General features: G+C 63.6%; 212 protein-coding genes, 13 tRNA genes, 3 rRNA genes and 2 pseudogenes (2 of these 230 only partly in view). 151 read left to right on the top strand and 79 right to left on the bottom strand.

What is annotated here, in order from left to right:
- The 17 genes from ftsH to QYQ98_RS04560 all read left to right on the top strand — a co-directional run.
- Positions 1-1,960: the 3' portion of an ATP-dependent zinc metalloprotease FtsH gene (gene ftsH, locus QYQ98_RS04640; protein ID WP_302007584.1), read on the top strand. Its footprint begins 671 nt before the window's first position; only the last 1,960 of its 2,631 coding nucleotides appear in the window; the start codon falls outside the window, past its left edge; the stop codon is at positions 1,958-1,960.
- Positions 1,953-2,597, top strand: coding sequence for a GTP cyclohydrolase I FolE (folE, locus tag QYQ98_RS04635; RefSeq protein WP_302007583.1), 645 nt, complete (start codon positions 1,953-1,955; stop codon positions 2,595-2,597). The genes ftsH and folE overlap by 8 nt, the downstream gene beginning before the upstream one ends.
- Before the next feature lie 2 nt (positions 2,598-2,599).
- A complete protein-coding gene (gene folP, locus QYQ98_RS04630) occupies positions 2,600-3,469 on the top strand; it encodes a dihydropteroate synthase (RefSeq protein ID WP_302007582.1) in 870 nt (289 codons plus the stop codon).
- Positions 3,470-3,883 carry a dihydroneopterin aldolase gene (gene folB, locus QYQ98_RS04625; protein ID WP_302007581.1) on the top strand — a complete coding sequence of 138 codons (414 nt, stop codon included), beginning with the start codon at positions 3,470-3,472 and terminating at the stop codon, positions 3,881-3,883.
- 9 nt (positions 3,884-3,892) lie between these two features.
- Complete coding sequence (folK, locus tag QYQ98_RS04620; protein ID WP_302007580.1) at positions 3,893-4,363, top strand: 2-amino-4-hydroxy-6-hydroxymethyldihydropteridine diphosphokinase; 471 nt, start codon at positions 3,893-3,895, stop codon at positions 4,361-4,363.
- Entirely contained in the window at positions 4,360-4,827 is a 468-nt protein-coding gene (locus QYQ98_RS04615) for a DUF3180 domain-containing protein (protein WP_302007579.1), read from the top strand. Before folK ends, QYQ98_RS04615 begins: the two co-directional genes overlap by 4 nt.
- A 10-nt stretch (positions 4,828-4,837) precedes the next feature.
- On the top strand, positions 4,838-6,202 hold the full coding sequence (locus QYQ98_RS04610; RefSeq protein ID WP_302007578.1) for a DUF6779 domain-containing protein: 1,365 nt from the start codon (positions 4,838-4,840) through the stop codon (positions 6,200-6,202).
- Positions 6,202-6,852 (top strand): hypothetical protein, encoded by a 651-nt coding sequence (locus tag QYQ98_RS04605; protein WP_302007577.1) that lies wholly within the window; start codon positions 6,202-6,204, stop codon positions 6,850-6,852. The genes QYQ98_RS04610 and QYQ98_RS04605 overlap by 1 nt, the downstream gene beginning before the upstream one ends.
- Positions 6,853-6,884: 32 nt before the next feature.
- Entirely contained in the window at positions 6,885-7,688 is an 804-nt protein-coding gene (locus QYQ98_RS04600) for a pantoate--beta-alanine ligase (RefSeq protein WP_302007576.1), read from the top strand.
- Between the two features lie 92 nt (positions 7,689-7,780).
- On the top strand, positions 7,781-9,031 hold the full coding sequence (locus tag QYQ98_RS04595; RefSeq protein WP_302007575.1) for a hypothetical protein: 1,251 nt from the start codon (positions 7,781-7,783) through the stop codon (positions 9,029-9,031).
- Between the two features lie 209 nt (positions 9,032-9,240).
- A complete protein-coding gene (lysS, locus tag QYQ98_RS04590) occupies positions 9,241-10,821 on the top strand; it encodes a lysine--tRNA ligase (protein WP_302007574.1) in 1,581 nt (526 codons plus the stop codon).
- A 101-nt stretch (positions 10,822-10,922) separates the two neighbouring features.
- On the top strand, positions 10,923-11,861 hold the full coding sequence (locus QYQ98_RS04585; RefSeq protein ID WP_302007573.1) for a hypothetical protein: 939 nt from the start codon (positions 10,923-10,925) through the stop codon (positions 11,859-11,861).
- Positions 11,862-12,001: 140 nt separating this feature from the next.
- Positions 12,002-12,460, top strand: a complete 459-nt coding sequence (locus tag QYQ98_RS04580) for a TM2 domain-containing protein (protein ID WP_302007571.1) — start codon at positions 12,002-12,004, stop codon at positions 12,458-12,460.
- Positions 12,461-12,739: 279 nt separating this feature from the next.
- On the top strand, positions 12,740-14,908 hold the full coding sequence (locus QYQ98_RS04575; RefSeq protein ID WP_302007570.1) for a glucose PTS transporter subunit IIA: 2,169 nt from the start codon (positions 12,740-12,742) through the stop codon (positions 14,906-14,908).
- Between the two features lie 235 nt (positions 14,909-15,143).
- Complete coding sequence (locus QYQ98_RS04570; RefSeq protein ID WP_302007674.1) at positions 15,144-16,028, top strand: PRD domain-containing protein; 885 nt, start codon at positions 15,144-15,146, stop codon at positions 16,026-16,028.
- Complete coding sequence (gene ptsP / locus QYQ98_RS04565; protein WP_302007569.1) at positions 16,021-17,709, top strand: phosphoenolpyruvate--protein phosphotransferase; 1,689 nt, start codon at positions 16,021-16,023, stop codon at positions 17,707-17,709. The genes QYQ98_RS04570 and ptsP overlap by 8 nt, the downstream gene beginning before the upstream one ends.
- A 291-nt stretch (positions 17,710-18,000) precedes the next feature.
- On the top strand, positions 18,001-19,107 hold the full coding sequence (locus QYQ98_RS04560) for an HNH endonuclease signature motif containing protein (protein WP_302007568.1): 1,107 nt from the start codon (positions 18,001-18,003) through the stop codon (positions 19,105-19,107).
- Positions 19,108-19,456: 349 nt separating this feature from the next.
- On the opposite strand, the gene argF is transcribed toward QYQ98_RS04560, so the two are convergent.
- Entirely contained in the window at positions 19,457-20,446 is a 990-nt protein-coding gene (argF, locus tag QYQ98_RS04555; RefSeq protein WP_302007567.1) for an ornithine carbamoyltransferase, read from the bottom strand.
- Positions 20,447-20,647: 201 nt separating this feature from the next.
- Here argF and QYQ98_RS04550 point away from each other — a divergent pair, with 201 nt between their 5' ends.
- Together QYQ98_RS04550 and QYQ98_RS04545 are read left to right on the top strand one after the other, a co-directional pair.
- Complete coding sequence (locus QYQ98_RS04550; protein WP_302007565.1) at positions 20,648-23,599, top strand: ATP-dependent Clp protease ATP-binding subunit; 2,952 nt, start codon at positions 20,648-20,650, stop codon at positions 23,597-23,599.
- Between the two features lie 564 nt (positions 23,600-24,163).
- Positions 24,164-24,334, top strand: a complete 171-nt coding sequence (locus tag QYQ98_RS04545) for a DUF4236 domain-containing protein (RefSeq protein WP_087117504.1) — start codon at positions 24,164-24,166, stop codon at positions 24,332-24,334.
- Positions 24,335-24,362: 28 nt separating this feature from the next.
- Here QYQ98_RS04545 and QYQ98_RS04540 read toward each other — a convergent pair whose 3' ends face one another.
- The gene (locus tag QYQ98_RS04540; protein WP_302007564.1) at positions 24,363-25,310 is read right to left on the bottom strand and encodes an A/G-specific adenine glycosylase; all 948 of its coding nucleotides are present in this window, start codon (positions 25,308-25,310) and stop codon (positions 24,363-24,365) included.
- Between QYQ98_RS04540 and QYQ98_RS04535 the strand changes: the two genes are divergently transcribed.
- Complete coding sequence (locus QYQ98_RS04535) at positions 25,309-25,923, top strand: carbonic anhydrase (RefSeq protein WP_302007563.1); 615 nt, start codon at positions 25,309-25,311, stop codon at positions 25,921-25,923. The two genes, QYQ98_RS04540 and QYQ98_RS04535, sit on opposite strands and share 2 nt — an antisense overlap.
- 117 nt (positions 25,924-26,040) lie before the next feature.
- The gene (locus tag QYQ98_RS04530; protein WP_302007562.1) at positions 26,041-26,844 is read left to right on the top strand and encodes a hypothetical protein; all 804 of its coding nucleotides are present in this window, start codon (positions 26,041-26,043) and stop codon (positions 26,842-26,844) included.
- 63 nt (positions 26,845-26,907) lie between these two features.
- On the opposite strand, the gene disA is transcribed toward QYQ98_RS04530, so the two are convergent.
- From disA to QYQ98_RS04515, 3 genes are all read right to left on the bottom strand, one after another.
- Positions 26,908-27,948 carry a DNA integrity scanning diadenylate cyclase DisA gene (disA, locus tag QYQ98_RS04525; RefSeq protein WP_302007561.1) on the bottom strand — a complete coding sequence of 347 codons (1,041 nt, stop codon included), beginning with the start codon at positions 27,946-27,948 and terminating at the stop codon, positions 26,908-26,910.
- A gap of 12 nt (positions 27,949-27,960) precedes the next feature.
- Positions 27,961-29,460, bottom strand: a complete 1,500-nt coding sequence (locus QYQ98_RS04520; protein WP_302007560.1) for a DNA repair protein RadA — start codon at positions 29,458-29,460, stop codon at positions 27,961-27,963.
- A gap of 71 nt (positions 29,461-29,531) precedes the next feature.
- Positions 29,532-30,125, bottom strand: coding sequence for a hypothetical protein (locus tag QYQ98_RS04515; protein ID WP_302007559.1), 594 nt, complete (start codon positions 30,123-30,125; stop codon positions 29,532-29,534).
- Positions 30,126-30,377: 252 nt separating this feature from the next.
- On the opposite strand from QYQ98_RS04515, the gene QYQ98_RS04510 reads away from it, so the two are divergent.
- From QYQ98_RS04510 to rlmB, 8 genes are all read left to right on the top strand, one after another.
- Positions 30,378-30,971, top strand: coding sequence for a CarD family transcriptional regulator (locus QYQ98_RS04510; protein WP_302007558.1), 594 nt, complete (start codon positions 30,378-30,380; stop codon positions 30,969-30,971).
- On the top strand, positions 30,955-31,806 hold the full coding sequence (locus QYQ98_RS04505) for a 2-C-methyl-D-erythritol 4-phosphate cytidylyltransferase (protein WP_302007557.1): 852 nt from the start codon (positions 30,955-30,957) through the stop codon (positions 31,804-31,806). The genes QYQ98_RS04510 and QYQ98_RS04505 overlap by 17 nt, the downstream gene beginning before the upstream one ends.
- 86 nt (positions 31,807-31,892) lie before the next feature.
- The gene (ispF, locus tag QYQ98_RS04500) at positions 31,893-32,375 is read left to right on the top strand and encodes a 2-C-methyl-D-erythritol 2,4-cyclodiphosphate synthase (protein WP_302007556.1); all 483 of its coding nucleotides are present in this window, start codon (positions 31,893-31,895) and stop codon (positions 32,373-32,375) included.
- A gap of 65 nt (positions 32,376-32,440) precedes the next feature.
- The gene (locus QYQ98_RS04495) at positions 32,441-33,694 is read left to right on the top strand and encodes a hypothetical protein (RefSeq protein ID WP_302007554.1); all 1,254 of its coding nucleotides are present in this window, start codon (positions 32,441-32,443) and stop codon (positions 33,692-33,694) included.
- 33 nt (positions 33,695-33,727) lie between these two features.
- On the top strand, positions 33,728-34,300 hold the full coding sequence (locus tag QYQ98_RS04490; RefSeq protein WP_302007553.1) for a hypothetical protein: 573 nt from the start codon (positions 33,728-33,730) through the stop codon (positions 34,298-34,300).
- The gene (locus tag QYQ98_RS04485) at positions 34,301-34,867 is read left to right on the top strand and encodes a hypothetical protein (RefSeq protein WP_302007552.1); all 567 of its coding nucleotides are present in this window, start codon (positions 34,301-34,303) and stop codon (positions 34,865-34,867) included.
- A 9-nt stretch (positions 34,868-34,876) separates the two neighbouring features.
- Positions 34,877-36,334 (top strand): cysteine--tRNA ligase, encoded by a 1,458-nt coding sequence (gene cysS, locus QYQ98_RS04480; RefSeq protein WP_302007551.1) that lies wholly within the window; start codon positions 34,877-34,879, stop codon positions 36,332-36,334.
- Positions 36,327-37,283 carry a 23S rRNA (guanosine(2251)-2'-O)-methyltransferase RlmB gene (gene rlmB, locus QYQ98_RS04475; RefSeq protein ID WP_302007550.1) on the top strand — a complete coding sequence of 319 codons (957 nt, stop codon included), beginning with the start codon at positions 36,327-36,329 and terminating at the stop codon, positions 37,281-37,283. The genes cysS and rlmB overlap by 8 nt, the downstream gene beginning before the upstream one ends.
- A gap of 107 nt (positions 37,284-37,390) precedes the next feature.
- Here rlmB and QYQ98_RS04470 read toward each other — a convergent pair whose 3' ends face one another.
- Complete coding sequence (locus QYQ98_RS04470) at positions 37,391-38,290, bottom strand: PHB depolymerase family esterase (protein ID WP_302007548.1); 900 nt, start codon at positions 38,288-38,290, stop codon at positions 37,391-37,393.
- A gap of 18 nt (positions 38,291-38,308) precedes the next feature.
- Here QYQ98_RS04470 and QYQ98_RS04465 point away from each other — a divergent pair, with 18 nt between their 5' ends.
- Positions 38,309-39,451, top strand: coding sequence for a LacI family DNA-binding transcriptional regulator (locus QYQ98_RS04465; RefSeq protein ID WP_302007547.1), 1,143 nt, complete (start codon positions 38,309-38,311; stop codon positions 39,449-39,451).
- On the opposite strand, the gene otsB is transcribed toward QYQ98_RS04465, so the two are convergent.
- The 5 genes from otsB to QYQ98_RS04440 are packed head-to-tail and all read right to left on the bottom strand — an operon-like array spanning position 39,393 to position 44,178.
- Positions 39,393-40,217 carry a trehalose-phosphatase gene (otsB, locus tag QYQ98_RS04460; protein WP_302007546.1) on the bottom strand — a complete coding sequence of 275 codons (825 nt, stop codon included), beginning with the start codon at positions 40,215-40,217 and terminating at the stop codon, positions 39,393-39,395. The genes QYQ98_RS04465 and otsB overlap by 59 nt on opposite strands.
- A gap of 25 nt (positions 40,218-40,242) precedes the next feature.
- The gene (locus QYQ98_RS04455) at positions 40,243-40,692 is read right to left on the bottom strand and encodes a hypothetical protein (protein ID WP_302007545.1); all 450 of its coding nucleotides are present in this window, start codon (positions 40,690-40,692) and stop codon (positions 40,243-40,245) included.
- Positions 40,689-42,092, bottom strand: coding sequence for a trehalose-6-phosphate synthase (locus tag QYQ98_RS04450; RefSeq protein ID WP_302007544.1), 1,404 nt, complete (start codon positions 42,090-42,092; stop codon positions 40,689-40,691). The genes QYQ98_RS04455 and QYQ98_RS04450 overlap by 4 nt, the downstream gene beginning before the upstream one ends.
- The gene (locus QYQ98_RS04445; protein ID WP_302007543.1) at positions 42,082-42,486 is read right to left on the bottom strand and encodes a histone; all 405 of its coding nucleotides are present in this window, start codon (positions 42,484-42,486) and stop codon (positions 42,082-42,084) included. Before QYQ98_RS04445 ends, QYQ98_RS04450 begins: the two co-directional genes overlap by 11 nt.
- A 48-nt stretch (positions 42,487-42,534) precedes the next feature.
- Positions 42,535-44,178 (bottom strand): threonine/serine exporter ThrE family protein, encoded by a 1,644-nt coding sequence (locus QYQ98_RS04440; protein WP_367881641.1) that lies wholly within the window; start codon positions 44,176-44,178, stop codon positions 42,535-42,537.
- Between the two features lie 88 nt (positions 44,179-44,266).
- Here QYQ98_RS04440 and QYQ98_RS04435 point away from each other — a divergent pair.
- From QYQ98_RS04435 to QYQ98_RS04425, 3 genes are all read left to right on the top strand, one after another.
- A tRNA-Thr gene (locus QYQ98_RS04435) sits at positions 44,267-44,339 on the top strand.
- A gap of 223 nt (positions 44,340-44,562) precedes the next feature.
- Positions 44,563-45,276 (top strand): response regulator transcription factor, encoded by a 714-nt coding sequence (locus tag QYQ98_RS04430; RefSeq protein ID WP_302007542.1) that lies wholly within the window; start codon positions 44,563-44,565, stop codon positions 45,274-45,276.
- Entirely contained in the window at positions 45,276-46,742 is a 1,467-nt protein-coding gene (locus QYQ98_RS04425) for a cell wall metabolism sensor histidine kinase WalK (RefSeq protein ID WP_302007541.1), read from the top strand. The genes QYQ98_RS04430 and QYQ98_RS04425 overlap by 1 nt, the downstream gene beginning before the upstream one ends.
- Positions 46,743-46,758: 16 nt before the next feature.
- On the opposite strand, the gene QYQ98_RS04420 is transcribed toward QYQ98_RS04425, so the two are convergent.
- Positions 46,759-47,193 (bottom strand): HIT family protein, encoded by a 435-nt coding sequence (locus tag QYQ98_RS04420; protein ID WP_302007540.1) that lies wholly within the window; start codon positions 47,191-47,193, stop codon positions 46,759-46,761.
- Positions 47,194-47,224: 31 nt separating this feature from the next.
- Between QYQ98_RS04420 and purD the strand changes: the two genes are divergently transcribed.
- From purD to QYQ98_RS04390, 6 genes are all read left to right on the top strand, one after another.
- Positions 47,225-48,508, top strand: coding sequence for a phosphoribosylamine--glycine ligase (purD, locus tag QYQ98_RS04415; RefSeq protein ID WP_302007539.1), 1,284 nt, complete (start codon positions 47,225-47,227; stop codon positions 48,506-48,508).
- Between the two features lie 171 nt (positions 48,509-48,679).
- Complete coding sequence (gene purB / locus QYQ98_RS04410) at positions 48,680-50,122, top strand: adenylosuccinate lyase (RefSeq protein ID WP_302007538.1); 1,443 nt, start codon at positions 48,680-48,682, stop codon at positions 50,120-50,122.
- Positions 50,123-50,144: 22 nt separating this feature from the next.
- Positions 50,145-51,020, top strand: coding sequence for a phosphoribosylaminoimidazolesuccinocarboxamide synthase (locus tag QYQ98_RS04405; protein WP_302007537.1), 876 nt, complete (start codon positions 50,145-50,147; stop codon positions 51,018-51,020).
- Between the two features lie 26 nt (positions 51,021-51,046).
- Complete coding sequence (locus tag QYQ98_RS04400) at positions 51,047-53,224, top strand: S9 family peptidase (RefSeq protein ID WP_302007536.1); 2,178 nt, start codon at positions 51,047-51,049, stop codon at positions 53,222-53,224.
- Positions 53,225-53,315: 91 nt separating this feature from the next.
- Positions 53,316-54,761 (top strand): cation:dicarboxylase symporter family transporter, encoded by a 1,446-nt coding sequence (locus QYQ98_RS04395; protein WP_302007535.1) that lies wholly within the window; start codon positions 53,316-53,318, stop codon positions 54,759-54,761.
- Positions 54,762-54,844: 83 nt separating this feature from the next.
- Positions 54,845-55,519: a DUF2334 domain-containing protein gene (locus QYQ98_RS04390; protein WP_302007534.1), complete on the top strand. Its 675-nt coding sequence runs from the start codon at positions 54,845-54,847 to the stop codon at positions 55,517-55,519.
- On the opposite strand, the gene QYQ98_RS04385 is transcribed toward QYQ98_RS04390, so the two are convergent.
- From QYQ98_RS04385 to QYQ98_RS04375, 3 genes are all read right to left on the bottom strand, one after another.
- Entirely contained in the window at positions 55,504-56,385 is an 882-nt protein-coding gene (locus QYQ98_RS04385) for a metal ABC transporter permease (RefSeq protein ID WP_302007533.1), read from the bottom strand. The genes QYQ98_RS04390 and QYQ98_RS04385 overlap by 16 nt on opposite strands.
- Positions 56,382-57,068: a metal ABC transporter ATP-binding protein gene (locus tag QYQ98_RS04380; RefSeq protein ID WP_302007532.1), complete on the bottom strand. Its 687-nt coding sequence runs from the start codon at positions 57,066-57,068 to the stop codon at positions 56,382-56,384. Before QYQ98_RS04380 ends, QYQ98_RS04385 begins: the two co-directional genes overlap by 4 nt.
- 163 nt (positions 57,069-57,231) lie before the next feature.
- On the bottom strand, positions 57,232-58,254 hold the full coding sequence (locus QYQ98_RS04375; RefSeq protein ID WP_302007531.1) for a metal ABC transporter solute-binding protein, Zn/Mn family: 1,023 nt from the start codon (positions 58,252-58,254) through the stop codon (positions 57,232-57,234).
- A 130-nt stretch (positions 58,255-58,384) separates the two neighbouring features.
- On the opposite strand from QYQ98_RS04375, the gene purS reads away from it, so the two are divergent.
- From purS to purL, 3 genes are read left to right on the top strand one after another with little or no spacing between them, the layout of a single operon-like run.
- Complete coding sequence (gene purS / locus QYQ98_RS04370; protein WP_302007530.1) at positions 58,385-58,633, top strand: phosphoribosylformylglycinamidine synthase subunit PurS; 249 nt, start codon at positions 58,385-58,387, stop codon at positions 58,631-58,633.
- 2 nt (positions 58,634-58,635) lie between these two features.
- The gene (gene purQ / locus QYQ98_RS04365; protein ID WP_302007528.1) at positions 58,636-59,316 is read left to right on the top strand and encodes a phosphoribosylformylglycinamidine synthase subunit PurQ; all 681 of its coding nucleotides are present in this window, start codon (positions 58,636-58,638) and stop codon (positions 59,314-59,316) included.
- The gene (purL, locus tag QYQ98_RS04360) at positions 59,313-61,667 is read left to right on the top strand and encodes a phosphoribosylformylglycinamidine synthase subunit PurL (RefSeq protein ID WP_302007527.1); all 2,355 of its coding nucleotides are present in this window, start codon (positions 59,313-59,315) and stop codon (positions 61,665-61,667) included. The genes purQ and purL overlap by 4 nt, the downstream gene beginning before the upstream one ends.
- 115 nt (positions 61,668-61,782) lie before the next feature.
- Here the strand turns inward: purL and QYQ98_RS04355 are convergent, their stop codons facing one another.
- Positions 61,783-62,790 (bottom strand): acyl-CoA thioesterase, encoded by a 1,008-nt coding sequence (locus QYQ98_RS04355; protein WP_302007526.1) that lies wholly within the window; start codon positions 62,788-62,790, stop codon positions 61,783-61,785.
- A gap of 30 nt (positions 62,791-62,820) precedes the next feature.
- Here QYQ98_RS04355 and QYQ98_RS04350 point away from each other — a divergent pair, with 30 nt between their 5' ends.
- The 4 genes from QYQ98_RS04350 (at position 62,821) to QYQ98_RS04335 (ending at position 66,301) form a co-directional block, all read left to right on the top strand.
- Complete coding sequence (locus QYQ98_RS04350; protein WP_302007525.1) at positions 62,821-63,204, top strand: sterol carrier family protein; 384 nt, start codon at positions 62,821-62,823, stop codon at positions 63,202-63,204.
- A 63-nt stretch (positions 63,205-63,267) separates the two neighbouring features.
- Positions 63,268-64,776 (top strand): amidophosphoribosyltransferase, encoded by a 1,509-nt coding sequence (purF, locus tag QYQ98_RS04345; RefSeq protein ID WP_302007671.1) that lies wholly within the window; start codon positions 63,268-63,270, stop codon positions 64,774-64,776.
- Positions 64,773-65,915, top strand: a complete 1,143-nt coding sequence (gene purM, locus QYQ98_RS04340) for a phosphoribosylformylglycinamidine cyclo-ligase (protein ID WP_302007524.1) — start codon at positions 64,773-64,775, stop codon at positions 65,913-65,915. The genes purF and purM overlap by 4 nt, the downstream gene beginning before the upstream one ends.
- A gap of 176 nt (positions 65,916-66,091) precedes the next feature.
- On the top strand, positions 66,092-66,301 hold the full coding sequence (locus QYQ98_RS04335; RefSeq protein WP_302007523.1) for a DUF3073 domain-containing protein: 210 nt from the start codon (positions 66,092-66,094) through the stop codon (positions 66,299-66,301).
- A 101-nt stretch (positions 66,302-66,402) separates the two neighbouring features.
- Here QYQ98_RS04335 and QYQ98_RS04330 read toward each other — a convergent pair whose 3' ends face one another.
- Positions 66,403-67,590, bottom strand: coding sequence for a folate-binding protein YgfZ (locus QYQ98_RS04330; RefSeq protein WP_302007522.1), 1,188 nt, complete (start codon positions 67,588-67,590; stop codon positions 66,403-66,405).
- A 33-nt stretch (positions 67,591-67,623) separates the two neighbouring features.
- On the opposite strand from QYQ98_RS04330, the gene QYQ98_RS04325 reads away from it, so the two are divergent.
- Positions 67,624-68,523 carry an aminodeoxychorismate lyase gene (locus QYQ98_RS04325; protein ID WP_302007521.1) on the top strand — a complete coding sequence of 300 codons (900 nt, stop codon included), beginning with the start codon at positions 67,624-67,626 and terminating at the stop codon, positions 68,521-68,523.
- Between the two features lie 53 nt (positions 68,524-68,576).
- On the opposite strand, the gene QYQ98_RS04320 is transcribed toward QYQ98_RS04325, so the two are convergent.
- Both QYQ98_RS04320 and QYQ98_RS04315 read right to left on the bottom strand, forming a co-directional pair.
- A complete protein-coding gene (locus QYQ98_RS04320; RefSeq protein ID WP_302007520.1) occupies positions 68,577-69,299 on the bottom strand; it encodes an FABP family protein in 723 nt (240 codons plus the stop codon).
- A gap of 15 nt (positions 69,300-69,314) precedes the next feature.
- Entirely contained in the window at positions 69,315-70,067 is a 753-nt protein-coding gene (locus QYQ98_RS04315) for a DUF2993 domain-containing protein (protein ID WP_302007519.1), read from the bottom strand.
- A gap of 22 nt (positions 70,068-70,089) precedes the next feature.
- Between QYQ98_RS04315 and mshD the strand changes: the two genes are divergently transcribed.
- The 5 genes from mshD (at position 70,090) to pstB (ending at position 75,571) form a co-directional block, all read left to right on the top strand.
- Positions 70,090-71,085: a mycothiol synthase gene (gene mshD / locus QYQ98_RS04310; protein ID WP_302007517.1), complete on the top strand. Its 996-nt coding sequence runs from the start codon at positions 70,090-70,092 to the stop codon at positions 71,083-71,085.
- A gap of 237 nt (positions 71,086-71,322) precedes the next feature.
- Complete coding sequence (gene pstS, locus QYQ98_RS04305) at positions 71,323-72,441, top strand: phosphate ABC transporter substrate-binding protein PstS (protein ID WP_302007516.1); 1,119 nt, start codon at positions 71,323-71,325, stop codon at positions 72,439-72,441.
- Between the two features lie 210 nt (positions 72,442-72,651).
- Entirely contained in the window at positions 72,652-73,740 is a 1,089-nt protein-coding gene (gene pstC, locus QYQ98_RS04300; RefSeq protein ID WP_302007515.1) for a phosphate ABC transporter permease subunit PstC, read from the top strand.
- A gap of 9 nt (positions 73,741-73,749) precedes the next feature.
- Positions 73,750-74,757 carry a phosphate ABC transporter permease PstA gene (gene pstA / locus QYQ98_RS04295; protein WP_302007513.1) on the top strand — a complete coding sequence of 336 codons (1,008 nt, stop codon included), beginning with the start codon at positions 73,750-73,752 and terminating at the stop codon, positions 74,755-74,757.
- A gap of 37 nt (positions 74,758-74,794) precedes the next feature.
- Positions 74,795-75,571: a phosphate ABC transporter ATP-binding protein PstB gene (gene pstB, locus QYQ98_RS04290; protein WP_302007512.1), complete on the top strand. Its 777-nt coding sequence runs from the start codon at positions 74,795-74,797 to the stop codon at positions 75,569-75,571.
- Positions 75,572-75,671: 100 nt separating this feature from the next.
- Here pstB and QYQ98_RS04285 read toward each other — a convergent pair whose 3' ends face one another.
- On the bottom strand, positions 75,672-76,406 hold the full coding sequence (locus QYQ98_RS04285; RefSeq protein WP_302007511.1) for a phosphate uptake regulator PhoU: 735 nt from the start codon (positions 76,404-76,406) through the stop codon (positions 75,672-75,674).
- 11 nt (positions 76,407-76,417) lie between these two features.
- Positions 76,418-77,587 (bottom strand): tRNA dihydrouridine synthase DusB, encoded by a 1,170-nt coding sequence (gene dusB / locus QYQ98_RS04280; protein ID WP_302007510.1) that lies wholly within the window; start codon positions 77,585-77,587, stop codon positions 76,418-76,420.
- A gap of 102 nt (positions 77,588-77,689) precedes the next feature.
- Between dusB and QYQ98_RS04275 the strand changes: the two genes are divergently transcribed.
- The 4 genes from QYQ98_RS04275 to QYQ98_RS04260 all read left to right on the top strand — a co-directional run bounded on the left by QYQ98_RS04275 (position 77,690) and on the right by QYQ98_RS04260 (position 82,126).
- Positions 77,690-77,762 (top strand) — tRNA-Lys (locus QYQ98_RS04275).
- Between the two features lie 184 nt (positions 77,763-77,946).
- Positions 77,947-78,786 carry a squalene/phytoene synthase family protein gene (locus tag QYQ98_RS04270; RefSeq protein WP_302007670.1) on the top strand — a complete coding sequence of 280 codons (840 nt, stop codon included), beginning with the start codon at positions 77,947-77,949 and terminating at the stop codon, positions 78,784-78,786.
- Complete coding sequence (gene crtI / locus QYQ98_RS04265; protein ID WP_302007509.1) at positions 78,783-80,330, top strand: phytoene desaturase family protein; 1,548 nt, start codon at positions 78,783-78,785, stop codon at positions 80,328-80,330. The genes QYQ98_RS04270 and crtI overlap by 4 nt, the downstream gene beginning before the upstream one ends.
- Before the next feature lie 50 nt (positions 80,331-80,380).
- Entirely contained in the window at positions 80,381-82,126 is a 1,746-nt protein-coding gene (locus QYQ98_RS04260) for a long-chain-fatty-acid--CoA ligase (protein ID WP_302007508.1), read from the top strand.
- Between the two features lie 58 nt (positions 82,127-82,184).
- On the opposite strand, the gene QYQ98_RS04255 is transcribed toward QYQ98_RS04260, so the two are convergent.
- The gene (locus QYQ98_RS04255; protein WP_302007507.1) at positions 82,185-82,766 is read right to left on the bottom strand and encodes a hypothetical protein; all 582 of its coding nucleotides are present in this window, start codon (positions 82,764-82,766) and stop codon (positions 82,185-82,187) included.
- Between the two features lie 23 nt (positions 82,767-82,789).
- Between QYQ98_RS04255 and zupT the strand changes: the two genes are divergently transcribed.
- The 7 genes from zupT (at position 82,790) to QYQ98_RS04220 (ending at position 85,941) form a co-directional block, all read left to right on the top strand.
- Positions 82,790-83,557 (top strand): zinc transporter ZupT, encoded by a 768-nt coding sequence (gene zupT, locus QYQ98_RS04250; protein WP_302007506.1) that lies wholly within the window; start codon positions 82,790-82,792, stop codon positions 83,555-83,557.
- Between the two features lie 79 nt (positions 83,558-83,636).
- Positions 83,637-83,712 (top strand) — tRNA-Glu (locus tag QYQ98_RS04245).
- 1 nt (position 83,713) lies between these two features.
- A tRNA-Asp gene (locus QYQ98_RS04240) sits at positions 83,714-83,787 on the top strand.
- A gap of 193 nt (positions 83,788-83,980) precedes the next feature.
- Entirely contained in the window at positions 83,981-85,066 is a 1,086-nt protein-coding gene (locus QYQ98_RS04235; RefSeq protein WP_302007504.1) for an HNH endonuclease signature motif containing protein, read from the top strand.
- Positions 85,067-85,358: 292 nt separating this feature from the next.
- A tRNA-Asp gene (locus QYQ98_RS04230) sits at positions 85,359-85,432 on the top strand.
- A gap of 41 nt (positions 85,433-85,473) precedes the next feature.
- Positions 85,474-85,546 (top strand) — tRNA-Phe (locus QYQ98_RS04225).
- Between the two features lie 104 nt (positions 85,547-85,650).
- A complete protein-coding gene (locus QYQ98_RS04220; protein ID WP_302007503.1) occupies positions 85,651-85,941 on the top strand; it encodes a GNAT family N-acetyltransferase in 291 nt (96 codons plus the stop codon).
- 45 nt (positions 85,942-85,986) lie between these two features.
- Here the strand turns inward: QYQ98_RS04220 and epsC are convergent, their stop codons facing one another.
- Together epsC and cysK are read right to left on the bottom strand one after the other, a co-directional pair.
- A complete protein-coding gene (epsC, locus tag QYQ98_RS04215; protein ID WP_302007502.1) occupies positions 85,987-86,577 on the bottom strand; it encodes a serine O-acetyltransferase EpsC in 591 nt (196 codons plus the stop codon).
- Between the two features lie 108 nt (positions 86,578-86,685).
- On the bottom strand, positions 86,686-87,630 hold the full coding sequence (gene cysK, locus QYQ98_RS04210; RefSeq protein ID WP_302007501.1) for a cysteine synthase A: 945 nt from the start codon (positions 87,628-87,630) through the stop codon (positions 86,686-86,688).
- A gap of 386 nt (positions 87,631-88,016) precedes the next feature.
- On the opposite strand from cysK, the gene ramA reads away from it, so the two are divergent.
- The 6 genes and pseudogenes from ramA to QYQ98_RS04180 form a co-directional block, all read left to right on the top strand.
- Positions 88,017-88,856, top strand: a complete 840-nt coding sequence (ramA, locus tag QYQ98_RS04205; RefSeq protein WP_302007500.1) for an acetate metabolism transcriptional regulator RamA — start codon at positions 88,017-88,019, stop codon at positions 88,854-88,856.
- 193 nt (positions 88,857-89,049) lie between these two features.
- Entirely contained in the window at positions 89,050-90,303 is a 1,254-nt protein-coding gene (gene murA / locus QYQ98_RS04200; protein WP_302007498.1) for a UDP-N-acetylglucosamine 1-carboxyvinyltransferase, read from the top strand.
- Between the two features lie 659 nt (positions 90,304-90,962).
- Positions 90,963-92,479 (top strand): 16S ribosomal RNA (locus QYQ98_RS04195).
- A gap of 380 nt (positions 92,480-92,859) precedes the next feature.
- Positions 92,860-95,932 (top strand): 23S ribosomal RNA (locus tag QYQ98_RS04190).
- A gap of 172 nt (positions 95,933-96,104) precedes the next feature.
- Positions 96,105-96,222, top strand: a 5S ribosomal RNA gene (gene rrf / locus QYQ98_RS04185).
- The 16S, 23S and 5S rRNA genes sit together here, the layout of an rRNA operon.
- Positions 96,223-96,564: 342 nt before the next feature.
- Positions 96,565-96,888, top strand: a pseudogene (locus QYQ98_RS04180) (ABC transporter permease); the annotation flags it as partial.
- Between the two features lie 20 nt (positions 96,889-96,908).
- On the opposite strand, the gene QYQ98_RS04175 reads toward QYQ98_RS04180, so the two are convergent.
- Positions 96,909-98,137, bottom strand: a protein-coding gene (locus QYQ98_RS04175) for an IS3 family transposase (protein ID WP_302005885.1) whose coding sequence is annotated in 2 segments (ribosomal slippage) — positions 96,909-97,861 and positions 97,861-98,137 — 1,230 coding nt in all. Because the reading frame shifts where the segments join, the coding sequence is not laid out codon by codon here.
- Positions 98,138-98,195: 58 nt separating this feature from the next.
- Between QYQ98_RS04175 and QYQ98_RS04170 the strand changes: the two genes are divergently transcribed.
- Entirely contained in the window at positions 98,196-98,348 is a 153-nt protein-coding gene (locus QYQ98_RS04170; protein WP_302007497.1) for a hypothetical protein, read from the top strand.
- A 49-nt stretch (positions 98,349-98,397) separates the two neighbouring features.
- On the opposite strand, the gene QYQ98_RS04165 is transcribed toward QYQ98_RS04170, so the two are convergent.
- Together QYQ98_RS04165 and QYQ98_RS04160 are read right to left on the bottom strand one after the other, a co-directional pair.
- Complete coding sequence (locus tag QYQ98_RS04165) at positions 98,398-98,850, bottom strand: CrcB family protein (protein ID WP_302007496.1); 453 nt, start codon at positions 98,848-98,850, stop codon at positions 98,398-98,400.
- Positions 98,847-99,209: a CrcB family protein gene (locus tag QYQ98_RS04160; protein WP_302007495.1), complete on the bottom strand. Its 363-nt coding sequence runs from the start codon at positions 99,207-99,209 to the stop codon at positions 98,847-98,849. Before QYQ98_RS04160 ends, QYQ98_RS04165 begins: the two co-directional genes overlap by 4 nt.
- 129 nt (positions 99,210-99,338) lie before the next feature.
- Here QYQ98_RS04160 and pgm point away from each other — a divergent pair, with 129 nt between their 5' ends.
- The 6 genes from pgm (at position 99,339) to QYQ98_RS04130 (ending at position 104,006) form a co-directional block, all read left to right on the top strand.
- On the top strand, positions 99,339-100,997 hold the full coding sequence (gene pgm, locus QYQ98_RS04155; protein WP_302007494.1) for a phosphoglucomutase (alpha-D-glucose-1,6-bisphosphate-dependent): 1,659 nt from the start codon (positions 99,339-99,341) through the stop codon (positions 100,995-100,997).
- 106 nt (positions 100,998-101,103) lie between these two features.
- Entirely contained in the window at positions 101,104-101,640 is a 537-nt protein-coding gene (locus tag QYQ98_RS04150; RefSeq protein WP_367881640.1) for a DoxX family protein, read from the top strand.
- Positions 101,641-101,700: 60 nt separating this feature from the next.
- A complete protein-coding gene (locus QYQ98_RS04145) occupies positions 101,701-102,465 on the top strand; it encodes a thioredoxin domain-containing protein (RefSeq protein WP_302007492.1) in 765 nt (254 codons plus the stop codon).
- 112 nt (positions 102,466-102,577) lie between these two features.
- A tRNA-Ala gene (locus QYQ98_RS04140) sits at positions 102,578-102,653 on the top strand.
- A 77-nt stretch (positions 102,654-102,730) separates the two neighbouring features.
- Entirely contained in the window at positions 102,731-103,222 is a 492-nt protein-coding gene (locus QYQ98_RS04135) for a methylated-DNA--[protein]-cysteine S-methyltransferase (protein ID WP_302007491.1), read from the top strand.
- The gene (locus QYQ98_RS04130) at positions 103,203-104,006 is read left to right on the top strand and encodes a fructosamine kinase family protein (protein WP_302007490.1); all 804 of its coding nucleotides are present in this window, start codon (positions 103,203-103,205) and stop codon (positions 104,004-104,006) included. Before QYQ98_RS04135 ends, QYQ98_RS04130 begins: the two co-directional genes overlap by 20 nt.
- On the opposite strand, the gene nadE is transcribed toward QYQ98_RS04130, so the two are convergent.
- Positions 104,003-104,923 carry an ammonia-dependent NAD(+) synthetase gene (gene nadE, locus QYQ98_RS04125; RefSeq protein WP_302007489.1) on the bottom strand — a complete coding sequence of 307 codons (921 nt, stop codon included), beginning with the start codon at positions 104,921-104,923 and terminating at the stop codon, positions 104,003-104,005. The two genes, QYQ98_RS04130 and nadE, sit on opposite strands and share 4 nt — an antisense overlap.
- Positions 104,924-105,127: 204 nt before the next feature.
- On the opposite strand from nadE, the gene ykgO reads away from it, so the two are divergent.
- From ykgO to QYQ98_RS04085, 8 genes are all read left to right on the top strand, one after another.
- Positions 105,128-105,250 carry a type B 50S ribosomal protein L36 gene (gene ykgO, locus QYQ98_RS04120; RefSeq protein WP_005288826.1) on the top strand — a complete coding sequence of 41 codons (123 nt, stop codon included), beginning with the start codon at positions 105,128-105,130 and terminating at the stop codon, positions 105,248-105,250.
- A gap of 449 nt (positions 105,251-105,699) precedes the next feature.
- Positions 105,700-105,933: a glutaredoxin-like protein NrdH gene (gene nrdH, locus QYQ98_RS04115; protein ID WP_302007488.1), complete on the top strand. Its 234-nt coding sequence runs from the start codon at positions 105,700-105,702 to the stop codon at positions 105,931-105,933.
- A gap of 194 nt (positions 105,934-106,127) precedes the next feature.
- Positions 106,128-106,652 (top strand): class Ib ribonucleoside-diphosphate reductase assembly flavoprotein NrdI, encoded by a 525-nt coding sequence (nrdI, locus tag QYQ98_RS04110; protein WP_302007487.1) that lies wholly within the window; start codon positions 106,128-106,130, stop codon positions 106,650-106,652.
- Positions 106,653-106,698: 46 nt separating this feature from the next.
- Positions 106,699-108,861 carry a class 1b ribonucleoside-diphosphate reductase subunit alpha gene (gene nrdE / locus QYQ98_RS04105; RefSeq protein WP_302007486.1) on the top strand — a complete coding sequence of 721 codons (2,163 nt, stop codon included), beginning with the start codon at positions 106,699-106,701 and terminating at the stop codon, positions 108,859-108,861.
- Between the two features lie 51 nt (positions 108,862-108,912).
- A complete protein-coding gene (gene nrdF, locus QYQ98_RS04100; protein ID WP_302007485.1) occupies positions 108,913-109,917 on the top strand; it encodes a class 1b ribonucleoside-diphosphate reductase subunit beta in 1,005 nt (334 codons plus the stop codon).
- 255 nt (positions 109,918-110,172) lie between these two features.
- Positions 110,173-112,032, top strand: coding sequence for a cytochrome c oxidase subunit I (gene ctaD, locus QYQ98_RS04095; protein ID WP_302007484.1), 1,860 nt, complete (start codon positions 110,173-110,175; stop codon positions 112,030-112,032).
- Between the two features lie 94 nt (positions 112,033-112,126).
- Positions 112,127-113,377 carry a phosphoserine phosphatase SerB gene (gene serB, locus QYQ98_RS04090; protein WP_302007483.1) on the top strand — a complete coding sequence of 417 codons (1,251 nt, stop codon included), beginning with the start codon at positions 112,127-112,129 and terminating at the stop codon, positions 113,375-113,377.
- Positions 113,377-114,114 carry a peptidyl-tRNA hydrolase gene (locus QYQ98_RS04085; RefSeq protein WP_302007482.1) on the top strand — a complete coding sequence of 246 codons (738 nt, stop codon included), beginning with the start codon at positions 113,377-113,379 and terminating at the stop codon, positions 114,112-114,114. Before serB ends, QYQ98_RS04085 begins: the two co-directional genes overlap by 1 nt.
- A gap of 23 nt (positions 114,115-114,137) precedes the next feature.
- Here the strand turns inward: QYQ98_RS04085 and QYQ98_RS04080 are convergent, their stop codons facing one another.
- A complete protein-coding gene (locus QYQ98_RS04080; RefSeq protein ID WP_302007481.1) occupies positions 114,138-116,144 on the bottom strand; it encodes an ATP-dependent DNA helicase in 2,007 nt (668 codons plus the stop codon).
- Entirely contained in the window at positions 116,141-117,487 is a 1,347-nt protein-coding gene (locus QYQ98_RS04075) for a nicotinate phosphoribosyltransferase (RefSeq protein ID WP_302007480.1), read from the bottom strand. Before QYQ98_RS04075 ends, QYQ98_RS04080 begins: the two co-directional genes overlap by 4 nt.
- 76 nt (positions 117,488-117,563) lie before the next feature.
- Between QYQ98_RS04075 and clpS the strand changes: the two genes are divergently transcribed.
- From clpS to QYQ98_RS04025, 10 genes are all read left to right on the top strand, one after another.
- Entirely contained in the window at positions 117,564-117,890 is a 327-nt protein-coding gene (gene clpS / locus QYQ98_RS04070) for an ATP-dependent Clp protease adapter ClpS (RefSeq protein ID WP_302007479.1), read from the top strand.
- Between the two features lie 41 nt (positions 117,891-117,931).
- Positions 117,932-118,471 (top strand): DUF2017 domain-containing protein, encoded by a 540-nt coding sequence (locus QYQ98_RS04065; protein ID WP_302007478.1) that lies wholly within the window; start codon positions 117,932-117,934, stop codon positions 118,469-118,471.
- A complete protein-coding gene (locus tag QYQ98_RS04060; RefSeq protein ID WP_302007476.1) occupies positions 118,471-119,508 on the top strand; it encodes a P1 family peptidase in 1,038 nt (345 codons plus the stop codon). Before QYQ98_RS04065 ends, QYQ98_RS04060 begins: the two co-directional genes overlap by 1 nt.
- A 13-nt stretch (positions 119,509-119,521) precedes the next feature.
- Positions 119,522-120,271 carry a rhomboid family intramembrane serine protease gene (locus tag QYQ98_RS04055; protein ID WP_302007475.1) on the top strand — a complete coding sequence of 250 codons (750 nt, stop codon included), beginning with the start codon at positions 119,522-119,524 and terminating at the stop codon, positions 120,269-120,271.
- A gap of 199 nt (positions 120,272-120,470) precedes the next feature.
- On the top strand, positions 120,471-120,977 hold the full coding sequence (locus QYQ98_RS04050) for a MarR family winged helix-turn-helix transcriptional regulator (RefSeq protein WP_302007474.1): 507 nt from the start codon (positions 120,471-120,473) through the stop codon (positions 120,975-120,977).
- Positions 120,978-121,014: 37 nt separating this feature from the next.
- A complete protein-coding gene (gene murI, locus QYQ98_RS04045) occupies positions 121,015-121,848 on the top strand; it encodes a glutamate racemase (RefSeq protein ID WP_302007473.1) in 834 nt (277 codons plus the stop codon).
- A gap of 102 nt (positions 121,849-121,950) precedes the next feature.
- Positions 121,951-122,724 (top strand): MBL fold metallo-hydrolase, encoded by a 774-nt coding sequence (locus tag QYQ98_RS04040; protein ID WP_302007472.1) that lies wholly within the window; start codon positions 121,951-121,953, stop codon positions 122,722-122,724.
- A gap of 40 nt (positions 122,725-122,764) precedes the next feature.
- Positions 122,765-123,529 (top strand): ribonuclease PH, encoded by a 765-nt coding sequence (rph, locus tag QYQ98_RS04035; RefSeq protein WP_302007471.1) that lies wholly within the window; start codon positions 122,765-122,767, stop codon positions 123,527-123,529.
- A complete protein-coding gene (gene rdgB / locus QYQ98_RS04030; protein ID WP_302007470.1) occupies positions 123,523-124,143 on the top strand; it encodes an RdgB/HAM1 family non-canonical purine NTP pyrophosphatase in 621 nt (206 codons plus the stop codon). Before rph ends, rdgB begins: the two co-directional genes overlap by 7 nt.
- Before the next feature lie 51 nt (positions 124,144-124,194).
- Complete coding sequence (locus QYQ98_RS04025) at positions 124,195-124,557, top strand: hypothetical protein (protein ID WP_302007469.1); 363 nt, start codon at positions 124,195-124,197, stop codon at positions 124,555-124,557.
- A 112-nt stretch (positions 124,558-124,669) separates the two neighbouring features.
- On the opposite strand, the gene QYQ98_RS04020 is transcribed toward QYQ98_RS04025, so the two are convergent.
- The 4 genes from QYQ98_RS04020 to bcp all read right to left on the bottom strand — a co-directional run bounded on the left by QYQ98_RS04020 (position 124,670) and on the right by bcp (position 126,336).
- Complete coding sequence (locus QYQ98_RS04020) at positions 124,670-125,053, bottom strand: DUF3817 domain-containing protein (RefSeq protein WP_302007468.1); 384 nt, start codon at positions 125,051-125,053, stop codon at positions 124,670-124,672.
- 6 nt (positions 125,054-125,059) lie between these two features.
- Positions 125,060-125,596, bottom strand: coding sequence for a hypothetical protein (locus QYQ98_RS04015; protein WP_367881639.1), 537 nt, complete (start codon positions 125,594-125,596; stop codon positions 125,060-125,062).
- 83 nt (positions 125,597-125,679) lie between these two features.
- A tRNA-Leu gene (locus tag QYQ98_RS04010) sits at positions 125,680-125,761 on the bottom strand.
- A 101-nt stretch (positions 125,762-125,862) separates the two neighbouring features.
- Positions 125,863-126,336: a thioredoxin-dependent thiol peroxidase gene (gene bcp, locus QYQ98_RS04005; protein ID WP_302007467.1), complete on the bottom strand. Its 474-nt coding sequence runs from the start codon at positions 126,334-126,336 to the stop codon at positions 125,863-125,865.
- A gap of 75 nt (positions 126,337-126,411) precedes the next feature.
- On the opposite strand from bcp, the gene QYQ98_RS04000 reads away from it, so the two are divergent.
- Positions 126,412-126,687: a DUF3618 domain-containing protein gene (locus tag QYQ98_RS04000; protein ID WP_302007466.1), complete on the top strand. Its 276-nt coding sequence runs from the start codon at positions 126,412-126,414 to the stop codon at positions 126,685-126,687.
- 48 nt (positions 126,688-126,735) lie between these two features.
- On the opposite strand, the gene QYQ98_RS03995 is transcribed toward QYQ98_RS04000, so the two are convergent.
- From QYQ98_RS03995 to QYQ98_RS03985, 3 genes are all read right to left on the bottom strand, one after another.
- Positions 126,736-127,323, bottom strand: coding sequence for an isochorismatase family protein (locus tag QYQ98_RS03995; RefSeq protein ID WP_302007465.1), 588 nt, complete (start codon positions 127,321-127,323; stop codon positions 126,736-126,738).
- A 10-nt stretch (positions 127,324-127,333) separates the two neighbouring features.
- Entirely contained in the window at positions 127,334-127,939 is a 606-nt protein-coding gene (locus tag QYQ98_RS03990) for a TIGR00730 family Rossman fold protein (RefSeq protein WP_302007464.1), read from the bottom strand.
- An 88-nt stretch (positions 127,940-128,027) separates the two neighbouring features.
- Positions 128,028-128,100: transfer RNA gene (locus QYQ98_RS03985), tRNA-Lys, on the bottom strand.
- A 280-nt stretch (positions 128,101-128,380) separates the two neighbouring features.
- On the opposite strand from QYQ98_RS03985, the gene QYQ98_RS03980 reads away from it, so the two are divergent.
- On the top strand, positions 128,381-129,565 hold the full coding sequence (locus QYQ98_RS03980; protein WP_302007463.1) for an Ig-like domain-containing protein: 1,185 nt from the start codon (positions 128,381-128,383) through the stop codon (positions 129,563-129,565).
- 81 nt (positions 129,566-129,646) lie between these two features.
- Here the strand turns inward: QYQ98_RS03980 and QYQ98_RS03975 are convergent, their stop codons facing one another.
- Positions 129,647-130,243, bottom strand: coding sequence for a YdhK family protein (locus QYQ98_RS03975; protein ID WP_302007462.1), 597 nt, complete (start codon positions 130,241-130,243; stop codon positions 129,647-129,649).
- Between the two features lie 576 nt (positions 130,244-130,819).
- Between QYQ98_RS03975 and QYQ98_RS03970 the strand changes: the two genes are divergently transcribed.
- From QYQ98_RS03970 to QYQ98_RS03950, 5 genes are all read left to right on the top strand, one after another.
- Positions 130,820-132,859 (top strand): heavy metal translocating P-type ATPase, encoded by a 2,040-nt coding sequence (locus QYQ98_RS03970; RefSeq protein ID WP_302007667.1) that lies wholly within the window; start codon positions 130,820-130,822, stop codon positions 132,857-132,859.
- 47 nt (positions 132,860-132,906) lie between these two features.
- On the top strand, positions 132,907-133,218 hold the full coding sequence (locus QYQ98_RS03965) for a metal-sensitive transcriptional regulator (RefSeq protein ID WP_302007461.1): 312 nt from the start codon (positions 132,907-132,909) through the stop codon (positions 133,216-133,218).
- A 94-nt stretch (positions 133,219-133,312) separates the two neighbouring features.
- The gene (locus QYQ98_RS03960; protein ID WP_302007460.1) at positions 133,313-134,380 is read left to right on the top strand and encodes an LLM class flavin-dependent oxidoreductase; all 1,068 of its coding nucleotides are present in this window, start codon (positions 133,313-133,315) and stop codon (positions 134,378-134,380) included.
- A gap of 82 nt (positions 134,381-134,462) precedes the next feature.
- Positions 134,463-134,822 (top strand): helix-turn-helix transcriptional regulator, encoded by a 360-nt coding sequence (locus QYQ98_RS03955; RefSeq protein ID WP_087118184.1) that lies wholly within the window; start codon positions 134,463-134,465, stop codon positions 134,820-134,822.
- Positions 134,819-136,711 carry a cation-translocating P-type ATPase gene (locus tag QYQ98_RS03950; protein ID WP_302007459.1) on the top strand — a complete coding sequence of 631 codons (1,893 nt, stop codon included), beginning with the start codon at positions 134,819-134,821 and terminating at the stop codon, positions 136,709-136,711. The genes QYQ98_RS03955 and QYQ98_RS03950 overlap by 4 nt, the downstream gene beginning before the upstream one ends.
- Positions 136,712-136,876: 165 nt before the next feature.
- Here QYQ98_RS03950 and QYQ98_RS03945 read toward each other — a convergent pair.
- From QYQ98_RS03945 to QYQ98_RS03900, 10 genes are all read right to left on the bottom strand, one after another.
- A tRNA-His gene (locus QYQ98_RS03945) sits at positions 136,877-136,952 on the bottom strand.
- A gap of 48 nt (positions 136,953-137,000) precedes the next feature.
- Entirely contained in the window at positions 137,001-137,633 is a 633-nt protein-coding gene (orn, locus tag QYQ98_RS03940; RefSeq protein ID WP_302007458.1) for an oligoribonuclease, read from the bottom strand.
- Positions 137,634-137,643: 10 nt separating this feature from the next.
- Positions 137,644-138,444 carry a mycolate reductase gene (cmrA, locus tag QYQ98_RS03935; RefSeq protein ID WP_302007457.1) on the bottom strand — a complete coding sequence of 267 codons (801 nt, stop codon included), beginning with the start codon at positions 138,442-138,444 and terminating at the stop codon, positions 137,644-137,646.
- Positions 138,445-138,464: 20 nt separating this feature from the next.
- Positions 138,465-138,704, bottom strand: a complete 240-nt coding sequence (locus tag QYQ98_RS03930) for a helix-turn-helix transcriptional regulator (protein WP_302007456.1) — start codon at positions 138,702-138,704, stop codon at positions 138,465-138,467.
- On the bottom strand, positions 138,697-139,284 hold the full coding sequence (locus QYQ98_RS03925; protein ID WP_302007455.1) for a hypothetical protein: 588 nt from the start codon (positions 139,282-139,284) through the stop codon (positions 138,697-138,699). The genes QYQ98_RS03930 and QYQ98_RS03925 overlap by 8 nt, the downstream gene beginning before the upstream one ends.
- Before the next feature lie 114 nt (positions 139,285-139,398).
- The gene (gene panD / locus QYQ98_RS03920; protein WP_302007454.1) at positions 139,399-139,818 is read right to left on the bottom strand and encodes an aspartate 1-decarboxylase; all 420 of its coding nucleotides are present in this window, start codon (positions 139,816-139,818) and stop codon (positions 139,399-139,401) included.
- Between the two features lie 274 nt (positions 139,819-140,092).
- Positions 140,093-140,305 (bottom strand): hypothetical protein, encoded by a 213-nt coding sequence (locus QYQ98_RS03915; protein ID WP_302007453.1) that lies wholly within the window; start codon positions 140,303-140,305, stop codon positions 140,093-140,095.
- The gene (locus QYQ98_RS03910) at positions 140,305-140,439 is read right to left on the bottom strand and encodes a hypothetical protein (protein WP_302007452.1); all 135 of its coding nucleotides are present in this window, start codon (positions 140,437-140,439) and stop codon (positions 140,305-140,307) included. The genes QYQ98_RS03915 and QYQ98_RS03910 overlap by 1 nt, the downstream gene beginning before the upstream one ends.
- 107 nt (positions 140,440-140,546) lie before the next feature.
- Positions 140,547-141,170: an SMI1/KNR4 family protein gene (locus QYQ98_RS03905; protein ID WP_302007451.1), complete on the bottom strand. Its 624-nt coding sequence runs from the start codon at positions 141,168-141,170 to the stop codon at positions 140,547-140,549.
- 99 nt (positions 141,171-141,269) lie between these two features.
- A tRNA-Arg gene (locus QYQ98_RS03900) sits at positions 141,270-141,346 on the bottom strand.
- A 91-nt stretch (positions 141,347-141,437) separates the two neighbouring features.
- On the opposite strand from QYQ98_RS03900, the gene QYQ98_RS03895 reads away from it, so the two are divergent.
- The 5 genes from QYQ98_RS03895 to QYQ98_RS03875 all read left to right on the top strand — a co-directional run bounded on the left by QYQ98_RS03895 (position 141,438) and on the right by QYQ98_RS03875 (position 147,140).
- Positions 141,438-143,429 carry a bifunctional copper resistance protein CopD/cytochrome c oxidase assembly protein gene (locus tag QYQ98_RS03895; RefSeq protein WP_302007450.1) on the top strand — a complete coding sequence of 664 codons (1,992 nt, stop codon included), beginning with the start codon at positions 141,438-141,440 and terminating at the stop codon, positions 143,427-143,429.
- 167 nt (positions 143,430-143,596) lie between these two features.
- On the top strand, positions 143,597-144,196 hold the full coding sequence (locus QYQ98_RS03890) for a single-stranded DNA-binding protein (RefSeq protein ID WP_302007449.1): 600 nt from the start codon (positions 143,597-143,599) through the stop codon (positions 144,194-144,196).
- Between the two features lie 140 nt (positions 144,197-144,336).
- Positions 144,337-146,007 carry an energy-dependent translational throttle protein EttA gene (gene ettA / locus QYQ98_RS03885; protein ID WP_302007448.1) on the top strand — a complete coding sequence of 557 codons (1,671 nt, stop codon included), beginning with the start codon at positions 144,337-144,339 and terminating at the stop codon, positions 146,005-146,007.
- Positions 146,008-146,040: 33 nt separating this feature from the next.
- Entirely contained in the window at positions 146,041-146,463 is a 423-nt protein-coding gene (locus tag QYQ98_RS03880; protein WP_302007447.1) for a thioesterase family protein, read from the top strand.
- A complete protein-coding gene (locus tag QYQ98_RS03875) occupies positions 146,463-147,140 on the top strand; it encodes a hypothetical protein (protein ID WP_302007446.1) in 678 nt (225 codons plus the stop codon). Before QYQ98_RS03880 ends, QYQ98_RS03875 begins: the two co-directional genes overlap by 1 nt.
- Before the next feature lie 144 nt (positions 147,141-147,284).
- On the opposite strand, the gene QYQ98_RS03870 is transcribed toward QYQ98_RS03875, so the two are convergent.
- Positions 147,285-147,749, bottom strand: a complete 465-nt coding sequence (locus QYQ98_RS03870; protein ID WP_302007445.1) for a globin — start codon at positions 147,747-147,749, stop codon at positions 147,285-147,287.
- A gap of 124 nt (positions 147,750-147,873) precedes the next feature.
- Between QYQ98_RS03870 and QYQ98_RS03865 the strand changes: the two genes are divergently transcribed.
- Positions 147,874-149,067, top strand: coding sequence for a cystathionine gamma-synthase (locus QYQ98_RS03865; protein WP_302007444.1), 1,194 nt, complete (start codon positions 147,874-147,876; stop codon positions 149,065-149,067).
- 130 nt (positions 149,068-149,197) lie between these two features.
- Here the strand turns inward: QYQ98_RS03865 and pepN are convergent, their stop codons facing one another.
- A complete protein-coding gene (gene pepN, locus QYQ98_RS03860; RefSeq protein WP_302007443.1) occupies positions 149,198-151,633 on the bottom strand; it encodes an aminopeptidase N in 2,436 nt (811 codons plus the stop codon).
- 50 nt (positions 151,634-151,683) lie between these two features.
- Between pepN and QYQ98_RS03855 the strand changes: the two genes are divergently transcribed.
- The 3 genes from QYQ98_RS03855 (at position 151,684) to QYQ98_RS03845 (ending at position 153,952) form a co-directional block, all read left to right on the top strand.
- Positions 151,684-152,298 carry a DsbA family protein gene (locus tag QYQ98_RS03855; RefSeq protein WP_302007442.1) on the top strand — a complete coding sequence of 205 codons (615 nt, stop codon included), beginning with the start codon at positions 151,684-151,686 and terminating at the stop codon, positions 152,296-152,298.
- 65 nt (positions 152,299-152,363) lie between these two features.
- Complete coding sequence (locus tag QYQ98_RS03850; protein ID WP_302007440.1) at positions 152,364-152,852, top strand: ribose-5-phosphate isomerase; 489 nt, start codon at positions 152,364-152,366, stop codon at positions 152,850-152,852.
- 320 nt (positions 152,853-153,172) lie between these two features.
- Positions 153,173-153,952 (top strand): hypothetical protein, encoded by a 780-nt coding sequence (locus QYQ98_RS03845; RefSeq protein ID WP_302007439.1) that lies wholly within the window; start codon positions 153,173-153,175, stop codon positions 153,950-153,952.
- A 1-nt stretch (position 153,953) separates the two neighbouring features.
- Here the strand turns inward: QYQ98_RS03845 and QYQ98_RS03840 are convergent, their stop codons facing one another.
- Genes QYQ98_RS03840 through QYQ98_RS03825 form a run of 4 tightly spaced genes read right to left on the bottom strand, consistent with a single transcriptional unit; the run spans position 153,954 to position 158,000 of the window.
- On the bottom strand, positions 153,954-154,979 hold the full coding sequence (locus QYQ98_RS03840) for a dienelactone hydrolase family protein (RefSeq protein ID WP_302007438.1): 1,026 nt from the start codon (positions 154,977-154,979) through the stop codon (positions 153,954-153,956).
- A gap of 44 nt (positions 154,980-155,023) precedes the next feature.
- The gene (locus tag QYQ98_RS03835) at positions 155,024-156,256 is read right to left on the bottom strand and encodes a glycosyltransferase family 2 protein (RefSeq protein WP_302007437.1); all 1,233 of its coding nucleotides are present in this window, start codon (positions 156,254-156,256) and stop codon (positions 155,024-155,026) included.
- Positions 156,205-157,155, bottom strand: coding sequence for a glycosyltransferase family 1 protein (locus tag QYQ98_RS03830; protein ID WP_302007436.1), 951 nt, complete (start codon positions 157,153-157,155; stop codon positions 156,205-156,207). Before QYQ98_RS03830 ends, QYQ98_RS03835 begins: the two co-directional genes overlap by 52 nt.
- Complete coding sequence (locus tag QYQ98_RS03825) at positions 157,152-158,000, bottom strand: WcbI family polysaccharide biosynthesis putative acetyltransferase (protein ID WP_302007435.1); 849 nt, start codon at positions 157,998-158,000, stop codon at positions 157,152-157,154. The genes QYQ98_RS03830 and QYQ98_RS03825 overlap by 4 nt, the downstream gene beginning before the upstream one ends.
- Before the next feature lie 145 nt (positions 158,001-158,145).
- Between QYQ98_RS03825 and QYQ98_RS03820 the strand changes: the two genes are divergently transcribed.
- Genes QYQ98_RS03820 through QYQ98_RS10080 form a run of 3 tightly spaced genes read left to right on the top strand, consistent with a single transcriptional unit; the run spans position 158,146 to position 162,013 of the window.
- Positions 158,146-159,117 (top strand): glycosyltransferase, encoded by a 972-nt coding sequence (locus QYQ98_RS03820; RefSeq protein ID WP_302007434.1) that lies wholly within the window; start codon positions 158,146-158,148, stop codon positions 159,115-159,117.
- The gene (locus tag QYQ98_RS03815; RefSeq protein ID WP_302007433.1) at positions 159,114-160,217 is read left to right on the top strand and encodes a glycosyltransferase family 4 protein; all 1,104 of its coding nucleotides are present in this window, start codon (positions 159,114-159,116) and stop codon (positions 160,215-160,217) included. Before QYQ98_RS03820 ends, QYQ98_RS03815 begins: the two co-directional genes overlap by 4 nt.
- On the top strand, positions 160,214-162,013 hold the full coding sequence (locus QYQ98_RS10080) for a galactosyltransferase-related protein (RefSeq protein WP_367881638.1): 1,800 nt from the start codon (positions 160,214-160,216) through the stop codon (positions 162,011-162,013). Before QYQ98_RS03815 ends, QYQ98_RS10080 begins: the two co-directional genes overlap by 4 nt.
- Here QYQ98_RS10080 and QYQ98_RS03800 read toward each other — a convergent pair.
- From QYQ98_RS03800 to QYQ98_RS03780, 5 genes are all read right to left on the bottom strand, one after another.
- Positions 162,010-163,263: a Dyp-type peroxidase gene (locus QYQ98_RS03800; protein ID WP_302007432.1), complete on the bottom strand. Its 1,254-nt coding sequence runs from the start codon at positions 163,261-163,263 to the stop codon at positions 162,010-162,012. The two genes, QYQ98_RS10080 and QYQ98_RS03800, sit on opposite strands and share 4 nt — an antisense overlap.
- Positions 163,264-164,526: an iron uptake system protein EfeO gene (efeO, locus tag QYQ98_RS03795; RefSeq protein WP_302007431.1), complete on the bottom strand. Its 1,263-nt coding sequence runs from the start codon at positions 164,524-164,526 to the stop codon at positions 163,264-163,266.
- A complete protein-coding gene (locus QYQ98_RS03790) occupies positions 164,523-165,572 on the bottom strand; it encodes an FTR1 family protein (RefSeq protein WP_302007430.1) in 1,050 nt (349 codons plus the stop codon). Before QYQ98_RS03790 ends, efeO begins: the two co-directional genes overlap by 4 nt.
- Before the next feature lie 124 nt (positions 165,573-165,696).
- The gene (locus QYQ98_RS03785; RefSeq protein ID WP_302007429.1) at positions 165,697-166,479 is read right to left on the bottom strand and encodes an enoyl-CoA hydratase-related protein; all 783 of its coding nucleotides are present in this window, start codon (positions 166,477-166,479) and stop codon (positions 165,697-165,699) included.
- Between the two features lie 15 nt (positions 166,480-166,494).
- Positions 166,495-167,475 (bottom strand): nitronate monooxygenase family protein, encoded by a 981-nt coding sequence (locus QYQ98_RS03780; protein ID WP_302007428.1) that lies wholly within the window; start codon positions 167,473-167,475, stop codon positions 166,495-166,497.
- Between the two features lie 229 nt (positions 167,476-167,704).
- On the opposite strand from QYQ98_RS03780, the gene QYQ98_RS03775 reads away from it, so the two are divergent.
- Complete coding sequence (locus QYQ98_RS03775) at positions 167,705-169,198, top strand: metallophosphoesterase (RefSeq protein WP_302007427.1); 1,494 nt, start codon at positions 167,705-167,707, stop codon at positions 169,196-169,198.
- A gap of 68 nt (positions 169,199-169,266) precedes the next feature.
- Here the strand turns inward: QYQ98_RS03775 and QYQ98_RS03770 are convergent, their stop codons facing one another.
- The gene (locus QYQ98_RS03770) at positions 169,267-170,082 is read right to left on the bottom strand and encodes a DUF1542 domain-containing protein (RefSeq protein WP_302007426.1); all 816 of its coding nucleotides are present in this window, start codon (positions 170,080-170,082) and stop codon (positions 169,267-169,269) included.
- Between the two features lie 122 nt (positions 170,083-170,204).
- Between QYQ98_RS03770 and QYQ98_RS03765 the strand changes: the two genes are divergently transcribed.
- From QYQ98_RS03765 to QYQ98_RS03745, 5 genes are all read left to right on the top strand, one after another.
- A tRNA-Gly gene (locus tag QYQ98_RS03765) sits at positions 170,205-170,279 on the top strand.
- Positions 170,280-170,432: 153 nt separating this feature from the next.
- Positions 170,433-170,506: transfer RNA gene (locus QYQ98_RS03760), tRNA-Pro, on the top strand.
- Positions 170,507-170,576: 70 nt separating this feature from the next.
- Entirely contained in the window at positions 170,577-171,977 is a 1,401-nt protein-coding gene (gene tig, locus QYQ98_RS03755; protein ID WP_302007424.1) for a trigger factor, read from the top strand.
- Positions 171,978-172,266: 289 nt separating this feature from the next.
- On the top strand, positions 172,267-172,848 hold the full coding sequence (locus tag QYQ98_RS03750; RefSeq protein WP_302007423.1) for an ATP-dependent Clp protease proteolytic subunit: 582 nt from the start codon (positions 172,267-172,269) through the stop codon (positions 172,846-172,848).
- A 34-nt stretch (positions 172,849-172,882) separates the two neighbouring features.
- Entirely contained in the window at positions 172,883-173,503 is a 621-nt protein-coding gene (locus QYQ98_RS03745; protein WP_302007421.1) for an ATP-dependent Clp protease proteolytic subunit, read from the top strand.
- Positions 173,504-173,608: 105 nt separating this feature from the next.
- Here the strand turns inward: QYQ98_RS03745 and QYQ98_RS03740 are convergent, their stop codons facing one another.
- The 3 genes from QYQ98_RS03740 to QYQ98_RS03730 all read right to left on the bottom strand — a co-directional run bounded on the left by QYQ98_RS03740 (position 173,609) and on the right by QYQ98_RS03730 (position 175,630).
- Positions 173,609-174,139 carry a hypothetical protein gene (locus tag QYQ98_RS03740; RefSeq protein WP_302007420.1) on the bottom strand — a complete coding sequence of 177 codons (531 nt, stop codon included), beginning with the start codon at positions 174,137-174,139 and terminating at the stop codon, positions 173,609-173,611.
- 119 nt (positions 174,140-174,258) lie between these two features.
- A complete protein-coding gene (locus QYQ98_RS03735) occupies positions 174,259-174,831 on the bottom strand; it encodes a hypothetical protein (RefSeq protein WP_302007419.1) in 573 nt (190 codons plus the stop codon).
- A 25-nt stretch (positions 174,832-174,856) separates the two neighbouring features.
- Positions 174,857-175,630: an alpha/beta fold hydrolase gene (locus QYQ98_RS03730; protein ID WP_302007418.1), complete on the bottom strand. Its 774-nt coding sequence runs from the start codon at positions 175,628-175,630 to the stop codon at positions 174,857-174,859.
- Positions 175,631-175,877: 247 nt separating this feature from the next.
- Between QYQ98_RS03730 and clpX the strand changes: the two genes are divergently transcribed.
- Positions 175,878-177,146 (top strand): ATP-dependent Clp protease ATP-binding subunit ClpX, encoded by a 1,269-nt coding sequence (gene clpX / locus QYQ98_RS03725; protein WP_302007417.1) that lies wholly within the window; start codon positions 175,878-175,880, stop codon positions 177,144-177,146.
- A gap of 16 nt (positions 177,147-177,162) precedes the next feature.
- On the opposite strand, the gene QYQ98_RS03720 is transcribed toward clpX, so the two are convergent.
- A complete protein-coding gene (locus QYQ98_RS03720; RefSeq protein ID WP_302007416.1) occupies positions 177,163-177,969 on the bottom strand; it encodes a TetR/AcrR family transcriptional regulator in 807 nt (268 codons plus the stop codon).
- 235 nt (positions 177,970-178,204) lie between these two features.
- Here QYQ98_RS03720 and QYQ98_RS03715 point away from each other — a divergent pair, with 235 nt between their 5' ends.
- The 9 genes from QYQ98_RS03715 to QYQ98_RS03675 all read left to right on the top strand — a co-directional run bounded on the left by QYQ98_RS03715 (position 178,205) and on the right by QYQ98_RS03675 (position 190,325).
- Positions 178,205-179,239, top strand: coding sequence for a malate dehydrogenase (locus QYQ98_RS03715; RefSeq protein WP_302007415.1), 1,035 nt, complete (start codon positions 178,205-178,207; stop codon positions 179,237-179,239).
- A gap of 55 nt (positions 179,240-179,294) precedes the next feature.
- On the top strand, positions 179,295-182,051 hold the full coding sequence (locus QYQ98_RS03710; protein WP_302007414.1) for a valine--tRNA ligase: 2,757 nt from the start codon (positions 179,295-179,297) through the stop codon (positions 182,049-182,051).
- Positions 182,052-182,092: 41 nt separating this feature from the next.
- Positions 182,093-183,544 (top strand): folylpolyglutamate synthase/dihydrofolate synthase family protein, encoded by a 1,452-nt coding sequence (locus tag QYQ98_RS03705; RefSeq protein ID WP_302007665.1) that lies wholly within the window; start codon positions 182,093-182,095, stop codon positions 183,542-183,544.
- Positions 183,544-183,999 carry a DUF4233 domain-containing protein gene (locus QYQ98_RS03700; protein WP_302007413.1) on the top strand — a complete coding sequence of 152 codons (456 nt, stop codon included), beginning with the start codon at positions 183,544-183,546 and terminating at the stop codon, positions 183,997-183,999. Before QYQ98_RS03705 ends, QYQ98_RS03700 begins: the two co-directional genes overlap by 1 nt.
- A gap of 194 nt (positions 184,000-184,193) precedes the next feature.
- Positions 184,194-185,345, top strand: coding sequence for an acetyl-CoA C-acyltransferase (locus QYQ98_RS03695; RefSeq protein WP_302007412.1), 1,152 nt, complete (start codon positions 184,194-184,196; stop codon positions 185,343-185,345).
- Between the two features lie 3 nt (positions 185,346-185,348).
- Positions 185,349-187,550, top strand: a complete 2,202-nt coding sequence (locus QYQ98_RS03690; protein ID WP_302007411.1) for a 3-hydroxyacyl-CoA dehydrogenase/enoyl-CoA hydratase family protein — start codon at positions 185,349-185,351, stop codon at positions 187,548-187,550.
- A 133-nt stretch (positions 187,551-187,683) separates the two neighbouring features.
- Positions 187,684-187,812: a hypothetical protein gene (locus QYQ98_RS03685; RefSeq protein ID WP_302007410.1), complete on the top strand. Its 129-nt coding sequence runs from the start codon at positions 187,684-187,686 to the stop codon at positions 187,810-187,812.
- A 262-nt stretch (positions 187,813-188,074) separates the two neighbouring features.
- A complete protein-coding gene (locus QYQ98_RS03680) occupies positions 188,075-190,018 on the top strand; it encodes a heavy metal translocating P-type ATPase (RefSeq protein ID WP_302007664.1) in 1,944 nt (647 codons plus the stop codon).
- Positions 190,019-190,028: 10 nt separating this feature from the next.
- A complete protein-coding gene (locus QYQ98_RS03675; RefSeq protein ID WP_302007409.1) occupies positions 190,029-190,325 on the top strand; it encodes a metal-sensitive transcriptional regulator in 297 nt (98 codons plus the stop codon).
- 421 nt (positions 190,326-190,746) lie between these two features.
- Here QYQ98_RS03675 and QYQ98_RS03665 read toward each other — a convergent pair whose 3' ends face one another.
- From QYQ98_RS03665 to QYQ98_RS10075, 3 genes and pseudogenes are all read right to left on the bottom strand, one after another.
- Positions 190,747-191,955: an acyl-CoA dehydrogenase family protein gene (locus QYQ98_RS03665; protein WP_302007408.1), complete on the bottom strand. Its 1,209-nt coding sequence runs from the start codon at positions 191,953-191,955 to the stop codon at positions 190,747-190,749.
- Positions 191,956-192,056: 101 nt separating this feature from the next.
- Entirely contained in the window at positions 192,057-193,250 is a 1,194-nt protein-coding gene (locus QYQ98_RS03660; RefSeq protein WP_302007407.1) for an acyl-CoA dehydrogenase family protein, read from the bottom strand.
- A 234-nt stretch (positions 193,251-193,484) separates the two neighbouring features.
- A pseudogene (locus QYQ98_RS10075) lies at positions 193,485-193,748 on the bottom strand (hypothetical protein); the annotation flags it as partial.
- Between QYQ98_RS10075 and QYQ98_RS03655 the strand changes: the two are divergent.
- The 3 genes from QYQ98_RS03655 (at position 193,694) to QYQ98_RS03645 (ending at position 196,502) form a co-directional block, all read left to right on the top strand.
- Complete coding sequence (locus QYQ98_RS03655; RefSeq protein WP_302007406.1) at positions 193,694-194,086, top strand: hypothetical protein; 393 nt, start codon at positions 193,694-193,696, stop codon at positions 194,084-194,086. The pseudogene QYQ98_RS10075 and the gene QYQ98_RS03655 sit on opposite strands and share 55 nt — an antisense overlap.
- 35 nt (positions 194,087-194,121) lie before the next feature.
- The gene (gene ndk, locus QYQ98_RS03650; protein WP_087117669.1) at positions 194,122-194,532 is read left to right on the top strand and encodes a nucleoside-diphosphate kinase; all 411 of its coding nucleotides are present in this window, start codon (positions 194,122-194,124) and stop codon (positions 194,530-194,532) included.
- Positions 194,533-194,771: 239 nt separating this feature from the next.
- Positions 194,772-196,502, top strand: a complete 1,731-nt coding sequence (locus tag QYQ98_RS03645; RefSeq protein WP_302007404.1) for an alkaline phosphatase — start codon at positions 194,772-194,774, stop codon at positions 196,500-196,502.
- 312 nt (positions 196,503-196,814) lie between these two features.
- Here QYQ98_RS03645 and QYQ98_RS03640 read toward each other — a convergent pair whose 3' ends face one another.
- Positions 196,815-197,132 (bottom strand): hypothetical protein, encoded by a 318-nt coding sequence (locus QYQ98_RS03640; protein WP_302007814.1) that lies wholly within the window; start codon positions 197,130-197,132, stop codon positions 196,815-196,817.
- Here QYQ98_RS03640 and QYQ98_RS03635 point away from each other — a divergent pair.
- From QYQ98_RS03635 to QYQ98_RS03555, 17 genes are all read left to right on the top strand, one after another.
- Positions 197,068-200,184: a translation initiation factor IF-2 N-terminal domain-containing protein gene (locus QYQ98_RS03635; protein ID WP_302007663.1), complete on the top strand. Its 3,117-nt coding sequence runs from the start codon at positions 197,068-197,070 to the stop codon at positions 200,182-200,184. The genes QYQ98_RS03640 and QYQ98_RS03635 overlap by 65 nt on opposite strands.
- Positions 200,185-200,378: 194 nt before the next feature.
- Positions 200,379-200,684 carry a 50S ribosomal protein L21 gene (gene rplU, locus QYQ98_RS03630; protein ID WP_087117670.1) on the top strand — a complete coding sequence of 102 codons (306 nt, stop codon included), beginning with the start codon at positions 200,379-200,381 and terminating at the stop codon, positions 200,682-200,684.
- Positions 200,685-200,714: 30 nt separating this feature from the next.
- The gene (gene rpmA, locus QYQ98_RS03625) at positions 200,715-201,059 is read left to right on the top strand and encodes a 50S ribosomal protein L27 (RefSeq protein WP_302007403.1); all 345 of its coding nucleotides are present in this window, start codon (positions 200,715-200,717) and stop codon (positions 201,057-201,059) included.
- Between the two features lie 142 nt (positions 201,060-201,201).
- Positions 201,202-202,725 carry a GTPase ObgE gene (obgE, locus tag QYQ98_RS03620; protein WP_302007402.1) on the top strand — a complete coding sequence of 508 codons (1,524 nt, stop codon included), beginning with the start codon at positions 201,202-201,204 and terminating at the stop codon, positions 202,723-202,725.
- Positions 202,725-203,837, top strand: coding sequence for a glutamate 5-kinase (proB, locus tag QYQ98_RS03615; RefSeq protein ID WP_302007401.1), 1,113 nt, complete (start codon positions 202,725-202,727; stop codon positions 203,835-203,837). The genes obgE and proB overlap by 1 nt, the downstream gene beginning before the upstream one ends.
- A 23-nt stretch (positions 203,838-203,860) precedes the next feature.
- Positions 203,861-205,138: a glutamate-5-semialdehyde dehydrogenase gene (locus QYQ98_RS03610; RefSeq protein ID WP_302007400.1), complete on the top strand. Its 1,278-nt coding sequence runs from the start codon at positions 203,861-203,863 to the stop codon at positions 205,136-205,138.
- Positions 205,139-205,195: 57 nt separating this feature from the next.
- Complete coding sequence (locus QYQ98_RS03605; RefSeq protein WP_302007398.1) at positions 205,196-206,116, top strand: hypothetical protein; 921 nt, start codon at positions 205,196-205,198, stop codon at positions 206,114-206,116.
- Between the two features lie 7 nt (positions 206,117-206,123).
- Positions 206,124-206,309, top strand: a complete 186-nt coding sequence (locus QYQ98_RS03600; RefSeq protein WP_302007397.1) for a hypothetical protein — start codon at positions 206,124-206,126, stop codon at positions 206,307-206,309.
- 59 nt (positions 206,310-206,368) lie between these two features.
- Positions 206,369-206,971: a nicotinate-nucleotide adenylyltransferase gene (gene nadD / locus QYQ98_RS03595; RefSeq protein WP_302007662.1), complete on the top strand. Its 603-nt coding sequence runs from the start codon at positions 206,369-206,371 to the stop codon at positions 206,969-206,971.
- Between the two features lie 180 nt (positions 206,972-207,151).
- Entirely contained in the window at positions 207,152-207,619 is a 468-nt protein-coding gene (gene rsfS / locus QYQ98_RS03590; RefSeq protein ID WP_302007396.1) for a ribosome silencing factor, read from the top strand.
- Between the two features lie 6 nt (positions 207,620-207,625).
- Positions 207,626-208,267, top strand: a complete 642-nt coding sequence (locus tag QYQ98_RS03585) for a histidine phosphatase family protein (RefSeq protein ID WP_302007395.1) — start codon at positions 207,626-207,628, stop codon at positions 208,265-208,267.
- Complete coding sequence (locus tag QYQ98_RS03580) at positions 208,267-209,061, top strand: DegV family protein (protein WP_302007394.1); 795 nt, start codon at positions 208,267-208,269, stop codon at positions 209,059-209,061. Before QYQ98_RS03585 ends, QYQ98_RS03580 begins: the two co-directional genes overlap by 1 nt.
- Positions 209,062-209,171: 110 nt before the next feature.
- Positions 209,172-209,828, top strand: coding sequence for a ComEA family DNA-binding protein (locus QYQ98_RS03575; protein WP_302007393.1), 657 nt, complete (start codon positions 209,172-209,174; stop codon positions 209,826-209,828).
- Positions 209,828-211,462: a ComEC/Rec2 family competence protein gene (locus tag QYQ98_RS03570; protein WP_302007392.1), complete on the top strand. Its 1,635-nt coding sequence runs from the start codon at positions 209,828-209,830 to the stop codon at positions 211,460-211,462. The genes QYQ98_RS03575 and QYQ98_RS03570 overlap by 1 nt, the downstream gene beginning before the upstream one ends.
- Positions 211,422-212,357 (top strand): DNA polymerase III subunit delta, encoded by a 936-nt coding sequence (gene holA / locus QYQ98_RS03565; protein WP_302007391.1) that lies wholly within the window; start codon positions 211,422-211,424, stop codon positions 212,355-212,357. The genes QYQ98_RS03570 and holA overlap by 41 nt, the downstream gene beginning before the upstream one ends.
- A 65-nt stretch (positions 212,358-212,422) precedes the next feature.
- A complete protein-coding gene (locus tag QYQ98_RS03560) occupies positions 212,423-212,755 on the top strand; it encodes an ankyrin repeat domain-containing protein (protein ID WP_302007661.1) in 333 nt (110 codons plus the stop codon).
- Positions 212,752-213,399, top strand: a complete 648-nt coding sequence (locus QYQ98_RS03555) for a LysE family translocator (protein ID WP_302007390.1) — start codon at positions 212,752-212,754, stop codon at positions 213,397-213,399. The genes QYQ98_RS03560 and QYQ98_RS03555 overlap by 4 nt, the downstream gene beginning before the upstream one ends.
- Here QYQ98_RS03555 and QYQ98_RS03550 read toward each other — a convergent pair.
- The 4 genes from QYQ98_RS03550 to QYQ98_RS03535 all read right to left on the bottom strand — a co-directional run bounded on the left by QYQ98_RS03550 (position 213,396) and on the right by QYQ98_RS03535 (position 216,102).
- On the bottom strand, positions 213,396-214,292 hold the full coding sequence (locus tag QYQ98_RS03550; protein ID WP_302007389.1) for a PHB depolymerase family esterase: 897 nt from the start codon (positions 214,290-214,292) through the stop codon (positions 213,396-213,398). The two genes, QYQ98_RS03555 and QYQ98_RS03550, sit on opposite strands and share 4 nt — an antisense overlap.
- Positions 214,293-214,392: 100 nt before the next feature.
- On the bottom strand, positions 214,393-214,656 hold the full coding sequence (gene rpsT / locus QYQ98_RS03545; RefSeq protein ID WP_302007388.1) for a 30S ribosomal protein S20: 264 nt from the start codon (positions 214,654-214,656) through the stop codon (positions 214,393-214,395).
- A 195-nt stretch (positions 214,657-214,851) separates the two neighbouring features.
- Positions 214,852-215,328 carry a type II toxin-antitoxin system PemK/MazF family toxin gene (locus QYQ98_RS03540; RefSeq protein ID WP_302007387.1) on the bottom strand — a complete coding sequence of 159 codons (477 nt, stop codon included), beginning with the start codon at positions 215,326-215,328 and terminating at the stop codon, positions 214,852-214,854.
- A gap of 75 nt (positions 215,329-215,403) precedes the next feature.
- Positions 215,404-216,102, bottom strand: a complete 699-nt coding sequence (locus tag QYQ98_RS03535) for a hypothetical protein (RefSeq protein WP_302007386.1) — start codon at positions 216,100-216,102, stop codon at positions 215,404-215,406.
- A gap of 102 nt (positions 216,103-216,204) precedes the next feature.
- Between QYQ98_RS03535 and lepA the strand changes: the two genes are divergently transcribed.
- Complete coding sequence (gene lepA / locus QYQ98_RS03530) at positions 216,205-218,055, top strand: translation elongation factor 4 (RefSeq protein ID WP_302007385.1); 1,851 nt, start codon at positions 216,205-216,207, stop codon at positions 218,053-218,055.
- Here the strand turns inward: lepA and QYQ98_RS03525 are convergent, their stop codons facing one another.
- Entirely contained in the window at positions 218,056-219,906 is a 1,851-nt protein-coding gene (locus QYQ98_RS03525; protein WP_302007384.1) for a BCCT family transporter, read from the bottom strand.
- A gap of 65 nt (positions 219,907-219,971) precedes the next feature.
- Between QYQ98_RS03525 and QYQ98_RS03520 the strand changes: the two genes are divergently transcribed.
- Complete coding sequence (locus QYQ98_RS03520; RefSeq protein WP_302007383.1) at positions 219,972-221,180, top strand: alpha/beta fold hydrolase; 1,209 nt, start codon at positions 219,972-219,974, stop codon at positions 221,178-221,180.
- Here QYQ98_RS03520 and QYQ98_RS03515 read toward each other — a convergent pair.
- The 6 genes from QYQ98_RS03515 to QYQ98_RS03490 form a co-directional block, all read right to left on the bottom strand.
- Entirely contained in the window at positions 221,173-222,057 is an 885-nt protein-coding gene (locus QYQ98_RS03515; RefSeq protein WP_302007382.1) for a ribokinase, read from the bottom strand. The genes QYQ98_RS03520 and QYQ98_RS03515 overlap by 8 nt on opposite strands.
- Before the next feature lie 10 nt (positions 222,058-222,067).
- Positions 222,068-223,531 carry an ABC transporter ATP-binding protein gene (locus tag QYQ98_RS03510; protein WP_302007381.1) on the bottom strand — a complete coding sequence of 488 codons (1,464 nt, stop codon included), beginning with the start codon at positions 223,529-223,531 and terminating at the stop codon, positions 222,068-222,070.
- Positions 223,528-224,316, bottom strand: coding sequence for an ABC transporter permease (locus QYQ98_RS03505; protein ID WP_302007380.1), 789 nt, complete (start codon positions 224,314-224,316; stop codon positions 223,528-223,530). The genes QYQ98_RS03510 and QYQ98_RS03505 overlap by 4 nt, the downstream gene beginning before the upstream one ends.
- Positions 224,313-225,245 carry an ABC transporter permease gene (locus QYQ98_RS03500; RefSeq protein WP_302007379.1) on the bottom strand — a complete coding sequence of 311 codons (933 nt, stop codon included), beginning with the start codon at positions 225,243-225,245 and terminating at the stop codon, positions 224,313-224,315. The genes QYQ98_RS03505 and QYQ98_RS03500 overlap by 4 nt, the downstream gene beginning before the upstream one ends.
- A complete protein-coding gene (locus QYQ98_RS03495) occupies positions 225,242-226,720 on the bottom strand; it encodes an ABC transporter substrate-binding protein (protein WP_302007378.1) in 1,479 nt (492 codons plus the stop codon). Before QYQ98_RS03495 ends, QYQ98_RS03500 begins: the two co-directional genes overlap by 4 nt.
- Positions 226,721-226,900: 180 nt before the next feature.
- Positions 226,901-227,448 carry the 3' portion of an LLM class flavin-dependent oxidoreductase gene (locus tag QYQ98_RS03490; RefSeq protein ID WP_302007377.1) on the bottom strand. It continues 430 nt past the right edge of the window, so only the last 548 of its 978 coding nucleotides appear in the window; the start codon falls outside the window, past its right edge; it ends in the stop codon at positions 226,901-226,903.

Raw genomic sequence — 227,448 nt, 5'->3', positions numbered from 1 at the left:
CGTGCCGTTCTACTCCATTTCCGGTTCAGACTTCGTGGAAATGTTCGTCGGTGTCGGCGCCTCCCGCGTCCGCGACCTGTTCAAACAGGCCCGCGAGAACAGCCCGTGCATCATCTTCGTCGACGAGATTGACGCGGTGGGCCGCCAGCGCGGCTCCGGCACGGGTGGCGGCCACGACGAGCGCGAGCAGACGCTCAACCAGCTGCTGGTGGAGATGGACGGCTTCGGCGACCGCGAGGGCGTCATCCTCATCGCGGCGACGAATCGCCCGGACATCCTCGATCCGGCGCTGTTGCGTCCGGGCCGTTTCGACCGTCAGATTCCGGTTACCAACCCGGACCTCGCGGGCCGCGAGCAGATCCTGGCCGTCCACGCGCAAGGCAAGCCGCTCGGCCCGGATGTGGACCTGAAGTCCCTGGCCAAGCGCACGGCCGGCATGTCGGGTGCGGATCTGGCCAACGTGCTCAACGAGGCCGCGCTGCTCACCGCCCGCATCGGCGGCAACGTGATCACCGCGGATGCGCTCGAGGAAGCGTCCGACCGCGTGATCGGCGGTCCGCGCCGCTCGTCGAAAGTCATCTCCGAGAAGGAGAAGAAGGTCACCGCCTATCACGAGGGCGGCCACACTCTGTCCGCCTGGGCGCTCAAGGATATCGAGCGCGTGTACAAGGTCACCATCCTCGCTCGCGGGCGCACGGGCGGCCACGCCATGACCGCCGCCGAGGACGACAAGGGCATGTACAACCGCGACGAGCTCTTCGCCCGCCTCGTCTTCGCCATGGGTGGCCGCGCCGCCGAGGAACTCGTCTTCGGCGAGCCGACCACCGGCGCGTCTGCCGACATCGAACAAGCCACCAAGATCGCGCGCGGCATGGTCATGGAATACGGCATGAGCGCCGCGCTCGGTGCAGTCAAGTACGGCGACGAGGACGGCGACCCGTTCGCGCGCGCAATGGGCGGCGGCAGCCTCGACTATTCGCCCGCTGTCGCTGAGACCATCGACCGCGAGGTGCACGAGCTTATCGACGCCGCCCATCAGCGCGCCTACTCCATCCTCGCCGAGAACCGCGACTACCTGGACACTCTCGCCTCCAAGCTGCTGGAGAAGGAGACGCTGCGCCGTGGCGACCTCGAGGCCATCTTCGATGGCATCGAACCGCAGGGTTCGGGCCTCGAGCTTGTCGACGCCCGCTTCCCCCGCCAGCCCGGCCGCGAACCCGTGAAGACCCCGGTGGAGCTGGCCGAGGAACGCGGTGAGGAGCCGCCCAAGAAGTTCTCCCTGCTCGAGGCGTCCCAGCAGGCCCGTGCCCGCCGACAGGCGCTGCGCGAAGCCGAGCTGAACAACCGATGGCTCCCGCAGGGCAACCAGCCCGCGAAGGGTCAGCCGGGTCCCCAGGGCGACGGCTCCACCCGCTGGCAGCCGGGCTCGTCCGCGCCGGGGGTGCAGGGGCAGCCTCAGCGAACCCAGCAGACCCAGCCGCGTTATGACGGACCGCAGCCGCCCGCCGACTGGTCCTTCACCGGTGACGGGCGTGCTCCCCAGCCGCAGCAGCAGACGCCGCAGCCACAGCACCAGCCCGCCCACGATCCCGGGCGAAGCCCGTGGCAGCACCTCGGGCAAACGCAGTACCCGGTTCAGCCGGGCCAGCCGACCCCGGCAGCCGCGCCGGCACCGGAGACTGAGATCATCGGCTTCCGCCTGCCGGAAAATGAGCAGCCAGACCACGTCTGGGACGACCGCGCCGAGAGCACGAACCGCGAAGGCGACACGAACGGGGCAGACGGCTCAAAGGACTCGGGAGAGCAAGCGCCGAGCATCGACGCGGCCGGTGTCGCGGAACCGACACCCCGCGAGGGCGACGCACCAACGGAGCAGCTGCCGCGCCCGGATTCGCCGGCAACGTGGACTGAACCGTTAGTGCCGTCCGAACCGCGACACGGGAGACCCGACAATGAGTGAAGACACAAAAGTCCCGACCACGAGTGATGTGGAAAAGAACCCGGAAACCGGCGAACTGTTGGAGACGCGTCCGCACTTCGACCGCGAGCGCGCCGAGGCCGCCGTGCGTGAGCTGCTGCTTGCGGTAGGGGAGGACCCGGACCGTGAGGGCTTGCAAGAAACCCCGGCACGCGTCGCGCGGGCGTACGAGGAAGTCTTCGCCGGGCTGCACACCGACCCGACCACCGTGCTGGAGAAGACATTCGCGGAGAACCACGAGGAGCTCGTGCTCGTGCGCGATGTGCCGATCTACTCCACCTGCGAGCACCACCTCGTGCCGTTCTATGGTGTGGCGCACATCGGGTATATCCCGGGCGAGGACGGCCACGTCACCGGCTTGTCCAAGCTGGCGCGGTTGGCGGATATGTACGCCAAACGGCCGCAGGTGCAGGAGAGGTTGACGAGTCAGATCGCGGATGCGCTCGTCGATAAGCTGCATGCGCAATCGGTGATCGTCGTGATCGAATGCGAGCACCTGTGCATGGCTATGCGCGGCATCCGCAAGCCGGGCGCGACGACGACAACGTCGGCTGTGCGCGGAGGATTCAAACGCAACGCTGCCTCCCGCGCGGAGGTATTGAGCCTGATCAGGGGGTAGAAATGGTCACCGTCGAAGATTTGACCGCGCCCGGCCGCACGATGGTCATGGGCATTGTCAACGTGACCCAGGACAGTTTTTCCGACGGCGGGAAGTGGCTAGACCGTGACGCGGCCATCGCGCACGCGAAGGAACTGGTGGCGCAAGGCGCGGACATGATCGATGTCGGCGCTGAATCCACCCGGCCCGGTGCCACGCGCGTCGACGCGGGTGTGGAAGCCCAGCGCGTGAAACCCGTGATCGAGGCGCTGCGCGCCGAGGGAATCCGCACGTCCGTAGACACGATGCGCGCGGCCACTGCCCGCGTTGCGGCGGAGGCCGGCGTGGACATGATCAACGACGTCTCCGGCGGGCTCGCGGACCCAGACATGTACGCGGTCATGGCGGAGACCGGTCTGCCGGTGTGCCTGATGCACTGGCGCACGGTGCACAACGCTGAGTTCGGCAACGCGGCCGGCTCCGCGGACCATGGCGGCGACGTCGTGCGCGATGTCCGCGAGACGCTCGCCCGCCTGACGGACAATGCTGTGGCCGCCGGAGTGGAGCAAAGCCAGATCGTGCTCGACCCGGGCCTCGGCTTTGCCAAGACCGCCGCCGACAACTGGGCGCTGCTGCAGGCGTTGCCCGAATTCATCGCCGGTGACCTGCCGGTTCTCGTCGGCGCGTCCCGCAAGCGTTTCCTCACGGAGATCCGGGCGAACCGCGGTCTGGAAGCGAACCCGTCGCTCGCGGACCCCGCCACCGCCGCGGTCACTGCGATCAGTGCGCACCTCGGCGCGTGGGGTGTGCGTGTGCACGAGGTCGACGTCTCCCGTGACGCTGTCGACGTGGCCGCCGCATGGCACCTCGGCGCCGGGTACGGGCAGGCCTAGATGGCCGACCGCATCCAACTCACCGGCATCCGCGTCCACGCCGGCCACGGTGTCCTGCCGCACGAGGCGGAGTACGGCCAGCCGTTCATCGTGGACATTACCGCCTGGCTCGACTTCGCCGACGCTGCGCGCGACGACGACCTGGCCCAAACCGTCAACTACGCCGAACTGGCCCAGCTCGCCGCCGACACGGTTTCGGGCACGCGCCGCCAGCTCGTGGAGACAGTGGCCACCGAGATCGCCGAGCAGGCCATGGCCGCGTTCGCGCAGGTCCACGCCGTGGAAGTCACCGTGCACAAGCCGCATGCGCCTGTCGGTCTCGTGCTTGACGACGTCGCCGTCACCGCCCGCCGCTCCCGCAAGCATGCCGCCACGGCTGGTTACGCTGGCTCGGCCGCCGCCCCGGAGAAATAGGAGCCCCGCATGCGTGCAGTGTTGTCCACAGGGTCGAACATGGAGGATTCCCGGGCGCACCTCGCGGCGGTGGAAGAGGAGTTCGCCGCGGACCTGGTCGCCGCCTCCCGCGTATACCGCACTGCACCGTGGGGCGGGGTGGAGCAGGCGGACTTCTACAACCAGATCCTCATCGTGGACGTGGACGAGTCGCCGCACGAGCTGCTTGCGCGGTGCCAGCGCCTCGAGCAGGAGGCGCACCGTGTCCGGGAGGTGCGGTGGGGGCCGCGGACACTCGACGTGGACATCATCGCCCTCTACGGCGACGACGGGGAAGAGATCACCGTGGACACCCCCGACCTCACCGTCCCGCACCCCCGGGCCCACGAGCGGGCTTTTGTCCTCGTCCCGTGGTTTGCGGTGGATGGGGAAGCACAGTTGGGTGAGCGGGACGTGAATAAGCTTGTAACTGAACTCGACGACGAGGTGACCCCGCTATGAACCGCACCAACGTGACCGCCCTGGTGGGCGCGGCCGGATTCTTCGCGGCCGCCGCCCTGATTCTGGTGCGGCGGTTCTACGGCGCGTGGCAGACAATCTCCGTGGTGTGGTCCTTGCCGTTGTGGGCGGTTGCGGCACTGTGCGCGTTCCTCGCCGTCATGGTGCGCCGCCGGCGCGAGGAAGGCCGTGTGGGGTTGGACCGCTCGCAGATCAACCCGATGATGATGGCTAATTTCATGGTTGTCGGCAAGGCCAGCGCTTGGTCGGGAGCGATCCTCGGCGGCTGGTTCCTCGGCTTGGCGGTGTGGGTGCTGCCGCGGATCAGCACGCTTGCCGCGGCGGAAGCAGACTTGCCCGGTGTTATCGCCGGGACCCTCGGTGGGGCGGCACTGGCCGTTGCTGGTGTGGTTCTTGAACGCTCCTGCGAGGTGTCGCCGCCTGCTGAAGGTGAAGCTGCGGGTTAGAGTATTGAGCATGACTGCGGAGAATCGGTCGCGCGACGGCGGCAACGTGTGGATGATCGTCCTGATCGCTCTGGCACTCATCGCCACGGTGATCATGCTGTTCAGCGATTCCGCAGTGTGGCTACAGGTCGCCCTCCTCGCTGCCTTGTGGGCCGCGATATGCGGGTTCCTGTTGGTCAGCCGTGCCCGAAATGATCGTGACCGTGTCCGCGCCGAGCTCGACGCCCGCGAGCGCGAGCACCAAGCCGAGATTGAGGTGCTCCGCGCACGCAATGATACTGACCGCTCCGCCCTCGAAGCAGCCCGCGCCGGCGAGGGCCTGCCCCCGGCCGTCGACGTGGAAGTCCTCCGCGAGATCCGTGCCGAGCTGGCCACCCTCCGCGCACAGCTCGAGGACCTGTCCGGCCGCGAGTTCGGTTACGAGCCCGCCGCTCTTCAGGCCGAGGCCCGCCGCGTCAAGGAGATCGAGGCCCGCGCCAGCCGCGTCGCCCCGACCGCTGAATCCTCCACTACTGCCACGCCGAGCCAGCCCCAGGAGCAGCCCGTTAAACCCGCGCCGCATCCGGAACCGCAGCAGGCGAAGTCGACACCGCAACCGCGCCCCCAGCAGCCCGAGCCGCAAGCACAGCACCAGGCTCCGTCCGAGCCGGCTCGCACCCCGCAGCAACCGCAGGAACCGCAGCAGCCTGGCGCGCACCCGCGCCCGGAGCCGGTCACGCAGAAGAACCCCTTCGACCAGCCGCGCACGGAGCAGACCCGTCCGCCCACACCGGCGCAGCCTGCGCCCAACCCTGCTCAGCAGCCTCAGCGTCGGGCCTCCACCCGGTGGGATGCCCCCAATTCCACGGAGGAAACCTCCCGCATCACCCCAGTGCGCGATGCCGACGAAGACCAGGCGATCAATGCGCTGATGAAGCAGCCGCAGCAGCCGAAACAGCAGGAGCAACGCCAGTCGCCGGCCTGGCCCCAGGCCCCGAAACAGCAACGTCCCGCGTCCGAGCAGCAGGCACGCCCGGCGGAGGGCTCGATGCGTGTGCATGGGGCACCGTCGTCGGACGCTGTCGCCGGTCGCGTGGGAACGCACCGCGCGCCCGAGGGCCGCAACCCGCTGACGGACCTCATCCGCGAGCGCCAGGAAGAGCTCGAGCGTGAGCGAGCCGAGCGCGAGCGTCAGCAGCGTGAGGCACAGGAACGCCAGCAGCGTGAGGCCCGCGAGCGCGCGGAGCGTGAGCGCCGCCAGCGCGAGGAAGAAGCTCGCCGCGCGGAAGCAGCTGCGCAGGAGCAGGAGAGCCGGGGCCGCCGCCGCGCGGACGAGAACCGCGACGGCGCGTTGACTGTCGCCGAGCTGCTCGCGCGCAGCAAGAAAGGCCAGTAGTGCATCCACCGCGCCTGCGGGTGTGGGCCTCCCACGGCAGCACGCTCTCCGACGAACTCGCGCGTGTGGGGCACGCAGTCACCGTCGATGCGCCCGTCGCGGAAGCGGCGAACAACGATCTGCTGCTTATCGACGCCGCCGACCTCTCCCACACCCCCGCCCTCATCGCCGCTGTGGAACCGCACGTCCGGCACGGCCAGATGGTGCTGCACACGCTTCTCGACGAAGGCGTGCAGCTCCTTGACCCCCTAGAAGTTCACGGTGCGGTGGTGATGGCCGCGCACCACATCTTCGACGACATCTGGGTGACAGCGGCGGCGGACGAGCTGGGGGAGGCGACCGTGAGCCTGCTCGTCAGTGAGATCGGCGGTACCCCGATCCCCGTGGACGATGCTCAGCGCCCGGTGCTCATGGCTGCGCAGCGCCTGCGGGCGCTGGAGTACTTGGTGCGGCTCGACGCCTACACCCTTCTCCGCGGCGAGATCCCCGGCATCGAGGTGAAGGCCGACGAATTCCTCTACGGTTCCGAGCGGCCCTACGCCTACCCGCAGAGCCCGGAAGCGATTGAAGCAATGCGTTCGGCGATTGCGGACCCAGGAGCACGGGAGCTGTATGAGGGGTTGGAACGGCGTGCGGGGAGGCGTCGATAGGCGGATTGCGTGAGCACCGTACCCTGGAGCCCATGAGTTTCGAACCTGGGAAGGCTGTGGTGGTCACGGATGCCGCGCAGCTGGCCACGTACGGCCGCGCGTTCCGCAAGACCGGCAAGCGGGTGGTGCTCGTGCCGCTGGGGCGCGGGCTGCACGCGGGGCATATTGCGCTGATCCGCGCCGCGAAGTCGCTGCTCGGCGGGGTGGTCATGGTGACGTTTTGCGGCGATGAGGTCCCGGAGGACTTCGCGCGCGAGGGCGTCGATGTCGTCTTCCACGGCGAGCTGGACACCCCGGTTCGCGTCGTGCCGCAGCTGGACCACCTCGAGGACCCCACCGCGGTCGCTGAATCCGTCACGCGCGCGATCGCCGCAATCAACGCCACGCACGCGACTGATGTGGTGGTGGGTGAGAAGGACTTCGAGGAGCTCGTCGCGCTTCAGCAAGCGGTGTCCGGCCTGCGTATGGAGGTTCAGCTCCACAGCCTTCCCACCGTTCGGGCGGGTGGCGGCGTGGCCATGTCGCTGCGTAACGTCGGCGTTCCGGAGCAGGACCAAGACGCCGCCCTTGCTCTGTCGGCCGCCCTTACTGCCGGCGCGCACGCCGCTGAGCACGGCCCTGACGTGGTGCTTGAGACTGCCCGCGGGGTTCTCGAGGCGGCGGGCATCGAGCCCGATTACCTGGCGCTGCGTTCGCTCAGCTTCAGTAAGGCACCGGCGGTTGGCGATGCCCGCCTCCTCGCCGCCGCGACCTTCGGGGGCGTGCGCCTGATCGACAATGTCGGGGTGCCTCTCGGTATCGGTTTCAAGAACATGGGCGAACAGCCCGAGCCTTAAAATAATCTGCGCGCTATGTTTAATGCAGCAGATTGTTCGTCACGCCCGGCCGCGCCCCGGACCACGCAGAAGGACCAATAAGGACCACCGCTTTGGCACACTACAATTTCTACGACTCGCTCGGACTCGACCGCGGCAAGGACGCGGAAGCGCTGGGCAAGGAGATCGATCAGCGTCTCCAATCGCAAGAGCTTAACGACGCCACCCGCGACGAACTCCAGGTCGCCCGCCGCATCCTGGGCGATACCGGCCGCCGAAAGGTCTACGACACGCGTCTCGACGACCCGGCAGCCCCCACCGTCGATGTTCGCGCTCTCCGCCAGATGGCAGCAGCCGAACCGGGTCCTGCTCCCGCCTCCGGCGCTCCGTTCAGCCCTGGCGCTCCCACGACAGGGTTCCCTTCGGTCGGCTCCGGCAGCACAAAGGTGACAGCCAGCAGCACTGGGAACAGCACCGGCGCAGACTCCGCATCCGATACCCACGAACCGTCTGCTCCAAAGCACAAGAAGCCGAAGCAGTACTTCCCGGACACAGACCCGAATGCGGAGACAGTGAGCCCCACAAAGAACGGGCAGCCCACCGCGCCGGGCTGGGCCCCGGGCACCTACCCGACCACCACCAACATTCCCGTGTACCAAGGCCCGACGAACGGTCAGTTCCCCGGTCAAGGGGCCGTGCCCGGCGGCCAGTACGGCTTCCAGGGGCACAACCCCGGCCAGCCGCAGTACCCCTACCCAGCACAGCAAACGGGTCCGTCGGTGCAGCCGGTCCAACAGATGCAGCCGGTGCAACCCGACCCGGGCGCGCAACCAGCTCCGGCATCCAGCGAGGCCGGCCAGGGGAACGCGGAAAAGAAGGGCGCGTCACCATGGCTGATCGGTGCGATCGTCCTCGTTCTGTTGGCTATCGCCGCTGGTGGCTGGTGGCTGTGGAAGAACCAGGGCACCGAATGGAGCGCTACTGAGCAAGAGATGGCGGACACCTTCCCGCAGATCATCTCCGAGAAAGATGGCCAGCGCGGCTGGATGGGCATGAAGTGCACGTCCCTGCCTGCGACAAACGGTGAAGATGCCCGCATCCGCTGCTCCGACAAAGACCTCGGCGTGAGCATCATGGACTTCGGCACCCAAGCCAACCGTGATGCGCAGCTGCCTGAGGGGGACGCGGAAGTCATCGGCAACAACGTGTGTTCCGCACGCTCCTACAAAATGGAGGGCGTGACCCCGCCGGCGTACCGGATTGCCCCGGAAGGCGCGGACTCGCAGTACCTCCTCCTTGTCAACGGTGGCGAGGCGGAGAGCAAGCGCATGTACCTCAACCTGTGTGAGAAATCGCGCGGATAACCGGCAGCGCCAACAGCGGGAGCAGAAGTGCCAGCTGCGTTTCTGCTCCTAGCCGGACGATGCGACGCTACGCTGCTCCTCCGACGACGCCATGAGCTACACCATCTCCGGCGCGCGTGGCACCATCACCCCGCACGGCCGCGTCGACTACCCGCCTGTGTGGACCCTTCCGGACTATTGGTAGGCGGAAGCGACTACGGTAGGACATCGTGACTAACCAGGACCTTTCAGAGCAGGAACAGATCCGCCGCGCCAAGCGCGAAAAAATCCTCGAGCAGGGCAAGGAGGCGTACCCGGTCGAGGTGGACCGGACCACGTCCCTGCGCGATCTGCGTGCGAAGTATGTTGTCGCCACCGATGACGTTCTCGGCACCGAGGGCGAGGCTGCTGGCTCTGCCGCTTTCTCAAAGGGCGTGACCGTCCTCGAAGCTGGCCAGGAGACGCAGGACGAGGTCGCGGTCGCAGGCCGCATCATGTTCCAGCGCAACACGGGCAAGCTCTGCTTCGCTACTCTGCAAGAAGGCGACGGCACCCAGCTGCAGGTCATGCTCTCGCTCGCCGAGGTCGGCGAGGAAGCCCTCGCGGATTGGAAGTCCGACACCGACCTGGGCGACATCGTCTCCGTCCGCGGCCGCGTCATCGCATCCAAGCGCGGCGAGCTGTCCGTCATGGCGAAATCCTGGCACATGGCATCCAAGGCGCTGCGTCCGCTGCCCGTTGCGTTCGCCGACATGAACGAAGAGCAGCGCGTCCGCTACCGCTACACCGACCTGATCATGCGCGAAGACGCTCGCACGAACGCCCTGACCCGCATCAAGGTCATCGCCGCCCTGCGCAAATACCTCACCGGTGAGGATTTCGTCGAGGTCGAGACGCCGATGCTGCAGACCCTCCACGGCGGGGCCGCAGCCCGGCCGTTTGCGACCCACTCCAACGCCCTCGACATCGATCTCTACCTGCGCATCGCACCCGAGCTGTACCTCAAGCGGTGCGTCGTCGGCGGCATCGAGCGCGTCTTCGAGATCAACCGCAACTTCCGCAACGAAGGCGTGGACAGCTCCCACAGCCCCGAATTCACCATGATGGAGACCTATCAGGCGTGGGGCACCTACCGCGACGGCGCCGAGCTGATCAAAGGCGCCGTGCAGTTCTGCGCCCAGGAAGTCTTCGGTTCCACGACCGTTACGCTTGCCGACGGCACCGAGTACGACCTCGGCGGCGAATGGAAAGTCCTGGAGATGTACCCGTCCCTCAATGAAGCGCTGGCGCGCAAATTCCCCGGCCAGCCCGAGGTGACAATCGACTCCACCGTTGAGGAACTCAAGGGCATCGCCGCCGAGATCGGCCTCAAGGTCCCCGAGAACGCCGGATGGGGCCACGGCAAACTCGTCGAAGAGATCTGGGAAGAGCTCTGCTCCGACCAGCTCTACGAGCCGACCTTCGTGATCAACTTCCCTGTCGAGACCTCCCCGCTCACCCGCGACCACCGCTCCAAGCCCCGCGTCACTGAGAAGTGGGATCTCTACGTCCGCGGCTTCGAGCTGGCCACCGGGTACTCCGAGCTCGTTGACCCCGTTATACAGCGCGAACGCTTCGAAGACCAGGCCCGCCTCGCTGCCGACGGCGACGACGAAGCCATGGTCCTCGACGAGGACTTCCTCGCAGCAATGGAGCAGGGCATGCCGCCGACCTCCGGAACCGGCATGGGCATCGACCGCCTCCTCATGGCCCTGACCGGCTTGGGTATCCGCGAGACCGTCCTCTTCCCGATGGTTCGCCCCGAGGCGTAGGACACCGTTAGGCGCGCTCCCGGTTGCCGGCTCGACTGGCCTCGTTCCACGTTGTCGCGCTTAGACACGTGGCGGCATGACTGACGGGATAAAGTGAATTCATGCGCTCATTTTCCCGCCCTATTTTGTCCGCAGTCTGCGGCATTGTTCTTGTTTCCTCCGCCGCAGTCGGCTGCTCCGGCGGGTCGATCGAAGAACCAGAATTGACCAAAGTCAGCTCCGACTCCAGCAGCGCTGAAGCAGAGGCTGAAGACGAGCCCTCCGCATCACCGGAGCCGATGTCTAACGGATCTAAGCCCGATTGCTCGCCCGAGGCGGTGGAGGGTTCAGTGGGGCACGAAGGTGAACAATGGGTCGTCATGGAGTGCGAGGGAGACTTCGCCTTCGTCGGTCAAAGCGACAGCGACTTCGTTTTCCCAGTCATGTGGGAAGACGGGAAGTGGACTACCTTCAAGGCCGACGGGCGACTTGAAGACGGAATCCAGCCAGCGTGCTACAACAAGTCCACGCTTGATCGTCTCGGTGTCGGTCCCCGCGTCAGGGCGCATCTTTACGATTGCGCCTCGGAGGAGCTTTTCGGCGGGAACGGGAACTCGGGTGGCTCCGGTTCATCGGGTGGCGGCGGTCAATCCGGCTACCCGAGGAGAAACAGCGACGGGTACATCGTCGAGGTGGGGCTCGGCGAAGCTGGGCAGAAGGCCTCGTTCCCGGCGTGCGACGGACGCTACATTCTGCTCCTCGATTCGGTGGTCGACTCTGGCGATGGCTTAGATACGTTCTATGAGTTAGCTGAGGCTGTTTTGCACGCTAACCCCTCTGGTAAGGAATTCACCGTCCCGGGCCAGTGTGACTCGCTGCGCAAGAGCGTCCACGGAAACGACATCTACCCGGTCTATTTGGACTTCGGTTCCGACATGGCGGCAGCCTGCAGAGCGAAGTCTACCTACGGAGGCAGTGTCCGCCCGCTGAAGAATGGATCTTTCCCCGATGCCTCTGACTCGGATGTTGATGAAGTGCGGGGCGCTCTCGACCCCTGTTAAACCGTGCCGGTGTCGGATTGGGCCTAGCCGGCGCTCGACGGTGAGCGTGCGCCGGGATGAAGCTGATTACGAATCTCGCACGAAACGCAACGGCGCGATACAGTCTTCCTAGACTGTTGATCTTTGAAAGGACCCACCCCATGAGCACCTCTTGGCAGGGCAACTCCCACGGCCAGCAATACGACAAAGACGGTCTGCCCGTGAACAACTCCGGTGCAGGCTCCAACAACGACTACTACGCGGCATTCGCTCAGCCGCAGCAGCAGCAGGCGCAGCCGAACTACGCGCAGCCGCAGCACGGCCAGGTCCAGCCGTACAACCAGTACCAGCAGCCGATGGCGACGCCGAAGAACAAGATCGTCGCCGCGTTGTTGTTCTTCTTCTTGGGTGAGCTCGGAATCGGTAACTTTTATATGGGGCAGACCAACCTCGGTATCACCAAGCTGGTCCTGTTCTTCATCGGCGTTTTCACCTTCATCTTCATCATCGGCGCCGTGATCCTCGGTGCACTGTGGATCTGGAAGATGGTCGAGTTCGTCATGGTTCTCACCGGCGGCGGTGGATACGACCGCGACGCGAACGGCGTCCCCCTGCAGTAAGACCAGCCCGCTACCCCCGAAAGTGGAGTGGAACCGGGGCCCTTCTTCCGGTTTCACCGCCCCTCGGGGGTAGACTCATGTCCGGAACATACCAACAGGGTTGTTACCCGCACGCGGATGCGGGGCAAGACCTGGGCGTTTAAACACGCCCGGGTCTTTTTTCGTGCCTCAAACACCCGCGAACGGGGAAACCGCACATGCGCAGGGCTGCGCCGGCCTGAACTGGGTGGCGAGCCGCGCTGCGCGACCACGACCCCGACACAGCGAAAGGAGCTGAACATGACCACGGCACACGGAAGCGGTGCGGGGACCGCCGCGGGCGGCGCTGCACCGACCACGTCGGTGGCGCAGGAGATCCTCGACGGGATCGGCGGCGCGGATAACGTCGTTTCCCTTACACACTGCGCGACGCGGTTGAGGTTTGAATTGGGGGATGGGGGTGTCATCGATAAGCAAAAGCTTGAGGCGATCCCGAAGGTGATGGGCGCAGTCCCGCAGGCGGGCAACCGCTACCAAGTGATCATCGGCGGCGATGTAGCGAACGTGTACAACGACATCAAGTCGCTGCCTGCCATGAAGAACCGCTCGACGAAATCCAACGACGACGTCAAAGCCGAACAGCGCGCCAAAGCGCAGGGCCGCTTCCCGTGGCTGGACACCTTCTTCGAGTACCTGTCGGATTCGTTCCGCCCGATCCTCGGCGTGCTGCTCGGCGCGTCGCTCATCATTGCGTTCGCCGCTGTCCTCGACGCGTTCAACATCGTCGATTTCCGCGCGGACGTGAAGAGCCCTGGTTGGCAATTCGTCGACGCGATGTGGCGCTGCGTGTTCTATTTCCTGCCCGTCGCCGTGGCGTATAACGCGGGCAAGAAACTCAAGATCGACCCGTGGGTGCCCGCAACGATCATGCTGGCGCTGTTCACCCCCGAATTCGTCGGGCTAAAGGACCACCCCGATGTGCGCGTCATCGACAACGCGGTGCTGGGCACCCAGACGAATATCATCGACGTCTTCGGTCTTCCGCTGGTGCTCAACGACTACGAAGGGAATGTGTTCGTCCCGCTGATCATGGCCGCCATCGCCGCGCTCGTGTACAAGGGCCTGCAGAAGATCATCCCGTCGTCTGTGCACATGGTCTTCGTGCCGTTCTTGACGCTGCTGGTGATGATCCCGGTCACCGCCTTGGTCATCGGTCCGTTCGGCTACCTCCTCGGCGCCTGGATCGGCTCCGGCCTGGCATGGCTCAACGGCAACGCGCCGTTCCTCTTCGCCATCCTGATCCCGATGCTCTACCCGTTCCTCGTGCCGCTCGGCCTGCACTGGCCGCTTAACGCGCTGATGCTGGTGAACATCAACACCCTCGGCTACGACTTCATCCAGGGTCCGATGGGCGCTTGGAACTTCGCCTGCTTCGGCGCCACCGCGGCAGTCCTGGCCATCTCGATGCGCGACCGCGACCCGCTGATGCGCCAGACCTCCGGCTCCGCCCTCGCCGCCGGCCTCCTCGGCGGCATCTCCGAGCCGTCCCTATACGGTATCCACCTGCGCTACAAGAAGATCTACCCGCGCATGCTCGTCGGCTGCTTCGCCGGCGGCCTGACCATCGCCATCCTGGGCACCCCGTTCGGCGGCGTGAAGACCTACACCTTCGTGTTCACCTCCATCCCCACCATGTTCGTGTTCGAACCTAGGTGGGTATACATGATCGCCATCGCCGTCGCGTTCTTCACCTCCTTCTTCATCATCCTGTTCACCGATTACCGCACACCGGAAGAGAAGGAAGAAGCACTCGAGCGCGCACGCCTCGCCCGCGAGGGCAAGGAGCAAGAGCTTATTGACGCCACGCTTGCCCCCTCCACCTCTGACGCCGCTCCCGCCGCCGTCCCGGCTGGCGCTGGTGCCACCGCCGCTCCGGCCGCTGGTGCCACCGCCGCTCCGGCAGCCACCGAGGCTTCCGAGTCCACCGCAACTGACACCGCCGCTGCCGAAGCTGTGACCACCGACGTCGCAGCCCCAGTGGCTGGCGAGGTCGTCGCGCAGGAAGCCATCAAGGATCCCGCATTCGCGGCCGGCGCACTCGGCCAGGCAGTCGGTGTGATCCCGACTGACGGCACGATCCTCGCACCGGTTTCCGGCAAGGTCATCTCGGTGGCCAAGACCGGCCACGCCTACGGCATCAAGACTGACGAAGGTGTGGAAATCCTCGTTCACATCGGCATCGACACAGTGCAGATGGACGGCGAGGGCTTCACCCCGCGCGTGGAGAAGAAGCAGCGTGTTGAGGTCGGCGAGCCCCTGGCGGACGTCGACTTCGCGGCGGTTGACACCGCGGGATTCGACCCCACGGTGATCACCAGCGTGGTCAACTCAAAGAAGATGACGAGCATCGACGACATCGCCCCCGGCCACGTCACGCCCGGCGATCCTCTGCTCCGGGTGACCAAGTAACCGGGCCAGTCCCGGTCACACGACTGGGGAAACCGGTAGAACGGAAAGCATGAAGATCCTGCGCGTGTTCAACAACAACGTGGTTCTCGCGAGCCGCGTGCGCCCAGCTGGGGCGGGTTACGCGTGTGGAAACTCCACAGGCCCGGCCCACGCGTCGGGCACGTCCAGCACCTCGGGCACGTCCAGCACTGTGGGCTTCGCGGTGTCTGGTGTCCCTTCGAGCGGTGCGGGAGCGATGAATCCCGCCGTCGAACAGGTCGTGGTCACTGGCCGAGGCGTTGGCTTTGGGGCGCACCAGGGCGACGACGTCGACGAGTCCAAGATTGCCCAGATCTTCGTCCCGGAGGACGGACGCGATCCGGACCACGCCGGCGAAATGATGGCCTATGTGCCCTATGACGCGATGAGGTTGGTCGCGGAGGCACTCAGCGCAGCAGTCGCCGCTGCCGGAGCGTCGGCGAAGCTGCCGGAAAAGCTCACTCTGGTGACCGCGCTCGCGGACCACGTCGCGCAAGCTCAGGTACGAGCAGAGCGCGGTGAGACCATTCAGTACCCGCTCGAAGCGGAGGTCGCCAGCCTCTACCCCGATGAGCACGCCCTCGCGCGCACGCTGCTCCGCGAGATCAACGAGCGGCTTGCAGTCGGGGGGCACGGCGCCGGCGAAAGGGGGGGTGAGCTGGAAGGGGAGCACGGCGGCGTCGATAAGCAACTGCCCGCAGAAGAGGCCACGGCACTCGCGCTGCACCTCGTGAACGCGGGGTTCACCACCGGTGATCTGAGCTACACGTACCAGATGACGGGCGTGATCCAGCAGATGCTGGACGTCATCGGGGCGGAGTGGGGTGTGGGACTGCAGCAGGCGTCGATAAGCGTGGCGCGGTTCATCACACACGTCCGCTACCTGTTTGTGCGGCTGGCGCGCGGGGAGCAGCTCGACCACAGCAGCGACGCGGTGAGCACGCAGATCGCGCAAGCATTTCCGCAGCATGACAGGCTTGCCCGGAAAGTCGCGCGCGTTGCTGAGCTGCGGTTCGACCAGACTTTGACGGAAGACGAAATCGCTTACCTGACCTTGCACATCGCCAGGTTGGCGGACACGGAAAGGAATGAGCATGACTGACAGGAAAGTTCTTTACGGCATCGGCGTTTCAGCGGGCACGGCATCGGGTCCGGCCGCGTTTGTGACACCAGCAGTGGGTATCGACCACAACGAGCCCGCCTCGGCTGACGTGGAGGTCGACGGCCAGCGGGTGCGCGACGCGCTCGACCAGGTCGCAGCTGGGTTGACGGAGCGCGCGGCGCACGCAACGGACTCGTCGAAGCAGATCCTCGAGGCCACCGCGGCGCTAGCGAAGGACCGCGGGCTGATCAAGGGCATCGACAAGGAGCTCAAGAACGGCAAGGGTGTCACCGCCGCCGTGCACGACGCGGTGGAGGTCTACGCCAAGAAGCTGCGCAAAATCGGTGGCTACATGGCCGAGCGCGTCACCGACCTCTACGACATCCGCGACCGCGCCACCGCGCGCCTCCGCGGGCTGCCGGAGCCGGGTGTGCCCGACCTGACTGAGCCGTCCGTCCTCGTCGCGCACGACCTCGCGCCCGCCGAGACAGCCACGCTCGACCGCGACATGGTCCTCGGCATCGTCACTGAAGCCGGCGGCGCCACGTCGCACACCGCGATTCTCGCCGCGCAGCTCGGCATTCCAGCCGCCGTCAAGGTCTCAGGAATCACCGAATCGCTTATCGACGCCACCCCCCTCGCCCTCGACGGCGGCGTCGGCGAAGTCATCGTCAACCCGTCCGCCTCTGACGTCGAAGAGCTGGAAGAGCGCTCCCGCCGTCGCGCACGTGCCCTCGCCGGGTCCTCCGGTGAAGGCGCCACCAAAGACGGTCGGAAAGTGAAGCTGCTGGCCAACATCGGCACCGCCGCCGACGCCGCCTCCGCCGCCTCGCTCGACCTCGAAGGCTCCGGACTGTTCCGCACCGAATTCCTCTTCCTCGACCGCGAACAGGCACCCACCGTGGAAGAGCAGACCGAGACCTACACCTCCGTGCTGAAGTCATTCGGGGAGCGCCGCGTCGTCGTGCGCACTCTCGACGCCGGCGCCGACAAGCCGCTCGCCTTCGCTGACCTCGGCCCTGAGGAGAACCCCGCCCTGGGCCAGCGCGGCGTGCGCCTGACTCAAGTCCGCGAAGAGCTCATGGACAATCAGCTCGCCGCTCTCGCCGCCGCACGCGAAGCCGTTCCGTCGTCCGACCTGTGGGTCATGGCCCCGATGGTGGCGACGGTGGAGGAGGCGCGGTGGTTCGTCGATAAGTGCCGTGCCGTAGGTCTGCCCAAGGCCGGCATCATGGTGGAAACCCCCGCCGCCGCGATCCGCTCCTCGAATGTGCTGTCCATCGCCGACTTCGCCTCCATCGGCACCAATGACCTGTCGCAGTACACAATGGCCGCCGACCGCCTCCAAGGTGAACTCGCGCCGCTGCTGTCCCCGTGGCAGCCCGCCGTTTTGTCCATGATCCGCGAAACCTGCCGCGGCGGCGACGCCACCGGCAAGCACATCGGCGTCTGCGGCGAAGCCGGCGGCGACCCGCTCATGGCCCTCGTCCTCGTCGGCCTTGGCGTCTCCTCCTTGTCCATGGCGCCATCCAAGGTCGCCGCAGTCCGCGCCGCCCTCCGGCTCCACGACTTTGAGACCTGCAAGCAAATGGCCAACTACGCCGTCGACGCCTGGAGCGCCAAGGAAGCCCGCGATGCCGCCCTTCGGCTCGCGGACCCGGTGCTCCGCGACCTGATCTAGCGCGCCCGCCGCCCGGGCTGCCCCCGCCCCCGCCTACGCGCTTGTTGCTCGGCCGGGCCGGCAGTTCGGTCCCGTACCGCTCTGACCCACCAGCGGCCCGCGCCCCGCGCCAGGATTTTTCGGCGTCGATGGAACCGCCCCCTTTTCCTCAGGTCAGGGGGCGGTTTCGTGTTCCTTTCCCGCGGGAGCCTGTGGATAAGACGCCTACGTATGTGACGCGTCAGCGCACTTATCCACAGGATTTTCGGGGCGCGCTTCCGCGATCAGTTTTCTCGCCTTAGCGTGTTGGGCATGACATTGTTCGACACGTTGCTCGAGTCCTTGGGGAGCCCCATGGACGTTTTGGCTGGTTTCGACCGCCAGGCTGCCCTAGGCGTCGGTGTGAAGCCTGCCACTGTCGACGAGTGGCAAAAGCTGCACAAGGTCTATTACGGAAAAACGCGGTTCACTCGTCAGCAAGCGAATGCGGTTCGCGTCGCTCGTGAGACGGGGAAGGCGATGGACCAGCTTGCTTTCGTCGAAAAGTGCGTGAAGGTTGTCACGAACGAAAGGGCGAAGTGGAAGCTGCGCCTTGCTCTGCTCTCTGCCCGGGGCGACTACGCCACCCTGCAACGCAAGGCAAAAGACATCGTCCCGGAAGATGATCGCCCGGCACCTGAGCCGACGGTGCGCTTCGGAGGGTCGAAGAAAGGCAAACGACCCTTCTCTGTGCTTGGCGAAGAACACCTCATCGCCGCTCTCGAGCATTCCCTACGCCAGAAGATCGACCCGAGCAGGCCGGAGGGCCCGCAGATGTACGAGGCGTTCCGGGAGTTGCTACGAGGAAACGGCGGCTCGGCTAGCGACGTCGGCGTCTTAGCGGGAAAGGGCATCCCCCAAGCTGTGCCGCGCCCGTTGATCCTGATCCCGCTACCGGACTACATTCGCATCCTTGCCGGTGACGGGGACGAGACCGTTCTTGGCTTGTCGGACGGGACCACGATGACGGGTGCCGAGTACCTGGCAAATTACCACGGCGAGCAACTCGAAGCGGCCCTGTTCCACCCTCAGGCTGGTGCGGTGAATCTTTACGATGCCCAACGCTTCGCCAACACCAAACAACGCGATCTCGCCCGCGCGACGCTGACCACGTGCCCGGTTCCGGACTGCCGGCACGCCGCCGACAACTGCGAGGTCCACCACATCAAGGCGTGGGCTCGAGGCGGGCCGACGAACATGGACAACCTGGCCATTCTCTGCAGGTACCACAACAGAACTAACGACGACGACCCCAACCACCAGCACCGCGGCCGAATAGAAAACCGAAACGGCTCGCCGATCTGGATATCCCCTAGAGGCAGACCGGCCCAGAACGAACGACATCCCTTCGGGGCGATGAAGCTGCTCTTCAACAAGTGACAACCGCCCGGCGGAACCCTTCGTCCAACCGAATCTCGTAACTAACAACCACCGGCCGGCACCAACCGCCAGCTGCGATCCAGGCGATCTCACTCAAAGAGGGCGAGATGGCCGGTTTCGGCATGTCGTTTTGCGGCGCAGACCCGAGTGAGCAAGGGGCTGGGGTGTTTGCCGGTTTCGGCATGCCCGCCTGCGAGCGTGCGCCGACTGGCGACTAGCGAGGCCAGCAGACTCGAAAGTCAGGGGGCTGGGAAGTCGTGAGACCAGGAAGCTCGGTGGCTAGGTGAGGGCCCAGGGGACGCGCCGGGCGGAAGCGAGGTGAGAACCCGGGGCGTGAGCCGGGCGGAGGCTAGGAGAGCGTCGCGTACATGATGGCCTTGATGGAGTGCATGCGGTTCTCGGCTTCGTCGAAGACCTTGGACTGGGCGGATTCGAAGACCTCGTCGGTGACTTCCATTTCGGTGATGCCGAATTTGTCGGCGATCTCGGCGCCGATCTCGGTTTTGGTGTCGTGGTAGGAAGGCAGGCAGTGCATGAAGATGGCGTCGGGGGCGGCTTTGGCCATGACGGAGGAGGTGACGCGGTAGGGCTCCAGAAGCTGGATGCGTTCTGCCCAGATGTCGTCTGGCTCGCCCATGGAGACCCAAATGTCGGTGTAGACGACGTGGGCGCCGGCGACGGCTTCGTCGACATCTTCGGTCAGGGTGATGGGGGCGGAGGAGGGGAGGGAGGTGCAGGCGTCGATAAGCGATTGCTTTGGCATGAGCTCTTTCGGCCCGCAGGCGACGAAGTGGATGCCGAGCTTGGCGCAGGCGACCATGAGCGAATTGGCGACGTTGTTGCGCGCGTCCCCCATGAAAACGAGTTTGAGGCCGCGTAGCCCTTGCGGGAAGTTCTCCTCGATGGTGAGCATGTCGGCGATCATTTGGGTGGGGTGGAATTCGTTGGTCAGGCCGTTCCAGACGGGGACGCCGGCGTTGGCGGCGAGCTCTTCGACGATGTCCTGGCCGTAGCCGCGGTATTCGATGCCGTCGAACATGCGGCCTAGCACGCGGGCGGTGTCGGCGATGGATTCCTTCTTGCCCATTTGCGACGAGCCGGGTTCGAGGTAGGTGACGCCCATGCCGAGGTCGTAGCCGGCGACTTCGAAGGAGCAACGGGTGCGCGTCGAGGTCTTCTCGAAGAGCAGCACGATGTTCTTACCTTCTAGATGGCGGTGCGGCGTGCCGGCGAGCTTAAGGTTCTTGAACTGCCGCGACAGGTCGATGAGGTACCGGATTTCTTCGGGGGTGAAATCGAGCAGTTTCAAGAAATTACGGCCGGACAGGCTGATTGGCATGGCGGGTGCTCCTCTCTTTATCGCTTATCGACGTCCCAACCCCCCGTTCGCTACCAGCGAACAGCCCCAGGAACTGCTGTTTTGCGGTAATTTGCTGGTTTGCTCTTTCGAGGCGGGATTGTGTCGTGTACCTGCGCGTTATGGTGGGTGGAACTTAAAACCACATTAGCTCTAACGAACAGCGAAAAAAGGGGTTGCCACATGTTCGAGCGGTTTACCGACCGTGCACGTCGCGTGATCGTGCTGGCCCAGCAGGAAGCGCGCGACCTGAACCACAATTACATCGGCACCGAGCACATTCTGCTCGGGTTGATTCAGGAGGGCGAGGGCGTTGCGGCTAAGGCGCTCGAGTCGATGGGGATCAACCTCGAGGATGTGCGCCGCGAGGTCATCGACATTATCGGCCGCGGTTCGCAGCCGCACACCGGCCACGTGCCGTTCACGCCGCGTGCGAAGAAGGTGCTGGAGCTCGCTCTACGCGAGGGCCTGCAGATGGGCCACAAGTACATCGGCACCGAGTTCTTGCTGCTCGGTCTGATCCGCGAGGGTGAGGGCGTGGCTGCTCAGGTGCTGATCAAGCTCGGTGCCGACCTGCCACGCGTGCGGCAGCAGGTCATCCAGCTGCTCTCCGGTTACGAGGGTGGAGACGGCCAGAACCCCGAGGTCGCCGAAGGCCAGGGCCGCAACGGCCCGAGCCTTGCTGGCGCCGGCTCCAGCCAGGGCGGTATGGGCGGCCCGCGGGGTGGCGGCGGCGAGCGCTCCAATTCGCTGGTGCTCGACCAGTTCGGCCGCAATCTCACCGCAGCTGCGAAGGAGGGCAAGCTCGACCCGGTCGTGGGACGCGACAAGGAGATCGAGCGCATCATGCAGGTGCTGTCCCGCCGCACCAAGAACAACCCGGTGCTCATTGGTGAGCCGGGTGTGGGTAAGACTGCTGTGGTCGAGGGCTTGGCTCTGGACATTGCCAACGGCAAAGTTCCGGAGACCTTGAAGGACAAGCAGGTCTACTCTCTCGACTTGGGATCCCTGGTGGCTGGTTCCCGTTACCGCGGTGACTTCGAGGAGCGCCTGAAGAAGGTCCTCAAGGAGATCAACCAGCGCGGCGACATCATCCTGTTCATCGACGAGATCCACACGCTCGTCGGCGCCGGAGCTGCAGAGGGCGCAATCGACGCGGCCTCCCTGCTGAAGCCGAAGCTCGCCCGCGGTGAGCTCCAGACCATCGGTGCCACCACGCTCGACGAGTACCGCAAGCACATCGAGAAGGACGCCGCCCTCGAGCGCCGCTTCCAGCCGGTGCAGGTGGACGAGCCGAGCATCGAGGACACGATCCAGATTCTCAAGGGTCTGCGCGACCGTTACGAGGCGCACCACCGCGTGTCCTACACCGACGACGCGCTCGCGGCTGCCGCTAACCTGTCGGACCGCTACATCAACGACCGCTTCCTGCCGGACAAGGCCGTCGACCTGCTCGACGAGGCCGGTGCCCGCATGCGTATCAAGCGCATGACCGCCCCGAAGGGTCTGCGGGACGTCGACGACCGCATCGCCGACGTGCGCAAGGAGAAAGAAGCGGCGATCGACGCCCAGGACTTCGAGAAGGCCGCCGGCCTGCGCGACACCGAGCGCAAGCTGGGTGAGGAGCGCGCCGAGAAAGAGAAGCAGTGGCGCTCCGGCGAGCTCGAGGACATCGCCGAGGTCGGCGAGGAGCAGATCGCCGACGTGCTGGCCAACTGGACCGGCATCCCGGTGTTCAAGCTCACCGAGTCCGAATCGTCGCGCCTGCTCAACATGGAAGAAGAGCTGCACAAGCGCATCATTGGCCAGGATGACGCCGTCAAGGCTGTTTCCCGTGCGATCCGCCGCACCCGCGCCGGTTTGAAGGATCCGCGCCGCCCGTCTGGTTCGTTCATCTTCGCCGGCCCGTCCGGTGTGGGTAAGACCGAGCTGTCGAAGGCGTTGGCGGAGTTCCTTTTCGGCGAGGAGGACGCGCTGATCCAGGTCGATATGGGCGAGTTCCACGACCGCTTCACTGCCTCCCGGCTGTTCGGTGCGCCTCCGGGATACGTCGGCTACGAGGAGGGCGGGCAGCTCACCGAGAAGGTGCGCCGCAAGCCGTTTAGCGTCGTGCTTTTCGACGAGATCGAGAAAGCCCACAAGGAGATCTACAACACCCTCTTGCAGGTGCTCGAAGAGGGCCGGCTTACCGACGGCCAGGGTCGCAACGTCGATTTCAAGAACACCGTTCTCATCTTCACCTCGAACTTGGGTACCTCCGATATCTCGAAGGCTGTCGGTCTCGGCTTCACCGGTGACAGCGCCACGGATGCGGACGCCCAGTACGAGCGCATGAAGAACAAGGTCCACGACGAGCTGAAGAAGCACTTCCGCCCCGAGTTCCTCAACCGTATCGACGAGATCGTCGTCTTCCACCAGCTCACTCAGGAGCAGATCGTGGAGATGGTCGAGCTCCTGGCATCTCGTCTGGAGAAGAACCTCGCCGCTCAGGACATGGGCATCGAGCTTTCCGACGCCGCCAAGAACCTCCTCGCCGCCCGCGGCTTCGACCCAGTTCTCGGCGCCCGCCCGTTGCGCCGTACCCTGCAGCGCGAGATCGAGGACGTGCTGTCCGAGAAGATCCTCTTCGGTGAGATCGGTGCAGGCGAGATCATCGAGGTCGATGTGAAGAACTGGGACGGCAAGACCGATAGCCCGCGCGACTACGAATCGGCCGAGTTCACGTTCTCCCCGAAGCCGAAGCCGCTGCCCGAGGACACCTTCGGCGACCTTGACGAGGACGAGGTCCGCGACATCGTTCCGGAAGACGGCCAGGAGGACGTGCAGATCCGCGCGACCACCCCGCCGGACCCGAATGACAGCGAAGGGCCTGACGCTGATGGCCCGAACTCCGACGACTCGGCCGCTGACGGTGAATCCACCGACTCGCAGCCTGGCCTCGACTCCACCTATGGCGGTGGCGAGGACGGTGGCACCGGGACGGGAACCGATACGCTCGAGCCGCCTCGTGATGGTGGCGACGCTGAATCCGGCACCGGTGAGTCCGGTACCGGTGAATTCGGCACCGGCGCGGGTCACGACAACGGCCCGAAACCCGACGACCTCTCCGACGGCGACGACGGCGAGAAGGCGTAGGGCTCAGGGAAAGGTACCGCGCGCAGCGCACCCAGCGAATGCCAAGAACGCTGCGCCGCCCGTAGCCAGAACAACCAGCAAGAAAAGCGCTTCCCGCCAGCTGGAGACGATCTCTCGTGATCGCTCGGTAGCGGGGAGCGTTCTGCGTTGGGCGGCGGAATCTCCTTTCATCCACCGACCTCCTCGCCGGACTTGGAGACGGCGGGTCTACTCGCTGGGGGCGGCGGTGCAACCACTGGGTGGTCGGGGGCTGGCTCACCCTGTTCCCTTGAACGGGTTAGAACGTGCCGCAGTTCGAGTGGTTGGGAATCCCGTTGAAGCGGTTAACCATCCACCGCATCGACGGGCGCACATGCGAGTACACGCCGACCAAGTGGTTACCTCCGGTCTTGAGGCCGGGGGTGAGGGGCGGGAGGGCAGGCAAGAGCGACGGTGGCACGGGTCGCCCGTGAAATTACGTTCATGCGAGGAATCGTAGGTGACTACTGGTTCGGTATAGAGGTTTTAGGTTGAAGAATATGAGGGCGGGGCCGCCCAGCCTCACCCGCCGTAAGATGATTCGACATGGGCTTGCTTTACAGGGATAAGAAGAAGGTCGGCAAGAATTCGTGGATCAACGTGTCCAAATCGGGTGCGTCGATGTCCACGAAGATGGGGCCGGTTACGGTCAACTCGCGCGGTGGCGTGTGGGTGAAGTTGCCCGGTGGTATGACGTACCGGGGGCGTTGGAAGTAGGGGTCCCAGTCGACCTGCACGCTCTAGGCTAAGGAAGGCGGAACCGCCCATTGGCGTCTTGGGTGGCCAGCCCGTCTTCTAGGAGCGAATAGAGGGCGCGCGAGCGCTGGGCATCGTCGGACCAGACCAGGTCGATCTCGGATTGGGGGACGGGTTCGGATGCCTCGCGCAGGATTTTCATGATCTTGCCCCGCACTTGGCGGTCGGTGCCGGCGAATTTCTGGACTTTGCGGCGGGCGAGCTCTTCGGCGGTAGGGGCAGGAGAGCCGGCTGCGAGCCAGGCGCAATCATCGCGGAGGGGGCATGAGGAACATGCCGGGTTCGTAGCGGTGCAGACAAGGGCGCCGAGTTCCATGAGGCCGGCGGAGAACATGGCGGCGTCGGTAGCGCGGTCGGGAGTGCGGGGGGCGGGAGCAGCACCGGCGGCATCGGGGGCGGGAGCGGCAGCGCCGGGAAGCAGCTCGGCAACCCACTCGAGCTCCGCTTTCTGTGGACGAGCGATGGGCCGGCCGAGGACAGCGCGGGCGTAAACGCGCCGGACATTGGTGTCCACGACGGGTACGGCTTGGCCGTACGCGAAGGCGGCGACGGCACGGGCGGTGTAGTCGCCGATGCCGGGGAGGGCGAGTAGGGCGGGGACGGAAGGGGGAACGTGGTTGGACCAGTCATCGGCAAGCGTTTGTGCGCATTCTTTGAGGCGTAGCGCGCGGCGCGGGTAGCCGAGGGTGCCCCAGGCGCGGAGGACGTCGTCGGTGGAGGCGGCGGCGAGGTCGGCGGGAGTGGGCCAGCGAGCGATCCATTCTTCCCAGATGGGGGCGACGCGGGCGACGGGGGTTTGGTGGCTCATCACTTCGGAGAGGAGCACGCCCCATGGGGTGGTTCCGGGGCGGCGCCAGGGAAGGTCGCGGGCGTTGGCGCGGTACCAGGCGATCACTGTGGCGGTATCAATCACAATGCGTGCAAGAATAGTGGCCATGACTTTCCGGAAGGTTCCGCGGGATGCGTGGGAGCGTCTCGCCGCGGGTAACGCGAGGTTCGCAAGCGATGCCCCTGAGCACCCGAACACCAATGCTTATCGACGTCTCGAGCTCCGCTCCGGCCAGGAACCCTTCGCCGCTGTGCTGGCGTGCTCGGATTCGCGGGTGCCGGTGGAGATGCTTTTCGATGCCGGCCTCGGCGACCTCTTTGTCATCCGCACCGCCGGCGGCTGTGTCGACGCGACTGTGACCGGTTCCCTGGAGTACGCGGTGGAGTCGCTGGGCGTGTCGCTGATCGTGGTGTTGAGCCACGAGAGCTGCGGCGCGATCGGGGCGGCGGTGACATCTTTCGAGGACGGGGATCTGCCGGCGGACCTGACACGCGTGTTCGTGGAGAAGATCGCGCCGAGTGTCTTGGCTGCGAAGAAGTCCGGGCGTTCGGACCGCGCCGGGATCGAGGAAGTCCATGCGGAGGTGACCGCGGAGCACATCATGGCGCGCATTCCTTCCCTGCAGGAGAAGGTTGAGGATGGCAGCGTCGGTGTTGTCGCCGCAAGATACAGGCTTGAAGATGGCCGCGTCACAAGCGTTCAGGAGCATTTCGCGGGATAGGATCACGGTGTGACACACCAACCGCCCTACCGACCTGACCGCCCTAGCGACCGTTCCAGCCGACCGGACCTTGCGGGCCGTTCTAGCCACTCCGGCCGCTCTGGCCGTGTGAACGGTGTGAACAGCGCAGATCCCCACGGTTCTTCCGATGGTTATGGGGAGGAGCGTCGAGAGCCGCTGCCGCAGGAGATTTACACCCGGCGCCGTATCGCGGCTGTCGTGGTGATTCTGGCGCTTGTGGCGCTGGTGGTGTGGGCTCTGACCGCGTTCGCGCGGTCAGGTGGGGATGATGCGCAGGAGACTCCGACGGCTGCGCCGTCGACGCTTGTGACCACTCCGACGGAGCCGAACCCGGGGGAGACATCAGGCACCGAAACAGCGACGGAGACCAATTCCTCCGGCACCGAGACGGCTTCGAGCGATGCCGCAGCGACGGAGGAGCAGAAGCTCGGCGAGTCTGAGGGGGCAGAACCCACCGCTAAGGAGGACGCTGAGGCCTTGGCAGCCAAGACGACTTGTGAGTTGAGTGATCTGCAGCTGACCACCGAGCTGAACAAGACTGCCTTCGCCCCGGGGGATCCTGCCTCGGAGCGGAAATTCAGCGTGGTTATCCATAACCCGACGGGTGGGGACTGCGTGATCGACACTGATGAGAATCCGCTGCGTTTCGCCGCGTTCTCCATTGAGCGCGAGGGCTTTCAGCAGATCTGGAGCGACACCGACTGCAACAAGCCGATGATCACTGGCAAAGAGACGTTCGCTGCCGGTGAGAGCCGCAAGTTCACCGCGGAGTGGTCCGGTCTGGATTCCGCACCCCAGCGTTGCGACGCCCGCCAGACCGCCGCCCCCGGCGCCTACGCCGCCGTCGGATTCCTTGGTGAAAAGAGTTCTGACCCGGTGACCTTCAACATCACCGGCTAGCACAAGGGAATTCGGGTGCCGGCACGCGGTGCAGCCCGGCCCCCGAGGCGCCCGGCCCAGCAGCTAGGCGAAGCGGCGCAGCCCCTCCACGATGTGGCGCGCCCACAGCGGCGAGACATTCTCGGCGGCGGCGAGCTGCTGAGCATCGGCGGCGCGAATGGCGTCCAGGTCGCCAAATTCGGAGACGATGTAGTCGATGAGGAATTTCTGCACGCGGGGGATGCGTGTCAGGGCGCGGTAGCCGCGAGGGGTGACGGCCTCCATGAGGTTCTCCTCGGTCGCGGGCAGGCCGAGGGTGCTGGCCAGGGCGGAGGTGTTGAGAAGTTCGGGGTCGGGGAGGAGGTCGAGGGAGGCGATCGTGTCGTCGATAAGCGAATTGCTCGGCGTGCCGTCGGCGACGAGGTAGTCGCACACCAGCATGGCAATGTCGTGGTAGATATTGCCGCGGAGTTCGCTGAGCTGGAGACGCAGCTGGCGTGCGTCGGAACCGAGCTCGAGGATCTGGTCGTCGACGTCGCGGGCGGCGCGCTGCAGGAGCAGCTGGCGCTGGAGGAGGTGCAGGACGTCCTCGACCGTGGCGTAGCGGTTCATCTCCGCGACGCTGAGGCGCTGGTTGGCTTTGTCGACGCGTGAGCGGTACTGCTCCACCGTCGCGATCGCTTGGCGGGCGCGCGTCATCATGACGACGGGCTCCTCGACCACGTGCCGTTTGCCGTCGGCGTAGACGGTGACAATGTTCATCGACGCGGACACGGACACCACCGGCACACCAGTGTGAAGAGCGGTGCGCTCGGCGGCGCGGTGGCGGGTGCCGGTCTCCGACGTAGGGAACGCGGGCGACGGCACGAGCTGGACGTTGGCGCGGGTGATGCGGGTGGCGTCGTCGGAAAGAATGACGGCGCCGTCCATCTTGGACAGCTCGCGCAGCAGCGTCGGGGTGAACGGCACGTCGAATTCGATGCCGCCGTCGCACACCTCCGCCACTTCGGGGCCGTCGCCGAGCACAATCAGCGCGCCTGTGTGGCCCCGTTTGATGCGCTCGAGGCCGTTGCGCAGCTCAGTCCCGGGCGCGAGGCGTTGCAGCGTGTCACGCATGAAGGTCATAAGAAACGCAGTCTACTTCCGCTTATCGACGCACGCGATCGCCTCCCCCAGCGTCCCCATCCCCTGGACTCTCATGCCGGGGATCCGGGTGTCGCTGCCGGCGGGCACGATGGCGTTCTGGTACCCGAGTCGCGCAGCTTCAGCGAGGCGGCGGTCGAGGTTGGGGACGCGCCGCAGCTCGCCCGCGAGACCAACCTCGCCGATCACGACTGTCTTCGGGGGAAGGGGCTGGTTGTGGAGACTCGACCAGGTAGCCAGCGCTACCGCGAGATCTGTCGCCGTTTCTGTGATGCGCATTCCGCCGACGGTGGCGACGTAGGCGTCTTTGTCGTTGGTGCGCTCCCCACAGCGCGCCTGGAGAACCGCCAGCACCATGGGGACACGGTTGAAGTCCAGCCCGGTCACAACGCGGCGGGGCGATTTGTTGACGGGGTCGACGGTGAGGGCCTGCACCTCGGCGAGGATCGGGCGCACCCCGTCCATTGCCACAGTGACGGCGGAGCCGTCCGGGGTCTGGCCGCGGTGGGACAGGAAGAGCCCGGATGGGTCGGCGACTTCGCGGATGCCGTCGGACGTCTGCTCGAAGCAGCCGACTTCGTCGGTGGCCCCGAAACGGTTTTTCAGCCCGCGGAGCATGCGCAAGCTTGTTTGTCGGTCGCCTTCGAAAGTGAGGACAACATCGACGAGGTGCTCCAGGACCCGGGGCCCGGCGACGTTGCCGTCTTTGGTTACGTGGCCGACGAGAAGAATGGGCAGATTCGTCGTTTTCGCCAGAGTGGTCAGCGCTGCGGTGACAGCGCGCGACTGGGCGACACCGCCCGCGACGCCCTCTACGCCCGGCGCCTGCATGGTCTGCACTGAGTCGACGATGAGCAAACTCGGCTTCACCTGTTCGACGTGCCCGAACACCACGTCCAGATTGGATTCTGCGGCGAGGTAGAGCCTGTCGTTGAGTCCGCCGGTACGCTCCGCGCGGCCGCGGACTTGGGCAGCGGACTCCTCCGCGGTGACGTAAAGGGCGGTGCGCCCGTAAGAGAGATGGTTCTGATCGGTGTGGTTCTGCGAGGAACCGCTCTGGCTGGCCTGGCTTTGAGCGACGGCATCTGCGGTGCCCGTAGCACCGGAGGCCGTGGCCGGGGTGCCGTCAGCGGCAGCCCAGCGGCTCGCGACCTCAAGCAACAGGGTCGACTTGCCCACACCGGGCTCGCCGGAAAGGAGAACCACTGAGCCGGGGACAACGCCGCCACCGAGGACGCGGTCGAGTTCGGAGATGCCGGAGGGGCGTCGATAAGCCGAGCTGGCCGTGATTTTCGTGATTGGCTGGGCGGCGCTGGTGGGCGTGAGTCCGCGGGGTGCGCCGGCGCTCAAGCCGGGCGAGCGGGACAAACTCGCGGCCGGGGCGCTGGACAGCTCCTGGAGGGTGCCCCACGCGCCGCATTCTGGGCAGCGGCCGAGCCACTTCGGGGACGAGTAACCGCACTCGGTGCAGGTGTGGACGGTGCGTTTCTTCATCCCCCGGCAGCCTGATTAGCCTGATTAGTCCGTGGCACCGCCGCGCAGAGGTGGCACTGCCTGTCCAAGGACTAGTTGGAGTGGTGCTTTTCCTCGAGGGCCTTCTCGGCCTCCGGCTCGCGGTCGGTCTGGCCGGACTCGACGGTCGGAGCCGAGATGGTGGCGACGGTTTCGATCGTGCCGGAGTCGAAGGTGAACGTCACCGGGAGGTTGCCGCCGTAGGCGAAGTCGCGGTTGTTCAGAGAAGTCTCCACGTACTGGATGGTTTCGCTGTCGGACTGCGGCATCTTCTGCAGGCCCTCGGTGGAGTCGCCGACGATGCTGGTGTTGTAGCCCATCGGCTTGACGGAACCGAGCTGGACTGCCTGGCCGTCGACCTCCGCGGACTGCAGCTGGTGCTCGCGCATGTCGTAGTCCTGGTTGGTGGCGGTGAACTTCAGCGCGGCCTGGCCGGACTCGTCGAGGAGCACGGTGACGTCGCGGACGGCGACGGAGCCGTCCTCGGTCTGGGCGCTGGCGCCGTTGACGGCCGCGACCTGGGAAGAGGTCTGGGTGATCTGGCCTGCCGAGCATGCAGCGAGCAGCAATGCGGAAGCGGCGGCGACAGAAACAGCGCCTCCGCGGCGAGCGACCGACTTCAGGGACTTCACGTCGATGTCCTCCATAGAGAGTTTTTTAAGGCGTATCAACGACTCACCTTAGCCTTTCGGCAGTCCCAATACACAGTTTCTGTGGGCTCCGGAGACGTACCCCACGCCCAAACAGGGGTCATCCGGGGGTATCCGCGTGGGGGCGGGCGCGGGCGAAGGGCGGCTGCCGGTGCGGCGTCGTCGTCCCGGCGGCGGGCGGGCAGCCGGGTTAAAGCAGGTGCTAGAATCGTCTCGTTGCTTTGGAACCCGCCTTAAAGAGGAGACTTCATGGATTTCACAGTCGGAGAAGTGGTCGTCTACCCGCACCACGGTGCGGCCCGTATCGCCGACATTGAAAAGCGTGAGATGGGCGGGGAAGAACTCGACTTCTTGGTCCTTAACATCCTGCAGTCTGATCTTTCGGTGCGTGTGCCGGTGAAGAACGCGGAGCTGGTAGGTGTCCGCGATGTTGTGGGTGAGGAGGGCCTGCGGAAGGTTTTCTCTGTCCTGCGTGAGACGGATGTGGAGGAGGCCGGTAACTGGTCCCGGCGCTATAAGGCGAATCAGGAACGTCTCGCATCGGGTGACATTAATAAGGTCGCCGAGGTCGTGCGTGATCTGTGGCGCCGTGACCAAGGTCGTGGCCTGTCCGCCGGCGAGAAGCGCATGCTGGGCAAGGCCCGCCAAATCCTCGTGGGCGAATTGGCGCTTGCGGAGCCGGTGGATGAGAAGAAGGCCGACGGGATGGAGAAGGAGATCCAGTCGGTGATCGCGCGCCATGTCGAGCAGGGGCTTGTGGAGAAGCCGCGCGAGGATTTCGATCCTGAGGATGACGTCGATCTGGATGATCTCAGCTTCGACGACGATGACAGCGAGGACTAGCGGGGGCAACGGCACGAGTTCCCCAGTCGTCGCGTTGATCGCCGCCGCCGGCCGTGGGACGCGGCTGGGTGCGGAGATTCCGAAGGCGTACGTGCCGTTGCGCGGCCGGTCGCTGCTGGAGCGCTCGGTAACCGCGATGGAGACGTCCGAGATCGTCGATCACATCGGCGTGATTGTCAGCCCTGACATGGAGTCGCACGCGCGCAATTTGTTGCGCGGCCACGACGTCCAGTTCATTCACGGTGCCGGCGAGCGGGCGGACTCTGTGTGGGAGGGCCTCAAGGCACTTTCGCCTATCGACGCCACTGTGCTCATCCACGACGCCGCCCGCGCCCTGACCCCGCCCGGAATGATCGCCCGTGTCGCCCGTGCAGTCCTGGACGGGGCACCGGCGGTTGTGCCAGTTTTGCCGGTTGCCGACACAATCAAGCGCGTCACCGAGGACGGTGCGACCGTGGCGGGTACTCCCGACCGCGCGACGTTGCGGGCTGTGCAGACACCGCAGGGTTTCGACTTGGCTACCTTGCGCGCAGCGAATGAGAAATACTTTGCTCAGGTCGGCTCGGCTGCGGCTGGAAGAATCAGCGGAGATACCGGCGGACAAACTGTCGCCGCAGGCTCCGCCGCCTCAGGGGCTGACGCAGCCACCGGTGTTGGGCACCCCGGCTTTACCGCCACGGATGACGCTAGCTTGATGGAGTGGTTCGGTGTTCCTGTGACGACGGTGCAGGGCGACCCGATGGCCTTCAAGATCACCACGCCCATTGACCTGGTGCTCGCTGAGCGCATCACTGAGGAAGCGGAGCCCACTGTCTTCGACGTGCCTGACAGCTAGCTCCGCGGTCGGTAGCTAGTTCTGCTTCTGGCATCCGGCTCCGCTTGCAGCACCGGCAGCCCCGGCATACAGCTAGGGTCGGGGTCATGACTGATTTGCGCGTCGGCACTGCTTTTGACGCTCACCAGATTCAGGACGGGAAACCGTGCTGGATCGCGGGCCTGCTATTTGAGGACGCCGCTGGTTGTGAGGGACATTCGGACGGGGACGTGGTTTCCCACGCGATCGTGGATGCGGTACTTTCCGCTGCGGGGCTGGGGGACCTGGGCAGCTTCGTGGGGGTCGGTCGTCCGGAGTATGCGGGTGTGACGGGGGAGAGGTTGTTGGGGGAGTTGAGGGGGTTCGTCGATAAGCGTGGCTTCCGCGTGGTGAACGTGTCGGCGCAGCTGATCGCGCAGACGCCGAAGATGGGGCCGGTACGCGAGGAAGCGGAGCAGGTGTTGTCGGAAGCGCTGGGCGCGCCGGTGTCTGTGAGCGCGACGACGACGGACCACATGGGTTTCACCGGGGACGGCCAAGGCAGGGCTGCGATTGCGACCGCGCTGGTGGAACGAAAGTACCCACTCTAAGAACTTAAGTCTCTTACCTGCTGTTTCAGGTTTCGCCCAGCGGAACACAGGGTTACGTTGATGTCATGCAGACATTGACAAGACGGGCTCTGGCGGCTGCGGCGGCGCTCGCACTCATACAGGCGCCGGTTGCCGAGGCGGTCCCCGCGATGCCGCAGGGGTACCCGATCGAGAACCTCGACACGAAGTGCGCTGCCGGTGTGACCCCGGAATGGCGGTATGGGGAAACGGCGCGGCGCTACCTCGCGGACGGCACGTTCCAGTTCACCAACCGCACTGACCACACTGTTCCCTACACAGCGACAGTGGAGACGGGAACGAACCACAAGATCGAAGCCAATTCGAAGGCGGCGCTCCCAAACGGCTGGGACACCACGGCCAAGATGGACATCGGTCTGAAGGAATCTAATGGGTGGATCGAGGGCGAGACGTTCGGCCCGATCAAGCTCGGCCCCGGCGAATCATTCCGGGTGGATTATGGGGTGCTGGAGAAGGACTTCATCTCCATGTTCGTAACCTGCGACGGCGGCGTGCTCCGCAACGCCCCGGGTGCGAACGTTATCCGTGGCACCGGCCCAGCGGAGCGCTACGCATTCGCCTACATCATCAAAGCTGACGGTTCCGTGTCCAACCTGGCAATGGAGATCCCGTCGCGGGCGGAAGGCGCGAACTCGAAGCCGGCGGGCAAAACGTACACGGCAACCTCAGGGCCAAGCTTGGAGAAGATCGCGAGCGACCGTGACACGACAGTGATGCCGGATGCCAGCTTTCGGCGCGATGCGGAGTGGCCGGCCAAAGGCCAGCCGGCCAAAAGCGGCGACAAGTCCTACTACCCGTACGACATTGAGGCGCTCGCGCCGACCTACCGCAAACCCGGGTACTCCCAGGACTTCCTGAATTGGTCCAAGGGCGACTACACGTTCCGGCCGGTGACGGACTACGTCGTCGGCGCGGAGAACAATCAGTACGTCAATTGGATGGGCGAGAGCGGCCGACTCCCCGCCGGTTGGCTCACCTCAGTCGGTGCGGTCAAACGCGCGTACATGCCGGTGGGCACAGCGCTGAAACCGATCGACTTGAAGCCGGGTGAGCGCGTCCGCGTGGAATACGGAACGACGATGATCCGAATCAACTACAGGGAGATTTCCGCCGGACGCGACGGAACATACTCCCGAATCACTGCTCAACCGCAGTCCAGCGCACCGAGCGGCTTCTGGGCCGAAGCCACCGTGACAAGCCCGGGCGGTGCAACGCGAACTCTCGACGTCACGCCGGAGGAGTACCGTAACCTCCCCGTCCCCACCCAGACCCACCTTTAACTAAGCCCCAACTGAACCAAAAAGGAATCGGACATGAAACGCATCATTGCCGCAGCCACCGCTGTGACCCTCGCCATTGCACCTGCTGTCGTCGCGCCCGCCGTGAACGCACTGCCGCAGCGCGACTTCGACGCCACGAACCCCACTACTATCGGCGAACGCTGCGCCAACCCAGGTGACCGCGGCCAGACCGTCGAGATCGTCCGCAGCTACTTCGACGGGTCCGCAGGCACGTGGACGGTGTCGAACTACAACGACGAGCCGCTGCCGCTGACCCGTTCCATCAAAGAGACGAAGACCAAGACGTGGAACGTCACCGCAGGCTTGAGCTTCGACGTGGCCAAATTGATCCAGTTCACCTTCTCCACCAGTTACACCACCCAACAGACGTATGAGGTCGGCGAGCAGGTAGGGCCGTACAACGTCGCGCCGGGCAAGACGGCGGTCATGCAGGCTGGCTGGATCGTCTCCGATTTCAAGGGGCAGGAAACCGTGTGTGGCAATGACAACACGTGGCATGCTGCGGGCAACACGTTCACGGCGACAATGCCGAAGGAGCGTCACGTCCGTGTGAGCACCCGCGACAACATGGACCGGGGCGCGTAAATGAAGGGATTCACCGCGGCGCTCCTGTCAGCTGCCACTGTTGTGGCCCTCGCAGCGCCCGCGCAGACGGCCCCAGCAGAGTTCGAATTGCCGCAACGCTGGAACGATGATCTCGCACCGGGATCGCACTGCGCGACACCAGGGCAGACGGACACGTACGTGACGGCTAAACGGCGCTGGTTCAAGCAGACCGACGCTGCCAGCGTGGCTAATTTCACCGATAAGCCAGTCCCGGTCTCCCAGACGGTGAAGGAGAAGCGGGAGGAAACACTCGAGGTCTCGGGGACCTTCACCCCGAAGGGTGACCTGGTGAAGAATATGTCGCGCGCTTACGGCTGGAAGTACGTGCACCAGGTGACGTGGGTTCTGAATCAAAAGGTCGGTCCGTACACACTCACCCCGAATACCCAGGGCCGCCTTGTCTGGGGCTTTACCATGCTCGACGGTGATGCCCAAGACGTGCGGTGCGGGGAGGATCAGGTGTGGGGTGCCGTCGGCAAGCAATATGCTTTCACCCTCCCTGAGGCGAGGTATGCGGAGCTGAGGATGGAGTCTGCGGATCTGTAGACTGCGGTTGTGACTCAACGCATTTTCGATACCGCGACCCGCTCTCTCCGCGATTTCGAGCCTGTCCGTGAGGGGCATGTCTCGATGTACGTGTGTGGTGCGACTCCGCAGTCCTCGCCGCACATCGGGCATCTGCGTTCGGGGGTGGCGTTCGACATTGTGCGCCGTTGGTTCCTGGCGAATGGCCAGGATGTGGCGTTCGTGCGCAATGTGACGGACATCGACGACAAGATTCTCACCAAGGCGGCGGAGAACGGCCGCCCCTGGTGGGAGTGGGTGTCCACGTACGAGCGCGAATTCACCCGCGCCTACAACACGTTGGGGGTGCTTCCGCCGAGCGTGGAGCCGCGCGCGACCGGGTTCGTCACTCAGATGGTCGATTACATGCAGCGCCTGATGGATAACGGCTTTGCGTACGCCGCCGATGGCTCGGTGTATTTCGACGTCGCGGCGTGGGTCGCGGCCGAGGGGTCGGATTACGGCTCCTTGTCCGGCAACCGTGTCGAGGAGATGGAGCAAGGCGAGTCGGACAACCGCGGCAAGCGCGGTGCGCACGATTTCGCGTTGTGGAAGGCGGCGAAGCCGGGTGAGCCGAGCTGGCCTACGCCGTGGGGCGACGGCCGCCCGGGGTGGCACTTGGAGTGCTCCGCGATGTCCACCTGGTACCTGGGTGGCGAGTTCGACATTCACGGCGGCGGCCTTGACCTGCAGTTCCCGCACCACGAGAACGAGCAGGCGCAGTCCCATGCCGCGGGCGACGGTTTCGCGAACTACTGGATGCACAACCACTGGGTGACCATGGCGGGCGAGAAGATGTCCAAGTCTCTGGGCAATGTGCTCAGCATCGACAACATGCTGGACACTGTGCGCCCAGTCGAGCTGCGCTACTACCTTGGGTCCGCGCATTACCGCAGCGTGCTCGAGTACTCGCTGGCAGCGCTCAAAGAAGCGGCAGTTGCTTATCGACGCATCGAGGACCTCATTTCCCGCACCTCCGCCACCGGCCCCGTTGAGCGCGGTACGTGGACAGATGCCTTCGCCGCGGCGATGAACGAGGACTTCGGTGTGCCGAAGGCGTTGGCCGAGATCCACAACGCTGTACGCGCCGGTAATAAGGCACTGGCGGACGGCGACGCGGCAAAGGCCCGCGAGTTGGCTGGTTCCGTCCGGGCGATGACTGCCGTGCTCGGTGTGGACCCTGTCGAGTGGGCGGAGAGGGCCGGTGCCGCTAGTGGCGCCGGCTTTGGATCCGGTGCTGGTGCTGGCGGTGGCGCGGCTGCCGAGGCCGCCTTGGACACGCTCGTCCGGGCCGAACTGGACCGCCGTGCGCAGGCCCGCACCGAAAAAGACTGGGCTACCGCCGACGACGTGCGCGACCGGTTGGCTGCCGCTGGGATTGAGGTCACCGACACCCCCGACGGTGCAACGTGGTCGCTGAAGGACCCGAAGGAGGACGGCAATGGCTAAACCGTACGAACGCCCCGATAAGCAGAAGAGAAACAAGAAGGGTGCCACCAAAGGGTCCGGCGGCCAACGCCGCCGTGGTCTCGCCGGCAAGGGGCCGACCCCGAAAGCCGAGGACCGTGTCTACCACTCCGCCCACAAGAAGAAGCTGGAGCGGCAGCGCCGCGATTCCGGCCGGCACGAACGTGAGCAGGCCGACCTCGTCGTCGGGCGCAACCCAGTCATCGAGTGCCTGCAGGCCAAGGTGCCGGCCGAAGCCCTGATCGTCGCGCAGGGCACCGGCCACGACGACCGTCTCAGCGAGGCAGTGCTCATGGCCAACACCCGGCAGATCCCGGTCCACGAGGTTCCGCGCCGGGAGCTGGATGCCATGACCGGCAACGGCATGCACCAGGGCATCGGCCTGAAGATCCAGCCGTACAAGTACGCCGATGTCTTCGACCTGATCGCGGCCGTCAACGAGCGGAACCAGACGGGCATGTTCGTGGTGCTGGACAACATCACCGACCCGCGCAACCTGGGTGCAGTGATCCGCTCCACCGCGGCGTTCGGCGGCCACGGCGTGATCATCCCGGAGCGTAGGTCCGCGCAGGTCAGTGGTGTTGCGTGGCGCACCTCCGCCGGCACCGCCGCCCGACTGCCGGTGGCACGCGCGACGAATATCACCCGCACCATCAAGCAGTTCAAGGACAACGGTTACATGGTTGTCGGCTTGGACGCAGGCGGGGAGCACACCCTGGACACGTTCCATGCCGCCACCGACCCCGTGGTCATCGTCGTCGGTTCCGAGGGCAAGGGCATCTCCCGCCTGGTACGCGAAAACTGCGATGTCATCATGTCCATCCCCACGGAGGACTGGGTGGAATCCCTCAACGCCTCCGTCGCAGCTGGTGTGGTGTTGAGCGAGTTCGCCCGCCAGCGCCGTGTGAACGCGAAACCGGGCGACGCGTAGCTGCCGCTTCTCTCCGGCTCCGTCTCCCGATCTCTGGGGATAATTCCCCGCAAGCGCGTGCCAATTCATGCTCATGGATGCTCGCTGGAGGCCTCCATGCCGGAGGCTCACAAGCCGAAGAACTGAGCCACCAGCTCGGCGCCGACTACTATGTCCGTGCCTGGGCCGATCTTGTCATCCAGCTTTTTCGGGCTGGGTACGAGGTGGCCCATGCCTTCTATGCTCCATAGCTCGACAGGGGCGGGAGTGTGCAAGGGAACGGCAGAGGGGACGGGGCTGGATTCGCTGGAGGCGGAGGCGGAGCCCCCGCGTGCGGGGGAGCCGGGCAGGCCGGGGCCGAAGCGGTCCACGCGCACGCCGTCGGCGGAGGCGGTGGTGTGGTGTGCCGGGTTCAGGCCGTTGAGCTCGGCGAAGTGGCGGGCGGAGTCGATGGCGGAGCGGGCGGTTCCGCGGTTGGCGGTGCCGATGCCGGACGGGCCGCCGTTGTAGGGCACGAGGGGGTCGGCGGTGCCCTGCACACACAGGACTGGTGTGGGAACCCAGTTGCCGGTGAGGGCTGCCAGCTCAGGGAGCAGATTGTCGTCGGTGGGCCAGGCGGAGCCGAAGCAGGCGATGCCGTCCAGCACACCGGGGCGTTCGAGGGCGAAGCGTTGGATCATCGCGCCGCCGTTGGAGAAACCGCAGCCGATCACGGGGCCGGTTGTCGGGGGGAGGAGGGAGGAGAGGAAGGAGGTGTCGTCGATAAGCAATTGGCGCGCTTTTTCCTGGAAGCCGACGCGGTGGTCGTTGAAGTGCCTGTCCACGCCGTCGGGGTAGAGCACGATGCATCCGAGGTCGGCGAGCGCGTCGAAGGTGTTGCCGGTGAAGCGGCGGGCGACGCTGCCGGATTGGAGCGAACCGTGCAGGAACAGAACGACGGGCGCGTCGTCGGCGGGGGAGTCGGGTAACACTTCGGTGAAGCGGCGCTGCATGCCGTCGTGCTCGATGGTGCGGCGGTTCACAATCACGCTGTATAGGGTAGCTACATGGCTCAAAGACGGGGCACGTTGGCATCGATCGCGGCGGAGGTGGGGGTGTCCCGCACGACGGTGTCGAATGCGTATAACCACCCGGACCAGTTGTCGCCGGAGCTGCGGGAGCGGATTTTGGCGGCGGCGCGGGCGCGCGGGTATGCGGGGCCGGATCCGACGGCGCGGAGTTTGCGTACGCGTCAGGCGGGTGCGGTCGGGGTGATTCTGACGGAGCATTTAGCGTATGCGTTTGAGGATCAGGCGTCGATAGATTTTCTTGCGGGGCTCAGTGAGAGCTCCGCGGGCGCGGGTAATGCGCTGACGCTCATTCCGTTGGGCCCCAATCAGGAAACGGCGGCGAGCCCGCTCATCGGGGCGGCGCTTGTCGACGCCTTCGTGGTCTACTCCGTCCCCCAATCCGAGCCCCATCTCGAGGCTGTCCGGGCCAGGGGTGTGCCGGTGGTGGTGTGCGACCAGCCGTACCCTGCCGATGCGGCAGCTGGCGGCGGGACGACGGGGATCGCGTATGTGGGCATCGAGGACGCGGAGGCCATCAAACCCGCCGCCCGTGCTTTGGTGGAGGCGGGGCACCGGCGCCTGGGCATTGTGGGCAAGCGGCTCTTCGGCGACGAGTCGCGCGAGGGCGCGGTGAGCCCGGCGGACGTGACGGGCGCGGACATGCACGTGCAGCGCGGACGCATCACGGGGGCGCTCGAGGTGTTCGCCGAAGCCGGCATTGGGGATGTGCCCATCGTCACCCGCCACTTCAACGACCACACCTCGGCTATCGACGCCGCCCGTGAGCTCTTCACTCTTGCCCCCGACGTGACCGCTGTTCTGTGCACCACCGACTCAATGGCGTTCGGTGTGCTGGACTATTGCGGGGAAGCTGGCTTGAATGTGCCGGGGGATGTTTCCGTGACGGGTTTTGATGGGGTGGAGCAGGCGCTCGCCCGCGGACTGACCACGGTTGTGCAGCCGAATCGGCGTAAAGGCGTGACAGTCGGGCAGGTGCTCAGTGAGCTTCTCGACGCGACCGGCGACGACCAGCCCGCGCCAGTTGCTTCGCGCCGCGCCGAGCCGGAGACAGCGCCGCGGGTCATTTTGCCGACGGAGTTTCGGCGTGGGCGGACTGTCGCGCCGCCGCGAGCTCGGTGAGGAAATCTGCGACCTGGGAAACCGAGCCGATCTGGTAATTCGCCGCGGTGTCTGAGAACGCCCCGCCGGTGTTCCCGGCCCCGGCGGGGCGCACCTTGATGCCCACATCCGCGCCGGGGCTGGTGTCTAGGACTTTCAGGGCGGTCTCGTCGGTCACGTCGTCGCCGGCGAAGAGCGTGGCGGAGTACCGGGTCTTCTCGGCTTCGAGCCAGCTGCCTTTGGTGATGTCGAGGGCAGAAAACTCTAGGATATTGTGGCCCGGGGTGACGGGGCGGCCGTGACTGGGCAGGTCCTCGGCCTGCTGCAGGATCGCGGCTGCAGCGGCTGGATCGGATTCGGCGAGCTTCATCACATGCAAAACTCGCTGGTAGGGCTTGATCTCGACGAAGGCGCCGGGGAGTGTGGTTGAGGAGGCGTCGATAAGCTGCTCGAGTGAGTGCTGGATTTCCGCGAGGTACGCGAGGTCGTCGGGGCTGAGTTCGGGTCCCCCTGTAGTGGGTTCTGCGCCGTGGGAGCCGACCAGCGTGACGGGTGGGCCGAGCGGGCAGACCTTCCGCAGGCCATCGAGGTGCCGGCCGGACAGGATGGCCACGTCGGTGCCGGGTAGCTGGGCGAGCGTCTTTAATGCGGCGATGGCTCGCGGGTCGGGTGTGACGGTGTAGGCATCGGTGCCGAGCGGGCAGATGGTGCCGTCGAAATCCATGCAGACCAGGAGAGTGTCGGCACCTGCGAGGCGTTCGATGGAGGTGTGCGGGGAGGGGAGCATTGCTGATCCTTCCTGGCGGATGGTGTTACTGCGCCACCAGTTTGATTGTCGGGCGGTCGAGGACGTCGGAGCGCAGCTTGAGGGTGATTACGTCGTCGGTGAGGTGCGCGACATCGAATTCGGCGCCCTCGGTGAGAAGGCTGGTCAGCTGGTCGTGGACGCGGCGGGAGCCGCCGATGCAGTCGTCGCGGACGTCGCCGACACGGACACCTTTGAGGCGCACTTCGTCGTCGTTGACCTCGGCGCCGGCCTGGAGCGGGGCGCAGGCGGTGCGGGCGGTGAGCGACTCGGCGCCGAAGACGATGAGGGCGCGACCGGCGGCGTCACCGGGCACGGCTCCGGGGAGTTCGGGGTCGGTGTAGACGGCGGTGACCTCCCACGTGCGGCCCGCGAGCATGTGGTCGGGTTCGTTCCCGCAGGCAGCCAAGGACAGGAACAGGCACAGTACCCACAGGGCGGTGACGAGGTGTTTCATCGCTCGACCTCGCGGAGCGCCTCGAGGAAGGAATCAGCCCACCGCGCGACGTCGTGTTCGAGGACTTGGGCATTCATCGCAAGCATCGCGTCGCGCGCCTCCTCAGAGCCGTGCTTATCGACGGCCGCCATGATCGCCCCCTTCACCGACTCCACGTCGAACGGGTTGCACAGGTGAGCCTGGTCAAGCTCTACTGCAGCCCCCGCGAATTCCGAAAGCACCAGGGCGCCGCTGCCGTCCGGGTGGCACGCGACGTACTCCTTGGCCACGAGATTCATTCCGTCCTTGAATGGGGTGACCAGCATGATATCTGCGGCGGAGTAGTAGTTGCGCAGCTGCGATTTGGGCATGGAGTGGTGTTCGTAGTGCACGACTGGGTTGCCCAGAGAGCCGTAGCGGCCGTTGATGCGCCCGACGGCTTCTTCCACGCCCGCGCGGGTCTTCTGGTAGCTGGCGATGCGCTCGCGCGACGGTGTGGCCACCTGAATCATGGCGACGGATTCGAGCCGACCTTCCTTGAGCAGCTCCTCTATCGCAGTGAGGCGCTGGAGAATCCCCTTGGTGTAGTCGAGGCGGTCGACCCCCAGGATGAGCGTCCGCGGGTTGGCCACGGAACCGCGGACTGCGGCGATCGCCGATTCGTCTGCGAGGCTGAACTCGGAGGCGTCGATGGAGATGGGGAAGGTGCCGGTCCGGGGGATGTTTGCCGCGTCGTCTGCTGCGCGGGCTACTGCGGTGCCTGTGGTGCCTGCGGTGTTGCCGGCTTCCCTGCCTTGGAGCTCCGGGCTGCGGCAGGTCACGGCGAGGTCGCGGAAGTTGGACTCGTCGCGCTGCCTTTGGAAACCGATCAGGTCGGCGCCTTCCAGCCCGCGGAGTACCTCTGCACGCCACGGCAGCTGCCGGAAGAGGTCAGGGCTGGGGAAGGGGATGTGAAGGAAGAAGCCGATGGTCACGTCGGGGCGCATCTCGCGCAACATGCCTGGCACCAATTGGAGCTGGTAGTCCTGCACCCAGACAGTCGCACCCTCGGCGGCGACATCGGCGGCTACACGCGCGAACTTCTCGTTCACGCTGCGGTAGCGCTGCCACCAGGACCGGTGGTACTCCGGCGTGACAATCAGATCGTGGTACAGGGGCCAAAGGGTGGAATTGGAAAAGCCTTCGTAGAACTGGTGGAAGTCCTCCTCATCCAGCTGCACCGCGTGGAGGGTGATGCCGTCGTTGTCGAATGGCTCAAAGTACGCTCCCGGTTCCCCGGGCCACCCCACCCAGCAGCCCTTATTGGCCCTGAGCACGGGTGCGAGGGCGGAAACCAGCCCGCCCGGAGAAGCCACCCACCTGCCGTCGACTCGGTCGACTGGCAGGCGGTTGGCTACGACAACGAACTGGTTATCCCTCATCGCCGGTTGTCTTCTTGGCGGCCTTTTTGGTCGTCTTCTTGGTGGACTTCTTGGTGGCTTTCTTCGTGGTCTTCTTGGCGGCTTTCTTCGCAGTTTTCTTAGTGGACTTCTTGGACATCTTTTTGGATGCCTTCTTCGTGGTCTTCTTGGTGGATTTCTTCGCGGAGGATTCTTCCTCCTCAGCCGCGGCGATCTCAGCCTCGTAGTCCTCGGCGAATTGCTTGTACACCAAACCCTGCGGTTCGATGCCGAGCATGCACATGAGCGTCACACCGTCGACAAGATCCTCCGCGTAGGTGGCCACGATGCGGCGCGCGCCGGAGGCCGTCTGCTCCTCGACCGTGTGGACGGCTGCGTCCGGGTTGGGGCGGCTGTCGGTGATCTTGGGGGGCACGAAAAACCTCCTGGGGGTCTTGCCTGGCGGTAAACAGTTTTGACCCGTCTATTCTACGCCATCGCCGCCCGCGCTGGGGGTCGCGCCCGGGGTCTGCTTCGGGGGCTTCTTCGCCAGCGGATTCTTGACCGGCTGCTGCTTTTTGGACTGCTGTTTCTTCACCTGCTTCGGTGGATGGGTCTTCTTGGCCAGCTCTTTCTTCGCCTGGTTCTTCGCAAGCTGTTCGGCCCGGCGACGGGCGGCGGCTTGCTCGGCGCGTTGAATCTGCTGGAACGTCATGCGGCCTGCCGCGCGGAAGGCGCGGTAGGGGTTGAACGTCTGGGGGCGGCGGATGCGTCGGGCGATCCACTCGCCGAGCACCACGCCGCCAGCGAGGGCCATGCAGGTGCTCACCGCGATGAACATGTTGTTCAGGCCCAGGACGGTCTGGTCGTTGAGCAGGGCGTACATGCCGCGGTACACGCCCGAACCCGGCAGGAACGGAGTGACACCGGCGACCTCGGTGATCAGCGGGGCGATCAGGTAGCGGCGGGCGATGAGACCACCGGCAAGACCGACCATGATCGAGCACAGTGCGGTGGCGAACAAGCGGCCCGAGCCGAAGGGGATGAGCACGGCGTAGTAGGTGAATCCGCCGAAGAAGGCGGTGACCGCGGTCGCGATGATGGCGGGGACTTCTGCATACACCGCGAGGGCGAAGCCGGCTGCGGCGAAAACACCGCCGAGGCTGCGCACGATCGCCGATCCGTAGGTCGGTGTGGGGGGCTGCGTCTCAATTGGGGGGAGGCCAGCACCGAAGAGATCGGCCACTTGAATGCCGCCGGCCACTCCGGCGATGATCGCGCCGGTGAAAAGGATGGCTTGGAAGAAGCGGCCGCTGGCAGTGACGGGGGAGCCGGTCACGCCGTCTTGCAGTGACTGGACGAGGGTTAGGCCGGCGAGCAAGACGACGATGCCGGTGGCGATGACTTGACTCGGCACGATGGTCGTGCCTGCTCGCGTGGCCAGCGAATAGAACACGGCGGCCGGCACCGTGGCCACGAAGCCGCCGACGACGCAGTGGTAGAAGTACGGAAGCTGCTTCTTGCTCATCCAGGTGTTGATGATGGTGATCAATGCGGCGGTGACTGTGCCGAGCGCAGCCATGAGTAGATCGCCGCCGAGCAGGATCGCAATGGACGCGCCCATAAGCGACCACCCGGCGACGGATACCCACTCCGGGTACGGTGGCGGAGCTGCTTCCAGTTCGTCGAGAATCTTCTCCGCGATGTCTGGTGGTGTCGCACCCGCACGGATTGAGCGGATCAGGCGGTCCACCTCTTGCAGTTTGGAGAAGTTCTCGGACATGTCCGTCACAACCCGGAACACGTTGACGGGCTGTTTGCGCACGGTGCCGATCTGGGAGTTGATCGTGATGGTGTTCATCGTGATGTCCACGTGGCAGTAGTGGAGACCGTACGACGACGTTACAGCGTGAATCTGAGCTTTCGCGTCAGAGCTGGTTGTTCCGTTCGCGATGAGAATCTCGCCGACGCGTGCGCCAATGGTCATCACTGCCGCCACCTGTGTCGGGTCGGTCAGGTCGACGGGCGCGAGGACGGACGGCGGGGGAGACGTCCGCGCCTGGTCGATGGTCGCCACCGGGCTGGTGGTGCGCATCGACTCCCGCATATTTTTGAACACCGTTGCCACACCGACACACTAACTGTCCGATCTGTACGGCGCGAGGAGAGACCCCTTTTGTCGTGCGGGTGCTTCTGCTTGTAGAATCTCGGCCAGTGCTGGAGTGGCGCAATCGGTAGCGCAACGGTCTTGTAAACCGTAGGTTGCGAGTTCAAGTCTCGTCTCCAGCTCAAGTACGGCCCCAGCTCTGCGATCTACGTTGAGCTGGGGTTTGTTTGTGTGTTGAGCGCGCCCCACGAACTCCCTCTCAAGACGAAACAGCGGTACAGTAGACATACAGGAAACGTTCAGTTTCTGCTTGTTGAATAGGTTCGTTCCCGCGTGACGCGTGCGCAGGGGCTGCTTGAGTGCCCTTGCGGCTAGTCACCCCGCTCAAGGAAGAAAGTGACTGTCATGGCTGATACGCCTACCCCGCAGAACGTCCAGGTGCTCGTTGTCGATGACGAGCCGAACATTGTTGAGCTGCTCACTGTTTCGCTGAAGTTCCAGGGTTTCGAGGTCGAGTCGGCGGAATCTGGCCAGGAGGCGCTGAAGCTGGCGCGCGAAATCAAGCCGGACGCTTACATTCTCGACGTGATGATGCCGGGCATGGACGGTTTTGAGCTGCTGGCCAAGCTGCGCAGCGAAGGTCTGGATGCTCCGGTGCTGTTCCTGACGGCAAAGGACGGTGTGGAGGACCGCATCCACGGTCTGACCATCGGCGCGGACGACTACGTGACCAAACCGTTCTCGCTTGAAGAGGTGATCACGCGACTGCGCGTCATTTTGCGCCGCGGCAACGTCACCGAGGGCGAGGTCGAGGATTCGACGATCCGCTACGCAGATTTGACGCTTAACGACGAAACCCACGAGGTGACCAAGGCCGGAGAAATCGTTGAACTGTCCCCGACGGAATTCAACCTCCTGCGCTACCTGATGCTGAACGCGGAAGTGGTGCTGTCCAAGGCGAAGATCCTCGACAACGTGTGGCACTACGATTTCGGCGGCGACGGCAACGTGGTGGAATCCTACATCTCGTACCTGCGCCGTAAGGTCGACACCGGTGACACCCCGCTCATTCACACTGTTCGTGGCGTGGGCTACGTGCTGCGCACTCCGCGCCAGTAATGGCGTCGCTTCGGCCGGAGGTTGCACCGGCGACGTTGACACGCCTGGCCGCGAGCCGTGTTCCCAAATTGCGGCTGAGGACCCGGCTGCTGATCATCTTGATGGTCATTTCTGGGCTGGGTCTGACGGGAATGTCGGCGGCTGTGTGGGGGCTGACCCGCGATCAGACGTACGAGCGGGTGGATAAGGACCTGCGTAAGGGGCTCACCACGTGGGCTCTCAGCCCGGAGGTGCGAAATTCCTCCGTGGACACGTACTTGCCCAGCCAGTTCCTTCTCATGACGGTCGTACCCGGGCAGGCACCGCGGATCGACAAAGTGAACGGCTGCTTTCCAAGGACGTCGGAGTTGATCTTCGATCGCCGCCCCCGCACCGTCGGGGCGGACTGCATCTTCGGCGATCAACCGGATTTGAAGTTCAGGGTCATCGCTGTCCAGGCGCCGGACGGGACGGCGACAGTCGTCGCCAAATCGCTGGAGCAGGAAAACAAGATGCTCGAGGCGTTGGCGGTGGTGCTGGCGTCGATAAGCCTGCTTGCGTTGACGGTGATGGGCGCGGCCGGAACTTTCTTTGTCCGGCGGGCGCTGCTTCCACTGAAGGATCTGGAGAACACGGCGTTGGCGATCGCGGACGGGAATATCAACTGCCGTGCGCCTGCGTGGCCGCGCGACACCGAATTCGGGCGCCTGTCGTACGCGATGAACACGATGGTCAGCCAGCTGCAAGAAACTCTCGACGAATCCCGGGAGAAAGAGGAGCAGATGCGCCGCTTCGTTGGCGATGCGTCGCACGAACTGCGTACCCCGCTAACGAGCGTGCGGGGTTACACCGAGCTGTACCGTGCCGGTGCGACGGACGACGCAGATATGGTGTTGAGCAAGATCGACGAAGAATCGGCGCGTATGAAGCTGCTGGTGGAGGACCTCCTGGCACTCACGCGCGCGGAAGGAACGCGGCTGAACATGCGGGAAGTCGACGTTCTCGAACTCGTGCTGTCTGTCAGCAGTTCCGCTCGGGCGGCGTTTCCCGGGCGCTCGCTCACCGTGGAGAAGGAGGCAACCGACATCCCACTGGTGTCCGGTGACCCCGACCGTCTCCACCAAGTGCTTCTCAACCTGGTCAGTAACGCGTTCAAACACGCTGGTGATGACGCAGAAGTGACCATCACGCTGCGTGAATACCTCGACAACGTCTACATCGATGTGGCCGACAACGGCTGCGGGATGAACCCGGAAGACACCGACCACATTTTCGAGCGGTTCTTCCGCGCGGATTCTTCGCGTAACCGCTCCAAGAGCGCCGGCGGTTCCGGGCTGGGGCTAGCCATCACGAAGTCCATTGTGGAGCAGCACGGCGGCGCCATCACCGTGAAGTCTGCGCCTGGTGAGGGCTCCAAGTTCACGGTGAGTCTCCCGTGGCTGCGCATCGGCGGCGGTGGGCCGGAGCAGCCGGCCGGGGAGAGCTAGAAAGAACCGGGAAAGACTAGGCGCGGCGGCCGTCTGGGCCGGTGCCCAGCTCAGCGCGCAGCTTTTCGGCGGCGGCGTCCATCTCGGCATCGTCCGTTTCGTCGGCGCGCATGATGTTCTGCAGGCTGTAGCCGGACATGTCGTTGGCCGGGAAGACATGGATGTGGGCGTGCGGCACCTCGAAGCCCGCGATGAGGTAGCCGGCGCGCTCCGAGCCGAAGGCCGTGATCACAGCCTGGCCGATCTCCTGTGCCACCTCGTTGGCGTGCAGCCACGTCGCCGAATCCAGGTCCGTCCACTTGTCCACCTCGGCGACCGGAACCACGAGCGTGTGGCCGTACGCGATCGGCTCGATGGTCAAAAACGCGGCGACAGTCTCGTCGCGGTAGATGAAACGGCCGGGGATCTCCCCGTTGATGATCTTGGTGAAGACAGTGCTGACAGTGCTCATGCCCGCCCAGGGTAGCGATACTATGGGCCGCATGCGCATCCTCGTGATCGGTTCGGGCGGCCGCGAACACGCCCTTGTCCATGCACTGGCAGCATCGTCCGCACCGGCACCCGGGGACGGGCAGCATGAGCTGCATGCCGCGCCGGGCAATGCCGGTATCGCGGGCCTGGCCGCTGTGCACGAGCTCGATGTCACCGATGGTCCCGCCACTGTCGCGCTGGCCCAGTCCATCGGTGCGGACTTGGTGGTCATTGGCCCGGAGCAGCCGCTGGTGGCCGGTGTCGCCGACGCGCTAAGGGAAGCGGACATCGCCGTCTTCGGTCCCTCCAAAGCTGCCGCCGCACTGGAGGGCTCGAAGGCGTTCGCGAAAGACGTCATGGCTGCGGCGGGTGTTCGGACCGCCGATGCCCGCCAGGTCACCGATGCCTCCGAGATGGAGGCGGCGCTCGACGCGTTCGGCCCCACCTGGGTGGTCAAAGATGACGGTCTCGCCGGCGGCAAAGGCGTTGTGGTGACGCCGGACCGCGCCGCAGCCAAGGAGCACGCCGAGGCCGTCATCGCCGCCGGCAACCCCGTGCTGTTCGAGTCCTTCCTCGAGGGCCCGGAGGTCTCCCTGTTCTGCCTCGTCGACGGTGAAATTGTCGTGCCGCTGATCCCGGCCCAGGACCATAAGCGCGCCTACGACAATGACGAGGGCCCCAATACCGGCGGCATGGGCGCCTACACCCCGCTGCCGTGGCTGCCTGCTGACGGCGTTAGGCGCATCGTCGACGAGGTGGTCGCCCCCGTGGCGGCTGAGATGGTGCGCCGCGGCACTCCGTACTCCGGCCTGCTCTACGCCGGGCTGGCCTGGGGTGCGGACGGGCCCGCCGTGGTGGAATTCAACGCCCGCTTCGGCGACCCGGAAACGCAAGCCGTGCTCGCCCTGCTGGAGACTCCGCTCGCTGACGTCCTGCACGCCACGGCCACCGGCACCCTGGATGCGCTGGCCCCGCTCGAGTGGAAGGACGGCTTCGCCGTGACGGTGGTGTTGGCCGCCGAGAACTACCCGGCCAACCCGCGCAAGGGCGACCCGATCACCGCGCAGGGCGGGCTTCTGGGCGACCCCACGCGCGTCCTCCACGCCGGCACCTCCTCCCGGGACGGCGGCTATGTCTCCGCGGGCGGCCGCGTGCTCAACATTGTCGGCACGGGCGCGACTCTCGAAGACGCAGTGGACGCGGCCTACGAGACGATCGAGCAGATCGACCTGGATGGCTCCTTCTACCGCCGCGACATCGCGCGCCCGGCGATCGACGGGGAGATCCAGGTTTAAAGCGGGCGCGTGGATCTGGATGACATTCCAGTGATCAGCCTTCACAGCTCGACCGCTTGACCTGCGCGTTTGCTGGTGATGTTCAAGGCGCGTGTAAACGAGATCCACGCTGTCGTGCGGGTGACTGGGACGGGGGCAGCGGAGGCGTCGAAAAGCGGGCGCCGTGCGATAATGGTGCGCGTGACTGACTCGAAACCCCGTAATGCGAATGTCCTGTCCAACCGCTACGCGTCGGCCGAGATGGCCACGCTGTGGAGCGCGGAAAACAAGATCGTGCTGGAGCGCCAGCTGTGGATCGCGGTGATGCGCGCGCAGCGTGACCTGGGCATCGACATCCCGGAAGAGGCGATCGCGGACTATGAAAAGGTCGTGGACCAGGTCGATCTGGACTCCATCGCGCAGCGCGAGCGGGTGACGCGCCACGACGTGAAGGCGCGCATTGAGGAATTCAACGCGCTGGCGGGCCACGAGCACATCCACAAGGGCATGACCAGCCGCGACCTGACCGAGAATGTGGAGCAGCTGCAGATCTACCGCTCCCTGGAGCTGGTGCGTGGCCGAGCCATCGCGGTGCTGAACGCCATCGGCAACCGTGCGGGCGAGTACCGCTCCCTGGTTATGGCGGGCCGCTCCCACAACGTGGCGGCGCAGGCGACGACGCTGGGCAAGCGTTTCGCCTCCGCGGCTGATGAGATGGTGGTGGCACTCGACCGCGTCGAGGACCTGCTGGGCCGCTACCCGCTGCGTGGCATCAAGGGCCCGATGGGTACGGCACAGGACATGTTCGACCTGGTCGGCGGCGACGAGGCGAAGCTGAACCAGTTGGAGCAGGCCATTGCGCAGCATCTCGGCTTCGAGCGGATCTTCGACTCCGTGGGCCAGATCTACCCGCGCTCCCTCGACTTTGATGCGGTCTCCGCGCTGGTGCAGTTGGGCGCCGGCCCGTCGAGTTTGGCTACCACCATCCGTCTTATGGCCGGCAACGAGACCGTCACCGAGGGCTTCAAGGAAGGCCAGGTCGGCTCGTCCGCCATGCCGCACAAGATGAACGCCCGCTCCTGCGAGCGCATCTGCGGCTTCCAGGTGATTCTGCGTGGCTACCTCACCATGGTCGGCGACCTGTCCGGCCAGCAGTGGAACGAGGGCGACGTGTTCTGCTCCGTGGTGCGCCGCGTCGCGCTACCGGACGCCTTCTTCGCCATCGACGGCATGATGGAGACCTTCCTGACCGTCCTGGCGGAATTCGGCGCCTTCCCGGCCATGATCACCCGCGAACTGGACCGCTACCTGCCTTTCCTGGCCACCACGCGCATCCTCATGGCGTCGGTGCGCGCGGGCGTGGGGCGCGAGACCGCCCACGAGGTGATCAAGGAGCACGCGGTGGCCATGGCCCTGGACATGCGCGAAAACGGTGCGGAGCAAAACCTCGTCGAGCGTCTCGCCGCCGACGACCGCTTGCCGCTTGACCAACAGCAGCTCGAGGAGGCGTTGGCCGACCGCCACGCATTCATCGGCGCCGCGGAAGCCCAGGTGGACAACGTTTTGGACCGCATCCACGTCTGGGCCCAGAAGTACCCAGAGGCCGCCGGATACACTCCGGGAGAGATCCTGTAGCCGGGGGCGTAACATCGCACGCATGCGTCCAGAGCTTTCTGACTATAACCACCTCTCCGCAGGCAAGGTCCGGGAGATCTATGAGATCGACGACCAGACTCTGCTGATGGTCGCCAGCGACCGGATTTCCGCCTTCGACTACGCGCTCGAGCCGGAAATCCCGGACAAAGGCAAGATTCTCACCTACACCAGCGAGTTCTTCTTCGATCTGCTCGACGGTGTGCCCAACCACCTCGCCGGGCCGCTTGACGACGAACGGATTCCCGAAGAGGTCTTGGGCAGCGCCTTCGTGGTGAAGAAGCTGAACATGATTCCCTTCGAGTGCGTTGCCCGCGGCTACCTCACCGGTTCCGGCAAGAAGGAATACGACGCGAACGGTGCCGTCTGCGGCGTCGCCCTGCCGGAGGGGCTGAAGGAAGCGTCCAAGCTGCCGGAGCCGATTTTCACGCCCGCCACCAAGGCGGAGCAGGGCGACCACGACGAGAACGTCCGGTACGAGTACGTGGTCAAGCACGTCGGTGAGGAGCTGGCGGAGAAACTGCGCGCCATGACGCTGGAGATCTACTCCCGCGCAGCCGAGTACGCGGAGACACGTGGCATCATTCTCGCGGACACCAAGCTCGAGTTCGGCCTCGACGCCGACGGCGCACTGGTGCTCGCGGACGAAGTGCTCACCCCGGACTCCTCCCGCTACTGGCCGGCCGATTCCTACGAGGAAGGCAAAAGCCAGCCCAGCTTTGACAAGCAGTATGTGCGCAACTGGTTGACCAGCCCGAAGTCCGGGTGGGACCCGGAGGAGGGCACCCCGCCGCCGGAGCTGCCGGGCTCCATCGTCGAGGCCACGCGCGACCGCTACATCGAGGCCTACGAGCGCCTCTCGGGCCGCAAGTTCGCCTGAGCTCGCGCGGGCTAGACTCGGTGGGCATGACTGAGACTCCTCATTCGAATCCGGTCGGTCCGCAAGCACCGATCGCCGCGAAGCACCCGATCACCCGCACCTTCCACGGCCGGGAGTTCGTCGACGATTACGAGTGGTTGCGCGACAAGGAGTCCCCGGAGACCCTCGCGTACCTCGAGGCGGAGAACGCCTACACGAAGGAACAGACCGCACACCTCGAGGCGCTCACGGACTCGATCTACAACGAGATCAAGTCGCGTGTGAAGGAGACGGACATGTCCGTCCCGCAGCGCCAGGGCGACTGGTGGTATTACGGCCGCACGGAGGAAGGCAAGAGCTACGGCATCAGCTGCCGCGTGCCGGTCACCGACGGCAGCGACCCATGGTCGCCGCCGGAGCTTCCGGAGGACGGCTCGGGCCTGCCCGACGAGCAGGTTTTGCTCGACTTCAACGCGCTCGCCGAGGGTCACGAGTTCTTCTCCGTCGGAGCGTCGTCGATCAGCACATCGGGCCGCTACCTCGCGTACTCCACGGACACCGCGGGCGACGAGCGCTTCGACCTCAAAGTCAAGGACCTCACGACAGGGCAGTTGCTTGACGACGAGATCCCAGGCATCTTCTACGGCGCCACCTGGGCCGGCGAGGACCATATCTTCTACATCCGCGTCGACGACGCGTGGCGCCCCCACCAGGTGTGGCGTCACCGGCTCGGTACTGATTCCACCGAGGATGTGCTCGTCTACGAGGAGACCGACGAGAAATTCGGTGTCGGCGTGGCCGCGGACCGCTCGGAGCGCTACGTGCTCATCGTTTCCGCGTCCTCCCTGACCACCGAATACCGCGTTCTGCCGATGAGCGACCCGGAGGGCGAGTTCCAAGTGCTCTGGCCCCGCGAGGCGGGCGTGGAGTACAACGTCGACCTCGCCGTTATCGGGCAGGGAAGCAGCGAAAAAGAACACTGGGTGGTCACCCACAACGCGCACGGGCCGAATTCCTCCGTGGGCGTGTGCCCGGTTGCCGCCGGTCACCTGCCGCCCCTGCGCGAGCTGACCGAGCTCATGCCGCATGACGACCAGGTGCGCATCGAGGGCACCGATGCCTACCGCGACTTCATCTTCGTCGCTTATCGACGCAGCGGGATCGGCCGCCTCGCTGTAGCCGACCTCACCGCCGGCGGGTTCGGCTCCTTCCGGGAGCTGGAATTCGACGAGGAGCTCTACACCGCGGCCCTGGCCGGCAACCCGGAATGGGACGCCCCGGTGGTGCGCATCAGCTACACCTCCTTCACCCAACCCGCCCAAGTACTGGACTACCGCGTCGCCACCGGCGAGCTCACCCTGCTGAAAGAGCAGGAAGTCCGCGGCGGGTACAACCCCGACCAATACGTCGCCGAGCGCATGTGGGCCACAGCCGAGGACGGCACCAAGGTGCCGATGTCGGTGGTCAGGCGCGTCGATCTCAACGCGGATAAGCCTGCCCCCTGCTTGCTGTACGGGTACGGGTCCTACGAAGCGTCGACGGATCCCGGCTTCTCCGTCGCGCGGCTGAGCCTGCTGGACCGCGGAATGGTGTGGGTGTGCGCGCACGTCCGCGGCGGCGGCGAGATGGGCCGCCTGTGGTACGACAATGGTAAGATGCTGACGAAGAAGAACACGTTCACCGACTTCGTGGCCTGTTCCGACGCGCTAATCCGCGAAGGCGTGACCACCCCCTCGATGCTCGTCGCGGAAGGCGGCTCCGCCGGCGGCCTGCTCATGGGTGCGGTAGCGAACCTCGCTCCCGAGAAGTTCGCCGGCATCCAGGCGATCGTGCCGTTCGTGGACCCGTTGACTTCGATCCTCAAGCCGGAACTACCTTTGACCGTCGGCGAGTGGGAGGAATGGGGCGACCCGTACCACGACCCGGAGGTGTACGACTACATGGCCACCTACGCGCCCTACGAGAACGTCGAGGCGAAGAAATACCCTGACATCCTGGCCGTGACCAGTATCAACGACACCCGCGTACTGTATGTCGAGCCCGCGAAGTGGATCGCGAAACTGCGCGCCACAGCCACCGGCGGGCAGTTCCTGCTCAAGACCGAAATGGCAGCCGGCCACGGCGGCGTGTCCGGCCGTTACGCGAAGTGGAAGCAGACCGCGTTCGAGTACGCGTGGACGCTGCACACGGCGGGGGCGGTGACGGACGGCTCGCTAGTGGAATGAGATAAATCACACTGGTCGCTGTCGATGTCTGAAATCTCTCGAGTGAGGAGTATTACTGACTTGTTACTTTTCATTCCTGAGAGGAAGCACCATGTCATCCGTGCAGCCCGGCTCCACAGCCACCGCTTCCGGCAGTCCGCAAATCGCTGAACCGAAGAAGCGCAAAGACAACACCCACTGGCTCTACATCGGAGTCATCATCGCCGTTATCGGCGGCATCGTCCTCGGCCTCGTGGCACCCGATGTCGCCGTCCAACTGAAGCCCGTCGGCGACACGTTCGTCTCGTTGATCAAGATGATCGTTGGGCCGATCATCTTCTGCACCATCGTGCTCGGAATCGGTTCTGTCCGATCCGCCGCAACGGTGGGCAAGACTGGTGGTCTGGCGCTGATCTACTTCACCGTCATGTCCACCCTCGCGCTGGCCATCGGTCTGGTCGTGGGCAACATCATTAAACCGGGTGAAGGCCTGGGGCTGAGCGGTGATGCGTCGGCAGGTGCGAAGTACGCCGAGAAGGCCGGCGAAGGCGGCGGGTTGATCGATTTTATCCAGGGCATCGTCCCGGATACATTCTTCAGCGCGTTCGTTTCCGGTTCCATCCTGCAGGTGCTGTTCATCGGCCTGTTCGTCGGCTTCGCCGTGCAGTCTATGGGCAAGCAGGGCGAACCCATCCTCAACTTCGTCGCCAACCTGCAGAAGCTGGTGTTCAAGATCCTCGGTTGGATCCTCTGGGTCGCCCCGATCGGCGCATTCGGTGCGATGGCGGCGGTTGTGGGCAAGACCGGTATCCAGGCGGTGGTGCAGATGCTTGTGCTCATGCTCGCGTTCTACATCACCTGCTTCCTCTTCGTCTTCGGTGTGCTGGGCACCGTGCTGTGGGTGGTGGCCCGCGTCTCCCCGTGGAAGCTGTTCAAGTACCTCGGCCGCGAGTTCCTGCTCATCCTGGCCACGTCCTCGTCCGAATCCGCACTGCCCAACCTCATGCGCAAGATGGAGCACCTCGGCGTGGACAAGGCGACGGTGGGCATTGTCGTTCCCACTGGTTATTCCTTCAACCTCGACGGCACGGCCATCTACCTGACCATGGCCTCGATCTTCATCGCTGACGCCATGAATATGCCGATGAGCATGGGTGAGCAGATCTCCCTGCTGGTCTTCATGATCATCGCTTCTAAGGGTGCCGCCGGTGTCACCGGCGCCGGTCTAGCCACTCTGGCTGCCGGCCTGCAGGCTTTCCGCCCTGACCTGCTTTCTGGTGTGGGCATCATCGTCGGTATCGACCGCTTCATGTCCGAAGCCCGCGCACTGACTAACTTCGCCGGCAACTCCATCGCCACCCTCGTCGTAGGTACCTGGACCAACACCGTGGACCACGACCAAGTCAAGCGCGTCTTGTCCGGCGAGAACCCCTATGTAGCAGCTGACGACGACAGCGACGTCAAGCTGTCCAACCCCTCCGTGGATAATCCCGCGACCGCGCACCTGCAGCCAACCCCGCAGGTGGACCTGTCGCAGTACAACAAGCCTGTTCAGTAACCCTCAGTGGCTGCTGACCTTAAGCTCCGCGCTCCCGCTTGCTCATCGAGCGGGGGCTTTGCTGTGTAAGTAGAATGATCCCCATGTCCCGCCACCTGCTCGTCTCCGTTTCTTCGATTTTCGACGAGACACGAAAGGACGTGCAAAAGCTCGTCAGCGACTTGGAGTTTGAGAACATCCCGGTATCGCTGCTTGTGGCGCCGCACATCGACAAGAAATGGCACTTGGCTAAGGACGCGAAGACCCGTGGCTGGCTCAAGGAGCAAATGGAAGGCGGCCGCGGTCTCATTCTCAATGGCTTCGACCAGCCGGTGCAGGGGCGCCGCGCGGAATTCGCCAACCTAGAAGCCCATGAAGCGAAGCTGCGGCTCAAGGGCGCGACGCGTCAGATGGAAAAGCTCGGCTTCGAGCTGGACACCTTCGCCCCGCCGCGCTGGCGCATGTCCGACGGTACCTTGGAGGCGCTGCAGAAATTCGACTTCCGTCTCGCCGCATCAACTAAGGGCATTTACTTCCTGCGCACGGGCGAGATCGTCTACTCTCGCAACCTCTCCGTCGGTGAGGGCTTCGGTGCGGCGGGGTGGTGGCGCCGCAGCATTATCGACGCTGCCGTGCGCAGCGCCAAGCTCGGAAACACCGTTCGCCTTTCTGTCTCAGGCAGGAACCTATCGAAGAAGAAGGTTCGCAACGACTTCATCGCGGCCGCTGTTGCCGCCGCTGAAGAGGGCCTGACTCCGGTGAACTACCGGGACCTCTGACGCGTCCTGCCTCCGATGCGGCGGCCCTGCGCTCCTCTTCCAATGCGCCGGCGCTGCAGTCCGCCGAGGATCCGGCACACCAGGTAGATGCCGAAGGAGATGAACGCGACAAACACGCTCACCGGCACACCCGGCGCCAGGGAGAGAATCATGCCGCCCACCGCCGAGACCTCTGCGATCACGATGGACCAGACGGCCGCGCGCACCGGACTGCCCGTGATCTGGGTGGCCGCCGCACCGGGTGTGATCAGCAGCGACATGACCAGCAGCGCACCGACGATCTGCACCGACTGGGCGGACGCGATACCCACCAGTACTGCGAACAGGACAGACATGGCGCGCACATTCACCCCGGCCGCTGCCGCCATGGCCGGGTCCGCGGACGCGAACAGTAGCGGGCGCCACAGCACCGCCACGGCAGTTACGACGAGCACCGTGGTACCCGCGAGAAGCCACATATTCTGCCCCGAAATGCCCACGATCTGACCTGTAAGCAACGCCAGCGCCCGGTTGGAATTGCCCGGATACAGGTGGATGAACAGAACGGATAAGCCCATGCCGAAACTCATCACCACGCCGACTGCGGAGTCCTGCTGGCCCCGGAACCCGAGCGCCGCCAGCACGACTGCCGCGACGACCGCACCCGCCACTGCACCGAACCCGACATTGGCGCCGAACAGCAGCGCCGCTGATGCGCCCATGAGGGCGAGCTCTGACGTCGCGTGCACGGAGAACGACATTTGCCGCACCACGATCAGGGGCGCCATCACCCCTGACAAGAGACCGAGTAGCGCGCAGGCGATCAGCGTGACCTGAACGAAGTCGAGGCCGAGCAAGTACTGGGTCGTTTCGAATGCTTCCGTCACAGAACCACCATCCGTCCGTTGGCCTCCACCACATCCACGTGCGTTCCGTACAGGTCGCTCAAAACATCCGAGCGCATCACCTCGCCTACTTCACCCACGACGTGGCCTTCCGGGCCGAGGTAGAGGACCCTGTCCACCACCGACAAGAACGGGTTGATCGAGTGCGTCACGCACAGCACCGCGGCATCGAGAGAAGCGAGCCTATCGACGGTGTCCCGTTCGCGGGCGGGGTCGAGGGAGAGGAGGGGTTCGTCGGCAAGCATGAGCTCCGGATCTCCTGCCAGTGCTTGGGCTTGGCGGATGAGCTGCTGCTGCCCGCCCGACAGGAGACCCACGCGCTGATCCGCGAAATGGGTGGCCCCCACGCGCTCGAGCAGGTCGTCGACCTTTCCCTTCAGCGGTCGACGTCGTGTGATGCCGTGCGCGCATGCCAGCGACACAAGGTCCCGGCCACGGACCGGCAGATCAGCCGGGAACATGTGTTGCTGCGGAATGAAGCCCACCCGGTCAGTTGCCTCAACCGTGCCGGACGTGAGCTTCCGCGTACCCATGATCGTGTGGAGCAGCGTCGATTTGCCCACGCCGTTGGGCCCCAGCACCGCAACGAATTCCCCGCGTCGGAGCTCCAGGTTCAGATCGGCCCACAGTGGACTGACGGCTGCGTCGGCGAGCTGCAGCATCACCGGCGAGTTTGAGGGTGCCGCGGTGCCAGTCGCTCGGCTTGCTCCGTCTGGTTCCGGGGGAGAGGCGGGTGTGAAGGTCACTGTCTGATCAAACCACTGCTGAAAATCAATTTCAATCGCTGATAACGCTGTAAAGATAACTGAACGGTGACAATCGGACTATCTAGGCGGCGTGCTCCTCATCGTTGTGTGGATCGCCGTGGTCGTGTGTGTCGTCGTTGCCGTCCTGCGGCAGGCTACTCACGGCGTCGACGAGCTGATCGACGACCTGGTCGAAGTAGTCGAGGAAGTTCACGCCTTCGGGCGGAGTCTCGCGCATCTCCACGATGGCCACGTTGTTCTCGCGGGCGGCATTGGTCAACTGCTCGGTGGCGCTGTTGGTGCTCTGGGGGTTCGCAATCAGAATGTCGACGTGGCCCGCTTTGATCTCGTCGAGGAAAGCGGCAACATCCTGCACCGACGGATCGGCTTCGTTGAGCGCGGAGCGCATATATCCCTCGGGCGTGATGTCGTGCAGTTCGGTGCCCCACACCAGGGGGGCGGCGATGGGCTCAGTCATGGCCACGTGCGTGTGCGGCAGCTCGGCGAGTTTCTGGTTCACTGCGTCCATGCGTGTGTCCACGTCTTCAGTCGAACCGCCGACCTTCTCTTTCAGTGCGGATGCGACCTGCTTGATTTTCTCGGTGGAAAACCACGCGTGCTCAAGGTCGTCTGGGTTACCGGGGGTGCTGTCGTGGCTGTGGCTGTGGCCGTGGTTCTCCCCGTTGCCGTGGGCGTGATCAAGCTCGCGGGAATGCGCTTCGGCTTCTTCCTTGTTCACGAGGGGAATGGCGCTGATGATGCGATCTTGCTCGGCGACTGTGTAGAGGCTTGCATCATAGGGTCCGCCGTTGGCGACGAGGGTGCCGGCCTCGCGGACGCGGGCGAGGTCTTTGGCGGAAGGCTCGAAGTGATGCGGATCGATGTCGGTACCGGAGATGATCGCCTCCACCTGTGCGCCGGTGACGGCTGCCGTGACGTCGGCCCAGACGCTGGTGGTGGCCAGGACGGAGCTGTCGCCGTTGGGGCCGGTGGCGGAGGGGTCTGCGGAGTCCGGTTCCCCGGAGGAGCAGGCGGTTACGCTCGCGCCGACGAGGGCAAGGGCGGCGAAGGCGAAGACGGAACGATAGGTGAGGGTTTTTCGCATGGGGAATATCTAAGCAGTAATGAAAACTGTTTTTAATGGGTCGTGATGGGATCGCCCGGAAAAAGTGGAATGGTCAGGGTGTCGGATATACTGAACCGCGTCTTCAGACCCCAAATTGTGAAGGATTCTCATGGCACGAGTCGTTGTCAATGTCATGCCCAAGGCTGAAATTCTGGATCCGCAAGGCCAGGCCGTGCACCGTGCGCTGGGGCGCATCGGGGTGAACGGGGTGGCCGACGTCCGTCAAGGTAAGCGCTTCGAGCTCGAGGTGGCGGATTCCGTCACGGACGAGGAGCTGCACCGCGTCGCCGAGACGCTGCTCACCAACACCGTGATCGAGGATTTCGTCGTCGTGCGCGAGGGCGAAGGGGAGGCTTAAGCATGACAGCGACCATCGGGGTCATCACGTTCCCCGGCACGCTTGACGACGTTGATGCGCTCCGCGCCGCCCGCCTCGCTGGGGCGGAGCCGAAATCTCTCTGGCACGCAGACCAGGATTTGACGGGCATTGACGCTGTCATCGTTCCGGGCGGTTTCTCTTACGGTGACTACTTGCGCTCCGGTGCCATCGCGGCGATGGCACCGATGATGAAGGCCGTCGTCGAGGCTGCCGGTAAAGGCATGCCGGTGCTGGGCATCTGCAACGGCTTCCAGATCTTGACTGAATCTGGACTGCTTCCGGGTGCTCTGACCCGTAATAAGGGCCTGCACTTCCACTGCACGGACACCTACCTTGAGGTGGCCAATGCCGAGACCGCGTGGACGAGCAAGTTCGAGGCGGGCCAGAAGATTCTCGTGCCCGCAAAACACGGTGAGGGCCGCTTCCAGGCGGACCAGGCCACTGTGGACGAGCTCGAGGCCGAGGGGCGTGTGGTGTTCCGTTACACCGACAACTTCAACGGCTCTATGAACGGCATCGCTGGCGTGACTAGTGAGAACCGCCGCGTCGTGGGGCTCATGCCGCACCCGGAGCACGCGATCGATCTGCTCACCGGGCCGTCCACTGACGGCCTGGGACTGATCCAGTCCGCCATTGCCGAAATCTCGAAGATTGGAGCGTGATTCGCGTGAACGAACAGGAAAAGAACCCGCTCGTGCACAACGACACTGTGGAGGCCGCGAAAGCGACACCGGAGCACGAGCAGCCGTACGCAGCGCTGGGACTGAAAGACGACGAGTACGCCCGCATCCGCGAGATCCTCGGACGCCGCCCCACTGACGCGGAGCTGACCGTCTACTCGGTGATGTGGTCCGAGCACTGCTCTTACAAGTCATCCAAGGTGCACCTGCGCTACTTCGGCGAGACCATGACCGAGGAGATGGGGGCGAAGCTTCTCGCCGGCATTGGCGAGAACGCCGGTGTGGTGGACATCGGCGACGGCAACGCGGTGACGTTCCGCGTGGAATCCCACAACCACCCCTCCTACGTTGAGCCGTACCAGGGTGCGGCGACGGGTGTCGGCGGCATCGTCCGCGACATCATGGCCATGGGCGCGCGCCCGATCGCAGTGATGGACCAGCTGCGTTTTGGCCCGGCGGACGCGGATGACACCAAGCGCGTCCTGCCCGGCGTCGTCTCTGGCATCGGCGGTTACGGCAACTCGCTCGGTCTCCCGAACATCGGTGGCGAGACCTCCTTTGACGCCACCTACGCGGGTAACCCTCTGGTCAACGCCTTGTGCGTGGGCACACTGAAAGTCGAGGATCTGAAGCTCGCTTTCGCTTCTGGCCAGGGCAACAAGGTCATGCTGTTCGGCTCCCGCACGGGCCTGGACGGCATCGGCGGCGTGTCGGTGCTGGCATCGGAGACTTTCGAGGAGGGTGCAGAGCGCAAGCTGCCGGCGGTGCAGGTCGGCGACCCCTTCGCGGAAAAGGTCCTCATCGAGTGCTGCCTCGAGCTGTACGGCGCAGACGTGGTCGTGGGCATCCAAGACCTGGGCGGTGCGGGTCTGGCCTGCGCCACCTCCGAGCTGGCTGCTTCAGGTGACGGCGGCATGCGCGTCAACCTCGACGCGGTCCCGCTGCGGGCGGAGAACATGACAGCTGCGGAGATCCTCGCCTCCGAGTCGCAGGAGCGCATGTGCGCTGTGGTGGCACCGGAGAACGTGGAGAAGTTCAAGGCGATTTGCGCAAAGTGGGATGTCGCCTGCGCGGAGATCGGCGAGGTGACCGGCGAAGCCGACCGCCTCATCATCGAGCACAACGGCGAGATCGTCCTAGACGCGCCGCCGTCGACCATCGCAGATGAAGCTCCCGTCTACGAGCGGCCCTGGGCGCGCCCGGAGTGGCAGGACGGGGTGCAGGAGCAGGGGGACGTCGATAAGCCTGCTGATGTCGTCGACGCGTGGCTGCAGCTCGTCGCGTCGCCCGCGCTGTGCTCGCGCGACTGGATCACCGAGCAGTACGACCGCTACGTGCGCGGCAACACTGTTCAAGCGCGCCACGCGGATTCGGGTGTCCTGCGTATCGACGAAACCTCCGGCCGCGGTGTCGCCGTCTCTGCCGACGCATCCGGCTGCTACTCCTACCTGGATCCGAATATGGGCGCGCGCCTCGCGCTGGCGGAGTCCTACCGCAACGTGGCTGTGACCGGTGCCCGCCCGGTGGCCGTGACCAACTGCCTCAACTTCGGTTCCCCGGAGAACCCCGATGTGATGTGGCAGTTCCGCGAAGCTGTTCACGGTCTGGCCGACGGTGCGAATGAGCTGAGGATCCCCGTGTCCGGCGGAAACGTGTCCTTCTACAACCAGACGGGCGACACCCCGATCCTGCCAACGCCGGTGGTCGGCGTGCTGGGTGTGATCGACGATGTCGCGCACTCCGTGAGCCACCGCGTGGTCAACAACGGCGATTCCGATGTGCTGGTCCTTCTCGGTGAGACCAAAGACGAGTTCGGCGGTTCCGTGTGGCAGGACATTTCCGGCGCGGGCTTGTCCGGGCTTCCGCCTCAGGTCGACCTGGCAAACGAGGCGAAGCTGGCGGACTTCTTCTGCGGCTCCGCCGAGCGCGGGGATGAATCCGGCGCGGCATTCGGCCTCACCGCCGCCCATGACCTCTCAGAGGGTGGCCTGGGCCAAGCCGTCTTCGAGATGCTCAAGGACACTGGCAAGGGAGCGGAACTCGACCTCACCGATGTGCACGAGGACGCGTTCACCGCATTGTTCTCCGAGTCCGCCTCCCGCGTGCTCGTCGCTTGCAGCCCGGACCGTGTGGACCGTGTGGTTGCCGAGGCTGTGGAGCTGGGCATTCCTGCCGCCGTCATTGGTGCGACAAACACCAGCGGCGAGATCACCTTCGCCGACGGGACTCCGGCCGCGGGCCAGTCCGTCAGCATGGAGGCGCTGCGCACGGCGTGGTCCGGGACGCTGCCGGGGCTGTTCGCTCACGCGGACGCGCCGAACGCCGCCGTTTAATGCCGAGCGCCGCTGTCTGATTGGGCAGTAGGCGACACAAAAAGCGCCGGGGAGGAAAACAATCTCCCCGGCGCTTTTCGTCGCGCGGAACGTGGCGTGTAGGACGCGGCGCGTTCTAGTCGATCGACTGATGCGGCGGGTTCGGGCTGACCAGCGGCATCGGGCGGTACTCCTCGCGCAGCTCTTTGAGCACCTCGGCGTGCTCCCACAGGGCCTTGTCCTCGTCGGTCTCGGGGACGAACTGGCGGGCCTGCAACGGGTCGCCGTCGATGTCGGTGGCCACGTAGGTGAAGGTGGCGTGGATTGCGGTCTGCAGGTTCTCGCGGCCGCCGCGGGGGTCGCCGGAGCGGACGTGCGTGCTCACGCTCATGGAGCGTTCGCCGGTGCGGGTCAGGCGGGCGTCCACCTCGATGAGGTCGCCGATGGAAATGGGGCGGTAGAAGCGGATGCCGCCGGCGTAGACAGCGGCGGTCTGCTCGCCAGACCATTCCATGGTGCAGGACGTGCCGGCGGAGTCGATCCACTCCATGGCGGTGCCGCCGTGGACCTTGCCGCCCCAGTTGATGTCGGTCGGCTTGGCCATGAAGCGGTGGATGGTGCGCGGGGCCTTGGAGTCGCCGTCGTAGGTCTGCTTGAGCATCTCGTTTTCGATGTCTTTGCGGAGCTGGAGACGGGATTCCGCGGCCTGTTCGACGCGCTTTTCTTCCTCGGTAACCGGGATGTACTTAGGCACTTCCATGCCCTTGCCGGTCTCGGGGTCTTTGGCCACGAAGATCACTAGGCAGTCGCAGGCGCGGGTGAACACGCCCTCGCGGGGATCGGCGGAGAGCACCTCGTTGACGATGTGCATGGAGGAACGGCCGGTCATGGCGATGCGGGAGCGCACCTCGACGATGTGGCCGGACGGAATCGGGCGGGTGAAGTGGATGTGTCCCACGTAGGCGGTGACGCAGTAGGTTGAGGACCACTGGACCGCGCAGGCGTAGGCCGCTTTGTCGATCCACTCGAGCACGCGGCCTCCGGAAACGCCTTGGGCACCGGCGTGGATCACGTCGGTGGGGGCCGCCATGAATCGGAGGGTGATGGATGAGGACTTGTCTACAGTTTCCGCTGTCTCGGTCATTTCTGTGAGTGTAATACGTAGACTGCGTTCATGGCTCCTAAGAACGACCCGCAGGCAACTCGCGCCGCTGTCGAGGCGGTCAAAGGATGGATCGAGGACCCGGATGGAGCGCCCGTTCCGGCGCGGGGGCTGATTGCAGACGCTTGTCGACGCACCGCGCGTGCCCTTGCCGGCGAACTTCCCGGACACACGGTGGAACTGAGGGTGCCTCCGTTCGTGGCTGTCCAGTGTGTTGATGGTCCGCGGCACACCCGTGGCACACCGCCGAACGTGGTGGAGATGTCGCCTCTGGTGTGGTTGCAGTTGGCCACAGGGAAAGTGGGTTACGCGTCAGCCGTGGACGACGGCCGCGTGGAGGCCTCGGGTTCCCGCGCCGGGGAGGTCACCGCGGGGCTGCCGGTGATTGCCCTCTAGGTGAGTGAATCCACTAGGGTTGAGCCCGTGCAAAGCTTGAATGCCGATGCTGTTGATGCTGACATGCCTCGGGGCGTTCCGTGTGCTCCGCGTGACATGGATGCTGAGGAGAACGAGCCGCGCGAGGAGTGCGGCGTATTCGGTGTATGGGCGCCGGGCGAGGACGTCTCTAAACTGACGTATTTCGGCCTCTTCGCCTTGCAGCACCGCGGCCAGGAGGGGGCCGGTATCGCGGTGGGCGATGACGGCCGCATTGTGGTGTTCAAGGACAGCGGTCTGGTCTCGCAGGTCTTCGACGAGGCGATTCTGGATGCCCTACAGGGCGATGTGGCGATCGGTCACACGCGCTATTCCACGGCGGGCGCGCAGAACTGGGAGAACGTCCAGCCGATGTTCCGCACGTCGCCGAACGGCACGGACGTGTCTCTGGCCCACAACGGCAACTTGGTTAACTACAAGACGCTGCAGGATGAGGCGATCCGCCGCAAGCTCGTTCCGCAGGAGGGCGTCGAGGGGCAGGGCTCGTCTTCCGACACGGCAGTCGTGTCGGCGTTGCTTGCCGACGGTGTCCGGGAGGGCCGCACCCTGCTCGACTCCGCCCGCAATCTGCTGCCCACTCTCAAAGGCGCTTTTTGTCTTGTCTTCACAGACGGCAAGACGCTGTACGCCGCCCGCGACCCGCACGGTGTGCGGCCGTTGTCGCTGGGGCGTCTCGAGCAGGGCTGGGTGATCGCCAGTGAGACCTCAGCCCTGGACATCACCGGCGCCTCGTTCGTCCGTGATATCGAGCCGGGCGAGCTCATCGCCATCGATTCCTCCGGCATTTACTCCGAGCGGTTCGCCGAGGCCACCCCGAAGACGTGTGTGTTCGAGTACGTCTACATCGCCCGTCCCGATTCGGTGGTGGAGGGCACTACGGTCAACGCGGCCCGCCTGGAAATCGGCCGCCGCTTGTCGCATGTGGTGCCTGTCGACGGTGACGTGGTCATGCCGGTCCCCGAATCCGGCACACCGGCCGCCATAGGGTACGCCGAGGAATCCGGCATTCCGTTCGCTCAGGGCCTGATGAAGAACGCCTATGTGGGGCGTACCTTCATTCAGCCGTCGGACACGCTGCGCCAGCTGGGGTTGCGCCTGAAGCTCAACCCGGTGCGCGAAATCATCGAGGGTAAGTCGCTCATCGTCGTCGACGACTCGATTGTTCGCGGTAATACGCAGCGCAAACTCATCCGCATGCTGCGTGAGGCCGGCGCGGCCGAGGTGCACGTGCGTATCGCATCGCCCCCAGTGAAGTGGCCGTGCTTCTACGGCATCGACTTTGCCAGCCCCGGTGAACTGATTGCCAACAACGCCGGCGGGAACGACGAAGCTGTAGCGGAGAATATCTGCCGCGTCATCGGCGCGGATTCCCTGGCTTTCGTGTCCATCGACGACATGATCGCTTCCACCGGCAAGCCCGCCAATAATCTGTGCGCCGCCTGCTTCGACGGCCACTACCCGCTCGGGTTGCCCGAGAACAATGCCAACGCTGACGCCGTCCGGCGCATCCAGGAAGGGACGAAAGCACCATGACCACCCCCACCCCCGACAACCAGCAACCGGGCGCACCGGAGACTCCCGAGAGCTCGAATGGCGCAGGTAGCCCGGAAAGCACCGACGCGTCCGTTTCCTACGCCGCAGCCGGCGTGGACATCGAGGCCGGCGATAAGGCGGTGGAGCTCTTCGCCCCGCACGCCAAGCGTGCGACGCGCCCGGAGGTTCGGGGCAGCCTCGGCGGTTTCGCGGGCCTGTTCGCGCTGGGCAAGTACAAGGAACCGCTGCTGGCTGCGGGCTCCGATGGAGTGGGCACGAAGCTCGCCGTAGCGCAAGCGATGGACAAGCACGACACCATCGGCATCGACTTGGTGGCCATGTGCGTCGATGACCTGGTCGTGTGCGGCGCTGAGCCGCTGTTCCTCCAGGACTACATCGCCGTGGGCAAGGTCATTCCGGAGAAAGTGGCCACGATTGTCGGCGGTATCGCCGAGGGCTGCGTCCAGGCCGGTTGCGCTCTGCTCGGCGGCGAGACCGCTGAGCACCCGGGCGTGATGGGGGAGGACGAGTACGATGTCTCCGCCACCGCAGTGGGCGTGGTGGAAGCGGATGAACTGCTTGGGCCGGACCGCGTGCGCGAAGGTGACGTGATCATCGGTATGGCGTCGTCAGGCCTGCATTCGAACGGCTACTCGCTGGCGCGCCACGTGCTTTTGGAGAAGGCTGGTCTGCCGCTCGACGGGCACATCGAGGAACTCGGTCGGACCTTGGGCGAGGAGCTTTTGGAGCCCACTCGCATCTATTCCCTCGACTGCCTCGCCTTGACTCACGAGTGTGAGGTGCGCACGTTCTGTCACGTCACCGGCGGCGGCCTGGTGGGCAATATGGAGCGCGTGATTCCCGAGGGCAAGGTCGCGGAGATGCACCGCACGTCGTGGGAACCGCCGCAGATCTTCCGCACGATCCGCACCGTGGGCAAGGTCCCCGGCGTCGAAATGGAGAAGACGTTCAACATGGGCGTGGGCATGGTCGCAATCGTCGCGCCGGAGGACCGGGACCGTGCCCTGGCAATGCTCACCGCCCGCCACGTCGACTGCTGGGAGCTCGGTGTTATCCGCGGCGCGACCAAGGAGGACGGCGGTCGCCGCGCATCGCTCGTCGGCTCTCACGTGTACTAAGTAGCCTCGCCTCACCCGCGTAGGCCCGTTATCCCCGCGGTTTGTGCAGGTGACGGCCGTGAGCGACATAATTTGACGCGCACGCTATTATGGCATGCAGGACAAATTTTCAGACGTTTTAAAAAGGGTCGCCGACTATTTGAGCCGCTCTTTAGACACCTCAAGGGGGTCACGCCATGGGTCGCGGACGCGCCAAAGCAAAGCAGACCAAGGTCGCACGCCAGTTGAAGTACAACACGCCCGACATGGATCTTGATTCGCTCCAGCGGGAGCTCGCGGGCAAGGCCCCTTCCAACCAGTGGGACGATAGCTCGGACGACGATTACGATGTCGACCCGCAGTATGCGGACTACGCCGACTGGGACGCAGACGAAGACGGGCGCTAGCCAGACGCGAACCAGATCCGTGTGATTTCCCGCACGCGAAACCTCAGATCTCGTGTGACGCGTGGGGTATGGGGATCGCGCGCATCTTGTGGGCGCGCAACTTAGCGCCCACGCAGCTTGTCGACGGCCCGGCGCCCCGCCCTTTCCCCCTCATCCGCCGGCAAGGAATCGATGTCCACGGCAGCGGTGACTGTCATCGTGCCGTTTTCTTCGTCCCCGGTCTCAATGTCCAATGTGATCCCGGCCGGCGTGCCTGCGGTTGGGGCTGGGGAGCTGCCTGAACTGACGGAGCCGCCGGCTGTGTTGCCGGCCGGAATGTTCAGAGCGGAGCGCTTCACCAGCGCCAGAGCGATCGGACCGTAGTCGCAGTCGTGCACGACGGTGCCTAGCCGGCCCACGGTGCGCCCACCCAATGTGATGGGGGAGCTCGCTGCGGGCTCAACGGGTGCGGAGCCGTCTAGGTGCACAAGGACGAGCAGTCGGGGAGAGCGCCCCAAGTTCTCCACGCGCGCGACTGTTTCCTGGCCGCGGTAGCAGCCCTTGTTCAGGTGGACTGCGCCGACGTGTCCACCGCGGGCAATGAGGGTCGGGGCCTCGTGGGGGATGGACTTGGCGTCCAAGTCTGCCCGGTGCTCCGGTTCGAGGGCCTTGACCCGCTCGGCGGTGAACGCCATGAGACCGGCGCGTTCCAGCCCAGACTCGGGGCTGGTGAGAACACGGTATGCGTCTGCGAGCTGCGTTCGGGGCACGGCGATGTCGATGCGGCGCGGCCCTGCCCAGTCCACTTCGCGGCTGAACACGGCACTGATCGAGTCCGAGACAGTGAACGACATCGGCGCACCGAGCACCGTGATGATGCCCAAATCAGCTTCTTCGACGGTGACATCGGACCAGAAGATCATCTTGGTCAGGTAGTCCGCAAAGGACTCGCCGGCATACGACGCGGTGTCCAGATAAAAGGCGTCGCCGACGCGCGTGATGTCGGCGTGGTGGAGGATGCGGCCCTGCATGTCCAAGTCACAGACCGCAGCGCTGTACCCGTCGGGTGTGTCGTCGAGCTTCTGCGAGAGCAGGTTATTCAGAAATTCCGCGGCATCGGGTCCGGCCACGCGGATCACGCAGCGGTGGCTGCGGTCGACAGCGGCGCCGCCGCGCTCCACGAAACGCTGCTCCCGCAGGGGGTCGCCGTAGTGGGAGGGGACGCCGGCGGCGTCGATAAGCGTGCTCGTCGCATCGGGCAGCTCGGCCGCTCCATTGAAGCTCAGTAGGGGCGATCGGTAGTTCTTCACGGGCCCGATTCTACGCGGGCATAATGGGCCGGTATGGGCCCCAATCACGCTGTCATTTATCTCGTTGAGCCGTTCGGAGGCTCCCTGCGGCGGCAGAATGCGAACCTGCCGCACGTGTACTGGGACGACGCGGCGGTGACGCGCGGGGACGGGTGCTTCGAGACGATTCTGGTGTCTGCCGGTGCCCCGACCAATATTGACGCGCATCTGAAGCGCTTCGCCAATTCGGCGCGGCTGCTCGACCTCCCGGAACCTCCCGCTGGGGCCTGGCGCACCGCGACGGAGCAGGCCGTGGCCGATTTCGTGCGCGAGTCCGGGTGCGAGCCGCAGGAGGTGGAGGCGAAATGCCAATGGACGTACACCCGGGGCCGCGAATCAACCGGCGTGCCCAGCGCATGGGTGACGGTCCGCCCGATCCCGCGCGAACAGATTGAGCTGCGTGAGCGCGGTGCGAAGGTCATGACCGCCCCGCGCGGGTACACGCTTGCGGCCACCGACGAGACCCCGTGGCTCACCGTCGGGGCGAAGACGCTTAACTACGCGGCATCGATGTCGGCTGTCCGCTGGGCGAAGAGCAAGGGTTTCGACGATGTTATCTACGTCGATCCCGCCACCGGGCGCGTCTTGGAAGGAGCGACGTCCTCCGTCGTCGCTGTGAGGGGCGACAAGCTGCGCACGCCCACCACTGGCGGAGATGTCCTGCCCGGCACGACGCAGGCCGCCCTCTTCGCTGAGGCCGAGCAGCACGGCTGGCGATGTAAGGAAAAGAACTTCGATGTCGACTATTTACTCAGTTCCAACCAGGTGTGGCTCGTCAGCTCTGTTCGCGGCGGGGTGCGCGTGACCGCCATTGACGGCAAAGAACTTCCCGCGCCGAGCAAGAAAGAAGAAGCGAAGCTGCGAAAGCTCATTAGCGCGGCGATGGCGCGGTAGAGCTCGCCGCTGCCGTTTCGTGCCCGGCGGTTGAGCGGGGTTTCAGCCGAGGTTTAGCCGGCGATGCGCTTCAATTCCGCGGACATGTGGGGGATGAAGACGAGCTCGTCGCCGGCGGAGCCGGCAGCCACGCGTTCGTCGACCCACCCCAGGTTGTTATTCGGCATCAGGCCGTACATGCGCTTCCCCGGGCCGTGGTTGGCCGGACCGGTCTCAGTGGCGATCGTGGACGCGGACGTGATCTGCCAGGCGCGCTCGTTGACCGGGGAGCCGTAGAGGATTTCCACGAGGCCCCGCGAGTTGGTCAGCGTCACCTCGATCTCATCTTTAAGCGAGATGCGCCAGAAACCCGTCTCGCGCTGGTCTGCGCCCGTGGAGTTTCCATCGGAATCGATGCGCCACATGCGGGAGTCGAATTTCAGGTAATTCTCGCCATCGTGGGAGATGACAAGCTGCTGGCCGAAGGCGTACTCAACCGGATCCTCGTCGGGGGATGCCGGGAGCTCGACGGCCTGGCCCGTGCCCTGCCACACGCCTACCAGCGGCAGTAGCCCCAGGAGGCCATCGTTCAGGTTGGGGCCCTGGCGCAGGTTGGCTGTGTCGTCCGGCAACGGGATATCATCCAAGCCCAGCGCCGGGATGTTGCGGTGGGCAGTGTTCTTGGACTGCTCCGCAGCGAGGTTCACGGCGTCATTGCCGTTCAGCTTGGCGGTCGCCACGTTATCGACATTGTCGGTGTTCTCGGCGTCGTTAGTGTTCTCGTTGTTTTGGCTCATGCCAGTCAAGGGTAGTCACGCATTGGCGGGAGCAGCGATGGGGGAGAGCAGCTCGGGTGTCAGGGTCACCGCGTGCTGCTGCGCAGAGAAACGGATGGAGCCGCCTGCCACTTCGACTTTGTCGGCCTGCGCGCCGATGGGGATGTTCCGGGTGTCCAGCTCCAGCGTATAAGCGGAGGTGACGGCGGGGATGAGATCAGATGGGACGTCGATAAGCTGGACCGGTTCCATGCGGAATGTGGCGCCGTCGAGGCGGAGGGCGACCACTGCCGACGTTTTCTCGTCCGTGCCGGGGACGGTGCCGGTGAGCTGTGCTTCGCTGGCGGTGCCGCCGGTCGGCGAAATATCGTACGGGTTCGCGATGTCCAGGTCTGTCATACCGAGCAGTTGCCCGAAGGCCACGCCGTCGAGAGAGAGCGTGTGCTCGACCCGCTTGGCCTCGCTGCCTATGAAATCCGCGCCGACCGCCTTCTTCGCGTCCACGACGATGTCATATATATCTGTGCGCGAGTTGGCTATGCCCACGCCCTCCACATCCACGTCAAGTGCCTGGAAGCTCACGCGCGTCACCTTGCCGGAGAACGCGACCTGGGCAAAAGGGAAACCGCCGACGTACGTGTCCGGGTCCGCGGGCAGTCCGTCCGCTTCCCGCGCGTGGGCGGCGAGGGTGCGTTCCACACGCGCGGCAACGGCAGCATCCGCGCCGAACGCCACAGCGACAATTCCTGCGAGCACGCCCGCTGCGGCCGTTAACCCCTTCGCTTTCATGCTTTTACCGTAGCCTGGGGGCATGACACAGGGTTTGTCCGGAGTGCAACGCGTCGATCTATCAGCCGAATCTGCGCTGCTCAGCGAGGTGCGAGAGCTGCTCGATCGCGCGCACGAAACCGATGGGGTGGAGGCGTTCTCCGAGGGCTTCCGCAAGGAGCTCGGTCGCACATCTACCCATGTTCATTGGGCATTGCTTACCGACGGCACCCCCCGCGCCCTCGCCGCTTACGCCCCCGACGGGTCCGCTGAATTAGTTGTGGACCCTTCCGCACGCGGAAACGGGCACGGCAAAGAGATGGCGGAAACGGTGCTGAACGCTCGCCCCGACTCAGGGCTGTGGGCGCACGGCGATCTCCCCGCGGCGCGGGCGCTCGCTTCACGCCTGTCGTTGACTCCGACCCGCGAATTGCTCGTCATGGCGCTGGATGGGCCAGTTTTGCAGGAGGTCGGCGGTGCCCGCTCCGCAGCTGAATCGCTCGACGAGGGGTTCATCGAACTGAGCTACCCCGACTCGGTGGCTCGGTGGGGCCACGATGCCGTCGAGCGTGCCTGGCTGGATGTCAACAACGACGCGTTCTCATGGCACCCAGAGCAGGGTGGGTGGACGATGCATGCGTTGCACGATGCCATGGACACGGAGTGGTTCGACCCGGACGGCGTGCGGCTGCTCTGGGTTATTGCCCATTCAGGAGAGTCCGACCATGACCGCTCTGTCGCCGAGAAAACGGATTCTGAGCTGCCTGTGCTCGCTGGCTTCCACTGGACCAAGCGCCACTCCGCCGATCTGGGAGAGGTCTACGTTGTCGGCCTCGCCTCCGATTTCCGTGGCCGGGGCCTCGGTGACCCGCTGATGCGCGCAGGGCTAGAGCACCTCGTCGCAGGCGGCTCTCGCCGGGTGATCTTGTACGTTGAAGCCGACAACGGCCCAGCGGTCCGGCGGTACGAGCAAATGGGCTTCGCTGTCGTGGAGCGTCACGTGGTGTACTCGCGAAGCGGCGCCGGTGCTGAGGAATGAGGGAGGAATAAAAGATCCTCCGGCACCAAATGGGTCATAAAGCGCACCACTAATTCACAGGAGTTCCCAAAGTTAACTCTTTGTTAACCGTTTAGGGGCCTCGGGGTTAACACTGGGCACGTAGCTTGCACAGATGTGAGCACTCAGGCACGGCACTGGTGCGCCGTTATGGCGTTTCCCGGTGGCCTGAGACCGATGCTCAGAAGAAATCTGAATTCGCACCGGAAAGGTATCCTCGTGATCCGTAACATCAAGCGCTCTGCAGCAATCGCAGGTGTTGCTGCACTGACTTCCGTCACCCTCGTTGCATGCGGTGACTCCAACGAAACCAACACCGAGAACAGCAACGACAGCAAGGGTTCCATCGAGGGTCTGTCCGGCCAGACCGGCCAGCTCGTCGCTGAGGGTGCTACTTCCCAGGCGAACGCCATGGACTACTTCAGTGCACGTTACGCTGAGGAAGTTCCGGGTGCGAACCTCGCGTACAACGCCACCGGTTCCGGCTCCGGCATCAAGAACTTCATCGGTAACCAGGCCACCTTCGCTGGCTCCGACTCCGCCCTGAAGGAAGACAAGGGCGAGGTTGAGGCTGCAAAGCAGCGTTGCGGCGGCAACGACGCATGGCACCTGCCGATGGTCATCGGCCCGGTCGCAGTTGCGTACAACCTGAAGGACGTCGACGAGCTCAACCTGACCGTTGACAACATCGTCGAGATCTTCGACGGCACCATCACCAAGTGGAACGACCCGAAGATCGCCGAAAACAACGACGGTGCGAACCTCCCGGACACCAACATCTCCGTGATCTACCGCTCCGACGAGTCCGGCACCTCCGACAACTTCCAGAAGTTCCTGGCTTCTGCTTCCGATGGCAAGTGGACCGGCGAGGGCAAGGCCTTCCCGCAGGGTGTCGGCGCTGGCGCTAACGGCTCCACCGCTGTTGCTGAGCAGGTCAATGCTACCGAGGGTGCTATCACCTACGTCGAGGCTGGCTACGCTCGCGACCTCGACCTCGGCACCGCAAACATCGACTTCGGTGCTGGCCCAGTCGAGCTCTCCGACGAGTCCGTCAACAAGGCTCTGGAGAACGCCGAGTTCAAGGGCGAGGGCAACGACCTCGTCGTCGATTCCAAGGCTCTGTTCGCTTCCAAGAACGAGGGCGCATACCCGCTGGTCCTGACCACCTACGAGATCGTCTGCTCCAAGGGCTACGACGAGGAGACCAAGAACATGGTCAAGGACTTCCTGACCGTCGTCCTCGAGTCCCAGGACGAGGAGCTCGCTGACGCTGGCTTCATCCCGGTTTCCGGCACCTTCGCTGAGCGTCTGAAGACCTCTGTCGACGCGATCAGCTAAGACAGTTTCGCTCCCGCTTTCAGTCCTCACAGTCTGAAAGCACGACTTGCCCCCGCCACCTCTGTGAGCCGGGGGCTTGTCTACGTGATGGGCGGTTCGTAAACCGTCTCCGGCAGGTCACGGTCGGACGAACGCCTGGAATCTGCGTGAGCGGCTCTTGAACCCTCTGCTCACGCACACTGAAGTTCACAAACCAAAGGAATCGTCACTATGGCTGACAACGAATTGCCGGCAACTGAGCACGACGATCGCGGTGCTGGCCCCGCCACCCGCGAAGATCCCGTCGTTGCCTCTTCGCAGGCTACTCCGCGTGAGAAGGGCCAAGATCCCGCTGCATCCAACACACCCGTCGCTGGCAACGCGTCCTCCGGGGCAGGCGTGAAGCGTCCGGGCGACCGCATCTTCGAAGCACTGTCCACCATTTCCGCCGCGCTGATCACCGTGATCATTATTGCGGTGGGCCTCTTCCTCCTCATCCAGGCCTTCGATCCGCTGCGCCTGAACAAGGAGAACTTCCTCACTTACGGCGGCCAGTGGCAGACCGCCAACCTGGAGAACATGCAGTTCGGTATCCCGAACCTGTTCTTCACCACGATCACGGTCTCGCTGATCGCTCTCATCATCGCTATGCCGGTCGCCCTCGGCATCGCAATTTTCTTGTCCAACTACGCGCCGAAGCAGCTGGTCCGCCCGCTGGGAACGCTCGTGGACATGCTCGCCGCAGTCCCGTCGATCGTTTACGGTCTCTGGGGTGCACAGGTTCTCGGTCCGAAACTCTCCGGTTTCTACGAATGGATCCACTCCTGGGGCGGCGATTTCTTCCTGTTCAAGCAGTACGCGAACTCCCCGTCGTTCGACACCGGCCGTAACATGCTCACCGGTGGCATCGTCCTGGCAGTGATGATTCTGCCGGTCATCGCCGCAACAGCGCGTGAGATCTTTGTGCAGACCCCTCCGGGACAGATCGAATCCGCTCTCGCCCTCGGTGCGACCCGTTGGGAGGTCATCCGCATGACCGTCCTGCCGTTCGGCCTCTCCGGCTTCATCGCCGGTTCCATGCTCGGGCTCGGCCGCGCACTGGGTGAGACCATGGCGCTCTACATGGTTGTCTCCCCGGGCCCCGAGTTCCGTGGCTCGCTTTTCGACGGCGGTTCGACGTTCGCTACCGCCATCGCAAACGCCTCGGCAGAGTTCAACAACCCGACGTCCGCCGGTGCCTACATCGCGGCGGGTCTGGTCCTGTTCCTGCTGACCTTCATCGTCAACTCGATCGCCCGCGCGATTGTCAACAAGAAGTAGGTGTATGACATGAGCACTGCATACCCCGGTAACAACGCTGGCGAGTCCAAGAAGGACGCCCAAGTGTCGGAGACCGTCCCAGCCAACTCTGGTGCTGCGGCCGCGACAGCCACCCGTGCGAAAGCGAAGCCGGTAAGTGGCAACCCGTTCACCGACATTTCCTCGGGTCGCAAGACCACCAACTCCCTGATGGGCGGCCTCATGTGGTTGGCGATGATCCTCGCGCTCATCCCGCTGCTGTGGCTGCTGTTCACCCTCGTGTCCCGCGGCTACCACGCCATCATCACCCCGGAGTGGTGGACTGAAGACATGGTAGGTGTCCGCAACCGCGCTGAAGGCGGCGGCGCCCTCCACGCGATCGCCGGTACGATCATGCAGACCCTGATCGCGTCCCTGTTCTCCATTCCGATCGGTATCTTCACCGCTATCTACCTGGTGGAGTACTCCAACGGCAACAAGCTGGGCAAGCTGACCACCTTCATGGTGGACATCCTCTCCGGTGTCCCGTCGATCGTTTCCGCCCTGTTCATCTACGCACTGTGGATCACCATTTTGGGTCAGCAGCGTTCCGGTTTCGCCGTGTCGCTCTCCTTGATCCTGCTCATGGTTCCGGTAGTTGTCCGTAACACTGAAGAGATGCTCCGCGTCGTCCCCATGGACTTGCGCGAGGCGTCGTACGCCCTTGGTGTGCCGAAGTGGAAGACCATTGCGCGCATCGTGCTTCCGACCGCCCTGTCCGGCATTGTCACCGGTATCATGCTGGCCATCGCCCGTGTCATGGGTGAGTCCGCTCCGGTGCTGATCCTCGTCGGCTCCACGCCGATGACCAACTGGTTCGGCCTGTTCGACCAGCCGCAGTCCTCGCTGCCGCTGTTCATGCTCGACATGTGGAAGTCCGGTTCCGCCGAGCCGGTCCTCAACCGCCTGTGGGGTGCAGCCCTCACCCTGGTCATCCTCGTCGTTGTCCTGAACCTTCTGGCCCGTTTCATCGCGTCGAAGTTCTCGGTCAAGAAGTAAGTCGCCTCGCCCTTTCATTCCCCTCTAGGAGAGAACAATGTCTATCAAGCTCCAGTTGAACGACCTCGACATTTACTACGGCGACTTCCACGCCGTGCAGAGTGTCAACATGGATATTCCCGCACAGGCCGTGACCGCGTTCATCGGCCCGTCCGGCTGCGGTAAGTCCACCGTGCTGCGCACCCTGAACCGCATGCACGAGGTCATCCCGAACGCGTCCGTCGACGGCGAAGTGCTTCTCGACGGCCACGACATCTACGCCAAGAACGTCGACCCGGTGGCTGTCCGCAACACCATCGGCATGGTGTTCCAGAAGGCGAACCCGTTCCCGACCATGTCCATCGAGGACAACGTCGTCGCCGGCCTGAAGCTATCCGGCGAGAAGAACAAGGCCAAGCTCAAGGAAATTGCTGAGCGTTCCCTGCGCGGCGCGAACCTCTGGGACGAGGTCAAGGATCGTTTGGACAAGCCGGGCGGCGGCCTTTCCGGTGGTCAGCAGCAGCGTCTGTGCATCGCCCGTGCGATCGCAGTCCAGCCTGAGGTTCTGCTCATGGACGAGCCGTGTTCCGCTCTGGACCCGATCTCTACCCTCGCTGTGGAGGACCTCATCCACGAGCTGAAGGATGACTACACCATCGTTATCGTGACCCACAACATGCAGCAGGCTGCTCGTGTGTCCGACAAGACCGCGTTCTTCTCCCTTGAGGCGACCGGTAAGCCGGGCCACCTCGTGGAGTTCAACGACACCAACACCATCTTCGAGAATCCTGAGAGTAAGGAGACCGAGGACTACATCGCCGGCCGCTTCGGTTAAAGCGTCCCCGCAGCGCAGCCCCCGCTAGAAACCACACGGTTTCCAGCGGGGGCTGCTGCTTTCCAGAGACGGGGCGCGCCGATCTCGGCGGGTGGTGCTTCTAGTTGCCCTGGCTGAAGTAGCGCTCGAGTTCGCGGAATCGCTCATCCATTTCCACGTCGTGCCCTTCCGCGTCTTTCCTGCTCACGTAGCGCTCGGGCGTGAGGCCTGTGACGAGGAAGACGATGCGGGCAGCCACGTTCACGCAGTGGTCGGCATAGCGTTCGTAGTAGCGGCCGACGAGGGCGAGGTCGACGGCGACGCGGTTCGATCCTTCCCAGGAGCGCGCGGTGACGGAACTAAGCAGGTGCTCATTGAGGGCATCGAGCTCGTCGTCGAATTTGCTCATTTCCAGCGCCCCGTCCACGTCGGGGCTGATGAGCTGATCGTGGATGAGGTCGCTCATGGTGTCCACGAGGCGGGCGAGCTCCACGACAGTCGGACGCATGGTCTCGTCGTAGACGTAGTCGGGGTGCCGCAGCCGCGCGATGCCGGCAATGTGGCGGGCAAGGGCACCCATGCGGTTGAAGTCCTCCACGATGTAGATGGACGTGAACACTTGCCGCAGGTCGGATGCGACGGGGTTCTCGAGTGCGAGAAGAGCCATGCTGCGTTCCTCGCAGCGGACACGGATCTCCTTTAGCGTGTCGGCCTCGGTGAGGGCAGCTTCGGCGTCGTCCAGGGAGGCGTCGATAAGCGCCTTGGATGCGTACGTCATGACTCTGCGCACCGTGTCGCTCATGATCTGCAAGTCCTTGGAAAATGCGTTGAGGTGCTCGCGGTAGATGGTGCGCATGATGGGCCTCGCTATCCGCCGCTGGAGTCGATCTCGGCTCCGACCGGCACGGTGTCGTCTTCTGGGTCGTCCAACCAGCCGTCGGGGAGCGCCACCTTGGCTGCGGAACCTTGACGCCCGCGCGCGGAGTCGGCGGCCTGTGCTCGTTCGGTGGAGCCGGCGATGGTGGACAGGTGCTCGTTCAGCTCGGCGAGCGTGGACACGCGGGCGAGCTGGCCGCGGAATTCTCCGCCGACTGGAAAGCCTTTAAGGAACCAGCCTACGTGTTTCCGCATTTCTCGGCAGCCTTTATCCTCGCCTTCGTGCTCAGCGAGGAGCTCGGCGTGGCGTGCCATGATGCGCGCGACTTCGCCCAACGTCGGCTCCGGAGGCACCTCTTCACCGCGCAGCTGGGCCCCGAGCTGCGCGAACAGCCACGGTCTGCCAAGGCACCCGCGCCCGACCACCACGCCCGCGCACCCAGAGTGGTCCATCATGGCCTGCGCGTCCTGGGGCGCGAAGATGTCGCCGTTGCCCAAGACCGGTACGCCAGTGCCGTCCATGTGCTCCACAAGCCGGGCGATCTCGTCCCAGTCAGCGTCGCCGGAGTAGCGCTGCGCCGCGGTGCGTCCGTGCAGCGTGACGGCGGCTGCTCCTTCCTCCGCTGCGATTCGCCCTGCGTCCAGGTGCGTGTGATGGTCGCCGTCGATGCCGATGCGGAATTTCACGGTGACAGGGATATCGGTTCCCTCTGTCGCCCGGACCGCTGCAGCGACGATCTGTCCGTACAACTTTCGCTTGTAGGGCAGAGCGGAACCGCCGCCGCGCCGCGTCACTTTGGGTACGGGGCAACCGAAATTCATGTCCACGTGATCCGCCATGTCCCGCTCCACGATGGTGCGCACCGCGCGGTACGTGTATTCGGGGTCGACGGTGTACAGCTGCATCGAGCGCGGTGTTTCCTGGGGCGCGAACGTGGTCATGTGCAGCGTTTTTTCGTTGCCCTCGACCAGTGCTCGTGCCGTGATCATCTCGCAGACGTACAGCCCAGACGCGGTTCCCGTCAGCTCCTCTTCGATTTCCCGGCACAGCACACGGAACGGCATGTTTGTCACGCCAGCCATCGGCGCGAGAATCACCGGTGAAGCCAGCTCCATGCCGCCAATGCGCAGCTGCGGAATCGTCGAAGTCACGTCGCCCATTGTTCCCTTTCCCGTCGCGGTCGCACAAACTGACGTGGGCATTCGCTTATCGACGCCCCGATTTCACCCCCCAGCCCTCCGCCCGCTACCATGAATGCGCACGGGCCTTTAGCTCAGTTGGTAGAGCTACGGACTTTTAATCCGCAGGTCCCGGGTTCGAGCCCCGGAGGGCCCACAATTCACCGCGGCCCCTGGCGATGACGCGCCAGGGGCCGTTTCGCTGTCTCTCCGCCGTGGAGTCGCCTGCTTGCGCATTAGGCGTTAACAGGGGTTGAGCCGGGGCTGTAGGCTAACGGCGATCATCTTTTCAGTTCCGAAGGCCCACCGTGACAGAGACTTACCTTTCCCGTTACGACCGCATGGCAGATCAGGCTGCGGCACAGGTAATTCGGCAGTATTCTTCGAGCTTTTCTCTGGCCGCGCGGATGCTCGACGGTAAGACGCGCCGCGACATTTCCAATGTCTATGCGGTGGTGCGGATCGCGGATGAAATCGTCGACGGCACCGCCACCGAGGCGAGCGAATGCCCAGAAACCGCTCTCGATCTTTACGAGGAGCAGGTCCTTCACGCTCCGCGACACCGCTTCCACACCGATCCGGTCCTGCATGCGTGGGCGAACACGCACCGGCGCTGCGGGCTCAACGACGAGCACGTGCGCGCCTTCTTCGCCTCCATGCGGCACGATACGCGCGACAGTCACTCCCACATCGCAACGAATCCACCTTTTTCCGCGGCGGAGCTCGGGGCCTACATCTACGGTTCCGCGGAGGTCATCGGGCTGATGTGCTTAGACATCTTTTTGCTCGGCCACAACCCCAGCGCCAAGGACCGCCGCACCATGGAGGAGGGAGCCCGCGCACTGGGGTCCTCCTTCCAGAAGGTCAACTTCCTCCGTGACTTCACGGAGGACCGCAACGAACTCGGGCGGGCCTACCTGGGCACCACTCTCAACGAGAACCTCAAGCGCACCCTTACGGAAGAGATCTCCGCCGAGTTGCGTGTAGCTCGCCAAGCGATTCCTCTCCTCCCGGCATCTGCGCGCGGGGGAGTCGCGGCAGCCGAAGCCCTCTTCAGGGAGCTCAACGAACGGATCGCCGAGGCGCCGGCCGCCGAGGTCGTCTCCACCAGAATCAGCGTGCCCACCCACCGCAAACTGCTCCTTACAGCGCGGGCGATCCGGAAAGCGAGAACCGAATGAGCCAACCCCGCACAGCGATTGTGATTGGAGCTGGTGTGGCCGGTATGGCCGCAGCCGCGCTTTTGGCCAAGGAAGGCATTCAGACCACGGTGGTGGAGAAGTTGCCGGCACACGGTGGCCGCGCTGGCAATGAGTCGGTTGACGGTTTCCGCTTCGACACGGGCCCTAGCTGGTACCTCATGCCCGATGCTTTCGACCACTTCTTCGCGCTGTTTGGAAAGCGCACCGCCGAGGTGCTCGATCTCATCCCGCTTACGCCGGCCTACCGGCTTTTTCCAGAGGGCAATGCGCCACTGGACGTTATTTCTGGTCGCACTAACGCCGCAGCGCTTTTCGAGTCGATTGAGCCAGGGGCCGGAGCCCGGCTCGACGAGTATCTGGACAGCGCGGCGGAGGTCTACGATCTCGCGCTCGAGTACTTCCTGTACACGACGTTTCGTTCCGTGCGGCCATTCACGCGAATCAGCCGCCATTACGGCAGGCTCGCACGCTACCTGACCGAGCCGATCGACAGTTTCGTGGGCCGCCGCTTCACCGATACCCGCCTGCGCCAAATGCTCACCTACCCCGCGGTGTTCCTTTCCTCCCATCCGGGGCGCACGCCCTCGATTTACCACCTGATGAGCCACACCGACCTCACCCAAGGCGTGCTGTATCCACAGGGCGGTTTCGCCTCTGTGATGGATGCGCTCCACGACCTCGCCGTTGAGCAGGGTGCTCAGTTCTCCTTCAACACGGAGGTCGCCGCCATCAACTACGAGGGGAGCGCGGCGACAGGCATCACGCTTAGCGACGGCCGCCAGCTCTATGCCGACACCATCATTTCCTGCGCGGATCTCCACCACACCGAAACCCGCCTGCTGCCCAGAGAGAAACGGACCTACGACGAAGCGTATTTCGCCCCCCGCGACCCTGGTCTGGGGACAGTCCTGGTCATGTTGGGTGTGGAAGGGCAAATTCCCGAGCTGGCCCACCACAACTTGCTCTTCTCCCGTGACTGGGACGACGATTTCGCCGCGGTTTTCGACGGTCCGGTGCCCCAGCGGCCGCTCGGCTCATCCCGCTCGATCTACGTGTCCAAACCGAGCGCGACCGACCCCGGTGTCGCACCCGCGGGCCACGAGAACCTCTTCGTGCTCGTTCCCGTTGCCGCCGAAGAAGCCGTCGGCCACGGCGACATGTACCGTGACCGGGCCAGCGAGCAGGTCGAGAGCATCGCCGACGCCGCGGTCGAACAGATCTCTCGGTGGTGCGGGGTGGAGGGACTGGACCGGAGGATCGTCGTCAAGCGAACGCTCGGCCCGGCAGATTTCTCCGAGCGGTACCACGCGTGGTCCGGCGGATCCATCGGCCCCGCCCATACTCTGAGGCAGTCCGCGTTCTTACGGGGCTCAAACAGGAGCCGGAAACTGGAGAATCTCTACTACGCTGGAGCTACGACAACGCCGGGGGTCGGTGTGCCCATGTGCCTGATCTCCGCGGAGAACGTGATCAAGCGCCTGCGCGGCGACAAGAGCCCAGGCCCGCTCCCGGAGGCCCTCTAGCGCATGCCGCGTACCCCGCCGCTCGCAGGGTTCGCGCGTAGGGTAGACGCATGGCTGTAGAGAAGACGACCTGGGACGACAATCGGTTCGATCCCGCAAAACCTTGGCTGCGCTACTACCCCGAGTGGACCGACCATAGCCTGGATTATCCGGAGAAGACGCTCGTCGAGATTTACGACGACAATTTGGCCGCCAACGCCGACAAGCCGGCCACGAATTTCTTCGGCCGAACCATGACGTACCGGGAACTGGACGTTGAGGTACGCCGCGCCGCCGCCGGTCTCAATCGCCTCGGCGTCCAGCAGGGCGACCGGGTTGCCATTTTGCTGCCGAACTGCCCCCAGCACGTGGTGGCGTTCTTCGCCGTGCAGAAGCTCGGGGCGATCGTGGTGGAGCACAACCCGCTCTACACTGCGCATGAGCTGCTCCCACAGTTCGCGGACCACGGCGCGCGCGTGGCAGTGGTATGGGACAAGGCCGCGGAGACCGCCAACAAGCTCAAGGCCGACGGGAGCACCGATTTGGAGACGGTGGTCAGCGTCGACATGACTAAGGCCATGCCGCGGGTGCAGCAGGCGGTGCTGCGGGTGCCCGTCGGCAAGCTGAAGAAGGCGCGGGAGCAGCTGACCGCCACGGCAACGGACACGCTGCCGTGGGAAAAGATGATGGGTGCGAAAAAGGTCGTCCCGCTCCGCGTGCACACCCCGGGGGATCTCTGGCCCGACGACCCGGCACTGGTGCTCTACACCTCCGGCACCACCGGCGCACCGAAGGGTGCAGTGCTGACGCACCGCAACCTGCTGGCAAATCCGGTGCAGGGGCGCGCGTGGGTGAAAGAACTACAGGAACCAGGGCAACGCATGCTGGCCACCCTGCCCTTCTTCCACGCTTATGGGCTGACGTTCTCGCTGACCCTGACGTTCTTCATCGGCAGTGAGCTGATCCTGCTGCCGGCGCCGACGATGGACTTGATCATGCGGGCGGTGAAAAAGACCCCGCCGACGTTCGTTCCGGGCGTGCCCACGGTCTTCGAGCGGATTGTGCAGACGGCACGGGAGAAGAACGTCGACCTCTCCCAGGCGCAGATCGGCTTCTCCGGCGCGTCCTCGCTGCCGGCCACCGTCATCCAGGAATGGGAGGACGTCACAGGCGGACGCCTTGTCGAAGGCTACGGGTTGACGGAGACCTCGCCGATCGTCGTGGGCAACCCGGAGACGGGCGACCGCCGCCCCGGGTACATCGGCGTTCCATTCCCGGACACTGAGGTCCGCATTGTCAACCCCGACAACCCCGACGAAGACAGGCCGTACGGCGAAGCAGGAGAGATCCTGGTCAAGGGTCCGCAGGTCTTCGGCGGCTACCTGAACAATCCCGAGGCAACCGAGAAAGTCTTCCACGATGGGTGGTTCCGCACCGGCGACATGGGTGTGATGGAGGAAGACGGCTTCATCAAACTCGTTTCCCGTATCAAGGAGCTCATCATCACCGGCGGCTTCAACGTCTACCCGGCGGAGGTGGAGGACACCTTGCGCGGCCACCGCGATGTCCTCGACGTCGCTGTCGTGGGCCGCCCGCGCACCGACGGCTCCGAGGACGTTGTCGCCTGCGTCGTACTCGACCGCGGCGCGGAGATGAACCCGGACAGCCTCAAGGCATTCGCCCGCGAGAATCTCACCCGCTACAAAGTCCCCCGCAGCTTCTATCACTTCGAGGAGCTTCCGAAAGACCAGATGGGTAAGATTCGCCGCCGCGAGGTACGCGACGAACTGCTCGCCCGCCTCGAACGTGACAGCTAGCTAGCCGCAGCTACACCGCGGTTACAAGACCGCGGTTGCTAGACCGTGGCAGCTGCAGCTAGTCCCACAGACTGAGGTTCATCAGGATCGCGCCGTCCTCCCGCACGAGCGCCAGGTCACCCTCATCAGCTGCGGGCTGATCGCTGATGATGCGCTGCAGCCGCAGCTGGTAGCGCTTCTCCTCGCCGTCGACGGTGAGGGTGCCCACGGAGTTCAGCATGTCGTGGGTCTCGATTTCCACGTCTTCCACAACCGCGTCGCCGCTGCCGGTGCCGCGGACGGCGAAGATCGGCTCGCCGGTGGAGAAATCCGCGCCTGCGTCGCCGTTGAGAATCATTTGAACGAACTCGCGGACCGCCACAGGATCCGCGGTCAGTTGCGCTACGGAGCGGGGGCCGAGGACGGAGTGGGTGAGCGGCGTCAAAGCGTCGTCAAGCGCCATTGCTTCCTCGCGGTAGGTGACGCCGCACTGCGTGAGGCTGCCTTCCTCGTCGGTACCCACGTGCACCTCGATGCCGACCTTGTCGTCGCGATCGAATGCACGGTAGGAACCCTGGAGCTGCGCAATTGAGGAGAAACGCGCAACAAGCTCGTTTTTTGTGGGGTCAAGTTCAGCGTCGTAGATCTTCGCGGTAGCCATGTCTCCTACTGTATGCTGCGCGCATGACGGCGTTTGCAATTTGCTTATTCGCAGGCTTATCGACGGCCCTTGGCGGCCTCCTGGTCGCCCTCCAGCGCCACCCCAGTGAACGTTTCCTGGCGTCCTCCCTCGGGTTCTCCGCGGGTGTGATGCTCTACATCTCCTTTGTTGAGCTCCTCCCTGAAGGCGTCGACGGACTCGAAGAAGCCGGCTTCGCGTCCGCTGACATATGGGGGCCAGTTGCATTCTTCGGCGGCGTGCTGCTTATCGCGCTTATCGACAGGTTCGTGCCCGACGACATCAACCCACACGAAGAACCCCACGCACCCGCCGGCGGTGGTCGCATGCGGAAGGTCGGAGTCATGGCCGCCCTCGCTATCGCGATCCACAACTTCCCCGAAGGCTTCGCCACCTTCTTCGTCGCCCTGCAAGACCCGGTCCTCGCCGCCCCGATCGCCATCGCCATCGCGATCCACAACATCCCCGAAGGCGTCGCCGTCGCCGTGCCCCTACGCGAAGCTACCGGCAAGAAATGGACCGCCGCCGGATGGGCCGCGTTATCCGGACTCGCCGAGCCCATCGGCGCCGTCATTGGGTACCTGTTCCTGCGGCCCTTCCTTGGCCCCGCTGCTCTCGGCGTCACATACGCCGTCATCGCCGGAATCATGGTGTTCGTCAGCCTCGACAAGCTGCTGCCCACCGCCATCGAAACCGGAAGGCACCACAGCGCCATCTACGGCCTCATCGGTGGCATGGCCGTCATGGCGCTGAGCCTCGCGCTACTCGGGTAGCCCGCCGCACCAACCGCGACCTGTTGGTTTGTTGAAAAATCCACGCCTGGTTTATGATGATCGAGCTGTCTAACAGCATGCCCCCATCGTCTAGAGGCCTAGGACTCCGCCCTTTCACGGCGGCAACACGGGTTCGAATCCCGTTGGGGGTACCAAGGCCCTGTGGCGCAGTTGGTTAGCGCGCCGCCCTGTCACGGCGGAGGTCGCGGGTTCAAGTCCCGTCAGGGTCGCGGATCGGGTCCGAGCACTGTGCTCGGGCATTTTTGCTCTTTGGTGGAACCGCGTCTTTATCCTCGCCATTCTGCGGTTTCGTGGTTTCTCGTCCTGTGATGGAACCGGGTGGTTGTGGATAGTTTCTGTTTGTCCACAGGTGTCAGGGTGGTGTTCTTTCGGGTTTTCGGGGTTGGTTTTAGCGTGTGGGGCGTGACCACGTTTGACGCTTTTTTGAATTCTCTTGGTAGCCCGTTGGACATCCTGGTTGGTTTCGACCGTCAGGCAGCTCGTGCTGCCGGCGTCAAACCTGCAACCATCAACGACTGGGACACACTCCACCGGGTCTATTTCGGCCCGACCCGGTTCACCCGGAAGCAAGCCCAGGCGGTGCGTGTTGCCCGTGAGACGGACAAGTCGTTGGATCAGTTGGTACTGATCGAAAACCAACTCAAAGCTGTGTCAGACCCGTCCGAGAAGTGGCGGCTACGCCGTGCGCTGTTGTCGGTGCGGGGCAACTACGACACACTCAAGCGCCGGGCCAAAGACATCATCCCTGATCCCGATCTGGACAAGCCAGCACCGGAGTCCACGGTCCGGTTCAGCAAAACAAGAAAAGGCACACGGTCTTTTACCGCCACCGGTCACGAGCGCGATATCGCCGCTTTAGAATACGCCCTGCGCCAAAGGGTTGATCCCAGCCGTCCTGCGGGCCCGCAAATGTATGAAGCACTCACCGGCATCCTGAAAGGCGACGGTGGTGTCGCCGATGCTGTTCCCCGCCCGTTAGTGGTCGTCCCACTGGAGGAACACACGACAATCCTGCGCGGGGACGGCGACGACACCGTCCTGGGGTTGTCGGATGGCACCACGATCACCGGTGCGGAATATTTGGCCCGGTTCTGCGGGGAGGATCTTGAGGTGGCGTTGTTCCACCCGCAGGCAGGACCGGTGAACTTGTACACCGGTCACAGGTTCGCGAACCAGAAGCAGCGGGATTTGGCCCGGGCGACGTTGACGACCTGCCCGGTGCCGGAGTGCCGGCACGCGGCGGATAACTGCGAGGTCCACCACGTCACACCGTGGGCACGGGGCGGACCGACGAACATGGACAACCTGTCCATCTTGTGCAGGTACCACAACCGCACCAACGACGACGACCCCGCACACCAACACCGAGGCAGGATACAGATCCGGGGCGGCACACCCGTTTGGGTCTCACCGAGGGGGACACCGGTGGCGAACACCACCCACCAGTACGGAGCAATGCACCTGCTGTTCGGAAAACGACAGGAATAACCAGTGCTGACACGCTGACAGGGGTAAGAGAATCTAGGGGAACTCAGCGGGAGGCAGAAACTAGAACCACACACACGCCGCACGGCCGGGGGCAACGCACGCCCCACGGCCCCGCAGGCATGCCCGGAAGCGACAGCTCGGGCTTTTCAGGTCGTCGGGGCGGTGGAGCTGAACGCTGTAGAAAGTGCGGTTTTAATGCCGGTTTGTGTCTCTGAGGACCCTCTGTGTAAGGTATCAACTCGTGCAAGACGCGGATAATTAACCTCCGTTAAAGCATGAAACAAGAGAATAAGGCCCTGTGGCGCAGTTGGTTAGCGCGCCGCCCTGTCACGGCGGAGGTCGCGGGTTCAAGTCCCGTCAGGGTCGCTGAACTGTTGTTGCGTATTCAATGCGCGGTGAACGGTTCCGGCCAGATAGCTCAGTTGGTAGAGCACACGCCTGAAAAGTGTGGGGTCGCCAGTTCGATCCTGGCTCTGGCCACACCAAGAAAAGTCCTTCCGCAGTTGCGGGGGGACTTTTTGCATATGATGGGTGGCTCCGAAACTCGATCCGGAATATGTCCCGGAACTTCGAAGGAGATAGATATGGCTGAGCAGAATGTGAACGTCGAGCACCAGGGAGCGGACCGCCGCTACGTCATCACGGTGAACGGGGAGCAGGCAGGCTTCGCGGACTACCGCGAAGTGGATGCTGGTACCCGGGATTTCAACCACACCGTGATCGATCCGCAGTTCCGCGGGCAAGGTCTGTCCGGAAAGCTGGTGCAGGCGGCGCTCGACGACACTCGAGCCACCGGCAAGAAGATCATCCCGACGTGCTCTGCAGTTGAGCACTTTGTGCAGAAGAATGAGGAGTACAAAGACCTCGTCGCGTAGCACGTGCTGGGTCTAGCGGGCGACAGACGTGGATGCCCGCTGGCCTTAAATGACGTAGTTGTTGTCTTCGCTGACGTAGGCGTCCGGATCGACGAGGTGCTTGCGCTCATCGCTCTTGCGCGGGCGGCACTTGGCGGGAATACCGATGGCTATGCAGTTCGCCGGAACGTCCTTTGTCACGACGGCGTTAGCACCGACGGCCGAACCTTCGCCGATAATGATCGGTCCGAGCACCTTCGCGCCGGCGCCGATGGTGACATTGTCACCGATGGTGGGGTGGCGTTTCGTCTGGGTAAGGACTTGGCCGCCGAGAGTCACCCCGTGGTAGAGCATGACACCATCTCCAATTTCGGCGGTCTCGCCGATGACGATGCCCATTCCGTGGTCGATGAAGAAGCGCCGGCCGATGGTGGCACCCGGGTGAATCTCCACGCCAGTGAGGAAACGGGTGACCTGAGCCAGAATACGGGCGGGGCCTTTGATCTCCCTCACCCAAAGCGCATGGCTAATGCGGTGCATCCAGATCGCGTGCAAGCCCGAATAAACGAGGGCGTTCTCGAGATCGCCGCGGGCGGCGGGATCGTGCTCACGGGCGTTCGCGAGATCCTCACGAATGGTCCTGATCACCTTCAGCATGGGCTCACCTTCAGCATGGGCGTAGTCTAACAGCGCCAAAAACAGCAACCCCTCTCGCTGAAGGTTTGAATTCAGCGGGAGGGGGAGACGTCGAAAAGCGCGATGTGCTTAGTCGCGGATGTCTTCGTAGAGGATGGTGGAGATGTAGCGCTCGCCGAAGTCGCAGACGATGGTGGCGATGGTCTTGCCGGCGTTCTCCGGGCGGGAAGCGACCTCGAGGGCAGCCTTCACGTTCGCGCCGGTGGAGATGCCGCCCAGGACAGCGTCCTTGCGTGCAAGTTCGCGGGAGGTGGCCACTGCGTCCTCGTTGGAGACGGTGATGACCTCGTCGACGATCTCGCGGTTCAGGGTGCCCGGGACGAAGTTGGCGCCGAGGCCCTGGATCTTGTGCGGGCCTGCCTGGCCCTCGGAAAGCAGCGGGGAGGCAGCCGGCTCGACAGCGATGAGCTTGATGTCCGGGTTCTGCTCCTTCAGGTACTTCCCGGCACCGGAGATGGTGCCGCCTGTGCCGACGCCGGCGACGAGGATGTCGATCTTGCCGTCGGTGTCGTTCCACAGCTCAGGGCCGGTGGTCTCGTAGTGGACCTTCGGGTTGGCCTCGTTCTCGAACTGGCGGGCCAGGATGGCGTTCTCGTTCTGCTCGACGATCTCATTCGCCTTTTCGACGGCGCCCTTCATGCCGGCGGCACCGGGGGTGAGCTCGATCTGTGCGCCGTATGCGCGGAGGATGACGCGGCGCTCGACGGACATGGTCTCCGGCATGGTCAGGATGACTTTGTATCCTCGAGCTGCACCAACCAGTGCGAGCGCGATGCCGGTGTTGCCGGAGGTCGCCTCGACGATGGTGCCGCCGGGCTTGAGTTCGCCGGAGGCCTCGGCTGCGTCGATAATTGCGCGGCCGATGCGGTCCTTGACGGAGTTAGCCGGATTGAAGTACTCGAGCTTGCCCAGGACGCGTGCGTTAGCTGCGTCGGTGCCCTCGGTGATGCCCTTCAGCTCGACGAGCGGGGTGCCGCCGATAGTGTCGAGAATGTTGCTGTAAACGTTTCCCATTGTCTCTCCTTGAAGTTCGTTTGCCGCGGTTCAGCTCTGGCCGTGGCCTCGGCTGTGGTGCGGTTGTGTTCGGCGGAAAGCTCGTGCTTTTCCGCGTACGGACCCAATGGTACACGATCAACGCCGCAAATCTAGACCGAGTTGTCCAACAATGGTGTACCGCATGGTTTGGGGTGTTTACGTGCGATTGCCTGAGTTCTCGCCATCGGGGGTAGTTGACTCTGGGGGTTCGGGGCGGTTCGGGCGCCCGCGATGATAGTTCTGTGGCCTGGTCAATGGTTTTGCTACCCCCGCAGGCGCGTTAGTATGGTCCTACCTGTACCGCAGAGACAGATTTCGGCCGCCGTGGGGACACTCTAACGGGGGCATCCTGTAAGGAGCTTTGTATGGATTCGCAACGGGTCAAAGACGATGACGACGCTATCCGCGCTTCGCTCACGTCGCTGAAGACCGCGACGGGAATCCCAGTGGCGATGTACGGCACATTGCTGGCGGATAACCGGCTCCAAATCACTCAATGGATCGGATTGCGCACGCCTGCTCTTCAGAACCTCGTGATCGAGCCGAACCACGGTGTCGGTGGACGTGTGGTGGGAACTCGGCGTGCTGTCGGTGTGTCGGACTACACGCGGGCGAACGTCATTTCGCACGAGTATGACACGGTGATCCAGGACGAAGGTCTGCACTCGGTGGTGGCAGTTCCCGTGATCGTGCAGCGTGAGATTCGAGGGGTGCTCTACGTGGGCGTCCATTCGCCGGTTCGCCTGGGGGACAAGGTCATCGAGGAGGTCACCATGACTGCTCGCACACTGGAGCAGGACTTGGCAGTGAATTCGGCGTTGCGGCGGGTCGAAGGCGGTAAGGGCACCGCCAAGGCGGGGCGCGTGATGAACGGCGCGGAGTGGGAGCAGATCCGCGCGACGCACTCGAAGCTGCGCATGCTCGCGAATCGGGTGGAAGACGAGGATCTGCGCAAAGAGCTGGAGCAGCTGTGCGACCAGATGGTGTCGCCCGTGCGCGTCAAGCAGTCGACGAAGCTGTCGGCGCGTGAGATCGACGTGTTGTCGTGTGTTGCGCTTGGCCACACGAACGTCGAGGCCGCAGAGGAGATGGGCATTGGCGCCGAGACGGTTAAATCGTATCTGCGCAGCGTGATGCGCAAGCTGGGGGCGCACACCCGGTACGAGGCCGTGAACGCGGCCCGCCGGATCGGTGCTTTGCCGTAACGGCTGTGGCGAACGGGAGCTGAGCGCGCTAGGCGCGCATGGTGGTCGTGCGGGGTGCGCTCGCGAGGCAAGGCACGCCATGCTGGAAGGAGCGCGCAAGGGCTCATCGCCGCGCGGCGAGAGCTCACGCAGACGTGGCCGGGATCGCGCGAGGCGTCGCATCCGCTGGCGAATTTTCATTACCCTGGTGGGCGTGAGAGAGCGTTTTGTGGTTCAAGGTGGTACGCGTCTTCAGGGCTCGGTCCGGGTTGCGGGTGCGAAAAACAGCGTGCTCAAGCTGATGGCGGCAGCGTTGCTGGCGGAGGGCACGACGACGTTGAACAACTGCCCTGAGATTCTGGATGTTCCTCTGATGCAGAAAGTCCTGGAGGGCTTGGGCTGCGAGGTGGACATTGAGGGTACGGTGGTGCGTATTCACACTCCGGCGTCTGTGTCGTCGCGGGCGGATTTCGATGCGGTGCGGCAGTTCCGTGCGTCGGTAGCTGTGCTGGGGCCTTTGACTGCCCGTTGCGGTGAGGCGGTTGTAGCGTTGCCGGGGGGCGACGCTATCGGTTCACGGCCGTTAGATATGCACCAGTCGGGGTTGGAGAAGCTCGGTGCCCGGACTCACATTGAGCACGGCGCGGTGGTTGCCCGGGCTGAGAGGTTGACGGGCGCGAAGGTCGATTTGGACTTTCCGTCGGTCGGTGCAACGGAGAATATTCTCACGGCGGCGGTGTTGGCGGAGGGGCGCACGGTGCTGGACAACGCGGCGCGTGAGCCGGAGATTGTTGATCTGTGCGACATGCTGAATTCGATGGGAGCGCAGATTCAGGGAGCGGGTACGTCGACGGTGACGATCGATGGCGTCGATAAGCTGCACCCCACGGAGCACACGGTGGTCGGTGACCGGATTGTTGCTGGTACGTGGGCGTACGCGGCGGCGATGACGCGCGGCGACGTGACGGTTGGGGGGATTGCGCCGCGGCATTTGCATCTGGCGCTGGCGAAATTGAAGAATGCCGGCGCGAATGTGGAGACGTTCGAACAGGGTTTCCGTGTGCGGATGGACGGGCGCCCGCAGGCTGTGGATTATCAGACGCTGCCGTTCCCGGGGTTCCCGACGGACTTGCAGCCAATGGCGATCGGGCTGGCCGCGATTGCGGAAGGCACGTCGGTGATCACGGAGAACGTTTTCGAGTCGCGTTTTCGCTTTGTTGACGAGATGCTTCGTTTGGGCGCGGACGCGACGGTGGACGGGCATCACGTGATGTTGCGCGGTGTGGATCAATTGTCCTCGACGGATGTGTGGTCGTCCGATATTCGTGCGGGCGCTGGGTTGGTGCTTGCGGGGCTCGTTGCGGACGGCGAAACTGTCGTTCACGATGTGGAGCACATTGATCGAGGTTATCCGCACTTTGTGGAGCAACTCAACGCTTTGGGGGCGCACGTCGAGCGTGTGCGTTAGCCCAGATCAGAGGCGGAAAATGCGGCTTTCGCTTATCGACGTTACCGCATAGCCCTAAAACCCGCCCCTTAAAAGCTACCGTGGCCTGCGGGTTTGTGTTGTTGTGTGGTGTGTGTGTAGGTTTATTCGAGTCAGCGCGACCGACAGCGCCCCGCTGGATTGTGGTTCTGGTGAGTTGGCGGTAGGAAAACGAGTGTTGGCGGATCCTTTTTGTTCACTGCGCATTGGGCGATTTTGTTTGGTGTGTGGGTGTGTGTAGGGTCGTTTAAGCCTCTTTGATGGTGAGCGGTTGTTGCCGTTTGTTGTTGGGTGTGCGTGTGTTGTGTGAGAACTCGATAGTGTGCCAATTGTTTTTGTCTGGTTGGTTTGTGTGGCTGTTTGTGCACTTTTTGGTGTGTGCTGGTCGGTGTTGTTTGAACCATTGATGGGATGACACTGTTCTGGTTGGTTGCATTGGCTGATTGGATGTTTGTTGTTGCTCTTTTCTCCTCGTCGGAGGGGGTGGCAATGTGGATGGACCCTTTTGTGGGTTTGTTCTAGTAATTTTTGGATTGCCAGGCTGCATGATGCGATGGGTTTTTGTTGTGTTGTGTGGTGTGGTTTGTTTTGGTTGGGTTTTGGGCTTTTCACGGCCTGTTTCACTGGTTTTGTTGAAACTTTTTGTGGAGAGTTTGATCCTGGCTCAGGATGAACGCTGGCGGCGTGCTTAACACATGCAAGTCGAACGGAAAGGCCCAAGCTTGCTTGGGTGCTCGAGTGGCGAACGGGTGAGTAACACGTGGGTGATCTGCCCTGCACTTCGGGATAAGCCTGGGAAACTGGGTCTAATACCGGATAGGACTGCCGTTTAGTGTCGGTGGTGGAAAGTTTTTTCGGTGTGGGATGAGCTCGCGGCCTATCAGCTTGTTGGTGGGGTAATGGCCTACCAAGGCGTCGACGGGTAGCCGGCCTGAGAGGGTGTACGGCCACATTGGGACTGAGATACGGCCCAGACTCCTACGGGAGGCAGCAGTGGGGAATATTGCACAATGGGCGCAAGCCTGATGCAGCGACGCCGCGTGGGGGATGACGGCCTTCGGGTTGTAAACTCCTTTCGTCAGGGACGAAGCGAAAGTGACGGTACCTGGATAAGAAGCACCGGCTAACTACGTGCCAGCAGCCGCGGTAATACGTAGGGTGCGAGCGTTGTCCGGAATTACTGGGCGTAAAGAGCTCGTAGGTGGTTTGTCGCGTCGTTTGTGGAATACCGCAGCTTAACTGTGGGGTTGCAGGCGATACGGGCATAACTTGAGTGCTGTAGGGGAGACTGGAATTCCTGGTGTAGCGGTGGAATGCGCAGATATCAGGAGGAACACCGATGGCGAAGGCAGGTCTCTGGGCAGTAACTGACGCTGAGGAGCGAAAGCATGGGTAGCGAACAGGATTAGATACCCTGGTAGTCCATGCCGTAAACGGTGGGCGCTAGGTGTGAGTCCCTTCCACGGGGTTCGTGCCGTAGCTAACGCATTAAGCGCCCCGCCTGGGGAGTACGGCCGCAAGGCTAAAACTCAAAGGAATTGACGGGGGCCCGCACAAGCGGCGGAGCATGTGGATTAATTCGATGCAACGCGAAGAACCTTACCTGGGCTTGACATACACCGGATCGGGCTAGAGATAGTCTTTCCCTTGTGGCTGGTGTACAGGTGGTGCATGGTTGTCGTCAGCTCGTGTCGTGAGATGTTGGGTTAAGTCCCGCAACGAGCGCAACCCTTGTCTTATGTTGCCAGCATTTGGTTGGGGACTCATGAGAGACTGCCGGGGTTAACTCGGAGGAAGGTGGGGATGACGTCAAATCATCATGCCCCTTATGTCCAGGGCTTCACACATGCTACAATGGTCGGTACAACGCGCAGCGATACTGTGAGGTGGAGCTAATCGCCTAAAGCCGGCCTTAGTTCGGATTGGGGTCTGCAACTCGACCCCATGAAGTCGGAGTCGCTAGTAATCGCAGATCAGCAACGCTGCGGTGAATACGTTCCCGGGCCTTGTACACACCGCCCGTCACGTCATGAAAGTTGGTAACACCCGAAGCCAGTGGCCTAAACTCGTTAGGGAGCTGTCGAAGGTGGGATCGGCGATTGGGACGAAGTCGTAACAAGGTAGCCGTACCGGAAGGTGCGGCTGGATCACCTCCTTTCTAAGGAGTTTATTTTTTCTGGCCCACGGTTGTGGGTTGTTGTTGGTTGAGTGCCTGTGTGTGGTGCTGCTGACGTTTTTTGAAATTCCAGGTGGATGCGCATCTTTCCCGGTTGGATGCTGGGGTGTGTGTGGATGGTTGTGTGGGCCTGCTGGGCGGAAATGATTGGTGCACTGTTGGGTGTCTGGGGCAGCACATGGTGCTTGCATGCATGGTTTGTGTGTGTGGGTGGTTGTTCCTGGTGGCTTACTGCTTGCTGGCTGGCATGGTTGTGTGTTGGTTGGTGGTGGTGGGTGTGGTGTGTGAGAACTGTATAGTGGACGCGAGCATCTTGTTTTTTGTTTGTGTGTGTTTTGTTTGTGTGTTGGGTTATTCGTGTGTGTTTGTTGTTTAAGGGCGCATGGTGGATGCCTTGGCATGCTGAGCCGATGAAGGACGTGTGAGACTGCGTTATGCCTCGGGGAGTTGTCAACAAAGCGTTGATCCGAGGGTGTCCGAATGGGGAAACCTGGCCGTGGTTGTGTGCGGTTACCCGTCAGTGAATGCATAGCTGGTCGGGGGGTGACGCCGGGAAGTGAAACATCTCAGTACCGGCAGGAGAAGAAAATAATAATGATTCTGCTAGTAGCGGCGAGCGAACGTGGATGAGGCTAAACCGTGTGCGTGTGATACCTGGCAGGGGTTGCGTGTGCGGTGTTGTGGGGTGTGGCTGGTCGTGTTCTGCCAGATGCGTCCACATGGTGCGTGTGTAAGCGGAAGTGGTCTGGGATGGCCCACCGGAGTAGGTGAGAGTCCTGTACGTGAATGTGCATGTGCGTGTGGTGGCCATATGTGCCCCGAGTAGCAGCGGGCTCGTGGAATCTGCTGTGAATCAGCCGGGACCACCCGGTAAGCCTAAATACTCAGTGTGACCGATAGTGGATAAGTACCGTGAGGGAATGGTGAAAAGTACCCCGGGAGGGGAGTGAAATAGTTCCTGAAACTGTGTGCCTACAATCCGTCAGAGCACCTCTTTGTGTGTGATGGCGTGCCTTTTGAAGAATGAGCCTGCGAGTCAGCGGCATGTCGCGAGGTTAACCCGTGTGGGGTAGTCGTAGCGAAAGCGAATGCTAATTGTGTGTTGTAAGTGGCATGTCCTGGACCCGAAGCGGGGTGATCTACCCATGGCCAGTGTGAAGCAGCTGTAAGAGGTTGTGGAGGCGCGAACCCACGTAGGTTGAAAACTGCGGGGATGAGCTGTGGGTAGGGGTGAAAGGCCAATCAAACTCCGTGATAGCTGGTTCTCCCCGAAATGCATTTAGGTGCAGCGTCGCGTAGGTGTGCCGGAGGTAGAGCTACTGGTTGGTTGAGCGGGACTATCATCTTAGCAATGTCAGCCAAACTCCGAATGCCGGTTACATGTGTGCGCGGCAGTGAGACTGTGGGGGATAAGCTTCATAGTCGAGAGGGAAACAGCCCAGATCGCCGGTTAAGGCCCCTAAGGGTGTACTAAGTGGAAAAGGATGTGTAATCGCGAAGACAGCCAGGAGGTTGGCTTAGAAGCAGCCACCCTTGAAAGAGTGCGTAATAGCTCACTGGTCGAGTGGTTGCGCGCCGACAATTCAGTGGGGCTCAAGTACACCGCCGAAGCCGCGGCAGCAGTATTGCTGGGTAGGGGAGCGTCGCATGTGGGGTGAAGCATGATCGTAAGGGCGTGTGGACTGCATGCGAGTGAGAATGCAGGCATGAGTAACGAATGATACGTGAGAATCGTATCCGCCGAATGACTAAGGGTTCCTGGGTCAAGTTCGTCTTCCCAGGGTGAGTCGGGTCCTAAGGCGAGGCCGACAGGCGTAGTCGATGGTCAACGGGTTGATATTCCCGTACCCGTATGTATGCGCCCAATGATGAACCGGTGATACTAACCACCCTGACCGCCTGCCATGGCCATCTTTGATGGTTGGGTGGGTGTGATGCGTGGGGCCTGATCTGTAGTAGTCAAGTGATGGGGTGACACAGTTTGGTAGCTACGCCACTTATTGGATTGTGGTGCAAGCGTGCAGCACGGCACCTAGTGAAATGCGGGTGCCATAAGTGCCAGGCGTGATGCGTAACCCTTATTGGGTGATGGTGGTGATCCTATGCTGTCGAGAAAAGCCTCTAGCGATGTGTATGTACGGCCCGTACCCGAAACCGACACAGGTAGTCAAGTAGAACATACTCAGGCGGTCGGGTGAACTGTGGTTAAGGAACTCGGCAAATTACCCCCGTAACTTCGGGAGAAGGGGGGCCACAACAGGTGAACCGGTCATGCGTCGGTGAGCGTGTTGGGGTCGCAGAAAAGAGAGGGAAGCGACTGTTTATCAAAAACACAGGTCCGTGCGAAGACGGTTAAGTTGATGTATACGGACTGACGCCTGCCCGGTGCTGGAAGGTTAAGAGGACCTGTTAGGACACCTGTCCGAAGCGGAGAATTTAAGCCCCAGTAAACGGCGGTGGTAACTATAACCATCCTAAGGTAGCGAAATTCCTTGTCGGGTAAGTTCCGACCTGCACGAATGGCGTAACGACTTCCCTGCTGTCTCAACCACAGGCCCGGTGAAATTGCACTACGAGTAAAGATGCTCGTTTCGCGCGGCAGGACGAAAAGACCCCGGGACCTTCACTATAGCTTGGTATTGGTGTTTACTGCGGTTTGTGTAGCATAGGTGGGAGACTATGAAGCGCTCACGCTAGTGGGTGTGGAGTCGGCAAGTGAAATACCACTCTGACCGTAGTGGATGTCTTAACCTTGGCCCATGATCTGGGTTGGGGACAGTGCCTGGTGGGTAGTTTAACTGGGGCGGTTGCCTCCCAAAGAGTAACGGAGGCGCCCAAAGGTTCCCTCAGCCTGGTTGGCAATCAGGTGTTTAGAGTGTAAGTGCACAAGGGAGCTTGACTGCGAGACCAACACGTCGAGCAGGGACGAAAGTCGGGACTAGTGATCCGGCACCTACTTGTGGATGTGGTGTCGCTCAACGGATAAAAGGTACCCCGGGGATAACAGGCTGATCTTCCCCAAGAGTCCATATCGACGGGATGGTTTGGCACCTCGATGTCGGCTCGTCGCATCCTGGGGCTGGAGTAGGTCCCAAGGGTTGGGCTGTTCGCCCATTAAAGCGGCACGCGAGCTGGGTTCAGAACGTCGTGAGACAGTTCGGTCTCTATCCGCCGCGCGCGCAGAAACTTGAGAAAGGCTGTCCCCAGTACGAGAGGACCGGGACGGACGTACCTCTGGTGTGCCAGTTGTTCCGCCAGGAGCACCGCTGGTTGGCTACGTACGGAAGGGATAACCGCTGAAAGCATCTAAGCGGGAAGCCTGTTTCAAGATGAGGTTTCATAGGTTCCCCATAGACGATGGGGTTGATAGGCCAGATCTGGAAGCACCGCAATGTGCGAAGGTGACTGGTACTAATACACCAACCAACAAACCACAACGTGCACCCAACCTAGGGCACAACACAAAAAACACAGACAAAAACGTCTACCCGCGTCCACTATGCAGTATCTGACACACCACACACACACTGTGTGGCCACCCAAAAAAACTACATACACCCGCACCACACCCACGTGGTGCGACCATGACGACAAACCCCAAAGGTGTGTCGGTGGTTGATAGCGGTGGGGAAACGCCCGGACCCATTCCGAACCCGGAAGCTAAGCCCACCCGCGCTGATGGTACTGCACCCGGGAGGGTGTGGGAGAGTAAGTTACCGCCGACCAAAAACTTCACACATACACCGGTCACCACCCGATCAACGGACAGTGACCGGTTTTCGTGTTTCTGGCGCTTTGCTCGTCGGCGCATCGGGTGCAGGCAGAGCTCGACGCCCACACGTTTCAGTAGGCTTCTAAGTCTGCGTGGATTTAGCCAGGTTGAACAGATGCATCCAGAGCTAAAGGAGTGGGACAATGGGCGGGCATTCGGCGTCGGAGGAGGGGGTAGTAGGGGGCGTCGATAAGACGAAAACCGCTGCGGCGCGAGCGGTGACTGTGGTGAAGGCCTATGGTTCTGGCGGGACGCAGGTGAGAGCGTTGGATGGTGTCAGCTACGAGTTTCGCCGCAGGATGCGGTGCACGACGACATCGTGGTGCAGGTCCGCTCTTCGGAGGAGGTCGGCGGGGAAGCGCTGCAGATGGTCAAGCAAATGCTCAACATCCTGTACGCGCTGTTGTCGCTGGCGGTGGCGATCGCGATCCTGGGCATTGTGAACACCCTTACGCTGTCGGTGATCGAGCGCCGCTAGGAGATCGGGATGCTGCGTGCGGTAGGCACGCAGCGCGGGCAGGTCCGCACGATGATCATTTTCGAGTCGGTGCAGATCGCAGTGTTCGGTGCGCTGCTCGGTGTGGCTGCCGGCCTGCTGCTGGGCTGGGCGTTCCTGAAGCGTCCTGGTTTTCGTTCCGCTTATTGAACGCCCAACGGGTGGGCGTGTGATTGTTGATAGTAGGCGTCTTCCATCTCTTGTGGAGTGATGTATCCCAATGACTCGTGCAGGCGATGGTTATTCCACCAGTACACCCAGCGAAGGGTCGCGATCTCGACTTCCCCAACCGACGCCCACGGCCGGTGGGGATAGATCAGCTCGGTCTTGTATAGACCGTTGACCGTTTCCGCCAACGCGTTGTCGTAGGAATCGCCGACGGTGCCAACGGACGGATCAATCCCAGCGTGAGCAAGCGCCTCACTGTAACGAATGGACACGTACTGCGAGCCGCGATCGCTGTGATGGACAAGTCCTTCAGCACGGAGATCACCTGCGTGATAAAGAGCATGCTCAAAAGCCTCAAGAGGCAGCTCATCGGTGCGCATGCTCGCCCTGGTGGCAACCCCGACAATCTTGCGGGAGTACGCATCGGTGATGAACGCGGTGTACGCAAACCCCGACAGGGTACGCACGTAGGTGATGTCAGCGACCCACAGCCGGTGCGGCGCTGACGCGGTGAAGTCACGATTGACCAGATCAGGACGACAATCCGGGACATCAGCCCGAAGCGTTGTGATCGGAGTGCGGCCCCTTCTGCGGCCTTGGATGCCGGCGAGTTTCATCAACCGTGCCGTCTGATCACGACCGATGTCCCAGCCGGCGCGCTGCATGGCCTTCCACATCTTGCGTACCCCGTACACGCTGAAGTTGTCCTCGAAGACTTTCACCAATTCGGGGATAAGCAGCGCGTCTGACAAGCTCCTGGCCGACGGGGCTCGTGTTTTCGCTGCTCGGTAGCCACGAGAGGTGATAAACCCACATTCTGTCTGCCTTAACGTGCGACAGATGGCCTCGACCCCGAAGCGATCGCGATACGTGTCGATGTATTCGATCATCTTCTGGTGGGACGGTCGAGTTCCGCTGCGAAAAAAGCTGAAGCGGTCTTCAAGATCTCGTTTGCCCTGCGCAGCTCTTTGTTCTCTTGCCGCAGACGCTTCAGTTCGTCGTCGACCGACTCGCCAGTGCTCCGCTGAACGTCGGGGGACGCTTTGACAGGTTTCAACCAGTTGTTGAGCGTGTGCGCCGAGACACCGAGCTTCTCGCCGATCTCCTCCGCCGCCGCCCACTTCGAGCACCCCTCAAGCTCAACGAGCTCCTCGGCTAACCGCACCGCCTTGTCCTTGAACTCGTCACTGAACTTCCTAGGCATGGTCCAATCCTCCTCTAGAAACGATCGGAACTAAACCCAGGACACTTCATTCCTGACTGTGCTCGCCGATAAGGGGCTGAAGAATATCGCCTACCCGTGGACGATGATCGCGGTGATGCTCGCCGGCTCGGTTCTCGTCGGTGTCGTGGCGGCCTTGTGGCCGGCGCAGCGCGCGGCGAAAACACCGCCGCTGGACGCGATCGCGGAGTGAGCTGGGTCCTGAACGAGCTGGGCCTGATCGGGGGCGCCCCGGGTGCGGCCTAGAACGGCGGGATCACCCGCAGCCCGTACCGCAACCCGAACCACGCCGAGGCGACACCGAGGGCGCAGGTGAGCAGGACATAGCGGGTGAGCGGCCACCACTGCTTCTGCGCCACCATGCCGCCCATTTCTTTTGCCATCGTGGACAGGGTGGACACGGCACCGCCGAATCCGGCGCCGAGGAACGCCGGCCACATCACCGGCATGGCGGCGGAGAATCCGAGGACGGCGGAGCCGACCATGTTCGCGGCGAATGTGCCCACGGTTCCGGGCAGTGCGACGCTCAGCGCCCAGCGGGCTAGTCCGCCGAGGAATGCGCCGAAGCCGACGAGGACAAACAGCAGGAAGACGGTGCGCGCACCATCGCCGGTGCTCAGGGCTTCAAGCAGGTGGGAGCCGACAACACCGTCGGGGCCCTGGAATTGGGGAGTACGGGGTGTCAGGTCGGTCATGGAGTCACCTCCGCGGGGCGGGCGCGTCGGTGCCGCAAAGCGTTGCCCAGCTCCCATGCCGCGAGCCCGATGATCATGGTCCCGCCCATGAAGAGCAGCGCGATCAAAGCGCTGGATTGCATGGCCAAGAACGATACAGCGGAGAATGTGGTGAAGCCGCCGATCATGCCACGCCCGAAGAACGGGCCCGGGTCGAAGCGCCCCATGAGGAAGCAGCCGATGAAGTTGATCACGAAGATGATGATGATTTCGGCGGGCGGCTCGGGAGCCATCAGCGGTGTGAAGGCAAAGCGGGCGAGGGCGCCGAAGGATGCGCCGAACCCGATCGCGAGGCCTTCCTTGAGTGCTGCGTCAACCACATTTCAACGGTAACGCACGCCCCGTTCGTGCGGGCAACGGCCCGGATCGTGGCGGAGGAGCGGAAACCGGGGGAAGATGGGAGGTACAGGGACAGCACCGACGCACAAGGAAGCATCTAAGGAGCAACTATGGCGCACACGAGAGCCGGCCAACAAGCACTTCCGGAGGATCTCATCGATATCGCGGAGGTAGTCACCGCCTACTACACGCGAGACATCGACGCCGCAGACCCGGACCAGCAGGTGGCCTTCGGCACCTCCGGTCACCGAGGGTCGAGCCTGGACAACGCGTTCAACGAGCAGCACATCTGGGCGACGACGCAGGCGATTGTGGATTACCGCCGCGAGAACAACATCGGCGGCCCCGTCTACATCGGCCGCGACACGCACGCGTTGAGCGAGCCGGCGATGGTCTCCGCGCTTGAGGTCCTCATCGCTAACGGCATCGAAGTGCTTGTCGACGCCGCGGGGCGCTACACCCCGACCCCCGCCGTCTCGCACGCGATCCTGGCGCACAACGCGAAGCTGGCCGGCGGTGTGACGGGCACCGACCCGAAGCGCGCCGACGGCATCGTGATCACCCCGTCCCACAACCCGCCGCGCGACGGCGGCTTCAAGTACAACCCGCCGTCGGGCGGCCCGGCGGACACGGACGCGACCGACTGGATCGCCGCTCGCGCGAACGACTACCTGGCCAAGGGGCTCGACGGCGTGGCGCGCACGCCGGTCAGCGGGGTGCTGGACGAGCGCGCCGGAAGGCACCCGTTCATGGACAACTATGTGGCGGACCTGCCGAACGTGGTGGACATCGATGCGATCCGCGAGTCTGGTTTGGGGATCGGCGCCGACCCGATGGGCGGGGCGAGTGTGGACTACTGGGGAGCGATCGCTGAGGCTCACAACCTCAACCTCACCGTGGTGAACCCGGAGGTGGACGCGACGTGGCGGTTCATGACGCTGGACACCGACGGCAAGATCCGCATGGACTGCTCGTCGCCTAATTCCATGGCGAGCCTGGTGGCCAACCGCGACAAGTACGACATCGCCACAGGAAACGACGCGGACGCGGACCGCCACGGCATTGTCACACCGGACGCGGGCCTGATGAACCCGAATCACTACCTCGCGGTGGCAATCGAGTACCTGTTCTCCCACCGCGAGGGCTGGGGCGAGGACACCGCCGTGGGCAAGACGCTGGTGTCGTCCTCGATGATCGACCGGGTGGTCGCCTCGCTGGGCCGCGAGCTCGTCGAGGTTCCCGTCGGCTTCAAGTGGTTCGTGCCGGGGCTTATCGACGGCACCGTCGGCTTCGGCGGCGAAGAATCCGCTGGAGCCTCCTTCCTGCGCAAGGACGGGACAGTGTGGTCGACGGACAAGGACGGTCTGATCATGGACCTGCTCGCGTCCGAGATCACTGCAGTGACGGGCAAGACCCCGTCCCAACGCTACGCGGAGCTCGAGGCCGAATTCGGCGCGCCTGTTTACGCCCGTACCGACGCCGAGGCGAACCGCGAACAGAAAGCGACGTTGAAGAAGCTCTCCCCGGACCAAGTGGAGGCCACCACTCTCGCCGGCGACGAGATCACCGCGAAGCTTACCGAGGCCCCCGGCAACGGAGCCGCCATCGGCGGGCTGAAGGTCACCACCGACAACGCCTGGTTCGCCGCCCGCCCGTCCGGCACGGAGGACAAGTACAAGATCTACGCTGAGTCATTCAAGGGGCAGGAACACCTGGAGCAGGTGCAGCAAGAAGCGCAGGACGTCGTCCGCGCAGTGCTCGGTGAGTAGGCCCTGGAAAAATTGAGGGCGAACCGGTGATCCCCTCAGTGTGGTGATGCAAGCCTCACTGCGGGGATCTTCCTCGGTGTCTCGCTCATGGGCTAATGTCATTGAGGTGACAACCAAGCAGGACGTGCAGATGGCCGAGGCCCAACCGCTGGAAGTCCCCGAGGAGGGGCAGGTGGAACGGGGGGCGGGGGAGACGTCGAGAAGCGAATTCATGCTCGACGCTCTCTCTGCTCTCGCGCGCTTCGGCCTGGCTCTGATGTGGATCTACTCGGGTTCGACGAAGCTGGGCAACCACATGACCGTGACGCAGAGCATCGAAGCGTACGAGATTTTCACGCCGTACTGGTCCAGTCTGCTCGCCAACATCATCGGCCCGGCGGAAATCGCCGGCGGGCTGATACTGCTGCTGGGCATCAAGATCCGCCCAGCAGGGTGGGTGTCGTTCGGCGTACTCGTCCTGTTTATCATCGGCCTGAGCTCCGCTCACCACCGGGGACTGCAGCTCGACTGCGGCTGTTTCGGGCCCCAACCCGACAGCAACGCCGGCGACTTGTTGTGGGCTATTGCCCGCGACATCGGCCTGATCGCCGTAACGCTATTCATGATTTACCGGCCGTTTAAGAAATTCGCGCTGTACCCGTAATATTTCGCGGTGAAACAGTTCGACCTCAACAACATCTCAACACACAGAAGGTGATGAACTTTGGCTTCCTCCAAGCCGAAAACGACAAAGGGCTCCACGAAGGTGGTCAACCCGAACACCGGCGGTAGCAAGGGCTTCTTGTGGGTGCTTCTCGCCCTGTTGCTCATTGGCGCGCTGGTGATTGGCCTGATCGTGTACAACGGCCGCGGTGCGCAGTCCGACCGTCAGGCAGAGAAGATCCAAAACGTCGACGGCGTGAACATGGAATTCACCGACAATACCTTCACGCTGAGCGGCGAGGGCGCGGACGGTGCGAAGGAAGCAGCCCTCTACGAGGATTTCTCCTGCCACTACTGCGCGGAACTGGCTGAGAAGACCGACGACAAAATGCTGGACAAGATCAAGTCCGGTGAGCTCACGGTGAAGATCCACCCGATGATCTTCCTCGACGGAACGGGCGGGCAGTACAACCCGGGCCATTCCACCCACACGCTCGCAGCGGTGCTCGCGCTCGCCGAGAAGGGCGAGACTGAGGCCTACTGGAATCTGCGCAAGGCTCTCCTCGAGCAGCAGCAAAGCCTGTACGGCAGCGCTGACGCGAACACGCTGGCCGACATGGCGAAGGACTTCGGTGCGTCCAAGGATGCAGTTGAGGCTATCCGCAACGGCGATTATGAGGAGAAGGCCAAAGAAGTCGGCGTGGCAAACGAGCAGGACTTGGAGGACAAGACCGGCGAGCTGTCCTCCCCGCGCGTGCTTGTCGACGGCAAGGATGTCGAGTCTAACCCCCTCGAGAACTGGATCGACGACCTCCTGGCTAGCTAAATACGCTGGCAGCGGGCGATTTGGGTCTCGCCCGCACGCCGGTGTATATTTATCAAAGTCGCTCGGCGGGCGCTGCTGCTTGAACAGCAGAGGCTAGATCCGCCGCAGTAATGGGGCTATGGCGCAGCTGGTAGCGCACCACACTGGCAGTGTGGGGGTCACGGGTTCGAATCCCGTTAGCTCCACCACTTTCACCCCGCGATCTGTCACAGGTCGCGGGGTTCTTCGCTGCACGCACACCGCAGGCGGCGCTATCTTGGGGTGCATGGATGAGCTTCAGTTCCACGAGATTGATTCGCCGATCGGCCGGATCGGTGTGGTTGTGTCGCCGGCGGGGGTGGCGAAGGTGCTCTTCGAGTCCGACGACATCGACGCAGAGCGGGAGAAGATCGGCGCAGAGGCGGTCGTGCCGTTGGCAGCGGCCCAACTGTCCGAATATTTCTCGGGGCAGCGCCGCGAATTCACTGTGCCGTTGGACTTCCGTTTCGCCACCGGCTTCCGGGAGGAAGTGCTGCGCGAGCTGGCCCGAGTGCCGTACGGCCAGACCACGACCTACCGCGAGTTGGCGAAAAAAGTGGGCAACCCGAAAGCCGTTCGCGCTGTGGGCGGCGCTTGCGCGAATAATCCGTTGCCGCTGCTCGTGCCATGCCACCGCGTGCTGCGCGTGGACGGTGAACTCGGCGGATACCGCGGCGGCTCCGAGATGAAGCGTTTCTTGCTCGGATTAGAGGGAATCGATGTCGAACGCACGCGATGAGGCCTTTGCTGCAGGCGATGTCTTTGTGAAGCAGGGCAGTGCGCCCGGTGCGGCCGCGGCGGAAGCCGCGTACCTTCGGTGGCTACGAGAGGGATCCGCCGCCGTGGTCGAGGTCATCGAGTTGGATGAGGGCGCGAACACCGTCACCATCGAGCGCGTCGACAGCGCCCGTCCGACTGCCGATGCCGCACGTGAAGCAGGGCGCGAGCTTGCCGCGATCCACGCGATGGGCGCCGATGCGTTCGGTGCTCCAGCCGACGGCTGGGACGGCCCCAATTTCATCGGCCGCGCGCAGCAAGAGTGCAGGCCGGTAGAGCGGTGGGCGGAGTTCTACACGGCACAGCGTGTGCTGCCTTTCGCAGAGAAAGCCAACCGCAGGGGGAATGTGGACGCGGGCGGTCTTGAAACGGTCAAACGGGCCTGTAATGCGCTGCTCGACGAGGATGAAAACGCACCGCTCGCACGTATCCACGGCGACTTGTGGGCTGGCAACCTGTTGTTCTCATCGACCGGACCGCGGTTTATCGACCCGGCGGCGCACGGAGGTCACCCGCTGACGGACATCGCCATGCTCGAGCTCTTTGGAGCGCCGCATTTGAGCGCAATTATCGAGGGCTACCTAGCCGCCGGTGGCGCTCTCGGCAATGCATTTGGCGGGGACTGGGAGCGGCGTATTCCGATCCACCAGCTCCACCCGCTCGCAGTCCACGCCTATACCCATGGTCCGAGCTACGGTTCAGCGCTGGTGCGGGCGGCGGAGGAAACGCTGCGGCTCGTCCGCTAGCGCCACCAGGTCTCGGCGGGGCCGGGTGACAGGTGGCGCTTATGCTGGCCGACGGCCCAGAGGTGTTCGAGGCGGTCGGCGGCGGAGGCGTCGATAAGCGTGCCCTCGAGGTAGTCGTCGATCTGGGTGTACGTGACTCCGAGTGCTTCCTCGTCAGGAAGTGCCGGGCGGTCTTCCTCCAGGTCGGCGGTGGGCACCTTCTCATAGAGGCGCTTGTCCGCCTCGAGGTGCGCTAGAAGTTGTGCGCCCTGGCGCTTGTTCAGTCCGGCAAGGGGGATGAGATCGGCCGCGCCGTCGCCGAATTTGGTGAAGAAGCCGGTGAGGTTCTCCGCCGCGTGGTCGGTGCCGACTACCAGGAGGCCCAGTTCGCCGGCGATGGCGTACTGGGCGGTCATGCGCAGGCGGGCTTTGACGTTGCCCTTGTTGAAGTCGCTGAGCTTGTTCAGTTCAAGACCTTTGGCGACCTGGCTAGCGAGCACGGTCGTTGCTGGTTCGATGTCGACGGTGACGCGACGGTCGGGCTGGATGAAGTCGAGAGCGAGCTGGGCGTCGTCCTCGTCCGCCTGCACGCCGTGGGGGAGACGCACGGCGACGAATGTGGCCTCGCGTCCCTGTTCCCGTGTCTTCTCCACTGCCAATTGCGCGAGCTTGCCCGCGAGCGTCGAGTCCTGGCCGCCTGAAATGCCTAGAACGTAGCCCTTCGCACCAGTCTTTTCCAAGTAGTCGACGAGGAAATCCACGCGCCGGGCGACCTCCCCGGCGGGAGCGATGACGGGTTGGATCCCCAGAGCAGCAATGATTTCCTGTTGGGTGGCCCCGATCGCGTCGTGGGACGGGTGTTCGAACTGGTGTGCGGTAGGTGCGGCGGTGGGTGTGCCGGAAGTAGCGTCAGAAGTAGTGTCGGACTCGAGTGACATGCCCGCCATCGTAGCGCGGAAGCATTCCCCAGCTCCGCCGTTTTGGTGCTGCGGAGCCGGTCAGGTAGCATTGACACCCGTTGCACGGCAGCGCCATCTTGTGGCGCGCCGACTAAAGAACCGGTTGACCGCCGCCACCTGCATGGATATCCGTGAAACCGCGGCGGGCATCCGGAAAAACGAACGAGTAGAAAGGAGCGCCCGATGAAGGTCCGTAAGTCCCTTCGGTCGCTGAAGAACAAGCCGGGCGCTCAGGTTGTCCGCCGCCACGGCAAGGTGTACGTGATCAACAAGAAGGATCCGCGCTTCAAGGCTCGTCAGGGCTAGTCGCAGTTTCCTAACGCCCCCGTCGCAAAGGGTGCACGCATTGAATGCGGTGTGCTCGCGGCGGGGGCGTTGTGCGTTCATTGCTCGCACTGACCGGGGGCCGTGTCGGGGTTCTGGTGCGGAGGGGTGACACTATTCCGCGTGAAATTCCACCCGTGTAAGCCAGTCTTCGTGTGTGAACGCGTGTGGCAGAACTACATGTAGGTTATTTCCCCTGGCTATCCTGCGAATACCATGCGTGTAACTACTATATATAGTATCGCTTGCCATAATCTGGCACAACGTATAGTGTTTCAAGGTGTTCGCCCCCGACGGGGTGCGGGCGCGGCGCATCGCTCGATGCCGCACCACTCTTACGTTGATTCGAGCGCTAGCGGCACCCCTGGGGCCGCCAGGTAAGTCTCACTAGCCCCCGAACATCCTCTGAGAAGAAAAGAGCCTTGAGAACAATGTCGATCACCCTTTACACCAAGCCGGCCTGCGTCCAGTGCAATGCGACGAAGAAGGCGCTCGACCGTGCAGGTCTGCAGTACACCACCGTGGACATTTCCATGGACGATTCCGCCCGCGACTACGTCATGGCGCTCGGTTACCTGCAGGCCCCGGTTGTGGAGGTTGATGGGGATCACTGGTCTGGTTTCCGCCCGGACCGGATCCGCACGCTCGCCGAGGGTGCTGCGTAACCGCTCGAAAGAAGCTTAAGCCGTCACGTTGTTGGCAGCTTAACGTTTTGCCGGAGTGACTCGCGAGCGGTCCGGGGAGGGTGTTCCTTTCTGGGGCACCGGTTCGGCACCATCCCCACATAGCAGGTCAGTCCGCCAGCCGCGTTCACGTTCACTTTTTTGCTCACGTTCATTTTTGAGGTCAGCTATCTGCCATGTTGGTCGTCTACTTTTCTTCCGCGACGGGCAATACGCATCGCTTTGTAGAGAAGCTCGGTCTTCCCAGCGCCCGGATTCCACTGCGCCGCACAGATGCTCCGCTCAAGGTGGATCAGCCCTATGTGCTGCTTTGCCCGACATATGGCGGCGGGGTCTCGTTGAACCACGAGAATTCTCGTCCGGTTCCGGTGCAGGTGATCCGTTTCCTGAACGATGAAACGAACCGGAACCTGCTGCGCGGCGTCATCGCCGGAGGCAACTCGAATTTCGGTCCTGACTTCTGCAAGGCCGGAGATGTCATTGCCGCCAAGACAGGGGCACCGTACCTGTACCGCTTCGAGTTGATGGGCTCGGAGGAGGACGTGGAGATGGTGCGCGAGAACTTGGTGGGCAACGCGCATAAGCTCGGCCTTGAACCGCTCACCGCGCATGAGCGTGAGGTGCTTGAGGTGCGTCGGGCGGAGACGTCGGAAAGCGCCCAGCGGCTTGCCCGGCTGCGCGCCCGTTACCAAACTGTTTAGCTCTATTTTCAAATAAAACCACTGCTTGAGAAAGGTCCGATGAACCGTGTCCGACACCCTGGGTAAGACTGTTGCCGAGCCGGTCGACCAGTCCGAACAGCTCGATTACCACGCGCTGAACGCGCTTTTGAATCTCTACGACGAGAACGGCCAGATCCAGTTCGACAAAGACCGTGAGGCGGCGAACCAATACTTCCTCCAGCACGTCAACCAGAACACGGTCTACTTCCACGACTTGGAAGAGAAGATCGATTACCTGGTGGAGAACAAGTACTACGAGCCGGAGACGATTGAAAAGTACGAGTGGTCCTTTATTAAGGACACGTTCAAGCGGGCCTATTCGTACAAATTCCGTTTCAAGTCTTTCTTGGGCGCGTACAAGTACTACACGTCGTACACGTTGAAGACGTTCGACGGCCGCCGTTACCTCGAGCGGTTCGAGGATCGGGTGTCCATGACCGCGTTGTTCCTCGCCGACGGTGATGAGGCACTGGCGACCTCGCTGGTGGATGAAATCATGACGGGCCGTTTCCAGCCCGCCACCCCGACGTTCCTCAACGCCGGCAAGGCGCAGCGCGGCGAGCTTGTCTCCTGTTTCCTGCTGCGCATCGAGGACAACATGGAGTCCATCGGTCGCGCCATCAACTCGTCGCTGCAGCTGTCCAAGCGCGGCGGGGGAGTGGCGTTGCTGCTGTCCAATATCCGCGAGTCGGGCGCCCCGATCAAGCACATTGAGAACCAGTCGTCCGGTGTCATCCCCGTGATGAAGCTGCTGGAGGACTCTTTCTCCTACGCCAACCAGCTCGGTGCGCGCCAGGGTGCCGGCGCGGTGTACCTCAACGCGCACCACCCGGACATTCTGTCCTTCCTGGACACGAAGCGCGAGAACGCCGACGAGAAGATCCGCATCAAGACGCTCTCCCTCGGCGTGGTCATCCCGGACATCACCTTCGAGCTGGCCAAGCGCAACGACGACATGTACCTGTTCTCCCCGTACGACGTGGAGCGGGTCTACGGCGTCCCGTTCGCCGACATTTCTGTCACGGAGAAATACGAGGAAATGGTCGAGGACCCGCGAATCCGCAAGTCCAAGATCAACGCCCGCCAGTTCTTCCAGACCATCGCGGAGATCCAGTTCGAGTCGGGCTACCCGTACATCATGTTCGAGGACACGGCGAACAGGGCGAACCCGGTGAAGATCGGCCGCGTGAACATGTCCAACCTGTGCTCCGAGATCCTGCAGGTGAATACGCCGTCCGTGCTCAATGAGGACCTGACGTACGCGGAGCTGGGCAACGACATCTCCTGCAACCTGGGCTCGCTCAATATCGCCATGTCGATGGATTCGGACGACTTCTCTCGGACGGTCGAGACGGCTATCCGCGGCCTCACCGCCGTTGCGGACAAGACGTCGATTGATTCGGTGCCGTCCGTACGCGAGGGCAATGACGCCTCCCACGCGATCGGTCTGGGCCAGATGAACCTGCACGGCTACCTCGGCCGCGAGCATATCGACTACGGCTCGGAGGAAGGCCTGGACTTTACCAACGCCTACTTCGCCGCCGTGCTCTACGAGTGCATCAAGGCGTCACATGCGATCGCGGTGGAGAAGGGTGAAGCGTTCGAGGGCTTCGAGCGCTCCGAGTACGCCACCGGAGAATTCTTCGACCGCTACAACCCGTCAGACTTCCAGCCGAAGACGGAGCGGGTCAAGGAGCTGTTCGCCAACTCCTCCGCGCAGCCGCCGACCGCGGAGCAGTGGGCGCAGCTCAAGGAAGAGGTCGCGCGCGACGGCATTTACAACCGTTACCTTCAGGCTGTCCCGCCGACCGGTTCGATCTCCTACATCAACAACTCCACCTCGTCGATCCACCCGATCGCCTCCAAGATCGAGATCCGCAAGGAAGGCAAGATCGGCCGCGTCTACTACCCGGCGCCGCACATGGACAACGAGAATATCGATTTCTTCAAGGACGCCTACGAGATCGGCTACGAGAAGATCATCGACACCTATGCGGTGGCCACGAAGTACGTCGACCAGGGACTGTCACTCACGCTTTTCTTCAAGGACACTGTGACCACGCGTGACCTCAACCGCGCGCAGATCTACGCGTGGCGCAAGGGTATCAAGACCCTCTACTACATCCGCCTGCGCCAGATGGCGCTGGAAGGAACCGAGATCGAAGGCTGCGTGTCCTGCATGCTGTAAGGCACGCTTGACGACGCCTCCGCACACCCCTTTTCCCTGCAAACAGATAGGATGATCTGCGTGACTGACGCGCACGACTACGACTCGTACTTGGAATCCCACGATAAGCCCGTGAAGGCGATCAACTGGAACTCCATTCCCGACGAGAAAGACTTGGAAGTCTGGGACCGTCTGACGGGCAACTTCTGGCTACCCGAGAAGATCCCGGTGTCCAACGACATCCCGAGCTGGCGCACGCTCAGCGAATACGAGCAGACGGCGACGATGCGCGTGTTCACCGGCCTGACCTTGCTGGACACCGTCCAAGGCACAGTCGGCGCTGTCTCGTTGCTGCCGGACGCTAAAACGCTGCATGAAGAGGCCGTGTTGACCAACATCGCCTTCATGGAGTCCGTGCACGCTAAGAGCTACTCCAACATCTTCATGACGCTGGCGTCCACCCCACAGATCAACGACGCGTTCCGCTGGTCCGAGGAGAACGAGGCCATGCAGCGCAAGGCGAAGATCATCCTCAGCTACTACCAGGGGGACGATCCGCTGAAGCGGAAGATTGCGTCCACCCTGCTGGAGTCCTTCCTCTTCTACTCCGGTTTCTACCTGCCCATGTACTGGTCCAGCCACTCCAAGCTGACCAACACCGCCGACATCATTCGCCTGATCATCCGCGATGAAGCTGTACACGGTTACTACATCGGCTACAAGTACCAGCGCGGTGTGCAGGAGGAGACACAGCTGCGCCGCGACGAGTTGAAGGAGTACACCTTCGACCTGCTCTATGATCTGTACGACAACGAGACCCAGTACACAGAGGACATTTACGATCCGCTGGGTTGGACCGAGGATGTCAAGCGCTTCCTGCGCTACAACGCGAACAAGGCCTTGAATAACCTCGGCTACGAAGGGCTGTTCCCGGCGGACGAGACTCGTGTGTCGCCGGCGATCCTCGCTTCGCTGTCCCCGAACGCCGACGAGAACCACGACTTCTTCTCGGGCTCCGGTTCCTCCTACGTCATCGGCAAGGCTGAGGACACTCAGGACGACGACTGGGATTTCTAGGACCGGGCGTTTAGACACAATTCAATGACCGTGGCTTCATCGCGGTCCCTCTCCCTCATCCGGGGTCAATCACACACGCATAAACCGGCAGGTGCCGCACTGAATATGGGTGTGGCCTGTGATGTCTGGATTTTGGCTGGGGCGGCCGTTAAGATGAAGCGGTACTAGTTGCGCCTACCCGCGTATCCGCGCGGGGGTGCCCAGGGAAAACAGCCCGGGACGTGGTGTGACTGAGTCTCAATCAGGAGGAATCGAATGACTGCTGTGGCACCACGGCTCGACAACGAGGTCGGTACCGACGTTGTCCCCCCGGTCCGGCCAGAGCCGACCGGAAAGGCACGTAAAGGCACCCGTTTTTACGACCTGCTGACCACCACAGACCACAAACAGCTGGGCATCTTCTACATCATCATGTCCTTTGTGTGGTTCTTCGTCGGTGGTCTTATGGCCCTGTTGATCCGCGCGGAGCTCTTCTCCCCGGGTCTCCAGTTCCTGTCCAACGAACAGTTCAACCAGCTGTTCACTCTTCACGGCACGGTGATGCTGCTGGCGTTCGGTACCCCGATCGTCTGGGGCTTCGCCAACTTCGTGCTTCCGCTCCAGATCGGCGCACCGGACGTGGCTTTCCCGCGTCTGAACTCGTTCGGTTTCTGGATCACTCAGGCCGGTATCGTGGCTATGCTCTCCGGCTTCCTCACCCCGGGCGGCGCCGCTGACTTCGGCTGGACCATGTACCTGCCGCTGGCAGACGCCATCCACACCCCGGGTGTGGGCGCTGATCTGTGGATCCTAGGTGTGGGTGCTACCGGTATCGGTACCCTGGCGTCCGCCATCAACATGGTCAGCACTGTCCTGACCCTGCGTGCGCCGGGCATGACCATGTTCCGCATGCCGGCGTTCACCTGGACCATCTTCGTGGCATCCATCATAGCTCTGATGATCTTCCCGCTGCTGACCGCAGCAGCACTGGGCGTGCTGTACGACCGTAAGCTCGGCGGACACATCTTCGATCCGGCTAACGGCGGCGCCGTCCTGTGGCAGCACCTGTTCTGGTTCTTCGGCCACCCGGAGGTCTACGTCCTCGCGCTGCCGTTCTTCGGCATCACCTCCGAGGTCGTTCCGGTCTTCTCCCGTAAGCCGATCTTCGGCTACATTGGCCTCGTTTTCGCGACCTTGGCCATCGGCGGCCTGTCCATGGCTGTGTGGGCGCACCACATGTACGTCACCGGTGCGATTCTGCTGCCGTTCTTCTCGTTCATGACCTTCCTCATTGCTGTTCCGACCGGTGTGAAGTTCTTCAACTGGGTCGGCACGATGTGGAACGGCCACCTGACGTTCGAGACCCCGATGATCTGGGCGATGGGCTTCCTGTTCACCTTCCTCTTCGGTGGTCTGACCGGCATCATGCTGGCCTCCCCGCCGCTGGACTTCCAGCTGGCTGACACCTACTTCTTGGTTGCGCACTTCCACTACACCCTCTTCGGTACCGTGGTGTTCGCATCGTGCGCCGGCATCTACTTCTGGTTCCCGAAGATGACGGGCCGCATGCTCGACGAGACTCTGGGTAAGTGGCACTTCTGGCTGACCTTCATCGGCTTCAACATGACCTTCCTGATCCAGCACTGGCTGGGCAACATGGGCATGCCGCGCCGTTACGCCGACTACCTGGACTCTGACGGCTTCACGCTGCTCAACCAGATCTCCACTGTCGGCTCGTTGATCCTAGGCATCGCGTTCCTGCCGTTCATCTGGAACGTGTACAAGTCCTGGCGCTACGGCGAGATCGTCACGGTTGATGATCCGTGGGGTTACGGCAACTCCCTCGAGTGGGCCACGACCTGCCCGCCGCCGAGCCACAACTTCGACTCCCTGCCGCGCATCCGTTCGGAGCGCCCGGCCTTCGAGCTGCACTACCCGCACATGGTTGAGACCATGCGCCGTGAGGCTCACACCGGCCACCACGATCCACGCTCCGAGGCAACCACGCCGAACGAGACCAATGGCGGAGCTCGCTCCACCCGCACCGCTGAGACGGTGCGCACCGAGACGGTGACCACCGTGCGTCCGGCTGAAGGCCGCGGCCCCGCCTCCGGCTCCACCAAGGTGACCGACTAATCCTTCGGCTCAGCGGCTGCACAAGCCGCTCCTGATTGAAAGCCCCATTCCACATAAATCGTGGTGTGGGGCTTCTTGCTGTACTTTCGTAGCCATGACTTATGCCGTGCGATTGCAACCTGAACTCAACTACGCTGTGATCACCGTGACGGGTGCGGACCGTCCGGGTGTGACCGCGGCATTCTTCGCCATCCTCTCGCAGCACGGTGTGCAGATCCTCGATGTCGAGCAGGCTAATTTCCGTGGTCGACTGGCCCTGGCGGCCTTCGCTGGCGTGAACCCTGTGGCAGTGGAGACGCTGCGACGGGATCTGGAAGCGGCACCGCAGTTGGCAGACCACACGGTCCTCATTGAGACGGAGGCGGAGTCTCTGGCGCCGCAACGCAAGCGTTCCACCCATGCAGTGGTGGTGCTAGGTGATCCGGTAACGGCGCAGGCAGTCTCGGAAATCGGCCGTACACTGGCGGATTTTGGCGCGAATATCGACCGTATCCGCGGCATCTCCGATTACCCGGTGACTGGGCTTGAGCTGTCCATCACGATTCCGGGGCAGGGCGACGAGGTTAGCCATACAGTGCGCAAGGCCCTTGCGGAGCTGTCTTCCGGTCTGGGGGTGGACATTGCGATCGAGCGGGCGGGTTTGGCACGTAGGTCGAAGCGGCTTGTCTGCTTCGACTGCGATTCAACGCTGATCACCGGTGAGGTGATTGAGATGCTCGCCGCGCACGCGGGCCGTGAAGAAGAGGTCGCAGCTGTCACGGAGCGCGCAATGCGGGGTGAGCTGGACTTCGAGGAATCTTTGCGGGAGCGGGTGAAGGCCCTCGCCGGGCTGGACGCGTCGGTGATCGACGAGGTCGCACGCGATATTGAGTTGACCCCGGGAGCGCGCACAACGATCCGGACGCTGAAGCAGATGGGGTACCGCACCGCTGTGGTGTCCGGTGGGTTCATTCAGGTGCTCGAGCCGATGGCGGAAGAGCTCCAGCTCGACTACGTGCGCGCGAACACATTGGAGATCATTGACGGGAAGTTGACGGGCGAGGTCATCGGTCAGGTTGTGGACCGGCGGGCGAAAGCTGATTTCCTTGCCGAGTTCGCCCAGGACTCTGGTTTACGCATGTCGCAGACCGTCGCAGTGGGCGACGGCGCGAACGACATTGACATGATTACTCAGGCAGGGCTTGGTATCGCGTTCAATGCGAAGCCGGCGTTGCGCGAGGTGGCGGATACGGCGCTGAATCACCCGTTCCTGGATGCAGTCTTGTACATCATGGGTGTGCCGCGCCATGAGATCGACGTGCTCAATGAGGAGCATGGGATCGACGGCAAGGTCGCGCTCAACTAATGGGCAGCGAGCTTATCGACGCCCACGGGTTCCTCTGCGACAGCTTGTCCTCCCCGGGGCGGGGCGCCGAGGACCCAGACGACCCGCAAACCGTGCAGGCGATGCAGATCGCGCTGCACCTGCCCAAGGCGGATCTACCCAAACGCACGGAAGTACTCGCGGCGGCTGCGCAGGCTGTCGTGGAGGTGTGCCTCGACTCGAGGGCTGCGCATCCGGGCTCGTGGCGCGACGCCCTTGAACAGTGGTACGGCCATCGGATCCGGAAGATCGCCCGCCGTGCCCGTGGCGCAGCCTGGGACGGGGTGCAGGCGTTGCCGGGCTGCACTGCTGTGGTCAGAGGCGCGACCGCCCGCGCCTTCATCCCGTCGGCGGTGGCGGAGGTGCCGCATGCGATTTCCAAATTGCAGATTCGGGGGACCGATCTCCCGCTCGAGGAGGACAGCCCGGGCGAAACAGGCATTCCCACTATCGCGGTGGACGCGTCGTTGGAGATGACTGCGGGCAAGGCCGCGGCGCAGGCGGGACACGGCTCGATGCTGCTCGCGGCGGCACTGTCCGGTGAAGCGGTAGTCGAGTGGGCTGCCGATGGTTTCCCGCTGCAGGTGCGCGAGGTGCCGCGGAGCGTGTTCGCCGATCTGGCTGAGCACCCCGCGGCGGTAGCTGTGCAGGACAGCGGTTTCACCGAGGTTGCTCCTGGCTCCACGACGGTGGTGGCGCTGCCCGGTAGGTACTCCTAGTTCGCACTGTTACTTCTGTGCTTTTAGCTGCGCTTCGATTCGCTTTGCCCCGGGGCGGTGAGGCGGCGCAGGGCGCCGCGCACGACGTCGGGGTCGGTTGTCTCCCAGAAACTGGGAAGCGAGGCTCGGAGGAACTGCCCGTAGCGCTTTGTGGCGAGGCGGCTATCCAGAACAGAGACGACGCCTCTGTCGGTGGTGCTGCGCAGCAGACGCCCGGTACCTTGAGCGAGCAAAAGGGCGGCGTGGGTGGCGGAGACTTCCATGAAGCCGGAGCGGCCTGCGGCGTCAGCAGCGTTGCTGCGTGCCTGCAGCAGCGGGTCGTCGGGGCGGGGAAAGGGAATGCGGTCGATGATTACCTGGGACAGTGAGCTGCCTGGAACGTCCACACCCTGCCACAGGGTGAGGGTGCCGAAAAGACAGGAATTCTCGTTGTTGGTGAACTCCTTGACCAGGGCACCAATGGAATCGTCGCCCTGGACGAGAATGTCGAAGGGCAGGCGCGTGCGTAGCGCTTCTGCAGCTTCCACTGCCGCGCGTTTGGATGAGAAGAGCCCCAGAGTCCTACCTCCCGCCGCAGTAATCAGCTCGGCCATTTCTTCGAGTGTGGCGGGGTGCAGTCCGTCCCGGCCCGGTGGCGGGAGATGTTTGGCAATGTAGAGGATGCCGCTGGTGCGGGGGTCGAAGGGAGTGCCGGCGTCCAAGCTGTCCCACGAGCCGTCGGGCAGCCCCCAGTTGGCGGCCATGGCTCGGAAGTTGCCGCCGACTGCCAGCGTGGCTGAGGCAAGCACCACGGTCTGCTCACTGAACAGCCTCTCGCGTAGCAGCGCAGATACCGACAGCGGGGCGACCGCTACAGAATCGCCGTAGCGTTCTGAACGGGTGAGCCAGACAACATCGAAATGCTTCGCCGGGTCCTCCTCGTCGAAGACCTCCAGAATGCGGACGAGCGAATCGTGCAATTCGGTCAGGTGGTTCTTCAGGTTTTCCCGCTCGGCGAATGTTTCCGGGGCATTGGTGGATTCCCCCTCCGGGCCGCGGGCGATTGTCTCGCGGGTCCGCCACAGCGCGTCGCGCACCGCGACGAAGGAGGCGCGGGCAGGGTCTGAGATCGTCTCCCATCTGCCGGGGGATTCGAGGTCAAGCACGGCGGAGAAGTCGTCGATAAGCTCTTCGAGCTTGCTTTGCTCGGTCTTTGCTTTGAGCTTCCCGGCGCGGCGCGCGGCGAGTGTGAGCGCACGGGCAGAAAGCTCGTTCGTGGCCACGGAGGTGACTCGGCCGTCGAGTTCGTGCGCCTCGTCGATGATCACCACGTCGTGGTCGGGGAGGATATTCGCATCCGACATGGCGTCGATGGCAAGCAGTGCGTGGTTGGTGACCACGACGTCGACGTCCTGTGTGCGTCGCCGCGCGGCTTCTGCGAAGCACTCCTCGCCGTGTGGGCAACGCGTCGCGCCCACGCACTCTGTCGCGGTGACGGAGACTTGGCGCCAGGCGGCGTCCGGAACACCGGGTTCAAGCTCATCGCGGTCTCCCGTTCCCGTCTCGTCCGCCCACTCGTGGACACGCTTAATGTGACGCCCCAACCACGAGACATCCTCGGTGTCCATGAGTGCTTCGGGCGCCTCCTGCTCCACGGTGAGCTTATTCAGGCACAGGTAATTCGAGCGCCCCTTTTGAATCGCGAAGGTCGGGGTGCGCGGCAGCAAAGGCTCGAGTGCCTCGACGAGGCGGGGGAGGTCGCGGTCCACCAACTGACGCTGCAGCGCCAGTGTCGCCGTGGACACGATCACCGTCGTGTCCGTCGATTGCGCGTAACGGATTGCCGGAACCAGGTAGGCGAGAGATTTACCGGTGCCGGTGCCAGCTTGCACAGCGAGGTGCCGTTCTGTCTCCAACGCGTGGGACACAGCTTCCGCCATGGCCATCTGGCCCGAGCGCCGGGAGCCTCCGAGGGAATCGATTGCGGCGTCGAGAAGCTCCTCTGTGGACAGCGACAGCGGACGGTCCTGTTCCGGCTCGGTGCCCGTCACTCTCCAGGGAAACCGACCAGGCGCGTGCGCACAGCCGGTTCATCGCGGGACAGGGACAGGCCTTCCCACGGCAAGGTTTCGCGCTGTTTAGCCAAGTGCTCGCGGGATGCCTCGAGGTCCTCCTGTCCGTCGACGATCTCTCCGTCGCGCATGAGCGGGACAACGAGCTGGCGGTAATCCAGCGCAGTCGGATTCTCCGGCGGGTTGGACAGTGGGTAAACAATCTCGTCCACGGCCACTCCGGAACCGCGGTAGGTGCGCACTGCCCCCTTCGCACCACCCTTCATCTGCTTGCCCGACGAGCGCTTTGCCACAGGTACCCCGTCGACTTCGACGAGTTTGTACACCATGCCCGCAGTCGGTGCGCCGGAGCCCGTGACCACGGAAGTGCCCACGCCGAACCCGTCCACCGGGTCGCCGCGCAGACCGGCGATGGCGAATTCGTCGAGGTCGCTGGAGACGATGATCTTGGTGTTGTACGCACCCAAGCTGTCGAGCTGCGCGCGTACGCGGCGCGACATGATGCCAAGATCACCCGAGTCGAGGCGGATTCCGCCGAGCTCAGGCCCGGCCACCTCGATCGCGTTGGCCACGCCCTGCGTGATGTCGTAGGTGTCCACCAGCAAGGTCGTGGACACACCGAGCGAATCGATCTGTGCCTGGAACGCGGCTTTCTCGTTCGGGGTGCCATCCGGATTCGTGTGCAGCAATGTCCACGCGTGCGCTGCCGTGCCGGCAGCTGGAATGCCGTAGCGCAAGCTCGCTTCCATGTTCGAGGTGGACTGGAAACCCGCGATGTAGGCGGCGCGGGCGGAAGTCACCGCGGCCTGTTCGTTGGTGCGGCGCGAACCCATCTCCATGATGGGCCGGCCGTCCGCAGCGGTGACCATGCGGGATGCGGCAGTGGCTACAGCGGAATCGGAGTTGAGGATGGACAGGATGACTGTTTCAAGAATGCAGCACTCGGCGAACGTGCCCCGCACCGTCAGGATCGGGGAGTAGGGGAAGTACAGCTCGCCTTCCTGGTAGCCATCGATCTGCCCGCTGAAGCGGTAGTTGCGGAGAAAATCCTTTGTTTTCTCGCTCAGGAAATCTGCGGTGGAGATCTGCTCCTCCGTGAAGCGGAATTTGCGTACGGCTTCAATGAGGCGGCCTGTTCCCGCGACCACGCCGTAGCGGCGTTCGTGCTGCAGCTTGCGGGCGAAGACCTCGAAAACGCACTCCCGGGAAAAGGTGCCGTCCTTCATCGAGGCATCGAGCATGGTCAGCTCGTACATGTCCGTCAGAAACGCGGTGGAGGTCTGGTGATCGCTGAACTGAATGTCCGCCTCTTGCGTAGTCATGTGCGCAATCCTAGTCGGTGGGGGTTCCCGGGGACGGTCGCCCGCCGGCGCGGGGAAGTCTAGTAGTGTTGAACCTATGACTGGTGTCACACGCGAGATTCGCATGGGCTCCCCCATGGCTACGCCTGAGCTCGACGAGGAGATCGACGTCGATGTCGATGTCGCCGAGAACCTGCCCTGGATGTGCATTGTGTGGGACGACCCGGTGAACCTGCAGAGCTACGTCACGTACGTCTTCCAGACGGTGCTGGGCTATAGCCGTAAGCGAGCGCAGGAATTGATGATGCAGGTGCACACCGAGGGCAAAGCAGTCGTCTCCTCGGGGGAGAAGGACAAGGTCGAAGGCGATGTGAAGAAACTTCACACCGCCGGCCTGTGGGCCACAATGCAGCAGGCCGGTTAAGGCCGTACAAGTAACTGTCAGTTCGAGGAAGAGGCGAGTCAATGCAGCCGTGGCGGCGGAAGAAGGGGCTTATGCGCGCCCCGCGTTACAGCACCGTGTTCGACCCGATGGAGCGCGAAGTCATTGGTGATCTGACAGCCACGGTGTCTGAGACGCTGATCCAACGGGCTCAGTCCGCTCCCAAAGACGAGCTGGCAGCGATGATGGACATGCCGTCCGGCCATACCGAGGCTCCGCAGGATCCGTCGCTGGCTCGACTCCTCCCGGATTTTGAGCGCGAGGGGGATGAGGAATTCGACGGGGATAATTCGCTCCTGCGCAGCCTGCATGAAACTGACATCATTAAGGCGAAATTGAGCAACCTGCAGGTGATCAACGAAGCGCTGGGTCCCACCGGTGGTGTCGCTGTCACCATCGAGGAAGAGGACGCGCACCGGGTCATCGCAGCTTTGAACGATATGCGTCTGTACGTCGCGTCCGCAGAGACCCAGAACGAAGCTGCTGAGCAGGACCGCGACAACCTCGTTGAGTGGTTGGCGTTCTGTCAGGACTCGCTGCTGCAGGCGTTGCTGGGGGAGTAGTGGCCGGAGGTGACGCGGTGAAGCCGACTGCGACATTCGACATCCCCGGTATTCGTGTCGGCCATGTCTCCCTCGGCGACACTGGCGTGACAGCGCTAGTCTCCGCCGACCCAGGCGGGATGGTCGGTGCCGTCGATGTGCGCGGCGGCGGCCCCGGGACACGGGAAACGGACTTGCTTGACCCGCATAACACGGTTCAACGCGTCAGCGCGGTCGTGCTGTCGGGTGGCTCCGCGTTCGGTTTGGCGGCGGCCGATGGCGCCATGCGTGAGTTAGAGTCCCGCGGGCACGGCTTCGCAGTGTTCGGGGAAGACGTTCCCGGGCCCCGTGTCCCGATCGTTCCTGCAGCTGTCATCTTCGACCTGATCATCGGTGACCCGTCTCACCGGCCTGGGTCAGCCGATGGGGCAGCGGCAGTCACAGCGGCGCTCGACGGTGGCACTTCAGGTGAGATGCACAGCATGTGCTTGAGCGGCAGCGTCGGTGCCGGATGCGGCGCAACAGCTGGGGTCCTGCGCGGCGGAGTCGGAGTCGCTCAAACGGCGGTCAACGCTGGGGAAGAAAACGAGTTCTCCGTCGCCGCTCTCGTGGTGGCGAACCCGTTGGGCAGCGTGATCGATCCGGAGACCGGGCGATTCTACGGTGATGCCACGCGGCCTCCGGTGGACGTGACTCGGTTCGGCGAGCTGGAGCGCCCAGCTCCGAAGCTAAACACCACGATCGGCGTGATCGCCACCGACTGTCCGTTGCCGCAGTCCCAGTTGAAGCGGCTGGCTATGACCGGCCACGACGGAATCGCCCGCGCGGTACGCCCCTCCCATTCTCCATTAGACGGGGACACGCTGTTTGCCGTCTCCACCGCCGGCGCAGACACGTACGGCGCGCACAGCCCCGCCGATGCTGATCCGGAGTTCTACTATGCCCTGTGCGATGCCTCCACCCGTTGCGTGGAGGCCGCCATCGTGGACGCGGTGATGTCCGCTAAGCCGGATTACAACGTCGTGGCATGGAGCGACATCGCAGTAAACGCGCATTAAGCTGAACGGCACCATGAGCTATAACCCGTATTCTTCAGCCTCTTCTTCGGCGCAGAACGCCTGGAATCAGCAGCCGAACCCTTTTGGGAAACCTGGTTATGCTGGAGGCCAGGTGCAGCCGATGGGGCAGCCGGCGCCGCCGCGGCAAGGTCGCCGTCGGGCGCAGGCCAAGGTCGGTCTGGCCTACGCCATCGGTTACATCATCGTCATTTGGGCGGTGCACTTGGTCAGCGTGTTCGTATTCGGCGGCGATTTGGTGTATTTCGGCATTCACCCACTGGAGCCGGCATCCCTGCCGTTCATTTTCACGTCGCCCATCCTGCACGTTAATTTTGAACACCTGATTTCGAACACGGTGCCGGGCGCGATTTTTGCGTTCTTGGTCGGGTACTCGGGGCATCGGGTGTTTTGGGAGGTGACTGCCTTCGTCGTTGTTGTCGGAGGTTTGGGTACATGGGTTCTTGGTGGTCCGGGAACGAACCACGTCGGCGCCTCCATGCTCGTCTACGGCTGGCTGGCATACTTGCTTGTCCGCGGCATTTTCAACAGGTCTGCTTCCCAGATTGCGTTGGGCCTGCTGCTGGGTCTGATGTATTCCGGCTTGATCTGGGGTGTGCTCCCGATCGATGCGGGAGTCAGCTGGCAGGCTCACTTGTTCGGGGCCATCGGGGGTGTGGCGGCCGGTGTTGTGATCACCTCGGATGATCCGCCGGCGTTGCAGGCGCGAAAAGCGGTGAAGCGGCAGAAGAAGCTCGCGGGGTGAGTGAGCCGTTGAGAGGCGACGGTGCGGAATCTCGCACCGGCTTATAGCGGTCTTTTGTCGGTTTCCCGCCAAGGTAAGCCGTTTCTTAAACAGAAGGGGCGGGCCAGGAAGCTGACATGCGGTGAAAAGGCATGTGAGATCCGCTTTTTCACGCAGTTCCGGTTAGTAGGGCCTTAAAACTTAGATTAAAATAAGTTCCATGGAAAACAAGGACACTCTCACGGCGTTCGAGGCGGACACGTGGGCGCGCATGTGGTCATGCCATATGCAGCTGCCGTGTGCGCTGGATGCTCAGCTAAAGCGGGACTCCGATGTGACGTACTACGAGTTCCAAGCCATGCTGAAAATCAGCGAAAGTCCGAACTCGTCGCGCCGGATGACGGACTTGTCGGAGGCGACCACGATGTCCTTGTCGCATCTTTCCCGGGTGATCACCCGGTTGGAGAAGAAAGGGTTCGTGGCGCGCATTCCTGATCCGAATGACGGTCGTGCCACGTTTGCCGCGTTGACCCCTGCCGGGCAGCGCGCCGTCGCCGCAGGGATGCCGGGTTATGTCGCAGAACTCCGCCGCATCTTTTTCGACAACTTGACGGAGAGTGAGCTCGAAGTGTTCGCCTCCGCACTCGCCCGCATTAATTCGACGATGTCTGGTGAGGTTGCTCCCGAATATTCCAGCACTGGGTTGCGAGCCACTGGCGCTGCCTGACCTGGGGTGTCATTTGGCCGCGGTAGAATCCAACTCCGTGGTTGAGGTGGATGATTTCAGCAGCAGTTACGACGGCGAGTACAACAACGCGCCCATCGGCATTTTCGACTCGGGTTTCGGGGGATTGACGGTAGCCCGTGCATTGATGGATCAGCTGGGCAACGAGTCCATTCTTTATATCGGCGACGGCGCCAACGGCCCGTACGGGCCGAAGCCCATCGCGCAGGTCCGTGAGCACGCGACGGCGATCGCGGACGAGCTGGTGGAGCGCGGCTGCAAAATGATCGTGATCGCGTGCAATACCGCATCGGCCGCCTTCCTCCACGACGCGCGAGAGCGGTACAGCGTCCCGGTCATCGAGGTGATTCAACCGGCGGTCCGCCGCGCTATTGCAACGACACGCAACGGGAAGGTAGGGGTGATCGGTACTCAGGCGACGATCCGTTCGCACGCGTACCAAGATCTGTTCTCTATCGCCTCAGGGATCGAGGTCACGGCGGCGGCGTGTCCGGCATTCGTCGAGTTTGTTGAGCGGGGTGTCACGTCCGGCCGTCAGATTCTCGGTGTGGCGCAGGGATATCTGGAGCCGTTGCAAGCGGCAGGGGTGGACACGCTCGTGCTCGGGTGCACCCACTATCCGTTGCTTTCCGGTGTGATCCAGTTGGCGATCGGGGACGACGTCACGCTGGTTTCCTCGGCGGAGGAAACGGCGAAGGACGTGCTGCGCGTGCTCACTGAGCAGGACATGTTCGCCGCTCCCGATCAGGCCCCGGCGCGCACATTCGAGTCCACGGGTGATCCGGAATCGTTCAACCGACTCGCCGCGCGTTTCTTGGGGCCGCAGGTGTCCGCTGTCGCGCACGACGCGTAGTGAACGGTTCACCGCACGCGGTGCGGCGCGGAATAGAAAACGCGGAATAGAAAAGTTGATTTTCGTTTAGATTTTCTCCCTGGTTCGTGGCACAGTAATGCCATGAAATTGACAGTTCTCGGCTGCACGGGGTCGTTGTCGGCACCGGGCAATCCCGGCTCGTCGTATCTGGTCAATCCAGATGAGGGACAGCCTGGCATTCTCATGGACTTCGGGCCTGGGGCACTAGCTGCATTGCAGGATGTCGCGGATCCGTCCGATGCGCATCTGGTGTTCAGCCATTTGCATGCCGATCACTGTTCTGACACGGCGTCGTTGATCGTGTGGCGTCGCTTCCATCCGACGGCGCCTGCTACCCGTCGCCACATTCTCGCCGGGCCGAGCTACGCGCCGGAGCACCTCGGCCGGCTGGGGGCGAATGGCCCGGATGATATCGACGATATTTCGGACACGTTCGATGTCCGGTCATGGAACGGGCAACCGCTGACCATTGATGAAGTGACGGTCACTCCGTTCCCTGTCGTGCACCCCGCCGTTGAATCGCATGCGCTGCGGATCGAGCACCGGGATTCGGGCAAGGTAATCACCTTCTCCGGCGATTCCGCGTTCGCGCCCACGCTTATCGACGCAGCACGCGGCGCCGACCTCTTCCTCTGCGAAGCCGCGTGGGGTCCGGAGACAGATGAGAACACGCCTGCTGGGATGCACATGTCGGGCCGGGAAGCTGGCCGGATTGCCCGGGAAGCGGGAGTGAGAAAGCTGGTCCTCGTTCACATCCAACCCTGGACGGACAAGGATGCCACCCTGCGGGCCGCGGCCGAGGAATTCGACGGCGAGATTGTCGTCGGCAACGCGAAGGACGTCTACGAGGTATAGCTGCGAGGTGTAGCCGTGGCCGGTCTGTAGGCTCGGGTCCATGACTGAAGCACAAGACACCTTTAGCGCTCTTGACTCCGATGAATTCGTCCGTGCCGACGGCCGGGCGCTCGATGAGATGCGGCCGGTCCGCATCACCCGCGGATTCACAACGAACCCGGCGGGAAGCGTCCTCGTCGAATTCGGCAACACGCGCGTGATGTGCACCGCCAGTGCCGAAGAGGGGGTGCCGCGGTTCAAGAAGGATTCCGGCGAGGGCTGGCTCACCGCCGAATACGCCATGCTTCCCTCGGCGACGCACGAGCGCATGCCGCGCGAGTCCATGAAAGGGAAGGTCAAAGGTCGCACCCACGAGATCTCCCGCCTCGTCGGGCGTTCACTGCGCGCTGCGGTGGATCTGACGCAGCTGGGGGAGAACACGATCCAGCTCGACTGCGACGTCTTGCAGGCGGATGGCGGAACCCGCACCGCCTCCATCACGGGTGCGTACGTAGCTCTGGCCGATGCGATCGCGCACCTCAAAGAGCGCGGCCTTGTGCCGGGCGAGCCATTGCTTCCCCCGGTGGCTGCGGTGTCTGTCGGCATTGTCGACGGCCGCGTGTGCCTCGACCTGCCGTATGAGGAAGACTCTCGCGCTGAGGTGGACCTGAACGTGGTGATGAACGAATCCGGCAATTTCGTCGAGGTGCAGGGCACTGGTGAACACGGAGTGTTCGGCCGTGAACAGTTGGACGCGATGCTCAACTCGGCAGAGAAAGGTTGTGCAGAGCTCATTGCGGCGCAGAAGGCGGCACTGGGATGGTGACCCCTGTGAAGGTGCTTGTAGCCTCCGGCAACGCGAAGAAGCTCGTGGAGCTGGAGACTGTGTTGAAAGAGCTCGGAGTCGAGGCTGTCGAGCTCGTCTCCCTCAAAGAGATCCCGGCTTATCCCGAGCCAGTCGAAAATGGGCTGACGTTCGCGGAGAACGCGTTGATCAAGGCGCGTGAGGGCGCACGGCAATCCGGATTGGCCTGCGTCGCCGATGATTCGGGGCTATCCGTCGACGCGCTCAACGGCATGCCGGGCATCCTCTCCGCCCGCTGGTGCGGACGGCACGGGGATGACCGCGCCAATAACGATCTTCTGCTCGCGCAAACGAGCGATGTCGACGATGCGCACCGTGGCGCCGCATTCGTGTCCTGCTGCGCGTTGGTCACCCCAGCGGGAGAGGAGTTCACCGCCGAGGGCCGCTGGGAAGGCACCCTGCTGCGTGAGCCCCAGGGGGCAGGCGGGTTCGGATACGACCCGATTTTCGCTCCTGCCGACGCGCCGGGCATGTCCGCCGCCCAGCTCACACCGGAAGAGAAGAATGCCCGCTCCCACCGCGGCACGGCTCTGCGCGAGTTGGCCCCCCGCATCGCAGAGCTGGTGAACGGGTAGGGTCGAAGGGGAAAACGCAACGTCGAAAAGCTTTTTTAAGGGAGCGCAATTATGAAGAAGCAGTTTGTTCTCGCTGGTGCCGCTGTGATGTCCGTGGGTCTGCTGGCAGCGTGCGGCAATTCTTTAGACGGCACGTGGGAGGGCTCCGGCCAGGATGCCAACACGGGTGCCGCCGCTGGTAACGTCAAGCTCGAGATTGACGGTGGAGACTGCACGTGGTCCGTCACCGACCCGGCATCGGGCGAGACGAAGACTGCCCGCTGCGAGGAGAGCGGTGACAGCATCAAGTTGGCTGATGTCGATACCGGCCGTGATCTGAAGTACGACATGGAGCAGACCGAGGAATCCCTCACCCTGACCCCGAAGGGCGGCGACGCGAAGGACATCCTCGTCCTCACCCGCGCCTCGAAGTAGAGCAGAGGTAGCGCGGAAATAGCGCAGAACCTAAAGCGGCCGCACAGGTGGCATCACACCGATGACACTGTGCAGCCGCTTCTTTGCGCGCGGAAATATATACGGTGAGAAACTAAAGCGCGAATTCCTCGGTGACTTCCTTGCGCCGCCACGCCTCGACGAAGAAAGACAGGAAGGGCACCACGCCTGCGATCGCGGTGACAATCCACTGCTTTGTGGACCAGCGCGCCTTCATGCCCAAGTTCAGGGTGGCGAGCAGGAACAGGGCGTACATCCAGCCATGGAAAATAGCCACCCAGCTCAACGCGCTGACATCCATGTGGAAGCCATATTCCATGATCATGCGGGCGCACAGTAGCAACAGCATGACGCCCGTGACCCAGGCTGCGACGGAGAACAAACGCAAAGCGGTGCGCACCCGGCGCTGGCGTTCCGGGTGAATGCGGGGAGCTGCGGTACCAACCGTGTTCGCGGGCTGTCCTGTCGTGTCAGTCATGGTGAATCACCTATCTTTCTGTTCTGCGGTGCGCTCCGGTGAGCCGTGGGTGCCCGTGTCTTCCACAGCGCCGAAGCGGCGCGGAGCGAACCGTTCGTTGTACTCGTCGATGTCCATTGTGGGCCGGCTGGGCAGGAAGTCTTCGTCGATCTCGGTCATGGCCCCGGGGTCGCCGTAGACTGCCTTATCGGCTTCGTATAAAGCCTGCATGGTGTCGCCGGAGTTCTCGGCATCGATCTTCTCGTTCTCCATGCGCATGCCGGCGCGGTAGATGAACACCACGAAAGCCCCGAAGAACGGCCACTGCATCGCGTATCCCAAGTTCTGGAGGGACCCCGTGCCCGATTGGAACCGCATCCACTGCCACCGCGCGAGAAGCAGGGTAGCGATCACCGCGGCGACGAGCAGGACAACGTGCCACGCCCGGACACGTATGTGCTCCCGCTTGGGTGCCTCGTTCACAGCGCCGGCTTCGGTGCTGTTAGCACCGGCAGCGTCGCCGGGGGTGTCACCGGTCGTGGGGTCTGACGCTGCGTTACTCACGCTGGGCATTCTATCAAGGTGCCTGCACCCACCGAAAGTTTGAGGCGGACCGTCATCGACGAAAGCCGCCTCGTGCAAAACGGTGCGCCCGGTGAGACTTGAACTCACACGCCTTACGGCACTGGAACCTAAATCCAGCGCGTCTGCCAATTCCGCCACGGGCGCTTGAAGCGGTTCACAGTGTACCGCCTGCGCACCTGGTGGGGAAACAGCCCCCCGCCGATACACCGGGGGACTGCGTGGGGGGAGGGGTGGAAGAGCTGGTGCTATAGATCCAGGTCGCGCAGCAGGCGCCCAACGTGGCCGGTTGCCTTGACGTTGTACTGGGCGGATTCGATGGTGCCGTCGGCACCGACGAGGAAAGTAGAGCGGATGACACCCTGAACGATCTTGCCGTAGTTCTTCTTCTCGCCGAAGGCGCCGTAGGCGGTCATGACCTCTTTGGATTCATCGCTGAGCAGCTCGATGGTCAGGTCGTGGTCCGCGCGGAATTTCGCCAGCTTCTCCGGGGAGTCGGGGCTGATGCCGATGACGGCGACAGATGCTTCCTCGAATTCGGAGAGGTTCTCGCTGAAGTCGCACGCCTCGGTGGTGCACCCCGGGGTGTTGGCCCTGGGGTAGAAGTACACGATGACGCGCTTACCGGCGTAGTCCGCGAGTGAGACGGTGTCGCCTTTGTCGTTGGGGAGGGAGAAATCCGGCGCTTTGTCGCCTTCAGTCAAACGCGTTGCTTCAGTCATGCCCGCCACTGTAGCGACATCAAGTACTGTGGGAGCGAGACAAAGCTATATCCAAGTTCGACCTGGGAGCAGAAAGTGGCACGAGACATCAACGACATTCAGCGCGATATTGAGCGCACCCGCGGCAACCTCGCCGCCACCATCGACGAGTTGGCGGACCGTACGAGCCCGGAGAACCTGGCGAACGATGCGAAGAAGCAGGTCACTGCAAAACTGCAGGACGAGTCCGTGCAAAAGGTGCTCGCCGGCATCGGTGTGGCGGTTGCCGCGCTCGTGGCGGTCAGCTTCGCCAACAAGCGCAAGAAGAAGAAGGACCTCAAGGAGCTGCAGCGTCTGCTGTCGCAGCGTTAAGCCCTAGGGGCTGCGCGCCGTTCCATACGATTGGGGGCGGCGCGTTTTTCATGCGATGACCGCCCCGGCTTCGCGCATCTCGTCGAGGGCGTGGGCGCCACGCACGTCGTCCACCGGCGAGCACAAATCGCTGAGAACGCGTACGCTGAACCCTTCTTTCAGCCCGTCGAGCACGGTTGCGCGCACGCAGTGGTCGGTCGCGATGCCCACGACATCGATTTCGTCGACGCCGCGCGCACGCAGCCATTCCGCGAGCAGGGCATTTTCGCTTATCGACGCCCCCTCGAACCCGCTGTACGCCGCCTCGTACTCGCCTTTGCGGAAGAACTCGTCGAAGGCGACGTCGGCGATCGGTTCGCGCAGCGCCGCCCCCTCGGATTCGGCCACGCAATGAACAGGCCACGAGTCAATGAAATCGGGAGTCTCGGAGAAGTGCGTGCCTGGGTTGATGTGCCAGTCCTGGGTGGCGACGATGCGGGAGTAGGTGCCGGCTCCCTCACCGTCGGCGCCGATCAAGTCCGCGATCTTCTCGGCGACGATGTCGCCCCGCTCGGTTCCCAGCGCACCGCCCGGGCAGAAGTCGTTCTGCACGTCGACAACGACGAGTGCTCGTTTTCCAGTGTTCGCTGTGTCCACGAAAACGAGCCTACAACGTGGGCTGTCCCCACCGAGGCGGTTGCGGCTCCCAGTCAGCCAAGGCCTGCAACAACGCGTCGGGGCAGTCGGCGACGATGAGGCTGTCGCGGTCTGCCTGGCGGACGAAGCCCGCGGCGACCAGGTGATCGATCATGGCGGTCAAGGGGTGCCAGAAAGCCGCATCGAGCAACCCGATGGGTTTGGTGTGGAGGCCGAGTTGCTGGTTGGTCCATTCGTCGAAAAGCTCGTCGAGTGTGCCCGCGCCTCCGGGGAGCGCGACGAATGCGCCGCATCTTTCGTTCATGACGCGTTTGCGTTCTGCGAGGCTGTCCACCAAGACGAGTTCGGTCAGACCCGTATGAGCGATCTCGTGCTGGGCGAGGTGCTTAGGCATGATTCCGACCGTTTCTCCGCCACCGTCGATCGCGCCTTGCGCGACGGCTCCCATCATGCCCAGGCGGCCGCCTCCGTAGACGAGAGTGATGCCGTTGCGGGCGAGAGCTGTTCCGAAGTTGTACGCGGCCGTAGTCATCGTCTCGTCCACCCCTTCGCGCGCGCCGGCAAATACCGTGACAGCAGCAATCGGGGCACTGGGGGAGAAAGGCTCGGTACTCACGACTTCCAATTTAGCGGCCGGGACCCGTGAGGGAAGGTGCCATGAAAAAACCAGGCCGGAGAGTATGGACTGCTCGGCCTGGTTACTGTGCGCCATCAGGGAATCGAACCCCGAACCCACTGATTAAGAGTCAGTTGCTCTGCCAATTGAGCTAATGGCGCTTGTTGCGGCTACCGTGAAGGCAACGAGAAGAAAATATAGCAGCTCGTCCTCAACGTGTGAAATCGCCTGGTCACGGCGATGGTTCGGGTGCGGGTATAACATCTGGAATAGCTTCCGCGGCGCGTGCGTTGTGGAGGTGGTTGGGGTGTATGGAGAGTGCGCCCCATGTCCCGCGCGTGTAACTGGATTCAGGTCCGGTCCGACCTATAGTGTGAGTTCACATTGCGTTGGGGATGAGAAGTTTCTTCATCGGCGGATTCGAGGGTTGCGTGGTTGCTAATGACTGAAAATTCTGTGTCGCGTTGGCGTCGGCTCATTGCTGCCGGAGCGGCCCTGATGTTGGTCGGGGGCACTGTGGCAGCGTGCACTATCGACCGTCCCGAAAACGTGGCGGACTCGGAGAGCGCTGAGCAGGAAAAGCACGACCCCGCGGTCATCTCTGTCGCGGATGGTGCGGAGGACGTGGAACCGAGCGATCCAGTGACCGTGAGTGCGCCTGACGGCCTCGAGTCAGTGTCCATGAAGAACGAGGAAGGCCGGGAGGTCGAGGCCGAGTTCAATCCCGACAAGACCGAATGGACCACAACGGAACCACTAGGTTACGGGCGTGAATACACCGTCGAAGCGGTGACGGTCAATGGCGAGACCTCGCAGTCTGTTTTCACAACCGTTGTGCCCGACGGACAGATCTCCGCCTACATCGGGCCGTTGGACGGTTCGGAAGTCGGAGTCGCTCACGCGGTGAATGTCTACTTCGACAGTGCACCGGCAGACCGTCAAGCCATTCAGGACGCGATCACGATAGAGACCTCGAACGACACCGAGGGCGCGTTTTACTGGTTGGATTCCCAGCACCTGATCTGGCGTCCGAAAGAGTATTGGGTGCCCGGAACCGAGGTGACGGTCACAGCCGATATCTACGGCAAGAGTTTCGGCGATGGCATATACGGTGCGGAGGACGCTAAATCCACGTTCACCATCGGTGATCTGGTGAAGGCGGTTGTGGACGACAACACCAAGACGCTTACCGTGTACCACAACGACGAAGAGATGAGATCCTTCCCTGTGTCGTTGGGGCGTGACGGTGAGTTCGCCACCCCGAACGGTCTTTACGTGGTCGGCGACAGGAATGAATCCATGACCATGGACTCCACGACCTACGGGTTAGCGCTGGAAAATGGCGGATACCGCACCTCCGTCAACTACGCCACGCAGATGTCCTGGTCCGGCATTTACGTCCACTCGGCACCGTGGGCAATTGGTGCTTTGGGCAGCTACAACCAGTCGCACGGCTGCGTCAACGCCACCCCAGACGACGCTCAGTGGTTCATGAACTACGTCAAGCCGGGCGACCCGGTAGAAGTCGTGAACACCAGCGGCGGCACGTTGCAAGGTTTGGACGGTTTGGGGTACTGGAACCTTGATTGGGAGACCCTCAAGGCCGGCAACGTCGACGAAGGCTAGACGGACCGAGACCAACGCGAACACCCTGTGCTGATCCTCACGTAGAGGAACTGCACAGGGTGGTGCTTTTATTTCGGCGCCTTAGTTGCGGGATTGGATTTCGCTTTCCACTACCCATTTGTGATTGGTCATTTTCATGCCGTCCATCTCGAAATCGACCATATAGACGGTTTCGTCGGTGGAGCTATCAATGGTGGCTTCTGCCCCTTTCATTCCGGGCATGTGATCGGCGTTCAAAATGACTTGACTGCCTGTTTCAAGCGGTGCTTCGCCGTGATCTGCGAGTTCTTCGTGGACGACCCATTTATGGTTCGTCACCGCCTCACCGCCATCGGTGGGCGTATAGCTCACTGAATACGTTGTCGTATCAAATGCACCAGAAATTTTGCCTTCGGTGCCATCCATGCCGGGCATATGGTCGGCTTTGAGGATCACAAAGTCGCCGACGGCATATGTGGGATCGGTGGCTCCATGAATCCCCGACGGTGCTGGGCCGCCATCCGAGTCATGATCGTGGGCCTGTGTATCGGGACTGGAGGTATCGGTGCGCACCTGGTCTTTGGTGGGCGCGGATTCTGGGGCAGTCTCGTCGTCACCGGGTTCGGCACAGCTGGTCAGGGCCAAAGTACCCACTGCTGCGACGAGGGTAAGTCGAGTTATCTGGGTCAGTTTGTTCATCAGTACTCCTGTCGTGCAACGCATCGCTGGACGGTTCAATCCATTGACATATACCCTATAGGGGTATAGGGTAGAAGAGCAAGCGAGCTGAAAGGAGGGCCCGTCTCACCGCTTCCTGGGGCGGCGATGTCCAGGTCGGTGCCCGATCAGACTGATTGGCCGTCACCGGTGAAAAGCGGGTTAATGATGCTGGCGTGCTCGCCGCGGTCGATGTGGCGGGTTATCGAGCATCGAGTGACTAGTTTGAAACCATCACCCAGCCCAACGACTGATGAGCCCGAAGGCGCTCGCGAGGCGCTACACGCTCGATGGGTATCTCCCGGTTCTCCGGGTATGGAAACAATTCATGATCACCTCCACGGAAAGGAATCCGCCATGGTTGAACGCGATCACCACGACCACCATCACCCGACGCACCACACTGCGCATCAACAGGAGCGTGCTACTGAAACCGCCTTCCACCAAGAGGAACATCAATCAAGTCAAGATCGCGGCATGGGCCACGACGGGAATGAGCATCACGAACACGCCCCAGGCGGGCACGGCCAGAAAGGCCAGCACCATTCCGGCCACGAGATGCACGGAGGCCATGCCGGACATGGCCACGGGGGCCACGGGGATCATGTCGGACAATTCCGGCGGTTATTTTGGATCATGTTGGTGCTGGGTATTCCAGTGGTCGCGTTCGATCCGATGTTTGCGGACCTTTTGAGCTATCAGTTACCTGACGCGGCGTGGGTGTGGTGGGTATCGCCGATCCTGGGTACGGTCATTTATTGCTGGGGCGGCCGGCCATTCCTGGCTGGGGCAGTCTCGGAGATCCGGTCCCGGCAACCGGGCATGATGCTGCTTATCGGGTTAGCCATCACGGTGGCCTTCGTCGCCTCCTGGGGGGCGACCCTGGGCATCCTGGATCACGAGCTGAACTTCTGGTGGGAACTGGCCCTACTGGTGGTCATTATGTTGTTAGGCCACTGGATTGAAATGCGCTCCCTGGCCCAAACCTCCTCCGCCTTAGACTCGCTGGCCGCCTTGCTTCCGGATGAAGCCGAGAAGGTCGACGGCGATGATGTCGTCACCGTCACGCCGGCGGAGCTGGTCGTTGGGGATATCGTCATTGTCCGGCCAGGGGCTGCGGTCCCAGCCGATGGCCAGATCATCGATGGTAGTGCGTCCATGGATGAATCCATGGTCACCGGGGAATCCAAAACCGTTCGACGCGGGCTGAACGAGCACGTCGTGGCCGGCACTGTCGCCACAGATTCCGGGCTGCGGGTCAAAGTCACCGCCACTGGAGATGACACCGCACTGGCGGGTATCCAGAAACTGGTCGCCGATGCCCAAGCCTCATCCTCCAAAGCCCAACGCATCGCCGATACCGCCGCCGGCTGGTTGTTCTGGTTCGCCTTCGTGGCTGCGGTAATTACCGCGCTGGCGTGGTCCATACTGGGCATGCCCGGCACCGCCGTAGTACGCACAATTACGGTGCTGGTCATTGCCTGTCCTCATGCCTTGGGTCTCGCCATTCCATTGGTGGTATCGATTGCCACCGAGCGTGCAGCTCGTGGCGGGGTGCTGATCAAAGATCGCCTGGCGCTGGAATCGATGCGCACCGTGGATTCAGTGCTGTTCGATAAAACCGGCACGCTGACCAAAGGTGAACCCACCGTCACCGGGATCCACCCCGTCGGTGATCGGACCAAAGATGAGGTGTTAGCGTTGGCCGCTGCTGCTGAAGCCGATAGCGAACACCCCTTAGCGCAGGCCATTGTCGGCGCTGCCCGCGCTCGGAAACTCGATGTGCCAGGCGCCACTGATTTTTCCTCTTCCCCAGCTGTAGGCGTCAAAGCCACGGTCAATGACACGGTCATTGAAGTCGGGGGCCCCTACCTGTTAGACCATCACTCCCAAGATGAGTTAGGCATCGCTGAGCAGTGGCGCGAAGAAGGCGCGATCATTCTTCACGTGCTGGCCGATGGCCAGGTTATCGGCGCGTTGCGTTTAGCTGATGAGATCCGACCAGAATCCCGTGACACCGTGGATGCCCTGCATGCCCACGGGGTCCAGGTCGTGATGATCACCGGCGACGCCCAAGCCGTGGCCGAGACCGTGGCCAAAGAGCTGGGTATTGACCGGGTCTTTGCTGGGGTCCGACCCGAAGATAAGGCCGCCAAGGTCGCCGAACTCCAGGCCGAGGGCCGTAAAGTGGCCATGGTCGGTGATGGGGTCAACGATGCCCCAGCTTTGGCTCAGGCCGATGTGGGCATCGCTATTGGTGCCGGCACCGATGTGGCCATCAGCTCGGCCGGGGTCATCCTGGCCTCCTCGGATCCCCGCTCGGTCTTGTCCGTGTTTGAGCTCTCCGAGGCCACCTACCGGAAAATGAAGCAGAACCTGTGGTGGGCTGCCGGCTACAATATCGCGGCTGTCCCCTTGGCCGCTGGAGTGCTGGCTCCGATCGGGTTCGTATTACCGATGAGCGTGGGTGCAATCCTGATGTCGGCTTCCACTGTGGTAGTAGCCCTCAACGCCCAGCTGCTGCGCCGCTTGGATCTAACCCCAGCTGCCAGTGCTGCCAGGTCCCTTGGCCGTACACCCGAAACCGTGGATGCCTAACATGAGACACTGCTGTGACAACTCTGGTGCACGAAGAAAGCAGGCCCATGACTAAAACCCCGCATGATGATTCCGCTGATCACGGCTATATCAGTGACAAAGACCGCTACCTGGCCCGATTGAAACGCATTGAAGGCCAGGCCCGCGGGATTCATCGCATGATCGATGAAGAGAAATATTGCATCGATATCCTCACCCAGATCAGCTCCATCACCTCAGCCCTAAATAACGTCGCGCTGAGCCTGCTCGATGACCATATGCGCCACTGCGTCGTTCGTGCAGCCCAAACCGACGGGCCAGCCGCCGAAGAAAAACTTGTTGAAGCTGCCGATGCCATCGCCCGCCTCGTCCGCTCCTAAAGCCCGGGACTCTTCAACCCGCCGCCACCCGTGACAATCCTGAAGCGAAGTATTACCTTACTTGTTGATATGTCATCAAAGGGAGTGTTGTTCAATGAAAGCGTTCGGATTCTTAAGTTTCGGGCATTACGCCTTCGGCGGCCAGCGTGGGCCGTCTGCGGAAAAGATCGCCAAGATTCACCTGGAGATCGCCCAGGCTGCGGACGAGATCGGTGTGAACAATGCGTCCTTTCGCGTCCACCACTTCGTGCCGCAGGCCTCCGCCCCGATGCCGCTGCTCGGTGCTGTCGCGGCCACCACCAAATACATCGAGGTGGGCACCGGTGTCATCGACATGCGCTATGAAAACCCGCTCTACCTCGCCGAAGAGGCTGCGTCGCTGTACCAGATTTCCGGTGGCCGCGTGGCCTTGGGCGTCTCGCGCGGCGCCCCAGAGGTGGCTGACCGCGGCTGGGAGGCCTTCGGCTACAAGGGCGAAGCGCCCAGCGGAGCGGACGTTGCGCGCGGCCACCTCGAGGCGTTCATGGCTGCAGTGGACGGCAACGGATTTGCTGCAGCCGCTCCGCTGGACCGGCAGTACCCCAACATGTTCCAGCCTGGCTCCGCTCTGCCGGTCTTCCCCATGGCGCCCGAGCTGCGTAAACACATCTTTTACGGCTCCGGCACCCACACCTCGGCGGAACAGACCGCCAAGGACGGGCTGAACCTGATGTCGTCCACCCTGGTCTCCGAGACCACCGCCGAGACCCTGGGCGAAATCCAGGCGGACCAGATCAGCCGCTACCGCGCCGCGTGGAAGGAGGCTGGCCGCGCTTGGACGCCGCGCGTGTCGGTGTCCCGCTCCATCTTCCCCATCGTCGACGACGCGGACATGCAGATGTTCGGCATGCAGGCCTCCGGTTCCGACCAGGTGGGCGCGCTGCCTGATGTCGGATCCACCACCTTCGGCCGCACCTACGCCGCCGAGCCGGACAAGCTCATCGAGCAGCTCAAAGCCGACCCCGCCATCATGTCCGCCGATACCCTGCTTATCACCATCCCTACCGGGATGGGCGTGGACGTCAACGTGAAGATCTTGGACAACTTCGCCACGCATGTCGCCCCCGCTTTGGGTTGGCAGTCGAACCGCGAAGGCCCAGTCACCGGCTATCCCATCGACTAATTCCTGCCGGTCGCAGGCACTGCGCGTTCATGTAAGTTCAGTCTATCTTGAATAATTCAGCGTCTGCTGTATAGTTTAGCGCATGCTGACTATTGCTTCACGCCTCGACGTCATGAACCGGCTCGGCCGGGCCATGGCGGATCCGACGCGCTCCAGAATCCTGATGACCCTACTTGACGGCCCGAGCTACCCGGCCGTGCTTTCGCGCGACCTGGACCTGACCCGCTCGAACGTCTCGAACCACCTGACCTGCTTGCGTGACTGTGGCATCGTCGTCGCCGAGCCGGAGGGCCGGAAGACTCGCTACGAAATCGCCGATCCGCACCTCGCGGCAGCGCTCGACGCGCTGGTGAACGCGACGTTGGCTGTCGACGAAAACGCCCCGTGCATCGACCCTGAGTGCTCGGTGCCCGGCTGCGGCGGGAAAGGAGCGGAGGCATGAGCTCGGCGTGTGGATGCGAACACGAACCCACCACGGAGATCGAAGAGCGCGATCGGCCTTGGTGGAAGGACCCCGAGTTGCTACTGCCGATCTTCTCCGGTGTAGCCCTTTGCATAGGCCTGGTGCTGGACTGGTCCGACTTGGAGACGCCCGCGACGGTACTGTTTTGGGTAGGCCTGCTGTTGGGCGCATACACGTTCGCGCCTGGAGCGATCCGGAACCTTGTCGCGAAGCGAAAGCTCGGCATTGGTTTGCTGATGACGATCAGCGCGGTCGGCGCGGTGATCCTCGGCTTCGTCGGAGAGGCCGCGGCGCTAGCGTTCCTGTACTCGATCGCTGAGGCACTGGAGGACAAGGCAATGGACCGGGCCCAAGGCGGGCTGCGGGCACTGTTGAAGTTGGTGCCGCAGACCGCGACGGTGCTGCGCGACGGCACGGCGGTCGAGGTCGCAGCGAAGGACCTCGTGGCTGGCGAGATGATGCTCGTGTGCCCCGGGGAGCGGATCGCCACGGACGGCATCATTCGTTCCGGACGTTCCAGCATTGACACCTCAGCGGTCACCGGAGAATCCATTCCGGAGGAGGTCGCGCCCGGCAACGAGGTGCCCGCGGGAGCGATCAACTCCGCCGGTGTGCTGGAGGTCGAGACGACCGCAGCTGGAACGGACAACTCACTGACCACACTTGTGGACCTGGTCGAGCAGGCGCAGGCGGAAAAGGGCGACCGCGCCCGGATTGCCGACCGGATTGCCCAGCCCCTAGTGCCCGGAGTGATGATCCTTGCGGTGCTGGTCGGCGTGATCGGCTCGCTGCTGGGCGACCCCGAGATGTGGATCACCCGTGCGCTGGTGGTCCTGGTCGCAGCGTCGCCGTGCGCGCTGGCGATCTCCGTGCCGCTGACGGTCGTGGCCGCGATCGGCGCGGCCAGCCAGTTTGGCGTGGTCATCAAGTCCGGCGCGGCGTTCGAGCGGCTCGGCGGCATCCGTCACCTGGCGGTGGACAAAACCGGAACCCTCACCCTCAACCAGCCCGAGGTTACCGGCGTGGTCCCGGCAGACGGATTCGATCGGGCGCAGGTGCTTGCCTTCGCGGCGGCAGTTGAGCAGCAATCGACGCACCCCCTCGCCGCGGCGATCGCGGCAGCGGGGCCCGAAGCGCCCGCCGCCTTGGACATCAGCGAGGAAGCCGGGCACGGCATCAGCGGCACCGTCGAAGGCCGACGGGTGCTGGTGGGCAGCCCCCGGTGGATCGACGCCGGGCGACTGCAGGCAGACGTTGGGCGTATGGAGTCCGAGGGCCAGACCTGCGTCCTGGTCACCGTCGATGACGCTCTCGCCGGGGCGATCGGGGTCCGCGACGAGTTGCGGCCCGAGGTGCCCGAAGCCGTGCAGACCCTGCACGCCAACGACGTGAAAGTGAGCATGCTCACCGGCGACAACACTCGCACCGCCCGGGCGCTGGCTGAAATCGCCGGGATCGACGACGTGCGCGCCGAGCTGCGCCCAGAGGACAAGGCAAGCATCGTCGCCGAACTCTCCTCCAAGACGCCGACGGCGATGATCGGCGACGGCATCAACGACGCTCCGGCACTGGCGGGCGCAACGGTGGGCATCGCGATGGGAGCGACCGGCTCTGACGCCGCGATCGAGTCCGCTGACGTCGCCTTCACCGGCCACGACCTCCGGCTGATCCCGCAGGCGCTGCAGCACGCCCGCCGAGGCAGCAGGATCATCAACCAGAACATCGTGCTGTCTCTGGCCATCATCATCGTGTTGATGCCGCTGGCGATCAGCGGCGTGCTGGGCTTGGCCGCCGTCGTGTTGGTTCACGAGGTCGCCGAAGTCATCGTGATCTTGAACGGCCTGCGGGCTGCGCAAGCGAAGCGCTGAGGCTGTGATCGGCACGTGTTATAACGCGTTGAACAACACGCCGAGCCAGATACACTCTTTCGTTCAATCTTCGAAACCGGCGCCCTGGGAAAATGAAAATACCAAGGCGCCGGTTTGTCCACTTTGTCGCGACTCATCTGTCAACAATGTCGCGACTGATGAATTTGGGGTGGCTGACGGGGCTCGAACCCGCGACACCCAGGATCACAACCTGGTGCTCTACCAGCTGAACTACAGCCACCATCGCTGCTGAAGCAGCGGTCTTCTACATTAGTTCACACTCGCGCATTTACAAAAACTGCTGGTACGCGTCGGTTGCGGCTGTCGTGCTTTCATGTGCTTCGGAGGAAGACGGACCCGGAGCGGGGACGAACACGGCGCGTCGGTAGTAGTCGAGCTCGCGAATGGATTCGACGATGTCCGCCAACGCGCGGTGCGCCATGCCCTTCTCAGGCTGGTTGTAATAGGCCTTAGGGAACCAGCGGCGTGTGAGTTCCTTGACGGTGGAGACGTCGATCATGCGGTAGTGGAGAGCCGCGTCTAGTCGCGGCATCTGCGCCCGAATGAATGTCCGGTCGGTGGCGATGGAATTACCGGCCAACGGCGGACGGTGCTCCCCGCAGTGCTTTTCCAGGAGGCCTAAAACGGCTTCCTCCGCTTCCTCGATGCTGACGGTGGAGGATTTGACCTGCTCGGTCAGGCCGGAGGAGCCGTGCATCTCTGTGACGAAGTCATCCATCTCCGCCAGTTCTTCGTCGCTCGCGTGGACGACCAGGTCAATGCCGTCATCGAGAATGTTCAGGTCAGCGTCGGTGACCAGGGCGGCGACCTCCACGATCACGTGGCGGTCGGGATCGAGGCCAGTCATCTCCAAATCGACCCACACGATGCGGTCGTCTTTCGCGGCCAGTGCTTCACTCATGGGCCCCACGCTAGCCCATCTTGGCGTAGAACCAGCCCATCACAGGAGCCAGCGCACCACGGGGCGCGTAGGAAGAGACGAAGTCCATGGCCTTGGACAGGGGGCCGGGCGTGATGCGGCGGCGGTTCTTCTTCATGGCGTCGATGGTCTCGCGCGAGCAGGACTCGTAGGTGGTCCAGAGGAAGTCGGGGACGACCTTGTCCACGATGGACTGCTCTTCTTCCGGGATGACGGCATCGCGCACCGGGCCGGGTGCGAGCAAGGTGCAGTGCACGCCGGTCTTTTTCAGTTCGTAGTGGAGGGCTTCGGTGAACGCGTTGACGCCGGCTTTGGTGAGCACGTAGGTGGCGTTGTTCGGGATCGGGACGTTACCGGCGGCGGACCCGACATTGCACAGTGCACCCTCGCCGCGCGGGACCATGTGGTCGAGCACCGCCTTGGTGATGCGGAAGACGGCCGTTGCGTTCAGGTTGAACTGGTTCGTCTCATACGTCCAGTCCTGGTCCAAGAAGGGCCCGAAGGAGGCGATTCCAGCAGAGTTCACGCAGATGGAGACGCACTTTTCGTCGATAAGCGAAAGCAGCTTATCGACGTCTTCCGTGACCGACAGATCATGCGCCGCCACGATGACGTCGATGCCGTGCTTCTGCTCGAGCTCAGCCGCGAGTTTGGACAGGACGTCCTCGCGCCGGGCGACAATGATGAGGTTGTGGCCTTCGGCAGCGAAATCACGCGCCATGGCTTCGCCGATGCCTTGGCTCGCGCCGGTGATCAGGGCGTAAGAATTCCGTGTCGGGGAGGGGAAACTCATGCCTGCGAGCCTACAGGGGCCTATGCGTCGGCTCTGGGGCGCCGGACCGAGAAGACATCGCCCGGTTGGCAATCCAGCGCTTCGCAGATCGCGGCGAGGGTGGTGAACCGGACGGCTTTCGCGCGGTTATTTTTCAAGACGGAGAGGTTGACGGGGGTGATGCCCACTTTCTCCGCGAGCGCCGCGCCGGTGATGCCGCGTGCGGCCATGAGCTCGTCGAGGTGGCAGATCACCTGTGGCTCGTTACTCGGGCTAGACAAGGCCTTCCACGTCCTCTTCGAGCTGTGCACCGCGGCGCAGGATCGTGGCCAGCGCGCCCAAGACGCAGGCGAGAACAAGTGCTGGTGCCATGTCGGAGAGTGGGGTGCTGGTCCCCGCGTCGTGCCACCAGTCGATGCCCAGCTCCGCTGATGCCCAGTTATTGGCCATGCCTTCGAGCCCCAGGCGGGCGAAGAGGAAAACGAAAATGCCGGCCATGCCGCCGACGAGGCGGCGCGAATTCTTTTCTGTGAAGACCTCGCCTTTAGCCATGTCTCCAAAGGAGTGGACCACCAGGAAGACTGTGGTGAGCAACGCGATGAATTTTAGGGCGAGAGCGGCTATGAACAGGTACTGGGGGCCGGAGCTGAGGTCGGCGAAATGCAGGCCGCCCTCGATGGCGGGGGAGAGGCGTGTTGAGATGGTGCCTTTCGAGGCGAGTGCACCGATCTCCGGGAGAATCCATGCGAAGGCCATGGCGACGGCCAGGCCGTCCCACCACGTGATCTGGGCACGCTTATTGCGATTCTTTGGAGTGGGATCAGGTGCGGGGGATGTGCGGTCAACGTCTTGTGCGTTCACGGCTCAAACCTTTCTTATCGAATCCCGATGTTGTCGTAATTCGATAATATCGTTATTCGATAAGGTGTCAAGGTGTGGAACGGAAAAGCCGCCATCGAAAGAATTTCGGCGACCTTAGACTTCGTCGGGATGCCGGGGATCTTTCAGCCCTGAACCTGTTGGAGCGTGGGCCGGGTCCTCGCCGTTTTCTAGGATTGCGTTCTGCTCGTTGACGAGGACGATGCGCGGGCTGTAGCCGCCCAGCTCCTCCTCGGTGTACTGGGCGTAGCCGATGATGATCACCAAGTCGCCCGGGCTGATCAGGTGAGCGGCGGCGCCGTTGATCCCGATCACGCCGGTGCCTGCCTCGCCCGCGATGGCGTAGGTGGTCAAACGGTGGCCGTTGTCAATGTCGACGATGTCGATCTGCTCGCCCTCGAGCAGATCGGCTGCCTTCATGAGTTCGGCGTCTATCGTGCAGGACCCCACGTAGTGGAGATCTGCCTGGGCGACCGTGGCGCGGTGGATCTTGGACTTCAACATGGTGCGGAACACGGTTAGAAAGGCTACTCCACCCGCGGCTCGAGGCTATGCTCCCGCCGGTGAGACGTCGTGCATTGCGCTCGGTGAAGACCTTGTCTTTCGGCATATCGCTGAAAACGGTGCTGACCAAGAAAAAGGTGGCGAGTAGAGCGATGAATGTGATGGCGAGTGCTATGGCGAACATGCCTTGCGCGCTATTCGATAGGGAGTAAAGTGTTTGCGCACGAAAAACGCCACCCTGTTTCCAGGATGGCGTGGTCGGACCAGGTAGAGCTGAACTTTGCGTTTAAACCAGTTCGCTCGGGCCGTCCGGGTTGTCGTTGGCGTAGCTGCTGTCGTCCTCGACGTTCTCCTCGTTGTCCAAGTTGTCCAGATCGCGCGACTCCAGCCGGTCCAGATCGGAGATCGGGTCAGTATCGGGTTCGTTGCCGATGCGGCGTGTCGCTGCCTCGAGAAGCTTGTCCTTCTCGCCGCCTGCGTTGCTGTGTGGCTCAGACATTAGTTCTGCTCCTCTGCGTCCGTTTCCGTGTCTTTCTCGCCGGTCTTGTCTGCACGTTCCTGCAGATCGGCATCTGCTTCCGGATCGGTCAGGTCCTCGATGCTGTCCTCGCGGATGGGGCCTTCGTTGGACATGGTGTCCTCCTTGAATGACGTTGTTCACGCTGTACATGGTCCAGCGTAGCTATTCTTCGGTGGTGGTGAACTGGAAATAGCCTGGATGAGGTGAGTTGCCGGCGGGGTCACTCACCCGCCGTAAAGTCGCGGACGTGGCAGTTGGGCCCCTCGGGGGCTTCGTCCGGGTCGTAATCGTAGAGTCCGTCGTCGCCCTCGTCGCCGGCAGCGACACCGTCCATGCGAATATTCTCGGCAATCTTGTAGTCGTCGACGACCGCCTCGAGCCAATCCTGCAGCGAGAAAGCTTGGACGGTCCGGTCGGAGTGCTCCCGTTCGAAGACCACGATCTGACCTCGATCGCCGCCGGCGACGCCCTCCGAGTCGAAGCAGAGGAAGCAATTGGACCAGGATTTAGCGAAGGGAATCCAGCTGGGGTAGTACCAGTCCTCGACGGTGAACTCAGCGCCGATGGCGTTTGTGAGCGCGTGCCATGTCTCCAAGGCTTCCTCGAGGCTGAGCAATTCAACAACACCGATGATTTCTTCCTGGTTTGAGCCGTTGTGCCAGTGATAGAGCTCAACCAGCTCGGTGGGGAAGTCCACGCCGGCCTTCTCTAAAACGGGTGTGTACGCGTTCACAATTCTTTGAATGACTTTCAGAGGCAACCCGTCGCCGAGCGCAAGGAAAGCCGGTGGGTGGACGGTGGCCATGAGGAATTCGAGGTCATTGAGAGTCGCGGTGATGCCCATGCCCACATGTTAAGTTCGCTCGCTGACAATGTCGCCCTGTTTCCGCACGTAGAGTGCGCACTTTAGTGCGCAGCGTGAATGCAGGCAGTCGAAAAACTGTGGCGCCCCCAGCAGGACTCGAACCCGCGACCAGCCGGGTAGAAACCGGATGCTCTAATCCACTGAGCTATGGAGGCTTGCCCGTTGCGCACGTACCGGGCGGGAATCATCGTAACGCACGAGCGGTGGCTTTCCATATTGCAGTCCATCGAAAGTAGGGTGAGTGCCATGTCGAGAAAGCAAGCAGTGCAATCGGCCTGGCCTGTGTATCTTGCGGTGCTGGCGGTCGGGGCCGTGGTGGCTGGGGCGTTATCGTTCTCATTCGTGGGCGGTTCGCTTGCGTCGTTGGGCATCCCGGATCCGGGTCCGCTCACCACAGCAGGGTTGCCGGCGTTGCGGGGGATCGCCTGGTTGCTCGCCGCGCTGGCTACGGGGTCGTTCATGTTCTCGGCGTTCATGATTCCGCCGGACAGCGAGAAGCTTGCCGACGCTTCACTCACCGTCGACGGCCACATTGCCGCCCGCACCGCGGCGTGGGCGAGCGCGGGAGTGGCTTTGATAGCGCTGGTGATGATCCCGTTGGTTTTATCGGATGTGTCGGGCACACCACTGGGGGATGTGATGTTCTCGCCGCAGATGTGGGCGACGGCCGTGGATCGGGTGGCGGACGCAAAGATCTGGTTGATCGTCGCACTCATCGCGTTGGTGGTCGCGGTCTTCGGTTTCGCGTGCAGCTCGTGGGGTTCGCAGGTCCCGCTGTTCATCGGGGCGATTTTGACTGTCATGCCCTTGGGGTTGTCGGGCCACTCCGCGTCGGGTGGTAACCACGACTACGGCACCAATTCCTATCTGTGGCACCTCGTGTTCATGATGGTCTGGGTGGGTGGCCTGCTCGCTCTGGTCGCGCACGGCCGACGGCTCGGACCGAATATGCCTGCAGCGGTGCGCCGCTATTCAGCAGTGGCGTTGTTCGCGTTTTTCGCCATGATGATCTCCGGCGTGGTCAACGCGCTGATCCGGGTGCAGTTCTCCGATCTGACCTCCACCGCCTACGGGTGGACGGTTCTGCTGAAGGTGATCGGCTTGGCTGTGCTGGGGCTGCTGGGTTTCGCGCACCGTCAGTTGACTATTCCTCAGCTGGGGAAGAGGCCGGAGTTGTTCGGGCGGATCGCGGTCGTCGAAACGCTCGTGATGGCGGCTGTGACGGGCGTGGCCGTGTCGATGGGCCGCACGCCGCCGCCGACTCCTCTGCAACCGGATCTAAGCGCGATGCAGATCCAGATGGGGTACAACCTCGAGGTGGCTCCATCGGTGACCAATGTCTTCGGCATGTGGCGCTTCGAGGTCTTTTTCAGCATCATCGCGATCTTGCTCGCTGTTTTTTATCTGCATCTGGCACAGCGCGTCGACGGGTGGAAGACATCCCGTACAGCTTGGTGGCTCGCGGGGTGCGCGACCACTGCGGTGACTATGTCCTCGGGCATCGGCATGTACATGCCAGCGAGCTTCTCGGTCCACATGGTCGTGCACATGATTCTCTCCATGGTCGTGCCCGTCTTCTTGGTGCTGGGTGCGCCTTTCACATTGATCAAAGAGGCCTACCCGGAAGGGGAGTTCAACCCCCGGGCCTGGGTCGAGGCATTTGAGGAATCCACCTTCCTGCGTGTGATCACTTACCCTCCGGTGTCCACGCTGCAGTTCCTCGTGGTTTTTTACGTGCTCTACGTCTTCCCGCCCTTCTACGAGTTCGCTGTGTCGGAGCACGCCGGGCACTTGATCATGAATGCGGTCTTCCTCCTGTCGGGCTACTTCTACTTCTGGGATCTCATTGGTCCGGATTATGTGCCCAACCGGCGTTCGACGGTGGTCCGTTTCGCGTGGTTCGTCTTCTCCATGCCCATCCACTTGTTCATGGGCGTGTACCTGATGCAGCTCAATTTCGTTTTGGCGGAAACCTTTTACACGAAGCTCGAACTTCCATGGAACCCCGATCTGTTGCGCGACCAGAAGGTCGGCGGCGGCATCGGCTGGGCGGCCGGAGGATTCCCGATGGCGCTCGTCTTTGTCATCCTTCTTCTCGGGTGGTTGCGGGACGATCGCGCTGATGCGAGGGATATTGACCGGAGCGAGGAGGAATCCGACGACGCCCAGTGGCGGGCCTACAACGAGATGCTGTCGCAATACTCGGAACGAGTGAATCGCGGCTCAGACGGCAGTTAGAGCACACAGGCCGAAACAGGCCGCCTGTGGATAACTGAAAACTATCCACAGGTTTTCGGGGGCATGATCGCGTTCTTGCAAAAAGTGGGAAAGGCTTGAAGCGTCACCGCCATATCGGTCCAGGTGACGCGCAAGTCACTCACTGACAACGAAAGGTACGAACGATCATGTCTCAACTTCCCATTACCCTGTCTGGCAACCTCACCGACGACCCAGTGTGCAAGACCTTCGACACCGGCACCACGTTGACCCGGATGCGCGTGGCCACTAGCCGTCGTGTCCGCACTGATTCCGAGGACGAAAACGGCAACGCTCAGTGGGCCGACACCGACCTGCTCTACATTGATGTCGAATGCTGGGGCCAGCTCGCGGTGAATACACGCGTTTCTCTGGAGAAGGGGATGCCCGTGGTGGTGGTCGGCCGGCTCGTGTCCGACAAATGGACCGACGCGGAGGGCAACACTAGGTATAAGCACATCATCAAGGCGAACCAGATCGCGCTGGAGCTCACGCGCTTCCAGGTGTCTTCGCGTTCCACCAGTGTGCAGAAGCGGACGCTGAAGGGAATGGACGAGGTCGCCGAAACCACTCGCGAAGACATCGCCGAGGAGAACGACACCGTACCCACGAACGGGAACACCAACGGTGCGGATGGCGCGGCATCTGACGGGGTGATCGAGCGCACCGGAACGGCGGAAGAGATGAGCTTCGCCGACCGCGAGCACGAGGTTGTGGAAGAGAACCGGGCCCCAGTTTCCGTCAGCTAGTCTGCGGCACGCCCGCGCGCCCGCTTCGGCGGGTGCGCGACAGCGACCGCTGACGGTCACTGCCGGTTCCCGGGCGGGGAGCGTGATGTACCCTTTGTGGTGATTTACGTTCTGCCTACACGTATGTAAAGGGGACTGAAGTGGCCGAGTTCATCTACACGATGAAGAATGTTCGCAGGGCCGTCGGTGACAAAGTCATTTTGGACAATGTCACGATGGCTTTTTATCCCGGCGCCAAGATCGGTGTCGTGGGTCCGAACGGCGCGGGTAAGTCCTCGCTGCTGAAGATCATGGCGGGCATCGACCAGCCGAATAACGGCGAGGCCTTCCTCGATCCGGGTGCAACCGTGGGCATCCTGCTCCAGGAGCCGCCGCTGAACGAGGAGAAGACGGTCCGCGAGAACGTCGAAGAGGGCCTGGGAGACATCTTCGAAAAGAAGCAGCGCTTCGAGGAGATCGCCACCGAGATGGCCATGAACTACTCCGACGAGCTCATGGAGGAAATGGGCAAGCTGCAGGAGGAGCTCGACGCGGCTGATGCGTGGGAAGTGGACTCCAAGATTGAGCAGGCGATGGAAGCTCTGCGCTGCCCGCCGTCGAATTCCCCGGTGACCAACCTTTCGGGAGGTGAGCGCCGCCGCGTCGCGCTGGCCAAGCTGCTGCTTTCTCAGCCGGACCTGCTGCTTCTCGACGAGCCGACCAACCACCTCGATGCCGAGAGTGTCCTCTGGCTGGAGAAGCACCTCCAGGACTACCCGGGTGCTGTCCTGGCCGTGACCCACGACCGCTACTTCCTCGACCACGTTGCGGAGTGGATCTGCGAGGTCGACCGCGGAAAGCTCTACCCGTACGAGGGCAACTACTCCACCTACCTGGAGAAGAAGGCCGAGCGACTCGAGATCGCCGGAAAGAAGGACCAGAAGCTGCAGAAGCGCCTGAAGGGCGAGCTGGAGTGGGTCCGCTCCTCGCCGAAGGCGCGTCAGGCGAAGAACAAGGCGCGTCTGGAACGCTACGAGGAGATGGCTGCCGAGGCGGAGCAGTACCGCAAGCTCGACTTCGAGGAAATCCAGATCCCGACCCCGCCGCGTCTGGGCAACAAGGTCGTGGAGGTCAAGGACCTGAACAAGGGCTTCGACGGCCGCACCTTGATCAAGGACCTGTCGTTCACGCTGCCGCGCAACGGCATCGTCGGTGTCATTGGCCCGAACGGTGTGGGTAAGTCCACCCTGTTCAAGACCATCGTCGGTTTCGAGGAGCCGGATTCCGGCTCGGTCGAGGTCGGTGATACCGTCCAGATTTCGTACGTGGACCAGAACCGCGAGAACATCGACCCGGAGCAGACTGTGTGGGAGGTCGTTTCCGACGGCCTGGATTACATTCACGTCGGCCAGAACGAGATGCCGTCGCGTGCGTACCTGTCGGCCTTCGGTTTCAAGGGGCCGGACCAGCAGAAGCCGTCGAAGGTTCTCTCCGGTGGTGAGCGCAACCGCCTGAACCTAGCGCTGACGCTCAAGCAGGGCGGAAACCTGATTCTGCTCGACGAGCCGACCAACGACCTTGATGTGGAGACCCTCGGCTCCCTGGAGAATGCGCTGCAGAAATTCCCGGGCTGCGCGGTGGTCATTTCGCACGACCGCTGGTTCCTCGACCGAACTTGCACCCACATCCTCGCCTGGGAGGGCAATATTGAGGAGGGCAAGTGGTTCTGGTTCGAAGGCAACTTCGGGGACTACGAAGCCAACAAGGTGGAGCGACTCGGCGAGGAAGCCGCGAAGCCGTCCCGCGTCACACACCGCAAGCTGACGCGCTAGTCCACTCATCCGCACAGAAAGGACCTTGGACTCATGGCTGACAACGCACCGAACAACATCCAGCACATCACTCTGCGTTGGAACGATTTCGACCGTTACGATCACCTGAACAACTGCAAGTTCCTCGACATCTCGCAGGAGGCGCGCATCGCCTTCCTGCGCGAGAACTTCAGCGACCAGGAGCAGGAATTCGGGGTCTTCGTGCGCCACGTGGAGATCGACTACATGCGCCCCGTCATGGCGGACACCACCGCGGTAGAGGTGGAGACCACGGTGACCGAGATCGGCAACACCTCCTTCAAGACCCGCCAGGACCTGAAGGACCGCCAGGGCCGGGTGTGCGGCGTGGTCAACACCGTGCTGGTCGCAGTGGATCTGTCCACCGCCGCCCCGCGTGAGATCACGCAGGCGGAACGCGGCATTCTCAACGCTGGCGCCGGCGAGTCCGCGGAGTAGTGGCTACCGAATCCCTCCGTATCGACGCCGGGGCAGCCGGGTTGAAAGCGCTCGTTGAACGCGCGCTCGCCCTGGACAGCACGGGTTCAGCACGCTTTTCGACGTTCGATGCCAACCCCGATACCCCCGCCGTCGATGTCTTTGTCACCACTCCGTTCAACTGCGTCGCATCGCGCCGGGTGGCGGGGCAGGCATCCCGTGACGGGGCCGTGGTGTCGCTGCAGGACCTCCGCGACGCTCTCGCGGCCGGGGACGCTAATGCAGAAATCGCGCGCCCACTCGAGATCGGGCCCGCCCGCGACGCGAATTGGCTCGGCGCTTTGTCGCCGAAGACCGGCTTCACTGAGCGCGACATCGTGCCCGTCAACGTGGTGCGGGATCTGGCGGATCAGGGCCGGCGGTTAGCCCGGCAATTCTCGGGGCCGATGGGGCCGCCGCGTTCCCTGCTCGAGCAGATCGTGCTCACCGCCGACGCCGAGGAGACCTCGGGGCCCGCTGTGAATGTGCCGATGCGCATGATCTTCACCTGCACGTCGCTAGGGCTCATCCCTGGGCCCGGCGCGCCGGTGGAGATCCCGCGTCACCTGCGAGTGTCCACCGCCGGCCGCTGGATCCGACTCGACGCGCCTTTCGGCAGTGTTTACTACACCTCCGGGGGCATCAACCTCTTCGGCTGATCGGGCGTGAGCGCCAGCTGCTAACCGAAGAGCCGTCGCAGGTGCTCCGAGGCATCGATAGGTGAAAGGCTATAAAGCTAACTATCTGCTCGGTTTTTTGATGGTGGGTTCCAGCCCCGCCTGGCTGTGTCCCCTGCGCGGCTGCTACATCAAGCTCCCGCCTTGGGGCCGCATCCCCGGGTGGTCTTCCGGCTGGTTGATCATCATGTAGGCGACCCGCTGCATGTGGTTCCACAATGCGTCGCGCTGGGCGGGCAGTAGCTCTTCGCCGGTGAATTGGTCGAGCGAGTTGCTCATCAGGTCGAGCCAGCGTTCCGCTTCTTTCATGCCGATGGGGAAGGGGAAGTGCCGCCGGCGCAGCATCGGTGCCCCGCGCTTCTCGCTGAAGGTCTGCGGGCCGCCCCAGTACTGCACCAGGAACCACCGGAGGCGGTCCTCCGCGCCCTCGAAGTCGTCTTCGGGGTACATGGGGCCAATCAGGTCATCCTCGCGTACCTGCTCGTAAAAGCCCGCGACGAGCCGGCGGAAGAAGTCCTCCCCAAGCGCCTCGTACATGGTCTGGGCTGTGTTTTCAGAGTTCTGTGCGTCGTCGCCCGCGTTCATAGTCATCGGCCCTCATTCTACTCTGGTGCTCCCCGGGCTCTTCCCGGCCGCTGTGAATGTAAACTAGCGCCCGCCGTCTGCGTAATGGACCGCTTGGTCTATTCTGCGTAGTTGAGAAGAAAGGATTGTGATGTCTGCCGGATTCAACACAGATTCTATTCACGCCGGATACGAGCCGGATTCCCTTTACGGGTCGATCAACACGCCGATCTACGCGTCGACCACCTTCGCGCAGGATGACTTGGCGGTGACCCGCAACGGGTACGAGTACACCCGCGTGGGCAACCCGACCATCACGGCGCTGGAGAAGACCGTCGCTGCGCTGGAGAAGGCCGACTTCGGCGTCGCGTTCTCCTCCGGCATGGCAGCCGTGGACTCGGTGCTGCGCATCCTGCTCAAGCCCGGCGACCACATCGTCATCGGCAACGACGCCTATGGCGGAACCTACCGCCTGATCCAGCAGATCTTCACCCTGTGGGGGATCGAGAACACCCCGGTGGACATCACCAACGTCGACGAGGTGGCCGCCGCGATCCAGGACAACACCAAGGTCGTGTGGGTCGAATCCCCGACGAACCCGCTGCTGTCCATCGCGGACATCCAGGCGCTCGCCGGCATCAAGGGCGACGCCACCCTCGTCGTGGACAACACCTTCGCCTCCCCGTATCTGCAGCAGCCGCTGGAGCTCGGCGCGGATGTGGTGCTGCACTCCACCACCAAGTACATCGGCGGCCACTCCGATGTCGTCGGCGGTGTCGTGGTCGGCCGGAACACAGAAGAAGGACACGAGGGTGTCTCCGCGATCACCGCGGGCAGCTTCGATGCCCTGAACAACCTCGAGGAGCAGCTCCGCTTCTTCTTCGGCTGGGTCGGCGCGATCCCCTCGCCGTTTGACACCTACCTCACCGCCCGCGGCCTGAAGACTCTCGGTGTGCGCATGGAGAAGCACTGCGACAACGCCGAGGCCGTGGCCAACCACCTGAACGAGTCCGACAAGGTCTCCCGCGTTTACTACCCGGGTCTTGCGGACCACCCGGGCCACGACCTGGCTGTGCGCCAGATGCGCCGCTTCGGCGGCATGGTCTCCGTGGCCTTCAATACCGCCGAGCAGGCCATGACGTTCTGCCGTTCCACCAAGCTGTTCTGCCTGGCGGAATCCCTCGGCGGCGTGGAGAGCCTCCTCGAGCACCCGGCCACCATGACCCACGTGTCCGTCGCCGGCTCCGCGCTCGAGGTCCCGCCGGAGCTCGTCCGCATCTCCGTCGGCATCGAGGACACCGAGGACCTCATTGCGGACCTCGAGCAGGCGCTGGCGAAGCTCTAATTTGCCGCCGTGGATCTGGATGACATTTAGCCCCATTTCCGGGTGCGAAACCCCAGCTCAGGTTTTCGCGGTGTCATCTAGATCCACGGTCAGGTCCACGGTTCCACGGTGAGGTCCGCGGTTCCCCGCCCTAAATCGCGGCTGCGTCCACCACCCGGTTCCGCAGCGCCCGCGCGACGCGGTCCTGGCCCTCAGTAATGATGCGGCGCAGCCCCGCCGGCATGTCCTTGCCGAGGAACTCGTCGGCCTTGGCGATCGCTTCCTCCGACACATCCCACAGCGGGTACATGCCCTCGAGCGTGCGCTGCGCCATCTCGTTGGTCAAACGGTCCCACAGCTGCGGCGCGACACGGAAATACTCGTCGGTCAAGCCCTCGAGGCCCTCGCGCGTGAAGGTCAGCCCGTCCATCAGGTAGCGGGATTCAAGGTTGGTCAGATCCTCGCTGACCAGCTTCTCCCACGCCCATCGCTTATCGACGCTCGCCCGCGCCCTCAACCGCGACACCGCCCCCTCCGAGGAGGAGTCCTTCTCCTCCTCGGCAGCCGAAAGCGGCAACTCTCCCGCCGCAATGAGGTTGGTCAGCGCCAACCAGCGAGTCTCCTGGTTGCGTGCGGGATCAGCCGGATCGGCAGTGCGCTCAAGCAGGTCCCTGAAGTGGTCCACCGTCTCCTTTTCCGGGGTGAGGCGGGCAAGGGCACGGTCGAAGACGACAGCTGGCTCGGCGCCGCGGAACGCGGTGTTGAGCAAGGCCATGCCCTCGGCGCGCCAGTCATCCGCGACGTATTGCTTGACTGCCTGCGTGGCCTGGGCGAGCAAGCGTTCCTGCACACTCGGGTGGGTCTCCTGCCCGGCGAAGCGCGCGACCAGTTGCACGAACTGGCGGGCGGGCACGAAGCCGTCGCGCACCGATTCCCACAGCGACGACCACACGAGTGTGCGCGCCAAGGAATCCTCGATCTCGCCGAGGTGCTCCAGCGCGAACCGCTGGTGCTCCTCCGTCAAACCCATCAGGCAGTAGGTGAGGTCGTCGTCGTTGACCAGCGCGAGGTCGTGGTCCACTCCCGCCAGCTCGGGAACCTCGGTGCGCTCACCGGCGACATCGAGCTCGACTTGCTTGATGCGGGTGACGGAGCCGTCGATAAGCGAATACAGCCCGACACGAACGCGGTGCGTACGCATGACCTCGGACTCCTGCACGACGGCGAAGCTGTCCGGGGTGATCTCCGGACGGAGGCGGGACACGCCCGTGGTGCGCAACCACTGTTGCGCCCAGTCGGACAAGTCGCGGCCGGAGGCCTCCTCGAGCGCGCCGAGCAAGTCCGCGAACTCGGCGTTGGAATAGGCGTGGTTGTCGAAGTGCGTGCGCACCCCGGCGAAGAATTCCTCGTAGCCGACGTACGCCTGGAGCTGCTTGAGCACGCTGGCGCCCTTGGCGTAAGTGATGCCGTCGAAATTCTGCTCGGCGGTCTCGATGTCGGGTGCGTCCGCCGCGATCGGGTGCGTCGACGGGAGCTGGTCCTGGTTATACGCCCACGCCTTCTCCACCGAGGCGAACGTGGTCCACGCCTCCGGGTACTCGCCGATGCCCACCTGGGCTGCCGCCGCGGACCAGGTGGCGAATGACTCGTTGAGCCACAGATCGTCCCACCACTTCATGGTGACCAAGTCGCCGAACCACATGTGGGCCATCTCGTGGAGAATGGTGTCGTTGCGGCGCTCGAGGCGGTAGGGAGTCGGCTCGGAGGTGAAGACGTACTCGTCGCGGTACGTCACCGCGCCGACGTGCTCCATCGCGCCCATGTTGTACTCCGGGCAGAAGATCTGGTCGTATTTGTCGCCGAATGGGTAAGCGCGACCGAATTTCTCGTGGTAGAAGTCGAAGCCGTTCTTCGTCTGCGCGAACAGCCGCTCCGAGTCCATGTGCGGAATGAGGCTCGCGCGGGCGTACAGGCCCAGCTCGATTGTCCGCTCTTCACCGTTGTCGGTGCAGGTGTATGTGTCGGTGACGCGCTCGAATTCGCCGGCGCACACGCAAATGAGGTACGTCGACAGCGGATAATCGATCGTCGTGCTGGTGGTGGCAGTGCCATCGCCGTTGTCGGTGCGCTGCACAGCCTCGTTGAGAACGACGACATGTCGCTCCGGTGCGGTCACTGAGATCTCATACGTCGCCTTGAGGTCGGGCTGGTCGAAGCACGCGAACGTGCGCATCGCCATCGCCGGCTCGAACTGGGTGTACAAATAATCTTTGCCGTCAGCCGGGTCGGTGAATTTGTGCAGGCCCTCACCGGTGCGGGAATAGGAGTGGGTGGAGGTGACCACCAGCTCGTGGGGGCCGGGGGAAAGAGGGAGGGAGCGGCCGTCGATAAGCGTGCCGTCGAGCGTTGCCTCGAAGCTGTCCGCGACGAGGTCGAAGAATGTCTCTCCCTCTTTTGATTCAAACGTGACCCTCGTGCGGGCGGTGAAGGTGTCCGTGCCGGTGATGTCCAGCGCGATGCTGTAATGCACCCCGCTGATCAACTCGGCGCGGTGTTGAGCATCGGATCGCAGCAAATTCGTCTTCATGCAAACCAACGTACCGTTGGAGGCGTTACCAATTTCTAGAGGAGTGGATTATGACCGAGCAAGTGACTTTCTGGTTCGACGTGGCGTGCCCGTTCTGCTGGCAGACCTCGCGCTGGATGAAGGAAGTGGAGAAGGTCCGCGACGTGAACGTCGAATGGATCCCCATGTCCCTGTCCGTGCTCAACGACGGCGCCGACATCCCCGCCGACTACGCCAAGGCGATGGAAGCGAACTGGGGGCCGGCGCGCGTCTTCGCAAAGGTGAAGGCAGAGGCACCGGAGAAGATCGACGAGCTGTACACCGCCATGGGCACCCTCGTGCACCCCGGCGGCGAGGGCGGCAAGAAAGGTTACGGCGCCTACGACGAGATCATCTCTAAGGCTCTCGACAAGGTCGGGCTCGATGCCTCCTACGCCGACGTGGCGAACACCGAGGAGTACGACGAGCAGCTGCGTGGCTTCCACCAGGGCGCGATGGACGCTGTCGGCGACGAGGTGGGCACCCCGGTGATCAAGCTGGGCGACACCGCCTTTTTCGGCCCCGTGATCACCCGCGTGCCGGAAGGCGAGGAAGCCGGCAAGCTCTTCGACCACGCCGTGGGCCTGGCCGAGTTCCCGTACTTCTTCGAGCTCAAGCGTTCCCGCACCGAGGCGCCGCAGGTCTAAATCGTTCCGGTGCGGCCCGCGCCGGCGCGGGATGTGCGACGTGAAGTTCCCGTAGGCTGGGCGCCATGCGTATTTACCTAGGAGCGGACCACGCCGGATTCGAGCGGAAGAACCAGATTGCCGAGCACCTCAAGGCTAAGGGCTTCGAGGTGATCGACTGCGGCGCACACGAGTACGATGCCGCGGACGACTACCCGGCGTTCTGCATTGCCGCCGCCGAGAGGACCGTCGCCGACCCGTCCTCGCTGGGCATCGTCCTAGGCGGTTCGGGCAACGGCGAGCAGATCGCCGCGAACAAGGTGAAGGGTGCCCGCTGCGCTCTCGCGTGGTCTGTTGAGACTGCGCAGCTCGCGCGCGAGCACAATAACGCCCAGCTCATCGGCATCGGCGGCCGGATGCACTCGCTCGAGGAGGCCCTGGCTATCGTCGACGCTTTCGTCGGCATCGGCCCGGACCACCAGGTGGAGGAGCGCCACCAGCGCCGCATCGACATCCTCGCCCGCTACGAGGAGACCGGCGAGACCGAGGCGATCCCGGCACCGAAGACGCTGTAGTTCCGCGCTAGTTCCGCGCTGCTTCGCCTGACCCGCTCTCCGGAGCGGGTTTTTCGGGTTTCCGGTCGTTTTTCGGTGGTTTTCGATGGGCGCTGAGGTTGAGTTAGTCCCGTCGTGCTCAGCGCGGTTAGTCCCGTCCGAGATGGGCTCCCCAAAAGGCCAGGTCGGCTGTGGCTGGTGTGGCGCCACACTGCAACGGGACTAACTTCACCTATGGGGGGCGAAAGTGTCCACTCAAATGGACACTCTTTCCTCACGCGACCGCCCTAGAAGAGGAATCATTGGAAAGTGTGAGGGGGAAACACAGCAAACAACAGGGGATGAGCCTGGAAGAGATTCGGCAGATCGCAGCCGTCTTTCCCCGTGCGGCAGCTACGGGACCAGCTGCCGCGCTCGCACTGGGGCTTCCCACCTTGGGGTGGGTGGAGGCGGTGGACCTGCGGTATCTGTCGGGGGCGAAACCGGGAAAGCAGCCGAAAGACCCACGAGTGATCTATCGCAGCGGACGGTTGAATCCTGACCTCGTCCAAGAACGCAATGGCATTGCGACTGTGCATCCAATCCAGGTGCTGTTCGACATCTACCGCTACTACGGACGTCGCGAGGCGCTGGTGCCGTTGGAGCATCTGCGTTTTCACCAGCGCATTTCGCAGGAAACGTTGCTGGATGCGATCAAAAGCAAGTTACCCAGGGCTAACGGGATCCGGGGGTTTGAGGGACTGGTGCGATGGAGCGCGGGGACATCGCAAAGCCCGTTGGAGACGATCGGCCGCGACGCGGTGTTACGGGCGAATATCCCAGAGTTAGAGAAGATCGAGTTTCAGGTGGCGTTTGAATATGCCGGGCCGTTCGGTGAGTATTGCCGGGCGGTCGTTGACATGCTGATCAACGGGTGGCTCGTCGTTGAGCTTGACGGTCGGCTCAAATACGAGGGCACGTACGGAGCCCCCACGGACGTGATGCTTGCGGAGTTGGAGCGCCAGAAGCAGCTGCAGAGTCTGGGACTCACCGTGATCCGTGCGGGGTGGCGCGACGTGATGCGCGGGAAACTCATCGGGGATATCCGCCGCCTTCTGCGCGCCTACCGCCGAACTGCGTGAGCTAGCCGTGCCACTGCGCGAGCCGCTCGCGCAGTATCCTCTCCGTGTCGTCGTGGGCGGCTCGGTTTCCCTCGGCTGTGCCACCGAACATGATCTGCCAGCCGTTCGGCATCTCCTCGGAATTGGGGAAGTACGCGAAAATATGCCCGGCACGGGGGTAGACGTGTGCCTCGATGTTCCCGCCCTGCTCCGCTAGCGCACGGGCCGCGACATCGGACTGCCACATCTGGTCGTCTTCGCCGCCGAAGAGCAGAACATTCCCGTCGAAATTGCTCAGATTGATGCGCGCACTATCGTCCGAATTCTTTGCCGCGCTTTCATATGTTGAGCGGTAGGAGACCGGGTATTTCGTGGCCATGTCCCACATGACTTTCGCGCCTGCAGTAATGGAGGCCTTCCTGAAGGACGCCCATTCAACCGGCTTGCCGCGGCTGGTGAAGGAGGGCAGGTCCTCGCCGCTGGAGAAATCCAGGCCACTGTACGAATAGTGGCCCGGTGCGAAAGCCACCACATTATCGACGGCGAATCCCTTAGCAGCGAGCAGCTCCGCGAATTCAGCGCCTTTCGACGTGCCAATCACCGTTACCGGCCCTTCATCCTCGGCATTCTCTTTGATGTAGTCCCTGACTTCGTCGAATTGGTCCAGCGGAACATTGGCGAGAGATGGTGCCTGGTTGGGCTGGCCGAAGAAGAACAGGCTGAGGACTTCGTAGCCGTCGTCGGCAAGCGCCGATGCCCGGTCGTAGTCCGGGGACCCCTCCGATCCGCCGTAGACCACGATGACGCCTTTGTGCTTCTTCTCCTCTGGGCGGAAGTGGAAGCCGTTGAGATACTTGCCCTCGATCGCGGCTATCCGGTCCGAGGTTGCGTAGGAGGATTTGTCGTCGCTGAAGCTCTCGTCGTTCAAGCTGGTGATCGGGTACTCATGTCCGTTGAATGCGCGCAGGCCAAGCACCACGAGCACCAGCACTAGCAGGGCAGCCAGCACCCAGAGCAGGACTTTTCCGAAGGCCTTGAGGGTTTTCACGGTCTGACTATCTCATCTTCAATAAGGCAGGGCAAACCCTAGTTCTACCAGCCAGCGAAGCGGCGCTCGAGGCGGACCGGTCCGTCAAAGAGCGAAAGGCCGAATTCGGCGAGGGAGCTGTCGGACCCGTCGAGCGTGCGGGGGAGGGTACGCAGAATGCGTGAGCGGTGCGAGCGGATGGTCAGCGTCGGGGAAGTCGAGGAATGTGAGGGGGAGAGCTGGACGAATAAACCGTCTTTCGTCTCGCGGAGCAAGCGGTGGAACCGCTCGGCGCTGTCGAGGACGAAGGCGCCGTCGACATCGACTGAGATGCGGTGGTCTGAGATGGAGCTGTAGCCGGTGGCGGGATAGAGGCGCACGCGGGGATCTGTCCGGAAGAGATCGGGGATGTCCAGGGCGGAGTTGAGATAAATGGTGGCGTCGAGGGCGAGCCAGGAGCTGACCACCAGCTCGAGGACACCGGGGCTGTCGAATTCGGGGTGGTGGGCGAGGTACACGCTGAGATCCGTGGTGCCAAAGCGGACACCGGACGGGCGTGCGATGGGATGCGTGATGCGGTGGGCGAGGGCCGTGGTCTCCACATTCTTCACACGCGCTTCCTCTGCGGGGTCGGGGAAGCGGCCGCCGAAATCGTCCTCGTCGTGGACGGCGACAGCGGCGGGTTCGTGAACGAAGGTCGCGCCGGCATTCCAGGCGCGGAACCCGAATTCCCAGTCCTCGCCGCCGTAGCCGATAAAGGAGCCGTCGAAACCGCCGATGCGCTCGAAGAAGTCCCTCGAGCAGGTGAGCACGGAGGAGATGATGAAACGCCAGGAGGTGTCGTCGGGGGTGGAGAGGTGGTGGGTGGTAGACCAGGCGTCGATAAGCCATTGGGGCTCGGTGCGTGACGGTCCTGTCAGCCGGGTGCCCACGACCACGGCGCGCGAGTCGGCCGCAACGTGGCGTGCGGCCGCGGCGAGGTAGCCGGGTTCGGGGATGGTGTCGCCGTCGAGGAAAGCGAGAATCTCGCCGCGGGCGTGGGACGCGCCGAGGTTGCGTGCGGCCGCGGCGCGGAAGCCGAGGTCGTCTTGGGAGACCACCGTCGCGTCGGGCACGTGGGGGACGTGGTCGGACCCGTCGTCGGCGACGATGATTTCCACCTCGTCGGCAACGTCCTGCGTGCGGACGGCCTCCACGACCCGGGCGAGGTGCTCGGGGGCGTTGTAGTGCGGGATGACGACGCTGATCATGCGCGGGTCTCCCAGAGCGTCTGCCACTGTGCGGCGACGTTCTCCCACGTCCACGATGGTGGGGTGGCCGGGCTGGTCGCAGTGAAGGCGTCGACGGCTGCCCGCCACCCGCCGGGCGCGGGCGGGTCGACGAGCGTGATGCGCCCGGGCAACCAGGTGTCGATCTCGCGGGTGTAATCCGAATCGGTGGCCAGCACGTGCCGGCCGGCCCCCAGCCACGTCATCAGAGAACCGGAGGCGGAGAAGTGCCTATGGGCGCAGACAGGGACGCTGATGCGGCCCATTTCAGCGGCGAGTTCGTCGTCGGTGAGCCAGCCGGTGATCTCCGCGTCCAGTCCAGCGGCTATGGCGCGCTGGAGCAGACCGTCCGCCCAGTCCTCGTGGCCGGAGGATACGGATCCCAAGAAACGCAGGCGGTAATCGGTGCCAGCCAACGCGTCGATGAGGTCCTCGTAGCCCTTACCGGGGTAGAGGAAGCCGAGCACACCCACGGTGCCCGGCTCCGGGGCGAACGTGGATTCCACATGGGGGATGGGCAGGCGCACGACGGAGACGTCGGCGCCGCGGGAACGGAAAAAGCGGGCCTCGTGGTCCGAATTGGCCACAGCAACGCCGCCTGATTCAGCGCAGGCGGAGGCGAGGCGCAGGTAGGCAGGGGCGCGGCGCGCGAACCGTTCCTGGCCTTCTTCCGGCTGGGGAATGTCGTGGAAGCTGACGCTGAAGGGGCGCTGTCCGGCGCGGGCGAGCAGATTGTCCACGGCGGCGTCCGGGCTGGGGCCGAAGAGGTGGTCGGTGAACGTGGTGTGGATGAAGCCGGCCGGAAGCGGCGCACCGCTGAACTCTTCTTCCCGGATGACGGGGGCATCAGCCACCGCAGCGAGGGCCAGCGCGTACTCCGTCACGCCGTGCCCGTCGGGCCCGACAACGAGGTGAGCGGGCTGGCTCATCGCAGCAGCTCCAGCGCCTCGATGCGCTCGGCGTGGCGTTCCAGCCCGTGCTGGACCAGCGCCGGGCGTGCACGGAAATGCGCCAGCTGGGCGGCGACGATCTCGTCCCAGGGGATCTCCCCGGCGCCGCGACGGGTCCAGGTGGTGCGTTCGGGCACGTCGGCGCCCAGGGCGGAGGCGGCGTGGGCGTCGATGGGAGCGTCGAGCTCGCCGAGCATCTCGTAGTCGGGCAATTCGATGTCCCCGCCCAAACCGAGAGTCTCACGGGCGCGGGAGGCAACGACAGCGAGAGTCGCGTTGTCGGGGTGGTTCACGGTGTGCCAAACAGGCGCGGTTTCCAGGTAGTCGGACACCAGCACCGAGCCATGGCGCTGCTCGCGGGAGCGGAGCTGCTCCACAGACATGTCGGCGGTCCGGCGGTACGCCTCGGCGGCGGGGCGGTGGGAGACAGGCTCATCCAGGCCGCGCGCGGCGGCGGCCAGGATGCGTAGGTCGTGGTACGGGATCACCGGCGGGTCCTGAGAGGAGTCCGCCGGGTCGCGGATGATGGCCTGGTAGGGCATGAGGCCGTCGTAACGCAGGACAGGCACGATCACGTGGCGCGCGCCGCGGGGCAGCTGCGCCAGCGTCTGCGAGGTGCCCACGGGCAGACCGCGGTAGTCGTCGCGGATGGGCTGGGTGACCAGGATGTCGGTGCGTGCGAGCATGTCGGCGAACCACTCCATGTCCTCCGGTTCGAGCTCGTGAACAGGGGCGATGCGGGTGGACTCGAGGTCCCCGGCGGATGAGATGAGACGGCGCAGGGACTCGGCCTGGCAATTACCGACGACAGTGAGAAACGGCATGGTCCCCCAATATAGCTGCGCAAACAGCAGCGAATCTCGGGCACTGTGCCTATAGGTGCGCGAGCGTTTATATTAGGTACGTAAAACGGGCCGACCCACCTGGGCCGGTCCCAACTATTGCGAGCAGCACGTGAAGGGCGGTGGAATGAAAGTTCTCTCGATCCCTGCGGAACATGTCTACCCGCAGGCGATTAAGCCTGAAGGAGTGAGCTTTCACCCCGACCCCGACATCGACGGCAACTGGTGGCCGCACCCTGCGCTGGAAGCCGAGTGGTGGGACACGCCGCGTGATGTGGATCTAGTGCACATCCACTTCGGGTACGAGCACCGCACCCCGGAGCAGCTCCAAGAGCTGGTGGATGCGCTGCCGGTGCCGCTTGTCGTCACAGTGCACGATCTGGACAATCCGCACCTGTCGGATCCGGTTGACCAGGAACGCCACCGCGCGAATGTGGGGGTGCTCGTCCGCGCTGCCAAGCAGGTGGTCACGCTCACCGAGTCAGCGGCGGCCACCATCGCGCAACGCTACGGGCGGGAGGATGTGGCGGTGGTGGGGCACCCGGCCGTGGTCAAGCAACCGCCCGATGTGGAAGCGGACGCGGATGCCGCGATATTCCTTAAATCGCTGCGAGCCAACGCCGTCGCGGACGCGGACTTCTACCGCGCAATCGCCGCGCGTGTTCCGCTCACCGTGTACATGCACGACGTCGATGCGACCCTTCAGCTCCACAAAGAGCTTTCGCTTATCGACGGCATCACCCCCGTCCGTCACACCCCCATGAACGACCATGAACTGCACCCCGCTGTCGCCTCCCACCGAGTGTGCATTCTGCCGTACGTGCGGGGGACGCACTCTGGCTGGCTGGAGATGTGCCGCGACCTGGGAGTGAGCGTCGCAGTCCCTGATTGCGGCTGCTACGCCGACCAAGCAGACGCGTCCGAGGCTGTGTCGGTGTACCGCACAGGCGACGGCACCGATGCGGGGCGCGCCGCTGCCGAGCTCCTCGCAGCCGGCCCGGTGCCGTACCGCGGCGACCGCGGCGCGCAGCTGCGCGCGATCAAGCAAATTCACGCGGGCATCTACGCGGCCGCACTCGATGCGGGAGAGGGGCGATGACGATCACTCTTCCCGCCGCGGGCGACGTGTTGAGCACCCCGAAATTGCGCATCGCGTTCGTCGCGCCCGCCCGGTACCCTATCCGCGAGCCGTACGCCGGCGGGCTGGAAGCGTTCTGCCACACCATGGTCAAAGCGCTGCGCGAGGAGGGCCACGAGGTGGACTTCTACGCGGCAAAGGGCTCGGACGGCAACGTGAAAGGCTTCGAGCTGCCCGGCGTGGACTGGGGCTCCAACCTCGAACACGCCACGGACACCGGCTACCCGGCCGGCGAAAAGGAGCGCGAGGAGCAGGCGTTCCTGGACCTGCGTGAACACCTCGTGGCGCAGCAGTACGATGTGGTGCACAACAACAGCCTCAGCCCCGCAATGTTCCCCTCGGTGGCCTCTCCGGAGCCGTTGCCGATGCTCACTACGCTGCACACGCCGCAGCTGCCGGAAATCCAGGAGGTGGTGGACGCCGCAGGTGAGCTGGCCGGACGGTTCGCGGCGGTGAGCACCACCACGGCGCGCAGCTGGGACATGCCCTCCCCGGTTGAGGTGATCCCCAACGGTGTGAACGTGCGCCTCTGGGCTGCCGGCCCTGGTGGTGACGGCGCGGTGTGGTTCGGCCGCATCGTCCCGGAGAAGGGCTTGCACCTGGCCATGGACGCGTGCCGTCTGCTCGGCCTGCCGCTCACGATCGCCGGCCGGAAGGGCGACCACGCCTATTTCCAGGAGCAGATCGCCCCGCGGCTCGACGGCCAGCTGATCCGCTGGGTGGGGGAGCTCTCCCACGCGGAGCTGCGCCGCCTTGTTGGCCGCCATGCCGTCTGCGTGGTCACACCGCGTTGGGAGGAACCGTTCGGGCTGGTGGCATTTGAGGCCATGTCGTGCGGCACGCCAGTGGCGGCCTTCGACCGAGGCGGGATGGGCGAACTGCTCGCAGACGCTCCTGCTGTGCTGGTCAAACCGGACGATGTGGTGGGCCTTGCCGGTGCGATCCACCGGGCGCTCCACACTGACCGAGCCAAAGTTCGCGCCTGGGTGGTGGAGAACCACAGTCTGACACAGACGGCGCGACGCTACATCGATCTCTACCGGGAGGTGATTGTGCGGTGAACAAACTCATCGGCATTTATTCGCACCACCACGGCAGCGGGCACATTCAGCGCTGCCGGATGATCCAGCGTGAACTGCACGAATTGGGTTGGGACGCCGCCATCTTGTCCACCGCACCGGGAGCGGATGTGGTGATCGCGGATGACGCGGGCCACGGCCACTCCGGCCGCGCGATGACCGCCGGCGGCACCCTCCACTACGCGCCGTACGGCAACCGCGGGCTGCGGGAACGCTTCGCGGCCGTCGCTTCCTGGGTGGCTGAGAATGATCCGGCGGCGTTCTACGTGGACGTCTCCGCCGAGATGTGCATGTTCCTGCGTCTCATGGGCGTGCCCGTGATCACGCTGGCTATGCCCGGGCTGCGGGATGACCCGCCGCACCAGCTCGCCTACCGCCAGTCCGACGCCATTATCGCCGCGTGGCCGTCCTGGGTGCCGGTGCCGGAGCACATGCGCATGCACTCGGACCGGCTCCACCCGGTCGGCGGGATCACCAGGCTCCAGCGGCCCGATCCGGCGCAGGAACCCGAGCGTGACCCGCACCACGTCGTGGTCATGGCCGGCCAGGGCGGGTCGACGTGGGAGCCGGGGGACTGGGACGCCGTGGCGGCGGCCTGCCCCGACTACCACTTCACGTTCCTGACCGGGGAGAACCGTGTGGACGACCCGACGGAGCTGATCGCCTCTGCGGGCGTCGTGGTGGCCGCGGGCGGCCAGAACTCGATTGCGGACATCGCTCACCTGGGCGCCCCAGCGGTGATCCTCCCGCAGCCGCGGCCGTTCATCGAGCAGAAGACGTCCGCCCAGCTGCTCGCCCGCGAAGGTCTCGCCGTCGTGCCCGCGCGCTTCCCGGCGCCGGAGGAGTGGCCGGGTGTGCTCGCCGCTACACGCGAGCTGAACGCCGACTGGTCCCGCTGGGAGACTGACGGGTCCGCGCGCCGGGCAGCCGAGGTCATCGCTCATGTCGCCGCAGACCCTGCGGACGCGAAGGCGGCGATTGTGACGCTGGCCAACGCGGGTCGCGTCAACCACCTCACCCACCAGGTCAACCTCGCGCCTGAGGGCACGGACCACATCACTGTCGCTCTCGCAGACCACAAGACGCTGGAGAAAGCGGTGCCCAAGAGCCACGTGATTCCCATGGATAGCGATAAGCAGGACACCACCAGCCATCCGAACCTCGCCCGCGCGCGCAACAGGGGAGCGGCCGAGGCGGTCGCGCGCGGTAACGACATCATTGTGTTCCTCGACGCCGATTGCGTCGCGGGCGGGGACTTGGTCCCGCTGTATATGAAGGCGCTCGCGGAGCACCCGGATGCTGTCGTCGCAGGTCCCGTCACCTACATGAAGGAGGGTGAGCTGCGCACCGTGGATCCGGACCCCCACCCGGCGCGGCCGAACCCGCCGGCGGGCGAGGTGCAGCGGGCGGAGGATTACAACCTGTTCTGGTCTCTGTCCTTTGCGTGCACCGCGGGAACGTGGGAGAAGATCGTCGATAGTTTCGGAGGCTTCGACGAAGCGTACTCGGGCTACGGCGGGGAGGACACGGACTTCGCGTGGAACCTGCGCGAGCACGGTATCGACCTTCTGTGGGTCGGCGGCGCCCACGCTTACCACCAGTGGCATCCGGTCTCTTCTCCGCCGTGGGAGCACCTCGACGATATCCTGCGCAACGCCGAGGTCTTCCACAGCAAATGGGGCACGTGGCCGATGGAGGGGTGGCTGCGCGCCTTCGAGGACGCAGGGGCAATCGCGCTTATCGACGGCACCTGGCAGCGCACCCACCCCACCCCTTAGGCGAACATCCCCTCGCCCACGAAGCCTGTCTCGCCCACTCCAGGCGGGACGAGGTATGTGCCGGTGTTGGTGGTCTTGAGGTATTCGAGGAACATCTCGTCCCGCGACATCGACTGGTGCACGGTGGCGAACCGGTCGACGGTGCGCGTGAACGCGATGAAGAATAGCCCCGCGTCAAGCCGCCCTTGGTCGTTGGACCCGTCGACGTAGTTGAACGGGCGGCGCAGCATGCGGATCCCGCCGTTCTGGTCGGGGTGGACGTTGAACAGGTGCGATCCGTGGTCGATGACGGGGCGGCCGCGCTCGTTGGTGGCGCTGAAATCCGGCTCGTCGTATTCGTCAGTGCCGGTCAGCGGTGCGCCGACGACCTTGTCGCGGCCGGTGACGCGCTCCTGCTCTGAAAGCTGCAGGGTGTCCCAGACCTCGATATTCATGGCGATGCGCCGGGCCGTCAGGTACGAGCCACCAGCCGCCCAGGCTTGGGAGGAGTCCGCCGGGATCCACACGTGCTCATCGAGTGCATCGGTGTCCTCGGCGCGGATATTCGCCGTGCCGTCCTTCTGCCCGAAGAGGTTGCGCGGGGTGGTTTCATTGCGCGTGGTCACGGCGGCTTTACCGAAACCGATCTGGGACCAGCGCAGCACTGCGTCCGGCACGGCCAGGCGCGTCAGGTTGCGGATGGCGTGCGTGGCCACTTGAGGGTCGTTGGCGCAGGCCTGAATGCACAGGTCGCCGTCGGACCGCTCGCGGTTGAGGAAGTCGTTGGTCATCGGCGGCATGTCGGTGAACTCGCTGGGCAGCTTGTCCGTCAAACCGAATTGATCGCGGAACAGGCTGCGCCCGAAACCGATAGTTATGGTCAGGGCCGCGGGGCCGAGGTCGTATGCCTCACCGGAGTCATCCGAAGGGAAATTCTCGCCGCCGCCGAACGCGCCCTTCGAGCTGACTTCGCCGCCGAGTGTAAGACGGCGCGCGGCATCGGTCCAGCGGGTGAGAAGGTCGATCAGGTCGTCCCTGTCCGCCTTTTCGTTCATGTCGAAGGCCGCGAAGTGCAGGTTGTTCTGCATCGGGCTGATGATGCCCGCTTGGTGCTCACCGGCGAAGTCGATGATCATCTCCTCGTGCGCGGCGCCGTCGATGTCGCCGCCACGCGAAGAAGAGCCGTCCTCCCGCGAGCATGCGGCGGCAGCGGCCCCAGCGGCGCTCACGCCGCCGAGCGCCAGGAACGAACGCCGGTTGAACTTGCCCATTTAGGACTCATCTCCCGCATCGACATTGAGCCCAAGGACGGTGCCGGTCAGGTTGGACAGCGGCTCGCGCAGGGCGTCCAGGGAACGCGTCAGCTTCGCCTGCTCGCCAGCGTCCACCTGATCGTAGTCGACGAATCCGGTTTCCAGGCTGCCGTACTGGTCGAGGAGCTCTTGGATGTCGTTGAAGCGGGACTCGATGTCGTCGATAAGCTGTTTGCCCTCCTCACCGCGCTCCGCGGCGATGCCCTTGACCATGTCGAAGGCGATGCGGGAACCCTGGATATTTGCCTGGAAATCGTAGAGGTCCTTGTGCGACCACCAGTTCTCCTCGCCGGTGACCTTGGTGGTGGCCACCTCTTCGAGCAGACCCATCGCGCCGTTGGAGACGGTGTCGGCGGTGATGTCCTGGTCCTCGATGAAGTTGTCCGCGTTGACGGTGGTGTTCAGCTGCTCCACATCGGCGATGAGAGTGTCGGCGATCTCGCGGCGGTGCTCCGGCGTGGACGGCTCCCAGCCCTCGCGGGCGGGTGCGCCGTCGGCGTTCTTCGCGTCCTCAGCAGGCGGCCAGAGGTCCTTTTCCATGCGGTGGAAGCCGAGCCACTCCGTGAACGACGGGTCGTCTTCCTTTAACTCGTCGGCCTCGGCGATGTAGTCCACTTCGCGGTAGTCGATGCGGGCGTCGAGAACGCCGAGCGCCTCGGCGACCGGCTCAATGCGCTCGTAGTGCACGCGGGTCGTGGGGTAGAGCGCCTTAGCCTTCTCGTCGTCGCCGGCGGCGTATGCCTCGGCGAATTCCTCGACCTTGGGCAGCAATTCCGCGACCTCGTTCTGGACGAAGGCGACGTAGTTGTCGCGCGCCTCGTTGAAGCGCTTCTCGTCGGATTCGTCGTACTGAATCGGCTCACCGGTCACGGTGAATTCGCTCTGGCCGACGTTGGCCCCGCGCAGGCCGGGCTTGCAGGCTGTGAAGTAGTTGCCCGGCTCGAGTTGCACTGTCAGCTCCGCGGTGGACCCGGGCGCGATGTTCTCGCGCTCGGCAATCACGCGCAACCCGTCGTCGGCGAGCACGTAGAACTCGGTGACGCGCTCACCTTCGTTGGTGATGGAGAAGGTGCTGGTGCCGGATTCCACGGAATCCGTGGCCACCTGGCAGGCGTCTTCTTTCGCCTGGACCTCGATGGCGTCGCCCGAGCTGTTCTCCACGCACCCGGCCAGCGGGAGGGTGAGAGCCACAGCGGCGATCAGGGCAGGGGAGCGCTTCATAGTGGTACCTTTCGTGCGTTTTCTTCGTGAGTCGGGTGGGTGGCGGCCATTTCGCTTTCGCGCTTATCGACGTCTCCTTGCCGCCCCGCCTTCACGTGACCGATGAAGATGGGCACGATGATGGCGATGTACACGCCCCACCCGATGACCTGGAGCCAGGACATCTGGGGCATGAAGCCGGTGAACGCCTGCAACAGCGTGGCGGTGATGCCGGCAGGATCAATGACGCCTTCGAGGTTGAACGCCCACCCGAACGGGAAGGACGCCAGCCAGAACGGGTAGGAATCGAAGCCGGTGAGAACCTCGCCGGTGCGCGGGTGCGTCGGGGCGATGGGCGCGCCGGAGAAGGGGCCGGGGAGGAACTGCGCCTCCTGGAGATCGTGGATGGCGTAGGCGAGAATGCCCGCCGCGACGATGATGAGAAGCGCGCTGGACCACGTGAAGAACGTGCCCAGGTCGAGCTTCAACGCGCCGCGGTAGATCAGCCACCCCATCACAACGGCGATGCCAATGCCCAGGAACGCGCCGGTGACTGCGCTCGGGGTGGTGGTCCAGCCCCAGAGCAGCAGCGTGAGCTCGATGCCTTCGCGGGCGACGGCGACGAACGCGAGCCAGAACATCGCTTGCTTTCCTTTGGCCAGCGCGGTCCCGGTCTTGTCGTCGAGCATGGTGCGCAGCTTGCCGTTCTCGTTGCTCAAGGAGACGATCATGCCGGTGATCATGGCCACTGCGATGAGCGACATGATGCCGCCGATGGCTTCCTGTGCCCGGAACGACAAGCCGTAGCGTCCGAATGTGAACAGGGCGCCGAGCGCGGTGCAGATCACAGCGGCGGAGATCACACCGACCCATACGGTGCGGGATGCTTCTGCGGTTCCGGTGTTCCTGCTGCCGTCGTTTTTGCGGCGTGCGATAGCAGCGAAGAGCATGCCGACGATGAGGGATGCTTCCAAGCCTTCGCGGAGGCCGACCAGGAATGCGGCGATGAACATGACCGGAACTTTCTCGTGTGAACCTTGGCTGGTCCTGATGGCGGTGACCTGCATAAGTTAAGGTCACCTTGACTAGCCAAGGATAACCTTACCTAACGCCTTTCGGAAACGAGAAAACACCCCTTCCTCTGAACCGATTTCGGCTCAGAGGAAGGGGCGTCGAGTATGGGTGGAGCCGCTAGAACTTCGGTGCGCGGTGCTCCAAGAAAGCGGCGACACCTTCCTTGTGGCCAGGACTCTGGAGCAGCTCAGTCTGGAACCGAGCCTCGTTGATGAGGCTGCCCGGCAACTCTGTGAGGGCCACTCGGTTCACGGCGCGCTTGGTTTGGGCGACAGCACCACGGGGGGACGAGGAGAAGCTCTCGGCCCATTGCTTGGCGTGATCCAATGCTTCGCCATCAGCCGTGACATCGGCGAAGAGACCGAAGTTCACTGCGTCCGCAGCAGGAATACGTTCCTGCAAAAGGACCAGTTGCATTGTGCGGTGGCGGCCGATCGAGGCGGCCAAGGTGGCTACGGCCCCGCCGTCCGGCATCAGTCCGATCCGCCCGAAGGGGAGGGTGATGAAGGACGATTCCGCAGCGACGATGAGGTCGCACGCGCACGCGAGCGACGCGCCCACACCAGCCACAGCGCCTTCGGCCGCAGCGATGACCGGGACGTCGGCGCGGGTGATCGACCCGATCATGTGCTCGATGCCGCCCAAAGAATGCGCCGCCACTTCCGCCGTGCTCTCGCCAACGAATGCGTCGATATCCATGCCGGAGCAAAAGGACTTCTCATCACCGGTGACGATGATGCACCGCACATCGGGGTTGGCGTTCGCTGCTTGGACGGCGTCGCCGATCGCCCAGTAAGAATCCGGCTCCAATGCATTGCGCTTGGCGGGGTTGGAGATGCGAATGAGGGCAAGGGGGCCGTCGATAAGCGACGTGATGTTGCCATTGAGCTCGCGCGTCATGCTTGCGGTCCTTCTTTACTTGACGAAGCCCGCGAGGCGGCCCGTGATGATCTCCGCCGCTTCGTTAGCGATGCGCGGCACCAGCTCGCTGCAGGTCGGGATGTCGTTGACGATGCCCTGGACAAGACCGCAGGACCAGATGCCCGCATCCAGGTCGCCATTCTCGTACACCTTGCGGCCACGCTGGCCGGAAACCAGGTCGCGGACCTCCGGGAACTCGGCGCCAGCGTTGAGCTTCTCCACAACCTCGCGGCTGACCTCGTTGGATGCCACGCGCGCGGTGTTACCCAGCGTCCGGAAGATGAGCTCGGTGTCCAGCTCGGAGCGGGAAACGATGGCTTCCTTCACGTTCCTGTGCACCGGGGCCTCCTCGGTGCACAGGAAGCGGGTGCCCATGTTGATGCCCTCGGCACCGAGTGCGAGTGCTGCCGCCATGCCGCGGCCGTCGGCGATACCGCCGGACGCCACGATCGGGATGTCCAACTTGTCGGCTGCCGCCGGCAGGAGAACCAGGCCCGGGATGTCGTCCTCGCCCGGGTGGCCTGCGCACTCGAAGCCGTCGACGCTGACGATGTCCACGCCCTTCTGTTGGGCGCTCAGCGCGTGGCGGACGGACGTGCATTTGTGGATCACGGTGACACCCGCATCCTTCAGCATCGGCACCAGCTGTGCCGGGTTCGCGCCAGCAGTCTCGACGATCTTCACGCCCTTCTCCACTGCGACGCGGAGGTACTCCTCGTACGGCGGAGGTGTGATCGTGGGCAGGATGGTCAGGTTCACACCGAACGGCTTGTCGGTCATCTCCCGCATACGGTCGATCTCTTTGCCGAGGTCTTCCGGCGAGGGCTGGGTCAGCGCGGTGAGGATCCCCAGGCCGCCAGCATTCGAGACAGCGGAAGCGAGGTCGGCGGTACCGACCCACTGCATGCCGCCCTGGATGATCGGGTGCTCGATGCCGAGCATTTCGTTGACGCGGGTCTGGATCGTGGCTGCCATCGTCGGCTCTCCTTCATGATCGGGGTATTGAGTACGAGCTACCTAATGAGACATACATTACACACCGGGTGCTTTTGCGGTGTAGGTAACGCGGAATCGTTTCTGCTTCGAATGTGGAAGGCCCGCGACTGGTGTTGGGGCCGGTGAAAGAGGCGCCGCGCTGGAGGATTCACTCGAAAGTCATTCTGGATTCATTTGTTTTTCAGGCTATTCCCATAGTTTTCATGGCATGTCTCCTTCCCGCCGCACGCTGCTCAAAGCTTTGGCGATCGGTGCCGGTTCCACACTGATCGCTCCATCTCGCGCGCTCGCCCAGTCCAGCCTGAGTTCCTCCGGCGGCTCGTCGGCGGTGCAGCTATTCGGGCCTGCCGGCGGCAGGGGAGTGGGATCCTCCGAACCGGGCCTTGTGGCAGGAAACGTCGGTTTCAATGGCCACAAACGGTTCCTTGCCGGCGACGTGCAGGTAGTGACGGTGACGGAAGATTCAGCCACGATCAGCTGGCTGACGTGGGATGCTGATACCTCCCGCGACCGCGCCCCGCAGGGTGTGCCCACGACGGGGGAATTGCGCGTGTGGCCTGTGGACAACCCCTCCGACACGACTGTCGCCGTCAGCCCGTCGGAGCGCTTCTTCCACCAGCTCACCGTCACCGGGCTGCGGCCGGGAACCACGTACGCATACCTCGCCTCTTCCAACGGCACAGAAGCGGCGGCCACCCACAACAGGAAGCAGGAGGGGACACGTCTGTTCACCACCCTGCCGCGGTTGGCCGGACCGATGCTCGGCACGATTGTCGTGGCTAACGACACGCATATCGGTGAGAACGGCGACGGGATCTGGAAGAACAACTTCCCGCCCCCAGCGCGAGCACTTCCAGGGGAGCGTCCGTACCCGGAGGTCTCGCTCGACGCTGTGATCGACACAGCTCACGCGGTCGGTGCCAGCCACCTGTTCATTAACGGCGACGTCACGTCGGAGGCCCGCCCGTGGGAAATCCAGCGCGCGCAGGAGCTGCTCGGGCGATTCAACGGCACCGTACGGTGCACGCGAGGAAATCACGATCGCCCGCACAAGCTTTCCGACGGCCCCGAGTACGCATCTGCCCCCTCCTACGGCAATGAACACACCGACGGGTGGGGAGCTGCCTTCGAACCGCGCCAGACCGCGTGGGTAGAGGAGGTGCCCGGTAGAAACGGAAGGATCATCGCGCGAGTCGTGGGCATTGACTCCACGAAATTGGACACCAGCGGCGGAATGATTTCGGACGGCCAGTTCAAGCAGATCCAAACCATTTTCAACCAGGACCGGACCACGCCGACCATTGTCATGCTGCACCACCCAGCCACTAGGCAAGCAGCCTGGAGCAACCCGGCCGGGCCCGCCTTTGTTCTCCGCGACCGGGACATCATGCGTCTTCAGCGGATGATCGCAGCTCAAAGCAACATCAAACTGGTGCTTTCCGGACACACGCACCGCGGCAGGAACAACCGTCCGGATATCGCCGCGAACACTGTTTTCCTGGAGACGCCAGCCGCGAAGAATTGGCCGACAGGCGCAACCCAGATCCGGTTCTTTGAAGACGGGATGGCAGTGAACTTCCGCCAGAATTCCTCGGAGGAAGCCCTCCGGTGGGCAGCTCGAACGCGGTGGACCATTTTCGGGCTCAGCCCTGAAACGATGCTCGGCCCGCTCGATTCCCGAGCGCTCGTCATTCGCTACTGACCGCGCCAGCCTGTGTCGCCGGGAGCGGCGACTTTACTTCGAGTGGGCGGTTCGGAAGGCAGTCGCTCTTAAAAGAAGTCGAAGTCGAACCCGCCGCCGTCGCCGCCGAAATCCCCGAAGAGGCCGCCGCCGTCGCCGCCATCACCGAACAGGCCGCCTGTGTCAGCATCGCCACCCATGTCTCCGGCTTCTCCTCCGAAATCAGCGGCATCGGCACCCGCACCGCCGTCGATATCGCCAGCGGCGAACTGGTCTGCGCTAGCTACGCCTGCCATTCCGGCGAACATCGTGGAGTAGAACATCATCGAGCTCGCAGCCCACACGCCAGTCATGGCGGCGGGAGCCCACCATGCGGTGGAGTACCAACCAGCGGGCACGGGCCGTCCAGCCACCGCGCCGCCGGGGTAGTAGTGCGGAGTCCGCGAGCTCGCGTGCGGGGAGGCCTGGATAGTCTGGCCGTCGAATTCAGCGGTGCGCGGCTCGGTCACGCGGCCGGCCTGACGTTGGGCCTCCAACTCCGGCAGCTGGGGGCCGGGCGCGAGGCCCAAGATTTCGCGGGCGGCATCAACGTAATAAAGGCCTTCCAGCGCCGACTCGCGGGCCAGCTGGGCTTGACGCACCGTCGTGGCTTGGGTCAAGGCGGAGTTGGCCGCGTTATAGCGCTCCGACGCGTCAGCCATCGCCTGGGTGGAGGCTGCATCCGTGCCTGAAATGGTGAGCACCTGGTGGCCGAGGCGGTCGACCCACCGTCGGGCGTCGGCAAGCGCGTCCTCCAAGTTCGCGCCGTCGATCTGGGCGCGCTGGCTGTTGTTCTGCGCACCTCCGACAACCTTGACGGTGCCGAAGAGGATCACCGCGATCAGCAACAAACTCACAAGTCCCATGTCCACTCCTTCAATCAACTACTTTCCCCAACGATAACCGAGGCCCAGACATTCCTTTCCAGGCACTTTTTGGTGCGAGTCGCGCAGTGGGTTAAGCTTGTCTGCGCGCATAAATCGCGTGTGGGAATGTCGTATAGTGGCTAATACCTCAGCCTTCCAAGCTGAAGACGCGGGTTCGATTCCCGTCATTCCCTCCACTTGGCCGGTCCATGCTCCAATGCAGGGCCGGCCTTAATCATGTGCGGGATCCACGCAACTGGCCCCCGATGATTCGGGTCTTTTTTGCCTCACGCTAGAATCGTCTCCCGTGAGCCAGCAAGGTGCATTCGCCGGCGGTTCGCAGTGACCCACGGGGCGTGGCGCAGCTTGGTAGCGCACCTGCTTTGGGAGCAGGGGGTCGCAGGTTCAAATCCTGTCGCCCCGACAAGGAGACGCTTGAGCGCCTCCTGCAAATTTTTTGGACAGTTACGCAATCTAGCCAGGAGAGAATTTCCGTGAAGACTTCCGTGGACAAGCTCAGCGACACACGCGCGAAGCTGACCGTGACCGTTCCGTTCGACGAGCTCGGCCCGGAAATCGACCAGGCGTACAAAGCCATCGCTCAGCAGGTCAACATTCCGGGTTTCCGTCGCGGCAAGGCACCACGCCAGCTTATCGACGCCCGATTTGGCCGCGGCCCCATCCTCGAGCAAGTTGTCAACGACATGCTGCCGACCCGGTACGAAGCCGCTGTGACGGAAAACGACTTGAAGGTCATCGGCCAGCCTGAGATTGACATCACCAAGATCGAAGACAACGATGTCGTCGAATTCACCGCCGAGGTGGATGTCCGCCCGGAGATCGAGGTCCCGGACTTCTCCAAGATCTCCGTTGAGGTACCGGCCCTGAAGGTCGACGACGAGGCTGTCGACGAGGAGCTGGACAACCTGCGCGCCCGCTTCGGTGAGCTGAAAGACACCAATCGTAAGATGAAGAAGGGCGACTTCGCTGTCATCGACATCGAGGCGACCATCGACGGCGAGAAGATCGAGGACGCCTCCACCGAGGGTATCTCCTACGAGATGGGCCGCGACGACCTCATTGAGGGACTGGACAAAGCCATCAAGGGGCTGAAGACCGGCGAGGAGGCAGAGTTCACCTCCGAGATCCAGTTCGGCGAGCACAAGGGCGAAGAGGCCACCATCAAGGTCACCGTGCAGCAGACCAAGGAGCGCAAGCTGCCGGAGCTTGACGAGGAATTCGTCCAGATGGCGTCCGAGTTCGACACAGTCGAGGAGCTGCGCGAGTCCACCCGCTCCCAACTGGAGGAAAACAAGAAAGCGCAGCAGGCAGCCGACATCCGCGACGAGGTGCTCAAGGCAGCTCTCGAGCAGACCTCCTTCGAGCTGCCCAGCGCAGTTGTCGACGAGCAGGTGCACAACCAGCTCCACCAGATCCTCGGCCAAATGGCGCACGACGAGAACGCCTTCGCCCAGATGCTTGAGGCGCAGGGCACGACCCGCGAGGAGTTCGACAAGGAATCCCGCGAGAACGCCGAGGACTCGGTTCGCACCCAGCTGTTCCTTGACGCTGTTGCAGATCAGGAGGAGCCGGAAGTCTCCCAGCAGGAGCTGACGGACCACATTCTGTTCACTGCGCAGTCTTACGGCATGGACCCGAACCAGTTCATCATGCAGCTGCAGCAATCCGGCCAGATCGCCAACCTGTTCGCTGACGTCCGCCGCGGCAAGGCTCTCGCCGCCGCAATCTCCCGCACCTCTGTCAAGGACGACGAGGGCAATTCGATCGACCCGAACGATTACTTCGGCGAGATTTTCGAGGATGAGATCAACGAGGCCGAGGCAGCCGACCAGGCCGTGGCCGACGCCGCCTCCGAAAAGGAAGAGGGCAACTAAACCTCCGCTTTGAACCTCCCCGCCGTGACCGGCAGGGAGGTTCTTTCGGCTAAACACCTATTCCTGCCTACCTATTCACAAGGTCACCTCGGCAGCGCAGATTGCCGCGACCTTGTGAATAGGCATCCATGAATAGGTATCCAGAAGTTGGTGTCCAGGCTCCGGGCTGCCCCACCCGCCAGCCTCTACGCTGACAGCGAACACGGCCCCGCGCGCGGAATCCGCAACTAGGGTGGGGCGTTATCGTAGGCGACAAACGACGATTAGCAACGACTAAAGGAGCACACCGATGACTTCTCCGGCAAACGGCATGAACTTGGGCGACTCGGTCTACGAGCGCCTGCTGCGCGAGCGAATTATCTTCCTTGGCCAGGAGGTGGACGACGAGATTGCCAACAAGCTCTGCGCACAGATTCTCCTGCTGTCCGCCGAGGATCCGAACCGCGACATTTCGCTGTACATCAACTCCCCGGGCGGCTCGGTGACGGCTGGCATGGCTATTTACGACACGATGAAGTACTCCCCGTGCGACATCGCCACCTACGGAATGGGCTTGGCGGCATCGATGGGGCAGTTCCTGCTCTCCGGCGGCACGAAGGGCAAGCGTTTCGCTTTGCCGCACGCACGCATCATGATGCACCAGCCGTCCGCGGGCGTGGGAGGCACCGCAGCTGACATTGCCATCCAGGCTGAGCAGTTCGCGCAGACGAAGCGCGAGATGGCGGAGCTCATCGCGGAGCACACCGGCCAGACCTTCGAGCAGATCACCAAGGACTCGGATCGTGACCGCTGGTTCAACGCCCAGGAAGCGAAGGAGTACGGCATCGTCGACCACGTGATTTCCAACGCCCAGGGCACGATCAGCAACTAACCGGCAGAGCTACACAGAAGAGGAGATAAATACTATGTCTTTCCAGATGCCCAACTCCCGCTACGTCCTGCCGAGCTTCATCGAGCAGTCGTCGTTCGGCACCAAGGAGACCAATCCGTACTCGAAGCTGTTCGAGGAGCGCATCATCTTCCTGGGCACCCAGGTCGACGACACGTCCGCGAACGACATCATGGCGCAACTGCTGGTGCTAGAGTCGCAGGACCCGGACCGCGATATCACCATGTACATCAACTCCCCGGGCGGCTCGTTCACGTCGTTGATGGCTATTTACGACACGATGCAGTACGTGCGCCCTGATGTGCAGACTGTCTGCCTCGGCCAGGCTGCGTCCGCCGCTGCTGTCATTCTCGCCGCCGGCGCACCGGGCAAGCGTGCCGCGCTGCCGAATTCGCGCGTGCTCATCCACCAGCCGGCCACCGAGGGCGCTCGCGGCCAGGTGTCCGACCTGGAGATTCAGGCGCAGGAGATCGAGCGCATGCGCCGTCTCATGGAAGAGACTCTCGCCCGCCACTCCGGCCGCACCGCCGAGCAAGTCCGCATCGACACCGACCGCGACAAGATCCTCACCTCTTCCGAGGCCGTCGACTACGGCATCATCGACCAGGTCTTCGACTACCGCAAGCTCAACGCATAAAAGCGCGCCGCTTATCGACGCATCGAACCCGCCCCGATTCTCTCCTCATCAATGTGAGCGAGAACTGGGGCGGGTTGTGTGCTTACGGGTTGTGTTTGCTCTGCGCTAGTCGCAGATGACCATCTTGTTCTTCATGGCGTCGGGTACCCCGATGTCATCGAGATGAGCGCCGTCATAGCACTTGAAACCGGTGAAGGTTTTACCGCTCGATTCGATAGAGACCCAATCGTTCCCGTCCCATTGCAAATAAACGGTGTCATCGGTGCCGTGAGTTCCGACTCTCGCGAAGCGCCCGTCGCAGTAGGAGGACACTTCCTCGCCGACCGAGCCTTCCTCGACGGGCTTCCACTTGCACGGACCCTTGGAGGAACCGGTGTCGGCGGCTGCGGCGGGTTCCTTCTTCTCGGTTTCCTTTTTCTTGGGCGATTTTTTGTCCGCGTCGGTCGTAGTCTCGTAGACCGTCGATACAGTCGTGGACGACCGCTCGGAGGTTGTCTCGGTTGCTTCCTCGGCTGTCGTGCTCACCTCTTGGGAAAGGTCCGGCTCGGCCAGCGCGTCTTCTTCGCTTGAGCAGGCGGTTGCGGCGAAGGGGAACGTCAGAGCACAGATTGCGGCGACGATGCGGCGGGTGGTCATGGTGGTTACGGTCCTTGGGGCTCGGGGAGTGTGAGTCATTTCAAATGTCTTTGAACGCATACTTTAATGTCCGGGGTGGACTGGGCAGCGTAGAACACACACTTCAGCGTGGGCGGGCCTTAGGGCATCACCGTCTTGTCGGGTCCGGCAACTGTGAATGATTCGTCGTTGTAGCCGCATTCGATGCTGTCGCCGTCGGGTGCTTGGCACCATCCGTTGAGGTATTCGAGTCGCTGTCCAGGTTGAAGCTCGGCGGACCCCGGGGTGCCGCCTTCGAGAACGCCCCATGCGATGCCGTCATCGCTGGCGAAGATCGCGCCCGGCCGTCCCGTGAACGGTGCCCAGGGGTTATTCGGCATGTCCTCCAGATTCGGCACTGTCTCATCCGGGTTCGCCGTGCAGGCAACGGCTGCTGCGCCGAGCGAGCAGAAATAGCCAGTTCCCGCAATCGTCATGGTGACATTCGCGTTGTCGCCGAGGTCGTCCATGAAAGGATCGGGGGACACAAGCTCGTATGCGGTTTCATCAGCGACGTCGGTTGCCGATGTTGCCGGGGCGGATGTGGCCGCTGCTGTTTGAGTGTTCATCTCGGAGGAGGTGTCATCGCTGTTCTCACCGCTTTCACTGCAGGCGGTGACCGCAAAGGGGAGGGCAAGAGCAATGCCAATGGAGGTCAGGCGGCGCAAAGTCATAGTGGGGTCCTTCAGCCGTGCCTCGCTATTTCTCCAGGAAAGCGAGCAATGCGTCATTGAACTTTTCGGGCTGCTCGACACCGACCTGGTGGGAGGCGTTTTCGATGACGATGCACTCGGCTTCGCCGGTCACACCGGCAGCGATCTCCTGAAGCTGGGTCGGCCCCGTCGATGGGTCATCCGCGCCTGCGATAGCGAGCACTGGGAGCGTGATTTCCTGTAGCCGCTCGTCGAAGCCCCACTTCGCCAGAGCGTCGCCGCACTGTGCGTACGCCTCGGGATCGACGGATCCAACCATCGCCTTGAACTTATCGACGGTCTCCGGATCGCTCTTTTTGAACGCGTCCGTGAACCAGTTATCCACAGTGGGGTCCACGATGGAGGACATGCCGTCCTCGCGGGCAGTGTCGGAGCGCTCCTGCCACTTGCCGGCACCCCCGAGGAAAGTGGAGGTGGAGGCGAAAACGGCGCGGTCCACGCGGTCGGATGTGGCAGCCAAGTGCTGTGCAATGGCGCCGCCCATGGACAGGCCGACGATGGTGCAGTGCTCGATTCCCAGGGAGGTCAATGTCTCGAGCACATCGCGGGCGAGGTCATCGACGCTGGTCATTCCCAGGTCAACAGCGGGGGTGGGGGAGTCGCCGTGGCCGCGGTGGTCGATGCGCACCACCCGGTACTTCTCTTCCAACGCGGGCAGCTGCGGCTCCCACGCCTCATGCGTCGTGCCAATGGATGGGAGCAGAACGACAGTTTTCTCGCTGTTCTCATTGCCGGAGATGATGGAATGCAGTGTGGTCATGCCTCTCATTGTTCCCAAAAATCGGGCTGCGCGCTAAGCTCCAGCGGGGCTGACACCGGCGTGCCCTCACACATGAAATAGTGGTGGGTAGATGAAAAGGTTGCCTACGCGGCGAGGTTTGCTCCTTCGAGGCGCGCGTTCGAACGGCAAGATTCGGAATGTTCACCCCACCGGGTAGCGTTGAGGTCTACATCCTCGAAATCGAATCGAAACGACACAACGAGTTAAGCGAGAAGTAGAACACCCCATGGCAGTTACGCAAGACAGTTCCGACCTGTTGAAGTGCTCCTTCTGCGGCAAGAGCCAGAAGCAGGTGCGCAAGCTCATCGCCGGTGGCGGCGTGTACATCTGCGACGAATGCATCGAGCTGTGTAACGAGATCATTGAGGAAGAGCTGGCAGGCGCTCAAGCCCAGGACAAAGGGGACGAGGGGAAGCTGCCCCGGCCGTCGGAAATCACAGCTTTCTTGGACCAGTACGTCATCGGCCAGGATCAGGCGAAGCGCACTCTCGCTGTCGCAGTGTACAACCATTACAAGCGTGTCCGCACGGAGAAAGAGGGGCTGCGAAAGAAGGACGAGGACGTGGAGATTTCCAAGTCCAATATCCTGCTGCTCGGCCCTACCGGTTCCGGCAAGACCTACCTCGCCCAGACGCTGGCCCGGATGCTCAACGTCCCGTTCGCCATCGCGGATGCTACGAGTCTGACGGAGGCCGGCTATGTCGGTGAGGATGTGGAAAATATTCTGCTGAAGCTTCTCCAGGCCGCAGATTTCGATGTGGAGCGCGCCCAGAATGGCATCATTTACGTCGACGAGGTGGACAAGATCTCCCGTAAGTCGGAAAACCCGTCCATCACCCGCGACGTGTCTGGCGAAGGCGTGCAGCAGGCGCTGCTGAAAATCCTCGAGGGCACGGTCGCTTCTGTTCCGCCGCAGGGCGGGCGCAAGCACCCGAACCAGGAATTCATCCAGGTGGACACCACCAACATCCTGTTCGTGGTCGCCGGCGCATTCGCTGGCCTAGACAAGGTCATCGCAGAGCGCGTGGGAAAGAAGGGCATTGGCTTCGGCGCGGAGATTGACAGTGCCGCGCAGCGCGAGGAGCAGAATATGCTCGCTCAAGTGCAGCCGGAGGATCTGGTGAAATTCGGTCTCATCCCCGAGTTCATCGGACGTTTGCCCATCGTCGCTGCGGTGGAGAACCTCGACGAGGAGTCTCTGGTGCGGGTTCTCACCGAACCGAAGAACTCCCTTGTGAAGCAATACCAGCGGCTGTTTTCCATGGATGGCGCCGAGTTGCGCTTCACCGAAGACGCTTTGGCTGCAGTGGCGAATAAAGCTGCTGATCGTGGCACAGGTGCCCGCGGTCTGCGCGCCATCATGGAGGACATCCTCGTGCCCATCATGTACGACCTTCCCGACCGTGAGGACGTGGAGGCCGTCGTGGTCGGTGCTGATGTGATCCGCGGCGGTGAACCCGAGTACGTCCTGCGGAACACCAAGAAGTCCGCGTAGGAGCTGACCGGCGACGCTATTCCCCGGAAGGGGTGGCGGTGTAATCGGGGTCGTAGATGTCGTCGATAAGCGTCTCTGCGATGTAATCGCCTTCGCTCGACTCTTCGTCGCCGGCGGACTTGGGTGCTTCGGGCGCGGAATACATCAGGTACGACCCATACCCTGAATCGGGGATATTCGAGGTCAAGAACGTCAACACCGAGTCGATGGTGAGACGGCGCATGCCCTCGGTATTAGCGGGGCTGAGCATGTTGATCTGGCCGAACTCTTCGAGCGTCGCATAGTTTCCTACCCGGAAGAACGTCAACGACGCGATCAGTACCACCACATCCGTGGCGGAGATCCCTGGCCGGAAGGCACCGGCATCTTGCCCCATAAGCAGCAGCCGCTCGATCTGGAGGAGTACCTCCGAATCGTTGCGCACCGCGGAAATCTCGTCCGGGTTGAGCACAGGGTCCAGGTTCTCGCGCAGGAAGATCCTGATCGAATCCGGATGCTGGGTCATCCGGTTATACAGCACATCCACGAATCGGCGGATGCCTTCGACGGGGACGGCGTAGGAGCGGTCCAGGAACTCTTGCGGAGGCGAGAAGCTCCTCGCCGCACGGGTGAGCGCCCGGCGGTACAGCTCGCGCTTGTCGCCGAAGTGGTAGTGCAGCATGCGCTTGGACATGCCTGCCTCTCGGGCCATGGCGTCGAGCTTGGCTGCGGCGTATCCCTGACGCGCGAAGTGACTCAGAGCAATGTCAACAACGCGTTCGAGCTCGGCATTATCGGCCGCCTCGCTGCCGGGCTGAAAGCCTGGGTGAGGGGACTCGGTCACAGCTTCTCCTTCGAAAGCTCGCAATGTGTGCGCGGCGGGCAGCAGTCGCCCTGCGGTCTCCCCTACTATCGTGCCCAAACGGGGTAGCCTACGTCGCGCGAACGGAAGAATGTGGGCGTTCGGTGTGGAAATCGCCTAGTGCAACGGGGGTAGCATTGGTGGTGTCACAGAGACCCGCACGCCTATTCGGGGGATGCATCCCGTCGAATAGAGCGGAAAGAGCGAAGGAGAAGAAATGACTAATTCACTCGACGCTGGCACCGTTACGTCCGACAACTCCGCCAAGCCCGTCAAGCCCGTCAAGTCCGTCAAGGTCGCGGTCACGGGCGCCGCCGGCAACATCGCCTACTCGTTGCTGTGGCGGATCGGCTCCAGCGAAGTATTCGGCGCTGACACCTATGTGGACCTGACGCTGCTGGACATTCCGGATGTGGTGGGCAAGGTCGACGGCGTGGCCATGGAGCTCAACGACTCCGCGCTGGGCAATGTCCGCTCGATCACCGTCACCGACGACCCGAATACAGCCTTCGACGGTGCGAACGCCGCGTTCCTCGTGGGCGCGAAGCCGCGTGGTGAGGGCGAGTCCCGCGCCGACATGCTGGCAGCCAACGGCAAGATCTTCCTCGAGCAGGGCCGTGCGATCAACGACCACGCGGCCGACGACGTGCGCGTGCTCGTGGTGGGTAACCCGGCGAACACCAACGCCTACATCGCCAACAAGGCGGCTCCGGATGTCGCGCCGGAGCACTTCAACGCCCTGATGCGGCTCGACCACAACCGTGCGATTTCCATGCTGTCCGAGAAGCTGGGGGAGCACTCGAGTGCGTTCGAGAACATCGTCGTGTGGGGCAACCACAGCGACACCCAATTCCCGGATATCACCTACGCCACGGTGGGAGGCGAGTCCGTCGCGGACCGCGTCGACCGTGAGTGGTACGTCAATGAGTTCATTCCGCGCGTGGCCAAGCGCGGTGGCGAGATCATCAAGGTGCGCGGCCGCTCGTCGGCGGCATCCGCCGCGTCGGCTGCTGTGGACCACATGCGCGATTGGGTCGGGGGTACGGAAGGCAAGTGGGTCACTTCCGCCGTTGTGTCGCAGGGCAGCTACGGAGTTGATGAGGGGCTTGTCTTCGGCATGCCGGCCATCGGCATCAACGGTCGTTGGGGCACCGTCGAGGGCCTCGATCTCACCGACGATCAGCGTGTCCGCATCGACGCCAACATCGAGGCGCTACGCGAAGAGGCCCAGATCGCCGACAAGCTGTTCTAGCGCTCTTTCAGCGCGCTCGCTGGGCAACGGTACGCGACAGCTACACTGTCATACCGTGACTGAATCTAGCGCGACGTACAACGACCAGCTCATCGGAGCCAACCGGGCGGATGCCCTTCCGAAGAGCTGGGAGCCTCAGGACCTCGAGCAGGGCATTTACGAAAACTGGGTGGCTCAAGGCTATTTCACGGCCGACCCGTCGTCGGAAAAGCCCGCCTACTCGATTGTGCTGCCGCCGCCGAATGTGACCGGCCAGCTGCACATGGGCCACGCCTTGGACCACACGCTGATGGATTCTCTGGTCCGCCGCAAGCGCATGCAGGGCTACGAGGTCCTGTGGTTGCCGGGCATGGACCACGCCGGCATCGCCACCCAGACCAAGGTCGAGGCGATGCTCAAGGAGACCGAGGGCAAGGACCGCTACGACTACGGCCGCGAGGAGTTCATCTCCCGCGTGTGGGAGTGGAAAGAAAAATACGGCGGCACCATCACGTCCCAGATGCGGGCGATCGGCGACTCCGTGGATTGGTCGCGCGAGCGCTTCACGCTGGATGACGGCCTGAACCGCGCCGTAGTCACCATCTTCAAGCAGCTTTTCGACGCCGGGATGATCTACCAGGACTACCGCCTGGTCAACTGGTCCCCGGTGCTGGAGACCGCTGTCTCCGACATCGAGGTCGTGCACAAGGACGTCGAGGGCGAGTTCGTCTCCATCCGCTACGGCTCGCTTGACGACGACGAGCCCCACCTCATCGTCGCCACCACCCGCGTGGAGACGATGCTGGGTGACGTCGCTATCGCCGTCCACCCGGACGACGAGCGCTACCAGCACCTCATCGGCCAGGAATTCGACCACCCCTTCCGCGACGATCTGAAGCTGAAGGTCATCGCCGACGATTACGTGGACATGGAGCTGGGAACCGGTGCCGTGAAGATCACTCCGGCCCACGACCCGAACGACTACGAGATGGGTCTGCGCCATGACTTGGACATGCCCATCATCATGGACAAGACAGGCCGCATCGCCGACACCGGCACGGAATTCGACGGGCTGACCCGCGAGGAGGCCCGCGTGAAGGTGCGCGAAGCGCTGGCGGAGCAGGGGCGCATCGTCAAGGAGGTCCGCCCGTACGTGCACTCCGTCGGCCACTCCGAGCGCACCGGAGAACCGATCGAGCCGCGTCTGTCGCTGCAGTGGTTCGTGAAAGTCTCCCAGCTCGCCCGCATGTCCGGCGACGCGGTGCGTCAGGGCGACACCGTGATCCACCCGGAGTCGCTGGAGAAGCGCTACTTCGACTGGGTGGACAACATGCACGACTGGACGATTTCGCGCCAGCTGTGGTGGGGCCACCGCATCCCGATTTGGTACGGCCCGGAAGACGAGAACGGCAACCGCGACATCATCTGTCTCGGCCCCGATGAGGAAGCGCCGGAAGGCTACGAGCAGGACCCCGACGTCCTAGACACGTGGTTCTCGTCCGCCCTGTGGCCGTTCTCCACGATGGGCTGGCCCGACAACACTCCCGAGCTGGAGAAGTTCTACCCGACGACGGTTCTGGTCACCGCCTACGACATTCTTTTCTTCTGGGTTGCCCGCATGATGATGTTCGGCACCTTCGCCGGCACCCAGACCCCTAAGATCCTCGGCGCAGGGAAGGATGGCCGCCCCCAAATTCCGTTCGACCACATCTTCCTCCACGGCCTCGTCCGCGACGAGAAGGGGCGCAAGATGTCCAAGTCCCTCGGCAACGGCATCGACCCGATGGACTGGGTGCGCGACTACGGCGCGGACGCCCTGCGCTTCGCGCTGGCCCGCGGCGCGAACCCGGGCATCGACTTGCCCATCGGCGACGACAACGCCGCAGCCGCCCGCAACTTCGCCACCAAGCTGTACAACGCCACGAAATTCGCGCTCATGAACGGCGCCGCTGTCGGCCCGCTGCCGGCGCGCGAGGAGCTCACCGACGCGGACCGGTGGATTCTGGACAGGCTGGAAACGGTGCGCGGCGACGTCGATAAGCTTCTCGACGACTACCAGTTCTCCAAAGCCAACGAGGAGCTCTACCACTTCGCGTGGGACGAGCTGTGCGACTGGTACCTGGAGATTGCCAAGACCCAGATCCCGCGCGACCCCGAGGCCGCCAGCGACGCGGAACGGGAACGCGGACGCACCACCCAGATCGTGCTCGGCCGCGTCCTCGACGTGGTGCTGCGTCTGCTGCACCCGACGATGCCGTATGTCACCGAGGTGCTCTGGACCGCGCTGACCGAGCAGGAGTCCCTCTGCCTCGCCACGTGGCCGACTGCCGAAGACACCAACGGCGGTGCGGAGGTAGACGCAGCTGCGCAGCGCCGCATCCAGGATGCCATCGCGCTCATCACCGAGCTGCGCCGCTTCCGCTCCGACCAGGGGGTCAAGCCCTCCCAGAAGGTGCCGGCGCGCCTCGACTTCGCCAAGGCGGATCTCGCCGGCCAGGAAGACATGATCCGCTCCATCGCGAGGGTGGAGGCGCCGGGGGAGGACTTCGCGGCGTCGGCAAGCATTGAAGTGCGCTTGAGTGAAACGACGCTCGATGCGGCCCTGGACACCTCGGGCACCGTCGACGTCGCAGCCGAGCGCAAGCGCCTGGAAAAGGAGCTCGCCGCGGCGCAGAAGGAGCTGGAGACCACCGGCAAGAAGCTCGGCAACGAGTCCTTCCTGTCCAAGGCTCCCGCCGAGGTCGTGGAGAAGATCAAGGAGCGCCAGCAGGTCGCGCAGGAAGAGGTCGAGCGTGTCACCGCGCGCCTCGAGGGCCTGCCGGAGGCGAAGTAGTGGCGGACAACGAGGAAGAACTCGGCGGGTTCGACATCCGCATGGACGAAGACGGGCTCGTGCTCAATTTGGGCGGCGAGCTTATCGACGACCCCTCGGACGCCCCCAACCCCGCCCCCGCCCCGCGTCCCGTGACGGATGCCGACCTCGCGGAACTCGCACGGGTGGAGAACGAGCTGCTCGCGCGCTGGCCGGAAACGAAGATCGACCCGAGCCTCGAGCGCATCGAAATGCTCATGGATTTTCTCGGCCACCCTGAGCACGCCTACAAGGTAATTCACGTCGCCGGCACGAACGGCAAAACCTCGACGGTGCGGATGATTGAGTCGCTCATCCGCTCCTTCGGTGCCCGCGTAGGACGGACGACCAGCCCGCACCTGCAGTCCATCACCGAGCGCGTTGGCATTGACGGTGAGCCGATCCACCCGGCCGATTTCGTGCGCATCTACGAGGAAATCAAGCCGTTCATCGAGCTCGTCGACGCGAAAAGCGACCACCCGATGTCTTATTTCGAGGTCACTGTGGCGATCGCACTCGCCGCATTCGCTGACGCCCCCGTTGAGATCGCCGTCGTCGAGGTGGGCATGGGCGGCACGTGGGACGCGACCAATGTCGTCGACTCCGACGTCGACGTGATCATGCCCGTCGGCCTCGACCACACCGACTACCTTGGGGACACCATCGCCGAGATCGCGGGGGAGAAGGCCGGCATCATCCGCCGGCCCGAAGCGGTCACCGTCGTCGCCGACCAAGAACCCGACGCGATGCGCGTCATCTTGGAGCGCACCGTGACAGTCGGCACCGCCGTGGCGCGCCTCGACCAGGAATTCGGTGTGGAAGAGTCCGGTGTCGCCGTCGGCGGGCAGACCCTGACCCTGCGTGGCCTCTCCGGCTCCTACGACAACGTCTTCCTCCCGCTGTCCGGCCCGCACCAGGCGCGCAACGCCGCAGTTGCGCTCGCCGCCGTCGAAGCGTTCTTCGGTGCGGGCGCGGAAAAGCCCCTCGATGCCGACACCGTCCGCGCCGGTTTTGCCGCCGTCGCCTCACCCGGCCGCCTGGAGCGCGTCCGGTCCACCCCGACGACATTCATCGACGCCACCCACAACCCGCACGGTGCGCAGGCGCTCGCCGCGGCGATCGAACGCGACTTCAACTTCGCGCGCCTCATCGGCGTGCTGGGCATCCTCGGCGACAAAGATGCAGTCGGCGTGTTCTCCGCCCTCGAGCCCGTCCTGAGCGAAGTGGTCATCACCCAGAATTCTTCGCCGCGCGCCACCGACGCCTACGAACTCGCCGAGACCGCCCGCGACATCTTCGGCGAGGAGCGAGTCCACGTCGAAGAGCACCTGCCGTCGGCGTATGCGCTGGCCGTAGAGCTCGCCGAAGAAGCTCTCGAAGCAGTCGGCGTGCAGTCCGGATCCGGTGTGCTTATCACCGGCTCCGTCGTCACCGCCGGCGAGGCCCGCGCCATGTTTGGAAAGGACCCCGAATAATGTCCCGTACCCCGCGCAAAAACAGGCCCGTCGAATACGGCCCCTTAGGCCCCGGCTCTGCACCCGTCAAAGACCCCATCAAGGGGCTGGCCGGCGTGCTGTCCGGCACGCTCGTCATGGAGGCGATCACGATTTGGCTGTGCCTCACCGTGATCCTGAAAATCAACGACGGCGAGCTGTGGACCACCTTCAACTGGGTCTTCGTTACCGTTATGGGGCTCATTCATTTCCTTGCCGCATTCTTCCAGCGCCGCCCGCAGGCATTGCTTATCGACGTTGCCCTCCAAGTCCCCCTCATCATCGTCGGATTCTTCATCCACTGGTCCGTTGGGGCGGTGGGCATCATGTTCGGGGTCGTCTGGTTCCTCATCGTGAAAATGCGCGCCGACATTCTCGAGCGCCAGCGCCGCGGGTTGCTCACCACCCAGCACCTCGGCACCGCCGACGACGCCTGATTTCCGCCCCACGGTTCGCCGCTGGCCGGGGTGGCGGGGTGGTGTGGGGAAGCGTCGATAAGCGCGCGCTCTTTGCACGCGCGTGTGGCCGTGGACACCCAGGAGAAAATATGTGATCCAGGGTCGAAACTCGAGTGTGATCTTTCCTATAATTGTGGGGATGTGTAATCCAGCACAATCGATGAAGGAGATCCATGTCTGAGCCTATTTACATCACCCAGGCCAAGCGCTCGCCCGTCGGCACGTTCGGCGGTTCGCTGTCGCGTATGGCGACCATCGACCTTGGCACCCACGTCGCTAAGGTCGTCATCGAAGAATCCGGCGTTCCGGCCGAGAACTTCGACTCCTCCGTGTGGGCCAACGTGGTCACCACGATCCCGCGCGACAACTACACTTCCCGCGCGGTCGCGCTCGAGGCGGGCCTGCCGAAGAGCTCCCACGCCTACGGCGTGAACCGTCTCTGCGGCTCCGGTGTGCAGGCCATCATCTCCGCCGCCCAGCAGCTCATCACCGGTGACGCGAAGCTGTCCATCGCCGGCGGTGTCGAGGTCATGTCCCAAGCGCCGTACTCCGTCGAGGGCATGCGTCAGGGCCGCAAGATGGGTGACGGCCGCCTGATCGACTGGCTCACCGGTGCACTGACCGACCCGATGGGCAACGGCGGCATGGGCATCACCGCGGAGAACATCGCGGCGAAGTACGGCATTTCCCGCGAGCGTCAGGACGAGTACGCCCTGCAGTCCCAGGAGCGCGCAGCAGCGGCGATCGCGAATGGTGAATTCGAGGAGCAGATCGTCCCGGTCGGCGACTTTACCACCGACGAGCACCCGCGCCAGACCACCCTGGAGAAGCTCGGCAGCCTGCGCCCGACCTTCAAGAAGGACGGCACCGTCACCGCCGGTAACTCCTCCGGCATCAACGACGCAGCGGCAGCCACCGTCATGACCACCGAGTCCGGCCTGAAGGAATTCGGGCTGGAGCCGCTGGCCAAGATCGTCTCCTGGGGTGTCGCGGGCTGCGACCCGGCCACCATGGGTCTCGGCCCCGTCGCCGCTGTGCCGAAGGCACTGGACAAGGCCGGTCTGTCCCTGAACGACATCAAGCTCATCGAATCCAACGAGGCCTTCGCCGCACAGTGCATCGCCGTCGCGGACCAGCTCGGATTCGACAACGACAAGACCAACATCCAGGGCGGCGCCATCGCGCTCGGCCACCCGATCGGCGCCACCGGCGTCGTCTTGACCACCAAGCTCATCCACCAGCTCAAGAACGCTGGCGGCGGCTACGGCCTCGTCACCGCCTGCATCGGCGGCGGCCAGGGCATCGCACTTATTCTGGAGGTTTAATCAATGGCAGCTAAAGACATCACCACCGCAGCAGTGCTCGGCGCCGGCTCCATGGGTGCCGGTATCGCCGCGCACATGGCCAATGCAGGCATCAAGGTCCACCTCCTCGATCTCCCGCTCGAGGATGGCGACAACCGCGACGGTCGGGCTCAGAACGGCATCGACACCCAGCTGAAGCGCCACGGCTTCCAGCGCCCCGAGTACGCGAAGCTGGTCACCCCGGGCAACACCGAGGACCATCTTGACCGCCTCGGCGAGGTCGACTGGATTGTCGAGGCCGTCTTCGAGGATATCAACGTCAAGCGCGACACCTTCGCCAAGGTCGACGCCCACCGCAAGCCGGGCACCCCGGTGTCCTCCAACACCTCCACCATTCCGCTGGAGGTCCTGTTGGGCGAGGCAAGCGAGGAGTTCAAGCGCGACTTCTCCATCACTCACTTCTTCAACCCGCCGCGCGTAATGCGCCTGGTGGAGTATGTCGAGGGCCCGGAGACGTCGGCCGAGATCAACGAGCAGATGCACCACGTCCTCGAGCGCCAAATGGGCAAGGTCGTCGTGGACTGCCGCGATACCCCGGGCTTCATCGCTAACCGCATCGGTAACTTCTGGATGGCTGTCGGCGCGAAGACCGCCTTCGACCAGGGCATCAAGCCGGAGCAGGCGGACGTTGCCTTCGGTCGCCCGTTCGGCGTGCCGCGCACCGGCATCTTCGGCCTCTTCGACTACGTGGGCATTCAGCTTGTCCCGGGCATCTGGGGATCCCTGCTCAAGGCTCTGCCGCAGTCCGACGCGTACCACGACTACAACATCGTCGAGCGCGACGAGTTCAAAACGCTGCTGGACAAGGGCTTCACCGGCCGCACCGCGGAGTCCGGTTTCTACCGCGGCCGCGACGAGGCCTACGACTTTGAGGCGGGCGACTACCGCCCGAAGGAGAAGTTCGAGGTTCCGAAGGACGCCAAGGAACTCATGGATTCCGGCACTCCGGAGGGCGAGTACGCGAAGGAAGTCTTCAAGGTCTTCATCAAGTACTGCTGCGACACCGCGCCTGAGATCACGGACACCGTCGACCAGATCGACATCGCGATGCAGCTCGGTTACGGCTGGAAGAAGGGCCCGTTCGAGCTCGCAGATTCCATCGGCATCGATTACGTCGCATCGCTTTTCGACGGCGACGTGCCCGCCCTCCTCGAGTCCGCCAAGCAGGCCGGTGGCTTCTACGCCGACGGCAAGGTGCTGGGCACGAACGGTCAGCTGACCGACCTGCCGAACCGCGAAGGCGTCATCCGCGTTGCGGAGTTGGTCGCCGGTGCCGAGGAGATTGCCGGCAACGACGACGCTACGGTGTACAAGCTGACCGAGGGCGATTACGCCGGCTTCGGTGTCTTCGTGTACAAGACCCCGATGAACTCCAACTCGAACAACGTCACCGAGCTGTGGACGCACGCGCCGGAGTGGGACCTCAAGGGCCTTGTCATCGCTAACGACGAGGAGCGCGCATTCTCCGCAGGCGCAGACCTGGGTACGCTGGCGAAGCTGTCTGGTCCGGAGGGCGACCGCGAGGAGCTGGCTTGCACCATCAAGCAGGGCATTGACGGCCTTCACGGCGCGCGTGTGGCGCCGTACCCGGTCGTCGGCGCTGTTCGCGGCGTCGCTCTCGGTGGCGGCATGGAGCTGCTCCTGCACACCGACGCCTCCGTGATCCACGCCGAGACCCGCGTGGGCTTCCCGGAGCGCAACGTTGGCCTGTTCCCGGCATGGTCCGGTCCGGTGCGCTTGCTGGAGCGCCTGGTGGACCTGGGTGCGCCGAACCCCCACGCCACCGCATACGGCGTGCTGCTCAACGTCAAGCCGGTCCCGGCGGTCAACGTCGACTTCTGGCGCGAGAACGACGAGGTCATCCAGTCCCCGGACCACGTCGTCGAGGGCGCCCTCGAGCTGGTGAAGAAGCTCGCCGAGGGCTACACCGCCCCCGCCGACGCCGAACTCCCCCTCACATCTGAGGCGCTCGAGTTCACCGACGGCTCCGAGACGGACAAGGCCATCGGCGAGGCTCTGGCCAAGGTCTACACCGGCGAGGGCACCGCGACTGAGGACGAGCTGGCCCAGCGCCAGGTCGACGCCGCGACCGAGGTGCTCCAGCGTCAGGAAAACCACGACCGCGCCGTTTCCATGGCGACGACCCGCAAGCCGCTGAACAACTAGGCAGCTGACGGGGGCAGCCGCCCCCCCCCAGACCGGCATTCCGCATTCGACATCGTGCGGAACGCCGGTTTTGCGTACTGAAGTACGCAAACTTTCCTTCCGATTCCGCTTGCGCGCCAGTAGCGTCCAGACCATGAACTTCTCCGGACTGCTCCAGACGCTGACTGGCAGCATCGTGGACGCGCTCGCCGATTTCGACCGTGAGGCCGCACTCGATGCCGGCTTCGACCTGAAGCGTACGACGTCCCGGTCGACGCGGTGATCACTCCGGTGGGCTTCCGCACCGTCTAGGGAACCGAGCCTTCCGGACGCGCGTCTAATCCCCATGGACGCTTCCCGCCTGCACGCGCTCGCCCCTTGCCATATACCCCCCTAGGGTATACCGTTGACACCAGAGACATCCGACGACAAGGAGTTGACCAGCCGTGCACGACCACGACACGCACGAACAGCACCAACACCAACACCACCAACAGCACGACCACGGCGACCACGTCGTCCAGTTCCGCCGGCTGTTCTGGATCATGCTCGCGCTGTCCATCCCGGTCGTCGGTTTCAATGCGATGTTCGCTGAGCTCATCGGCTACTCCCTGCCCGATGCCTCGTGGGTGCCGTGGGTCTCCCCCGTCCTTGGCACGGTGATCTACTTCTGGGGCGGGTGGCCGTTCCTCACCGGGGCAGTTGACGAGATCCGCCAGCGCCAACCCGGCATGATGCTGCTGATCGGGCTCGCCATCACCGTCGCCTTCGTGGCGTCGTGGCTGTCCAGCCTCGGGGTGCTTTCGCACACCTTGGACTTCTGGTGGGAGCTCGCCCTGCTTGTGGTGATCATGCTGCTGGGCCACTGGATTGAGATGCGCTCGCTGGCCCAGACCACCTCGGCGCTCGACTCGCTCGCGGCGCTGCTCCCGGACGAGGCGGAGAAGGTCAACGGTGACGACATTGTCAAGATCGCCCCGGCGGAACTCGAGGTCGGCGACGTGGTCATCGTCCGTCCGGGTTCGTCGGTGCCGGCAGATGGCGTGATTGTGGACGGCAGCGCGGCGATGGATGAGTCCATGGTCACCGGCGAGTCGAAGACCGTTCGCCGCGAACCCGGCGAGCACGTGGTGGCCGGCACCATCGCGACCGATTCGGGGTTGCGCGTGGAGGTCACCGCCACCGGCGACGACACCGCGCTCGCCGGGATTCAGCAGCTGGTCGAGCATGCGCAGGCGTCGTCGTCACGCGCCCAGCGCCTCGCCGACACCGCTGCAGGTTGGCTGTTCTGGTTCACCATCGGCGCCGCCGTAATCACGGCGGTGGTGTGGAGCCTGCTCGGTCGGCCCGATGCAGCGGTGGAGCGCACCATCACCGTGATGGTCATCGCCTGCCCCCACGCGCTGGGCCTCGCGATCCCGCTTGTGGTGTCCATTGCAACAGAGCGCGCCGCCCGCGGCGGGGTGCTGATCAAGGACCGCCTCGCACTGGAGTCCATGCGCAACGTCGACGCCGTGCTGTTCGACAAGACCGGCACCCTGAGCGAGGGCGAACCCACCGTCACCGCAGTGGAGCCCACCCAGGGCTACAGCGACGAAGAGCTGCTCGCACTCGCCGCCGCAGCCGAGTCGGACAGTGAGCACCCGCTGGCCCGCGCCATCGTCGGCGCGGCTGAGTCCCAGGCGCTGGAGGTACCCCACGCCACCGACTTCTCCTCCTCTCCGGCTGTCGGCGTGAGCGCCACGGTCCATGGCGCCGTGATCGAGGTGGGCGGTCCGTACCTGCTCGAGGAGCACGGCGCGGACGAGCTCGAGGTGGCGGACACCTGGCGCGAGGAGGGAGCGATCATCCTGCATGTGCTTGCCGACGGCCACGTCATCGGCGCCCTGCGCCTCGCCGACAAGATCCGCGCGGAATCCTTCGACGCGGTCAAGGCGCTGCACGCCGCCGGCGTCGAGGTCGTCATGATCACCGGCGACGCCGAAGCCGTCGCCGAGTCTGTTGCCGCGGAGCTCGGCATCGATCGCGTCTACGCGGGTGTGCGCCCGGAGGACAAGGCAGCCAAGGTTTCCGAGCTGCAGGGCGAGGGCCGCACGGTGGCCATGGTCGGCGACGGTGTGAACGACGCCCCGTCGCTGGCGCAGGCGGATGTCGGCATCGCCATCGGCGCCGGCACTGACGTAGCGATCGGCTCCGCGGGGGTCATCCTCGCGTCGTCGGATCCGCGCTCGGTGCTGTCGGTCATCGACCTATCCCGCGAGACTTACAAGAAAATGCGGCAAAACCTCTGGTGGGCGGCGGGTTACAACCTCGCTGCGGTGCCACTCGCGGCCGGCGTACTCGCGCCCATCGGGTTCGTGATGCCGATGAGCGTGGGCGCGATCCTCATGTCCGCCTCGACAGTGATCGTGGCGCTGAACGCCCAGCTCCTGCGGCGCCTTGACCTCTCCCCAGAGGCAAGCACGTCGCGCATCCTCGACAACGCGTAAAAAGGCCAGCATGGAACCAGCATCCGAACACCACGGCTACATCAGCGACAAGGACCGCTATCTCACCAGGCTCAAGCGCATCGAGGGGCAAACCCGAGGGCTGCAGCGCATGATCGAGGAAGAGAAGTACTGCATTGACATCATCACCCAAATCAGCGCGGTCAACTCCGCGCTTGAGAACGTCGCGGTGGCGCTGCTGCAAGACCACCTCAAGCACTGCGTGACGGAGGCCGTGGCAAGCGGCAAGGACGCCGAGCACAAGATCACGGAAGCATCAGAGGCCATCGCCCGGATGCTGAAATCCTAACGGCGGCTAGCCGCACTCCATCTCGGCGAAGGCTTCTTCCACCGAGTCGTGCTCCTCGCGGGAGTCCTCCCAGACCTCCTTGGAGGCGGAGATGAGGGGAGACCAACATCGCGAACCTCGCACCGATGTGCACCTATCACAACCGCGTCAACGACGACGATCCGGCGCGTTCCAAACGAGGTCGCATCGAAATGCGGAAGGGAACGCCCGTCTGGGTGTCGCCGCGCGGAACACCTGTGCCGCGAACTCACCACCGGTATGGCGCGATGACGACTCTGTTCGGGCCCGACCCGCCGCAGAAATAGATCACGCCGGGAGGATCACGCCAGGTAGAAGCATGACGAAAGCCGCCCTAGCTCCAGAAAACCAGAGCTAAAGCGGTCTTTCGGTGTGCCTGAAAAGGGCCTCAGGTGTCGCAGCGTTACGAACGGTACGCAGACACGCCGGTGATGGACTTGCCCACAATAAGGGACTGCATGGTGTCAGTGCCCTCGTAGGTGTGCAGGGATTCGATGTCTGCGTGGTGGCGTGCCACATCGTTTTCGAGCAAGATGCCCACGCCGCCGAACATGTCGCGCGCGTCGGCGGAGACCTTGCGTGCGCCGCGGGTGTTGTGCACCTTGGCCAGGGCTGCCTGCTTCTCGTTGAGCTCGCCTGCCTCTTCCAGCTCGAGGAGACGGCGGCAGTACAGCGCCATCGAAGTGACTTCCTGCAGCATGTCCGCCAGACGCTGCTGGATGATCTGGTTTTTCACCAGCGGGCGACCGAACTGGACGCGGCGCTGGGCGTAGCCCAGAGCCTTCTCGTAGCAGTCGATCGCCATGCCCAGTGCGACCCATGCGACAGCGATGCGGGTGCCGGTCAGCACGCGGGCGGTGTCCCGGAAGGAGTGGGAGTTGGGGAGGCGGCGGTCGTCGGAGACGCGGACGTCGTTAAGCTTGATGTGCGCCTGCGGAATGCCGCGCAGAGATGCCTTGCCGACGATCGTCTCAGCCTCGTACCCCTCTTGATCCTGGTCGACGATGAAGCCCTTGACCTCTCCGTCTTCCTCGTCCCGTGCCCAGATGATCGCGATGTGGCCGACCGAGCCGTGGCCGATCCACTTCTTCTCGCCGTTGATGACCCACTCGTCGCCGTCGCGGCGTGCGGACGTCTCCAGGCCGATCGAGTCGGAACCGTGGTCCGGCTCCGTCAGCGCGAAACCGCCGCGGATCTCCATGCGGGACATCGGGCCCAAGTACTTGGCTTTCTGCTCCTCGGAGCCGCACTCGGAAATCGAGCGCATCGCCAGACCGGACTGCACAATGTGGGCGGTGGCGGTAGAGGCGTCGGTACGCGCCAGCTCCATCTGGATGAGGCGGTTCGCGCGGATCGACGTGGTGGTTTCGCCATCGATCTCGATGCCGTCGGTGACAAGACCGCGGCGCGCGGCTTCCTCCACACCCGGGATGTTGTACTCGGCCTTCTCCCACGTCTCGTTGAGGGAGGGGCGCGCAAACTCCATGAACTCGCGGGCCTTCTTCCACCACTCCAAGTCCTCGCCGTCGACATCCGCGAATACCTGGTAGTAGTCGGTCTTCGGGTCGAGGAGCGCGGCGACTCCGGAGCGGTTCTCTTCTGTTTGAGTCATAGCTCTATTCCTTCTCAATTCCTTTTTGGGTTGCGGAACAAGATAGAGCTGCACCGCGGGCCGAGCCCGGAAACGGTGCAGCTCATCAGGATGGGAGGGGACTAGCCGGCGAATGCGCCGACGCCGGTGATGGACTTGCCCACGATGAGGGACTGCATGGTGTCGGTGCCCTCGTAGGTGTGCAGGGCTTCGATGTCGGCGTGGTGGCGGGCCACGTCGTTCTCGAGCAGGATGCCCACACCGCCGAACATGTCGCGCGCGTCAGCGGAGATCTTGCGGGCCGCGCGGGTGCAGTGGACCTTCGCCAGGGCTGCCTGCTGCTCGGTGAGCTGACCGGACTCCTCCAGCTCGAGCAGGCGGCGGCAGTACAGGAACATCGACGTCAGATCCTGCAGCATGTCGGCGAGACGCTGCTGGATGATCTGGTTCTTCACCAGCGGGCGGCCGAACTGGACGCGGCGCTGCGCGTAATCCAGGGCTTTCTCGTAGCAGTCGGTGGCCAGGCCGAGCGACGCCCATGCGACGGAGACGCGGGTGCCGGCCAGGACCTTCGCGCAGTCGCGGAAGGAGTTGGCGCCGGGGAGGCGGCGGTCCTCGGAGACGCGGACGTCGTTAAGCTTGATGTGCGCCTGCGGGATGCCGCGCAGGGACGCCTTGCCGACAATCGTCTCAGCCTCGTAACCGTCCTGGTCCTGGTCGACGATGAAGCCCTTGACCTGGCCGTCCTCGGTGTCGCGTGCCCACACCACGGCGATGTGGCCGACGGAGCCGTGGCCGATCCACTTCTTCTCGCCGTTGATGACCCACTCGTCGCCTTCGCGCTGTGCGGTGGTCTCCAGTGCGATGGAATCGGAGCCGTGGTCCGGTTCCGTCAGGGCGAATGCGCCGCGGATTTCCAGGTGGCACATCGGCTTCAGGTACTTCGCCTTCTGCTCTTCGGAGCCGCACAGGGCGATGGACTGCATGGCCAGGCCGGCCTGGACGCCAAACGCGGTGCCCAGGGAAGCATCGGTGCGTGCGAACTCGAAGGCCATCAGGCGGGACGCGCGCACGGACATGTGCGGCTCACCCTCGATCTCGATAGCGTCGCGGAACAGACCGCGCTTGCCGGCTTCAGCGACGACGGGGATCTGGTACTCGGCCTTCTCCCAACCCTCGTTGATGTAGGGGCGGGCGAACTCACCGAACTCGCGGGCCTTCTTCCACCACTCCAGGTCTTCGCCTTCGATGTCGGCGAACACCTGGTAGTAGTCAGTCTTCGGGTCCAGCAGGTCGTGAACTGGGTTCTCAGCCATGATTCCCTCTTTCTTGGGTTCCGGGGTGGGTTCCGCCCCGCGGAGTGTGGAGCAAAACCATAACGCCTTTAATTGTGACTTATGTCGCAGGTCTTTACAAACGAAATGGCTGCCATTTTTGTGTGATTCGTCGCAATATCCGCAGGGGGCCGGGGGCCTCGCTGGGCGGGACACCCGAACTTCCGCGTCGAGGGGGATAAGACGCAGGTCCTTGCGCACAATCTTGCCGGTCGGGTTCTTCGGGATCTCATCGAGGATCGTCACCGCACATACCTTCTTATAGGGGGTGACGCGCTCAGCGACCCAGTCAATCAGGCCGCTTTCGGTGAGCTCCGCATCCTTCTGCAGGGCAACGAATGCGCGGGGAATTTCGAGGCCGGCGTCGGCAATTGCTTCGTGGGTGAGCGGCCGCGCCTCGAGTTCGTCGGGGGCGACTTGGTGGCGTGATCGAGGACGTGGAAGAACCCGGCGTCGTCGACACGCGCGACATCCGCGCACCTCTTCGCTGGATAGGTACCCTCAGGGACATGCAAGCTGCTTCTCTCGCTCTCGCCGCGGTGCTGTCTGTGGCGGCGATCGTCATTGCGTTCACGAATGTCCCTCGCTGGGTCGCGGTTGTGCTGCTGGTGGTCGCGGCCCTTGCGTTATTTATGGGGTTGCGGGAGAAATACCGCGCGATGGAAGATGCGCCAATCGAACTTGATGAGGAACAGGAAGAAACCGTGCGCCGCCTCAAGGCGGCAGGGCGCGAGGATTCCGCAATCCGTCAAGTGCAACTGTGGTTCCGAAACACCGACCACGACACCGCGGGGGCTGTTGTGCGTGACGTTGTTTAGCGCGGCATTGAGGAGCAGTAGGTAGTGTGGGTCCCATGACTGAACGCACTCTGATTCTGATTAAGCCCGACGGTGTTGCAAACGGCCACGTGGGGGAGATCATCTCCCGCATCGAGCGTAAGGGCCTGAAGCTCGTCGAGATGGATCTGCGCACCGCAGACCGCGAGACTGCTGAGAAGCACTACGCAGAGCACAAGGACAAGCCGTTTTTCGGTGAGCTGGTGGACTTCATCACCTCGGCACCGCTCGTGGCGGGCATCGTCGAGGGCGAGTCGGCGATTGCCGCATGGCGTCAGCTCGCCGGCGGCACCCACCCGGTTGAGAAGGCGACCCCGGGCACGATCCGCGGCGACTTTGCCCTGACGGTCGGCGAGAACGTTGTTCACGGTTCGGATTCCCCGGAATCTGCTGAGCGAGAGATTGCCATCTGGTTCCCGAACCTCTAATCGTTTAAGGCTTTCGCGACGCCTGTATACCCGCGCCTCGAGCGCGGGTTTTCGCGTTTCTCACATGGGAAGGGATGAGTGAAGCGAACCGTGGAGGGCGGGCTCGCATCCTGGTGCTGAACCGAGGCTGAATGTCAGCTGCGGAATCAAGATGGACGCAGTATGAACTATAACCGAACACTCGGCAGTGGAATGCAGTTCCAGTTGCGAGGTGACTATGAGAGTCCGATTCTTAGAGCATGACTGAAAAGAACCTTCCTCGTCGTCGCTTCCTTGCTGGTTCCGCTGCGGCTGCCGCTGGTGTTGCGGTGGCCGGTAACACCGCCACCGCCAATGCGCAGCTGTCCTCCTCCCGTGCCTTGTCCTCTGCTCGTCTGCCCGAAATGAAACCGGCCGAGTACTCCGCCTTCATGCACGGTGTCGCTTCCGGTGACCCGCTTCCGGATTCGGTGATCATCTGGACTCGAGTGACTGTCAGCGAGGACGCGGTTCCCGGCTCCAATAAGGGCCAGGATGCGAACGTCAAGTGGCAGGTTGCCACTGATCCCAACTTCCAGAACATCGCCAGCGAGGGCACAGTAAAGGCAACGGCTGCATCTGACCACACGGTGAAAGTTGATGCGAAGGGCCTCAAGCCGGCAACAGACTACTTCTACCGGTTTGTCTGGGACGACAAAACGTCCCCGGTCGGAAAGACCCACACCGCTCCGGAGGGAACCGCGCGCCTGAGCGAGTACAAGCTCGCTGTTGCTTCCTGCGCCAACTGGGAGTGTGGCTACTTTGGTGCATACCGCGGTATGGCTGAGCAGGCTGAGGCAGGCAACATCGATGTGGTCGTCTTCCTCGGTGACTACATTTACGAGTACCCGACGGGCGAGTACGCCGGTAAGAGTGGTGTCTCCCGCCCGCACGCGCCGCTCCACGAGATCACGACGCTGAAGGACTACCGCGAGCGTTACGGTCGTTACCGCACGGACAAGAACCTGCAAGCGGCTCACGCAGCTGCCCCGTGGGTCGTGGTGTGGGACGACCACGAGTCCGCGAATGACTCGTGGCGGGAAGGCGCAGAGAACCACACTGAAGGTGAGGAAGGCAAGTGGGTACAGCGCGTCTCCGACGCCGAGCAGGCCTACCTCGAGTGGCTTCCGTCGCGCGCTACGCGTCCGTCCGCTGCCGGCAAGATCTACCGTAGTTACCGGTTCGGCGATCTGATTAACCTGACTATGATGGACTTGCGCAGCTACCGCGATGAGCAGCAGAGCGCACTGAGCCTGAAGAACGGCGCTGCTGGGCGCACCATGCTGGGAAGCGAGCAGTTCAAGTGGGTGGAAGGCCAGGTGACGGAATCTGACACCGTGTGGAACGTGCTGGGCAACTCCGTGATGATCTCGCCGATGCAGATTGGTCACGTGCCGCCGACGATGAAGGATAACCGTCTCGCGAACCAGGTGCTGAAAGACTTCACCCAGTCCACAGGCATCGTTGTAAACAGTGACCAGTGGGATGGTTACCGTGCTGAGCGAGCCGAGCTTCTCAAAGTCCTGTCGCAGACCAAGCCCCACACCCTTGTTCTCACCGGTGACATTCACTCTGAGTGGGCTCACTCCCTGCAGTACGACGGCCACGAGATCGGCTGCGAAATGGTTTGCACCTCAATCTCCGCACCGAACGTCGACGAGATTGTCTCCACGTACACCAAGGTGTACACCCCGGAGGACAACCGCATCACGCACCTTGTGGAAGGTGTCATGTACTCCTCCAACCCCTGGGTGAACCACGTCGAGTTCGACGCCCACGGTTTCGGTGTCGCCACCGTGACCAGGGACAAGGTGGTCATGGACTTCTACCGCGTTTCCGACGTGGAGGATCCGGATGCTTCGGTGCGACGTGCAGTCCGCCGCACATGGGTCGCTGGCCAAGGCTTCCAGGAGGCTCGTCCGGGCCAGTCCGCCGCTCCGGCTGGCCAGTAGACAGCTGGGTAGGAAGCGGCGGGAGGAATCGACTGTGCAGTCAGCCCCCACTAAGTGGCTGCACAGTCACTGCCTCCCCGGAAAGTGGCTACAGACATCAACTGCACAGAAAGTAGCCGTACAAGCTCGAAATCTGCTCTAAGGGGCTTATTGCAGGCCGCCACAGACCAGATTTACTGCGAGGGGTTGAGGGGGTCGCCCACAGAAGTGCTGCTCACTACTACGGAGGACATATTCCGCACGAGCAAGTCCGTGGTATGTCCTCACCTTGGGGTAGTGGATACCCCGCGCTCCCTTGATATGGAAGCTGTGTCACAATGGAGCACGAAGCGTAAAGCATCCGAGTTCGGGATGTAGGCGCTTGAAAGCTTTCATGTATTTTCCGCGCTTGCGGATGCGTTCGTCACTGTGCGGCGGCGGTGGGTCGGATTCCACCAGCGCCCGGTGCCGCATCGCCTGCGCGGCAATTGAATAGGAGATTTCCGTGGCTGACAGCGACGAGACGACCACTCCTCGTAAACGGAGGGCAACAAAGACCGGAAGCAAGGCGGCGAAGACCGAAAGCATGGTCACGAAGAAAACAGCAAAGAAGGCGCCGAAGAAAACAGCTAAGTCTTCTGGTGCAGCCACCAGGACGAAGCAAGAAGTGACACGAAAGACCGCTAAGAACTCTTTTGCTTCAACGTCTAGGGCGGGGGGCTCGGAACCGGTGCAGGATTCGGGGGCTGCTCAGCCCGGGCAGTTCGACCGATCACAGATCGGCGAGAAGACCCGCGTGTTTGTTTTGGCTAAGGCTCTTGGCATGCCTTCCAAAGATTTGGTGGTCAAGCTGAATGAGCTAGGCCTGGTGAAGGTCGCTCAATCTTCCTTGAGCAGGTCAGAGGCAGAGCAGCTTCTCGATGCGCTTGAGACTGCAACTGGATCCACAGCGTCTGCAGCTCCCGCCGAGACTGCGGCGCACTCTGCCCCAAAGAAGACACCGCACAATGAGGCGCGCACATCAACGGTAGAGGAGCCTTCAGAGACGACGGTAGAGGAAAAACAGCTGGGCGCTTCTGCAGGAACCGACGCGTCTGAGAAGAAGATTCGCCACCGCGTGCGCAAAGACGTGGAGAACGAAATCCATCAGATCGAGGAGAAGGTTGAAGCGGATCTTCTGACGGACGTAGAACCGGAGATCACTTCTGCTCCGGCGGCACCGACCGCTGACGTAGGGGCCGCCGGCGGTGAAGCTTCCGACATGTATGCGCCAGTGTTCAAGGCTGCGCCTCGTAATTCGCGGAGGCGGGCGCGGAGATCGGGGGACGCGTCGGCAAGCGTTGCGCCGGCGAGTACGGAAAATGAGGTGCCTGTTTCCGGTGATGAGCAGCTCGACGAGCAGATCCAGGAACCGAAGGCGATCAAAGGCTCCTCGCGCCTGGAGGCGCAGCGCCGCCGCCGCACTGAACTCCGAGAGGAGGAGCGCAAGCGTTCCCGCGTGGTGTCGCAGGCGGAATTCCTCGCGCGCCGCGAGTCGGTAGAGCGCACCATGGTCGTGCGCGAGCGCAAGCGTCACGACGGCCCCGGCACGATCACCCAAGTCGGTGTCCTCGAAGACGGACTGCTCGTGGAACACTTTGTCGATTCGGACGAGAATGTTTCGATGATCGGCAACATCTATCTTGGCCGGGTGCAGAATGTGCTTCCGTCGATGGAGGCCGCGTTCATCGATATCGGGCAAGGCCGCAACGGGGTGCTCTACGCCGGCGAAGTCGACTGGAAGTCGGCCGGACTCGGTGGCCGCTCCCGCCGCATCGAGCAGGCGCTGAAGTCCGGCGACCAGGTGCTGGTCCAGGTGACCAAGGACCCGGTTGGGCACAAGGGCGCGCGACTGACCACCCAAATTTCTCTCGCCGGCCGTTTCCTCGTGTACGTTCCGGGCGGCCGCAGCGCGGGAATTTCCCGTAAGCTCCCGGCGCGGGAGCGCAAGCGTTTGAAGGACATCCTCGTGCGTGTTGTCCCCGGCAAGGGCGGAACCATTATCCGCACCGCCGCGGAGGGGGCGCCGGAGGAAGCCATCGCCGCCGACGTGAACCGCCTGCACTCGCAATGGGAGGCGATCCAGGAGGAAGCGGAGAAAGAGAAGACGTCGAAAGGCGCGAAGCCCGTCACTTTGTACGAAGAACCGCGTCTTCTGGTGAAGGTTGTGCGCGACCTGTTCAACGAGGACTTCGACAAACTCGTCATCGACGGCAAGAAGTCCTGGAACGTGGTGCACAGCTACGTGCAGTCTGTTGCGCCGGACTTGCTCGACCGCCTGGAAAAATTCGATCGAGGCGACCACGGCGGCCGTGACGCGTTCGATGCGTACCGGGTCGACGAGCAGATCCAAAAAGCGCTCTCGCGCACGGTGTGGTTGCCGTCGGGCGGCACGCTCGTCATCGACCGGACGGAAGCGATGACCGTCATCGACGTCAACACCGGCAAGTTCACCGGTTCCGGCGGCTCGCTCGAAGAGACGGTGACCAGCAACAACCTGGAGGCGTCGGAGGAGATCGTGCGTCAGCTCCGCCTGCGCGACATCGGCGGCATGATCATCATCGACTTCATCGACATGATCTTGCCGGAGAACCAGGAGCTCGTGCTGCGCCGCCTCAAGGAGGCGCTCGGGCGCGACCGCACGCGCCACCAGGTCTCGGAGGTCACCTCGCTCGGCCTCGTCCAGCTCACGCGCAAGCGCCTGGGCACCGGGCTCGTGGAGACGTTCTCCCACAAGTGCGAGCATTGCGACGGCCGGGGCATCGTGCTTACCGACGACCCAGTCGACCCCGACTCCTCCCACCCCGCCCACAGTTCTCGCAGTTCTCACGGTTCCGATCGCCGCCAACCTGCCCAGGACCCGGGCAACCATCCCGCTGCCAAGGCGATGGAGAAGCGCAGCGCCAAAAAGAGCGCCGAGGAGCTTGCCGACGCTGTCGTGGTCACCCCCGACGAGCCCGACACCCCCGACAGCGACAGCACCCAGTCAGCTGAGGCTTCGACGTCTTCTGATGATTCCCAGCGCGCCGGTCGCAACGGCCAGACTCGCCGAAGTTCCTCCCGTCGCCGGGGCCGCCGCGGTTCCGGCCGCGGGCGCGGTAAGGACCAAAAGAATCAGTGGCAGGACGACAGCCAGCAGGCGAACCAAGAGACGCAGGAATCGCAGGATAAACAGCCCCGCCAGTCCTATGAGGAAGCGGTCGCGGAGTTCGAGCGTTCGCCGCGCCGCAAGCGCAAGACCCGCGGCAACTCGGTATCCGACTACCGCCCGGACCCGAAGGACTTCGAGGACCTGCCCGCCGAGGACGTTATCGATGAAGCCGCCGACGCCTTGGCCCTGGCGGAATCGGCTGCCACTGAAGAGCGAGAGAGCGATCAGGAAGGGCGGCGCACGGAGGCTGAGAAGTCGAAGGCGCAGTCCTCCCAGTCCTCCCAGTCCTCCCAGTCGGCCCGTTCGGCGCAGTCGTCCGGTCAGGGCACGCGCCGTCGCCGTCGCGCAACGCGCCGCACTGCACCAAGGGCACCAAGGGAGCAGAATGAACAGTCGCGCAACGGCAAACGGGCATCGATGGGGCAGGAACAGTCGAAGGCGCAACCGGAGCGGGAAGCGTCGATAAGCCAAAAGCCCCGAGGGCGACGCCGTGCGACGCGTAAGTCCCGCTAGTTTGGTCTTTGATGGTGGCGCGGTGTAGTCTTTGACAGTCGCTGTTTTGGGGCGCGCCTTCGCGGGTGCACGCATGCGAGCGAGGTGGCGACGTTTTTCCACGTAAAACCCCGAAACGCTTGAATGTCTATCCGATGATGATCGGTGCCGTGGCATGCCGGCGCCGTCCGAGATGAAGAAAGGGGTAACCCGCTATGTACGCGATCGTCAAGACCGGCGGCAAGCAGTACAAGGTTGCCGAAGGCGACCTCGTTCGGGTCGAGAAGATCGAGGGTGAAGCTGGCGATTCTGTGGCGCTCACCCCGGTTCTCCTCGTCGACGGCGCAAACGTCACCTCCAAGTCCGAGGATCTGGCCAAGGTCAACGTCTCCGCTGAGATTGTTGAGCACGGCAAGGGCAAGAAGGTCGACATCCTCAAGTACAAGAACAAGACCGGTTACAAGGTGCGTCAGGGCCACCGTCAGCCCAACACCACCCTGAAGATCACCGGTATCAAGTAAAACGAGACGTCCACCTAGGAGGCAACCACAATGGCACACAAGAAGGGCGCATCGAGCTCCTCGAACGGCCGCGACTCCGAGTCCAAGCGCCTCGGCGTGAAGCGCTTCGGCGGCCAGCAGGTCAAGGCAGGCGAGATCCTCGTCCGTCAGCGCGGCACCAAGTTCCACCCGGGCGACAACGTCGGCCGCGGCGGCGATGACACCCTGTTCGCGCTCGCTGCAGGTTCCGTGCAGTTCGGCATTAAGAAGAAGCGTCGCATCGTCAACATCGTCCCGGCGGACGCAGAGGGCGTGTCCTCTGAGGTCCTCGAGGCCGCGAACGACGCTGGCTTGGTCGACGACGCTGTCGTCGAGGAGAAGTCCGCAACCGCGTAACTTCCCCGCACTCATTCGAACGCGCCGTGGATCCGTCAAGGGTCTAACGGCGCGTTCGCTTATCGACGGCACCGCGACCTCATTACACTCGCTGTCACCCACCCGAAAGCTGGGGACAGTCTCCCGGAAAGGCACCCTGACAATGGCACAGTTCGTTGACCAAGCAGTGCTGCACCTGCAAGCCGGCGACGGCGGCCACGGGTGTGTGTCCGTTCACCGCGAGAAGTTCAAACCTCTGGGCGGCCCGGACGGCGGCAACGGCGGGCACGGCGGCGACATCATTCTCGAGGTGTCCACCCAGGTGCACACGCTGCTCGACTTCCAGTACCGCCCGCACGTGAAAGCGAAGCGCGGCGGTAACGGCGAGGGCGACCACCGCAACGGTGCTCGCGGCGAGGATCTTGTGCTGCCTGTCCCGGTGGGGACGGTTGTGCGTGACGCGGACGGCAATATTCTGGCTGACATGGTCGCTCCCGGCACCCGGTTCATTGCGGCCGAGGGTGGGTACGGCGGTTTGGGCAACGCGGCGTTGGCAACGGCGAAACGCAAGGCTCCGGGGTTCGCCTTGAAAGGGGAGCCGGGGCAGGCGCACGACCTGATTCTGGAGCTGAAATCCATGGCGGATGTGGGCCTTGTCGGTTTCCCGTCCGCCGGCAAGTCCTCGCTGATCTCGGTCCTCTCGGCGGCAAAGCCGAAGATCGCGGACTACCCTTTCACCACGCTGCAGCCAAACCTCGGTGTGGTCGACGTCGGCAACGACACGTTCACCATCGCTGACGTGCCCGGCCTCATTCCGGGCGCGAGCCAGGGCAAGGGACTGGGACTCGATTTCTTGCGCCACATCGAGCGCACGGCGGTGCTCGCTCACGTGGTGGACACTGCGACACTGGAGCCAGGCCGCGACCCGCAGGCCGACATCGAGGCACTCGAGGCGGAGCTGGATTCCTACGCCGATCTTCTCTCGGCCGAGGACGGTGACTCCGGTCTCGGAGACTTGCGCCAACGCCCGCGCATCATCGTTTTGAACAAGGTGGATATCCCGGAGGCGAAGGAGCTCGCGGAGTTCGTGCGCGATGATCTCACTGCGGCGTTCGGGTGGCCGATCTACATGGTTTCCACCGCCACGCGCGAGGGCCTCGACGAACTGAAGTGGGCGCTGTGGGAGATCGTGCAAACCGGCCGCCAGTCTCAGCCGAAGGTCAAAGCGGAGGCTGCCCAGCGGACGGTCATCCGGCCGAAGGCAGTCGATCGCAGCGACGACATTGTCGTGGTGCGCGATCCGCTGTACCCGGAGGGTTGGCTTGTCACCGGTGAGAAGGCGGAGCGCTGGATCCGCCAGACCGACTTCGAGAACGACGAGGCAGTGGGTTACCTGTCGGACCGCCTGAATAAGGCTGGAGTGGAGGACCAGCTGCGTAAGATCGGCGCGAACGAGGGCGACACGGTCACCATCGGCGAGATCTCCTTCGACTGGGAGCCGTCGATCGGCGGCGATCCGACGATGGCGGGCCGCGGCCGGGACGCGCGCCTGGGCGGCACGGACCGCATGTCCGCGGCAGAGCGCAAGCGCGCCTCGCAAGCCCGACGCGGTCTCATCGACGAATACGATTACGGCGACGACCTCCTCGACAGGCAGGAGGCCGACCGGGAGAGGTGGCAAGGTTAATGAGCCTGCGCGAAGAGATCGCCTCTGCGAAAAAGATCGTGGTCAAGCTGGGCACCAGCTCGCTTGTCGACGACACCTCGGCCGTCTCCCAGGCCAAAATCGACCGCATTGTCGACGCCATCGAGGCCCGCACCGACCGCGGGGGCGATGTCATTGTCGTCTCCTCCGGCGCGATCGCGGCCGGCATGACTCCGCTGGGCCTGTCGGTCCGGCCGAAGGACTTGGCTACGAAGCAGGCTGCCGCATCCGTGGGGCAGATCCACCTGGCGCAGGCATGGGGCGAATCCTTCGCCCGCTACGGCCGCACCATCGGGCAGATCCTGTTGACACAGTCGGACGCTGGGGTGCGCGAACGCGCCCGCAACGCCCAGCGCACCATCGACCGCCTGCGGCAAATGGGGGCGGTGCCGATCGTGAACGAGAACGACACGGTGGCCACCTCCGAGATGCGTTTCGGGGACAACGACCGGCTCTCGGCGATCGTGGCCACGCTAACGGCGGCCGACGCTCTGATCCTCCTCTCCGATGTCGATGGTCTTTACGACCGCAACCCCAAAGAACCGGGCGCGCTGTTTATTGACGAGGTGCGCAGCGGAAAAGACCTGGAGGGGGTCGTGGCCGGCAACGGCGGCGTCTTTGGCACGGGAGGTATGGCTTCGAAAGTCTCTGCGGCGCGCCTGGCCACCCGCGGCGGAGTGCCGGTCCTGCTGACTTCTGCCGAGCACATTGAGGATGCGCTCGGCGACGCATCTGTCGGCACCGTCTTCCACACCCGCCCCGAGTCGAAGCTCTCTGCCTGGAAGTTCTGGGTCCTCTACGCCGCCGACGCGGAAGGGGTGCTGCGCCTCGACGAAGGTGCCGTGAAAGCCGTGACCCGCGGTGGAACATCCCTGCTCGCCGTGGGTATCACCGGGGTGGAGGGCGATTTCCACGCCGGCGACATCGTGGAGATCCTCGGGCCCGACGGCCAGGCCATCGGCCGTGGAGTGGTCGGCTACGACGCCGCAGAACTCACCGAGATGTTGGGCAAGCACACCGACGAACTTCCCGCGAACCAGCGCCGTTCGGTGGTGCACGCGGACTACCTGTCCAATTACGCTTCGCGCCTGTAGTTCTACCGCTACAGTTGGCCAGCATGACTGATGCGAGAACCCGGGAACGCGAAGAGGTGCTAGCCAAGGCACGGGCAGCCAAGGCAGTCGCCCCCACGTTGGCGACGCTACCGACACCGGACAAGGACGCTCTTTTGCACGCCGCCGCAGAGAACCTCGTCGCGCACTCCGAGGAGATTCTCGCCGCGAACCACCGCGATATCGAGGCCGGCCGTGAAGCGGGCATGGACGAAGCGCTGATCGACCGTCTCGCCTTGTCCCCGGAACGCATCGACGGCATCGCGGGTGGCCTACGCCAAGTTGCAGGGCTCAAGGACCCGGTGGGGGAGGTGCTGCGAGGCAGCGTCATGCCCAACGGCATCAGGATGAAGCAGGTCCGCGTGCCGCTCGGCGTCATGGGCATGGTCTACGAAGCCCGCCCCAACGTCACCGTCGACGCGTTCGGCCTCGCGCTGAAATCCGGCAACGTGGCGCTGTTGCGCGGCTCGAAGTCCGCGCGCCAGTCAAACGAGGCGCTCGTCGCCATCCTCCAGGACACCGCCGAACAGCACGGCCTGCCGCGCGAGATCGTCCAGCTCCTGCCGTGCGAGACCCACGATTCCGTCCAGGACCTCATCACCGCGCGCGGCCTCGTCGACGTGGTCATCCCGCGCGGCTCCGCGCGCCTGATCGACGCGGTGGTCACCGGTGCGACTGTCCCCGCGATCGAGACCGGCACCGGCAACTGCCACTTCTATATCGACCGCGACGCGGAGCTGAACTCCGCCATCGACATGCTGCTCAACGGAAAGACGCGGCGCGTGTCCGTGTGCAATGCGACAGAGACAGCGCTTATCGACGCCACCCTTGCCCCCGCCGACCAGCTCCGCATCATCACCGAACTGCAGCGGGCGGGGGTGCGGGTGCACGGGGATGTCGATAAGCTCGCTGCTCTTGGCGCGGAAGACGTGATTCCCGCAACGGACGCCGACTGGTCCGACGAGTACCTCTCGATGGATATCGCCGTCCAGCTTGTCGACGGCGTGGACGGCGCGATCGCGCACATCGCCCGCTACTCGTCGGGGCACACCGAAGCAATCGCCTCGTTGAACGCCTACACGTGCCAGAAATTCGCCGCGGAAGTCGACGCGGCCGCCGTGATGGTGAACGCCTCCACCGCCTTCACTGACGGGGAGCAGTACGGAATGGGCGCCGAAATCGGCATCTCCACCCAGAAGCTCCACGCGCGAGGGCCCATGGCCTTACCAGAGCTGACCAGCACGAAATGGATCCTCGAAGGAACTGGCCAGACACGCCCGTAGTTTTGGTTTAGGATATGTGCGTCCTACAACTTCACACAGGTTCAGAGGAACTCCGCCGTGTCCCACCTTCTCTCGCGCCGTCGCGCCCTCACCGTCGTCCTCGCGTTCGTTCTCGCAGTCACTGCGACCGTCATTCCCGTCGCGCCCAATCGGGCTGAAGCCCGCGCATGCCCAGCCGTCGCCGTCATCGCCGCCCGCGGATCCGGCCAACCCAACATCGGGCGCACCAGCTACGCCCAAAGCCCATGGCTGTCCAACGGCTGGGAGGGCGAGCACATCCGCGCGTTCCTACGCACCTCGGAGAACCGCTACCGGGCCACCCACAACGGGCGCTCGCTGATGAACAGCGTGGAAGTCCTGGGCCTCGGCCCCGAGTACTACCCGGCATTCATGCCCGAGTACCACGGCCCTATTCCCGCCCTTCCACGCACCCTGGCCCAGACCCTGAACCTTGTGGGGCTGTACGCTCTTCCCCTGTTCAACATGGGTGTTCAAGCCGCCAGTGACTTCGTCGGCTCCGTTGGAACGGGCCGAGTCGGGGTCATCCGCCAGATCGACGACTACCAGCGTGCCACCGGCTGCCGTCCGCAGTACGTGGTCGTCGGCTTCTCCCAAGGCGCGATGATCCTCCAAGACGCCGAACGCGAAATCGCGCGCCGCGGCCAGCTCGCGGGCGCCGTCTACCTCGGCAACCCCATGACTGCGCCGGGCGATCCCGCCACCATCGGTGTTGCCGGGGGCGGTGCTGGCGGGATCATCGGCTGGTCGCCGTTCAATTCCAAGACATCCGCAGCGACACCTAACCGCGCGAACTACTGCCTTCCCCTCGACGGTGTGTGCGACGCATCGCTCGAGACTCTCCGCGCCTCTAAGGCTACCGGCGGCAACCACGGCCGGTACTTCGTCGGCCCGTCCCGCTGGGATAATGTTGTCGCGGACCGTTTTGGCAGCTGGGTGGATGGGGTACGATACCGCTAGATGCTGGTTGAGAAAACTCCAGCCGCACTCCGCCAAAGAAAACGACACGAGCTTGCCCAAGGTCGTGGAATGGCTCGTGCCGTTGCTGGCGACAGACGGCATCATCCCCGGTCTCGCGGGACTGTTCCAGAAGCTGTACCCGTCGGGGCGACTGATCCCGTACTACCAGCCGAGCAACTCCATCACGCTATGACGAACGCAGACACAGCAGCGGCGTTTCCCACCGAAGGGAAGCCGGACGGTAACAGCACTATGTCCCGGCGCATCGGGATCATGGGCGGCACATTCGACCCGATACACAACGGCCATCTCGTGGCGGCGAGCGAAGTCGCGGATGTCTTCAACCTCGAAGAGGTCGTCTTCGTCCCCACCGGCCAGCCGTGGCAGAAGGCGGACCGCCGCGTGTCCGACGCGGAGGACCGCTACCTGATGACAGTGATCGCCACCGCTTCCAACCCCCGTTTCCACGTGTCCCGGGCGGACATCGACCGCGGCGGCCCCACCTATACCGTGGACACCCTCAAGGACATCGCTGAGCTCTATCCGGGCGACGAGCTCTTCTTCATCACGGGGGCGGACGCACTTGCCTCCATCATGTCGTGGCGCGACTGGGAGAAGATGTTCGACCTCGCCGAATTCGTCGGCGTCACCCGGCCAGGCTACGAACTCACGGAGGACATGCTGCCCGAGGTCCACCGCGGCCGTACCCACCTGATCCAGATCCCCGCCATGGCCATCTCGTCGACGGACTGCCGCGAGCGCGCCTCCCAGGGCCGCCCGGTGTGGTACCTCGTGCCGGACGGGGTGGTGCAGTACATCGCCAAGAACGAGATGTACGCCAACTGGCCAGACTGAACCCTTCATGGGACAATACGTAGGTTGACCCGGTCTCCGCATCGCGGAGCCGGCTGAAGCGCACGACATTGGCATGAAGCTGGCGATGGTTGAGCCGGAACGGCCTCTTGTGAACGCGCAGAATGTCACAAACCGACCCGAACTGACTGATACCGAACTGACACAGAAGGAACCGCACGTTTGACTGCTTCGGACACCGCCCGCGAATTGGCCATCGTGGCCGCTCAGGCCGCCGACGAGAAATTGGGGCGTGACATCGCCGTCATCGATGTCACCGACGTCATGGCCATCACCGATATTTTCGTCGTCGTCTCCGCTGACAATGAGCGCCAGGTGGCGGCCATCGTCGAGGAAGTCGAGGACGCACTAACCAAGGCGGGGGCGGAGCCGAAGCGTCGCGAAGGCAACCGCGAATTCCGCTGGGTGCTCCTGGACTACGGGACGTTCATCGTGCACGTCCAGCGAGACGCGGAACGAGAGTTCTACGGCCTTGACCGTCTGTACGCGGACTGCCCGCTCATTGAGGTGGAAGGCGTCGAGCCCCCGGCGCGTCCCGGTCAGTTCGCCGATGATGCGAACGTCCGCTCGCTGGAGACGATCGAGGAGCTCCCCCTCGCCGGCGAGGGCCCCGGCGACAACGATCTGTAGGCCGCCATGAGCCGACGCCTAATTATGATGCGGCACGGTCAGACCACGTACAACGCTGGTCGCCGTATGCAGGGGCAGCTGGACACACCGCTTTCCGACGTCGGGTTGGCCCAGGCCCACGCCGCTGCCGACTGGCTCGACAACATGGGCATCATCAAGATCGTGTCGTCGGATTTGAGCCGGGCGCGCACGACAGCGGAGATCATCGGCCGCAAGCTCGGACTTGAGGTGGAGACTGATTCCCGCCTGCGTGAGACCCACTTGGGGTCGTGGCAGGGCATGACACACCTGGAAGTGGACGAGGCGTTTGTAGGTGCCCGCGCGGCATGGCGGCACGACCCAGCCTGGACACCGCCGTCAGGGGAGTCGCGGTTGGATGTGGCGGAGCGGGCGCGGCCGGTCGTCGATAAGCTGATGCGCGAAACCGAATGGGACGGGCACGCTGTGCTGCTGGTCGCGCACGGCGGGACAATCGCGGCGCTGACCGCGAACCTGTTGGGACTTGACCACTCCCAATACCCTCTGCTCAAGGGGCTGAACAACACGAATACCTCGCAGCTGTCCGCGCGCCCGCGGTTCGGCGGAGACGGGTCATGGGATGACATCCAGTGGTACCTCGAGGCGTGGAACCAGGGGGCGGCGCGCTAATGGCTGTCCGAGTCGTCACTGATTCTTCGTCCGGCGTCCCGGAGGATGTGGCCGAAGAATTGGACATCACCGTCCTCGATCTGCACATGGTCGGAGACGAGGAGACCTCCACCTCCGGGCTGTCCGCGCTCGAGCTCGCAGCGGCGTACGCGCGCCAGTTGGAACGCGGCGGAGACGACGGAATCGTGGCGCTCCACTTATCCAAGAAGTTGTCGTCCACGTGGTCTGCGGGAGTGAGCGCCTCGGCTGTTTTCGACGATGCCGTGCGCGTAGTGGATACCGACTCCGCCGGCATGGCGGTCGGTGTCGCCGCGATCGTGGCGGCCGCCTTCGCACGTGCCGGTGCCGATCTCGACGGCTGTGTTACCGCCGCCGAAGCCACCCTGGCGATGTCCGAAACCTGGCTTTACCTCCGCCAGCTCGATGACATGCGCAAATCAGGCCGCCTGTCCGCCACGACCGCGGTGTTGTCCGCCGCGTTACTGGCCACAAAGCCGATCCTGCGGGTAAACGACGGCAAACTCGAATTGGCCATCAAGACGCGCACCCAGTCGAAGGCATTCACGAAACTCGTCGCCCATGTCGTGGAGCGTGCAGACGGATTGCCGGTGTTCGCGGCCGTGCAATACAGCGGCGACGAGGATAACGCCGCGTCCCTCGCGAAGATGCTCGAAGAGGCGCTCGACCCGCAGTCGACTGTCCGACTCGCCCCGTTACCGGACTCTGTCGCCGCCCACACTGGCGAGGGCGCGATCGGGTTGTCGGTCTTCTACATCACCGACGAGCAAGATTAGAACCCCGCCACGCGGCTGATTCCACAGGTCGGTGACGCGTCAACACGGTTATCCACAGGAAAAATGCGGATCGCTTCGCCGCGCTTCAGGCGGGCCGTAGCGTGAGCCGCATGAACGTATCGCAACGCCTTGCCGAACTCACCCGGCCCACCGGGGAGGAAGACCTCATGGCCGTGGACTACCCGGAGCCACGCTTCGCCGTCGCCCCGAAACAAGCAGCGGCCGCGGTGGCGGCAGTTCTCCTGCTCGTCGCTGGATGGTTCGTCGTGCGCGGCGGCGAACCGGAACCGGAGTGGGACTCCGCGGATGCCACCGTTTCCTCCACACCCCCTTCCACCGTCATCGTGTCTGTCGTCGGTGCTGTTGAGCAGCCAGGGCTGGTCACGCTCGATGAGGGAGCCCGGGTGGCTGACGCGCTCCAACAGGCTCGCCCGTCACCCGATGCGGAACTGCTCAGCCTCAACCTCGCGCAGGTGCTCGCCGACGGCCAGCAGATCGTCGTGTTGGCCAAGGGCGACGCCCCACCCGATGCTGCGGCGGGGGCGGGAGCGGCAGCACCCGGTGGCACGGGTGCCTCGGGCATCTCGCTCAACACGGCGTCGGCGCAGGATCTCACCGAACTCCCTGGTGTGGGGGAAGCGACAGCGGCGGCGATCGTGGCACACCGCGAATCCATCGGGACGTTCACAAGCATTGAGCAGCTTCTCGACGTCAAAGGCATCGGCCCCGCCAAATTCGATGCCATCAAGGACCTGGTCAGCCTCTGATGAGCGAGCTGCGTCTGGTGCCTGCCGCAGTGGTGGTGTGGGCAGCGGCGATGGCGGTCATCCTCTCTGGCCCGGTGGCAGCTTTGAGTGTCATCGCGGCGGCTGTCGTCGGGTGCGCGGTGTGGCGCCAGCCAGGGCAGGCGATTCTCAGCGGCGGACTCGGGGTGTGCTCCGCGGCCGTGGCGTGGGCGCGGTGCTCCCGTGCACGGGCGACGAGTTTCGGCAGCACATTCAACGGCTCTGTCAGCGGGGCGCCGAAACAGCTCGATTCGGGAGACTGGCTGGTCAACGTGAACGTGGCCGGATACCCGGTGCCGGTCCCTGTTTTTGCCAAGAAGATTCCGGATCGCACTGTCGCAGGCACGCTTGTCGATGTCACCGGCACCGCGAAAGAATCCACCCGCCCCGGAGTCGGCTCCGTGACCTTCAACGGGGATGTGGACGTGATCGGCCCGCCGACCGGATTCGCCGCCTTCGCCGCGGGTGTGCGCGAACGATTCACCGGGGCTGTCGACGCAGCGGTGGGGGACTACACCCAGGGGCTGATTCCCGGGATGGTGATCGGGGATGTCTCTTCCCAGTCGTCGGAAGAGAAACAGACCTACATCGACACCGGGTTGAGCCACCTGAGTGCGGTCAGCGGCGCGAACTGCATGTACGTCGCCACCGCGGCGCTGTTGGTCGCCCGCGTATGCAAGTTCGGTCTGCGCGCGCAGATCGCTGCGGCCGGATTGGCTCTCATCGTCTACGCCGGGCTCGTTGGGCCGGAACCGAGCGTACTGCGGGCCACGGTCTCAGGTCTCGTGGGGTTCACCGCTGTGATCGCTTCCACCCGCGCAGAGCCGATTCACGTGCTGTGCCTGTCTGTCATCGGTCTCGTTCTGGTGGACTCAGATTTGGCGGTCAACTACGCGTTCGCGCTGTCCACCGCGGCGACAGCTGGAATCGTCGCGGTCTCCCCGCTGATCTACCGCGCACTCGCCCCGCTGGGGTGGCCCGACATCGTGGGGCGGGCAGTGTCCGTCGCTGTTGCGGCGGATCTCGCCACCGCCCCGATCATTGCGCTGATGGCGGGAAAAGTCTCACTCGTGGCAGTTGTGGCGAACGTTCTCGTCAGTCCCGTTGTCGGAGCCGTGACGGTGCTGGGAATGGCGGCCGCGATACTGGCGCAGCTGCACCAGGCTCTGGCTGCCCCGCTGCTCTGGGTGATCCAGCCGCTCGCCGGATGGATCCGCGTCGTTGCCGACACCGGAGCCCATCTTCCCGCCAGCACGATCAATGCCCGGCCAGCGACGGTGGCGGTGTTCTACGGCTGGGTTCTCGCGGGCTTCATCGCCGAGCGGCCCCGGCTCACCATCACCATCACCATCACCATCACCATCACCGTCGCCGGGGTGGTCGCGGCTGCGGCGGCGGGGTTGGGAGAGGCGGTGGAGGTCGATAAGCGGAATGCGTACGTCGTCGAATCCGAGGCGGACATTGGCCCACTGCCGCCCGGGACGACGGTGGTGGTCGTGCGGGAATCCAAGAAGCGGGACCGGCCGGTGGTCACGCGCGAGGGCGTACCGGTGATCTACCCGTACAATGACCAGCATGGTCAACCCGATCCAGCCGGTTCACTTCGTCGTCGGTGAGGACGAATTCCTCGCCGAGCGCGCCACGAAGAGCATCATCGGCGCAGCCGGCCCCGCCGCAGAGGTGACCAGGCTGCGTGCCGGCGACGTCACGGCGTCCGAGCTCGCGCAAGCCACCAGCCCGTCGCTGTTCGCTGAGGAGCGGGTCGTCGTGGTGGCCAACACGGAGCTCGCAGGCAAGGAACCGACCGAGCTTCTGCTGCGAGCGGCTCTCGACCCCGCGCCGGGCATGACCCTCGTCATCACCCACAGCGGAAAAGGCCGCAACAAGTCGTACGTGCCGAAATTCCGGAAAGCTGCCGAGGTGCACGAAGCGAACCCCCTCAACCAGCGGGAGAGGCAGAGCTGGGTCACCGCGGAATTCCGCCGCCACGGAGTGCGCCCCACACCGGACGTGATCGGGGCGTTGCTCGAGTCGGTGGGATCGGATCTGCGCGAGCTGGCCTCCGCGATCGAGCAGCTCGTCGCCGACACCGACGGCGAGATCACCGTCGCGGGGGTGCGCGCCTATTACACCGGTGTGGCGGAAGTATCCGGCTTCGACATCGCCGACCAGGCGGTGGCCGGCCGAACGGACCGGGCTTTGGCTAGCACGCGGCGTGCGCTCCAGCTCGGCATCAGCCCGGTCGCGATCGCGGCGGCGTTGGCGAATAAGGTCGGCGACATCGCCAAGCTATACCAGACCAGCGGCAACCCCGAACAAATCGCGCGAACGGTGGGGATGCACCCGTTTGTGGCCAAGAAGACGATGCAGGTCGCGCGCAACTGGTCGGGCAGCGCCGTCAGCGAAGCGGTGATCATCGTCGCCGAGCTGGATGCCACGGTCAAAGGCCAAGGAGGCGACCCGGAATTCGCGGTGGAGGACGCTGTCCGGCGCATCGCGCAGCTTGCGTGATAGTGTGCGTCACCGTGACTGAGATTCCCGCAGACGTGCAAGAGTTCGCCACCCGTCTATTCGACATGGCGCGAGGCGGCGACGCGACATTATTGGATTACGTGGACCAGGGTGTGGCCGTGGACCTGACCAACCAGGACGGCAACACGTTTCTCATGCTCGCTGCGTACTCCGGGCACGTCGACCTGGTCAAGGGGCTCATTGAGCGCGGAGCGGACGTGAATAAGCTCAACGACCGGGGGCAGTCGCCGCTCGCAGGCGTCGTGTTCAAGAAAGAAGACGAGCTTATCGACGTCCTTTTGAACTCCGGTGCCGACCCCACCGCCGGAACCCCCGACGCCATCTCCACGGCCAAGATGTTTGAACGCGGCGACCTAGTGGAGAAGATGAGCAAGTGAATCCCGCGGACCTCGCGGCAATCGTTCTTCTGAATCTGGCAGGTGCGGCCACGCCGGGGCCCGACATTGTCCTGCTCACGCGCCTGGCCACCCGTTCCCGTAAGCACGCTATTGCGGCGACGCTGGGGATTTACGTCGGGGCGTTCTTCTGGATCACCCTGACGGTGTTGGGTGCCGCTGCACTGCTCAATGCGTTTCCGTGGCTGTTGGAGCTCATCCAGGTCGCGGGCGGCGCCTGGATCATGTTCATGGGGTTCACCACCGCCCGCCAGGGATGGAGGGACCGGGAGAACCCTCCGGTGGACATGGACGAGGCGGAAGAGCGTCTGGGCACGACGCGGGACAGCTTCTTCAAGGGCCTGACCACGAATCTGTCCAACCCGAAGATCGTGCTGTTCCTTGCCGCTCTCGTCGCTCCGCTGCTGCCGCCGAGCCCAAGCATCGGCACCGCGGCAATCGTGATCTTCGCACTCTGGTTCACCGCGTTCCTGATGTTCATCGGGTTCAGCCTGGTGGTGTCCACGGAGCGTGTGCGCCGCACACTCTTCAGCGCTGGGCCCTACATCGATCTTGCGGCCGGGGGGTTCTTCATTGTTGCCGGAACGTTCTTGATCGTCCGCGGCATCGTTGGACTGGGGTCTTAGCCTAGGAAGAACTTCACTGCTTGGTCAGTCGCGCCGGGGAACCACGCGTGCCCGCCGCCGCGGATTTTCCGCATTTCGGTGCGTGCCACGCACCCAGCCGGTGCGGACACTGTGACGTTACCGTACTGGTGGGTGCCCACTTTCTTCATGTCGCACCCGTTTCGCCGGCCGAAATCAGCGAACACACTCGGCACGGAGCGGTACGGTGCACCGTGGCGGACACCGCCGTCGAAGCTGACGACGCCGTCGTTGTCGGCGTGCATGATCAGGGTCGGCACAGTGCCCGGAGCACAGTTGGTCACGGTGGGGTTGTAGTACGCGCCAGCCACACTGGCGACACCGGCGACAAGGTCGGGCGCGTGGCACGCCAAGGCAGCCGCCATGCCGCCGCCGTTGGACAGGCCGGCGGCGTAGATGCGCTTCCTGTCGATCTTGTGCATGGATCCGACGTTGTCCACCACAGCGTGGACAAAACGGATGTCAGACCCCATCGACGTGTGCGCGTATGGGGAGCCGCCCCACGCGTCGCCCATGCCCTGCGGATACACGACAATGGCGCGGTCGCCGGCGGCGCGCTCGAGTTGCTGGTAGGAGCGGGTGGCTCCGGCATCGTGTTTCCAGCCGCCAAAGCCGATGATGACGGGGTAGGCGCGCATCGGGTTGTAGTTGCGCGGTAGAACCAATGTGTAGGGGCGGATCATGCCGTCCACGTTGACGGCGCGGAAACCTAGGCCGGACTGGCTGAGCGATTTCGCGATGCCCTCGGCTTGGCTCGCCCCTTGGGAGGAGAGCTGCTGCAGGTCAGGTTGTGCTGTTGCTTCGGCGGGAAGTGAGGTGACCGCGACAGTGGCGGCGAGGAGTGCGGCGAGCACACCCCGTCGGAGTTTTCTCATGAGGGAGATCATACGGTGGCCAAATGTCTGTGTCACTTTGGCGCGCAAGAAAAATTCCCCGCCACCATCATGGTGAACGGGGAATCTTGGCCAGCGAAAACTAGCTCAGCTTGTTCAGGGCGCGGGCCATGTTGGACTTCTTGTTGGCCGCGCTGTTGCGGTGGAAGACGCCCTTGGTCACTGCCTTGTCCAGCTTGCGGGAAGCAACGCGCAGCTGCGCTTCCGCCGCGGTCTTGTCGCCGGACTCGACGATCTCGTTGAACTTGCGGATCTCGGTGCGGACTGCGGAGCGGATGCCCTTGTTGCGGACACGGCGCTTCTCGTTGGTCAGGACGCGCTTCTGCTGCTGCTTGATGTTAGCCATGAGGTACCTCTTGAAACTCTCGTTGAAAATTCTCGATGCATTCGGCGTCACAGACTGAAAGTGGGAGTGCAGCACCGCAGCTTGTGCGACCGCGGACCCAAGGTCCTGCCCGCGGTGTACGGCGCACCCGAGCATTCAGCTGGTGCGAATAACGTTCACACCTTAACAGCTGGCGGATTCAACCTAAAAATCGCGTTAGCTCCACTTGAAGTGCCTGCGCAAGTGATCGGCGATGTGCTCGAAACGGCGGGCGGGGAAGAGGGCACCGCGGCGGCGCAGGTCTGTCTCGGGGATGAACAGTGTCTTGTCGAGCCGGACCCAGCAAGGTTCTCCGGTTGGTTTCCATTCGCCGCTGCCGATGGCCAGCCAGTCGGAATCGTTGGCGTGGTCGTCGTTAGCAGAGATGAGCAGGCCGAGGACATCGTGCCTGTCCCTGCCGACGACGAGCATCGCGCGTTCCTTCAGCGGGGTGGTGGGAACGTTGAACCAGACCACTTCGCCGGGTTCTGCCTGCCCGTCCATGTCGGGGGCGTAGAAGATGCTGCGCGAGATGTCACCTGTGGGGACGACTCGGGTGCGGGCTGCCTGGCGACGCTCTCGGGTGGGGGAATTGCCCATGCGTCCGTTGAGGATCTGCAGTCCTTGGTCGAGCGCTGTCGGCTTATCGGTCAAGCGCCGCGAAAATCTGCGCGAAAACTTCATTGTTGTCAAAGGGTAGTGGGTGAAAGGGGGCGTCGACAAGCGAATTTAGAGGTCCATGCGCTCGATGCTGGACCGAAGATCGGTGAGCGCTTTGGGTTCGCCGGTGTCGCGAGCGAGGCGTGTTTGGGCGAGTGCTTGCTGGGTCAGCGCGCGCCAGTGCTCGGAGCTGAGCGGCAGGTTGTTGGCCTGGCAGTAGTTGTACAAGCCGATGCACTGATCGAGGACGTCGTTTTCTTCCGCTGTGAGGGTGAGGCGGTCGACGATGAAGACGGGGAGCACGGCCGCGGGTTCGCCCCCGAAACTTTCGACGAGACGCTGGTGCGGTGTGACAGGGCGCGCCTCCGATGAGCGGTGACCTAAGAACTGCACCAAGGAGAAGAACCGGAAGCAGAAGGCGACGAGGCCAAGAAAAACGCCGGAAAATACGAATGCGACCTCGTTCGTCGATCCGACGCCGATCACGATGAGGGCGATCGCGACGATGGTGAGCGCGACAGAAAACCAGACACGATTCAGTGCGGCCGCGGATTTTTTCTTGGCAGGCGGGCCAGCAGTGACCGGCTCGAGGAAGTGCGCGAATTCGTCGTACGTGCGGAATGTGTGCGCGTTTGAGCCCTCCATGAGCTGGCCTAAGTTTTGCGGAAGCACGAAGCGGCCGAAGTCTTTGGGGAACAGCAGGGTGGCCGCGTTCCATTCGCGGCGCATCGGTTGAGCACCGAGCCACGGGTTGGGGTGGTCTGTCATCGCCTTGCCTCCTTTATGCCGCTCACCTTACCCCGCGGCGGCAATTGCTCCCTGATGTTGTGCTCACGGTATGGTGACCTTAGTTTTTCAGGAGGGATGGCGATGGCGAAGACGAGCACCAATTTCGCGTTGACGACGTTTACGGATCCGGCCCGGATTCGTAATTTCTGCATCATCGCGCACATCGACCACGGCAAGTCGACCCTCGCGGACCGCATCCTCCAGTTGTCCAACGTGGTCGAGGCGCGCGACATGCGCGACCAGTACCTGGACAATATGGACATCGAGCGCGAGCGCGGCATCACGATCAAGGCGCAGAACGTGCGCCTGCCGTGGACGACTGCGGACGGGCAGCAGACGATTCTGCAGATGATCGATACCCCCGGCCACGTGGATTTCTCGTACGAGGTATCGCGTTCGCTCGACGCGTGCGAGGGAGCAATCCTGCTTGTCGACGCAGCCCAGGGCATCGAAGCCCAGACCCTCGCGAACCTGTACATGGCGATGGAGAATGATCTCGAGATCATTCCGGTGCTGAACAAGATCGACCTGCCCGCGGCGGATCCGGAGAAGTACGCCGGGGAGATCGCACACATCATCGGTTGCGAGCCGGAGGATGTGCTGCGCGTGTCCGGCAAGACCGGAGAGGGTGTGCCGGAGCTTTTGGACAAGGTCGTCGAGCTGGTCCCGCCGCCAGTGGCTTTGGCAGCTGAGGGAGCCGATGCTCCCGCCCGCGCGCTCGTCTTCGACTCCGTGTACGACACGTTCCGCGGCGTGGTCACCTACATCCGCATGATCGACGGCAAGCTCGAATCGGGCCAGAAGGTCACGATGATGAACACCGGTGTCACCCATGACATTCTCGAGATCGGCATTGTCTCCCCGACGATGCAGAAGGCGAAGGGCCTCGGCCCGGGCGAGGTCGGCTACCTGATCACAGGTGTGAAGGATGTTCGTGAAACGCGTGTCGGCGATACGGTTACCTGGGCGAACAAGGGGGCGACCGAGCCGCTCGCAGGCTTCGAGGACGTCAAGCCGATGGTCTATTCGGGCCTGTTCCCCGTCTCGCAGGAGGACTTCCCGGCCTTGCGTGAGAGCTTGGAAAAGCTTCAGCTTAACGACGCCTCTTTGACCTGGGAACCCGAGACCTCCGTCGCCCTCGGCTTCGGTTTCCGCTGCGGATTCCTGGGCCTGCTCCACATGGAGATCACCCGTGACCGTCTGGAGCGCGAATTCGACCTCGACTTGATTTCCACCGCGCCAAGCGTGACCTACCGCGTCGTCGCCGAGGACGGCTCGGAGTCGCTGGTGCACAACCCTTCCGACTGGCCGGGCGGAAAGCTCCAGGAAATCTACGAGCCGGTGGTGAACATGACGCTCATCGTGCCCCAGGAATTTGTGGGCACCACGATGGAACTGTGCCAGTCCAAGCGCGGCCAGATGAAGAATATGGAGTATCTCTCTGAAGAGCGCGTGGAACTGCGCTACATTATGCCGCTCGGCGAGATCATCTTCGACTTTTTCGACATGCTCAAGTCCCGCACTAAGGGTTATGCCTCCCTCAACTACGAGGAGGCGGGCGAGCAGGAAGCCGACCTGGTCAAGGTGGACATTCTGCTGCAGGGTGAGCCAGTCGATGCGTTCTCCGCCATCGTCCACCGCGATTCCGCCCAGTGGTACGGCAACAAGATGACGAAGAAGCTCAAGGAGCTCATCCCGCGTCAGCAGTTCGAGGTGCCCGTCCAGGCCGCCATCGGCTCCAAGATCATCGCCCGCGAGAATATCCGCGCTCTGCGCAAAGATGTCTTGTCGAAGTGCTACGGCGGCGACATCTCCCGTAAGCGCAAACTCCTGGAGAAGCAGAAGGCCGGTAAGAAGCGCATGAAGTCCATCGGTTCCGTCACGGTGCCGCAGGAGGCGTTCGTCGCGGCCCTGTCCACGGACGAGGAATAGCTAGGAATCGTCGTCGACGCAGTCGTCGACTTCTTCGCGTCTGTAGCCGTCCTCCCACGTGTCGTCGGCGTAGTTGTAGCCGACGCGGTTGCCCTCCTCGTCGGAGCGTTCGTACCAGCGGGTGTACTTGTCGTCGGTGGAGTCGAATCCTTCGCCGGCGCCGTCGCCTGCGCGAGCTTCTTGGATGACGAGCTCGAAATTGTCGCCGTATTCCTCAAGGCCGTGCCAAACGGCGTACTGCAGGGCGGTATCAGCGTACCGGTCGCGGATGGAGTGCGGGTCCGTGCGTAAATCTTGGACAAAGGCGAAGAGCAGAGCCAGCATCACGATGGAGAATGGCAGCGCGATCAGCACGGTCAGAGACTGCAGCCCTGACAGCGCGTCCTCGCCGCCGGCGAGCAGCATGACCACCGCAACGCCCATCATGCACAGACCCCAGAACACCGACACTTTCTTATTGGAGTCCGGGTCGCCCTTGGATGACATCGTGCCCATCACCACCGATGCTGAGTCAGCGGTGGTGATAAAGAAGACAGCCAGAATGCCCACGAGGATGTAGGGGGTGATGGAGCTTAGGGGGAGGGCGTCGAAAAGCGAGAAAAGTACTTGCTCTGGAGTCGCCGTGCCGTCGAAGCCCGGGACTCCGTCGCGCGAGAACGAGATGGCGGTGCCCCCGAAGATGCTGAAGGCGAGAATGAGGATCGTAGTGGGGACAACGACCGTCATCACGATGAATTCGCGCAGGGTGCGGCCGCGGGAAATCTTGGCCAGGAAGGTGCCCACGAACGGTGCCCACGAGATCCACCACGCCCAGTAGAACGCGGTCCAGTCCGACTGGAATTCCAGGGTCTCTTTGCCCCACGATAAGGAGCGCGACGCCATGTTGAAGAACTGGTCGAAGTAGTAGAGCGTCCCCGACGGGATCAGGTTGATCAGCAGCAGTGTTGGGCCGGTGAAGAAGATGAAGACCATCGCGAGGCCCGTCAGAGAAATGTTGATATTGGACAGGATCCGGATGCCTTTAGACACTCCCGTGACAGCGGAAACGACGAATCCGGCGGTGAGCACGGCGATGATGACCAAAAGGATCGTGGTGCCGATCTCCCAGTCGGTGACGATCCCCAAGCCTTCACCGATCTGCAGCGCCGCGATACCGAGCGACGCTGCGGTGCCGAACAGTGTCGCGGCGACCGCCATGATGTCGATTACCCGCGAGAGCGCGCTGCTGTTCTTATTCTCCCCGTGAATGGAAGCGAACAGGGACGACATGAGCAGTGGGCGCCCGCGGCGGTACGTCGAATAGGCGATCGCGGCGCCGACCAGGGAGTAAATCGCCCACGGGTTGAAACCCCAGTGGAAATTCGACTGCGCGATCGCTCCGTGCATCGCCTCCTCGGTGCCGGCATGGTTCGTCAGCGGGGGAGGGTTGAGGAAGAACTCCAGCGGCTCCGACGGCCCGAAGAAGAAGATACCCACGCCGATGCCCGCGGCGAACATCATCGCGATCCAGGAAAAGCGGCTGAATTCCGGTTCTTCGTCGTCTTTGCCCAGGCGAATCTCGCCCATGCGGGTGAATGCAATCACCACCACCAGCACGAGGCACACGAACATCACGATGTTGAACAGCCACCCAGCGTGCTCCATGCCCCACGAAAAGGCGGCATTCGCTGTCGTGGATACCGAGTCCGGGCTGTAGACACCCCACCCGATGAAGGCCAGAATGAGTGCCGCGGCGACACCGAAGACGACCTTGTCTACCCCGAATTCGTACCGTTGTTCCTCGACACTAATGCCCCTGACTAGACCGGGGTGCATGCCGTCTGGATACTGCGGGTCGCGTTTGGCCGCCATGGTTCTCCTCGTTGACGCTGTTACTCTCACATAAGAGTTAAGCAGGTCAAGGCTATACTCGAGGGGTGTTTTCAACGATCATCCCGCCGAATGCGTCCGTCAAAGAGCATGAGATCGAGGTCCCCTGGGATAGATCGGCTCCCGAGCTGGGCACGTTCACGCTGTTCTGCCGCGAGTTGTACGCGGACGAAACGTTGCCGCCGTTGCTCTTCCTTCAAGGTGGGCCGGGCAGTCCCGCACCGCGGCTGGTGCAGGGCTGGATCCCGGAGGCGCTGAAGCATTACCGCGTCTTCCTTCTCGACGAACGCGGCACCGGCCGCTCCGGCAAAATCGACAAAGGAACTCCCGAGCTGGTTCGCCCGGAGATTCTGTCCAAGCTGCGTTGCCCCGACGTTGTCGCGGACGCGGAGGATCTGCGCCGCCACCTCGGCTTTGACACCTGGGACGTGCTGGGAAATTCTTTTGGGGCGCTGTGTACCGCCAGCTACCTGTCGTACGCGCCGGAGTCGCTGAACCGGGCGTTCCTCACCGGCGCGCTGCCGAACCTGGGGTGGAGTACGGACGAGTACAACGAATTGACGCTGGATTCCGTGGACAAGCGCTGCCAGGAGTTCTACGACGCTGTCCCGTTCGCAGAGCAGACGATCCGCGACGTGTGCGCCCACCTTGACCAGACCGAGGAATTCTTGCCCACCGGGGAAAGGCTTACTGCGAACCGCTTCCGGTTCATCGGCGTGGCACTCGGTGCCGAATTCGGGTTTACTGTGCTGGCGAACCTGCTCGAGTCCCCGTTTTACCCGGACAGCAAACGCCTCCGGAAAGATTTTCTCGCTGGCGTGAATAGCCTGATCAGCACCGAAGCGAACCCGCTGTGGCCAGTCGTCCACCTCGCCATGCTCGGCGCGTCCGACACCGTCGGCCAGTCCCGCCTGGATGCAGACCCGACCTCGGCCGAGCCCTATTACCTGCTGGGCAACCACTTCTTCCGCCACCACTTCGCCGAAGACCCGGCGCTGACCCCGTTCCAGGATGCAGTCGACGCGTTGGCTGAGATGGATCCGGCACCGCTTTTCGATGCAGCCCAGCTAGCCGTCAACCGCGTTCCCGCGACCGTGGCTCTGTACGAACGCGACATGTTCGTCCCGCTCCCCATGGCGGAGAAGATCGCGGAGTCCATCGGCAACCTCACCGTGTGGACGCACCCCGAGTGGGACCACGATGCGATCTACAACCACGGCGGTGAGCTGTTCCGCTCCGTGTGGGACGCTAGCTAGGCAGCTCGTCGCCGCGCCATGGGTAGGACGGCTGCGCGCCGGGCCGGGTCACGGCAATGGCACCGACGCGGGAGGCGAAGCGTGCGGCGTCGGCAAGCGAATCCCCCTCGGTCAGCCGGTGGCACAGCGCACCCGTGAACGCGTCTCCGGCACCGACCGTGTCTACCGATTGGACGGCGGGCGATAAAACGTGCTCGATTCCGTCTGCGGTTCCGATGAGCGCCCCAGAGGCGCCCAGCGTCACCACCACAGAGGAGAACTCCCGCAGCAGTTCTTCGATGCACTTTTGCGGGGCCGCGTCCCGCCCGAGCACCAGCTGCGCTTCCTGCTCATTGACAATCAACGGGTCAGCTTTCCTCAGCGCGTCGCGGTCCACGTCGATCACCGGTGCGAGATTTACCACCACGCGTCCCTTTGCTAGCTCAACAGCCCGCGCGAAACCGTCCGCAGGAATCTCGCCTTGCAGAAGCACTAGCTCAGCGCCGCCAATCAGGGCAGCATGCTTATCGACGACACTTGCCCCCACCTCACCGTTCGCCCCCGGCACGACCATCACGGTGTTCTCTCCGTTCGCCGCCACTGTGATGACGGCCAGACCGGTCGGGGTAGTGACGTGCTCGACGGCGGAGAGGTCCACGGCGGCGTCGACAAGCAAACGCGTCGCGGCTTGAGCGTGCTCGTCATTGCCGACAGCTCCGACGAGCGCCACCGAACTGCCCAGGCGCGCGGCGGCGACCGCCTGATTCGCTCCTTTGCCGCCCGGGGTGATGCCGCCTCCGGCGCCCAGCAGCGTTTCCCCGGGGGAGGGGTGACGGGGCACATTGACGGTCAAATCGGCGTTGACGGAGCCGACAACGACTATTCCTGGATACTCCACAGAGGACACGCTATCCGGCTGGTGCCGATCTACCACCGCGACGCACCGGTGATCGTTCCGCAGGCGGCACCGACCCTGATGTCGGGATAGCCCGCAGCAGAGACTTCGTGTACTCGTGCTGCGGGTTTTCCCATATCTGCTCAGTGGGCCCAGTCTCGACAATGCGGCCTTGATACAGCACCGCAATTGTCGGGCACACCTGTCTGACCACGGATAGGTCGTGGGAGACGAAGACGAGAGTGGCGTCGTTGTGGGTGACGAGGTCGTCGATAAGCTCGAGGACCTGCGCGCGTACCGACACATCTAGCGCCGACACGGGCTCGTCGGCGATGAGGATTTGAGGGCGTGGAGCAGCGGCGCGGGCGATAGAGATCCGTTGCCGTTGCCCGCCCGAGAACTGGTGCGGGAAACGGTTGCCGGTACCGCCTAGTCCCACCTGGGAGAGCACTTCATCAGCGCGTTGTCCGTCCGCGCCAGTCTCTGTCACCGACGAGCGGACCGTGCGGCGCGGATTGAGGGATGAGTACGGGTCCTGAAAGACCATTTGCAGGCGCCCGTCTATTTTGGCGGTGCCTGAATCAGGCTCATTCAACCCGGAGATGACGCGAAGCAGCGATGTTTTTCCCGATCCCGAGCCGCCGACAACGCCGATTCTCTCACCCTTGCGCACCGTCAGAGATACGTCATCCAGCGCGAGGGTGTCTCCGCGTCGCCACGATACGTTCCGCAATTCGATGACAGGCTCGCCGACGGGCCGCACCTCAGCAGGCATCCCCGGCTTCGACGCCGAAACAAGGTGCGCGGTGTACTCCTCGCGGGGATTGTCGAGATCTGCGTCCGGATCCACGACCTGCCCTTGTTTGAGAACGATGACGCGGTCGGTCATCCGCTTGACCACGCCGAGGTCGTGCGTTATGAACAGCAGCGCCACTCCGCGCTCCCGCACGAGGGAATCAAGCAGGTCCAGAATCTGGCGCTGCACTTCCACGTCTAGCGCTGTCGTCGGCTCGTCGCAGATGAGCAAATCTGGATCTCCTGCGAGAGCGAGCGCGATCAGGACCCTCTGCCGCTGTCCGCCGGACAGCTGGTGCGGAAAGCTGCCCGTCCGCTCGATGCCGACCTCCGCCAACAGTTCGCGCGCCCGCTCGAGCGAGCAGGCCTCAGCTACCTGCCGCTCGACCGTCATCAATGGATCCAACGCCGTCATCGGTTCTTGGAAAATCATCGCCGCAGTCTGTCCCCGCAGCTTCCGTTTTCTTCTCGCCGGTGAGGCGATCATGTCCGTGCCTGCGAGAGTCACGGTGCCGCGTGGTTCAAGCCTGTCATCCAGTAGGCCCATGATCGTCAGGGCTGTCATGGATTTGCCGGAACCGGACTCGCCGATGAGTCCCAGTCTCTCGCCGCGTTGGATGTCGAATGAGATTCCGTCGAGGATCCCGTCGATCGTGAGGTCCTCAATATGCACGAGTGTCATCGGTCAGATCTCCTGTCGGCCACGGCATCGCCGAGGACGTTGAAGCCGAGCACTGTGCCGGCAATAGCGAGGCCCGGCCATAGAGACAGATGCGGGGAAGTGGACAAGTATGCCTGTGAGGCCTGCAGCATCCGCCCCCATGACGCGTACGGGGCGGGGGTGCCCAGTCCGAGGAAGGAGAGCCCTGCCTCCGCCAAGATCGCCAAAGCGAGTGCCACTGAAACCTGGACCGCGAGCGTCGACGTGATGTTGGGTAGCACATGTCGCCACGCGATCAACGGGCCCGGCACGTGGGAGATGCGGGCCGAAAGCACGTAATCCTGAGCCATGACCTGCATGGTTCCCACCCGTGAGACCCGCACGAAACCGGGAATGCCCGCGATGCCGATCGCCAGCACCACGATCCACATGGAGCCGCCGAACACTGCGGTGAAGACGATTGCGAGCAGCAGAGCAGGAAATGCCAGCACTAGGTCGTTGACACGCATGATGAGGCGGTCCCGCCACCCGCGGCTCATTCCTGCCCAGATCCCGAGCGGGACACCTGCTAGGGCCGACAGAGCGACGGAAGAGACCGCAACGGTCAATGTGCTCCGGGCGCCGTCCATTACCCGGCTGAGTACATCGCGTCCGTACTGGTCCGTGCCCATCCAGTGGGCAGCTGTGGTGCCCTGCAGGCGTTCCGCCGGGACCGCGTGCACTGGGTCGTACGGGGTCCACACGACTGCCAACGCGGCTGCGAGGACTGCCAGCCCCACGAGAACGAACCCGATCACCTTTCTCATGCTTGCCTCCTCAACCGAGGGTCGATGAATCGGTACAGCAGATCCACTGCCAGTGTCACGGTCAAGGTGAATACGACGAGCAGCATCATCAGGGTTTGGACGGTGGTGAGATCGCGGGTGGCCACAGCGTCGAGAAGCATTGTGCCGAGACCAGGCAGCGCGAAAACGCGCTCGATGACTACCGCGCCAACGATCAGAGTGGTGAACTGCAAACCTGTCACGGTGAGCACAGGGAGAAACGCATTGCGCAGGGCGTGCCTGTACAACGCTTGCCGTGTGGACAGTCCGACAGCTCGCGCGGTACGGACGTAATCTTTGTCCAGCTCCTCGTTCACCGCGCTGCGCACGTAGCGGGTCAGGATTGCTGCCTGCACCAGGCTCAACGCCATCACTGGGAGGATGAGGTGCGCCACGAAGCCGCCGGCATCCGCATTCGGTGGGACCCATCCGTTCGCCGGGAGCCACCCCAACCACACGGAGAATACAGCGACGGCCAGAATGCCGACCAAGAAACTCGGCACGGCGATGCCCACCTGTGTCAGGGACGACACCAGCGCTGTGTCCCATTTTCCGCGCCGCCGCACTAGATAGGTGCCCAGTGGAATTGCAATGGCTGTCGACAGCACCATGGCGCTCACCGTCAGGATCAGCGAAACCTGCATGCGGTCGATGACGAAGGGAGTGATGTCTTGCTTACTGGTTAGCGACCTACCGAAATCCCCTGTCAGCATTCCGCCGACCCAATCGACGTACTGGGAGGGGAGCGGTTTGTCCGTGCCAAGCTGGTGCGCCAGTGCTGCCACATCCTCGTCTGTCGCTGTGACGCCCAAAGCGATTCGCGCCGGGTCCCCGGGAACCGCGCGCAGCAGAAAGAAGATGATCAGACTCGCCGCGAAGAGCATCCCGATGAATCGGCCGAGCGCCTTCATTTCCTAGTCACCCCCGCCAAGTCGAGTCCGTCAGTGACCACATTGGGATCGATCCCCTCCACTCCCGGCGCGGTGACCACAATATTGGGCAAATTCGCCAAGGTCAGGGCACCGGCATCCGCCATGATGGTGTCGACGGCATCCTGCATGAATCGCGCCTGATCCTCCGGTGTCCCCTCGTCCGCGCGTGCGAAGTCCTCCTGGACGGCCTGGGAGTCGTACCCCAGGTAATAGTCGGGCGAGAACAGTTGCGGCATATCGCGCGGCTCGACGTGTGCAACCAGAGAAGACTGGTAATCAGCCTGTTTGAGCACTTGGCTGAGCCAGACCGCAGGGAACTCGACGGTCTTCAGCTTGACGCGGAATCCGACATCCCGCAGTTGGGAGAAAATCAGTTCGGCGGCATCTTGCGCGTAGGGCAGCGACGGCACGGTGATCACCACCTCAGGTGTTCTGCCCGCCAGCAATTCCCGTGCTTTTTCCGGGTCGAACGGAAAATAGTTCTTCTCGGTGAACCACGGGTCGCTCGGCGCCACGGGTGCGCCGCCGGTGTCCTTTGCCATGCCGGCCCACACCACGCGGTTAAGAGCTTGGCGGTCGATGGCGTACGCGACTGCCTTTCTCACATTGGGATCATCGAAAGGGGATCCTCGGTTATTCAGGCTCAGCAGGACTTCACCGTTCGTCGTGCCCACCTGCACCTGAAATTCCTCCGGCAAAGTCTGCAGTATTTCGGGGGCCTGCAGCCCCCACAGCACATCCACGTCGCCGACGCGTAACGCATTCACCGAGGAAATAGCGTCGGAGAAGTACCGGATCGCGGCGTCCTGGCGCGCGGGCTCGCCCCAGTAATCCTCGCGCGCGTCGAAAGAGATAGATTCGCCGAGCGCGTAATGGTCGACCACGTAGGGTCCTGTCCCGACAGGATCGGTGGCCAGCTTATCGACGCCTCCCGGCGCCATCATCGCCCCCGTCAGCGTTCCCATCGACCAAAGCCAGTTGTTCGACGGCGCTTTGAGCCGCACCTTCACGGTCAAAGGATCGAGCACTTCCACCTCTTCCACGGGAGCCATTTGCTTGGCCAGGCCGTTGGTCCACTGCTCCCGCACGTAGTTGATGGAGAACGCGGCAGTCTCCGCGTTGAACTGCTCTCCGTTAGAAAACGTCACACCGTCTTTGAGGTGAAACGTGTATTCGGTCCGGTCGTCGTTGACATCCCAGCTCTCGGCGAGAAAGGGTTGGGGCTTTCCGGAATCGTCGATACGCACGAGCGTTTCGTACACGTTGCTCATGAGTGCCTGCGGAATAGAGGCACCTCCCGTGGTTGTGAAATCGAGGGAAGCTGGTGCCGAGGTCGTTCCCACGACAACACTATCCGGTTCAATGCGGCCCACATTCGATGCGGTGCTGCCGGCGGAACACGCGGACAGAAATCCGACCGAAAGTACCGCCGCCGCGGCACCAAGTGCTCTCATGCGGCAAAACAGTATTCACGTGCTGCGGCGATCTCAAACCTCGGCGGGAATCGGCGCGAGATACATGCTGCTCAGATCGATTGTGACCCTGCGGCTGCGGTAAATATTTTTCGCGCACCCTTCCGGCCCCGGCTACCACAGGGGCGTCCGTTCTTCGGTGCAGCGCCACATGGCGCCGGGCTAGACCGCCTTGGAGACGATTTCCATCGAGGATAGAACTTCCTCGTGCGTCGGGGCCTGGAAGGAAATCATCAACTCGTCCGCCTGTGCGTGCTGAGCAAATTTCTCCAGGTACTCCGCCACCTGTTCGCCGGTGCCCTCTGCCGTGTACCGCAGCATGCCGATGATCTGGTGGCCCTGGGGGGAGTTCATCACCGAATCCAGTTGCTCCTCGGTGAGTGAGCGTCCCTGGCGCCCCAAGAATGCCTTCAACCTGGCGCGGTGGACGAGCTCCGTTTGGCGTGCGGCATCATCGGCGCTGTCGGCGGCCGTCACATTGACCGCGGCAATCACATACGGCTCCGCACAGTATTGGGACGGTTGGAAGTTCTCGCGGTAATAGCGCGTCGCTTCCTCAAGGTGGGTGGGGGCGAAGTGAGACGCAAAGGAATACGGCAACCCGAGCTTGGCAGCGAGCGTGGCCCCGAACATTGAGGAGCCCAGAATGTAGAGCGGGACATTTGTCCCTGCGCCGGGCACCGCGGTCACTCCCGGGATCACCGACTTAC

It is taken from the genome of Corynebacterium sp. P3-F1 (genome assembly GCF_030503635.1).
In the GTDB taxonomy this organism is placed as follows: domain Bacteria; phylum Actinomycetota; class Actinomycetes; order Mycobacteriales; family Mycobacteriaceae; genus Corynebacterium.
The sequence above is the reverse complement of the archived record's forward strand: the minus strand, read 5'-3'. Positions and strand labels throughout refer to the sequence as shown.

What these genes read in the sequence shown, in the direction of transcription:
- folE (WP_302007583.1), top strand. Translation starts at nt 1,953, where the DNA reads ATGAGTGAAGACACAAAAGTCCCGACCACGAGTGATGTGGAAAAGAAC.
- folP (WP_302007582.1), top strand. Translation starts at nt 2,600, where the DNA reads ATGGTCACCGTCGAAGATTTGACCGCGCCCGGCCGCACGATGGTCATG.
- folB (WP_302007581.1), top strand. Translation starts at nt 3,470, where the DNA reads ATGGCCGACCGCATCCAACTCACCGGCATCCGCGTCCACGCCGGCCAC.
- folK (WP_302007580.1), top strand. Translation starts at nt 3,893, where the DNA reads ATGCGTGCAGTGTTGTCCACAGGGTCGAACATGGAGGATTCCCGGGCG.
- QYQ98_RS04615 (WP_302007579.1), top strand. Translation starts at nt 4,360, where the DNA reads ATGAACCGCACCAACGTGACCGCCCTGGTGGGCGCGGCCGGATTCTTC.
- QYQ98_RS04610 (WP_302007578.1), top strand. Translation starts at nt 4,838, where the DNA reads ATGACTGCGGAGAATCGGTCGCGCGACGGCGGCAACGTGTGGATGATC.
- QYQ98_RS04600 (WP_302007576.1), top strand. Translation starts at nt 6,885, where the DNA reads ATGAGTTTCGAACCTGGGAAGGCTGTGGTGGTCACGGATGCCGCGCAG.
- QYQ98_RS04585 (WP_302007573.1), top strand. Translation starts at nt 10,923, where the DNA reads ATGCGCTCATTTTCCCGCCCTATTTTGTCCGCAGTCTGCGGCATTGTT.
- QYQ98_RS04580 (WP_302007571.1), top strand. Translation starts at nt 12,002, where the DNA reads ATGAGCACCTCTTGGCAGGGCAACTCCCACGGCCAGCAATACGACAAA.
- QYQ98_RS04575 (WP_302007570.1), top strand. Translation starts at nt 12,740, where the DNA reads ATGACCACGGCACACGGAAGCGGTGCGGGGACCGCCGCGGGCGGCGCT.
- QYQ98_RS04570 (WP_302007674.1), top strand. Translation starts at nt 15,144, where the DNA reads ATGAATCCCGCCGTCGAACAGGTCGTGGTCACTGGCCGAGGCGTTGGC.
- ptsP (WP_302007569.1), top strand. Translation starts at nt 16,021, where the DNA reads ATGACTGACAGGAAAGTTCTTTACGGCATCGGCGTTTCAGCGGGCACG.
- QYQ98_RS04560 (WP_302007568.1), top strand. Translation starts at nt 18,001, where the DNA reads ATGACATTGTTCGACACGTTGCTCGAGTCCTTGGGGAGCCCCATGGAC.
- argF (WP_302007567.1), bottom strand. Translation starts at nt 20,446, where the DNA reads ATGCCAATCAGCCTGTCCGGCCGTAATTTCTTGAAACTGCTCGATTTC.
- QYQ98_RS04550 (WP_302007565.1), top strand. Translation starts at nt 20,648, where the DNA reads ATGTTCGAGCGGTTTACCGACCGTGCACGTCGCGTGATCGTGCTGGCC.
- QYQ98_RS04545 (WP_087117504.1), top strand. Translation starts at nt 24,164, where the DNA reads ATGGGCTTGCTTTACAGGGATAAGAAGAAGGTCGGCAAGAATTCGTGG.
- QYQ98_RS04535 (WP_302007563.1), top strand. Translation starts at nt 25,309, where the DNA reads ATGACTTTCCGGAAGGTTCCGCGGGATGCGTGGGAGCGTCTCGCCGCG.
- QYQ98_RS04540 (WP_302007564.1), bottom strand. Translation starts at nt 25,310, where the DNA reads ATGGCCACTATTCTTGCACGCATTGTGATTGATACCGCCACAGTGATC.
- disA (WP_302007561.1), bottom strand. Translation starts at nt 27,948, where the DNA reads ATGACCTTCATGCGTGACACGCTGCAACGCCTCGCGCCCGGGACTGAG.
- QYQ98_RS04520 (WP_302007560.1), bottom strand. Translation starts at nt 29,460, where the DNA reads ATGAAGAAACGCACCGTCCACACCTGCACCGAGTGCGGTTACTCGTCC.
- QYQ98_RS04515 (WP_302007559.1), bottom strand. Translation starts at nt 30,125, where the DNA reads ATGGAGGACATCGACGTGAAGTCCCTGAAGTCGGTCGCTCGCCGCGGA.
- QYQ98_RS04510 (WP_302007558.1), top strand. Translation starts at nt 30,378, where the DNA reads ATGGATTTCACAGTCGGAGAAGTGGTCGTCTACCCGCACCACGGTGCG.
- QYQ98_RS04505 (WP_302007557.1), top strand. Translation starts at nt 30,955, where the DNA reads ATGACAGCGAGGACTAGCGGGGGCAACGGCACGAGTTCCCCAGTCGTC.
- ispF (WP_302007556.1), top strand. Translation starts at nt 31,893, where the DNA reads ATGACTGATTTGCGCGTCGGCACTGCTTTTGACGCTCACCAGATTCAG.
- QYQ98_RS04495 (WP_302007554.1), top strand. Translation starts at nt 32,441, where the DNA reads ATGCAGACATTGACAAGACGGGCTCTGGCGGCTGCGGCGGCGCTCGCA.
- QYQ98_RS04490 (WP_302007553.1), top strand. Translation starts at nt 33,728, where the DNA reads ATGAAACGCATCATTGCCGCAGCCACCGCTGTGACCCTCGCCATTGCA.
- QYQ98_RS04485 (WP_302007552.1), top strand. Translation starts at nt 34,301, where the DNA reads ATGAAGGGATTCACCGCGGCGCTCCTGTCAGCTGCCACTGTTGTGGCC.
- rlmB (WP_302007550.1), top strand. Translation starts at nt 36,327, where the DNA reads ATGGCTAAACCGTACGAACGCCCCGATAAGCAGAAGAGAAACAAGAAG.
- QYQ98_RS04465 (WP_302007547.1), top strand. Translation starts at nt 38,309, where the DNA reads ATGGCTCAAAGACGGGGCACGTTGGCATCGATCGCGGCGGAGGTGGGG.
- otsB (WP_302007546.1), bottom strand. Translation starts at nt 40,217, where the DNA reads ATGCTCCCCTCCCCGCACACCTCCATCGAACGCCTCGCAGGTGCCGAC.
- QYQ98_RS04455 (WP_302007545.1), bottom strand. Translation starts at nt 40,692, where the DNA reads ATGAAACACCTCGTCACCGCCCTGTGGGTACTGTGCCTGTTCCTGTCC.
- QYQ98_RS04450 (WP_302007544.1), bottom strand. Translation starts at nt 42,092, where the DNA reads ATGAGGGATAACCAGTTCGTTGTCGTAGCCAACCGCCTGCCAGTCGAC.
- QYQ98_RS04430 (WP_302007542.1), top strand. Translation starts at nt 44,563, where the DNA reads ATGGCTGATACGCCTACCCCGCAGAACGTCCAGGTGCTCGTTGTCGAT.
- QYQ98_RS04425 (WP_302007541.1), top strand. Translation starts at nt 45,276, where the DNA reads ATGGCGTCGCTTCGGCCGGAGGTTGCACCGGCGACGTTGACACGCCTG.
- QYQ98_RS04420 (WP_302007540.1), bottom strand. Translation starts at nt 47,193, where the DNA reads ATGAGCACTGTCAGCACTGTCTTCACCAAGATCATCAACGGGGAGATC.
- purD (WP_302007539.1), top strand. Translation starts at nt 47,225, where the DNA reads ATGCGCATCCTCGTGATCGGTTCGGGCGGCCGCGAACACGCCCTTGTC.
- purB (WP_302007538.1), top strand. Translation starts at nt 48,680, where the DNA reads ATGGTGCGCGTGACTGACTCGAAACCCCGTAATGCGAATGTCCTGTCC.
- QYQ98_RS04405 (WP_302007537.1), top strand. Translation starts at nt 50,145, where the DNA reads ATGCGTCCAGAGCTTTCTGACTATAACCACCTCTCCGCAGGCAAGGTC.
- QYQ98_RS04400 (WP_302007536.1), top strand. Translation starts at nt 51,047, where the DNA reads ATGACTGAGACTCCTCATTCGAATCCGGTCGGTCCGCAAGCACCGATC.
- QYQ98_RS04395 (WP_302007535.1), top strand. Translation starts at nt 53,316, where the DNA reads ATGTCATCCGTGCAGCCCGGCTCCACAGCCACCGCTTCCGGCAGTCCG.
- QYQ98_RS04390 (WP_302007534.1), top strand. Translation starts at nt 54,845, where the DNA reads ATGTCCCGCCACCTGCTCGTCTCCGTTTCTTCGATTTTCGACGAGACA.
- QYQ98_RS04375 (WP_302007531.1), bottom strand. Translation starts at nt 58,254, where the DNA reads ATGCGAAAAACCCTCACCTATCGTTCCGTCTTCGCCTTCGCCGCCCTT.
- purS (WP_302007530.1), top strand. Translation starts at nt 58,385, where the DNA reads ATGGCACGAGTCGTTGTCAATGTCATGCCCAAGGCTGAAATTCTGGAT.
- purQ (WP_302007528.1), top strand. Translation starts at nt 58,636, where the DNA reads ATGACAGCGACCATCGGGGTCATCACGTTCCCCGGCACGCTTGACGAC.
- QYQ98_RS04355 (WP_302007526.1), bottom strand. Translation starts at nt 62,790, where the DNA reads ATGACCGAGACAGCGGAAACTGTAGACAAGTCCTCATCCATCACCCTC.
- QYQ98_RS04350 (WP_302007525.1), top strand. Translation starts at nt 62,821, where the DNA reads ATGGCTCCTAAGAACGACCCGCAGGCAACTCGCGCCGCTGTCGAGGCG.
- purF (WP_302007671.1), top strand. Translation starts at nt 63,268, where the DNA reads ATGCCTCGGGGCGTTCCGTGTGCTCCGCGTGACATGGATGCTGAGGAG.
- purM (WP_302007524.1), top strand. Translation starts at nt 64,773, where the DNA reads ATGACCACCCCCACCCCCGACAACCAGCAACCGGGCGCACCGGAGACT.
- QYQ98_RS04335 (WP_302007523.1), top strand. Translation starts at nt 66,092, where the DNA reads ATGGGTCGCGGACGCGCCAAAGCAAAGCAGACCAAGGTCGCACGCCAG.
- QYQ98_RS04325 (WP_302007521.1), top strand. Translation starts at nt 67,624, where the DNA reads ATGGGCCCCAATCACGCTGTCATTTATCTCGTTGAGCCGTTCGGAGGC.
- QYQ98_RS04320 (WP_302007520.1), bottom strand. Translation starts at nt 69,299, where the DNA reads ATGAGCCAAAACAACGAGAACACTAACGACGCCGAGAACACCGACAAT.
- QYQ98_RS04315 (WP_302007519.1), bottom strand. Translation starts at nt 70,067, where the DNA reads ATGAAAGCGAAGGGGTTAACGGCCGCAGCGGGCGTGCTCGCAGGAATT.
- mshD (WP_302007517.1), top strand. Translation starts at nt 70,090, where the DNA reads ATGACACAGGGTTTGTCCGGAGTGCAACGCGTCGATCTATCAGCCGAA.
- pstC (WP_302007515.1), top strand. Translation starts at nt 72,652, where the DNA reads ATGGCTGACAACGAATTGCCGGCAACTGAGCACGACGATCGCGGTGCT.
- pstA (WP_302007513.1), top strand. Translation starts at nt 73,750, where the DNA reads ATGAGCACTGCATACCCCGGTAACAACGCTGGCGAGTCCAAGAAGGAC.
- pstB (WP_302007512.1), top strand. Translation starts at nt 74,795, where the DNA reads ATGTCTATCAAGCTCCAGTTGAACGACCTCGACATTTACTACGGCGAC.
- QYQ98_RS04285 (WP_302007511.1), bottom strand. Translation starts at nt 76,406, where the DNA reads ATGCGCACCATCTACCGCGAGCACCTCAACGCATTTTCCAAGGACTTG.
- dusB (WP_302007510.1), bottom strand. Translation starts at nt 77,587, where the DNA reads ATGGGCGACGTGACTTCGACGATTCCGCAGCTGCGCATTGGCGGCATG.
- QYQ98_RS04270 (WP_302007670.1), top strand. Translation starts at nt 77,947, where the DNA reads ATGGCAGATCAGGCTGCGGCACAGGTAATTCGGCAGTATTCTTCGAGC.
- crtI (WP_302007509.1), top strand. Translation starts at nt 78,783, where the DNA reads ATGAGCCAACCCCGCACAGCGATTGTGATTGGAGCTGGTGTGGCCGGT.
- QYQ98_RS04260 (WP_302007508.1), top strand. Translation starts at nt 80,381, where the DNA reads ATGGCTGTAGAGAAGACGACCTGGGACGACAATCGGTTCGATCCCGCA.
- QYQ98_RS04255 (WP_302007507.1), bottom strand. Translation starts at nt 82,766, where the DNA reads ATGGCTACCGCGAAGATCTACGACGCTGAACTTGACCCCACAAAAAAC.
- zupT (WP_302007506.1), top strand. Translation starts at nt 82,790, where the DNA reads ATGACGGCGTTTGCAATTTGCTTATTCGCAGGCTTATCGACGGCCCTT.
- QYQ98_RS04220 (WP_302007503.1), top strand. Translation starts at nt 85,651, where the DNA reads ATGGCTGAGCAGAATGTGAACGTCGAGCACCAGGGAGCGGACCGCCGC.
- epsC (WP_302007502.1), bottom strand. Translation starts at nt 86,577, where the DNA reads ATGCTGAAGGTGATCAGGACCATTCGTGAGGATCTCGCGAACGCCCGT.
- cysK (WP_302007501.1), bottom strand. Translation starts at nt 87,630, where the DNA reads ATGGGAAACGTTTACAGCAACATTCTCGACACTATCGGCGGCACCCCG.
- ramA (WP_302007500.1), top strand. Translation starts at nt 88,017, where the DNA reads ATGGATTCGCAACGGGTCAAAGACGATGACGACGCTATCCGCGCTTCG.
- QYQ98_RS04165 (WP_302007496.1), bottom strand. Translation starts at nt 98,850, where the DNA reads ATGACCGACCTGACACCCCGTACTCCCCAATTCCAGGGCCCCGACGGT.
- pgm (WP_302007494.1), top strand. Translation starts at nt 99,339, where the DNA reads ATGGCGCACACGAGAGCCGGCCAACAAGCACTTCCGGAGGATCTCATC.
- QYQ98_RS04135 (WP_302007491.1), top strand. Translation starts at nt 102,731, where the DNA reads ATGGATGAGCTTCAGTTCCACGAGATTGATTCGCCGATCGGCCGGATC.
- QYQ98_RS04130 (WP_302007490.1), top strand. Translation starts at nt 103,203, where the DNA reads ATGTCGAACGCACGCGATGAGGCCTTTGCTGCAGGCGATGTCTTTGTG.
- nadE (WP_302007489.1), bottom strand. Translation starts at nt 104,923, where the DNA reads ATGTCACTCGAGTCCGACACTACTTCTGACGCTACTTCCGGCACACCC.
- ykgO (WP_005288826.1), top strand. Translation starts at nt 105,128, where the DNA reads ATGAAGGTCCGTAAGTCCCTTCGGTCGCTGAAGAACAAGCCGGGCGCT.
- nrdH (WP_302007488.1), top strand. Translation starts at nt 105,700, where the DNA reads ATGTCGATCACCCTTTACACCAAGCCGGCCTGCGTCCAGTGCAATGCG.
- nrdI (WP_302007487.1), top strand. Translation starts at nt 106,128, where the DNA reads ATGTTGGTCGTCTACTTTTCTTCCGCGACGGGCAATACGCATCGCTTT.
- nrdF (WP_302007485.1), top strand. Translation starts at nt 108,913, where the DNA reads ATGATCTGCGTGACTGACGCGCACGACTACGACTCGTACTTGGAATCC.
- ctaD (WP_302007484.1), top strand. Translation starts at nt 110,173, where the DNA reads ATGACTGCTGTGGCACCACGGCTCGACAACGAGGTCGGTACCGACGTT.
- serB (WP_302007483.1), top strand. Translation starts at nt 112,127, where the DNA reads ATGACTTATGCCGTGCGATTGCAACCTGAACTCAACTACGCTGTGATC.
- QYQ98_RS04085 (WP_302007482.1), top strand. Translation starts at nt 113,377, where the DNA reads ATGGGCAGCGAGCTTATCGACGCCCACGGGTTCCTCTGCGACAGCTTG.
- QYQ98_RS04075 (WP_302007480.1), bottom strand. Translation starts at nt 117,487, where the DNA reads ATGACTACGCAAGAGGCGGACATTCAGTTCAGCGATCACCAGACCTCC.
- clpS (WP_302007479.1), top strand. Translation starts at nt 117,564, where the DNA reads ATGACTGGTGTCACACGCGAGATTCGCATGGGCTCCCCCATGGCTACG.
- QYQ98_RS04065 (WP_302007478.1), top strand. Translation starts at nt 117,932, where the DNA reads ATGCAGCCGTGGCGGCGGAAGAAGGGGCTTATGCGCGCCCCGCGTTAC.
- QYQ98_RS04055 (WP_302007475.1), top strand. Translation starts at nt 119,522, where the DNA reads ATGAGCTATAACCCGTATTCTTCAGCCTCTTCTTCGGCGCAGAACGCC.
- QYQ98_RS04050 (WP_302007474.1), top strand. Translation starts at nt 120,471, where the DNA reads ATGGAAAACAAGGACACTCTCACGGCGTTCGAGGCGGACACGTGGGCG.
- QYQ98_RS04040 (WP_302007472.1), top strand. Translation starts at nt 121,951, where the DNA reads ATGAAATTGACAGTTCTCGGCTGCACGGGGTCGTTGTCGGCACCGGGC.
- rph (WP_302007471.1), top strand. Translation starts at nt 122,765, where the DNA reads ATGACTGAAGCACAAGACACCTTTAGCGCTCTTGACTCCGATGAATTC.
- rdgB (WP_302007470.1), top strand. Translation starts at nt 123,523, where the DNA reads ATGGTGACCCCTGTGAAGGTGCTTGTAGCCTCCGGCAACGCGAAGAAG.
- QYQ98_RS04025 (WP_302007469.1), top strand. Translation starts at nt 124,195, where the DNA reads ATGAAGAAGCAGTTTGTTCTCGCTGGTGCCGCTGTGATGTCCGTGGGT.
- QYQ98_RS04020 (WP_302007468.1), bottom strand. Translation starts at nt 125,053, where the DNA reads ATGACTGACACGACAGGACAGCCCGCGAACACGGTTGGTACCGCAGCT.
- bcp (WP_302007467.1), bottom strand. Translation starts at nt 126,336, where the DNA reads ATGACTGAAGCAACGCGTTTGACTGAAGGCGACAAAGCGCCGGATTTC.
- QYQ98_RS03980 (WP_302007463.1), top strand. Translation starts at nt 128,381, where the DNA reads ATGACTGAAAATTCTGTGTCGCGTTGGCGTCGGCTCATTGCTGCCGGA.
- QYQ98_RS03975 (WP_302007462.1), bottom strand. Translation starts at nt 130,243, where the DNA reads ATGAACAAACTGACCCAGATAACTCGACTTACCCTCGTCGCAGCAGTG.
- QYQ98_RS03970 (WP_302007667.1), top strand. Translation starts at nt 130,820, where the DNA reads ATGCACGGAGGCCATGCCGGACATGGCCACGGGGGCCACGGGGATCAT.
- QYQ98_RS03965 (WP_302007461.1), top strand. Translation starts at nt 132,907, where the DNA reads ATGACTAAAACCCCGCATGATGATTCCGCTGATCACGGCTATATCAGT.
- QYQ98_RS03960 (WP_302007460.1), top strand. Translation starts at nt 133,313, where the DNA reads ATGAAAGCGTTCGGATTCTTAAGTTTCGGGCATTACGCCTTCGGCGGC.
- QYQ98_RS03955 (WP_087118184.1), top strand. Translation starts at nt 134,463, where the DNA reads ATGCTGACTATTGCTTCACGCCTCGACGTCATGAACCGGCTCGGCCGG.
- QYQ98_RS03950 (WP_302007459.1), top strand. Translation starts at nt 134,819, where the DNA reads ATGAGCTCGGCGTGTGGATGCGAACACGAACCCACCACGGAGATCGAA.
- orn (WP_302007458.1), bottom strand. Translation starts at nt 137,633, where the DNA reads ATGAGTGAAGCACTGGCCGCGAAAGACGACCGCATCGTGTGGGTCGAT.
- cmrA (WP_302007457.1), bottom strand. Translation starts at nt 138,444, where the DNA reads ATGAGTTTCCCCTCCCCGACACGGAATTCTTACGCCCTGATCACCGGC.
- QYQ98_RS03915 (WP_302007453.1), bottom strand. Translation starts at nt 140,305, where the DNA reads ATGTCTGAGCCACACAGCAACGCAGGCGGCGAGAAGGACAAGCTTCTC.
- QYQ98_RS03910 (WP_302007452.1), bottom strand. Translation starts at nt 140,439, where the DNA reads ATGTCCAACGAAGGCCCCATCCGCGAGGACAGCATCGAGGACCTGACC.
- QYQ98_RS03905 (WP_302007451.1), bottom strand. Translation starts at nt 141,170, where the DNA reads ATGGGCATCACCGCGACTCTCAATGACCTCGAATTCCTCATGGCCACC.
- QYQ98_RS03895 (WP_302007450.1), top strand. Translation starts at nt 141,438, where the DNA reads ATGTCGAGAAAGCAAGCAGTGCAATCGGCCTGGCCTGTGTATCTTGCG.
- QYQ98_RS03890 (WP_302007449.1), top strand. Translation starts at nt 143,597, where the DNA reads ATGTCTCAACTTCCCATTACCCTGTCTGGCAACCTCACCGACGACCCA.
- QYQ98_RS03880 (WP_302007447.1), top strand. Translation starts at nt 146,041, where the DNA reads ATGGCTGACAACGCACCGAACAACATCCAGCACATCACTCTGCGTTGG.
- QYQ98_RS03870 (WP_302007445.1), bottom strand. Translation starts at nt 147,749, where the DNA reads ATGACTATGAACGCGGGCGACGACGCACAGAACTCTGAAAACACAGCC.
- QYQ98_RS03865 (WP_302007444.1), top strand. Translation starts at nt 147,874, where the DNA reads ATGTCTGCCGGATTCAACACAGATTCTATTCACGCCGGATACGAGCCG.
- pepN (WP_302007443.1), bottom strand. Translation starts at nt 151,633, where the DNA reads ATGAAGACGAATTTGCTGCGATCCGATGCTCAACACCGCGCCGAGTTG.
- QYQ98_RS03855 (WP_302007442.1), top strand. Translation starts at nt 151,684, where the DNA reads ATGACCGAGCAAGTGACTTTCTGGTTCGACGTGGCGTGCCCGTTCTGC.
- QYQ98_RS03850 (WP_302007440.1), top strand. Translation starts at nt 152,364, where the DNA reads ATGCGTATTTACCTAGGAGCGGACCACGCCGGATTCGAGCGGAAGAAC.
- QYQ98_RS03845 (WP_302007439.1), top strand. Translation starts at nt 153,173, where the DNA reads ATGAGCCTGGAAGAGATTCGGCAGATCGCAGCCGTCTTTCCCCGTGCG.
- QYQ98_RS03830 (WP_302007436.1), bottom strand. Translation starts at nt 157,155, where the DNA reads ATGAGCCAGCCCGCTCACCTCGTTGTCGGGCCCGACGGGCACGGCGTG.
- QYQ98_RS03825 (WP_302007435.1), bottom strand. Translation starts at nt 158,000, where the DNA reads ATGCCGTTTCTCACTGTCGTCGGTAATTGCCAGGCCGAGTCCCTGCGC.
- QYQ98_RS03820 (WP_302007434.1), top strand. Translation starts at nt 158,146, where the DNA reads ATGAAAGTTCTCTCGATCCCTGCGGAACATGTCTACCCGCAGGCGATT.
- QYQ98_RS03815 (WP_302007433.1), top strand. Translation starts at nt 159,114, where the DNA reads ATGACGATCACTCTTCCCGCCGCGGGCGACGTGTTGAGCACCCCGAAA.
- QYQ98_RS03800 (WP_302007432.1), bottom strand. Translation starts at nt 163,263, where the DNA reads ATGGGCAAGTTCAACCGGCGTTCGTTCCTGGCGCTCGGCGGCGTGAGC.
- efeO (WP_302007431.1), bottom strand. Translation starts at nt 164,526, where the DNA reads ATGAAGCGCTCCCCTGCCCTGATCGCCGCTGTGGCTCTCACCCTCCCG.
- QYQ98_RS03790 (WP_302007430.1), bottom strand. Translation starts at nt 165,572, where the DNA reads ATGCAGGTCACCGCCATCAGGACCAGCCAAGGTTCACACGAGAAAGTT.
- QYQ98_RS03785 (WP_302007429.1), bottom strand. Translation starts at nt 166,479, where the DNA reads ATGACGCGCGAGCTCAATGGCAACATCACGTCGCTTATCGACGGCCCC.
- QYQ98_RS03780 (WP_302007428.1), bottom strand. Translation starts at nt 167,475, where the DNA reads ATGGCAGCCACGATCCAGACCCGCGTCAACGAAATGCTCGGCATCGAG.
- QYQ98_RS03775 (WP_302007427.1), top strand. Translation starts at nt 167,705, where the DNA reads ATGTCTCCTTCCCGCCGCACGCTGCTCAAAGCTTTGGCGATCGGTGCC.
- QYQ98_RS03770 (WP_302007426.1), bottom strand. Translation starts at nt 170,082, where the DNA reads ATGGGACTTGTGAGTTTGTTGCTGATCGCGGTGATCCTCTTCGGCACC.
- QYQ98_RS03750 (WP_302007423.1), top strand. Translation starts at nt 172,267, where the DNA reads ATGACTTCTCCGGCAAACGGCATGAACTTGGGCGACTCGGTCTACGAG.
- QYQ98_RS03745 (WP_302007421.1), top strand. Translation starts at nt 172,883, where the DNA reads ATGTCTTTCCAGATGCCCAACTCCCGCTACGTCCTGCCGAGCTTCATC.
- QYQ98_RS03740 (WP_302007420.1), bottom strand. Translation starts at nt 174,139, where the DNA reads ATGACCACCCGCCGCATCGTCGCCGCAATCTGTGCTCTGACGTTCCCC.
- QYQ98_RS03735 (WP_302007419.1), bottom strand. Translation starts at nt 174,831, where the DNA reads ATGACTTTGCGCCGCCTGACCTCCATTGGCATTGCTCTTGCCCTCCCC.
- QYQ98_RS03730 (WP_302007418.1), bottom strand. Translation starts at nt 175,630, where the DNA reads ATGACCACACTGCATTCCATCATCTCCGGCAATGAGAACAGCGAGAAA.
- clpX (WP_302007417.1), top strand. Translation starts at nt 175,878, where the DNA reads ATGGCAGTTACGCAAGACAGTTCCGACCTGTTGAAGTGCTCCTTCTGC.
- QYQ98_RS03715 (WP_302007415.1), top strand. Translation starts at nt 178,205, where the DNA reads ATGACTAATTCACTCGACGCTGGCACCGTTACGTCCGACAACTCCGCC.
- QYQ98_RS03705 (WP_302007665.1), top strand. Translation starts at nt 182,093, where the DNA reads ATGGACGAAGACGGGCTCGTGCTCAATTTGGGCGGCGAGCTTATCGAC.
- QYQ98_RS03700 (WP_302007413.1), top strand. Translation starts at nt 183,544, where the DNA reads ATGTCCCGTACCCCGCGCAAAAACAGGCCCGTCGAATACGGCCCCTTA.
- QYQ98_RS03695 (WP_302007412.1), top strand. Translation starts at nt 184,194, where the DNA reads ATGTCTGAGCCTATTTACATCACCCAGGCCAAGCGCTCGCCCGTCGGC.
- QYQ98_RS03690 (WP_302007411.1), top strand. Translation starts at nt 185,349, where the DNA reads ATGGCAGCTAAAGACATCACCACCGCAGCAGTGCTCGGCGCCGGCTCC.
- QYQ98_RS03685 (WP_302007410.1), top strand. Translation starts at nt 187,684, where the DNA reads ATGAACTTCTCCGGACTGCTCCAGACGCTGACTGGCAGCATCGTGGAC.
- QYQ98_RS03680 (WP_302007664.1), top strand. Translation starts at nt 188,075, where the DNA reads ATGCTCGCGCTGTCCATCCCGGTCGTCGGTTTCAATGCGATGTTCGCT.
- QYQ98_RS03675 (WP_302007409.1), top strand. Translation starts at nt 190,029, where the DNA reads ATGGAACCAGCATCCGAACACCACGGCTACATCAGCGACAAGGACCGC.
- QYQ98_RS03665 (WP_302007408.1), bottom strand. Translation starts at nt 191,955, where the DNA reads ATGACTCAAACAGAAGAGAACCGCTCCGGAGTCGCCGCGCTCCTCGAC.
- QYQ98_RS03660 (WP_302007407.1), bottom strand. Translation starts at nt 193,250, where the DNA reads ATGGCTGAGAACCCAGTTCACGACCTGCTGGACCCGAAGACTGACTAC.
- ndk (WP_087117669.1), top strand. Translation starts at nt 194,122, where the DNA reads ATGACTGAACGCACTCTGATTCTGATTAAGCCCGACGGTGTTGCAAAC.
- QYQ98_RS03645 (WP_302007404.1), top strand. Translation starts at nt 194,772, where the DNA reads ATGACTGAAAAGAACCTTCCTCGTCGTCGCTTCCTTGCTGGTTCCGCT.
- QYQ98_RS03635 (WP_302007663.1), top strand. Translation starts at nt 197,068, where the DNA reads ATGGTCACGAAGAAAACAGCAAAGAAGGCGCCGAAGAAAACAGCTAAG.
- rplU (WP_087117670.1), top strand. Translation starts at nt 200,379, where the DNA reads ATGTACGCGATCGTCAAGACCGGCGGCAAGCAGTACAAGGTTGCCGAA.
- rpmA (WP_302007403.1), top strand. Translation starts at nt 200,715, where the DNA reads ATGGCACACAAGAAGGGCGCATCGAGCTCCTCGAACGGCCGCGACTCC.
- obgE (WP_302007402.1), top strand. Translation starts at nt 201,202, where the DNA reads ATGGCACAGTTCGTTGACCAAGCAGTGCTGCACCTGCAAGCCGGCGAC.
- proB (WP_302007401.1), top strand. Translation starts at nt 202,725, where the DNA reads ATGAGCCTGCGCGAAGAGATCGCCTCTGCGAAAAAGATCGTGGTCAAG.
- QYQ98_RS03610 (WP_302007400.1), top strand. Translation starts at nt 203,861, where the DNA reads ATGACTGATGCGAGAACCCGGGAACGCGAAGAGGTGCTAGCCAAGGCA.
- nadD (WP_302007662.1), top strand. Translation starts at nt 206,369, where the DNA reads ATGTCCCGGCGCATCGGGATCATGGGCGGCACATTCGACCCGATACAC.
- QYQ98_RS03585 (WP_302007395.1), top strand. Translation starts at nt 207,626, where the DNA reads ATGAGCCGACGCCTAATTATGATGCGGCACGGTCAGACCACGTACAAC.
- QYQ98_RS03580 (WP_302007394.1), top strand. Translation starts at nt 208,267, where the DNA reads ATGGCTGTCCGAGTCGTCACTGATTCTTCGTCCGGCGTCCCGGAGGAT.
- QYQ98_RS03575 (WP_302007393.1), top strand. Translation starts at nt 209,172, where the DNA reads ATGAACGTATCGCAACGCCTTGCCGAACTCACCCGGCCCACCGGGGAG.
- QYQ98_RS03570 (WP_302007392.1), top strand. Translation starts at nt 209,828, where the DNA reads ATGAGCGAGCTGCGTCTGGTGCCTGCCGCAGTGGTGGTGTGGGCAGCG.
- holA (WP_302007391.1), top strand. Translation starts at nt 211,422, where the DNA reads ATGGTCAACCCGATCCAGCCGGTTCACTTCGTCGTCGGTGAGGACGAA.
- QYQ98_RS03560 (WP_302007661.1), top strand. Translation starts at nt 212,423, where the DNA reads ATGGCGCGAGGCGGCGACGCGACATTATTGGATTACGTGGACCAGGGT.
- QYQ98_RS03550 (WP_302007389.1), bottom strand. Translation starts at nt 214,292, where the DNA reads ATGAGAAAACTCCGACGGGGTGTGCTCGCCGCACTCCTCGCCGCCACT.
- rpsT (WP_302007388.1), bottom strand. Translation starts at nt 214,656, where the DNA reads ATGGCTAACATCAAGCAGCAGCAGAAGCGCGTCCTGACCAACGAGAAG.
- QYQ98_RS03535 (WP_302007386.1), bottom strand. Translation starts at nt 216,102, where the DNA reads ATGACAGACCACCCCAACCCGTGGCTCGGTGCTCAACCGATGCGCCGC.
- lepA (WP_302007385.1), top strand. Translation starts at nt 216,205, where the DNA reads ATGGCGAAGACGAGCACCAATTTCGCGTTGACGACGTTTACGGATCCG.
- QYQ98_RS03525 (WP_302007384.1), bottom strand. Translation starts at nt 219,906, where the DNA reads ATGGCGGCCAAACGCGACCCGCAGTATCCAGACGGCATGCACCCCGGT.
- QYQ98_RS03510 (WP_302007381.1), bottom strand. Translation starts at nt 223,531, where the DNA reads ATGACACTCGTGCATATTGAGGACCTCACGATCGACGGGATCCTCGAC.
- QYQ98_RS03505 (WP_302007380.1), bottom strand. Translation starts at nt 224,316, where the DNA reads ATGAGAAAGGTGATCGGGTTCGTTCTCGTGGGGCTGGCAGTCCTCGCA.
- QYQ98_RS03500 (WP_302007379.1), bottom strand. Translation starts at nt 225,245, where the DNA reads ATGAAGGCGCTCGGCCGATTCATCGGGATGCTCTTCGCGGCGAGTCTG.
- QYQ98_RS03495 (WP_302007378.1), bottom strand. Translation starts at nt 226,720, where the DNA reads ATGAGAGCACTTGGTGCCGCGGCGGCGGTACTTTCGGTCGGATTTCTG.